General features: G+C 67.8%; 194 protein-coding genes, 2 tRNA genes and 1 rRNA gene (1 of these 197 running past the window's edge). 91 read left to right on the forward strand and 106 right to left on the reverse strand.

What is annotated here, in order from left to right; genetic code table 11:
• Nucleotides 1-529: 529 nt before the first annotated feature.
• Nucleotides 530-1210, reverse strand: coding sequence for a hypothetical protein (locus RIE32_00005; protein ID MEQ9094624.1), 681 nt, complete (start codon nucleotides 1208-1210; stop codon nucleotides 530-532).
• Between the two features lie 384 nt (nucleotides 1211-1594).
• Between RIE32_00005 and RIE32_00010 the strand changes: the two genes are divergently transcribed.
• Nucleotides 1595-2074: a hypothetical protein gene (locus RIE32_00010; protein ID MEQ9094625.1), complete on the forward strand. Its 480-nt coding sequence runs from the start codon at nucleotides 1595-1597 to the stop codon at nucleotides 2072-2074.
• A gap of 395 nt (nucleotides 2075-2469) precedes the next feature.
• On the opposite strand, the gene RIE32_00015 is transcribed toward RIE32_00010, so the two are convergent.
• Nucleotides 2470-3630 (reverse strand): hypothetical protein, encoded by a 1161-nt coding sequence (locus RIE32_00015; protein ID MEQ9094626.1) that lies wholly within the window; start codon nucleotides 3628-3630, stop codon nucleotides 2470-2472.
• A 236-nt stretch (nucleotides 3631-3866) separates the two neighbouring features.
• Here RIE32_00015 and RIE32_00020 point away from each other — a divergent pair, with 236 nt between their 5' ends.
• Nucleotides 3867-4808: a hypothetical protein gene (locus tag RIE32_00020; protein MEQ9094627.1), complete on the forward strand. Its 942-nt coding sequence runs from the start codon at nucleotides 3867-3869 to the stop codon at nucleotides 4806-4808.
• A 76-nt stretch (nucleotides 4809-4884) separates the two neighbouring features.
• Here the strand turns inward: RIE32_00020 and RIE32_00025 are convergent, their stop codons facing one another.
• The 5 genes from RIE32_00025 to RIE32_00045 are packed head-to-tail and all read right to left on the reverse strand — an operon-like array spanning nucleotide 4885 to nucleotide 10055.
• Nucleotides 4885-6069 carry an RluA family pseudouridine synthase gene (locus tag RIE32_00025; protein ID MEQ9094628.1) on the reverse strand — a complete coding sequence of 395 codons (1185 nt, stop codon included), beginning with the start codon at nucleotides 6067-6069 and terminating at the stop codon, nucleotides 4885-4887.
• Nucleotides 6066-6995 carry a hypothetical protein gene (locus tag RIE32_00030; protein MEQ9094629.1) on the reverse strand — a complete coding sequence of 310 codons (930 nt, stop codon included), beginning with the start codon at nucleotides 6993-6995 and terminating at the stop codon, nucleotides 6066-6068. Before RIE32_00030 ends, RIE32_00025 begins: the two co-directional genes overlap by 4 nt.
• Before the next feature lie 9 nt (nucleotides 6996-7004).
• The gene (locus RIE32_00035; protein ID MEQ9094630.1) at nucleotides 7005-7946 is read right to left on the reverse strand and encodes a GTPase; all 942 of its coding nucleotides are present in this window, start codon (nucleotides 7944-7946) and stop codon (nucleotides 7005-7007) included.
• 33 nt (nucleotides 7947-7979) lie between these two features.
• The gene (locus RIE32_00040) at nucleotides 7980-9209 is read right to left on the reverse strand and encodes a hypothetical protein (GenBank protein MEQ9094631.1); all 1230 of its coding nucleotides are present in this window, start codon (nucleotides 9207-9209) and stop codon (nucleotides 7980-7982) included.
• Between the two features lie 57 nt (nucleotides 9210-9266).
• On the reverse strand, nucleotides 9267-10055 hold the full coding sequence (locus tag RIE32_00045; GenBank protein MEQ9094632.1) for a ZIP family metal transporter: 789 nt from the start codon (nucleotides 10053-10055) through the stop codon (nucleotides 9267-9269).
• A gap of 159 nt (nucleotides 10056-10214) precedes the next feature.
• Here RIE32_00045 and RIE32_00050 point away from each other — a divergent pair, with 159 nt between their 5' ends.
• The 3 genes from RIE32_00050 to RIE32_00060 are packed head-to-tail and all read left to right on the forward strand — an operon-like array spanning nucleotide 10215 to nucleotide 14457.
• Nucleotides 10215-11684 (forward strand): aminotransferase class III-fold pyridoxal phosphate-dependent enzyme, encoded by a 1470-nt coding sequence (locus RIE32_00050; protein ID MEQ9094633.1) that lies wholly within the window; start codon nucleotides 10215-10217, stop codon nucleotides 11682-11684.
• A gap of 23 nt (nucleotides 11685-11707) precedes the next feature.
• Nucleotides 11708-12910, forward strand: coding sequence for an arginine N-succinyltransferase (locus tag RIE32_00055; GenBank protein ID MEQ9094634.1), 1203 nt, complete (start codon nucleotides 11708-11710; stop codon nucleotides 12908-12910).
• Nucleotides 12907-14457 carry an aldehyde dehydrogenase family protein gene (locus tag RIE32_00060; GenBank protein MEQ9094635.1) on the forward strand — a complete coding sequence of 517 codons (1551 nt, stop codon included), beginning with the start codon at nucleotides 12907-12909 and terminating at the stop codon, nucleotides 14455-14457. Before RIE32_00055 ends, RIE32_00060 begins: the two co-directional genes overlap by 4 nt.
• 13 nt (nucleotides 14458-14470) lie before the next feature.
• On the opposite strand, the gene RIE32_00065 is transcribed toward RIE32_00060, so the two are convergent.
• The 5 genes from RIE32_00065 to RIE32_00085 form a co-directional block, all read right to left on the reverse strand.
• Nucleotides 14471-15847, reverse strand: a complete 1377-nt coding sequence (locus RIE32_00065) for a GC-type dockerin domain-anchored protein (GenBank protein MEQ9094636.1) — start codon at nucleotides 15845-15847, stop codon at nucleotides 14471-14473.
• Between the two features lie 112 nt (nucleotides 15848-15959).
• Nucleotides 15960-17483, reverse strand: coding sequence for a GC-type dockerin domain-anchored protein (locus RIE32_00070; GenBank protein MEQ9094637.1), 1524 nt, complete (start codon nucleotides 17481-17483; stop codon nucleotides 15960-15962).
• A 49-nt stretch (nucleotides 17484-17532) separates the two neighbouring features.
• Complete coding sequence (locus tag RIE32_00075) at nucleotides 17533-18699, reverse strand: ABC transporter permease (GenBank protein MEQ9094638.1); 1167 nt, start codon at nucleotides 18697-18699, stop codon at nucleotides 17533-17535.
• Entirely contained in the window at nucleotides 18696-19682 is a 987-nt protein-coding gene (locus RIE32_00080) for an ABC transporter ATP-binding protein (GenBank protein ID MEQ9094639.1), read from the reverse strand. Before RIE32_00080 ends, RIE32_00075 begins: the two co-directional genes overlap by 4 nt.
• A complete protein-coding gene (locus tag RIE32_00085) occupies nucleotides 19679-20395 on the reverse strand; it encodes a class I SAM-dependent methyltransferase (protein MEQ9094640.1) in 717 nt (238 codons plus the stop codon). Before RIE32_00085 ends, RIE32_00080 begins: the two co-directional genes overlap by 4 nt.
• 57 nt (nucleotides 20396-20452) lie before the next feature.
• On the opposite strand from RIE32_00085, the gene RIE32_00090 reads away from it, so the two are divergent.
• Nucleotides 20453-22504 carry a UbiD family decarboxylase gene (locus RIE32_00090; protein MEQ9094641.1) on the forward strand — a complete coding sequence of 684 codons (2052 nt, stop codon included), beginning with the start codon at nucleotides 20453-20455 and terminating at the stop codon, nucleotides 22502-22504.
• A 3-nt stretch (nucleotides 22505-22507) separates the two neighbouring features.
• Here the strand turns inward: RIE32_00090 and dacB are convergent, their stop codons facing one another.
• On the reverse strand, nucleotides 22508-24079 hold the full coding sequence (dacB, locus tag RIE32_00095) for a D-alanyl-D-alanine carboxypeptidase/D-alanyl-D-alanine-endopeptidase (protein MEQ9094642.1): 1572 nt from the start codon (nucleotides 24077-24079) through the stop codon (nucleotides 22508-22510).
• Nucleotides 24080-24230: 151 nt separating this feature from the next.
• Here dacB and RIE32_00100 point away from each other — a divergent pair, with 151 nt between their 5' ends.
• On the forward strand, nucleotides 24231-24710 hold the full coding sequence (locus tag RIE32_00100) for a response regulator (protein ID MEQ9094643.1): 480 nt from the start codon (nucleotides 24231-24233) through the stop codon (nucleotides 24708-24710).
• A gap of 63 nt (nucleotides 24711-24773) precedes the next feature.
• On the opposite strand, the gene rplT is transcribed toward RIE32_00100, so the two are convergent.
• The 5 genes from rplT to RIE32_00125 all read right to left on the reverse strand — a co-directional run bounded on the left by rplT (nucleotide 24774) and on the right by RIE32_00125 (nucleotide 27995).
• Nucleotides 24774-25166: a 50S ribosomal protein L20 gene (rplT, locus tag RIE32_00105; protein MEQ9094644.1), complete on the reverse strand. Its 393-nt coding sequence runs from the start codon at nucleotides 25164-25166 to the stop codon at nucleotides 24774-24776.
• Between the two features lie 120 nt (nucleotides 25167-25286).
• Nucleotides 25287-25577, reverse strand: a complete 291-nt coding sequence (gene rpmI, locus RIE32_00110; protein ID MEQ9094645.1) for a 50S ribosomal protein L35 — start codon at nucleotides 25575-25577, stop codon at nucleotides 25287-25289.
• Nucleotides 25578-25670: 93 nt separating this feature from the next.
• Nucleotides 25671-26885 carry a hypothetical protein gene (locus RIE32_00115; GenBank protein ID MEQ9094646.1) on the reverse strand — a complete coding sequence of 405 codons (1215 nt, stop codon included), beginning with the start codon at nucleotides 26883-26885 and terminating at the stop codon, nucleotides 25671-25673.
• The gene (locus RIE32_00120) at nucleotides 26882-27529 is read right to left on the reverse strand and encodes a sigma-70 family RNA polymerase sigma factor (protein MEQ9094647.1); all 648 of its coding nucleotides are present in this window, start codon (nucleotides 27527-27529) and stop codon (nucleotides 26882-26884) included. Before RIE32_00120 ends, RIE32_00115 begins: the two co-directional genes overlap by 4 nt.
• A gap of 115 nt (nucleotides 27530-27644) precedes the next feature.
• On the reverse strand, nucleotides 27645-27995 hold the full coding sequence (locus tag RIE32_00125; protein MEQ9094648.1) for a hypothetical protein: 351 nt from the start codon (nucleotides 27993-27995) through the stop codon (nucleotides 27645-27647).
• 89 nt (nucleotides 27996-28084) lie between these two features.
• Here RIE32_00125 and RIE32_00130 point away from each other — a divergent pair, with 89 nt between their 5' ends.
• From RIE32_00130 to RIE32_00140, 3 genes are all read left to right on the forward strand, one after another.
• On the forward strand, nucleotides 28085-28678 hold the full coding sequence (locus tag RIE32_00130) for a sigma-70 family RNA polymerase sigma factor (GenBank protein MEQ9094649.1): 594 nt from the start codon (nucleotides 28085-28087) through the stop codon (nucleotides 28676-28678).
• Between the two features lie 73 nt (nucleotides 28679-28751).
• Entirely contained in the window at nucleotides 28752-29216 is a 465-nt protein-coding gene (locus tag RIE32_00135) for a hypothetical protein (protein ID MEQ9094650.1), read from the forward strand.
• Nucleotides 29216-30118 (forward strand): hypothetical protein, encoded by a 903-nt coding sequence (locus tag RIE32_00140; GenBank protein ID MEQ9094651.1) that lies wholly within the window; start codon nucleotides 29216-29218, stop codon nucleotides 30116-30118. Before RIE32_00135 ends, RIE32_00140 begins: the two co-directional genes overlap by 1 nt.
• 6 nt (nucleotides 30119-30124) lie before the next feature.
• Here RIE32_00140 and metG read toward each other — a convergent pair whose 3' ends face one another.
• From metG to RIE32_00185, 9 genes are read right to left on the reverse strand one after another with little or no spacing between them, the layout of a single operon-like run.
• Nucleotides 30125-30526, reverse strand: a complete 402-nt coding sequence (metG, locus tag RIE32_00145; GenBank protein MEQ9094652.1) for a methionine--tRNA ligase subunit beta — start codon at nucleotides 30524-30526, stop codon at nucleotides 30125-30127.
• Nucleotides 30527-30554: 28 nt separating this feature from the next.
• A complete protein-coding gene (locus tag RIE32_00150) occupies nucleotides 30555-31613 on the reverse strand; it encodes a hypothetical protein (protein MEQ9094653.1) in 1059 nt (352 codons plus the stop codon).
• Complete coding sequence (locus RIE32_00155) at nucleotides 31610-34414, reverse strand: hypothetical protein (GenBank protein ID MEQ9094654.1); 2805 nt, start codon at nucleotides 34412-34414, stop codon at nucleotides 31610-31612. The genes RIE32_00150 and RIE32_00155 overlap by 4 nt, the downstream gene beginning before the upstream one ends.
• Nucleotides 34411-37101 (reverse strand): hypothetical protein, encoded by a 2691-nt coding sequence (locus RIE32_00160; protein ID MEQ9094655.1) that lies wholly within the window; start codon nucleotides 37099-37101, stop codon nucleotides 34411-34413. The genes RIE32_00155 and RIE32_00160 overlap by 4 nt, the downstream gene beginning before the upstream one ends.
• Nucleotides 37085-37495 (reverse strand): biopolymer transporter ExbD, encoded by a 411-nt coding sequence (locus RIE32_00165; GenBank protein ID MEQ9094656.1) that lies wholly within the window; start codon nucleotides 37493-37495, stop codon nucleotides 37085-37087. The genes RIE32_00160 and RIE32_00165 overlap by 17 nt, the downstream gene beginning before the upstream one ends.
• 3 nt (nucleotides 37496-37498) lie before the next feature.
• Nucleotides 37499-37927, reverse strand: a complete 429-nt coding sequence (locus tag RIE32_00170; protein ID MEQ9094657.1) for a biopolymer transporter ExbD — start codon at nucleotides 37925-37927, stop codon at nucleotides 37499-37501.
• A gap of 24 nt (nucleotides 37928-37951) precedes the next feature.
• Nucleotides 37952-38743, reverse strand: a complete 792-nt coding sequence (locus RIE32_00175; protein MEQ9094658.1) for a MotA/TolQ/ExbB proton channel family protein — start codon at nucleotides 38741-38743, stop codon at nucleotides 37952-37954.
• Nucleotides 38740-39885: a hypothetical protein gene (locus tag RIE32_00180; protein MEQ9094659.1), complete on the reverse strand. Its 1146-nt coding sequence runs from the start codon at nucleotides 39883-39885 to the stop codon at nucleotides 38740-38742. The genes RIE32_00175 and RIE32_00180 overlap by 4 nt, the downstream gene beginning before the upstream one ends.
• Nucleotides 39886-39896: 11 nt before the next feature.
• Nucleotides 39897-40853 carry a vWA domain-containing protein gene (locus tag RIE32_00185; GenBank protein MEQ9094660.1) on the reverse strand — a complete coding sequence of 319 codons (957 nt, stop codon included), beginning with the start codon at nucleotides 40851-40853 and terminating at the stop codon, nucleotides 39897-39899.
• Nucleotides 40854-41069: 216 nt separating this feature from the next.
• Here RIE32_00185 and pyrH point away from each other — a divergent pair, with 216 nt between their 5' ends.
• Nucleotides 41070-41837 (forward strand): UMP kinase, encoded by a 768-nt coding sequence (gene pyrH, locus RIE32_00190; GenBank protein ID MEQ9094661.1) that lies wholly within the window; start codon nucleotides 41070-41072, stop codon nucleotides 41835-41837.
• A 58-nt stretch (nucleotides 41838-41895) separates the two neighbouring features.
• A complete protein-coding gene (frr, locus tag RIE32_00195) occupies nucleotides 41896-42468 on the forward strand; it encodes a ribosome recycling factor (GenBank protein ID MEQ9094662.1) in 573 nt (190 codons plus the stop codon).
• 80 nt (nucleotides 42469-42548) lie between these two features.
• Here frr and sppA read toward each other — a convergent pair whose 3' ends face one another.
• The 6 genes from sppA to RIE32_00225 all read right to left on the reverse strand — a co-directional run bounded on the left by sppA (nucleotide 42549) and on the right by RIE32_00225 (nucleotide 49247).
• Entirely contained in the window at nucleotides 42549-44330 is a 1782-nt protein-coding gene (gene sppA, locus RIE32_00200; protein MEQ9094663.1) for a signal peptide peptidase SppA, read from the reverse strand.
• An 86-nt stretch (nucleotides 44331-44416) separates the two neighbouring features.
• On the reverse strand, nucleotides 44417-44824 hold the full coding sequence (locus RIE32_00205; GenBank protein ID MEQ9094664.1) for a metallopeptidase family protein: 408 nt from the start codon (nucleotides 44822-44824) through the stop codon (nucleotides 44417-44419).
• 8 nt (nucleotides 44825-44832) lie between these two features.
• Nucleotides 44833-45792: a hypothetical protein gene (locus RIE32_00210; GenBank protein ID MEQ9094665.1), complete on the reverse strand. Its 960-nt coding sequence runs from the start codon at nucleotides 45790-45792 to the stop codon at nucleotides 44833-44835.
• The gene (locus RIE32_00215) at nucleotides 45789-46028 is read right to left on the reverse strand and encodes an AtpZ/AtpI family protein (protein ID MEQ9094666.1); all 240 of its coding nucleotides are present in this window, start codon (nucleotides 46026-46028) and stop codon (nucleotides 45789-45791) included. The genes RIE32_00210 and RIE32_00215 overlap by 4 nt, the downstream gene beginning before the upstream one ends.
• A 9-nt stretch (nucleotides 46029-46037) precedes the next feature.
• The gene (gene alaS, locus RIE32_00220; protein ID MEQ9094667.1) at nucleotides 46038-48938 is read right to left on the reverse strand and encodes an alanine--tRNA ligase; all 2901 of its coding nucleotides are present in this window, start codon (nucleotides 48936-48938) and stop codon (nucleotides 46038-46040) included.
• A 66-nt stretch (nucleotides 48939-49004) separates the two neighbouring features.
• On the reverse strand, nucleotides 49005-49247 hold the full coding sequence (locus RIE32_00225) for a hypothetical protein (protein MEQ9094668.1): 243 nt from the start codon (nucleotides 49245-49247) through the stop codon (nucleotides 49005-49007).
• Between the two features lie 18 nt (nucleotides 49248-49265).
• Between RIE32_00225 and RIE32_00230 the strand changes: the two genes are divergently transcribed.
• The gene (locus RIE32_00230; protein MEQ9094669.1) at nucleotides 49266-49892 is read left to right on the forward strand and encodes an acyloxyacyl hydrolase; all 627 of its coding nucleotides are present in this window, start codon (nucleotides 49266-49268) and stop codon (nucleotides 49890-49892) included.
• A gap of 1 nt (nucleotide 49893) precedes the next feature.
• Here the strand turns inward: RIE32_00230 and RIE32_00235 are convergent, their stop codons facing one another.
• From RIE32_00235 to RIE32_00290, 12 genes are all read right to left on the reverse strand, one after another.
• Nucleotides 49894-50853, reverse strand: a complete 960-nt coding sequence (locus RIE32_00235) for a diguanylate cyclase (protein MEQ9094670.1) — start codon at nucleotides 50851-50853, stop codon at nucleotides 49894-49896.
• Nucleotides 50854-50884: 31 nt separating this feature from the next.
• Nucleotides 50885-51235 carry an Hpt domain-containing protein gene (locus RIE32_00240; protein MEQ9094671.1) on the reverse strand — a complete coding sequence of 117 codons (351 nt, stop codon included), beginning with the start codon at nucleotides 51233-51235 and terminating at the stop codon, nucleotides 50885-50887.
• 101 nt (nucleotides 51236-51336) lie between these two features.
• Nucleotides 51337-52671: a CinA family nicotinamide mononucleotide deamidase-related protein gene (locus tag RIE32_00245; GenBank protein MEQ9094672.1), complete on the reverse strand. Its 1335-nt coding sequence runs from the start codon at nucleotides 52669-52671 to the stop codon at nucleotides 51337-51339.
• A 117-nt stretch (nucleotides 52672-52788) separates the two neighbouring features.
• The gene (locus RIE32_00250; GenBank protein MEQ9094673.1) at nucleotides 52789-53475 is read right to left on the reverse strand and encodes a hypothetical protein; all 687 of its coding nucleotides are present in this window, start codon (nucleotides 53473-53475) and stop codon (nucleotides 52789-52791) included.
• A gap of 198 nt (nucleotides 53476-53673) precedes the next feature.
• Entirely contained in the window at nucleotides 53674-57879 is a 4206-nt protein-coding gene (locus tag RIE32_00255) for a hypothetical protein (GenBank protein MEQ9094674.1), read from the reverse strand.
• A gap of 61 nt (nucleotides 57880-57940) precedes the next feature.
• Entirely contained in the window at nucleotides 57941-60073 is a 2133-nt protein-coding gene (locus RIE32_00260; GenBank protein MEQ9094675.1) for an AAA family ATPase, read from the reverse strand.
• Nucleotides 60070-60783 carry an exosortase-associated EpsI family protein gene (locus RIE32_00265; protein ID MEQ9094676.1) on the reverse strand — a complete coding sequence of 238 codons (714 nt, stop codon included), beginning with the start codon at nucleotides 60781-60783 and terminating at the stop codon, nucleotides 60070-60072. Before RIE32_00265 ends, RIE32_00260 begins: the two co-directional genes overlap by 4 nt.
• Before the next feature lie 15 nt (nucleotides 60784-60798).
• On the reverse strand, nucleotides 60799-61695 hold the full coding sequence (locus RIE32_00270; GenBank protein ID MEQ9094677.1) for an exosortase/archaeosortase family protein: 897 nt from the start codon (nucleotides 61693-61695) through the stop codon (nucleotides 60799-60801).
• Nucleotides 61692-62780, reverse strand: coding sequence for a glycosyltransferase (locus RIE32_00275; GenBank protein MEQ9094678.1), 1089 nt, complete (start codon nucleotides 62778-62780; stop codon nucleotides 61692-61694). The genes RIE32_00270 and RIE32_00275 overlap by 4 nt, the downstream gene beginning before the upstream one ends.
• Before the next feature lie 135 nt (nucleotides 62781-62915).
• On the reverse strand, nucleotides 62916-64280 hold the full coding sequence (locus RIE32_00280) for a nucleotide sugar dehydrogenase (protein ID MEQ9094679.1): 1365 nt from the start codon (nucleotides 64278-64280) through the stop codon (nucleotides 62916-62918).
• A gap of 72 nt (nucleotides 64281-64352) precedes the next feature.
• Complete coding sequence (locus RIE32_00285; GenBank protein MEQ9094680.1) at nucleotides 64353-64841, reverse strand: glycosyltransferase; 489 nt, start codon at nucleotides 64839-64841, stop codon at nucleotides 64353-64355.
• Complete coding sequence (locus RIE32_00290; GenBank protein MEQ9094681.1) at nucleotides 64838-65311, reverse strand: hypothetical protein; 474 nt, start codon at nucleotides 65309-65311, stop codon at nucleotides 64838-64840. Before RIE32_00290 ends, RIE32_00285 begins: the two co-directional genes overlap by 4 nt.
• A gap of 170 nt (nucleotides 65312-65481) precedes the next feature.
• Here RIE32_00290 and RIE32_00295 point away from each other — a divergent pair.
• Together RIE32_00295 and RIE32_00300 are read left to right on the forward strand one after the other, a co-directional pair.
• Nucleotides 65482-65554 (forward strand) — tRNA-Phe (locus tag RIE32_00295).
• A gap of 55 nt (nucleotides 65555-65609) precedes the next feature.
• Nucleotides 65610-67031, forward strand: coding sequence for a hypothetical protein (locus RIE32_00300; GenBank protein MEQ9094682.1), 1422 nt, complete (start codon nucleotides 65610-65612; stop codon nucleotides 67029-67031).
• A 68-nt stretch (nucleotides 67032-67099) separates the two neighbouring features.
• On the opposite strand, the gene RIE32_00305 is transcribed toward RIE32_00300, so the two are convergent.
• From RIE32_00305 to RIE32_00315, 3 genes are all read right to left on the reverse strand, one after another.
• On the reverse strand, nucleotides 67100-67885 hold the full coding sequence (locus RIE32_00305; GenBank protein MEQ9094683.1) for a spondin domain-containing protein: 786 nt from the start codon (nucleotides 67883-67885) through the stop codon (nucleotides 67100-67102).
• Between the two features lie 119 nt (nucleotides 67886-68004).
• Nucleotides 68005-68295 carry a hypothetical protein gene (locus RIE32_00310; protein ID MEQ9094684.1) on the reverse strand — a complete coding sequence of 97 codons (291 nt, stop codon included), beginning with the start codon at nucleotides 68293-68295 and terminating at the stop codon, nucleotides 68005-68007.
• Complete coding sequence (locus RIE32_00315) at nucleotides 68292-68906, reverse strand: sigma-70 family RNA polymerase sigma factor (GenBank protein MEQ9094685.1); 615 nt, start codon at nucleotides 68904-68906, stop codon at nucleotides 68292-68294. Before RIE32_00315 ends, RIE32_00310 begins: the two co-directional genes overlap by 4 nt.
• A 103-nt stretch (nucleotides 68907-69009) precedes the next feature.
• On the opposite strand from RIE32_00315, the gene RIE32_00320 reads away from it, so the two are divergent.
• Nucleotides 69010-72690 carry a mechanosensitive ion channel gene (locus RIE32_00320; protein ID MEQ9094686.1) on the forward strand — a complete coding sequence of 1227 codons (3681 nt, stop codon included), beginning with the start codon at nucleotides 69010-69012 and terminating at the stop codon, nucleotides 72688-72690.
• Nucleotides 72691-72712: 22 nt separating this feature from the next.
• Here the strand turns inward: RIE32_00320 and RIE32_00325 are convergent, their stop codons facing one another.
• Both RIE32_00325 and ligA read right to left on the reverse strand, forming a co-directional pair.
• Nucleotides 72713-73237 carry a CYTH domain-containing protein gene (locus tag RIE32_00325; GenBank protein ID MEQ9094687.1) on the reverse strand — a complete coding sequence of 175 codons (525 nt, stop codon included), beginning with the start codon at nucleotides 73235-73237 and terminating at the stop codon, nucleotides 72713-72715.
• 77 nt (nucleotides 73238-73314) lie between these two features.
• Complete coding sequence (gene ligA / locus RIE32_00330; GenBank protein ID MEQ9094688.1) at nucleotides 73315-75495, reverse strand: NAD-dependent DNA ligase LigA; 2181 nt, start codon at nucleotides 75493-75495, stop codon at nucleotides 73315-73317.
• A gap of 42 nt (nucleotides 75496-75537) precedes the next feature.
• On the opposite strand from ligA, the gene RIE32_00335 reads away from it, so the two are divergent.
• Nucleotides 75538-76413: a bifunctional 5,10-methylenetetrahydrofolate dehydrogenase/5,10-methenyltetrahydrofolate cyclohydrolase gene (locus tag RIE32_00335; protein MEQ9094689.1), complete on the forward strand. Its 876-nt coding sequence runs from the start codon at nucleotides 75538-75540 to the stop codon at nucleotides 76411-76413.
• A gap of 6 nt (nucleotides 76414-76419) precedes the next feature.
• On the opposite strand, the gene RIE32_00340 is transcribed toward RIE32_00335, so the two are convergent.
• Together RIE32_00340 and RIE32_00345 are read right to left on the reverse strand one after the other, a co-directional pair.
• Complete coding sequence (locus RIE32_00340) at nucleotides 76420-77097, reverse strand: GC-type dockerin domain-anchored protein (protein ID MEQ9094690.1); 678 nt, start codon at nucleotides 77095-77097, stop codon at nucleotides 76420-76422.
• Between the two features lie 148 nt (nucleotides 77098-77245).
• Nucleotides 77246-78259, reverse strand: coding sequence for a tetratricopeptide repeat protein (locus RIE32_00345; GenBank protein ID MEQ9094691.1), 1014 nt, complete (start codon nucleotides 78257-78259; stop codon nucleotides 77246-77248).
• 338 nt (nucleotides 78260-78597) lie between these two features.
• On the opposite strand from RIE32_00345, the gene RIE32_00350 reads away from it, so the two are divergent.
• Nucleotides 78598-79335, forward strand: coding sequence for a hypothetical protein (locus tag RIE32_00350; protein ID MEQ9094692.1), 738 nt, complete (start codon nucleotides 78598-78600; stop codon nucleotides 79333-79335).
• A gap of 67 nt (nucleotides 79336-79402) precedes the next feature.
• Nucleotides 79403-80170 carry an SDR family NAD(P)-dependent oxidoreductase gene (locus tag RIE32_00355; protein MEQ9094693.1) on the forward strand — a complete coding sequence of 256 codons (768 nt, stop codon included), beginning with the start codon at nucleotides 79403-79405 and terminating at the stop codon, nucleotides 80168-80170.
• Between the two features lie 54 nt (nucleotides 80171-80224).
• On the opposite strand, the gene RIE32_00360 is transcribed toward RIE32_00355, so the two are convergent.
• Nucleotides 80225-80566: an FKBP-type peptidyl-prolyl cis-trans isomerase gene (locus tag RIE32_00360; protein ID MEQ9094694.1), complete on the reverse strand. Its 342-nt coding sequence runs from the start codon at nucleotides 80564-80566 to the stop codon at nucleotides 80225-80227.
• Between the two features lie 59 nt (nucleotides 80567-80625).
• Nucleotides 80626-82335 carry an FKBP-type peptidyl-prolyl cis-trans isomerase gene (locus RIE32_00365; GenBank protein MEQ9094695.1) on the reverse strand — a complete coding sequence of 570 codons (1710 nt, stop codon included), beginning with the start codon at nucleotides 82333-82335 and terminating at the stop codon, nucleotides 80626-80628.
• Nucleotides 82336-82438: 103 nt separating this feature from the next.
• Here RIE32_00365 and pdxA point away from each other — a divergent pair, with 103 nt between their 5' ends.
• The 3 genes from pdxA (at nucleotide 82439) to RIE32_00380 (ending at nucleotide 85949) form a co-directional block, all read left to right on the forward strand.
• On the forward strand, nucleotides 82439-83455 hold the full coding sequence (gene pdxA, locus RIE32_00370; protein MEQ9094696.1) for a 4-hydroxythreonine-4-phosphate dehydrogenase PdxA: 1017 nt from the start codon (nucleotides 82439-82441) through the stop codon (nucleotides 83453-83455).
• Between the two features lie 31 nt (nucleotides 83456-83486).
• A complete protein-coding gene (locus tag RIE32_00375; GenBank protein ID MEQ9094697.1) occupies nucleotides 83487-84905 on the forward strand; it encodes an MATE family efflux transporter in 1419 nt (472 codons plus the stop codon).
• Nucleotides 84906-85010: 105 nt separating this feature from the next.
• Complete coding sequence (locus tag RIE32_00380) at nucleotides 85011-85949, forward strand: DNA-directed RNA polymerase subunit alpha C-terminal domain-containing protein (GenBank protein ID MEQ9094698.1); 939 nt, start codon at nucleotides 85011-85013, stop codon at nucleotides 85947-85949.
• A 254-nt stretch (nucleotides 85950-86203) separates the two neighbouring features.
• On the opposite strand, the gene RIE32_00385 is transcribed toward RIE32_00380, so the two are convergent.
• Nucleotides 86204-86557 (reverse strand): (2Fe-2S)-binding protein, encoded by a 354-nt coding sequence (locus tag RIE32_00385; GenBank protein MEQ9094699.1) that lies wholly within the window; start codon nucleotides 86555-86557, stop codon nucleotides 86204-86206.
• 57 nt (nucleotides 86558-86614) lie between these two features.
• Here RIE32_00385 and asnS point away from each other — a divergent pair, with 57 nt between their 5' ends.
• Nucleotides 86615-88012 (forward strand): asparagine--tRNA ligase, encoded by a 1398-nt coding sequence (asnS, locus tag RIE32_00390; GenBank protein MEQ9094700.1) that lies wholly within the window; start codon nucleotides 86615-86617, stop codon nucleotides 88010-88012.
• On the opposite strand, the gene RIE32_00395 is transcribed toward asnS, so the two are convergent.
• Nucleotides 88013-89368, reverse strand: coding sequence for a folylpolyglutamate synthase/dihydrofolate synthase family protein (locus RIE32_00395; GenBank protein MEQ9094701.1), 1356 nt, complete (start codon nucleotides 89366-89368; stop codon nucleotides 88013-88015).
• Between RIE32_00395 and RIE32_00400 the strand changes: the two genes are divergently transcribed.
• The 3 genes from RIE32_00400 to RIE32_00410 all read left to right on the forward strand — a co-directional run bounded on the left by RIE32_00400 (nucleotide 89367) and on the right by RIE32_00410 (nucleotide 91226).
• Entirely contained in the window at nucleotides 89367-90227 is an 861-nt protein-coding gene (locus tag RIE32_00400) for a TIGR00730 family Rossman fold protein (protein ID MEQ9094702.1), read from the forward strand. The genes RIE32_00395 and RIE32_00400 overlap by 2 nt on opposite strands.
• A gap of 145 nt (nucleotides 90228-90372) precedes the next feature.
• Nucleotides 90373-90810, forward strand: a complete 438-nt coding sequence (locus RIE32_00405; protein MEQ9094703.1) for an HU family DNA-binding protein — start codon at nucleotides 90373-90375, stop codon at nucleotides 90808-90810.
• Nucleotides 90811-90962: 152 nt separating this feature from the next.
• Nucleotides 90963-91226, forward strand: coding sequence for a ferredoxin family protein (locus RIE32_00410; protein MEQ9094704.1), 264 nt, complete (start codon nucleotides 90963-90965; stop codon nucleotides 91224-91226).
• A 17-nt stretch (nucleotides 91227-91243) separates the two neighbouring features.
• Here RIE32_00410 and RIE32_00415 read toward each other — a convergent pair whose 3' ends face one another.
• From RIE32_00415 to RIE32_00425, 3 genes are all read right to left on the reverse strand, one after another.
• The gene (locus RIE32_00415; GenBank protein MEQ9094705.1) at nucleotides 91244-91768 is read right to left on the reverse strand and encodes a DUF421 domain-containing protein; all 525 of its coding nucleotides are present in this window, start codon (nucleotides 91766-91768) and stop codon (nucleotides 91244-91246) included.
• 63 nt (nucleotides 91769-91831) lie between these two features.
• Nucleotides 91832-92395 carry a hypothetical protein gene (locus tag RIE32_00420; protein ID MEQ9094706.1) on the reverse strand — a complete coding sequence of 188 codons (564 nt, stop codon included), beginning with the start codon at nucleotides 92393-92395 and terminating at the stop codon, nucleotides 91832-91834.
• Nucleotides 92396-92484: 89 nt separating this feature from the next.
• The gene (locus RIE32_00425) at nucleotides 92485-92742 is read right to left on the reverse strand and encodes a hypothetical protein (protein ID MEQ9094707.1); all 258 of its coding nucleotides are present in this window, start codon (nucleotides 92740-92742) and stop codon (nucleotides 92485-92487) included.
• Between the two features lie 232 nt (nucleotides 92743-92974).
• Here RIE32_00425 and RIE32_00430 point away from each other — a divergent pair, with 232 nt between their 5' ends.
• The 3 genes from RIE32_00430 to RIE32_00440 are packed head-to-tail and all read left to right on the forward strand — an operon-like array spanning nucleotide 92975 to nucleotide 94352.
• A complete protein-coding gene (locus RIE32_00430) occupies nucleotides 92975-93619 on the forward strand; it encodes a hypothetical protein (GenBank protein ID MEQ9094708.1) in 645 nt (214 codons plus the stop codon).
• Nucleotides 93616-93885 carry a hypothetical protein gene (locus RIE32_00435; GenBank protein ID MEQ9094709.1) on the forward strand — a complete coding sequence of 90 codons (270 nt, stop codon included), beginning with the start codon at nucleotides 93616-93618 and terminating at the stop codon, nucleotides 93883-93885. The genes RIE32_00430 and RIE32_00435 overlap by 4 nt, the downstream gene beginning before the upstream one ends.
• Nucleotides 93882-94352, forward strand: coding sequence for an LEA type 2 family protein (locus tag RIE32_00440; protein MEQ9094710.1), 471 nt, complete (start codon nucleotides 93882-93884; stop codon nucleotides 94350-94352). The genes RIE32_00435 and RIE32_00440 overlap by 4 nt, the downstream gene beginning before the upstream one ends.
• 3 nt (nucleotides 94353-94355) lie before the next feature.
• Here RIE32_00440 and glgP read toward each other — a convergent pair whose 3' ends face one another.
• Both glgP and RIE32_00450 read right to left on the reverse strand, forming a co-directional pair.
• Nucleotides 94356-96284 carry an alpha-glucan family phosphorylase gene (glgP, locus tag RIE32_00445; GenBank protein ID MEQ9094711.1) on the reverse strand — a complete coding sequence of 643 codons (1929 nt, stop codon included), beginning with the start codon at nucleotides 96282-96284 and terminating at the stop codon, nucleotides 94356-94358.
• A 27-nt stretch (nucleotides 96285-96311) separates the two neighbouring features.
• Nucleotides 96312-98216 carry a glycosyltransferase gene (locus tag RIE32_00450; GenBank protein MEQ9094712.1) on the reverse strand — a complete coding sequence of 635 codons (1905 nt, stop codon included), beginning with the start codon at nucleotides 98214-98216 and terminating at the stop codon, nucleotides 96312-96314.
• 338 nt (nucleotides 98217-98554) lie between these two features.
• On the opposite strand from RIE32_00450, the gene RIE32_00455 reads away from it, so the two are divergent.
• The 7 genes from RIE32_00455 (at nucleotide 98555) to RIE32_00485 (ending at nucleotide 107694) form a co-directional block, all read left to right on the forward strand.
• On the forward strand, nucleotides 98555-98962 hold the full coding sequence (locus RIE32_00455) for a DUF2934 domain-containing protein (GenBank protein ID MEQ9094713.1): 408 nt from the start codon (nucleotides 98555-98557) through the stop codon (nucleotides 98960-98962).
• Between the two features lie 116 nt (nucleotides 98963-99078).
• Entirely contained in the window at nucleotides 99079-101034 is a 1956-nt protein-coding gene (gene glgB / locus RIE32_00460; GenBank protein ID MEQ9094714.1) for a 1,4-alpha-glucan branching protein GlgB, read from the forward strand.
• Nucleotides 101031-102713 carry a 4-alpha-glucanotransferase gene (locus tag RIE32_00465; protein ID MEQ9094715.1) on the forward strand — a complete coding sequence of 561 codons (1683 nt, stop codon included), beginning with the start codon at nucleotides 101031-101033 and terminating at the stop codon, nucleotides 102711-102713. The genes glgB and RIE32_00465 overlap by 4 nt, the downstream gene beginning before the upstream one ends.
• Nucleotides 102710-105124 (forward strand): DUF3536 domain-containing protein, encoded by a 2415-nt coding sequence (locus tag RIE32_00470; protein MEQ9094716.1) that lies wholly within the window; start codon nucleotides 102710-102712, stop codon nucleotides 105122-105124. Before RIE32_00465 ends, RIE32_00470 begins: the two co-directional genes overlap by 4 nt.
• Nucleotides 105125-105202: 78 nt before the next feature.
• On the forward strand, nucleotides 105203-106171 hold the full coding sequence (locus RIE32_00475) for a UDP-2,3-diacylglucosamine diphosphatase (GenBank protein MEQ9094717.1): 969 nt from the start codon (nucleotides 105203-105205) through the stop codon (nucleotides 106169-106171).
• A 21-nt stretch (nucleotides 106172-106192) separates the two neighbouring features.
• Nucleotides 106193-106828: a 5-oxoprolinase subunit PxpB gene (gene pxpB, locus RIE32_00480; GenBank protein ID MEQ9094718.1), complete on the forward strand. Its 636-nt coding sequence runs from the start codon at nucleotides 106193-106195 to the stop codon at nucleotides 106826-106828.
• Complete coding sequence (locus tag RIE32_00485; protein MEQ9094719.1) at nucleotides 106825-107694, forward strand: biotin-dependent carboxyltransferase family protein; 870 nt, start codon at nucleotides 106825-106827, stop codon at nucleotides 107692-107694. Before pxpB ends, RIE32_00485 begins: the two co-directional genes overlap by 4 nt.
• 7 nt (nucleotides 107695-107701) lie before the next feature.
• Here the strand turns inward: RIE32_00485 and RIE32_00490 are convergent, their stop codons facing one another.
• Complete coding sequence (locus tag RIE32_00490; protein MEQ9094720.1) at nucleotides 107702-110383, reverse strand: GC-type dockerin domain-anchored protein; 2682 nt, start codon at nucleotides 110381-110383, stop codon at nucleotides 107702-107704.
• Nucleotides 110384-110643: 260 nt separating this feature from the next.
• On the opposite strand from RIE32_00490, the gene RIE32_00495 reads away from it, so the two are divergent.
• From RIE32_00495 to hisD, 8 genes are all read left to right on the forward strand, one after another.
• Nucleotides 110644-111396: a 5-oxoprolinase subunit PxpA gene (locus tag RIE32_00495; GenBank protein MEQ9094721.1), complete on the forward strand. Its 753-nt coding sequence runs from the start codon at nucleotides 110644-110646 to the stop codon at nucleotides 111394-111396.
• 240 nt (nucleotides 111397-111636) lie between these two features.
• The gene (gene hisG / locus RIE32_00500; GenBank protein ID MEQ9094722.1) at nucleotides 111637-112524 is read left to right on the forward strand and encodes an ATP phosphoribosyltransferase; all 888 of its coding nucleotides are present in this window, start codon (nucleotides 111637-111639) and stop codon (nucleotides 112522-112524) included.
• Nucleotides 112521-113573, forward strand: coding sequence for a histidinol-phosphate transaminase (locus tag RIE32_00505; protein ID MEQ9094723.1), 1053 nt, complete (start codon nucleotides 112521-112523; stop codon nucleotides 113571-113573). Before hisG ends, RIE32_00505 begins: the two co-directional genes overlap by 4 nt.
• Entirely contained in the window at nucleotides 113566-114156 is a 591-nt protein-coding gene (gene hisB, locus RIE32_00510; protein MEQ9094724.1) for an imidazoleglycerol-phosphate dehydratase HisB, read from the forward strand. The genes RIE32_00505 and hisB overlap by 8 nt, the downstream gene beginning before the upstream one ends.
• Nucleotides 114157-114167: 11 nt before the next feature.
• Nucleotides 114168-114755 (forward strand): imidazole glycerol phosphate synthase subunit HisH, encoded by a 588-nt coding sequence (gene hisH / locus RIE32_00515; protein ID MEQ9094725.1) that lies wholly within the window; start codon nucleotides 114168-114170, stop codon nucleotides 114753-114755.
• Nucleotides 114749-115516 carry an imidazole glycerol phosphate synthase subunit HisF gene (gene hisF / locus RIE32_00520; protein MEQ9094726.1) on the forward strand — a complete coding sequence of 256 codons (768 nt, stop codon included), beginning with the start codon at nucleotides 114749-114751 and terminating at the stop codon, nucleotides 115514-115516. Before hisH ends, hisF begins: the two co-directional genes overlap by 7 nt.
• Nucleotides 115513-116796 (forward strand): phosphoribosyl-ATP diphosphatase, encoded by a 1284-nt coding sequence (hisE, locus tag RIE32_00525; protein MEQ9094727.1) that lies wholly within the window; start codon nucleotides 115513-115515, stop codon nucleotides 116794-116796. The genes hisF and hisE overlap by 4 nt, the downstream gene beginning before the upstream one ends.
• Nucleotides 116793-118082 (forward strand): histidinol dehydrogenase, encoded by a 1290-nt coding sequence (gene hisD / locus RIE32_00530; GenBank protein MEQ9094728.1) that lies wholly within the window; start codon nucleotides 116793-116795, stop codon nucleotides 118080-118082. The genes hisE and hisD overlap by 4 nt, the downstream gene beginning before the upstream one ends.
• A 236-nt stretch (nucleotides 118083-118318) precedes the next feature.
• On the opposite strand, the gene RIE32_00535 is transcribed toward hisD, so the two are convergent.
• Complete coding sequence (locus tag RIE32_00535; GenBank protein ID MEQ9094729.1) at nucleotides 118319-119089, reverse strand: hypothetical protein; 771 nt, start codon at nucleotides 119087-119089, stop codon at nucleotides 118319-118321.
• Between the two features lie 28 nt (nucleotides 119090-119117).
• Between RIE32_00535 and RIE32_00540 the strand changes: the two genes are divergently transcribed.
• Nucleotides 119118-119351: a hypothetical protein gene (locus RIE32_00540; GenBank protein ID MEQ9094730.1), complete on the forward strand. Its 234-nt coding sequence runs from the start codon at nucleotides 119118-119120 to the stop codon at nucleotides 119349-119351.
• Between the two features lie 14 nt (nucleotides 119352-119365).
• Here RIE32_00540 and RIE32_00545 read toward each other — a convergent pair whose 3' ends face one another.
• A complete protein-coding gene (locus RIE32_00545; GenBank protein MEQ9094731.1) occupies nucleotides 119366-120151 on the reverse strand; it encodes a hypothetical protein in 786 nt (261 codons plus the stop codon).
• Nucleotides 120152-120498: 347 nt separating this feature from the next.
• Between RIE32_00545 and RIE32_00550 the strand changes: the two genes are divergently transcribed.
• From RIE32_00550 to RIE32_00590, 9 genes are all read left to right on the forward strand, one after another.
• On the forward strand, nucleotides 120499-121818 hold the full coding sequence (locus RIE32_00550; protein MEQ9094732.1) for a hypothetical protein: 1320 nt from the start codon (nucleotides 120499-120501) through the stop codon (nucleotides 121816-121818).
• 80 nt (nucleotides 121819-121898) lie between these two features.
• Nucleotides 121899-123569, forward strand: a complete 1671-nt coding sequence (locus RIE32_00555) for a GC-type dockerin domain-anchored protein (GenBank protein ID MEQ9094733.1) — start codon at nucleotides 121899-121901, stop codon at nucleotides 123567-123569.
• Nucleotides 123570-123583: 14 nt separating this feature from the next.
• On the forward strand, nucleotides 123584-124078 hold the full coding sequence (locus RIE32_00560) for a hypothetical protein (protein MEQ9094734.1): 495 nt from the start codon (nucleotides 123584-123586) through the stop codon (nucleotides 124076-124078).
• Nucleotides 124079-124183: 105 nt separating this feature from the next.
• Nucleotides 124184-124936, forward strand: a complete 753-nt coding sequence (locus tag RIE32_00565) for a GC-type dockerin domain-anchored protein (GenBank protein ID MEQ9094735.1) — start codon at nucleotides 124184-124186, stop codon at nucleotides 124934-124936.
• 48 nt (nucleotides 124937-124984) lie between these two features.
• A complete protein-coding gene (locus tag RIE32_00570) occupies nucleotides 124985-126763 on the forward strand; it encodes a VCBS repeat-containing protein (protein ID MEQ9094736.1) in 1779 nt (592 codons plus the stop codon).
• 131 nt (nucleotides 126764-126894) lie between these two features.
• Nucleotides 126895-128259: a GC-type dockerin domain-anchored protein gene (locus RIE32_00575; GenBank protein ID MEQ9094737.1), complete on the forward strand. Its 1365-nt coding sequence runs from the start codon at nucleotides 126895-126897 to the stop codon at nucleotides 128257-128259.
• 80 nt (nucleotides 128260-128339) lie between these two features.
• Entirely contained in the window at nucleotides 128340-129380 is a 1041-nt protein-coding gene (locus RIE32_00580; protein MEQ9094738.1) for a zinc transporter ZntB, read from the forward strand.
• A 54-nt stretch (nucleotides 129381-129434) separates the two neighbouring features.
• Entirely contained in the window at nucleotides 129435-129632 is a 198-nt protein-coding gene (locus RIE32_00585) for a CDGSH iron-sulfur domain-containing protein (protein MEQ9094739.1), read from the forward strand.
• Between the two features lie 40 nt (nucleotides 129633-129672).
• The gene (locus RIE32_00590) at nucleotides 129673-131256 is read left to right on the forward strand and encodes a hypothetical protein (protein ID MEQ9094740.1); all 1584 of its coding nucleotides are present in this window, start codon (nucleotides 129673-129675) and stop codon (nucleotides 131254-131256) included.
• 78 nt (nucleotides 131257-131334) lie between these two features.
• Here RIE32_00590 and dnaK read toward each other — a convergent pair whose 3' ends face one another.
• The 4 genes from dnaK to RIE32_00610 form a co-directional block, all read right to left on the reverse strand.
• Nucleotides 131335-133245, reverse strand: a complete 1911-nt coding sequence (gene dnaK / locus RIE32_00595; GenBank protein MEQ9094741.1) for a molecular chaperone DnaK — start codon at nucleotides 133243-133245, stop codon at nucleotides 131335-131337.
• A 99-nt stretch (nucleotides 133246-133344) separates the two neighbouring features.
• Nucleotides 133345-133590, reverse strand: a complete 246-nt coding sequence (locus tag RIE32_00600; protein MEQ9094742.1) for a hypothetical protein — start codon at nucleotides 133588-133590, stop codon at nucleotides 133345-133347.
• 3 nt (nucleotides 133591-133593) lie between these two features.
• Nucleotides 133594-135036: a hypothetical protein gene (locus RIE32_00605; GenBank protein MEQ9094743.1), complete on the reverse strand. Its 1443-nt coding sequence runs from the start codon at nucleotides 135034-135036 to the stop codon at nucleotides 133594-133596.
• A 3-nt stretch (nucleotides 135037-135039) separates the two neighbouring features.
• Nucleotides 135040-135630, reverse strand: coding sequence for a hypothetical protein (locus RIE32_00610; GenBank protein ID MEQ9094744.1), 591 nt, complete (start codon nucleotides 135628-135630; stop codon nucleotides 135040-135042).
• Nucleotides 135631-135777: 147 nt separating this feature from the next.
• Between RIE32_00610 and RIE32_00615 the strand changes: the two genes are divergently transcribed.
• Both RIE32_00615 and RIE32_00620 read left to right on the forward strand, forming a co-directional pair.
• Complete coding sequence (locus RIE32_00615) at nucleotides 135778-137088, forward strand: radical SAM protein (GenBank protein MEQ9094745.1); 1311 nt, start codon at nucleotides 135778-135780, stop codon at nucleotides 137086-137088.
• A gap of 205 nt (nucleotides 137089-137293) precedes the next feature.
• On the forward strand, nucleotides 137294-138118 hold the full coding sequence (locus tag RIE32_00620; protein MEQ9094746.1) for a GC-type dockerin domain-anchored protein: 825 nt from the start codon (nucleotides 137294-137296) through the stop codon (nucleotides 138116-138118).
• Between the two features lie 57 nt (nucleotides 138119-138175).
• Here RIE32_00620 and RIE32_00625 read toward each other — a convergent pair whose 3' ends face one another.
• The 4 genes from RIE32_00625 to RIE32_00640 all read right to left on the reverse strand — a co-directional run bounded on the left by RIE32_00625 (nucleotide 138176) and on the right by RIE32_00640 (nucleotide 144115).
• A complete protein-coding gene (locus RIE32_00625) occupies nucleotides 138176-140233 on the reverse strand; it encodes a GC-type dockerin domain-anchored protein (GenBank protein MEQ9094747.1) in 2058 nt (685 codons plus the stop codon).
• 27 nt (nucleotides 140234-140260) lie between these two features.
• On the reverse strand, nucleotides 140261-140674 hold the full coding sequence (locus RIE32_00630) for a hypothetical protein (GenBank protein MEQ9094748.1): 414 nt from the start codon (nucleotides 140672-140674) through the stop codon (nucleotides 140261-140263).
• 53 nt (nucleotides 140675-140727) lie between these two features.
• Entirely contained in the window at nucleotides 140728-142527 is a 1800-nt protein-coding gene (locus RIE32_00635; GenBank protein ID MEQ9094749.1) for an integrin alpha, read from the reverse strand.
• Nucleotides 142528-142675: 148 nt separating this feature from the next.
• A complete protein-coding gene (locus RIE32_00640; GenBank protein MEQ9094750.1) occupies nucleotides 142676-144115 on the reverse strand; it encodes a beta-ketoacyl synthase N-terminal-like domain-containing protein in 1440 nt (479 codons plus the stop codon).
• A 102-nt stretch (nucleotides 144116-144217) separates the two neighbouring features.
• Here RIE32_00640 and RIE32_00645 point away from each other — a divergent pair, with 102 nt between their 5' ends.
• Nucleotides 144218-144724, forward strand: a complete 507-nt coding sequence (locus RIE32_00645) for a hypothetical protein (protein ID MEQ9094751.1) — start codon at nucleotides 144218-144220, stop codon at nucleotides 144722-144724.
• Nucleotides 144725-144733: 9 nt separating this feature from the next.
• Here RIE32_00645 and RIE32_00650 read toward each other — a convergent pair whose 3' ends face one another.
• Nucleotides 144734-145414 carry a hypothetical protein gene (locus RIE32_00650; GenBank protein MEQ9094752.1) on the reverse strand — a complete coding sequence of 227 codons (681 nt, stop codon included), beginning with the start codon at nucleotides 145412-145414 and terminating at the stop codon, nucleotides 144734-144736.
• A 705-nt stretch (nucleotides 145415-146119) separates the two neighbouring features.
• Between RIE32_00650 and RIE32_00655 the strand changes: the two genes are divergently transcribed.
• Genes RIE32_00655 through pgmB form a run of 6 tightly spaced genes read left to right on the forward strand, consistent with a single transcriptional unit; the run spans nucleotide 146120 to nucleotide 152723 of the window.
• The gene (locus RIE32_00655) at nucleotides 146120-147805 is read left to right on the forward strand and encodes an integrin alpha (GenBank protein MEQ9094753.1); all 1686 of its coding nucleotides are present in this window, start codon (nucleotides 146120-146122) and stop codon (nucleotides 147803-147805) included.
• Nucleotides 147806-147826: 21 nt separating this feature from the next.
• Nucleotides 147827-148315, forward strand: coding sequence for a ribonuclease P protein component (rnpA, locus tag RIE32_00660; protein ID MEQ9094754.1), 489 nt, complete (start codon nucleotides 147827-147829; stop codon nucleotides 148313-148315).
• Nucleotides 148296-148637, forward strand: coding sequence for a membrane protein insertion efficiency factor YidD (gene yidD / locus RIE32_00665; protein ID MEQ9094755.1), 342 nt, complete (start codon nucleotides 148296-148298; stop codon nucleotides 148635-148637). Before rnpA ends, yidD begins: the two co-directional genes overlap by 20 nt.
• Before the next feature lie 48 nt (nucleotides 148638-148685).
• Nucleotides 148686-149300: a TetR/AcrR family transcriptional regulator gene (locus RIE32_00670; GenBank protein MEQ9094756.1), complete on the forward strand. Its 615-nt coding sequence runs from the start codon at nucleotides 148686-148688 to the stop codon at nucleotides 149298-149300.
• A gap of 34 nt (nucleotides 149301-149334) precedes the next feature.
• Complete coding sequence (gene mutS, locus RIE32_00675; protein ID MEQ9094757.1) at nucleotides 149335-152034, forward strand: DNA mismatch repair protein MutS; 2700 nt, start codon at nucleotides 149335-149337, stop codon at nucleotides 152032-152034.
• Nucleotides 152031-152723 carry a beta-phosphoglucomutase gene (gene pgmB, locus RIE32_00680; protein ID MEQ9094758.1) on the forward strand — a complete coding sequence of 231 codons (693 nt, stop codon included), beginning with the start codon at nucleotides 152031-152033 and terminating at the stop codon, nucleotides 152721-152723. Before mutS ends, pgmB begins: the two co-directional genes overlap by 4 nt.
• On the opposite strand, the gene RIE32_00685 is transcribed toward pgmB, so the two are convergent.
• A complete protein-coding gene (locus tag RIE32_00685; GenBank protein ID MEQ9094759.1) occupies nucleotides 152693-153379 on the reverse strand; it encodes a YoaK family protein in 687 nt (228 codons plus the stop codon). The genes pgmB and RIE32_00685 overlap by 31 nt on opposite strands.
• Before the next feature lie 61 nt (nucleotides 153380-153440).
• On the opposite strand from RIE32_00685, the gene RIE32_00690 reads away from it, so the two are divergent.
• A complete protein-coding gene (locus RIE32_00690; protein MEQ9094760.1) occupies nucleotides 153441-153962 on the forward strand; it encodes an EamA family transporter in 522 nt (173 codons plus the stop codon).
• 23 nt (nucleotides 153963-153985) lie between these two features.
• On the opposite strand, the gene RIE32_00695 is transcribed toward RIE32_00690, so the two are convergent.
• The 3 genes from RIE32_00695 to RIE32_00705 form a co-directional block, all read right to left on the reverse strand.
• On the reverse strand, nucleotides 153986-155503 hold the full coding sequence (locus tag RIE32_00695) for a formylglycine-generating enzyme family protein (GenBank protein ID MEQ9094761.1): 1518 nt from the start codon (nucleotides 155501-155503) through the stop codon (nucleotides 153986-153988).
• A gap of 297 nt (nucleotides 155504-155800) precedes the next feature.
• A complete protein-coding gene (locus RIE32_00700) occupies nucleotides 155801-156061 on the reverse strand; it encodes a hypothetical protein (GenBank protein ID MEQ9094762.1) in 261 nt (86 codons plus the stop codon).
• On the reverse strand, nucleotides 156058-158793 hold the full coding sequence (locus RIE32_00705; GenBank protein ID MEQ9094763.1) for an AAA domain-containing protein: 2736 nt from the start codon (nucleotides 158791-158793) through the stop codon (nucleotides 156058-156060). The genes RIE32_00700 and RIE32_00705 overlap by 4 nt, the downstream gene beginning before the upstream one ends.
• Nucleotides 158794-159197: 404 nt before the next feature.
• Between RIE32_00705 and RIE32_00710 the strand changes: the two genes are divergently transcribed.
• On the forward strand, nucleotides 159198-159899 hold the full coding sequence (locus RIE32_00710; GenBank protein ID MEQ9094764.1) for a hypothetical protein: 702 nt from the start codon (nucleotides 159198-159200) through the stop codon (nucleotides 159897-159899).
• Nucleotides 159900-159945: 46 nt separating this feature from the next.
• Here the strand turns inward: RIE32_00710 and RIE32_00715 are convergent, their stop codons facing one another.
• The 5 genes from RIE32_00715 to RIE32_00735 form a co-directional block, all read right to left on the reverse strand.
• Entirely contained in the window at nucleotides 159946-160242 is a 297-nt protein-coding gene (locus tag RIE32_00715; protein ID MEQ9094765.1) for a hypothetical protein, read from the reverse strand.
• A gap of 64 nt (nucleotides 160243-160306) precedes the next feature.
• Nucleotides 160307-160747 (reverse strand): hypothetical protein, encoded by a 441-nt coding sequence (locus RIE32_00720; GenBank protein ID MEQ9094766.1) that lies wholly within the window; start codon nucleotides 160745-160747, stop codon nucleotides 160307-160309.
• Between the two features lie 120 nt (nucleotides 160748-160867).
• A complete protein-coding gene (locus RIE32_00725) occupies nucleotides 160868-162010 on the reverse strand; it encodes a hypothetical protein (protein MEQ9094767.1) in 1143 nt (380 codons plus the stop codon).
• Nucleotides 162010-165300, reverse strand: coding sequence for a DEAD/DEAH box helicase (locus RIE32_00730; protein ID MEQ9094768.1), 3291 nt, complete (start codon nucleotides 165298-165300; stop codon nucleotides 162010-162012). The genes RIE32_00725 and RIE32_00730 overlap by 1 nt, the downstream gene beginning before the upstream one ends.
• A 49-nt stretch (nucleotides 165301-165349) precedes the next feature.
• Nucleotides 165350-165422 (reverse strand) — tRNA-Lys (locus tag RIE32_00735).
• Nucleotides 165423-165583: 161 nt separating this feature from the next.
• On the opposite strand from RIE32_00735, the gene RIE32_00740 reads away from it, so the two are divergent.
• Together RIE32_00740 and RIE32_00745 are read left to right on the forward strand one after the other, a co-directional pair.
• The gene (locus RIE32_00740) at nucleotides 165584-166492 is read left to right on the forward strand and encodes a phosphatidate cytidylyltransferase (protein ID MEQ9094769.1); all 909 of its coding nucleotides are present in this window, start codon (nucleotides 165584-165586) and stop codon (nucleotides 166490-166492) included.
• A 144-nt stretch (nucleotides 166493-166636) separates the two neighbouring features.
• Complete coding sequence (locus tag RIE32_00745; GenBank protein ID MEQ9094770.1) at nucleotides 166637-167401, forward strand: hypothetical protein; 765 nt, start codon at nucleotides 166637-166639, stop codon at nucleotides 167399-167401.
• 139 nt (nucleotides 167402-167540) lie between these two features.
• Here the strand turns inward: RIE32_00745 and RIE32_00750 are convergent, their stop codons facing one another.
• Together RIE32_00750 and RIE32_00755 are read right to left on the reverse strand one after the other, a co-directional pair.
• Complete coding sequence (locus RIE32_00750) at nucleotides 167541-167846, reverse strand: bL27 family ribosomal protein (GenBank protein ID MEQ9094771.1); 306 nt, start codon at nucleotides 167844-167846, stop codon at nucleotides 167541-167543.
• A 61-nt stretch (nucleotides 167847-167907) separates the two neighbouring features.
• On the reverse strand, nucleotides 167908-168543 hold the full coding sequence (locus tag RIE32_00755; protein ID MEQ9094772.1) for a hypothetical protein: 636 nt from the start codon (nucleotides 168541-168543) through the stop codon (nucleotides 167908-167910).
• A gap of 648 nt (nucleotides 168544-169191) precedes the next feature.
• Here RIE32_00755 and RIE32_00760 point away from each other — a divergent pair.
• From RIE32_00760 to RIE32_00815, 12 genes are all read left to right on the forward strand, one after another.
• Nucleotides 169192-169794, forward strand: coding sequence for a GNAT family N-acetyltransferase (locus tag RIE32_00760; protein ID MEQ9094773.1), 603 nt, complete (start codon nucleotides 169192-169194; stop codon nucleotides 169792-169794).
• A gap of 486 nt (nucleotides 169795-170280) precedes the next feature.
• Entirely contained in the window at nucleotides 170281-172011 is a 1731-nt protein-coding gene (locus tag RIE32_00765) for a DnaA/Hda family protein (protein ID MEQ9094774.1), read from the forward strand.
• Nucleotides 172012-172072: 61 nt separating this feature from the next.
• The gene (locus tag RIE32_00770; GenBank protein MEQ9094775.1) at nucleotides 172073-173287 is read left to right on the forward strand and encodes a DegT/DnrJ/EryC1/StrS family aminotransferase; all 1215 of its coding nucleotides are present in this window, start codon (nucleotides 172073-172075) and stop codon (nucleotides 173285-173287) included.
• A 116-nt stretch (nucleotides 173288-173403) separates the two neighbouring features.
• Entirely contained in the window at nucleotides 173404-173682 is a 279-nt protein-coding gene (gene rpmB / locus RIE32_00775) for a 50S ribosomal protein L28 (protein MEQ9094776.1), read from the forward strand.
• Nucleotides 173683-173806: 124 nt separating this feature from the next.
• A complete protein-coding gene (locus tag RIE32_00780; GenBank protein ID MEQ9094777.1) occupies nucleotides 173807-174397 on the forward strand; it encodes a UvrB/UvrC motif-containing protein in 591 nt (196 codons plus the stop codon).
• Nucleotides 174394-175566 (forward strand): protein arginine kinase, encoded by a 1173-nt coding sequence (locus tag RIE32_00785; protein MEQ9094778.1) that lies wholly within the window; start codon nucleotides 174394-174396, stop codon nucleotides 175564-175566. Before RIE32_00780 ends, RIE32_00785 begins: the two co-directional genes overlap by 4 nt.
• Before the next feature lie 5 nt (nucleotides 175567-175571).
• Nucleotides 175572-176465: a hypothetical protein gene (locus RIE32_00790; protein ID MEQ9094779.1), complete on the forward strand. Its 894-nt coding sequence runs from the start codon at nucleotides 175572-175574 to the stop codon at nucleotides 176463-176465.
• A 410-nt stretch (nucleotides 176466-176875) separates the two neighbouring features.
• Nucleotides 176876-178349 (forward strand): 16S ribosomal RNA (locus RIE32_00795).
• A gap of 325 nt (nucleotides 178350-178674) precedes the next feature.
• Nucleotides 178675-179160, forward strand: a complete 486-nt coding sequence (gene rsfS, locus RIE32_00800) for a ribosome silencing factor (protein MEQ9094780.1) — start codon at nucleotides 178675-178677, stop codon at nucleotides 179158-179160.
• A complete protein-coding gene (locus RIE32_00805; protein ID MEQ9094781.1) occupies nucleotides 179157-180335 on the forward strand; it encodes a 3-dehydroquinate synthase family protein in 1179 nt (392 codons plus the stop codon). Before rsfS ends, RIE32_00805 begins: the two co-directional genes overlap by 4 nt.
• A 182-nt stretch (nucleotides 180336-180517) precedes the next feature.
• Nucleotides 180518-181912 carry an AAA family ATPase gene (locus RIE32_00810; GenBank protein MEQ9094782.1) on the forward strand — a complete coding sequence of 465 codons (1395 nt, stop codon included), beginning with the start codon at nucleotides 180518-180520 and terminating at the stop codon, nucleotides 181910-181912.
• Between the two features lie 58 nt (nucleotides 181913-181970).
• Nucleotides 181971-183323, forward strand: a complete 1353-nt coding sequence (locus RIE32_00815; protein MEQ9094783.1) for a hypothetical protein — start codon at nucleotides 181971-181973, stop codon at nucleotides 183321-183323.
• 66 nt (nucleotides 183324-183389) lie between these two features.
• Here the strand turns inward: RIE32_00815 and clpX are convergent, their stop codons facing one another.
• The 4 genes from clpX to RIE32_00835 all read right to left on the reverse strand — a co-directional run bounded on the left by clpX (nucleotide 183390) and on the right by RIE32_00835 (nucleotide 186298).
• On the reverse strand, nucleotides 183390-184712 hold the full coding sequence (gene clpX, locus RIE32_00820) for an ATP-dependent Clp protease ATP-binding subunit ClpX (GenBank protein ID MEQ9094784.1): 1323 nt from the start codon (nucleotides 184710-184712) through the stop codon (nucleotides 183390-183392).
• 108 nt (nucleotides 184713-184820) lie between these two features.
• Nucleotides 184821-185174 (reverse strand): hypothetical protein, encoded by a 354-nt coding sequence (locus RIE32_00825; GenBank protein MEQ9094785.1) that lies wholly within the window; start codon nucleotides 185172-185174, stop codon nucleotides 184821-184823.
• Entirely contained in the window at nucleotides 185165-185947 is a 783-nt protein-coding gene (locus RIE32_00830; protein MEQ9094786.1) for a hypothetical protein, read from the reverse strand. Before RIE32_00830 ends, RIE32_00825 begins: the two co-directional genes overlap by 10 nt.
• A 78-nt stretch (nucleotides 185948-186025) precedes the next feature.
• Nucleotides 186026-186298 carry an acylphosphatase gene (locus RIE32_00835; GenBank protein MEQ9094787.1) on the reverse strand — a complete coding sequence of 91 codons (273 nt, stop codon included), beginning with the start codon at nucleotides 186296-186298 and terminating at the stop codon, nucleotides 186026-186028.
• Nucleotides 186299-186392: 94 nt separating this feature from the next.
• Between RIE32_00835 and dnaG the strand changes: the two genes are divergently transcribed.
• The gene (dnaG, locus tag RIE32_00840; protein ID MEQ9094788.1) at nucleotides 186393-188213 is read left to right on the forward strand and encodes a DNA primase; all 1821 of its coding nucleotides are present in this window, start codon (nucleotides 186393-186395) and stop codon (nucleotides 188211-188213) included.
• Between the two features lie 195 nt (nucleotides 188214-188408).
• The gene (locus RIE32_00845; GenBank protein MEQ9094789.1) at nucleotides 188409-190085 is read left to right on the forward strand and encodes a sigma-70 family RNA polymerase sigma factor; all 1677 of its coding nucleotides are present in this window, start codon (nucleotides 188409-188411) and stop codon (nucleotides 190083-190085) included.
• On the opposite strand, the gene RIE32_00850 is transcribed toward RIE32_00845, so the two are convergent.
• The 6 genes from RIE32_00850 to RIE32_00875 form a co-directional block, all read right to left on the reverse strand.
• Nucleotides 190050-191741, reverse strand: coding sequence for a glycosyltransferase (locus tag RIE32_00850; protein MEQ9094790.1), 1692 nt, complete (start codon nucleotides 191739-191741; stop codon nucleotides 190050-190052). The genes RIE32_00845 and RIE32_00850 overlap by 36 nt on opposite strands.
• Complete coding sequence (locus RIE32_00855; GenBank protein ID MEQ9094791.1) at nucleotides 191738-193438, reverse strand: glycosyltransferase family 2 protein; 1701 nt, start codon at nucleotides 193436-193438, stop codon at nucleotides 191738-191740. The genes RIE32_00850 and RIE32_00855 overlap by 4 nt, the downstream gene beginning before the upstream one ends.
• Complete coding sequence (locus RIE32_00860) at nucleotides 193435-195045, reverse strand: glycosyltransferase (GenBank protein MEQ9094792.1); 1611 nt, start codon at nucleotides 195043-195045, stop codon at nucleotides 193435-193437. The genes RIE32_00855 and RIE32_00860 overlap by 4 nt, the downstream gene beginning before the upstream one ends.
• A gap of 725 nt (nucleotides 195046-195770) precedes the next feature.
• Nucleotides 195771-197060: a hypothetical protein gene (locus RIE32_00865; GenBank protein ID MEQ9094793.1), complete on the reverse strand. Its 1290-nt coding sequence runs from the start codon at nucleotides 197058-197060 to the stop codon at nucleotides 195771-195773.
• A gap of 51 nt (nucleotides 197061-197111) precedes the next feature.
• Nucleotides 197112-197783: an SET domain-containing protein gene (locus RIE32_00870; protein ID MEQ9094794.1), complete on the reverse strand. Its 672-nt coding sequence runs from the start codon at nucleotides 197781-197783 to the stop codon at nucleotides 197112-197114.
• A 213-nt stretch (nucleotides 197784-197996) separates the two neighbouring features.
• Nucleotides 197997-199601, reverse strand: a complete 1605-nt coding sequence (locus tag RIE32_00875; protein MEQ9094795.1) for a carbon-nitrogen hydrolase family protein — start codon at nucleotides 199599-199601, stop codon at nucleotides 197997-197999.
• A gap of 76 nt (nucleotides 199602-199677) precedes the next feature.
• On the opposite strand from RIE32_00875, the gene RIE32_00880 reads away from it, so the two are divergent.
• A complete protein-coding gene (locus RIE32_00880; protein MEQ9094796.1) occupies nucleotides 199678-201498 on the forward strand; it encodes an ABC-F family ATP-binding cassette domain-containing protein in 1821 nt (606 codons plus the stop codon).
• A gap of 62 nt (nucleotides 201499-201560) precedes the next feature.
• Here the strand turns inward: RIE32_00880 and RIE32_00885 are convergent, their stop codons facing one another.
• The 6 genes from RIE32_00885 to RIE32_00910 form a co-directional block, all read right to left on the reverse strand.
• Complete coding sequence (locus tag RIE32_00885; GenBank protein MEQ9094797.1) at nucleotides 201561-203534, reverse strand: GC-type dockerin domain-anchored protein; 1974 nt, start codon at nucleotides 203532-203534, stop codon at nucleotides 201561-201563.
• 183 nt (nucleotides 203535-203717) lie between these two features.
• A complete protein-coding gene (locus RIE32_00890; GenBank protein MEQ9094798.1) occupies nucleotides 203718-204443 on the reverse strand; it encodes a hypothetical protein in 726 nt (241 codons plus the stop codon).
• A gap of 207 nt (nucleotides 204444-204650) precedes the next feature.
• The gene (locus RIE32_00895; protein ID MEQ9094799.1) at nucleotides 204651-206225 is read right to left on the reverse strand and encodes a hypothetical protein; all 1575 of its coding nucleotides are present in this window, start codon (nucleotides 206223-206225) and stop codon (nucleotides 204651-204653) included.
• A gap of 436 nt (nucleotides 206226-206661) precedes the next feature.
• Nucleotides 206662-207906: an imidazolonepropionase gene (gene hutI, locus RIE32_00900; GenBank protein ID MEQ9094800.1), complete on the reverse strand. Its 1245-nt coding sequence runs from the start codon at nucleotides 207904-207906 to the stop codon at nucleotides 206662-206664.
• Nucleotides 207903-208811 carry a formimidoylglutamase gene (locus RIE32_00905; protein ID MEQ9094801.1) on the reverse strand — a complete coding sequence of 303 codons (909 nt, stop codon included), beginning with the start codon at nucleotides 208809-208811 and terminating at the stop codon, nucleotides 207903-207905. Before RIE32_00905 ends, hutI begins: the two co-directional genes overlap by 4 nt.
• Before the next feature lie 9 nt (nucleotides 208812-208820).
• Complete coding sequence (locus RIE32_00910) at nucleotides 208821-210596, reverse strand: AbgT family transporter (protein MEQ9094802.1); 1776 nt, start codon at nucleotides 210594-210596, stop codon at nucleotides 208821-208823.
• A gap of 85 nt (nucleotides 210597-210681) precedes the next feature.
• Between RIE32_00910 and RIE32_00915 the strand changes: the two genes are divergently transcribed.
• On the forward strand, nucleotides 210682-212205 hold the full coding sequence (locus RIE32_00915; protein MEQ9094803.1) for a pyridoxal-dependent decarboxylase: 1524 nt from the start codon (nucleotides 210682-210684) through the stop codon (nucleotides 212203-212205).
• A gap of 166 nt (nucleotides 212206-212371) precedes the next feature.
• Entirely contained in the window at nucleotides 212372-215434 is a 3063-nt protein-coding gene (locus RIE32_00920; GenBank protein ID MEQ9094804.1) for a GC-type dockerin domain-anchored protein, read from the forward strand.
• 86 nt (nucleotides 215435-215520) lie between these two features.
• Here RIE32_00920 and RIE32_00925 read toward each other — a convergent pair whose 3' ends face one another.
• Entirely contained in the window at nucleotides 215521-216294 is a 774-nt protein-coding gene (locus tag RIE32_00925; protein MEQ9094805.1) for an SPOR domain-containing protein, read from the reverse strand.
• A 72-nt stretch (nucleotides 216295-216366) separates the two neighbouring features.
• Between RIE32_00925 and RIE32_00930 the strand changes: the two genes are divergently transcribed.
• Both RIE32_00930 and fsa read left to right on the forward strand, forming a co-directional pair.
• A complete protein-coding gene (locus tag RIE32_00930) occupies nucleotides 216367-217863 on the forward strand; it encodes an AMP-binding protein (protein ID MEQ9094806.1) in 1497 nt (498 codons plus the stop codon).
• A gap of 76 nt (nucleotides 217864-217939) precedes the next feature.
• A complete protein-coding gene (fsa, locus tag RIE32_00935) occupies nucleotides 217940-218584 on the forward strand; it encodes a fructose-6-phosphate aldolase (protein MEQ9094807.1) in 645 nt (214 codons plus the stop codon).
• On the opposite strand, the gene RIE32_00940 is transcribed toward fsa, so the two are convergent.
• Nucleotides 218581-219051: a RidA family protein gene (locus RIE32_00940; GenBank protein MEQ9094808.1), complete on the reverse strand. Its 471-nt coding sequence runs from the start codon at nucleotides 219049-219051 to the stop codon at nucleotides 218581-218583. The genes fsa and RIE32_00940 overlap by 4 nt on opposite strands.
• A 469-nt stretch (nucleotides 219052-219520) precedes the next feature.
• Here RIE32_00940 and RIE32_00945 point away from each other — a divergent pair, with 469 nt between their 5' ends.
• Complete coding sequence (locus tag RIE32_00945) at nucleotides 219521-220549, forward strand: prepilin-type N-terminal cleavage/methylation domain-containing protein (protein ID MEQ9094809.1); 1029 nt, start codon at nucleotides 219521-219523, stop codon at nucleotides 220547-220549.
• Nucleotides 220550-220737: 188 nt separating this feature from the next.
• Complete coding sequence (locus tag RIE32_00950; GenBank protein ID MEQ9094810.1) at nucleotides 220738-221691, forward strand: type II secretion system protein; 954 nt, start codon at nucleotides 220738-220740, stop codon at nucleotides 221689-221691.
• 19 nt (nucleotides 221692-221710) lie between these two features.
• Here the strand turns inward: RIE32_00950 and phrB are convergent, their stop codons facing one another.
• Together phrB and RIE32_00960 are read right to left on the reverse strand one after the other, a co-directional pair.
• Nucleotides 221711-223141 (reverse strand): deoxyribodipyrimidine photo-lyase, encoded by a 1431-nt coding sequence (phrB, locus tag RIE32_00955; GenBank protein MEQ9094811.1) that lies wholly within the window; start codon nucleotides 223139-223141, stop codon nucleotides 221711-221713.
• A 10-nt stretch (nucleotides 223142-223151) separates the two neighbouring features.
• Complete coding sequence (locus RIE32_00960; protein ID MEQ9094812.1) at nucleotides 223152-224771, reverse strand: cryptochrome/photolyase family protein; 1620 nt, start codon at nucleotides 224769-224771, stop codon at nucleotides 223152-223154.
• A 97-nt stretch (nucleotides 224772-224868) separates the two neighbouring features.
• Between RIE32_00960 and RIE32_00965 the strand changes: the two genes are divergently transcribed.
• A complete protein-coding gene (locus RIE32_00965) occupies nucleotides 224869-225960 on the forward strand; it encodes a TIGR03032 family protein (protein ID MEQ9094813.1) in 1092 nt (363 codons plus the stop codon).
• Between the two features lies 1 nt (nucleotide 225961).
• Here RIE32_00965 and RIE32_00970 read toward each other — a convergent pair whose 3' ends face one another.
• Nucleotides 225962-226135: a GC-type dockerin domain-anchored protein gene (locus RIE32_00970; GenBank protein ID MEQ9094814.1), complete on the reverse strand. Its 174-nt coding sequence runs from the start codon at nucleotides 226133-226135 to the stop codon at nucleotides 225962-225964.
• Nucleotides 226136-226141: 6 nt separating this feature from the next.
• A complete protein-coding gene (locus RIE32_00975; protein MEQ9094815.1) occupies nucleotides 226142-227407 on the reverse strand; it encodes a PQQ-binding-like beta-propeller repeat protein in 1266 nt (421 codons plus the stop codon).
• Between the two features lie 61 nt (nucleotides 227408-227468).
• Here RIE32_00975 and RIE32_00980 point away from each other — a divergent pair, with 61 nt between their 5' ends.
• Entirely contained in the window at nucleotides 227469-229247 is a 1779-nt protein-coding gene (locus tag RIE32_00980) for a hypothetical protein (GenBank protein MEQ9094816.1), read from the forward strand.
• Between the two features lie 44 nt (nucleotides 229248-229291).
• Nucleotides 229292-229814, forward strand: partial view of an aminotransferase class I/II-fold pyridoxal phosphate-dependent enzyme gene (locus RIE32_00985; protein MEQ9094817.1) — the 5' portion only. It continues 740 nt past the right edge of the window; 523 of the gene's 1263 nt are visible here — the first part of the coding sequence; it begins with the start codon at nucleotides 229292-229294; its stop codon lies off the right edge, out of view.

Below are 229814 nucleotides of genomic sequence, written 5' to 3' on the forward strand. Positions count from 1 at the left end.
GCGCATGCGCTCCGCTCGCGGACTCGCTGCGCGGATGCTCCGGCGCCACCGTGCACGCCCACGCTCACCCTGCCCCCCGCGCCGCAGCATCCGCCGAGCGAGTCTTCGAGCGAAAGCGCATGCGGAGGCGAGGCGGCCCCCGGCCGCCCGGGCGTCAGCCCGCAAGCGAGTCTTCGAGCGCCTCAAGAACACTACCTTTGAGCGAGCCCCGGCGCAGCCGACCCGTCTTCGGGGCGGCTCCGCCGGGGCGTCGAACTTCGGCGCACCCCCACAGCACGGTGCGCCCAACCCACCGCGCACTCCCGCAGCACGGTGCGCCGCAGCATCCGCCGAGCGAGTCTTCGAGCGACAGCGCATGCGGAGGCGAGGCGGCCCCGGCCGCCCGGGCGCAGCCCGCAAGCGAGCGAAGCGAGCGCCTCAAGAAAACTAATATTGGTCGAGCCCCGGCGCAGCGTCCCTGTCTTCAGGGGCGCTCCGCCGGGGCGTCGAACTTCGGCGCACCGCTATAGAACGGTGCGAGCCTTTCCGCCTAGGCGACCTCCTCGTCCCCGCTGGGCGCGGTGACGAGCTGGGCCTGACCGTTGGAGACGTAGACGAAGTGGGCCGTGCCCTGCGACCCGCTGGTCTGCTGCCCGTTCTTGAGCGCGCTGACCCGGTAGGTCGCCGTCACCGTGCCCAACGGCACTGTCTTGTCGACGAACTTGCGTTCGCTGACCGTGGCGATGCGCGCAAAACCAGTAGGCTGGCCCGAGCCGTCCCAGGTCGAGCGGTCGACCAGGTAGCTCGTGCCCGCGTAGGTGCGCCCGTCCCAGCGGACCTCCAGTTCCCCGTTGGTATCGAGGTGGAAGGTGACGTTGCTGGGGTTGACCGGGGCGATGGGCGCCGGCTTCTTGGGCTCGGGGATGAGCGCGGTGGCGAAGACGCTGGGGTCATCGGTGGCGATGCCGAAGGCACGGATGATCTTGATCATCTGGGCGCCGAAGGTGTCCATCGCCTCGAAGGCCTCGTCCTGCAGCACGGTCGCCGCTTTCGCCTGGTTGCGCTTTGCGATGGCGTTGTCGTACGCCGCCCGGCATGCCTGAACCAAGCTCTGCGCCTGGCCGGATTGCTCGATCGAAAGCCCGATCGCCGCGGCGTTCTCCACCCACACGGGCACGCGCTGCTCGTAGAACTCGAGTCGTTGCAACAGTTGTTTTGGTGTCACGGACATTGTGGAATCTTTTCCTGCCCCCGCCGCCAACCATGGCGATGGCGAGCAATCGTGTCGGCGGGCCGCCGCACCGTGCCTTGGCCCGATTGGATCATCGAAAGATTCCGAGGGCGACTTCAGTTGGCATAAGAAAGTTTTTCGATGCCGAGGTGTGCGAGGCGCGCCGCCGGCGGTGCGGAGCCGTTCGAAGTGCATTTCTGGCAATAACTTACGGCGTCTTGGGGCCCGAGGCGGCTCGGGTCGAGCATCAGGCCCGCAGGCCCCTGTTCGAGGGGGGGCGCCCTTCGCGGCGGGGGTGGCGGTGGCGCCGCGGTGCCCGACCATCGCCGGATCCGTAGCATCCGACCGACCCGATCCGCCGTTGCCAGCACGCAGGAGGCCCCCATGGCGCGCTCCGCGCACAACCGCCGCGCCGCCGCGATCATCGCCGCGCTGGGCGCGTGCGTGCTCCCGGGCTGCTATGCGCGCCTGGCCCCCTCGCCCGATCCCGGGCCGCAGGTCTGGGCCGGCGTCCTCACCGGCGAGGATTTCCTGGGGCGCTACGAGGTCTACCTCGACCAGCGGCCCGACGGCGCCGCCTTCCTGTCCGTCGCCCCGGGCGACAATCCCCATGTCACCGACGCAGGGCCGATGCCGACCTGCACCGTGCACCACGGGCGGTGGTTCGTCGAGCACGACGAGCGCGGGCTGGAGCGCTGGGTGCTGGAGGTCGAGGGCTGGCCGACCATGACGCTGCGCCGCAACTTCTACTGGACGCGGTACGAGACGCACGCGCGGTTCCTCGAGCCGCAATCGCCGCCCGCCCCCTGCAACGACTGGGGCACGGTGTTCGCGCTGGTGTCGAGCGATCCGGCCCGACGCTGACCGCGCCATCGAGGATGCGCCCGGGCAGGGCGCTGCGGATCACCTCCAGATTTCCTCGCCCACCCCGCCGGATCGCGCAACCCCTGCGCATTTCGCGTCCGAGAACGCGGCCAAGGTCCGCGGAACCGAACGTCAGAATCCTCCGGAACAGCCACCGAGGCCTTCGGAACAACCACGGAAGCCTCCGGAACAGCTTCCGGAGGCTTCGGGACAACTACGGAATCGTTCGGAACAGCTTCCAGAACCGTCGGAACAACCACCGAATACTTCGGAGCAGCTTCCAAAGCCTCCGGAACAACCACGGGATCTTCCGGGGTAGTTCCCGAACGCTTCGGGGCTACCTCCGGGGGATTCGGTTGCACCGCCGGGGCCTCCGAAAGCGCTTCGGCGGCGGCCTACGAGGTGCTTCCGGGGGCGTCTGTTGGCTGCTTGTCCTCGATGAAGCCGCCCGCCGTACCCCAGAACATGTTCATGGGATCGATGTCGAAGACGCGCGTGTCCTTCGAGTGGCACGCGCGACCACGAAAGCCTCGTTCTGCGTCCCAGCTGAGCAGCGGGTCGGGCAGGAGCCCCGGTAGGCTATCGCCATCGTCACCGGTCAGGGCATTGAATTCGTTGACGAGTTCATCGAAGCGATCGTGTCCGCGGAGGGCAATCTCGATGCCCGCCGGGCATGTGAATCGCCGGGCCGCCGGCACGTTGCCCGGATGGCCCTGGAAGAGGTCCGAGGCCCGGTCGGCAGAGCGTTCCTCGGTCTTGCACGCCACGTCGCCCTCGAAGAGCGTCATGCGCTGTGGCAACGCTTCACCGCACGGCGCGCCCTGGAAGCAATAGACGTTCAGCGATGCACAGCTCTTGTTCTTGCCAAGGTCCAGCGTGGCCGGCAGGCTCCAGAGAAATTCCATCGTGCCGAGCACTTCGGCGGCCTCGGGCACTTCCGCGCCGCCGGGCTCGGGGCCGGGCAGCATGGACGGACGCTGGGGATCGCTCAGGTAGATGTCGATGCGTAGCGGGTGCTTGTGCTTGATCAGGGAGCGGACGACGGGCTTGAGCCACTGTCCGGTGTGGGCGATGAACGCCACGCGCGGGGGCAACGGCGACTCGTCGGGGTGGTCGTTGGCATGACGGATGGCCCGCATCAGCCCGCGTTTGTAGGCCGACACGGGCACGTGATCGTCGTACAGGAAATCGAGCGAGGCGTTGGCTTCGGGCTTGGGCTGCACGCCGTGGAGCAAAACGCCCGTATAGCGCTGGGCGTGGTGCCGCATGAGGCCGTCCTCGTCCTGCTTGCGGCGGTAGGCGGCCAGCTTGCCGGATCGCGACGACAGGAACCGCCGAATATCGGCGATCGTCGTCGCGGCGCTGTTGCCCGATCCGTCCATGGCCCTCTTGACGGTTCGCCAGCTGAGCGTGTACGTAACCCCGCCCGCCTCCCTGATGGCGGCGCACAGCGCCTCACGCGATTGCAATCGCTCCAGGTGTTCCCGTAGTGCGGCTTGCTCGGATGGATCGAGCGAGCGATCGGACGGCGATGGAAGCTTCCCTTCGGCGTTCATGGCACCCCCAGCGGCCGCGATGACGGCCCTTCCAGACTACGCACATTGCACTTCGATGACCAACTTTCCAGGGTTGCGCGCAACGCGATCCATGGCGCTCGACACCGCTAAGTTTCTCTGCATCAACGGGTTCTGGCAAACTCGTGGAACCGGCGCACGAAGAAGAGGTCAGCACGCCGGCGGCGCGGACCGCCGGGCTGACGCACGGACGACCTCGGGCAAAGGTGGAACCACGCATGAGCGCCAACCAACAACAAAACCCCCAGAACGCCTGCAGCTTCGGCGATCGCCCGTACGGGCAAGGCCACTGGCTTCGCGCCGTTTCCGGCGCCGCCGAGATCAGCCTGGGATGGGTGCTGCTGGCCCAGCCGGTGGCCCGGAGCCATCCACTGATGCGCCAGCTGCGCGCCGCGCGAATTGAGGTCCTCGGCCAGTTCCAGTATCGCAGCGGTCGATCGGCCTTGCTCGTCCGCGGTCCGATCGACGCCATCGCGGGCATGGCCCGCGTCCAGGCAAACGGAGATCTGCATCCCGGGCTGGCCGAGGGCGTGTGGCGCGGGGCCCTCCCCGTCCCCGACCGCGTGCTGGCCAACGAGCCCCTGGGCGGGCCCCGGTTCATGCAACTCATCGCCCTGGACCAGAACGGCGAGCCCAGGCAGGAACTAATGGTCCAGCTGTCCCGTGACGCGGCAATCAACCTCAGCGTCGTGCGACGCGAGCCGCTGCCGCTGGGCGTGCACATCGTCATGGCCGGCCGTGGTCGCCCGGATGCCATCGCCGCAATCGAGGCGATCCACCAGATGGGCCGCCTGCCCTCGCCTGGCCGCGCCTCGATGATCCTGTCGCTGGAGAGCGACGACGTCGCCGAACCACCCTCACGCTATCCCGCCAAGCTGGTCGTGGAGTTCGTCGATAGCTCGGCGGACCAGCTCAGCCGCTTCTACCACGACGTGCTGGGTGGCCTGCCGATCGACCACCGCATCCGCGGCGACGAGCTGGCGCCCGACGCGGGGTGTCATGTCAATGGTCGCGTCGAGATCGCCATGCGTCGCTGCCCGGCACGCGATCGTGAGAAGCTCGAGCAGCTGGCCCGCCGGGCGATCGAACTTCTCGGCATGGACGCCCGTCTGTGGTGGGAGCTGCGCGACTCCGAGCAGGAGGATCCGCAAGCGGCGTAGGCTCCGAGGAACTGGGCACGGCAGTTGATCGGGGCGGTCGAGAGGCCGCCCCATTTTTCGTGCGCCCCGACGATACTCACTTGCTGCGATCTATCGCCTCGACGCCCAGCCTTCCCAGCGGCACGCACCCGTCCGGATTGCTCGCGGCCGTCGCGTGCTCCCTCAAGTGCGCCAGCAGCGCGAGCATGTCCTCGCGCGGGGGGGCGGTGAGCACCAGGGGCTCGCCGGTGATGGGGTGCTCGAGGGCGAGCAACGCCGCGTGGAGCATCTGGCGCTGGATCGACGTGCCGTCGGGCAGATCGAAGAACCTGCCGCCGTACATGTCGTCGCCGACGATGGGCCAGCCGCGATGCGCACAATGCACGCGGATCTGGTGGGTGCGGCCGGTCTTCAGTTCGAGTTCTACTAAGGCGAAGTGCTGGTCGCCCACGGGGCGGTCGTGCAGGCGGTAGCGTTCCCGTACTCTGGCGATGGTCAGGCTGGGCTTGCCCAGTTGATCGTGGCGGACGACCTGCTTCTCCCGGTACCCCTTCTCCTTGCTGGGGTGGGGGCCCAGGGGCTCGTCGATGGCCTCGATGTCGGGGTCGAGCGCGCCCTTCGGTTCGCCATGCCCCCCACAATGAACGATCGCGAGGTACCGCTTGTCGGTGGTCCGCTTCTCGAACTGCTGGCCGAGCTTCCAGTGGGCCTCTTCGGTCTTGGCGAAGACGATGACGCCGGTGGTGTCGCGGTCGAGGCGGTGCACGACGCCGGGGCGCGCGAGGTCGGCGCCGACGGGGGACAGCTCGCCATCGCTCGAATGCTGGAAGTGCCACGCCAGGGCGCCCAGCATCGTGCCCGTGTTGTGGCTGCGCGCCGGATGCACGATGATGTCGGCCCGCTTGTTGAGCACGATCAGGTGCGCATCCTCGTAGAGCACGTCGATGGGGATGTCTTCGGGGGCGATCTCGCCGCTGGGCGGGGGCGGCAGCACGATCTCGAGGCGATCGTTCAAACGCAGCTTGGTCGACGCCCGCGCGGGCTGGCCGTTGACCATCGCCGCGCCGTCGTCGATCATCCGCTGGATCTGGCTGCGGCTCATGAAGGGGATGCGGCTGGTGAGGTACTTGTCGAGCCTGTCCCTGATGTCGCGCTGCAAGACAAGTTCGACGCGGCGGGCGTCGGCGTCGTCGGGGCCATAGCGCTCGACGGCGGCGCGCAGGGCGTCGGGATCGATCTTGCCGCCGGGGTCGATGAGCGGGGGGAGCGCGTCGCCGGTCACTGGCCGGGGTCTTGCGGGGGGTCGGTGGGGTCGGTGGGGGTGGGCTCGGTGGTGGGCTCGGGGTCCGGCGTCGGCGCATCGCCTGGTTCATCGCCCGGTTCACCGAACAGGCCGCCGCCCAGGGGCGTGTCCATGCCCGAGCCCTCGCCCTGGCCCTCGTCGCCGACACCGAAGCCGCCCAGGTCGAGCCCGCCCAGGCCGAAGGGGTCGTCCTCGTCGCGTTCGCCGGCGTCGGGCGTCTCGGGCTGGGGCAGCTGGGCGGTCGAGGGCAGGCTGGTGCGCGTCGCCAGGGCGTCCAAGCTGTTCAGCCGGGCCTCGGCCAGCTGGGCCATCGCGCCGTAGCCCGCGTCGCGATCGATCGTCGCCGCCCGCTGGTAGTGCGTGCGCGCCTGGTCGATCTCGCCCATGGCCTCGGCGACGGCGGCCAGGCCCATGTGGGCCCGCACGAGGTGGATGTCCGCCGGCTCGGCGTCGACCACCTGCTGGAAGGCCTGGCGGGCCTGGCCCAGGTAGCTGGTGCGCAGCTCGTCGTCGAGCAGTTCTTCGGCCGGAAACTCGCCGGTGGGCCCGGGCTGGGCTCCGATGACCACGCCGCGTCGGACGGCCGCCAGGTAGGCCTCGCCGGCGGTCAGTCGGGCCACGTGGGGTACGGCGCCGACGTCGTCGTACTGCCGGGCCAGGCTCAGTAGCGTGTCGGGGCTGGTGGCGTCGCTGCCGGTCGCCAGGGCCAGCTGGACGAACGCTTCGTCGGTGCGCTCGTCGGCCTTCTGGTTGAGGTATCGCCGGCCGCTGAAGGCCAGGGCCACCAGGGCGACGATGATCAGCAGGCGCGGGCCCCACTTGACCAGGAAGTCCCGGAATTCCTCGTTGATGCGCGACTCGTCGAGGCCGGCCTTGTCCTTGAGCTGTCCGTGGCGTTCGTCCATAGGGCGAGTTTAGGGGCCCGGCCGCCAGAACGCCCAGGCCCCCGGGTGGGCCAGCGCCTCGTCGCTCACCAGGTGCAGGCGGACCAGGCGCGTGAGGTCGGCCAGCCCGTCGCTGGTAACGGTCGAGACGGCCGCGTCGGCCCAGGCCGGGGCAGCGCCAGGGTGGCGGTCGGCGCGGGTGGCGATCTTCGGGCCTTTGGCCCGGGGCGGAGCCGAGCCCGCGTCCTGGCACCAGAGGACAAGGTCGGCCGCGTCGATGGCCTGGCGTGCCAGCGCCTGGGCCTCGGCCAGCACCTCGTCATCGGACAGATCGATCCCAGGGGCGTCCAGCCAGCGGACGAGCAGGCCGTCGAGCTCGAGGTCCACCGCGACGGCGTCGCGGGTGACGCCGGGGCGGTCGGCCACGCGTGCGACGGTGCGGCCGGCCAGGGCGTTCATGAGGCTCGACTTGCCGACGTTGGCCGGGCCGGTGGCGACGACCAGCGGCGGGTGGAGCAGGCGGGCGAGTTCTCGCGCGATGTGGGCGGGCACTTCGTCTTGATCGGACGCCCAGCGCGCCGGCTGGCTCAGCAGGTGGGCCACGGCGCGCTCGCCGCGGACGCCCGAGAGCGCGGTGAGCATGCGGGCCTCGACCTCGCTGGCGGCCTCGGGCCACGCGGGCTCGGCGTCGGTGCGTGTGAGCCCGGCGTCGAGCAACGCCCGGGCCAGCGATCGGCAGACCTGCACGCCGCCGTGGGGGGTGAGCAGGAGGACGGAATCGCTGGGACGGATGGCGAGCAGTGTGTCGACGTGTGGCACCGTGCGCAGCGCGGCCTTGCCCACCTCGGGGGCGGTGAAGCCGAGGGCCTCGCACGCGGCGTCGATGTCACCGCCACCCTCCCCACGAATCTCGAACACGGCGACGGCCGAGGCGATGCCGGGGGTGGAGCGCTCTGCGAAGGTGGCGGGCACGCGTGAGCGTATGGGCCCGACGCGTGCGCAGTGTCAACGGGGATTCTGCAGGCGCTCCAGCAGCGCATCGGCGTCCCAGCTGGGCGGGGGATGGTCGTAGACCACGCACGGCGCTCTGCCGTCCTCGACGAGTAGTGCGATGCGCATGGTGTCGAGGGACGCGACGTAGATGCCGCGGGAGTGGTTGCCAATGAGGTTGCCCACCTGGAACACAAGGACGTCCCCTGGAACGCGGCTGGCCGAGATCGGCCCGCTGAAGAACACCAAGGGCGACGAGAGCCAGAAGTGTCGCTCCTGCATGCCTGTGCCAGAAATCCGCAAGCCATACGCCGGACTGGCGTGGATGTCGTTGTACAAATCTTGTGAGCCATCAAGCGGAGCAACCCATGGAGCATGATCGTCAAACACGCTCGCCGCAGCACCCACGTTTCGCAGTAAGATTGAGTCGCGTTCGTAGAAGTCCCGGTAGGCTGTCTGCGACCAGTCCTGCGACTGGCCAAGTTCCTTGAACTCGTGCGCACGCACCAGCAGATCGACGCCGCCATCGTGCCGCAGTCCGCCGTTGAGCCAGCCGTTTTCAACAGCCTCGGGCAACTCGACAACCCGTTCATCCTCGCTGCCATCCAGCCGGACGCGCCGCACCGTCTGCCCATCGCGCGCGATGTAATACACCCACGGAAACGCGCCGCCCGCGCCGTCCTCGGTCTTCGCCTCGCGCGTTCCCTCCAGCCCGACCATCGCCGGCTCCTTCACCGAGTCGAACCGGCTGGCAAGCGACAGATCGCTCGCTACGCCGTACCAGCAGATGAGGCCGAGCGCGGTCGCCGCGTTGGCCAGGGCGATGGCGGCCAGGACGCGCCCGGGCTTGCGGTGTTTGTCGAAGGCCAGCCACAGCAATGGCAGCTCGATCACGAAGCCCGCGAGCGTAAACGCCGCGAACACCAGCCAGTGCGCGGCGACGAGCTTGGAGAGGTAGTCCCCAGGCAGCCAGTCCATCGTCAGGTCCCACGCACCCACAACGAGAAGCAGCCCGGCCCAGGCCGACAGGTAGTTTGCTGTGATCGCCAGCCCCAACGCCCGTCGCCGGGCGCCGAGCTTCATCAGGATGCCGCCCTCAATCAAGCCAATGAAGAGGTTGCCTACGAGGAGGTGCGCGACTCCCGCCAGCATGGCCACGCTGCCCGCGTTGGCCAGCGCGGGAGTCGCAGCGATCAGCACCACGATCGTGATCAGCGTGAGCCGGTGGCGATGTGTCGCAAACATGCGCGTGCCTCCGGCTTGCCTTGTACGCGTGTCGTTCTCGAGGGATCCCCAGTAAACTCAGAGACCCACAAGCCTCCCCAGCACGATCATCGCCACCACGCCCCCCACAAACGCGACGCTCACCGCCGTGCTGCTGGCCTTCTCGAGCGCCTCGGGGATGAGGTCGTCGACGACCAGGAACACCATCGCCCCCGCGGCCAGGCCCATGCCGAAGGGCAGGAGCGGCTCGAAGATCCAGATGAACCACGCGGCGAAGGGGGCGGCCAGTGGCTGGGGCAGGCTGGTGAAGAGCGCCCAGAAGAGACACGCCCTGACGCTCAGCCCCGCGGCCATGAGCGCGAGCGTGATGGCGATGGCCTCGGGGATGTTGTGCACGGCCAGCGCGCTGGCGATGCTCACGCCAAGCGTCGGTAAGGTTCCATCGGCCCGGAAGTCGGCCCCGAAGGCCACGCCGATGGCCACCCCCTCGGGCAGGCTATGCACGGTCATGGCGGCGACGATGAGCAGGGCCCGCTTGCCGCCGGACTTTCTTAAGTTGGCAATATCGAAGTCGCCGTTGCCGCTGATCCACTTCACGGCCATCCAGTAGAAGGCCGCCCCCGCCCCGAGCCCGGCGGCCACCTCCCAGCCCTGCCAGCCCGGGGCCCGGTCGAGCCCCTCGCCCACGAGCTGCACCAAGCTGGCGGCGGCCATCATGCCCCCCGCGGCGGCGGAGAACATGCCGGTGAGCTTCTGGGACATGTTCTTGATGAAGAAGAAGGGGATGACGCCGAAGGCCATGCTGACGTCGGCGATGATCGCGGCGACGAAGGTGATGAGCAGCAGGTTGAGAAGGTTGTGGTCCATAGGTCGGCGCGGCTCGCTCCCGGGTTGTCGGTCGAGGCTAGCCGGACCCTGCCGTTGCGGCTTTGGTCGGGGGGAAATGCGGCCGATAGAAGGGCATGGAGCCCCCCGGCCGTCCCTACCCTCTTTGAGCCCCACGATCGCCTTTCCAGGGAGAATCGCATGACCCGCCTCGAATCGCAGCCATCGCCCCGGGACCTCCCCCTTGCCCCCGGCCTGGGGGGCCATGATCTGGCCACCGACCCGGCCATCGAGGGGGCCATCGACACGATCGTCCAGCGCGTGGGCGAGCACAGCCGGGCCATCACCGATGTTCGCCCGCCCCGCGGCGAGATGGCCGCCAGTTTCGAGGAGATGGTCAAGCGAGCCGAGGCCATGAAGGGCCGGCCCTTGCTCTATAAGTACATCGGCAGCGGACTGGGCAATGGGGCCCTGGTCGAACTGGCCGATGGATCGGTCAAGTGGGACATGATCATCGGCATCGGCGTGCACTTCTTCGGGCACAGCCATCCCGAGATCGTGCGCGCCCAGGCCCGGGCATCGATCGAAGACGTCGCCAAGAGCGGCAACCTGATGAGCAACTTCGAGGCCTACCGCTTCGGCGAGAAGCTGATCGAGTTGGCCGGCCGCAACAGCCGCCTGAGCGAAGCGTTCATCACCACCAGCGGCGCGGTGGCGAACGAAAGCGCCTTGAAGATCTGCTACCAGAAGAACCACCCGGCCAGCCGCGTGATCGCCTTCAAGCACTGCTTCATGGGCCGGACGGTCACGATGGCCCAGATCGGCGACTCCGCCGCGGGTCGGGACGGCATCCCGCTGACCACGCAGGTCGACTACATGCCCTTCTGGAACGAGAAGGCGGCCGAAGAGGTCGGCGGCACGACGCGGTTCATCGATCACTGCGTGTGGCGTCTGAACCAGTTCATCGAGCGCTACCCCAAGCAGCACGCGTGCTTCATCTTCGAGCTCGTGCAGGGCGAGGGTGGCTTCAACACCGCGCCGAGGGAGTTCTTCACCGCCCTGATGGACGTGTGCCGCGACAAGGGCATCGCCATCTGGGACGATGAGATCCAGAGCTTCGGCCGCACGCGCGAGATGTTCGCCTACGAGACACTGGACCTGGGCGACTACGTCGACGTCTTCTGCGTCGGCAAGATGACCCAGGCCTGCGCCACGCTTTGGACCGAGGAGTACAAGCCGCGCCCGGGCCTCTTGAGCGGCACCTTTACCGGCAGCGCGACGGACTTCACCGTGGGCACCCGCATGCTCGAGATGCTCGACGACGGGGACTACTACGGCGAGAACGGCCTGATCGCCCAGCACCATAAGGCGTTCCGCGAGCAGGCCCAGGCCATGATCGACCGGCATCCGGATTGGTTCCCGCCTGCCCTGTTCGTCAACGATCTCATCGCCGGCGAGGGCGGCATGATGCGCTTCACGCCCTTCGGCGGGGATAAGCAAAAGGTCATGGCCGCCTGCAAGGCCTGCTTCGACGAGGGCGTCGTCCTCTTCTGGTGCGGCCACGGCCCATACCACGTCCGCATGCTGCCGCCCCTGGGCGCCATGAAGCTCGAAGACTGGCCGCGGGTGTTCGAGGTGGTGGAGCGGGCGCTGGCGAAGGTCGCGGGCTGATTGAATCTGAAGCAAGGACCTGTATGCACATCATTCGTCGTGCGAAAATCGAGGACGCAGACACGCTGCTGAAGCTGGCCAAGATGGTCCACTTCATCAACCTGCCGCCCGACCGCGACATCATCATGGAGAAGATCCTCCGCAGCCGCGAGTGCTTCAAGCACGTGGCGCGCGGCGAACCGCTGGAGGACGATCCCAGGACGCTGCGTCGCAGCGGCGCGGGCAGCGGCCTGAAGCAGAGCCTCAGCGAGAGCGAACTGTTCGTCTTCGTGCTCGAAGACACCGAGACAGGCTCGCTTCTGGGCTCGAGCCAACTCGTCAGTTCCATGGGTGGCCCGGGCAACCCCAACGTCGGCTTCAAGATCTCCGAGCGGCGGTTCTTCAGCGAGAGCCTGCACACGGGCATGACCCACACCATCGCCACGCTCCACCTCGATGAGTCGAGCCCCACCGAGATCGGCGGCTTGATCCTCCAGCCGGCCTACCGGGCGCACAAGGAGAAGCTGGGCCGCCTGCTGAGCTTCGTGCGATTCCACTTCATGGGCGTGAACCGCAAGAACTTCGCCGACCACGTGCTGGCCGAGATGATGGCGCCCATCAGCGACGCGGGCGACAACCTGTTCTGGGACGCGCTCGGCCGGCGGTTCATCAACCTGAGCTACGACGAGGCCGACCGCTTCTGCCAGTACAGCCGCGAGTTCATGTTCAGCCTGCTGCCGCGCGAGGACATCTACCTGAGCCTGCTGCCGCCCAAGGCGAGGCAGGGCGTGGGCCAGGTGGGCAAGGACACCGTGCCCGCCCGGAAAATGCTCGAGAAGCTCGGGTTCAAGTACCAGGGCGTCATCGATCCGTTTGACGGCGGACCGCACCTCCAGGCTGTGACCGATGAGATTCCGCTCGTGCGGGCGACCGAGTCCATCGTGCTGGGCAAGGCCGCGTCTCCATCGGCCTGCAAGGGCATGGCGATCATCAGCACGCTCGACAACGAGGGCGAATACGTCGCGTTGCAGTCGCCCTTCGTGCGCAAGGGCGGGTCGTTGTGCCTGCCGCGGGAGGTGATGGCGGCGTTGCATGCCGACGAGGGCGATGAGGTAGCCTGCACGGTGATCAACCCGATGCCCACGCTCGATGCGCCCGCGGAGCCGCCCAAGACGCGCAGCACGCACAAGAAGAAGCCCACGGCAAAGAAGACGGCCAAGACGACTCGGAGGAAGAAGACCGGATGACCACGCTCGCAGCCCTGTCGAACCCACCCAGCAACCTCGTCGGCGGCGTCTACCACGTCATCGAGGGCGATTCGCTCCAGTCCTTCGATCCTTCGCAGCGCGGCCGCGTCATCTGGTCGGGCGCGCCGACGATCGAGCACGTCGACCAGGCCGTTGCCGCGGCGCGCGATGCCCTGCGCACCTGGAGCCGATGGGACATCGAGAAGCGTGCGGACGTGCTGCTGAAGTACAAGGCCCTGGTGCAGGAGCGTGGCGGCGACATCGCTGATCTGATCGCCCAGGAAACCGGCAAGGCCATGTGGGATTGCAAGGGCGAGGCCGCCGCGCTGGCCGGCAAGGTCGACATCACGCTCGAGCAGGGCGCCCACACGGGCCGCCAGCGCGTGAGCGGCTTCTCGCTCGACCTGGGCGAGAAGAAGGAAGGCCGCTGCTGGTTCCGTCCCCACGGCGTGATGGCGGTGGTGGGGCCGTTCAACTTCCCGGCGCACCTGCCCAACGGCCACATCGTGCCCGCCCTACTCATGGGCAACACGGTTGTCTTGAAGCCTAGCGACAAGGTGCCCGCCGTCGGCCAACTCATCATCGAGCTCTTCCAGCAGGCGCTTGACGAGAGTGGCGCGCCAAAGGGCGTGGTCAACCTCGTGCAGGGCAAGGCCGACGTAGCCCAGAAGCTCGTCAACCACGATGGCGTCGACGGCATCCTCTTTACCGGCTCCTGGCCCGTGGGTCGCAAGATCCTCGAGAGCAATCTGGACACGCCGGGCCGCATCGTCGCGCTCGAGATGGGCGGCAACAATGGCGTCCTGGTCATGCCCGACGCCGACCTGAAGCAGGCGGCCATCGAGATCGCCCGCGGCGCGTTCGTGACGACCGGTCAGCGTTGCACGTGCGGTCGGCGGCTGGTTGTCCATGAACAGGTCGCTGATCGCCTTATCCCCGCAATCCTCAAGGCCGCCGCCGCGATGGTCATCGGCCCGCCCCGCAGCGAGGCGCCCGTGTTCATGGGGCCGATCATCGACGATAACGCGCGCGACGCCGTGCTCGATTTCCAAACCCGTGCGGCCAAGAGCGGCGGAGAGATCCTGATGCAGGCGACCAAGCCCGCCTCACTCGAGGGCGGCTCCTACATCAGCCCCGGTGTTATCCGCGTCGACAAGTTCACGGCAGGCGATGGGGACGATGCCGGATGCGATGTCGAGGTCTTCGGCCCGATGCTCCGAATCACCACGGTCAGCTCGTACGAAGAGGGCATCCAGCAGGTCAACGCCACCCGCTACGGCCTGGCCGCCAGCATCTTCACGCACGACAACGACATCATCGCCGATTTCCTGGCCGACGCCCGCGCGGGCTGCGTAAACCTCAACTGCGCGACCGCCGGCGCCAGCAGCAAGCTGCCCTTCGGCGGCCTTGGCACCAGCGGCAACCACCGCCCCGCGGGCGCTTTCGCGCTGGACTATTGCGCATATCCCGTTGCCGGCATGCTGGAGCGCGGCGATGCGGCGGTGGTGGCTCCGGGCATGGCGTTCGAGGATTCGTGGCTGGGCTGAGCCGATCCCGGCCTCAGCAGCCGGCGGCGAACTCGTTCTGGAACGCGAGGAAGTCAAACAGCGTCAGGTTGCCGTCGTTATCGAAGTCGGCGGTCGGGTCGCCCAGGCTGAAGAGGTTCTGGAACTGGAGGAAGTCGAAGATCGTCAGCGAGCCGTCGCCGTCGAGGTCGGCCCTGCATGCGCTTGTGAAGGCGAACAGGTACGCCGCGCCGGCATCGGTGGCGCGCGAGTCATCGCCGCTGGCGCCGACGATAAGGCGATCACCATCGAGGGCAACCGCCCCGCCATAGAGGGCGTCGCTCACCGGCATGTCGGGCGCGGCCTCGCCGATCAGCGCCCCGGATTGGGCATCGAAGGCGAGCACCCTGCCCGCGTCGTTGAAGGTCGTATCGACGCCGACGACCACGATCTCGCCATTGATGGCCACTGCGCCGCCGAAGCGATCAAACTCCTGGCCGGCTGGATCCACCAGTTCGGCAATCTGGACCGGGTTCGCGGAATCGCTGATGTCATACAGGAATGCAGCGCCGGCGCTGACGATGTCGCCCACGTTCCGAGTTGGCGATCCGACGACCGCAAGGTCGCCTGCGATGGCAAGAGCGGCGCCAAACAGGCCACCGCTGCCAGTGCCCGGAGGGGTCATCTTCACGAGTTCGATCGGTGCCGCGGGATCGGTGATGTCGAAGAGGTATGCGGCCCCGGCGACCCCTTTTCGGGGAGCGCCGACGAGCACCAGATTCCCGTCGATGGCGACGGCGGTACCGATCTCATCGGAGAATCGGCCATCGGCCGGATCCAGTTGGGACAGTTCCTGCGGATCCGTCGGGTCGGTCAGGTCGATCAAGAACGCCGCACCCGAGTTGGTTTGTACGCCATCGGCGCGGATCGCGCCGACAACGGCAACCTCGCCGTCGATGGCGACAGCGCCGCCGAAGTCATCGGTCGCGTCCAGGCCACCGACACGATACAAATCCTGTAGCGTGCCGTCCCGCGCGTCGTAGATGAAGATCAGCCCATCGGAGCCGCCGAGGTCACCGTTCGGAGCGCCGACGATCGCCACCGTCGGTCCGAGCGCGACCGACGCTCCGTAATCCTCGAACAGGCCGAAGCCTGCATCGGCGAGTCTGGCCACGAGCGTTCGCGTCGCGACGTCGAACAGGTACGCCGCGCCCTGCCTGTCGCCCGATCCCGGCGTGCCATCGGCGCCCGGGGCGCTGATGAGCAATCGATCGTCCAGGAGCGCGACAGCGGATCCGAATTCGTCGGATTCTTCGAGGTCTCCCGGCCGCAGTGCAGCGACTTCTTCGAACTGCGCCAGTACCGGCGCCGACAGGCACAAAGCCACGATCACCCCGATGACACAGCAACGGCTTCCGGTACATCCTCGCATGGCTGACCTCCCCGAGCTTCCCACGAACGGTCGCGTGGGCCCTGCACATAGTTCTACAGTAGAACATCCGCGCGAGGGCCCATCGCCTTTGATGCGACCGATAATTTCAGCATTAGCAGCCAGCGTTGAACGCGCTCTGGAACGCGAGGAAGTCGAAGAGCGTCAGTTCACCGTCGCCGTCGAAATCCGCGGCCAGATCGCCTGCGTCGAATAAGTTCTGGAAGGCCAGCAAGTCGAACACGGTCAGCCCGCCGTCGCCATCGAGGTCGGCCGCACATGCCACGATCTCGCCCACCACGCGTACCGACCGAACGGGCTCATCGGGGTCGTTGCTCTCGATGCGGACCGTCGCTTCGAAACGGCCAATGGAGGATGTGTCGATCGAGATCGCGTGGCCGTTGCCCGCGCCGCCGGCATCCTCGGTGAATTCGCCCGCCGGCACGCCAATAGGGCCATCGCCCACGAGTGTGTAACGCAGCGGCTGGAGTCCACCGGGCGGCGCGGCGATCGTGTCGTTGCGCTGCCAGCGATCAACGTCGCCGGCGTGCGAGACGGTCAGCGAAACTTGAAGTTCCGTGCCGATGGCGACCCGCCCGAAGTTCAATCGCGGTGCGCTGGTTACGCTTGCGGGCAGCAGGAGATCGCAGTACACGGGAAGATGGCCGCTCTCGCCGCCGCACGAGTCGAACAGGGCGCTGGCGATGGCCTCGCCGACCATGCGGTTGCCCCGCCGTCGGATGATCTGGTTGAAGCTGGTGCCGTCGTTGCCCCAGGTGCGGTAGCTGTGGTTCGGGTCGTCAAAGGTCCTCGTGCTGAAGGGTGTGGTCCAATCGCCCAGATAGTCCAGCCCCTGGCCGTCGATCAGGTCGTCGCAGACCAGGATCTGGTCCATCCGGTCGTCCATCTGCGTGAACGGGTCCTGGGTGTGCACGAACACGAACGCCGGGTTGTTCACCCACTCTCCCGGCGTGGCGATGGGATCGAACACGCGGCCATGATTGTTCGCGCGGTCCTCTGTGATCTCGATGTACACCGGCTCGGTCGACCGCTTGACGTTCAGATCCCCGCCGATGAGGAAGTGCGTGCCCTCGGGCAACGATTGGGCATCCTCGCGAAACTCGATGCCCTCGTCAAGGCGCCGCTGCTCGTCCAGTGCGGTGCTGCCCGCCTGCATGTGCGTGTTATACACCACCAGGTGCGTCGTGGCGTCGGAGTAGCCCTCGAGTTCGAGCGTGTACCGGGCAAGGTGCCGCGGGTGTCCGGGCGACGCCTTGGCCGCCGAGGCGATGATGCCCGTGGCGCTGCGGATCTTGCTCGTTCGGTAGTAGAGGGCCGTGTCGGTGATGCGCGGCCCATCGAAGAACGCCGCCCGCGCCCAGTCCTGCCCACCGCGAGGGTCGCTGTTGAGCACGTCCAGGAAATGCCGCGTCGCCGCTGCCGCGTTGATTTCCTGGATCAGCAACACGTCGGGCCGGAAGCTGCGGCCGTCGAATTCGTCGAAAAGGGCCGTACGGAAAACGCCGTCCAACTCGGGCTCGCCGTCGTAGTGGGTGATATTCCAGATGCCAACGCGCAGCTGGGCGTGGGCCAGGGAAGACGCAGCGAAGAGTGCACACAGTGCAATTGGCTTGTGCATCGGCCAGCGTATCGGCAATGGCGGCTGCTCGCGAGGTCTTTGCAGACTCTTAAAAGTCCCGGCGTTTGAAGATGAAGGCCGCGATCCCGAGCACGATTGCCTCGAAGAGCAGGCTCGTGCCGAGAATCCACCAGAGCGGTCGGTTGCCCAACTCATCGGCGGTGGCCTGCTGGCCCTCTTCCCGTGCGCGCAGCTCTTCATCTTCCGGGACGTCGCCGCCGATCTCCCGCAAAGCTTCCCGGTCGACCGTCCAGCGTTCGAGCAGGTTGATGGTCTCCTGCGTTTTGGGCAGCAGCGTCTTGGCGGCGTAGATGCCCTGGCGCCAGCGGCTGGCGAGCTTCTCGCCCGACCGCAACTCTTCGAGCTCGAGCTTGTTCGATGCGAGCCGGATGTCCTTGCCTTCGAGTTCGTCGGCGGTCGGCGGCGGGTCGAGCGCTGCGAGGGGCTCAAGCCCCTGGTCGGTCCGCTCGGCGTTGCGCTCTTCGAGCAACACCTGCGTTGCGTTTCGCTCCATTCGCTCGACGCGGGCGACCTGGACGCGTTCCTGGGCTCTGATGTTCTCGTGGATGCTCACGGCGATGGCGTCGCCCATGTTCACGATGAAGATCACCATCCAGATCAGCACCGTCAACAGCAATGCCGCAATCGTTGATCGCGTGATCATGCCCAGCAACACGCATATCGCGAAGAGGTAGCTGAACATCAGCACCACGATCGGTACGGCCAGGAAGACTTCGAACGCCCATGCCCCGCCGCGGATGCCGATGACCAGGAACGCCAGGAGGCTGAACACGCCGACTTGCAGCGTCATGAACAGCAGTCCGCCGGCAAACTTGGTCAGGAGCAGGCGGATGCGTCCGATCGGGCGGCTGAGAACCGCCTCGATGGTGCCGCTCTGGATGAGGTCTGGAATCATCCCTGCCGTCGAGACTAACCCGAGGATGATGGCGATCCAACTCAGCCAATACGGGACGGCCAGGCTCGAGAACATCGTAAGATACAGCAGGCCCGGCGGCAGCGTCTCGCTGGTCAGCGGCACGCCGAAGGCGTCGGCGGGAATCTGGAACCACAGGAACGTGAGTCCCTTCTCGTTGATGCCCACCATGGCGAACGCGGCCACGACCAGCACGCTCAGGATCATGGTGATCCAGAACAGCTTCTTGGCGCACAACTCGCGGTACGCATCGACGAGCAGTGCCATCGTCTGGGTCATCATGATCGGCTCCCCCCCCTGGCCTGCTGGGCCGCGCCCGGGCTGTCGTCGTCGGCGACGGCCTGCATGAACAAGTCCTCCAGCGAGGGCCGATGCGTGCGTACTTCCTTGATGATGCCGCCCTTGGTCCGGATGGCGTCGAGCACGGGCTGGATGGCGGCCGCGTCGGTCGTACCAATCCACAGTCGATTCGCGTTCGCCTCAACGGACTCGCCCGACGGAAGCGTGCCCTTCTCGTTGAGGACGCTGCGCACGAGCGACATGGGTTCAGTCTTGTCAACCTCGATCTCGTAGCGCAGCATGCCCTCGGTCAGGCTGTCGATCGATCCCATCGAGACGACCTCGCCCTTGTGCATGATCGCCACGGTGTCGCACACCATTTCGAGTTCGCCCAGCAGGTGGCTGTTGATGAAGACCGTGCGGCCCTCGTCGCGCATCTGCTGAAGCACCAGCCTGATGTCGCGCCGGCCCACCGGGTCAACGCCGTCGGTCGGCTCATCGAGGATCACCAGGTCCGGATCGGCCACCAGGGCCTGGGCGATGCCGATCCGCTGACGCATGCCCTTGGAATAGCCGCCGACCTTCTTGTTGTGCCAGTCGCTCATGCGGACCAGTTCAAGCAGTTCGTTGGCCCGTCGCTTGCGGTCGGCGCGCGGCATCCTGGTCATGGCGCCGAAGAACTCGATGACCTGTCGCCCGGTCAGGTGCTTGGGCATGTTGTGGTGCTCGGGGAGGTAGCCCACGCGAGCGAGCACGTCCTTTCGGCCAATGGGCTTGCCCAGCAGCGTTCCCTCTCCACCGCTCCGCTTGACGGCGGTGATGAGGATCTTGACCAGCGTGCTCTTGCCGGCGCCGTTGGGCCCCAACAGGCCGAAGATCGAGCCCTTGGGCACGTCCATCGAGACGCCGCGCAGGGCATGCACCTTCCTGCCCAGGCCCCCATAGCGCTTCTGGATGTCGCGGACCGAGACGACGGCTTCGCTCATGGGCAACTCCCCCCGGGCGTCGTTGTTGGGTGTTCGCCGCCCGGGTTTGCAGCGGCATTGGGGCATCGGCGTGCAACCACGTGGAACACGTGCCAGTGCTTGGAGTTGCCCCGGGCATCCTGGCCATCGCGCTCGACCTCTTCAAAGTGCTCGAGCTTGTAGCGACCGCGGAACAACTCGCCCACCCGTCGACGCGTCTGGTGGCTCCGATCGGGCAACGTCGCCCAGGTGTCCTTATCGCCGAACAGCTGGCCCGCGAACACCCCGCCGGGCCGGATCGCCGCATGGATGCGGCCCCAGAGTTCGTCGAACTTTTCTGGCCGGCAGAAGGGCAAGCTGAAGCTGGCGTTCAGCAGGTCGCACGCGGGGAGGTCGACAACTTCCATCTCGGCGTGGCGGATCTCCAGCCGCTCGCGTGCCCCGGCTGGCAGGCGCGGGTGATGGTGCGTCAGGTCGACGGCCATTTCGTGACCGTCGATCGCCAGCACCCGCCAGCCTCGGTCCAGCAGTTCGACGGTGTCGCGCCCCTCGCCACAGCCAAGATCGATGGCGAAGCCCGGGGCCTCGAAGAGCTCGAGGGCCTTCAGCAGCGTCTCGCGGGGTTCCTTGCCCGCAACGGCCTTGAAGTAGCCCGGCCAGTCTCGGGTGTGGGCGCAGGCGAAGGCCGACGGCGGACCGTCCATGCGAGAAAGTTCGTCCCACGGATGGCGCACGCGGGGCTCCCCGTCAACCCGGCGAGTGGGAGGCTCGGTCGACATAGGGTTGAGGGTATGTACGGCGACCTCCGCAGTTTCGTTGATGCCCTCCGCGAATCGGGGGAACTTCTGGAGATCAGTCGGCCGATCTCGCCGGTGGAAGAACTCGCGGGCCTGGCCAGCCTTGCCAGCAAGGCGGCCGCCCCCGGCCCGTGCGCCGCCGCCACCCAGCGAAACGATCCGCGCTTCCATGATCGCGGCGGGCCAGCCTTGCTCTTCTCAAGCGTCCAGGGCAGCGACTTTCCGGTCCTGATCAATGCGTTCGGGAGCTATCGCAGGATGGAGATGGCCCTGGGCCACCACGCGAGCGTCCATGGCCTGGAAGACATCGCGACACTGATCGGCGAACTCACTAAACCGCAACCGCCGCGGTCATTGGGCGAGGTCGTTGCGAAGGCCAAGCAGTTCGCGCCGCTGCTCAAGATCCCACCCCGAAGGATGAAAAAAGCTGGCCTGGTGCAGGAAGTCGTGCGCACGGGGAGCGATATCGACCTGACGCGGCTGCCGATCCTGCGATGCTGGCCCTTGGACGGCCAATTCGAGGCCGTGGGCTATCCGGCCGGCATCAACGACGGCATCGCGGACCTTGGCCATCCAGACATTTCCGAAGAGGATTGGAACGCCAAGTATCGCGGACGCTACATCACGCTGGCGGGCATCCACACCATCCACGCCGACGACGTCGACGACAAGCGACCCGCGAGCCACAACATCGGCATGTACCGCGTGCAACTGCTGGGCAAGGACCGCGTGGCCATGCACTGGCACCTGCACCACGACGGGGCGAGCCACTGGCGGAGTTGGAAGAAGCTGGGCAAGCCGATGCCGGTGGCGATCGCGCTTGGTGGGCCGAGCGTGCTGCCCTATGCCGCCACCGCGCCGCTGCCCCCGGGCATCAGCGAGTTGCTCATGGCCGGCTTCCTCAACGGCAAGGGCATCCGCATGTGCCGTGGCAAGACCGTACCGCTGTGGGTGCCAGCAGATGCGGAGTTCGTGATCGAGGGCGAGGTGAGCACCGAGGCGGGCTATCCAGGCTGGGACCCGCGCGAGACCGACGAGCCGCTCGGTCCGGGCGCCGTCTTCGAGGGTCCCTTTGGCGACCACACGGGGTTCTACAGCATGCCCGATCGCTACCCCATCGTGAAGGTCACGGCGCTGACGCACCGCAAGAACGCGATCTATCCGACCACGGTCGTGGGCCTGCCGCCGCAGGAGGACTATTTCCTTGGCAAGGCCACCGAGCGCCTGTTCCTGCCTCTGCTGAAGACCATCGTCCATGACATCGAGGACTACGACCTGCCGCTGTTCGGCGCGTTCCACAACTGCGCCATGATCAAGATCAAGAAGGCTTATGCCATGCAGGGCCGCCGCGTGATGGCCAGCATCTGGGGCGCGGGGCAGATGGCATGGACCAAGTGCCTGTTCATCGTTGATGACGATGCCGACGTGCACGATGCTCAGGCCGTCCTCAGGCTCGCCGCCGAACGCTGCGATCCGATCGCCGACGTCGTGCTCGCCCGGGGGCCGCTGGACATCCTCGACCACGCCGCCCCGGCACTGGGAGCCGGCACGAAGATCGGCTTCGATTGCACGCGGAAGATGCCAGGTGATCGCCTGGAAGCCGACCCGCCGATTCGTACGCTGCCCGATCCGCAACGCATCGTTTCGGGCGTCGAGGGCGCCGCCATGCCCGTGCCCGGCTGGCTGTTCATCGCGACGGCCGCACGAGGCGAGGCGGTCGAAGATCTCTGGCGCCGCGTTTGTGAAGCCATCGGCAGTGCCGTGCCATACGTGGTCTTCCTCGGTGAGGGCGTCAACGTCCACCAGACCGACGAGGCGATGTTCCACTTCCTGGCAAACTGCGACCCTGGCCGCGACGCCCTCCCCGTCAGCGGTGGTGCCCGGGTGCGGGCCTGGGATGCCACGGCAAAGACTACCGGTACGCTCCGGGGCCAGGCCGTTCGCGCGTGGCCGCCGGTCATACGCGAAGGTGTCGACGCGACGCAACGCACGGCAGACTTTTCGAGTTCGTTCGAGGACGTCAAGACCGTTGTTGGCCCGGGCTGATCGTCAAGGCGTCCCGGGCTCGACCACGACCGCGCCCGAGCGCATTCGGGCGACCTCGCGATCGATCAGCCTGACCATCTCGTTGCGAAGTTCGCGGCTGCGCAGGCTATCGTTGGAGCGAAAGCCATTCATCAGGATCGAAAACGCCGCGATCGGCTCGCTGCCGCCCTTGGGCACGATATAGCCCGAGATTGTTCGCACGTGATTCAGGTACCCCGTCTTGGCCAGGACGTCGTGGCGCAGGTCGCGCGTCTCGATGAAGCCACGCCGCAGCGTGCCCTCGCCCGAACGGGCCAGCGAATCCCGGAACAACTGCCGGGCCGATTCGTCGCCGAGGACGTGCATATGGGCCAGCAGGGCCGTCAGCGTGGCCGGCGACACCTGGTTCTGCCGGCTCATGCCGCTGCCATCGGAAACACGCAGCCCATCGAGCGACGAGGGGCCGAGTGCATCGGTCAGCGTGGACCGCATCGCCGCGGCGCCCAGCACCCAACTTCCGGGCTGGTTGGCGACTTCGTGGCCAACGCGCTTGAAGAGTGCTTCGGCGTGCATGTTGTAGCTATCGGTGTTGCAGCGTCGCAACACCTCGGGCATGGGCGTCTTGATGACCAGCACCGTCGTGCCCTGATGTGTTTCGTCCATGCCGGTGCGACGTACGGCCTCGGCAGGCAGGGCGTGCGCCGCGCCGATCTCGACCCCGCGGCTCTCGAGCCGCTCGGCCAGCAACTCGCCAAACACAATGGCAGTGTCACGCAGCGCGGTGGGGGCGCCGACGGAGCGTGAAACCTCGCCCGAAATGCGCCACCGGTTGCCCTGCTCGGAACGGTGGATGGAGATGCTGCTGGGGTGCGGACGGCCCGACGGTGTGCGTGTGGCCGCCGTCTGCGTCGTATTCTCGATCTCGATGCTACTTGCGTCGGGTTCCAGCACGATGCGGGCTGGCTGGTTCAGCGAGGTCGGCCGGGCGAACACGTTGGCGATGTTCAGGTGGAAGTTCAGACCCCCGACCTCGGTGCAGTAGTAGTACTGCAACTGATCGTGCGGCCAGTCTTCGTGCACCGTGTTCCGGTCGAACACCCGGTCATCGATCACGATCTCGCGGATCGTCGTCGGGCCCGCTCGCACGATCGCGTCGGCGATGAAGTCCAGCAGCGTCTCGACGTCCATCGGCTCGGGCAGGTCGGCAAGCAGAGCAGGGTCGCCCAGGCCCGGATCGCCCGAGCCCACGATCACGAGCGTGTCGCCGGCCAGCACAAACCGGGTCTCGAACATGAAGTCATCGCCCAGCGTGATCAAGGCCGTCGCGCTGGTCAGCAGCTTCATGTTCGAGGCGGGAATCAAGGGGTCGAACGCGTCGATATCGGCCACCCGCCGCCCCGTGCGGAGATCCACCACGCTGACGCCCACGTCAAGGCCATCGAGCCCTGCCTGGGCGATGGCCCGCTCCAGGTCTCGCTGGAGATCGGCCAGCGAGGGCAGTGCCGCGATGAGCACGGCCAGCACCGCAATCCTCGATCGGGCCCAGGCGCCCGTGCCGTCCCAAGACCATCCCCGCCGAACAACAGCCGATGCCATCCACGCCTCCGTGCCGCTGATGTGTACCGTTCCTGCCCACCATCGGCACGCGGGCCTGCCCGGTGTGAGCGGTGGGCGTATAAGTCAGCGTAGACCACGCGGGGCCCACCGATAACCCCCATAGGCCGTGGCACAGACTTCCGGAGGCGACATGACCACCAAGCCAGATCCACAAGCCCATGCCGGCGCCGAAGAGCCGCTGACCGGCACCGTGCTCGTGGTCGATGACAACGCCCAGAACGCCGAACTGCTCGAGGCCTACCTGGACGACCTGGGCATCACCGTCCAGGTCGCCCACGACGGCCAGGCCGCCCTGGATGCAGTCGCCACCCAGCCCCCCGATCTCATCCTGATGGACATCATGATGCCGCGCATGAGCGGCTATCAGGCCACCGAGCGGCTCAAGGGCAACCCGACCACGCGCGACATCCCCATCATCATGGTTACGGCCCTGGGGGAGGTCGGCGACGTTGAGCGGGCTGTTGATTGCGGGGCCGACGACTTCCTGACCAAGCCGGTCAACAAGCTCGAACTGCTTACCCGGGTCCGCTCGCTGCTCCGCGTGCGCAAGCTCCAGACCGACCTGAACAAGGCACAGGCCCAGCTCCGCAAGTTCCTTCGCGAAGACTGATCATTCAATGAAAAACCCACGCCTTGCAGCGTGGGGTCAGCGTGTCGGTTGATCTGATACGTCTCAGGCCGCCGCGGGCTTGAACTCGCCCGGGTTGCCCGCGCGAGTGTTCTTGATCGCGGTTTCGACCAGCGAGTCAAACAGCTTGGGGTCTTCGATGGCGATCTGGCTGAGCATCTTGCGGTTCAGCGAGATGCCGGCCATCTTCAGGCCGCTGATGACGACGCTGTACCGCGTGCCGCGCATCTTGCAGGCAGCAGTGATGCGGGTGATCCAGAGCTTGCGCATGTCGCGCTTGCGCAGGCGGCGGTGGGCGTAGGCAAACGCGCCGCCGCGGATGATCGCGTCCTTGGCCAGGTAGCGGTGGTTCTTGCGGGCGCCGTAGTAGCCGCGGGCCTGCTTGAGAAGACGCTTGCGGGAACGGTTACGAGCAGAGCCGATGCGAACGCGGGGCATGGTCAGAATCTCCTGCCTCGGCGAGGGGCGGCTGGGTCATCCAGCCGGCTTATGGCCCGGGCCGAGGGCCTACACGGTTGTCAATTCACGGTCGGGCGTCATGCCCGGGAAGAGGCGGACTCAGCTTTCCTTCGTGGCGGCCTCGCGCTCGGCGCGACGCTGCTCGGGGCTGGGGCTCCGCTTCATGGTGCTCTTGGGCTGGTTGCGGCCGCGCAGGCGGCGGAACAGCAGCTTCTCCAGACGCTTGGCGTCCGGGTTGGCCATGATCGGGTCCTTGCGCAGGTGGCGCAGGCGCTTGGCCGACTTGTGCGAGCTCAAGTGCTTGTGGTTCGCCGAGCGGTGGCGGACCTTGCCCGTCTTGGAGATACGGATTCGCTTGAGCGTGCCCTTGTGAGGCTTGGTCTTCGGCATGGCAATCAACCCTTTCCAGGCTCCGGGCCCAGAGGCCATCGGAGCGGGGATGCTAGGCGCTGAGCCTTGGGATGAAAAGCAAGTGGCCCGCCCTCACGGCACCAGAAACGCATCCTCGGGCCCGTCGGCCGTCTCCCGGCCGCGGAGGGTCGCCCGCCCGTCGCGGGCCAGGTCGCGCTCGATCGTGCCGGGCAGCCAGATGTTGTCCCCGTTCTCCAGCACGGGGCTGGTCAGCCACGCTACCGAGCCGTCGCCGAACAGCACGTGCTGGCCCCGGCCGCCGAAGTTGGTCGAGTTGGCGTCTGCCCGGGCGGCCTCCCCGCGCTTGCTGGGGGGCACGATGGGCGAGCGGTCGGCCAGCACCGCGCTGCGGGGCGTTAGCAGCGAGGCCCCGCCGTCGCGGCCGCCCCGGCCGAACATGTTCAGGTAGCTGTACGACACCTCGTCCAGCGAGCCCCAGTCGGTGGCGTCCTCACCCTTCACGCTCGTGGGGGCCTGCGGGTTGGTCGGGCTGGCCAGCTGGGCGAGTTCCACGAACCGGTCGCGCGCCAGCGTGAACAGGTTGGCCGAGTTCGAGTGGTCTGGGTTTTGGCCCACCTCCCACCAGGGATTGCCCGCCAACGAGGCCGAAGCCTGCGGCAAGGCGCCGTAGCTGCCGGCATACGCGGCCATGCCGTTGCCCACCGAAGCCATGCGAGCCGAACTGACGGTGCGATAGTGGGCGTCCCGCATGGAGCTGAGCATTGGCCAGATGACCGACACGCCCACCACCAGTACCGCCGCGATCGACATCAGATCGGCCAGGCGGATCCGGCCGGCGATCTCGGGCTGAGCTTCGGTTTGACGCGTTGTCGGCGTCTGGGCAACCCGGGTCATCAGGCGATCCACCAGGTCAGGGGACGACTCTGGCACGGGGCCCTGGCTTACCAGCGTTGCCATTGCGTGGAGCCGATCGGCCCGCTCCCGCAATGCCACCGGCACTCGGTCGACGGCGCCGCCGGCCAGCATCCAGGCGTCCAGCGCCTCGGCGTCCATGGGCGCCAGTTCGGACTGCGGCTCGGCCTCGCTCGACACGCCCGACCCGCTGGCGCGCAGGACCCGGAGCATTGTCAGATCGGTCAGCGTCGCATCGGCCGAGATCGCACTCTCGGCGTTGAGCAGGCCCAGCAGCGCCGCAAGTTGATGCTCGCGCGCATCGGCGGGGGGCTCGCCATCCATCCAGCGATCGAGGGCCCGGGCATCGGCGTCGCCCATTCGAGCCTCGCTGGCTGCCGTGGGATTGACTTGTGCGCCGTCCTCGTGCGTCATTGTCCCGCTCCCCCCGTCTGGCCGCCCGTCCGCTTGAGGTCATGGCCCTTCTCGGTCAGGCTGTTCTCGTGCATCACGGCCTTCCAGTGCTTGGCGAACGACGCCACGGCCGCGTGCAGCCGGCTCTTGACCGTCCCCAGGGGGATCTCCAAGTCGTCGGCGATCTGGGCGTAGCTGAGCCGCTGGAAGTAAGCCAAGAGCAGAATCTCCCTGAGCGTTGGCGAGAGCCGCTGCACCGCGTCCTGCACGAGGCGCTCCAGTTCCGCCCGCTCCAGTCCCGCGTCGGGAGGGGGAATCTCGACCTCGAGCAGGTCGATGAAGGTGGCCCCTTCGCCGTCGCTGGCGATCGGCGCGTTCAGTTCGCTTGCCGGCCGCCTGCCCTTCTTACGCAGGTAGTCACGCCCCTTGTTCGCCGCGATCGTGAATAACCACGGTTTGAACCTCCGAGAAGTGTCGAAACTGGCCGCCGACGTGTGCACCTGGAGGAAGGTGTCCTGGAACACGTCCTCGGCGGCGTGGGCCGAGCCGGTCAGGCGGTAGAGGAACCGGACCAGGTCGTTCCGATAACGATCGACCAACTCCCGGAACGCCTCCAGATCACCCGCTCGATACTGCTCGAATAGCCGCTCGTCGGGTTCTGGCACGTGTGGCTCCGGCGATAGACAGGGCTGCCCGGCGGCGCGCGGGCATTGGCGGGTGTCTACGGACTTCGGCCACCCGGCGTTCGCGATTCGATCAGCCCGGGACGCCCCGGAGAGGCTATCGGGCCTCGCCGGCCTCCACCACCACCTCGCCAACGGTGCGGACGAGCTTCAAAGGCCCGTCGGGCGGGAACAGCTCCCGCCCCTCGGCACGCAGAGGCACGGCTGGGCCGTTCTCGTAGGCGGCGAATGCTTCGGCCGACTCGAACAGATAGCGGCAGTCGACCACGATGGGCTCGCCGGGCGTCTTGGGGTCGATCCGTACGATCTGGGCGCTGTGGCCGCCCGAACTGACGACATCGGCAGCGTGGCCTGCGGTGCCCTTGGCCGGGTCTGGTGAGAGCCAGTCGATGAATCGCTGGGCCTCGGCCGGGTCGGTGGTGGTGGCGGTGACGGTGAAGGCGAGCATGGTGCTGAGGCTAGCCATCGGCCGATGCAGTCGGAATTGCAATGGGAAGCGCGCCTTGGGCGTTCACTCCGGGCGGGGACCAAGCCGGCATGCCCAGCCACGACCGAGAACCTCTCGATGCATCTGCCGACAGCGAGGCCCAGACTCGTGCGCTCGTGCTGCGCGCTGCGGTGGGCGACGAGGATGCCTGGCGCGAGTTGGTCAACGCCTACGCCCGCCGGGTCTACGGCTTGCTCCGCAGCAGGGGCTGCGACCAGGCGCGGGCTGAGGAGATCACCCAGAGCGTGTTCGTGACGGTGGCACGGGTGCTCGGGCAAGGTGGGTATCAGGAGCAGGGCCGATTCGACGCGTGGCTGTTCCGCATCGCCATGAACCGCCTGCGCGACGACGCCCGGGCCCGCAAACGCCGGGCGACGCACGAGTTGGGCGATGCGGCCGCGGGCCTGGAGGCTCACCAGCCGGCCGAACATGACGACACCGATGGACTGCATGCCGCCCTGGCCGGGCTGCCCGAGGCCGACCGGCAGGTCATCGAGCTGCGCCACCGTGCCGACATGAGCTTCAAGCAGATCGCCGAGATGCTCGGTCAGCCCCTTGGCACGGTGCTGGCGCGGCACCATCGGGCCCTGCGGAAGCTCCGGGCCGTGCTGGAAGCGACCAAGACCACGGAATCGACGGCGTAGGGTGTTTTCGGACGCCCGCAAGTGCATTAAACGACGGACAGGTGCGTTAGACAGGTGGATCGGAGGGGCTTTCATGGCAACGACACGCACGCACGAATCCGAGCACATTCCAGAGGACGTCCGCGACGTGGCCGAGCGTTTGCGCTCGCTGCCGACGGATGTACCCGAGGGACTCGAAGCACGCACGTTCGAGGCATCGGTCGTGGCGCTGCGCGAAGGACGCGCGCGGCGATCGGGCGTGCTGGCCCGGATCGGACCGGTGCGATGGATGGCGCCGGTCGCGGCCGCGGCGGCCGTGGGCTTGCTGGCCTGGGCCGGCGCAACGCTCATGGCGCCCGCCACCACGCCCAGCGAGCAGCCGAGCGTGGTGACAACGGTGGCCCTGGACGAGCAAGTGTCCGCCGCGCTCGAGTACGCCGACCTGTTCGCCGATGCATCGTGGAGCGAAACGCTGGCCGAAGACGTCGAGTCGCTGGACGAATCGTGGGAACCCACGGTGGAGTCCTGGTCATTCGAGAGCGAGTTGGGGGCCGGTTGATGGCACGTCTGCATCGAACATCCATGGGAGTCAGCGCCGCGCTGCTGGCGTCGCTCGTGCTCGTACCGCTTGCGTTTGGGCAGGACGATCCTCCCGAAGCGCCGCCCGCCGATCGCGGCCAGTCCGACCCGGGCCGATTGAGTGCCCTGGTGGAGCGACGGCTCGATCAGGCCGAGCGACAACAGGAACGCCTGCGCGAGATCAAGCGTCGGCTGGATGCGGGCGAATCGCCCGCCGCCATTCTCGCGGAGCTGCGCGAGCGTGGAGAACTCGGCGTGCTCGGCGAGTGGGGACGGGGCTCCGACCGCGACGGGCCGCGCAGGTTCCGAGATGGCGAGGAATCACGCGACCCGCAGGATCTTCCGCCGGAGGCCTATGAACTCTGGCGTACCCGGATCCTGGACTTCTTTGATCGCCACGCGCCCGAGATGGCCGAGCGTCTCCGGGCCGAAGGCGAGAACGAGGAAAGCCGCCGAGCGGTGCTCCGCTTGCGTCGCGAGGTCGAGAGGCTGATCGAGTTGCGTGAGCAGGGCTCCGACGAGTTCGAGCCCGCGCTGGCTCGGCTGCGCAACGGCATCCGAATCGCCGATCTTCTGGGCGAGGTACGAGCCGAAGCGCAGGCCGGCACGCTCTCGCCCGAGAAGCTGCGCACGATGCGGCGCGACTTGACCGAACTGGTGGTCACCCAATTCGACGCGCAGCTGACCGCCCGGGCAAAGTGGCTCGATCGGATGGGCGACCGGCTGCGCGGCGCACGAGAGAAGCTCGAACGCGAGCGGGCCGAGCGTTCGCAGCGTATCGAGGCCGAGGTGCAGGCCATGCTGGATCGTGCCATGAAGCCCGGCGAAGATCGGCGCGATGGTGGCCCCCGTCCGGGCGGCCCGCGGAACGGTCCGCGCTAGTGGCGGTCAACTGACGATCGAACCGGGCGGCAGGTCGGCCATCGGGCTCAGGAGCACGACCGTGCGCTCTTCCTGGCCCTTGGCCGCGTCGCTGCCTGCCAGCAGCATACCGCGGCTTTCCTCGCCGCGCAGCTGCCGAGGCGCGAGGTTCGCCACGATCACGATGCTGCGACCAACCAACTCCTCGGGCGTGTAGTGGCCCTTGATGCCCGCACAGATCTGGCGGTGCGTGCCGCTGCCGTCGTCCAAGGTGAGCTTCAGCAGCCGGTCGGCCTTGGGGTGATCGACCGCCTCAAGCACCTTGGCCACGCGAAGGTCGACGCGGGCGAAGTCCTCGAACACGATCTCGGGCTTGAAGGGCGACTCGCTCTGGGCGGGTGCATCGGCGGGCGGGGCTTGTTCGGACATGCTGCGGCTCCTTGGTGAAGAAGCCAGTCTACGGGCCCGAAGGCGGCTCTTCCGAGATTTGCCCGGGCTCGGCCGGCTCTACGGGCTGGTCGGGCGCCGCCGGTGGCTCGACCCATCGACCATCGCGCCACAGCGTGTGTTCAACCAGGATTCCGTACCGCGCCGCCAGTAGTTCGGGCACGCGGTCGGGGTCGGGGTCCAGCAGGGGCGCGCCGCCGTCGGCTGCGATCTGGGCGCCCCAGCTCTGGTGGATGCCTCGCAGCAGCCGGCTCTCGAATCGGAGATGATTGAGAAACTCCTGCTCGCTCATCGGCGGGCCCGGATTGCCGCGGCAGGTTGGGCAGATCAGCGTCTGGACGCCGTCCTCGCCGCGCCTGGTGATCACCCTTGAACCGCCGCACTCCAGGTCGGGCCAGTCTCGCAGCGCCCGCTCGAAACGGCTGAGTCCGCTCAGCCCGCCGCTGCCGCCGAGAAGCCGACCATACCGCTCGAAGACTTCGCGGACCGCTTCATCCTCGTACAGCCTTGCGGCGCGTCTTCCTTCGCCCGCTCGGGCCAGGCCCAGCGCATTGGCCGCGGCAAGGGCGACCTCAGGCGCCACGGTCAGCGTGGTGACGCCTGCGCCCGCTCCGCGAGTTGCGCGAGGGTCCACCAAGCCAGCCACGGCATAGAGCCAGGCCGAACCCTCGTCCGATGCTTCCAGCGATGCCAGGCCCAGGCAGGCGCCGGCCATGACCTCAGGACGGGCGCGCGTGCGTCGCTCCAGGTCGTAGGCGACGGCAAACAGGTGGCGCGCCAGGTCGCGGTCTTCGGGCGATCCGGTCTCGCTGGAGACCTCTTCGGCCAGTTCGAGGTACGCCATGGCATCGCTGGCGTCGAGGGCGGTGAGTCGCTCTTCGAGCCGAGGAACGCGTTGCATGGCCGTGCGCAGGGGTTTGCGCTCGGGCTCCGACTCGGCCGGTGTTTCGGGCTGGGGTTCAGCCTGGGGCTGGGTCTCGGGCTCGGTGGGCTCCACCGGGGGCGCGAACTGGGCGCGTGCGACAGCGGCACACACCAGGGGCAGCATGATGGTCACCAGCTTGCTCATTGGGGGCCTCCGCTCGCTGCCTCGGCCAGCTTCAGGCGCCAGGCCTCGAGGCGAGCGCGTTCGACGATGGCGATCTGCTCCAGAACACCCTTGGCCGCCCGTCGATCTTCCTGGAGCTTCGCAAGCTGGTCGGCCAGCCGCATCGAGAGCGAGGGGCGCTCGGCGGCGGTGTTGTACAACGTGATCTCCGTCAGTGCCGACTGGTATGCCGCGAACCACTGCACCCGGCCTTGTGCGAGCCGCGTTCGCCCGGCGAGCCGGCGATCAACCTCGCCGGGGCTCATCGGCCAGATCGATGGCGGGACGACGCGGTCGGCCCGCTGGCGAGCGCGATTCCAGAGCAATTCGGCCGAGAGTTCGGGCGGGTTGTCCGACTGGGCCGAACTGGTCGACGAGATCGATAAGTTTCTTGCGTATGCGTCGGCGATGACGTCGGCGGCGCGGTCAATCTGAGCCAACTCGCCCTCGGCCGCGAGCAGGTGCAACAGGCGTTCAACGAGCGTGCGGCGCGCGACCAACTCCCATGATTCGCCGGCGGGCAGACGCTGCCCGGTCACCATCTCCACCATCTCTCGACGTCGCAGTTCGCCGCCGGGCAGTGGGAACGCTTCGAGCACGGCCGCGATGACGACGGGCTTGCCCGCGTGGCTCGTGAGCACGGCGCTTGCCTTGTCTCGCACGCTGGCGGTTGTTCCGCGCAAGTACGCAAGTGCGACCAATTCCGCCTCCACGGCGTGCTGTGGCCCGGACCGCATGAGTTCATCCAGCAGGTCGGCCTGCAATTCGGGCCGACGTTGCTCGAGGTATCGCAGGGCCCATGGGCTCGGGTCGCTGTGGCTTGCCATGTAGATCGAGCGGGTGCCGGCGGTAGCTTGCGATGCCTGCGAATCGAGCCCGCTGCGCAACTGGAGCAGCTCGACATCGGCCTCGTTGGCCAAGCCCTGCCACAACAACTCGGCAGCGGTGTTGAGGCGCGCCGAGACTGCCGCGTCGACGGCGTGGGCTACCTGTGAGGATCCCAGCGGCGCCTCAAGATGGCGTCGCGCCTCGCCCAGCCAACGGTTGGTGACCTCGCCATGGGCCAGGGCCGACTGCACGTTCCACGCGGCGGCGAACCGATCGCGCACTTGAGATCGCTGGGACTGGCTCGCGAGGACAGGCAAGACCATGGTCGGATCGACACCCGGCGCACCCGAAGCCGTCGCCAGCACGTTGGTGACCGCATGCAGGTCTGCAATCGTGATCGCCGGATCGTCGAACCACGCCAGCAGACGGGATCGTGACTCGTCTTCGGGCCGCCAGGGCAGCGCCACGACGAGCCGGCGCACGATCTGGAAGACGCGCTCGTCCGTGGGCTCGGGGCCGCGCATCAACACGCCCTCGAGGCCGGCCAGGAGCATCCGATGCCCCAGTTGCGGCTCGCTCGCGGCCAGCCCTTCGACGGCCTGCAACCACGCGATCCAGGACTGCGGTTCGGAATCGAACGGCTCGCCGACCAGGGCTTCGAGTTCGGCTCGCAGCGCGACCGTCACGCCGGCGTTGAAGTCGCCGACGGCTCGCGCCTCGACGGGCGCCTGGGCCAGCAGGTAGCCTCGCAGGCCCTCGACGGCCGGGCCCGGGAGGTTCTGTTCCTTGTTCAGGCGGACGAGTGCGCCGACCTGCCAGGTGCGGGCGGCCAGTGTCGGCGAGGCCTCGCCTGCGCGCAGCGGTGCGGTCAGGAAGCCGATGACCCGACGCGTTGCGGCCTCGTCTTCTCGCACGAGGTAGAGATGGTCGATGACCAGCCCCAACGCCGCCTGCCGCTGGTCCGGCCTCACGCGTGGCCAATTGTCGGCGAGCGTCAGCACGGCACGCTCGAATACGGCCTGGGCGGAAGGCTCGCCCTTGCGGCGCCGGTCGGCCGCGAGGCGGAGATCCGTGACGATCGTGTCGATACGCGTGTCGGGCGTTGCGGCGGCACCTCGCTCGAGTTCGGCCTGGCGTTCGGCCTCCGCTACGGCCCGGGCCTGTTGTTCGGGCGTTAGGCCTTCGGACGTGGTGGGCGCCGTGGGTTGTTCGGCTTGTGCTGCCTGCTGGGCCGCCTGGCCCGAGCTGCGCATGACCGGAATGGCAATGAGCACTGCGGCGGCGGCGACGAGCGTCAGCACCACGGCCACGGCCATGGCACCGAGCAATGCGAAGTCATTCGCGCCGCTATGAGATGGGCCCGACTCGGCTGGAGAGAACCGGCCGGGGTCGGTCACGCCATCGTCACCGTCGCTTGCGCCATTACCCGCCGCCGGCAGTGCCGGACCACTCTGTCGTGCCAGACGCGTCAACGCGACGGCAAGGTCATCGCCGGTCAACCCGCGGGCGTGGGCGAGCATCGATAGATGGCGCATGGTCGTGGCGTTCCAGCCGCCGTGCGCGCCAAGTGCGAGCACCGCGTCCTGCTGGAGCGCCAGGTGGGCCGGTGGCAACTGGTGCGGCCGGCTCCACCGCGCGGGTAGATCGGAGGGCTGATCTTCTTCGATCGCAAAGCCGGTCGAGCGCCGGCGACTGCCCAGCAGTTGTGCGGCGGCGGCGTGCAAGGCCAACCTGGCTTCGTCGCCCAGTGGCGTGCCGCCGTACCGGTGCGCGTTGACGCGGGCCAGCCGCTCGTTGAGCGCGGCGACGATCTCGCCGTCGTCGGCGTGCTCGGTATCGATGCCCAGCAGGCCGGCGGCGCCGGTGTTGGGCTCCAGGCCCAGGATGCCCGCGATGGCGGCCTCGCGCGGGGTTGGTTGCGGGCGCCCCGGTGGTGGGGGAGGTGCGTTGGTCATGGCGCATCCTCCAAGGCCGGCCCGGGCAGGTCGCGACCGGTCTCGAGCGATTCCAGCAGCGTGTTCAGCCGCGACGCCCATGGTTCGGGCGTCCCGGGATAGAGCAAGAGGTGCTGACGCAACGCGTCGATTGCTCGGGGCGCGTCGCTCCTTCCCAGCAACCGCGCTGATTCGTAGCGAGCCCGAAGGGCCATGGCCGAACCATCGGCGGCGCCGGCGAGCAGGCGGCGCCACGCGTCCAGCGCGTCGTCGTTGCGGCCGACGAGTTCGCTGGCATACGCGAAGCGAGCAAGCGAGAACGCGTCCGCCACGTCGGCCGCCTTCAGGCGTCCGTCGATCGCCACGACGAGATCGAGCATCTCGCGTTGCTGGCTTTCTGATCCTGCCGCGCGGCCGAGCGTCCATGCCGCACGGGCGACGCTGGTGTGCACGCCGAAGGCCTGCGGGCTGGCGAGCGTGCCCTCATCGCTGCCCATCTGCGCGATGACGGGTCGACCGAACTCGACAACTTGCCTTGCATAGTCCGCGTTGTCCGGAGCATCGGCAAATCGCTGGGCGGCCCAGGCATACATGGCACGATCGGCCAGCGCATCGAAGACGCCGTCTTCTTCGTCGAACGTCTCGGCGATTCGCTGAGCCTCGTTGGCATCGTTGCGGGCAAGGGCAACCTGCAGCCGACGAAACGCGATCTCGGACTCGATCGACTCGGGAGGCGCACCAACCCGAAGCCGGAGTTCTTGGACCATCTCCAGCAGCGCATCGGCTCGCTCGGTATCGGGTACCGGAGAAGCCAGGATGACCTGGAGCATCGCTCGCGCCAACGCGAGCGCACGATCGGCCGACTGCGACGCCGTTTCAAGGTCCCCAGTTGCCGCTCGCCGGCGATCGATCGTGAGCAACTCGTCGGCCACGGTCAGGTAACGCAGGGCCGCGGCTGAACGGGCGTCGCCGGTCAGCCGACGCAGCCGGGCGTACAGCAGTCGTTCGGCCCGGCGGCGTGCGGCTTCATACAGCGGCGAATCCGGTTCGACGTTCAGCAGGATCTCGACGGCTTTGGGGTCGTCGGCCGAGGCCGCCCCGGCGCGGGCAACGAGAAGGCGTGCGGCACGCTCGGTTCCCGGGAAGCTCTGGAGGTAGAGCGTGACGAGCCGATCCCGCCGGGGTCCGATGCCGTCGGCGCCCTCTCGGATGGCCGCATCGAGCGCGACGATCGCGTGCCATAAGGCGCGTTCGGCCTGTTCTGTGTCGCTCGCGGCCTCGTGGGCGCGCTCGAAACGATCGGCCGCGTCGAGCATGGCTCCACCCATGTATGCCGACATCGCCGCCAGTTGCATGGCCTGGGCGCGCTCGTCGGGAAAGCGGTCGGCATCGTCGGCCTGGAGGGCTGCGTCGAGCGCGCGGACTGCCGCGGCGTACAGGTTTGCGACCGTGTCGTCCGTGGCGATCTGGCCCTCTTCGTATCCTGCCGCGTCGTATGCCTCGGTTGCGCGCTGGTAGGCGTTCTGCCCACGCACGAAGGCGAATATGAAGCCTTCGCCCTCGAGCGAGGACGTCCCGTACTGCTCGACCAGCGATCGAAGCACCGAGACCTGGTTCTGGCGGACGATGTCCTGGATCGCCGCGTGTGCGATCTCCTCGAGGATGGATTGATCCCTCGGATTCAATCGCTGGCGGGTCAACGCCTCCCACGCCACGTTGGCAAGCAGCTGCGCTTCAAGTGGCTCAAGCCCCAGCTTGCCATCGGCACGACGCGAACGCCGCATGCGATCGCTGTGATAGGCCAGGTCCCGCCAGCGCCCGGCTTCGCCCAGCACCAGCAGCCGACAGACGAACAGCCGATCTCGGATGCTTTCCGAGAGCGTCGGGGCAGACTCGATCTTGTCGATCCATCGCAGCGCGGTGTCGGCATTACCCAAGAGGGATTCGCAGAATGCCGCGGCGATTGCAGCGTCGGCCACGTGGTCGAACCGCATCAGCCGCTCGTCGGCCCGTTCGACACTGGCGGCACGGTTCTCCTCGGCGCCCAGCAGCACGCCGAGGTCCTTCAGCGCATCCATGGCGTAGCGCTCGCTACCGGTCATCACCGCCAGGTAGTAGCGCGTCCAGCCGAGCAGGTAGTGCGCCGTCGATCGAACCCGGGCCGCTTCCTCGTATGCGTCCTGCTCCTGCTCATCCAGACCGACGGCCGAGCGGCGGCGTTCGAGTCGATAGGCGGCTTCCGAGGCCGTCTGTGCGACCGACGAGAGCTCGGGCGCCAGCGAGCGCAGCGTCCGTTCGGCTTCGGCGAGTTCGTCGGTGGGGACGTTGTTCAGCCGGGCGCGCTCGGCGACTTCCTTGGCCCATTGATATCGCGCGCGAACGAGCGCCAAACGCAGGTCGCCGGCGTCCTCTTCGGGGAGCTGACGCGTCAAGCGCTGGCCGAGTTGCTCGATGCGCTGGCGGTCCTCCGCGGTCGTGGCACGCGCGAGCAATTCGACGTACAGATCTGCCAGCCGCTTGGCAAGGGCCCGGCGGTCATCGACCGACGCATTCTCGAATTGATACCGCAGATCTGCGGCCTCGACCTCGCGCAATTCGTGCTGTTCCAGGTATGCTTCGAACCGCTGTTCGTCTTGTGCGTGCGATGCCCGGCCGGCCAGGACCAGCAGCGAGCATGCGAGCAGAATGGCGCTAGTCGGCGGGAACATACGTCCTCTTCACGAATCCGGCGTCCAGTGCGTCCTGCATGACGCCGGCCACGGCCGCCCACGGCGCCCGGTCGGTCACCCGAACAAACAAACCACCCTCCTTGGGCAGTTGTTCGAGGGCCACCGCGAGTGCTTCGCGATCCGCGAAAACCCGCGTGCCCATGCGATACGTCACGGCGCCGTCGGTCTGATCGATCGTGACGATCTGCGGCTTCAGGTCACGCGCCTGTCCGGCCCCGCGCTCGCCTTGCAGCGTAGAGGCCACCCGGCTCTCGGGCGGCGTGATCGTGGCCGTCACCATGAAGTAGATCAGCAGCAGGAAGACCACGTCGATCAGCGGCGTCAGCGGGAGGTCGCCCGCGTCGTCTCGATAGCTCGGGGGACGCACGCGCACGGCTCAGCCCCGCCCCGATCGATTGACCGTGGCATGGCTCCACTGGCGCACGCCCATGCCCGTAAGCCGCCGGGCCAGTTCATTGACCGGGCCCGCCGCCGCCCCCTGGTCGGCTCGCAAGAGCACACGCAGGTTCTCCGGCCCGCCCGCGCGGTCGGCCTGTTCCTGCACGATCTCGATCACCCGCTCGAGCGAGCGCATGCGCCCGGAAACGAGGAAGGCACCGTCGGCGCGAACGTCGATCATCAGCGCTTCGGGATCGCTTACCGACTCCTCGGCCCCAGGCTCGTCTGGAAGGTCGACGCTGGTGCGGCTGACTTCGGCAAAGCGCGCCGTGTACAGGAAGAAGATGATCACCAGCAACACGACATCGATCATCGGCGTCATGTTCACCGTAAATCGCACGCGTGCTGGCTTGGACCCAAAGAGCATCGTGTCAGTCCGTTCCGTGGGCCATCAGCGGGCGCCCGCGGTGGTGGGGGCGGGCGCCCGGCCGGCCGGGGTGGGCGACTGTCCGCCGGCGGGCTTGGCACTCTGGATGCGCGCGGCGAGTTCCTCGGTCAGTTCGGCGATGCCCTGAGCCAGGGCATCGACCCGGTTGCGGAAGAAGCTGTGCAGCGCCGTCGCCGGGATGGCCACGATGAGGCCAAGCACCGTCGTGATCAGGGCGACGGAGATGCTCGATGCGAGCGCTTCGGGTCGCACGCCCTCGCTTACGCTGAGCGTCTCGAACGCGCCCACCAGGCCCACGACCGTGCCCAGCAGCCCGAGCATGGGCGCGACCGCGGCGATCAGGCCCATCGGGTCGGTCTTGCGCTGGAGCTTGGCGAATCGCTCCTGGCCCGCCTCTTCCAGCGCTGAACGAAGCTCCAGCAAGCCGAAGGGCGACCGAAGGCACCGCGTGAGCGCCGCGGCAAACATGCCCGTCAGCAGGCAGCGGTTCTCCTCGGCCTGGCAGAACGCCAAGGCGCCGCGCACGTCGTTGGCCGCCAGCAGCCGGTCGAGACCTTCGACCACGCGGGGTGGCGCCAGTCGGGGCAATCGGATCTCGGCAAATAGCCAGACGGTCATCAGCACCGCCGTGAATGACAGCAAGATGATCACGATGCCGATGGGGCCACCCGAGAGGATGTGCTGGAGCAGCGTCTTGCCGTCGTCGGTCGCGGGCGTCGCGGCCGGGGCGGCCTGGGCCACCAGGCTGGCGACCTGGGAAATCAGCGGGGCGAACGCGCCCGGTACAAGGCTCATGGGGTCTCTCCGGCCGTCAATGGTTCCGGCGCCGTTGTGGCGGCGCTCTGATCGCCGCGCAAGAGGGGTGTCAATGCAGGCCACGATAGCGCAGGCGACTGCGGGCTCACGCGGACGAGTTCATCGGCCAGCGATCCTGCCACGACGGCCTGGCCGAGCTTCGCCAGCGTGACGGCAGCCTCGGCAAGCGCAATGTCCGCCAGTGCGGGGGCGTCGGCTCGGTGCAACACGTGGACCCGCAACAGTTGGGCCACGCCCCGAAGCTGGAGTTCTTCCTCATCTTCGAGCACCATCGAACGACCGATGGCGGCGCGGATCCAAGCCGCCAGCCAGGGCGAGCCGGCGTTGTTCAGGGCGGCCTCCAGCCGAGCTCTGGCGGACGTGCGCGCCGGCGGCGCAAGCACGCGAGCGGCGACGATATCGCGTACGAGTTCGCTCGCCGGTTCGCGTGGAACCTCGGGCAACTCGTCGATGGTCTGCCCGAGTTCGTATCGGGCCGCGGCCTGGTACAGCGCACGCATGGCGGCCGCCTTGTCGCGCTCGCCTTCGACAGGTTCCAACTGCGTGACAAGCTGGAGCGAAGGCGTCGCCACCCACATGGGCGGAAGCAGGTGGCATAGCTCGGTACCCGCATCAATGACCTGCGGCAGGCCGGCCTCGCGCGCCCATTGCCGATGCGCGAAAGTCGTGCGTGGCTGGCGCACGATGGACGCGTCGAGCCACGCCAACCATGGTTCGATCGCCGCTGCCGTGGCGCCGCGCGCCAGCCGGCACCGGAGCAGTCCTTCAGTCACCACCAGTCCCGTCGGCCCACGCAACCTCTGGCCATCGGATCGGGCCCGATCGAACACCTGCTGGAGCAGGGGTTCGGCCAGGACCAAGTCGCCGCGTTCCACGCGCGATCGGGCCCGCCACGAATTCATCGCAAGCGCATCGAACGGTTCCGATGCCTCGGCCAGCGATGCCGGCGGCCGGAGCACGCGATCCCACCCGACGATCACGACGTCGCCTTGGGAGGTCCGCACCTGGACGCCCTGCGGCCCGACACCCATGGCGCGTCCGGGCGGTGGCTGCTCGAACCCTCGCAGCACCAGTTCGTCCTGTGCTGCCAGGGGCGACGCCAACGAGAGGCATATGGCCACGACCGCCAGCCTCAACGCGGGCCCTCGATGTGCGTATAGGTGCCGCGCGTGGACGTGGCGATGCGCCGCATGAGGGCCTCGCCCTCGCGGCTGCGGAAGGTGATGCAGTGAATCGGAATATTCACGCGCTCGAACATGGAGAGAATTTGCTCGGCTTCATCGTCGGAAAATTCTCCGTCGGTCATGAAGTAGATTGCGTCGGGCCGGGGCTCGAGCATGGCCACCAGCTCGAAGCCCGCGGCGGGTCGCGTGGCGCCCTCGGCGCGGGTCGCGAGCACGTGCGCCCGCGCCCAGTTCTTCCCGCTGTCGGTCGCCTCGGCCCAGACAACGCCGCGATCGCCCAGCGGCCGCGCGCCCGAGTTGAAGAACGCAACGAAGAAATTGGAGGAACTGAACAACCCCGTGATGGATCGGATGAGCTCCTGCTGCAGCGATTGCAGGCGACCGTCGTTGACCATCGAGCCCGACGTGTCGACCACGAACGCGAAGTTATTCCCACGGGCCTCGACGCCGAAGAAGCTGGCGCCGGCGCCCACGCTGTCTCCGCCGCCCAGCCCGACGCCTTCAAGGTCTCCGCCGCCCAGCTGCAATGACACGTCGCCCATCGATTCGGCGAGGTCGGACATGTCGACTTCCAGCGCGCCCAGGTCGAGCTCGGCCTGCATCTCCAGGGCCGAACTGGACGCATCGGTATCGGGGGCCTCCAGCGCCAGTTCCTCCGCGGCGATCTCGGCCAGCTCCGCGTCGGTCATCACCGCAAATTCGACCTCCGGCGAGGCCGAGCCCAGTTGGGCGACGGGCTGATTCATGCGGATCAGGGCGGCGATGAGCAGGATGACCACGTGCACCAGCAACGACACCGCCGCGCTGCTGGCCAGCAGGGGCACCTTGTGGCGATTGACCCACGCCAGCACGCCCGTCCGCTCTTCGTCGGCCTGGGATGTATCGGGTTGATCCGGGGGAGTCATCGCCAAGGGTTGTACTCACGAAAGGGCGACCGAGATCGCTTCCCGTTCATCGACCGGACGGCCACGGCCGCCCGAAACCGTGTGCCTACCCTGACTCCGCTACCAGGGGTCGAGGCCGGAGGTTGCAGACAGCCGTCCGCGATATTGGTTTTCCCTAAAGCTCGCCCGATGCCGGGGCCGCCTCTGCGTATGCACGATCGGGGTTTGCCGAGCCACATGCACACCGTTGATGACCCCAGCCCCGCTCCCAAGCTCCAAGCGCCCGATGGCGATCGGGAGCCGAACCGCTTGCTGCTCAAGCTGAGCGGCGAGGCCTTCGGACGCTCGGGCGCGGGCGTCGACCCCAACCTGCTCACCGACATCTGCAAGGAAATCGCCCAAGCGACCACGCATGGCGCCCAGTTGGCGATCGTGGTCGGCGGTGGCAACATCATCCGAGGGGCCCAACTGGCCGCCGCTGGCCTGGTGCAACGGGCGACCGCCGACCACATGGGCATGCTCGGCACGGTCATCAACGCCCTGGCGCTCCGCGAGGGGCTGACCTCGGTGGGCGTCGACAGCCGCGTGATGAGTGCCATCGAGATCCGCGCCGTTGCCGAAACATTCATCCGCGGGCGGGCGATTCGCCACCTCGAGAAGGGCCGCGTCGTCATCCTGGCCGGCGGCACGGGCAATCCGTACTTCTCGACCGACACCTGCGCATCGCTGCGGGCGATGGAACTGGGCTGCCGGGTCTTGTTGAAGGCCACCAAGGTCGACGGCGTGTACTCGGCCGACCCGAACATCGATCCGAAGGCGACCAAGTACGACCACCTGACCTTCTCCCAGGCCATCGACAAGGGCCTGGGCGTAATGGACATGACCGCTCTTGCCATGTGCCAGGAGCAGGACATGCCCGTCGTCGTGTTCAATTTCCAGAAGCCCGGCAACATCGCGGCGGTCATTCGCGGCGAGAACATCGGCACCCGCCTTTCCGTGCGATAATCTCTCCGGCGGCGAGCCATTCGGCCTCGCCCGACCGGCGGCTGAAGAGGACGTTCACATGTCAACCGACCCCGACACCATCTTGTTCGAAGCCGAAGACGCCATGGAGAAGGGCGTGGAGTACCTCAAGCAGGAACTCCGCGGCATCCGTAGCGGCCGCGCGAGCACGGCCCTGATCGAGTTCCTGAAGGTCGAGTACTACGGCGCGAGTACGGACCTGAAGGCTCTGGCTGCCATCAGCGTGCCCGAGCCTACGCAGCTGCTCATCAAGCCCTTCGACCAGGGCGCGGTGGGCGACATTCGCCGGGCCATCGAGGCGGCCAACCTGGGACTGAGCCCGGTGGTCGAGGACAAGTCCATTCGCATCAACGTGCCGGCCCTGACCTCCGAGCGTCGCCAGCAGCTCGTCGCGCGGTGCAAGAAAGTGGGCGAGGAAACGAAGGTCGTGCTCCGCAACGCGCGGCGCGACGCCAACAAGCACGCCGACGCCCTGGCCAAGGATTCCAGCGCCCACATCTCCGAGGATCAGGTCGCCGACCTCAAGGACCAGATCCAGGAGATGCTCAAGAAGCACGAAGCCGAGGTCGACCGCCGCGTAGCCGAGAAGAGCAAGGAAGTGCTCGAGGTTTAAGCCCTCGGCGGCAATCGCACCGACACGAAAAAACCCGGGTAGCCCCGGGTTTTTCTTTGTTCGGGTGGTCTGGTGCGCCGCTAGCGGAAGGTCACCACCGTGGGCGCCGTCAGCACGACGGGCTCTTCGCGTAACAGGGTGATCGAGTTGAGCGAATGTACCATCTGCGTCCAGGTTTGCTCGCCGACGGCGGCGCGCACGGCCCGAACCATCGGCAGGGCAGACGCATCGGCCGCGGTCGGCGCGTTGGCGCCCATGAATCCGCCAAGCGACTCTTCAAGGATTTCGGTGAGCGACTTCGGGCCCGGGTAGTGCCGCACGTCGTAGCTGGCCAATCCGACCTGATCGGCCAGATCGGCGACGGCGTCGTCCAGTGTGCCGATTTCATCGGCCATCTTGAGCCGCACAGCGTCGGTGCCCAGGAAGAGCCGCCCCTCGGCGGTTTTGGAAAGGTCGATGCCGGGCCGCCCCTGGGTCACGCGGCCGGTGAACTGCTCATAGGTGTCGGCCATCTTACTGCGCACGATCTCGACCTGCTGCTCGTTCCATGGCTGGGTCGATGCGAACATGTCGGCGCGCGGTCCGCGTGCTCGACCCACCACGTTGATCTTCAACGTGTCGTAGAGCTCGCTCATGCTGATCTTGCCGCCGACGACGCCGATCGACCCGAGGATGCTCGACTCATTGGCATAGATCTTCTGGCCACCCACGGCGATGTAGTACCCGCCCGAGGCGGCCATGTTTCCGATGCTGACCCAGACGGGCTTCTCCTTGGCCAGATCCTGCACGCCCTGCCAGATGATCTCGCTGGCCGTGGCCGACCCACCGGGCGAATCGATGCGGAGCACCACGCCCTTGACCAGGTCGTTCGAGGCCAACTCGGCCAGTTCGTTGCGGACGCTTCGGCTGCCGATGCTCTGCCCGCCGAACAGCCCGCCGGTTCCCGAGTCGCCGGTCATGATGGTCCCGGTCATGTGCAGCACGGCGATGGTGGGGCCGGTGAGCTTGACGTCGGGCTCCTGGGCCAGCATCTGGAACATGGCAAACGGGTTGCTGGTATCGAGCTTGTTGCCTTGCTTGCCAGCGGTCAGCGTGATCCACCGCGGATTGGCGTCTTCGCCCACCAGATGGGCCCCCAGATCGGGAAGATCGATCGCGGCGTCGACCATGCCCGCCTGCACGGCATCCTCGGCGCTGGCCATCCACAGGGTTTCCATGGCCGATTCCACGCCCTGCGTGTTCGTGCCGCGACCGCTGGCCAGCGTGGAGACCATGTGTCCATACAGGCTGTCGAGCAGGCCGCTGATGTTCTCGTTCCACGCCTCACTGGGCGTCGATCGCGTGAGCTGTTCGTTGGCGCCCTTGTACTGGCCCACCTGGATGAGCTGCGCGTTCAGACCAACCCAGTCGAGCGTGCTCGCGAGGAACATCTCTTCCATGTACAGGCCCGGCAGCGAGACGTCGCCCGCCTTCTGGATCACGGCGCGATCGGCGTGGCTGGCCAGCATCAGGTCCGTCGGCCCCATCTGCTCGGCGAAGACCGTCACCGGAATGCCCGCCGACTCGATTGCCTGGCCGAGTTCATCCACGATGGCCCAGCTCAGCGCCGCGTCCTTCAGCCGAACGACCAGGTGGTCCAGGTTGTGCTCGCCCGGTGCGCTCTGGATGGCGCTCACGAGATCGCTCAGCGTGGGCTCGGCCTCACCGAAGAGCCACGCCAGGGGGCTGGGGGCATCCGATGGCGTGCCAGTGATCTCGAGCAAGCCGATGCGCTCGCGCGCCTGGGCCAGGGCATGGGTGGCGCCGGCCGAAAGCATCATCAGGCCAGCAGCAAAATACGTGAGCGTGCGGTTCGGGCGCATGGGGCCTCCTTGGTGCCGCGCTTGGAACGCGTTCGGGTCTTCTTCGTACGGATGCTAGATCCGCCTGTTCGCAGAGTCGGCCCGCTTCAGGCGTACCCCAACTGGTCGAGGTCGTCCTCTTCGAGCCCGAAATGGTGCCCGATCTCATGCAACAGGGTTATGCGGATCTGCTCGGCCACCGTTTCGTCATCGGCGTTCCAGCCGCCGGAGATCAGGGCGATCCCTCGCCGGAACAGGTGGATCTCGTTCGGCAGGACAGCGTCGAGTTCGATCGGCCGCTCGGTCAGCATAAACCCGGTGTGCAAGCCACAAAGTTCCTCCGTGGCTTCGTCGATGTCGCCTGCTTCCACGCCCAGGTCCCGCAAGATGACCGGGTCGGGCTCGTCCATCACGTGCAGGGGCACCTCATCGAGCACGGCCCGGACGCGATCGGGCAATGCCTCGAGTTCCCGCTCCAGCAACGCATCGAATCGTTCGCGAAATGCGGTCGGCACGGGTTCGCTCACGACGGCGCGTTCCCGGTGCGCTCGGCCCGTGCCACGTCGACCATCGACACCAGGCTGGTAATTCGTCGGCCCGATCGCCACAGGGCGCGGGCAATGCGGGCGCAGTCCAGCGTGGCGCCAGCCAGCCCCATGGTCAGCAGGGCCGAGGCGATCACCACGATGGAAACGCCCGCGATGCTCAGCACGTCGGCCAATACGCCATCGACTGAGGTGGCCGCCAGGCGAACCAGGTCGCCCGCGATGCCGATGCCCGCCGCGAGCGCCACGGCGTACAGGGTCTGTCGATCCACGCGCCCGGTTCGCAGGATGGCGCTGCGGGCCGCGAGTGATCGTGCGTTGGTGCGCAGCAGGAGCACGACGCACGTGATCAGTCCGAGTTCGACGGCGCGGGCGAGCACGCGATTCACGTCGGGCAGTCGCTCAAAATACGGGCTGGCCGCCGAACTGTCGATGTGCGCGTGCAGGTACCAGAAGGCCGCGGCGAGTGGAAGGTACAACGCCACGCCAATCATCGCCATTCGCACGCCGCGCGGCGGCATGCTGCGGGCGGGCCGAACCAGCGCGATGGCGCCGACGCCGGAAAGCAGGATGAGCCCTGCGCCCACGATGGCGATGATCCGGGCGGTGTCGGGTGCAATCAGATGCGGATCGTTCCGCAGTGCGGGGAGTTCGGCGGCCCGAAGCAGCCAGGCACACGCGGCCGCCAGCAAGCCGCTGATCGACCACACCATCAGGCCGATCGCCGTGTGGCGCGGACGGCGGATGGGTTCGAACTCTTGCGCTCGCGGATCCACGATCGCGAGGATGCTCGTGGCGATGCGCAGGCCGCACTCCGGGCAACGATCCAGGACGCTCAACCCGCGCAGGTCGTATCCGCACGCCACGCAGGTCAGCCGCTCGGTGAGGGTCGCGGCAACCAGCGGTTCATCGGCGTGTGGACTCGGCGTCTGGTTCAACGCTTCGAACTCCGGTTCAGCCGAAGGCCCGTACGGATGAATGCGACGAACCCGCCAACGACGCCCACGCACAGGAAGATGAGCAGGAACAGCGGGCTGGTGCCCGCAACGTAGTCGATGCCAAAGCCGATGAGCACGCAGGTGATGGTCGTGGCCGCAAAATCGACACCGGCCGACCATCCGCCCATGCGTTGGCGCCAGGCGGCGATGCGCGGGCTGCTCTTGGGGTCTGCCACGACAGAGTTTTAGGCCATCGACGCCAGCGCCATTTCCTGGGCCTTATCGGCGGCTTCGCGAATCCGGGCGCCATCCGGTCCGCCGCCCTGGGCCTGGTTGGGCTTCCCGCCGCCCTTGCCACCGACGACCTGCGCCACGCCGCGGACCCAATCGCCGGCCTTCAGCCCCCGGCTGATGGCTGTCTGGGGGACGTCGGCGAGCAGGGCAACCTTGCCTTCGTGGTCGGCACTCAGGAGCATGATGGGCGAATCGGGCAGCGTCTTGCGGATCTCGCTCAGGGCCGCCTGCATCGCGCCGCGGTCGCCCATGGCGTCGAGGATCGCGACCACCGGGTTGCCGTCGCCGGTGCTCTGGGCCAGGGCTCGAGCCTGCTCCAGGGCCTTCTTGCTTGCCTGCTGGGCCTGGGCCTTGCGCGCCGCCTTGGCGCGATCCTGCAATTGACCCAGGGCCTTGCGCAGCTGGTCTTTGCGAGCGACGGGCACGGTTGCTTCATCGATGAGCCGCCCGAGACGCGCGATCTCCGCTTCCAGGCCGTCATCGTCGAGCTTGGCCGCCTCCTGGAGTTCGAGCGCCAAGGCATTGGCCTGGGCGACGGCCCGCCGAGCCTCCTGGCGGGTGACGGCCACGATGCGACGAATGCCCTTGGCCACGCCCTCCTCGTGGACGATGGCAAAGCTCTCCGCCTGGGCCGTGGTTGCCAGGTGCGTTCCGCCGCACAGTTCGATCGAATACTCCATCCAGTCGGCGCTCTGGGGCGCATCCAGCAGCTTCTCGATTGGGGCGCCGATCGAAACCACACGCACGGGGTTGGGATACTTCTCGCCGAAGACCGCCCGCAGGCCCTTGATCGCCAGGGCTTTTTCCTGCGGCACGAGGTCGGCGTACACCGGGTGGTCCTGCTCGAGCACCTGCCGCACGATGGTTTCCATGCGGCCCAGGTCGGCCGGCGAGATCGGACCGCTGGCGTCGAAATCGAACCGAAGTCGATCGGGCGCCACGAGCGAGCCGCGCTGCTCGGGCGGATTCTCGACGTCCAGCACCTCGCGCAGGGCGTAGTTGAACAGGTGCGTGCACGTGTGGTTGGCCGCGAGGTTGAGCCGGCGTTCGTTGTCGATGTTCAGCGTCACCTCGTCACCCACGCGGATCTCGCCGCGCACGACGTGGCCGGCGTGCAGCACGTATCCGCCGTACGCCTTGACGCCCTCGACCCGGAATTCACCGCCGCGGTGCTCGTCGCGAACGCTCGATCGGGCCTCCTTACTCACGAACATGCGCCCGTGGTCGGCAAGCTGTCCGCCCATCTCGGCGTAGAAGTTCGTGTCATCAAGCACTACCCCGATGGTGGCCGCTCGGCCGCTGGCTTCGGCGTGCTCGTCGAAGTCATGGCCGTTCCAGATTGCCTTCACGCGCGCGCGGATTTCGCGGCCGTGGAACTTGTCCACGTCGTCGGTGGGCTTGACGTTCAGGTTCTGGAGCTTGGCGATCGCGTCCGCGTCGAGCGCTAGCCCGGCCTCGGCCGAGCCCTTGGCCCCCGCGCGAGACTGCTCGCGCTGCTCGGCCATGGCCTTGTGGAAGCCCTCGACGTCCACGCTGAGCCCCCGCTCCTCGGCCATCATCTGCGTGAGGTCGAGGGGGAAGCCGTAGGTGTCGTAAAGCTGGAAGGCGTCGGCGCCCGAGATGGTCGTGCCGCTGGTGCCTGCGAGGTCGTCAAAGAGCTTGACGCCCCGCTCCATCGTGCGTCCGAAGCTCTCTTCCTCGTCGCGGATGATCCCCGCCACGCGGCCCGGATTGCGCTTGAGCTCGGGGAAGGCGTCGCCGTAGTGCTCGACGATCACCTGCACCAGTTCGCTCAAGAATCCCGGTCGGGCGCCCAGCTTCTGCCAGCCGATGCGCACGGCTCGGCGCAGGATGCGCCGGAGCACGTAGCCGCGGCCCTCGTTGCCCGGCACTGCGCCGTCGGTCAGCGCGAACGTCAACGCCCGGGCGTGGTCGGCCACCACGCGGTAGGCAAAGTCGACCTGGCCCTCGTCCGCGTGGCCCAGCTTGCCGGCGTAGGGCCGCGTGCCGGTCATCTTCGAGATCGCCTCGAAGATCGGCGTGAACAGGTCGGTGTCGTAGTTGCTGGGCTTGCCTTGCAGCACGCTCAGCACGCGTTCCAGGCCCATGCCGGTGTCCACGTGCTTGGCGGGTAGCTCCTTGAGCGTACCGTCACCCTGCCGGTCGAACTGGATGAACACCAGGTTCCAGATCTCGATCACGCTCGGGTCGTCGGCGTTGACCAGCGCGGCCGCGTCGCGCCCGCCCATGCGATCGAAGTGGATTTCGCTGCACGGGCCGCAGGGCCCGGTGTCGCCCATCTCCCAGAAGTTGTCCTTGGCCCCGAATGGCAGCACGCGCTCGGGCGGCAGGAAGCGCAGCCAGAGTTCCCTGGCCTCGTCATCGGCCGGCAGGCCCTGCTCTTCGTCGCCGCCGAAGTAGCTGGCGTACAGCCGGTCCTTGGGCAGGCCCCAGACCTCGGTCAGCAGCGTCCACGCCCACTCGATGGCCTCGGCCTTGAAGTAGTCGCCGAAGGACCAGTTGCCCAGCATCTCGAAGAAGGTGTGGTGGTAGGTGTCCTTGCCCACGTCCTCGAGGTCGTTGTGCTTGCCGCCCGCGCGGATGCACTTCTGGCTGTTCACGGCGCATTTGAGCTTGCCCAATTCGCTCGACGGATCGGCTTGGCCCAGGAACAGGGGCTTGAACTGGTTCATGCCCGCGTTGGTGAACAGCAGCGTCGGGTCGTCGATGGGCACGACCGGGCTGGACGGGACGAACGGGTGCGGGGCCGCGCCGAGCTTCTGGAAGAACTCGATGAACGAGGCTCGGACCGAAGCGCCGGTCCAGGTCGTGCTGTTGGTGGAAGTGGGCAAGGCGGGGCTCGTTTCGATATACGGAGTCGGTACGGGTGACACAAATGCGGCGGGAGGAAGGGATTGTTAGCCCGCAGAGTGCGGGGGTTTTTCGTGCTCGGGCAGGTCGGGGTCGGCCTGCACCAGCGAGCCGAGCCGCTCCTCCATCGCGGCCAGCCGCTGTTCGATGGCCAGCACCCGACGAAGCGCTTCCTCGGCGGCCTCGCGTGCATCGCCCGTGGCTTGTTCGTGGAACATGGCGGCCTCTTCCAGGCTGGTCAGTCGGCGGTGGGTCTTGGGGTCGGATCGGTCAGGCTGTGGGTCGGTCATGGTGGTATCCTTGGGCCCATGCGCAAGGACGCGGTGAAATCCTGGCTCGCGATCTGCGTGTTGTCGGTGCTGACCTCGCCCGTGGTCGCCCGGGGCCAGGCGGAACCGCTGCGATTCATCCACGAACCGTGGTCCACTCAATCGAATGATGAATTCGAGGCAGTCTCGCCCGGTTACTGCTCGGAGGCGTGCGAGACCTGGGTCATCTCGTACTCGGCCGCCTTCGAGTCCGAGGCGCTCGATCAGGGCCTCACGCTCAGCTACAACCGCTTCCTGGTGGACGACATCGAGTGGTTTCTCGAAGGCGGGCTGTGGTCGTTCTACGACAAGGGGGCCGACGCGGCCTTCGGCCTGAGCGCCACCCTGGGCTTCCGTTGGCACTTCGTGGCCCGCGAGAACTGGAGCCTGTTTGCAGACATCGGCATCGGCGTGCTCGGCACCACCGACCACGTGCCGCCCGATGGCACGAGCTTCAATTTCATGCCCCGTGCAGGCCTGGGCTTCACCAGGCAACTCGACGAAAACGTCCGTCTGATCGGCGGCGTCCGCTGGCACCACATCTCCAACGCCCGCACGCGGGGGGACAGCCGAAACCCGGCTCGCGATGCCCCGCAGCTGTACGTCGGACTGGTGGTCCCGTTCTAGGTCAGCCCGCGGCGGCGAGCTTCGGCCCGTTCTTCGAGAGCGTGGTCAGCATGACGCGGTTGCGCCCACTCTCCTTGGCCTTGTAAAGCGTCGCATCGGCGTGGGCGACCCACTGCTCGGCAGGCAGGCCCGTGGAACCCTCGGCCCCGGCCACGCCGATGGAAACCGTGATCTTGCGGTCCGGATGGGACGGCCAGTCTCGGGCGGCCAGCGCTTCTCGGATGCGCTCGCACAAAATACTGGCTTGTTCGGGCGTCGTCTCGGGCATGATGATGGCGAATTCCTCACCGCCATAGCGACACGGAATATCGGATCCACGGGCCGAGCCGCTGAGGATCTCGGCCGCCCCCTGGAGCGCTGCGTCGCCGGCCGGGTGCCCGTAATTATCGTTGATGCTCTTGAAGTGATCCAGGTCCAGGAGTGCCAGCGACAGCGGGCGATTGCTCCGCTCGGCGGAGCTGATGAGTTGGGCCAGCCGGTCGTCGAAGTGCCTCCGATTCCACAACGCCGTCAAGCCGTCCAGTTGGGCGCGCTCGCTGAGCATGCGGACCAGGCGATGCATCCGAAGCGACGAACGCAGGCGAGCGCGGAGTTCAGCCAGGTCGAAGGGCTTGGTGATGTAGTCGATGGCGCCCAGGGCGAAGGCCATGACCTTGTCCTGGGAGTCCTGCTGGCCGCTCAGGACGATGACCGGCACATGCACGGTGTCTTCCCTGGCCGCCAGTTCGCGCAGGACCTCAAAGCCATCCATGCCCGGCATGCTCAGATCCAGCAGCACGGTGGCCACGTCGGTGGAGCTGATCGCCTCGAGGGCTTCGGCGCCAGAATGGGCGTGCCGAAGCTCGATCGTCTCGTCGCGCAGACGCGCCTTGAGCAGCCGGTGTACCAACGGCGAATCGTCGACCACCAGCACGATCGGTCGTGCCGCGGGCGTTGGGAATTGTTCAGCGTTCTCGCTCAAGGGCGGCTCCTACGCGTAGTTCCCAGCCCGGTCAGGCTGCGGCCTCGGAATTGGCAAGCCGGACTCGATCGCATGCATCGATCAATGGCGCGGCGGCCGCGTACAGCGACGACGAATCGAAGTTTCCCGATCGGCCAAGATCGACCAGCGCGTGCTCGGCTGCCGCGGCAAACTGCCCGAGCGTCTCAAACCCATACCCGCCGGCGGCGCCCTTCAACTGGTGCGCCAGCCTGACGGCCTGGGAAAGATCGCCGGCTTCGATCGCGCGGACAAAGTCGGCGCGTCGCTTGGGCATCTCGGCGACGAACTCCGCCACGATCTCGCCGACGTCGGGATCGTTCTCGTACACACTGAGCAGTGGCTCTGGACCTGGACTTGCCATCTCTCCGCCTCCTGTGCGTGGCTGCACCACGGTCATCGGCGGTTTTGAAAGGCAGATTCATCGCCAGATCAGCGAATGCCCCAAAAACTGTCGGCAATTGCTCAGGTGGTCTCGCGCAAGAGCCGGTCCGACAGCCGGCCACGGATGGCCTGAAGACCAATAAAGAGGGCCGTGTTGGCCGACCAGCGTCGGACCGAGTCTCGATCCCCGGCAAACAAAAACCGTTTGGCCACTGGACGTTGCCCCTGAATCGCGCAGCCGATCCAGACCGTACCAACCGGCTTCTCGGACGTACCGCCCCCCGGCCCGGCGACTCCTGTCACGGAGAGGGCCAGGTTTGAACCCGACCGTTCCAGGGCACCTTGAGCCATCGCCTCGGCCACGGCTCGACTGACGGCGCCGTGCTGCTGCAAGAGATCGCAGGAGACCCCAAGTTGCCGTTCCTTCATGGTATTGCTATATGTCACCCAGCCGCCCGCGTACGCATCGGAGCTGCCGGGCTGGCTGGTGAGCAATTCTCCGACCAACCCACCCGTACACGACTCGGCGGTTGCGATCGTCATGGATCGCTCGATCGCTTCCCGGAGCAGGAAGGCGGCCAGCGGCTCTTCCACGTAGCCGACAACATACGAGCCCGTGGCCTGCTCAATCGCCGCAACAGCTTCTTCGGCGGCGTCTGCCGCGTCCTCAGTCTCGTAGGGCCCGCATACCGGCTGAGATGGATCGACGCGGACGCGGCAGGTGACCATGCCCGACGACGCGGTCGTGCCCACGGCCGGGTTGTTGTCACGTTGCATGAAGTCGTTGATCCGGCTGGCGACCTCGCTCTCGCCCAATCCGAAGACCTGCACGAAGCGAAGCGGTGCGTGCGTGATGCCGGGTAGGGTTCGAAGCCGGGGCTCGACATGAGCCTCGAACATCGGCCGCATCTCGCGCGGCGGTCCTGGAAGGCATGCGATGACGCGGGCGAAGCCGGCATTCGCCGATGAATAAGCCATCCCCGGAGCCGTGCCTTGGGCATTCGGCAGCCTGACGGCGCCCTTGGGTCGTAGAGCCTGAACGCGGTTGGATTCCGGCATCGCTCGGCCGGCTTGGGCAAAACGGGCTTGGATCTCCGCGAGTGAGTCGGCATCCTCAACCAGCGGCTGGGCCCTGCCGGTCAAACGCTCAAGGGCCGTGGCGAATGCCTGACGGGTCAGGTCGTCGGCGGTGGGGCCCAGCCCACCGCCGACCAGCAGGGCGTCGCTCGAAAGGGCCATTTCCTGCAGCACGCCGGCAAGCTGGTCGAGATTGTCAGGAACCGTGCGATGCTCGGTCACCAGCAGTCCAATGCATCCCAGTTGATCGGCCAGCCACTTGGAGTTTGTGTCCAGCTTTTCGCCCAGGACCAGTTCATCACCAACGGACAAGATCGCCGCTCGAGGTCGGGGTGTCATAGTCGCAGACGCTAGCGGTTGAGCGGTGCCTCAGCGCATGCAAAACCGCATGCCGGCGGGAAGCCAGCATGCGGTTTCGGTTTATCGTACGATCACACCGTCGGGGAGGGCGGTGGTTCAGACCACGCGGCGACGGCGGACGGCTGCCACGCCGAACAAGCCGGCCATGGCAAGGGCGCCCGCACCCGGAAGCGGGATGGCGACCATGTACAGGATGCTCTGGCGATCGGCGCCGGTCATGACGCTGGTCAGGTTCAGGGCACGCACGCGGCCCACGGAGGCGGTGGTGCCCCAGACCGAGTCAACCAGCGACTGGGCGGTGGCGCTCAGGAACGCGAAGTTCGCGCTCGAGTCGCTGGCCGAGGCGGCCGAAAAATCGACCGCGCCCAGTTCCTCTTCAAGGTACCAGAACGCGTCCTGGACGGCGTTGTTGAACTCGCGATCGGTCATCCCGCCCATCGGGCCAATGGCGCCCGAAAGAAACTGCCGATACAGTTCGGCGGTCTCGGCGCTCAGCGGGTCGGGGCTGCCGCCGCCAACGCCGCCGGAGCGAACCGACGTGCTGATATCGTAGTTGTACGTCGATTCGGCGATCGTCTCGTCGTACTCAAGGCAGAAAGAACTGAAGCTGCCCAACGAACCGGTGACGAGGAACTCGCCGCCACGGTTGCGCTCGACGGTGCCGGGCGCGCCGGGAAGCGGGTCATGGCGACTTCCAGGACCAAACTCGATGGTGACGGTGCTGGCGCTTGCAGCCACGGCCGTCAGGGCGACCGCCAGGCCGCCGATGATCGTCTTCTTCATTTTGAAACTCCCTCCGGACGGAAACCGCAAATCTCTTCTTTCCCGTTCGACGCAAACACGGCACCCGATGCACGCGGCACACCGAACACTCAAAGAATACCACAGGATTGTGGTCCTTTGCAAGCGCAAGTACGTGTATTTAGTCACGCTTATCTGCGACCAACACGAGTCTTCACGCTTTGTTTGGGTTTAAATAGGTTATCCTGTCCCGAGAACCCGTTGCAGGGCTTCATAGCGATCGGCGTTCGTCTTGGTCCACGTGCTGTCCGGGCGCAGACGATTCAGTTCCAGCCGGGCCTCGGACTGCTGCTCGTTGGCCACGAGGGCCTCGATACGGCCCAGGCGCAGCGACGTCGTGCTGGCGATGCGGAGCCCCGAGTCGAACGCCCGCAGAGCCCCCTGGGCATCTCCCGTAGCAAGAAGCGCCATACCCAGCGTGTGGTGGTACGTGGCCAGGTTCCCCGTAGGTTCATTCCGACCCTGCGATGCCACAATGGCTTCACGGGCCATGGTGATCGCTCTGGTGTGCTCGCCAAGGTGATTCGTCAGCAGCCACGCCGCATTGTTCAGCAACGCGGGAATCCGCCGGCCGGCCATCTGCATGGCCTGCTCGTACGCGGCGACGGCCTGTTCGTAGGCCCCGGTCGCCTCGAGCGCTGTGGCGAGGATCGCTCGGAGTTGCCAGGTATCCCTTTCCGTGCCCTTGGCCGACTCGGCCATCGCAATAGCGTAGTTGGCAAACTCTGGGTTGCTCGTGCGATTGGCAAGGCTCATCCACGACGAGGCCAAGGTCGCCACGCCGGTTGCCGAGTCGGCCAACCGTGGCTCGACTTGTTCCAGCCACGCCTTCGCCCGTGCGACGTTCTCGCTGTTGGGGGGCGCAACCGCCGCCATCGAAGCCTTGAACTCGGCCCATCGGGCCTCGCTCCCGGGCAACTGGTCCAGAAGATCGCCTGCCGCTGCCATCTGGTCGTTGAGCGTCAGCGATTCGATCAACGTCTGCAATGCGATCGCGTTTGTGACAGGATCCGCGAGCATCTGATCGGATAGCGGCTGCAAGAGGTTGATGGCTCGTCCGATGTTGCCGCGACGGAACTCTGCGATGCCCAAGGCGATCGAAGCGTCGGCCTGACCCTTGGCGTCTTGAGCCAGGGATCGCCAGCGATCGGCCATCCCCGCCGCATCGTCGTAGCTCTCAAGCCGGAAGAGCAATTGCGTCGCGTCACGTGCCGGACGCGCATCGCCCGGCATCGCACCGACCGCATCGCGAGCACGCTGCACGGCCCGCTGGGGCTGGTTCAGTTCCTCATATGCGGCGATGATGAGTGGCCATACTGGATAGAGCGTCGCGCGACGCTTTGAGAGTTCGTCCAGTTGGGCCGCTGCCTGAACCAGATCGATGTCGCCCTTGACGTATCTGTCAGCGATCGCGCTCAGTTCGGCCATGCCGGGGTCGGCGTCGTCTCGGTTCCCCGTCGATGCCGCAAAGCGCGCCATTCTCGTGAAGGGAGACATCTCTCCCGATTGCGTGATCGAGTCGCGGAATGTGGTCAGCGATGCACTTTCGGGCAGCGCCGAGATGCCTTGCTCGAGCACCGACACCGCCTCGTCGATCCGTTCGGCACCCACCAGCAGTCGGGCGGCCTCCTGCCACAGATCGGCGTCGTTCGACGCCTCAGCCTCGGCGACGAGGTATTGGACTGCCTCGTCGGTCCGCTCATGCTCGGCGAGGAATCTCGCCACCACGAGTTGCCGTTTGCCCGCGTCGGATTCCGCCGGCAGCGCCTGGAGACGCTCCAGCCCTTCATCGAATCGGCCGACACGTGCCAGCAAGCGGGCAGCGAAGATCTCCGCTTCGGGCGGCAACTCCACCTGAAGGGCTGCGATCTCATCTTCACGAAGTGGAATCCCAGAGCCCATCGCCCGGGTTTCGACGCCGGCGCGAAGCACGTAGCGTGGCACCCCCGCGTCGGCCAGCGCAGCGACGTCGCGCGATGCAAGATCCCGCATGCCCTGCCGGTCCAGCAGGCGCAGACGCACCTGGCGTTGCGACAGCGAAACATTGCCCTGGTCGGCGAACTTCCGTAACAGGGTGGCAGCCTCGTTGGCGCGGCCCGTATCCTGGAGCCGAAGGATCAGTCGTGGCAGTGCGGCCAGCGGATCGTTGCCATCAGCGGCCCGACGCAGTGCGTCCAGTTCCGACTCGAGCGGGCCAAGTCGCTCGTAGGCGTCGGCCGCAAGCAGAAACGCCCGGGTGTCCCTCTTGCCGCGATCGGTGCGGAAGACCTCGCCCAACAGGGCCACGGCGGCGCTGGCCCCTTCAGCCGAATCGTCTCGCTCCAGGAGACGGCGTGCCTCGAAGATGCGACCCTCGGTGCCCGCTTCACCCTGGGTCTCGCGAAGCCGGTTGATAACCAACCCCGCGCGATCCAGGTCGTTCCAGATCACCGGGCTGTTGAGGATCGCAAGTTGGATCTGCTGATCGCCGGAATTTGCAGCCGAAATGCGATCCAGCGTTTCGAGGCTCTGCGCGTCGTCGATCGTGTTGGCCAACTGCACGCGTGCCAGCGCCCACTGCTGCTCCGTGCCACCCACAGGGTCGCCGGCGCGCTGCTCCAACAGTGCACGACCCGCGGCCGCATCACCGAGGATGGCAAGGCCCGAGGCAGCCGCGGCGACCTGTGGAGCCGTGGTGGCCGTCTCGGCGACGCGATCGACCACGGCTCGCGCGACGGCCGGATCGAACGGCTCAAGGCCAGCCGCAAACTGGATGGCCGACATCGCAGCTTGGGCCGCTTCGGTCTCGGCCAAACGGTTGCCCAGTTCGACCGCGAACTCAAGATCACGCGTCGCGACGGCAAAACGTCCGGCCATTGCAAGTGCAATCGGATTCTCGGGTTGCTTGGTGAGCACCTCGTCGATTTTCTCGGCGAACTTCGGGTCGAGGTTGTCGGCCTTCTCGGCAATCCGCGAGACGATCTCCGAGAACAACTGGCTGCCGCCGGGTACGTCCTTCAAGCGATCATCAGCGCTAAACACACGAAGAGCATCCTCGACGCGATCCATGAGCACCAGCGTGCTGGCGAGCATGAATCGAGCGCGCCTCCAACTTGGCTGCTGCCCCAAGCCGGCAAGACGATCGGTCGCGTCACGGAGATTCCGGCGATCGATGTCAGCCAGCGCGTCGTAGTAAACCGCGACCGCGTCGGGCCCGAGCATATTGGACACCGTGGCGCCGTCGGTCACCAGGGGCTGCTCGTCCGCGGGCAGGCCGGCCGCACGTCGTTCCGCGGCAGTGAACACCATCCGCCAGCCCTCGGCGCGAGCGCGATCCTCGTCCGTCACGAGATCCTCGAATGCTGCACGCAACTCGGCCGCTTCGGCGTGGTAGCCGAGATCGATGGCGCCCAGCACGCCCCAGGCAAACACCGCTTCGGTTTCGGGCGTGGTGTTCAGCGCTCGAAGCGCATGGTCGACGGCGCCCTGAGGGTCTCCATCGCGCCAGGCCCGGCCCGCGGCGACGACCGAGAGCGACGGCGCCATCGCGTCGTCTTCCAGCCAGCGCACGAGCCATGTCTGGGATTGATCGTACAGCGACCAGTTCCTCGTGACGGCCGCGATAAGCTCCGTGGACTCCAGCAGCATGCGGGCCCCCGAACCTTCGGTCGGGCCGGACTCGGCTGCCTGCGTGAGCAGGTCGGTCGCCTCGGCCACTCGGCCCGCGTCGAACTCGACCGAAGCACGGAGCACCGCTAGAGACGTTGTGCCCTCGTGCTGGGGCGCAACCTCCTGCTCGATGTACTCTCGCTGCAGCCGTGCGTTCCGCTGGAGTCTTCGATAGACCCGCAACATCTCCAGATGAGACTCGATCGAGCCCTCCTGCGCTTCCACGAACGCACGGGCCGCTTCCAGAGCATCCTCGCTGGCATTTCGCTGGAGGTGTGCTTCGATTCGATTGCGAGCAAAGCGGGCATTGGCAGGCTGGCGTTCCAGCAACTCGGTGGCACGCTGGGCGAGTTCTCGCCAGTTGCCAAGCTGCGCATGGATGTCGAGCAGGATCTCACGGGCCTTGTCGTTCTCCGGATCGAGTTCGATTGCACGATCCAGGTAGCTCCGGGCCGCGATCAGGTGCTTGCCGTTCGGCTCCACCACGTGCCGCTGCGCATCGCCCAGCGCGGTGAGCGCCTCGGCTTGCGGGCCCTTGATGCGCAGGTGGGTGCCCAGCTTGCGACGCGCAAGCGGATAGTCGCCCGCCTCGTACGCGGCCAGCCCCTCGGTCAGCGAGGTCTCGGCCAAGCGCTCCCGCTGCATCTTGCGTACGGCGGTGCCGCCCACACCGGCCGCGACGACCGTGCCGCCCACGATTCCAAGAACGATCAAGCGACGCCTGGTTCGCCGGTTCATGGAGCGAACCTCCCTTCCATGAAGTCCTGCGTCCTGGCCGGACGAATTGTGTTATTCGCGTTCATGCGCTTGACGAGACGCTCTGGGCCTGCTCGGCCTCGGGCCGCGATGCCATCCGCGAGCGGAAGCTGATGGACGCCGCGCTCGTGCTGCGTTCGATGTCAGCCCGGGCCGCCCGATTGAAGACCATTCCGATACGACCGGCGTGGAATCGGTGCAGGCGATCGATGGCCACCTTCACCAGCCGCGTGTTCTGCCCGCGCGACACGACCAGCACCACCTGATCGACGTGGGGAACCACCGCGTTGGCCTCCAGGCTGCCAAGGATCGGTCCCGTGTCGACCACGATTGCGTCGTAGCGGGTCCGCAGCGATGCCAGCAGATCGCCCATCGCCTGGCTGGACAGACGCTCGGCATCGAAGCCTTCGGCCACGCCGGCGGGCATCAGATCCAGGTTTTCTCGGCCCTCGACCTCGTGGATCTGGCCGTTGTCGTGCGCACTGGCGATGCGATCGGTCAGGCCCGCCAGACGCCGAGCCGAGAGCCGGCCCGTCACGCCACGACCGATCAGATCGGCATCGATCAGCAAGGTCGAGCGACCGGCCCTGGCCATCGATGCAGCCAGGGCCGCTGCCAGCGTGCTCTTGCCCTCGGCAGCCATGGCGCTGGTCACGACGATCACCCGTGCGTTGCCCTTGTGTGGCACCGACTCGAGCAGGCTGCGGATCTGGTGCACGCCGGCCTGCGCGGCTTCGTCGTCTTCGATACGGCCTTCCTCCACCTGTGGCACGAGCCCGAGGACCGGCGGAGCCGCCGACTCTTCTTCGAGGTCGGCCACGTAGCGATAACGCGGGTGCAGCAGGCCATATCCGGCAAAAGCGGCCAGAGACAGCCCGAATCCACCCATCGCGCCCACGGCCGCCAGTGGCAGTCGGCGGTCTTCGCTGGGCTGGAAGGGCGTCTCGGCCTGCTGGGCGATGCGGATGCGGCCCTCGTTTGAGGCTTGCCGCTCGGTCGTCAACGCCTCGATTTCCTTCGCCGCCAGGTCGAATCGCTCCTGGGCGGCTTGAGCCTCGACCTCGTATGTGCGGATATCCAGCGCTACCTCGGCCAGGTTCTTTGCTTCCGCTGCGCGTTCGGCCTTGATTTTCCTGAGCGATTCAAGGCGGATGCCAAGCCCGCCCAGCCCGGCGCCGTTGCCAATGCCCAGATCCATCTCTTCCAGGACGATCATGCGCTCATTGATGCGCTTGTTCACTGAAGCCAATTCATCGCTGGCCGCAAGATAGTCGGGATGGCGGTCCGTCACGCGGCTGAGCATGGCCGACATCGATTGCTCGAGATCCCGTCGCTGGCTCACCAGCGCGGCCATGTCAGGATCGATCTGGGCATAGTCGTTGGGCGTCAGTTCACGCTCGGGCTCGCCGTCCTGGGCTGCGGCTGGTTCGACGAGCGTTGGGCGCTCGATCTCGAGCGCCTGGATCTGCCTTTCGATCGCCTCGAGTTGTTGCTGCACGAACAGCCGGCGACGATCCAGGTCGACCGTACCCTGGCCCTCGGCGAGCCGGCGTGCCTGGGCCAGCGCGGCATCGCGATCACGCCGTGCGATGTCCCGAATTCCCTCCAACTGCGTTATCTGTCGATCCCAGACCTCATTGCCTTCTTCTTTAGCGATTGTTGCGTAAGAGTTAAGGATCGTCTCGGCCGCGTCCTTGGCCAGCCGGGGGTCTCGCATCGTGACCCGCAGGTAGATCTCGCGGCTGCCCCTGGGTACGGAGACTTCCGAGGCGCGTTGAAGCCGGATCCAGTTGGGCTGGCCCGCGGGCAACTTGCCCACCTTGGTCAACTCGTCGGCCGCGGCCTGCATCACACGCGGGCTCTGCAGCGTCGTTGCCTGCGAACGCACGAACGAGTCGAACGAAGCGATCTGCTCATTGAACTCGGTGTCGTAGATCAGGCGACGCCCGGCTGGGTCGATGCTGATCACTCCCGTGCTCGTGTACACCGGCGCCATTAGGTTGTAACCAACCAGCGCACCGGGCACCGCCAGGATGGCGCCAATCGCAGCGGCGAGCAGGTACCGACCGCGCAGGGCGCGGTGCACCATCAGGATCGGGTTGCTGGTCTGCCCGTGGCGCGGAGCCTCCTCGGGCTCCATCCACGCGTCCAGATGCGGATCCTGCTGGCTGCTCACGTCGGCTCCCCTTCTCCCACGCGGGGCGATGCCACCGCGTCGATCAATCCTTGCAGTTCTTCGGCCACGGCGCGTTCGATCTCGCGACGCGTTTGCGGGTCCATCTGGGCTTCGGTGATGATCTGCACCTGGGCCGCCCCCAGACCCGAACTCCACCTGGTGCGCGTCACCCGATCCAGGATGCTGTCATCGCGCCCCAAGGGGCTATCGGCTCGTGGCACCACAAACGTGTTCGCGATTACCCGTACATTCCGGTCAGGTTCTTCGCCGCGGCTGACCACGTAGCGGGTTATGGGAATGGGCCCGCCGGTGGAACGCTCGATCGTCTCGGGCGTGGTCTCCTCGACCGTCCAGCCGCTGCTTGGGTAGCACTCCGGCGGATAGTGGCCCTGCATGTCTCGCACGTCCCCGCAATGCACAATCAGGATGGAGAACCCTTCTCCGCTGAGAGCATCCTCATATCGACGCTGGAGCAGCTTATTGGGGCGCAGCAGTTCGATCGACGCCGGCAGAGGAGGCTGATCAGCCCCCTGGAACCGCCCGATGTGCCTGGGCAGCGACTCGATGACCGTCTCGACCCGCTTGAAGTACGCGTCCTGCCCGGTCGGCCGAATCGAGAAGATCGTGTACAGCGACATCGCCGCCAGCACGAAGGCCGTGAGTCCGACCGCCAGGGCGGCGATGACGAGTTGACGCGGGTGTACGGACATGCCCCTCCAAAAATACTAACGTGGCTTCGATGCCTCGGGTTCGATCGGCAGTTCCAGCCATCGAGCCAGGGCGACCGAGCCCCACAGCACGCCCAGGGCGACCACGAGCACGAGCCAGCCGCTCACGTCGTGAACAAAGTCGGCCAACTCCAGATCGAGGTAGCCGTAGGAGAGCACCGTCGGCCCCAGCCGAAGCACGTTGGCGAGAACGGCGATCAGCGGGCTGGCCACCAGGATCACCACGCGCGCCCAGGGCCGCAAGGGCATCGAGAAGGCAAACGCGTATGCCACCAGCGCCAGGGCCACGACCATGCGCATGCCATTACACGCTTCTGCGACGGCCACCTCGATGCCGTTGATCTCAAGGACGTTGCCCCACCGCACTACCGGCTGACCCAGCAATCCGAGGATCCATTCGGTGATGGAAGCGGAGACCTCCTGCAACGGCTTGGCAATCTGCTGCCGCAGCCGCCCGGGTACCGGCACCAGGAACAGCAGAACTCCAAAGGCCGGCAGCGCCGCCAGCGGCCAGCGCCACCCCGCGACGGCCACGACGGCCGCCACGAGCATGACCACCATGCCCAGGTCCTTGATCGCGTCGATCTGGCTTGCGAAGCCAATGAAGTCCATCGCCACGCCCGCCACCGCCAGCACGGCGCCCCAAAGGCTGTAGTTGGGTGCGACCGCCGCGAGCCGAGACCGACGTTGCCACAGCAGCAGCCCGAAGACGGGCAACACCAGCAGCATGTGCGAGTATTCATCGCTGCGAAGCGCCAGGTCCAGCACGTTGTGCCAACTCGGCAGCGCGGCGACCACGGCGAGCCCCAGCAGCACGACCAGCCACGAGATACGGCCCGCAGTCCAGCCCGAACGCGCTTCATGCACCGGGATGGATGCTGCTACCGAGGTCATGACGCATCCACGCTCGCGATGCCGCGGTCACGCAGCACCTCCAGCACCGCATCGGCCTTGGCCGTCCACGTCTGGGCGCGGACTCGATCGCGGCCCGGCGTGGGATCGAAGTCGTTCTCAAGTGCATGTCGCACATGCCGAGCGAATTCCTCGGCCGTCTCGCCCACGCGCACCAGGCCGTCGTACCGCCGTAGTTCTGGAAATGGCGTACTTACAATGGGCCTCCCCACGGCGAGATATTCCTTAAGCTTCACCGGGTTGCAGGCTCGGATCCACTCGCTCCGATTCCACGGCATGATCAACACGTCGGCGGCGGCCATATAGCCGGGCACCTGTTCATAGGGTCGCTGGCCGAGCTGCCGCACGTTTGTCAGCGTGCACCAATCCTCGGGTAGGCTGCACCCGCCGACCAGCATGAACGTGGCTTCTGGAACAGCCTTGGCGACTTCGAGGAACAGCTCCGGATCGAACGTATGCGCATCGATGCCGCCCACGAAGCCCACCAGCGGGCGCGGCAGGTCGGTCGTGTCCGCCGGTGCAGGCGTCTCGCCGAGCCCGGCGGCCTCGAAGGGCTCGTAGTCCACGCCGTGGTCGACGAACGCCGAACCCCGCGGCTGGTCGCGTTCCTGATCCATCAACCAACTCGAGCAGAAGAGCGTAACGTCCGCTCGCTCCTTCAACAGCCGATCAAATCGCGAGATCCGCTGGCGGTCGACGCCGCGGTACTCCTCGAAGCGATCCGTGCGCTGGTACACCACGCCCACGGGGTCTAGCGCATCGACGACCGGCTGCCCGGGCGGACAAGCGACCCACACCAGCGGATTGCGGATGCCCGCCTTGCGCGCGGCCCGGCGGACCTGCATCATGAGCGCTCGTTCATTCACGCTCGCGCCGAGCCCGGCGGGCGCCACGACCGGGCTGAGCACCCAGAACCCTTCGCGCACCCTGGTCAGCCCGTGGCTAAAGCTCTTGAGCTTGCGCAGCACGCGCTTGACGAACATGCCGCCTTTGCCCGGTCGGGGCACGCGCATGCCGATGGAGTTGACGTAGAGCACCGGCACGCGAGCGCTCAATTCCCGCATCATCTGCAGATCATAGTGCCCGCGATTGTGGTACCACCAGTCCACTCCGCCGAAGCAAATCACGCCGTCGAACGTGCGCACCGTGTCCGCGGCGGAGCTGAGCAGGGACGCTCTGGTGCTCGCGACGGCCGCCACCGGTCAGGCCTTCACGAGCCGGTCGCCCATGCCATCGGCGTAGGCCGCCATGGCGTTGCGGGTGTCGACGACCAGGCTCGCGTGCTGGGCGATCGCGGCGTAATCAAACGCCTTGTGGTTCGTCACCACGATCACGGCGTCGAACTTCTTCAGGTTGTCGGGCGTGAGTTCCACCGAGTGCATCTGGAGGTCGTGCTTGCGCACGGGCACGGTCTTGGGCACGTGCGGATCGCTGTAGTCCACGCTGGCTCCACGCTCGCGCAACAGCTCGATGACCTCGAACGACGGGCTCTCACGCGTGTCGTCCACATCGGGCTTGTACGCCAGGCCCAGCACCAGCACCTTCGAGCCGTGCACGGGCTTGCCGTGCTGGTTCAGGGCACTCGCCAAGCGATCGACGACGTACGCCGGCATGGCGTGGTTGATCTCGCCGGCCAGCTCGATGAACCGCGTCACGTGCCCGAACTCCCGCGCCTTCCACGTCAGGTAGAACGGATCGATCGGGATGCAGTGCCCGCCCAGGCCAGGGCCGGGGTAGAAGGGCATGAACCCGAAGGGCTTGGTGCTGGCCGCCTCGATGACCTTCCACACGTCGATGCCCATGCGGGTCAGGATGAGCTTCATCTCGTTGACCATCGCGATGTTGACGGCGCGGAAGATGTTCTCCAGCAGCTTGGCAGCCTCGGCGATCTCGGCGCTGTCCACGCGGTGCAGGTTCTCGATGCCCTTGGCGTACATCTGCATCGCCAAGTCAGTCGAGGTGTCGTCAAGTCCGCCCACCAACTTGGGGATGGTGCTGGTCGTATGGCTCTGGCGGCCCGGGTCCTCTCGCTCGGGCGAGTAGGCGACGAAGTAGTCCTTGCCGCATGCAAGGTTCACGCCGCGCTTGCGCGCCTCGCGTTCAATGGCCTCCAGGAACTCACCCCGCGTGGTTCCGGGGTACGTCGTCGATTCCAGCGCGATGAGTTGGCCGGCCCGCAGCGTGCGGCCAATCTGCTCGCCCGCGACCACGACGTAGCTCAGGTCTGGCTCGTGGTGCTTCCCAAGCGGCGTGGGCAGGCACACGATGATGACGTCCGCGTCGGCCAGCCGAGAAAAGTCGCTCGTGGCCTCGAAGCGATCGCTGCCTGCCAGCGTCCGGGTCATTTCGTCGCCCAGGTGCTTGAGATAATTCTCGCCCCGGCCGAGCGCCTCGATCTTGGTGGGGTCGACGTCCAGCCCGAGCACGGGCAGTCCACCTTCATGCAGGCTCGCCGCCAGCGGCAGCCCGACGTATCCCAAGCCGATCACGCCCACCATCGCGGTGTTCGTCTCAAGTTTGGTCTTCAGGCCGTGTGCCACCGTTGCGTCCATGGTCGCTTCGCTCATCGCTCGTGTACTCCCTGGGTCTTCGGTGGCTATCGGCCATCCTCGGACCCCGCATGATCCTAAGTCACGTAGCTATCGGGCCACGTCGCCGAATACCACCCCGCGTACCGCGGCGATGAGCGAGTCTTGGGCATTGGGGCCGATCGCGCCGGCCGCCCTGAGTTCCTCAAGACGCCCAAGCCGCTCGATGAGTTCTTTCTCATCCATCGCCACCGCCACCTTGCCCAATTCGCTCAGCCGGCGGGCCGTGGCCACCTGATGGTCGTTGCGAGTCTCCCGAAGGTCGCCCCGCCGGGGCATGACCAGGATGGGCTTGCCCATCGTCAAGGCCGTGATGATCGACCCCATGCCCGCATGAGCCACGATGACGTCGGCCGCCCGAGCCCGCTCGGCGAACTGCGGTGGCTCCAGGAACCCCGTGTGCTCGATGTGCTCGGGCACATACTCGGCAGGTCCGATCTGAGCGAACACGTCCGTCCGGCCCGCATCCTTGGCCCACTGGTCCACGGCCCGGATCATGCGGTCGAAGGCCATCTGGGCGCCCACGGTGACGAAAATCACAACACGCTCCCGTGGCAGGCGGGCCCACCCTCGCCGGCCAGATGCGGCCACTGGGTCATCCACAGCGTGGCGTGGTCCTTGACAAGCATGCCGGTCATCGACATCTCCTCGACGTTGGCGATGCTGTCCAGCCAGATCGTCCGCGCCCCGAGCACCTTGCCCAGGCGGATGGCGAAGTAGCCCGGCGCCGCACCGGTCGAGATGACCACGTTCGGTCGCACCCGCAGCATAATCACCAGGAGCTTGAAGGCCATGCGAGCCAGGCCCACCCTGTCCCACCGCGTCGCGTCGTTGATGGACACGAACCGCTCGCCCGGCACGTCGCTGGCGTAGGCAGGCCGGACGCTGACATACGTCACCCGGGCCCCCTCGAAGGCCGGCCGCAGCCGGAGCAACTGCACCCAGTGGCCGCCGCCCGACGCGATGGCCAGGACGCGAGGCTCGCGTTTGGTTGTTTTCCGGTCTGCCAAGGGGCGGTCTCCTCCCGTCACTCCGGCTATCGGCCGTTCGAGGGCCGGGCATGAGGGTACGAGCGGTCGCGCCACCCGCCGACGACTCGGCGCACCCCATCGGCTTTCCGCCGGACGACAGTGGGTGTATACTCGCCCCTGACGCCGACGGGCCCAATCCGGCGGCGGCGGGGCAGATAGCTCAGTTGGTAGAGCACGGCATTGAAAATGCCGGTGTCCCCGGTTCAAGTCCGGGTCTGCCCATTTCCAAGGTTCTGACCGATTGGTGGACGCCTCGGCGTCCCACGCGGGGGCGGGGATGCGAACCCCTCGAAAACAGCCGTCCCGATGGCTGGCGATCGCCGCGGCCGCCCTGGCCTTGCCCGCCTGCCACGCTCCCATGGCCGACCTGGCCGCCATCTACAACACCCCTGCCCAGCAGATCGGCGATGCTCGCACGCCGGTGGTCGTTATTCCGGGCATCCTGGGCTCTCGCATCGAGAACCGGACCACGGGCCAGAAGATCTGGGGCTCGTTCACCTATGGGGCCGCCGATGCCGACACGCCCGACGGCGCTCGCGAGATGGCCCTGCCCATGGCCATGGGCGTCCCCCTCCGAGATCTTCGCGACGATGGGTACAGCCCCGGCGTGCTCGATCTGCTCGTCGCCGACGTCACGCCTTTCCGCCGCATCCGCATCGGAGCCTACGTCGACATCCTCACGACGCTGGCCGTGGGGGAGTACCGCGACGAAGAACTGGGCAACAGCGGCGCCGTCGACTACGGCGGGCTGCACTACACGTGCTTTCAGTACGGCTACGACTGGCGGCGCGACGTCTCCGAGAACGCCACCGAGCTCCACGAACGGATCCTCGACGCCCAGCACCAGGCCCGACAAGGCAAGGGACTCGCACCCGACGAACACGTAAAGGTCGACGTCGTCGCCCACTCCATGGGCGGGCTCGTGTTGCGTTATTACCTGCGCTACGGCGATGCCCCATTGCCCGAAGACGGCTCGCTCCCTGAACTGACCTGGGCGGGCGCGAAGAACGTGCGGAAGGCCATCTTGATCGGTACGCCCAACGCCGGGTCAGCCAAGGCCCTCGAGCAACTCGTCGAGGGCCTGAACCTCAACCCGCTGTTCCCCAACTACCGGGCGCCCATCCTCGGCACCATGCCCGCGATCTACCAGCTTCTCCCACGCTCGCGCCACGCGACGGTGATCGAGGCTTCATCAGGAGAGCCCGTCGATGTGCTCGACGTCACGACCTGGGAGCGATTCGGCTGGGGACTGGCAAGCCCAAGGGCCGACCGGGTCCTCAAGTGGCTTCTGCCCGAGGTGCAGACTGAGCAGGAGCGTCGGGACATCGCCCTGGATCATCTCGCCAAGTGCCTGGCTCGCGCCGACCAACTGTTTCGTGCGTTGGACGTCCCCGCCAGCCCGCCCGAGGGCACGCAGATTCGCATCTTCATCGGCGATGCCATGCCCACCAACGACCTGATCTCCGTGGATGAAGATGGACGCATCTCAGTCACCCGGCGATCTCCCGGCGACGGCACCGTGACGCGGTCGAGCGCCCTCATGGACGAGCGGCAGGGCAGCGGGTATGCCGTGGGGCTGGTTTCCCCGGTCGATTGGCATCGCGTCCAGTTCATCAATGCCGATCACCTCGGCTTGACGCGGTCGCCCGACTTCGTGAACAACATCCTGTACATGCTGCTCGAAGAGCCGGACCAATAACAACATCGCCGCAGCCGCGCGTTCCCGACGCGGCTGCGGCGAAAAACCAAGGCAGGTTCCGAGTCGCGCTATCGACGTCGGCGGGCCATCATGCCCAGGCCGCCGATGATCCCGAGGCTGGCAACGCCGGGTGCCGGCACGATGGTGATCCGGCCGATCAACTCGCCCTCGGTGAACACGCGCGTGATCTCATCGCCCGGCGCGGTCGTGGTCCCGATGATCGAGGCCAGATACGCGTCGGCCCCCGGGCGAGAGAAGAATGCCTGGATGTCCTCGAACTCGGCGGTGCCCCCGGTCGCGTCGATGCCTTCGACGAAGGCGGGTCCGTCGGTGATGTCGTTTACCTCGGTGCCGTTGTCCCACACGCTGCGGCCGAAGATGTCGATCGTGACCGGTCCGAGGAAGCGGCCGCTGGCGTCGAACAACTCGCGCGACATGTCGTTGCCGACGAACAGGTCATTGGTCGGCACGACCATCGACGCGTAGTTGAAGAAGCGGTTCTCGCTCGCATCGCCCACGTCGATGTCGATCGTGGCGCTCTCGCCCGGGCTGAACACCGGCGGGCCGCTCGGGTCGGCGAACGTCGTGCTCACGCCACCTGGCTGTTCGGTCATGAAGCGGCTGGTCAGCGGCCCGGTGTCTCCCAGTTCGGCGATCTCGGTGATCCCGCCCGAGGCCATGGTGCCGGCATCGAACACGTCGAAGCTGCCATCATGGAAGCCGAGGAAAAAGGGCGTGAAGGACATCCCGCCGGATTCCTGGAGGTTTTCGATCCGCACCTGCACGGTCTGGGCCATCGCGGGCCCGGCGGTCAGCGCCGCCAGTGCGAGCATCAAGACTGCGTTGCGATTCATCTTCTGCGTCTCCTTCGTTGGGTCTCTCTCAAGGCTCCCGGCGCGGCGAACCCTCGCCGCTCGACCGGTGGGTCGAGCGCGCAGCCATGACCTTGCGCGTCACGCAGAAAAATGTCAGCTTACGTGTGATCGTGCTCGCGAAGCCGCGCGACAAGCCGCTGCTGCATCGCTTCAGGCATCGGCGTGGGTTCGCCCGAATCGTCGAATTCCCCGAGAGCGTCCCCGATGTCGCGCATCGCGCGCCGGGCCGCCCGGCACGAACTGCACAGCGCACTGTGCATCCGCTCGCCAACCTTCTGGGCGCGCGTCACGTCCGGATCATTGAAGTTGGCTCGAATGCGGTCGGCCTCTTCGCATCGAAGCGAAAGGACGTACCAGAGCGTCTTCATGAGTGCGAGCGCGCGCTTCATCGCTCGCCCTCCGCGGCCCGGCCGCCGCCCAGTTCGCGGCGCACGCGAGCCTTCGCCCGGTGCACCAGCGTCCAGACCTGCGAGGGCGTCACGCCCAAGGCTTCTCCTAGTTCGGCCGAACTCAACCCGTCAACCTCCCGCAGCACCAGCACCGCTCGCATCGGTTCGGGCAGGCGTTCCACCGCCTGGGCTACCCGGCGGGCGAACTCCGCACGTTCCATGGCCCCCAGCGGCGAAGCGCTCTCCCCTGAGTCGCTCGGGCCGCCAAATCCTTGCTGGTGCACCCGCCAGAAACCATCGGAGAAGTCCTCCAGCGGCGCCGAAGCCATCTCGGCAAGCCCCGACGCGTGCTCCTTGCGGCGATATCGGGCCCGCAGCACGTCCAGAACCTTGTGCTTCAGGATGCCCGTCAGCCACGTCCGCTCGGCCGAATCCCCCCGAAAAGGCCGGGATGCCCCCAGGGCCGCCAGCAGGCAGTCCTGGACCGCATCCTCTGCCTGCGACGCATCACCCAGCCGGCGCAGCGCATAGGCGTACAGCGCGTCGCCATGGGCGGCCACCCATTGGCTGGGGTCGACGCTCGGCTCGCGGTCGGTCGGGTCGTTGTTCATACGAGCACCACGTCTTGATCCGGATCGGTTTGTTCGATCTTGCCAGCGTACCCGGCCCGCGGGCATAATGAAGGCCGAACCCTATCGCGCTTACACTGCCGCAATGCGATATCCATCCGTCTGGTTTATCACGCCGATCATCGTCCTCTTCGCTGCCCTGGGAGCCGCCGCCCAAGATGAGGCGACGCCCGAACAGTCCGGGCAATCGCCCGTCACCCAGCCCGAGGCCGCTCAGAGCACACCGCCTGCCCCGATCGAGACGCCGACGGTCGCGCAGGTGCAGGAGCGCATTGCGCAAGTCGAGGCAGACGAAGAACTGGACGATGCGTCAAAGGACGCCATCCTCGCGCCGTTGCGTGCCGCCGTCGACGCCCTGCAGCAGCGAAACGCCGCCCAAACGCAGCGCCGGGAGTTTGCCGACGCAACGGCCGCGGTGCCCGGCACGCTGGAACAACTGCGCTCCGAAGTTGATCAACCGGTAACCACGCCGGTGCTGCCCGACTACGGGCAGATGCCTGCCGATCAGGCCCTGGATGCGGTCCGTGCCGTGATGGGGGAGGCCCAGGCTCGTCTCGATGCGGCCCGGGCCGAGCAGGCCCGCCTCCAGGCCGAGGCAGCCGAGCGCGAGCAGCAACTTGCAGCCGCTCCGACGCAACTGGTGCAGTGGGGCGAGCAACTCACCGAGGCGACGACCGAGTTGGCGGCGCTGCCGCAAGACCCTGCCGATCCCGCCGCCCAGGCCCGCCGCTGGCAGAAGCAGGCCGAAGCCGCCGAACTCGCCGCACGCATCGCTCGCCTGGAAGCCGAGGTCGCCAGCTACACGGCTCGGCGCGAGTTGCTGCCGCTGCGCCAGACGCTCGCCCAGCGCAAGGCCGACACCGCTTCGAGACTGCTTGAGAAGCTCCGCGCAGCCGAGACCGAGGCTGCCAATCGCAAGGCGCGTCAGGCCCAGCAGGAAGCCCGCCAGCAGGCCGACGAGGTCGCCGACGCCCAACTGAGCGAGCTGGCCAAGGAGACCAGCGAACTCGCCTCACGCCGCCTGGGCCCCAAGGGCACGCTAGAACGCCTCGAATCGGTTCGGGTCGAACACAATCGAGCGGAAGAAAAACTCGCCGAACTCCAGCGAAGGGCCCGCAACACCACCGCCCGCGTACAGGCCGCCGGCCTCACGCAAATCGTCGGCCAGTCCCTGCGCAGCGAGTTGCGCGAGCTTTCCCGCTTCGAGCCCGAGTCAGACGACCAGCTCAAGTCCAAGATCGACGACGCACAGCTCAAGCTCATTGAGATCGAAGAGAAGCTCCTGCAGTATCGCGACGTGCAGTCGGCAATCGAGCGGGCTCGCCAACGCGTCGCCAACGGCGACGAGGCCCTGCCCCCGGCCGTCGAACAGCAGATCACCAGCATCATCACCAGCTACGTCGACACGCTCCAGGCGCTCGAGTCGGAGTACCGCAGCTACATCGATGAGGCGTACGAGCTCGCCGCGACACGCAAGACGCTCGCGCAGACGCTCGAAGCGTTCCGCACCTATATCGAAGAACGCATTCTCTGGACCCGAAGCGTCCAGGGGTCGTCCATTCCTCGAGTCGAGGACGTCGTGGATGGGGGCATCTGGTTGCTCGGCGGCCAGCGTGTGCCCGCCCGAGCGACGGGCGTCGTCTCGCGTTCGACGCCCATCGGCACTCGGTGGCTCGACGCCCTGGCCGACTGGTGGCCGCCGCAGGTCCTCGTGTTTCCCGTGACGATCGCACTGATCGCTTCCCTCTGGGCGCGCCGCCGCGCGCGACGGGCCCTGCGAAGCATCGCCGGCCAGGTCCGCAAGTTCAACAGCGACCGCATGCGGCTGACGCTCGAAGCGCTTCCGCTGACAGTCGTCGTCAGCCTGCCCCTGCCCATCGCCCTCGCGCTGGCCAGCCTGCTCCTTACCGGCACCGACGTCGAGGTTGCCCAGGCCGTCGGGAAGGCCTTGTTCGAAGCGGCCATCTTCGCCTTCGTGCTGGAATTCGTCCGTCACGCGGCCCGCACCGATGGACTGCTCGAGGCGCACTTCCGCTGGCGTCGCGATGGCCTCGTGCAACTCCGCCGGCTGGTGTTCCTGCTCGAGGCCTCGCTGATTCCCGTCGCAATCCTCACACGCGCCTATGCCCACCAGCCTGACTTCGTCATCAACGACGCCGTCGGACGGCTCCTGTTCATGCTCGGCCAGCTCATCCTGGCGGGCTTCACGGCGTGGGCGTTTGCGCCCTGGCTGCCCTTCGTCCAGAACTATCTCGTCAAGCATCGATCGGGCGTGGTGAACCAGACGCGATGGGCGTGGTACCCGCTGCTGGTCGCCGCGCCCCTCGCGCTGACCGTCCTGGCTGGCGTGGGGTACTACTACACCGCCGCGCAGCTCGACGAGCGTCTGCACCTGACCGTGTGGCTCGCGGTCGCCGCCATCATCGCGTACAACCTCGTCCTGCGATGGCTCTTCATCGAGCGGCGACGCTTGCTCGTCAAGCGCGCACAGCAACGCCGCGAAGAAGAAGCCGCCGAACGAGCCGAGAAGGACGAGGGCGGCGGGGGCGAAGACGGCGGCATAGAAGTCGAAACACCCGAGCTCGATGCGGCCGAGGTCGATACCCAGACACGCCGCGTGCTCGTTGCCGCCGTGCTCGTGAGCGTCGTGCTGGGCATGTACGGCCTGTGGTCCGCGCAGTTGCCGGCGTTGCGGATGCTCGAACGCGTCCAACTGTGGCCCACGATCACCGTGCTCGAGTCCGACGTGGCCGCATCGCCCGTGCTGACCGATCCGGCGCCGGCAGAGCCCGAAACTCCGTCCGACGCTTCGGCGAGTGAGGCGCCCGCAAGTGAAAGCTCCGGAACCGGTCTGCTCGGCCTGGGGTCCACGAGCGAGCCGGCTGCGGGCCAGAGCGTCAACGTCATCACCCTCGCCGACGTTGGCGCTGCCTTCCTGTTCTTCGCGATCACCTGGGTGCTTGCGCGGAACCTCCCAGGCTTGCTCGAGATCACCATCCTCAAGCGGCTGCCCTTCGACGCGGGCGCCCGATTCGCCGTCACCAGCATCCTGCGATACCTCCTCGTCATCGTCGGCATCTTTCTGGGCTTCGGCGCCATCGGCATCGGCTGGTCCCAGGTCCAGTTTCTGGCCGCGGCTCTTACGTTCGGCCTGGCCTTCGGCCTCCAGGAGATCTTCGCGAACTTCATCTCGGGCCTGATCATCCTCGTTGAGCGTCCCATGCGGGTGGGCGACACCGTGACGGTCAACAACATGAACGGCAAGGTGACCCGCATCCGCATGCGCGCCACGACCCTGCTCGACTGGGACCTTCGCGAGGTCATCGTGCCCAACAAGGTCTTTATCACGCAGGAGTTCACCAACTGGACGCTCTCGGATCCGCGCATCCGTGTCACCGTGCCGGTCGGGGTCTCCTATGGCTCGGACGTTCGCCTCGTCCAGCAGACGCTCTTGGAGATCGGTCAGAGCCACCCCCACGTCGTGACCGAGCCCCGCGTCCGATCACTCTTCCTGGGCTTTGCGGACAGCACGCTGAACTTCGAGCTGCGCGTCTACCTCGAGAGCTACGACTTCTTCCTCGACGTCAAGAGCGATCTACACACCCGGATCGCAGAACGATTCCGAGAGCTCGACATCGAAATCGCATTCCCGCAGCGGGACCTCAACATCCGGAGCATCGGCCCGCTGGCCGACGTTCTCGCGCAGCGTTCGAGTGATCGAGACGGCCAGCACGAGAAGCCCAGGCCCGAGGGCGAGCAGCCATGAACCGACCGTCAATCGCGCGGGCTTAACCAGCGCTCCGCTCGGGCTCGAGCGCATCGAGCATGTCGGCGTAGGTTCCCGACACGGGCTCGCCCAGCGTTGGCCCCAGGATGTGGCGTAGCTCGCCGATGTTCTCGTGGCAGCGTGCAACGTTGTGCGCCGTGCTCACCGCGGCCTCGAGTTCGCAGAACTGCCCCAGCCCGGCGATCTCGTCGAAATGGATCCGCACGTTGCTGCGCATCAAGGCGACGCGGGTCTTGCACACCACCCGCCACGTGGGCGGGTCGGTCCGGCCGAAGCGAAGCCGCATCTGCGCCTCGTCGTACAACGTGAATCGGCTCAGGTGTGGCGCCAGGTCATCCCGCCGGTCGTAGAAGATGTACTCCACCGGCTCGTCGACCGCCTCGCGTTTCTTGAATACACCGCTAGGAACGCGGAAGTAGGTGTCGCGCAGCTCGAGCGTGGTGAGCGGCGTGGCCCCGGCGCGCAGCAGCGCGGCCATCGCCGTCTCGGGGTCCCGTAACTCGCTGCGAAACTCCAGGCTCTGCATGCGGGGCCCGCCCTCCCGGGCGCACCGATCGCGCCCGAACCCACTATCGGCGATTCAGGGCGTCGAACGCAGCGAGCTTACCCCGGCTTCTGCTCGGCGGGCAATTCCTCCAGCAGTCGGGCTTCGTCCCATATCTCGATGCCCAGTTCCTGGGCCTTGTCCAACTTGCTGCCCGCCTTTTCGCCCGCGACCACGACGTCGGTGTTCTTGCTGACTGATCCCGACACCTTCGCGCCCAGCCCCTCGAGCACGTCCTTGAGCGCCGCTCGCTCGAAGTGCTCCAGCGTGCCCGTCAGCACGAACGTCCGTCCAGCGAAAGCATTGTCCGCGGATGCGAGCGCCTCACGCTCCGCCGGATCGGCGTAGTCCTTGCTCGAGAGGTCCACGCCTACCTCGCGCAACCGATCGAACGTTTCGCGGGCCGCCTTGGAGTGCAGGTAGTCGTGCACCACCGGCGCCGTGAGCGCGCCCAGGCCGGTCTCGGGCGGATTGTCGAGCTTCTCGGGAGAGCCGGTCAGCCGCTCACGCTCGGCCTGGCTCATGGAGTTCAGCGCCGTGGGCATGAGCTCCCATGCCTCCGCGTCCAGCAAGGCATCGATCGAAGGAAAGACCCGGGCCAACGCCTTGGCCGTGCTCTCGCCCACGTGGCGGATGCCCAGGCCCGCCAGCACGCGCGCCATACCGCGTCCCTTGGCCGCTTCGATGCCCTTGAGCATCTGCGTGACCGATTTCTCGCCCAGGCCCTCGAGTTCCCGCAACGCGTCCTCGTGCTCGTACAACAGGAAGATGTCGGCAAAGTGCTCCAGCGGAATGTCGGCGGCTTCGCGGATCAGGTCGATGGTCTTCTCGCCCAAGCCGTCGATGTCCATCTGCCGGCGGCCGACGAACCACACCAGCTTCTCGCGAACCTGGGCCGGGCACTCGGGGTTCACGCAGCGGCGCGTGGTTTCCAGCTTCGGATCATCGGCGGCCTCTGATGGCTCGACTTCGACCACGCCCCCGCACGCCGGACAGCTCCTGGGCGGGGTGATCTTCTTGCTGTCCTTCGACCGCGCCGACGCCACCACCCCGAGCACGTAGGGGATGATCTCGCCCGCCTTCTCCACCTCAACCGTGTCGCCGATGCGGATGTCCTTCTGAGCGATCTGGCCGTAATTGTGCAGCGTGGCGTGCTGCACGGTGGTGCCCGCCAGCAGCACGGGCTCCATGGTGGCCCGCGGCGTGATCTTGCCGGTCTTGCCGACCTGGTGTTCCACGCCCAACAACATCGTGTTGGCGCGCTCGGCCGCGTACTTATACGCGATGGCCCATCGGGGGCTCTTGCTCGTATATCCCAGCAACTCCTGCTGATCGAAGCGGTTGACGCGGACGACCATGCCGTCGGTCAGATAGTCCAGATCGTGGCGGTCCTCGTTGAATCTGTCGATGGCCGCCAGCACCGCGTCGGCGTCATTCGCCGGCGTTGCCATCGGGCTCACCGCCACGCCCATGGCCTTGATCTTCGTCATGAACCCCGTGAACGAGTCGGCGAATCCGTCATCAACCTCGCCCCGACCGTGCGCCACGAAACCCAGCTTGCGATCAGCCGCCACGGTGGGGTCGAGCATCTTGATCGTGCCCGCCGTCGCGTTGCGCGGGTTCATGAGTGGTGCCTCGCCGGCCTCGGCCCGCTCGCGGTTGATGCGGGCGAACTGCGAGAGCGGGATGAACAACTCTCCGCGGACCTCCAGCACGTCGGGCAGCTTCTTCTTTGGCGCATCCAGCCGCAGGGGAATGGCCCGCACCGTGCGCACGGCGTGGGTCACGTCGTCGCCGCTGGTCCCGTCGCCGCGGGTCAGGGCGTAGACCAGTTCGCCCTTCTCGTACCGGAGACTGACCGCGACGCCATCGACCTTGGGATCGCACACGAATCGATCGGCCGCCGGCCTTCCCTGGCCCTCGTCCCTCAGGCCGCGGGCGACGCGTTCGACCCAGGCCCGCACTTCGGCCTCGTTGTAGGTGTTGTCGATGCTCATCATCGGGACGGCATGGCGGCGCGTCTCGAAGCCCTCGATCGGCTCGCCCCCCACGCGGACGGTGGGGCTGGCGGGGTCGGCCAGGTCGGGGTGCTTCGCCTCGAGTTCGGCCAACTCCTCCAAGAGCCGATCGAACTCGGTATCGCTCATGATGGGGTCGGCGTCGACGTAGTAGGCGCGGTTGGCCCGCGTCAGCAGGTCGCGGAGTTCGGCGATGCGGGCGGGCTCGTCCTTCTTGGCCATGGTGCGTCCAGCATAGTGACGCGCGGCGCGGTACGATGCTCCGTGTCGGAGGCGAGCATCATCGACGGCAAGGCCCTGGCGGCCCGGTATCGCGACGAGATCGCACGGCGCGTCGCTGCGCTCCAGGCGCAGGGCAGGCCCGTCCGGCTCGACGCCTTGCTGGTGGACGATGGCGACAGCGCCGCACGCCAGTACTCCGACAGCCAGCGGCGGACCTGCGAGCGGTTGGGCATCGCCTACCGACTCCACACGCTGCATGCCCACGCCGGCTTCGACGAGATCGCCGGCCGCGTGCTGCTGCTGAACACCAAGGATGACTGCCACGCCATCATGGTGCACCTGCCCATGCCCGAGGGCGTCGACCCCTACGAGGTCCAGCGGCGCATCGACCCGGACAAGGACGTCGAGGGTGTCAACCCGGCCAACATCGGCAACGTGGTCTACGGCCGCAGCAGCCTGGCGCCCTGCACCGCCCTCGCGACCCTGCGGATGGTGCTATCGACCGGCGTCGAGTTGAAGGGCGCCCGGTGCGTGGTGGTGGGGGCCGGTGACGTGGTCGGCAAGCCCATCGCCGTGCTGCTCATGCGTCAGGAGGCCACGGTCATCAGTTGCAACGTCCATAGCAAGGGCGTGCAGGAACTGGCCCGGTCGGCCGACGTGCTGATCGCCGCGGCGGGCGTACCCGAGTTGGTCAAGGCCGATTGGGTGAAGCCCGGCGCGGTCGTGGTCGACGTGGGCGTGAACCGCGTGCCCCAGGACGACGGTTCAACCAAGACAGTGGGCGACGTCGCGTTCGACGAGGTCAAGGAGAAGGCGGCGTTCATCAGCCCCGTGCCCGGCGGCGTGGGGCCGATGACCGTCGCGATGCTGCTGCGCAACGTGGTGGCCGCCGCCGAGGGTGGCGCGAGCGACCTCTGAGTCCGCTTACGGGCAGCCGGCGTCGAACTCGTTCTGGAACGCCAGGAAGTCGAACAGGGTGAGCGAGCCGTCGCCGTCGAAGTCGGCAAGCGGGTCGCCGCTGTCGAACAGGTTCTGGAACGCCAGGAAGTCGAAGATCGTCAAGGACCCATCGCCGTCCAGGTCGGCCCGGCAATCGTCGCCCGCCTCGATGACGATCGAGCCGGTCATGCCGGTATGGAACTCGACGCGGCAGGTGTAGTAGTACTGGCCCGCGTCGTCGGCGGTGGGCGTCCATTCGATGAAGTCATCGGTGGGCGCGGGATCGGCCGTAAACGCGTCGATGGGCTCGAGCGTGGCGGCGTCGATCACTGCGCCATCGGTCGTGGTGCGCTGGAACATGCCGTCGCTGCCGTCCACGGGCAGCGTGTCGTCGCAGATGACGAACGGATGCGCCCCGGTCAGGCGACGAAACCGATAGGTCTCGCCGGCTGTCAGGATCAGCGTCGGATCGACGACATCCACGAAGCTTCCGCCGGTGTCGGACCAGTTGAACAGGTAGTCGCTCGCGCCCAGATTGTTCAGGCCGAACTCCACGCCCCCGGGTACGCGGTAGACGCTGGGTGCGGGCTGGGTTGTCTGGGCGGCGGCCGTGGCGGCCAGGGCCGAGATGAGGGCGGCGCCAGTTAAGAATCGTATCGACATGGGGTCTCTCCTTCTTCGGGACGTCTTCCTTCCTGTTGGCTATGTCCATGCTCGCCCATGGCGTTGCATGCGGCGCACGAAAAAACGCGCGGCACTGGCTCTCCCGCACGTCCAGAGGGGATTCGGGGCGAACAGCGACCGAGACGGCTCAGCTGAACCGGCTCAGCAGTTCGCGAACCTTCGGCTGGCGATGTTCGATCTGCAGGCTCTTGCGGAAGTGCTCCAGGGCCTGTTGGAGGGCCACCGAATCGGTCCGGTCGCTCTGGATGAACTGGTTCAAGCGGAGCACGGCCAGGCCGTTCAGGGCCGGGTAGTGGCGGGCGTCGATCTCCAGGGCGCGCTCGAAGCTCGTTTGCGCTGCGTCGAAGTCACCCATGCGGAACAGGGCCGAGCCGCGACGCTCCCACGCCAGCGACGTCTCGTTGGTCCGCAAGAGCTGGTCGAGCACGTTCACCGCCTGAGCATCTTCACCCAGCACGCGCAAGCTTTCGGCGAGGTTCACCAGCAACTCGGGCGAGATCGGATCGACCAATTCGGCGGCCTGCTGGTATTCGTCCACCGCTTTGCGGTGTTCGCCCATCGCCGCGTAGATCGAGCCAAGGTTGATGCGGGCTGGCGCGCTGTTGGGGTCGATGTACACAGCACGCTCGGCAAACGGACGAGCCAAGCGGGGCTCCTCGGCCTGCATGTAGGCAACCGAGACGTTGATGTTGGCCGGTGCGTCGGTCGGGTCGAGTTCCAGCGAGTTGAGGTACGCGCGGATGGCGTCGGTGACGCGGCCGAGCGCTTGGAGCACCTGGCCCCGCTTGAAGTGGATGCGCGGGTTGTTGGGGTCCAGTTCCGACGCGCGGGTGTAGTACTGCTCGGCCGCGGCGGGATCGTTCAATTCGCGGGCGGCGTCGCCAGCGCCCACGTATGCGCGGGTCAGCAGCGGGTTGAGCTCGATGGCGCGTTGGAACTCGCTCAGGGCGGCCTGCGAGTCGCCCAGGCGGACATGGGCCGTGCCCTGATCGGCCGCGTCGTTGGCGGCGGTCAAGCGGGCCTGCTTCTTGGGGGATGGCCCCGAACTGCACGCGGACAGGCACAATCCCACCGCGACCATGGCGGCCACGAGGCCTCCCCTGGTCGTAATCCGTCGCGTGCCCGCCTGGCTGATGATCATCCGATGCCCCTTCCCAACTCTTCCGACACGATCCCCATGAAGTCGAGCCCTTCCAACGATCGGCGGGCGATCAGGGTTCGGCCTGCCCCGCCCGCAGAGGCCATTATCGCACCTTCTCGTCCACCGCATGAGGCCCGATCGGCCGGTTTGCTCTTCTGTGGCCACTACGCGCAATTTCGGCCGATAAGCTCCCGATGCGCCCCCTGCCGTTCTTGGGATGCCTGTGCCACACCGAGCCCCGTTCCGCCAAAGGTCATATGACTCCGATCCCATCGTCAATCACCGGGTCCAAGATCAGTCGGACCGGCCGTGTCACCGCTTTGTTCGGGTTGTTGGCCATGATCGTCGTGTTCGCGCCGCTCGCCGGTTGCGTCCGCAAGTCCGAATTGCCGGTCACCCTGAGCTTCCGCAACGTGCGGGCCGTGGTGGTTCGTGGCGACACGACGAGCGGGCAGAGCCGCATCACTCGCAGCGAGTGGGACCAAATCTGGCCGGTGGTCATCCGCCACCACAAGGTGAACAACCGCATGGCGATGAAGCCCAGCTTCGACGCTGGCCCGCCCACGATGGACTCGATCGCCGGCGTCGAGGTGCGCGACTATACCGCGAACATCGTCGTCGACAGCTTTAGCGGGCTCTCGAAGCTGCATCGAAGCCTGGAATCGCTCCAAGGCCAGCCGATCGCCCCCGGCCGGCGGTTGCAGTTGTCCCTCAGCGAGGTCTCGCTGGGCTTCTCGGGTAACTTCATCAGCGCCCGGCGGACCGAGATGCTCCAGGGCCGGACCCTGCCGGGTGCCACGGTGGTGTTGTATGACCGCGATCCGGATCGGCCGCGGATCGTGCGGGCCGATGAGAGCGGGCAGTGGATGGTGCCGATCGTGACGACGCCCAGCCAGCGGTCGGTGGTGGGCTACAGCGTGCCGCCGGGCGTGCGCGACCGGCCCGAGACACGGCGGTACTTCCGCATCGACCTGACGACCAACATCGGGGAAGACATCGACGAGCGGCGCTTCAACAGCGAGATCGACGCCATGCGCGGCGGCATGAGCGGGTTCATCAACCGCATCACCAACTGACGCTGGGCACCCCGGAGCAGCAGTCGTCACGGGCTTGAACCGCCTTCGGTGTGGCTATCGTCGGGGCATGAGCGACTTCAAGGACCGTGTGGCCATCGTGACCGGCGCGAGTGCCGGCATCGGCCTGTCGACCGCACGCATGCTCGCCGAGGGCGGGGCCGTCGTCGTGGTCAACGCTCGGCGGGCGGGCCGGCTCGATGAACTGGTGGAGATCGATCCGCGCCGCGTGAAGCCCGTTGCCGGCGATGCCGCCGAGCCCGAGGTCATCGAGGCCATGCTCGAGGCGGCCAAGGCCGCGGGCGGGCGCGAGGTCGACATGGTGATCGCCAACGCGGGTCGCGGCCTGCGTGGCTCACCGCTTGATTCGGACCAGGACGAATGGGAAGAGGTCCTGCAGATCAACACGCTGGCAGCGGCGAAGCTGATGCGGGCGGCGATCCACCGCATGTTCGCCGAGATCGGTGAGTACCAGGGACCGCCGAAACGCCCCCGCGACGTGGTCGTGCTGGGTTCGACGGTGGGGCGGAACCTGAGTCCGTTCAGCAGCTTCTACGGCGCCGCCAAGGCGGCCGTGCACATGATCGCCGAGGCCATGCGCCGCGAAGCGGGCCCGAAGGGCATCCGCGTGACGACTATCGAGCCGGGCGTCGTGGCCAGCGAGTTCCAATCGGCGGCGGGGTATGACCCCAAGGCCTTCGGCGAATTCATGGAGTCGATGGCGCCGGTGCTGACGCCCGAAGACGTGGCGCGATCGATCCTGTTTGCGTGTGCCCAGCCTGCGGGCGTGCACCTGAGCGAGATCATGCTGCGCCCCACGCGGCAGGCGTATCCGTAGCGCATCAGAAAGCCCGGGCTCGCGCCCGGGCCTCGTTCTGGTCGCCGCCGGGTCTTACTTGACGTCGAGCAGTTCGATGTCGAAGACCAGGTTGGCGCGAGGCGGAATGCTTGGTGGCGCGCCACGCTCGCCGTAGCCCAAGCTGTAGGGAATCTCGAGCCGGCGCTTGCCGCCGACCTTCATGCCGGGAATGCCGATCTGCCAGCCCTGGATGAGGCTGCCCAGCGGGAAGGTGATGGGTTCGCCGCGGTCGTAGCTGGAATCAAACTGGGTGCCGTCTTCCAGCGTGCCGCGATAGTGCACCTTCACGGTGGCGCCGTGCGGGCACTCGGCCCCCGAGCCAACCTCGACGTCTTCGGCCACCAGGCCGCCGGGCATTTCATGTCGTTCGGTCATGCGAATCGGTTCCTTTCTTCCCGGGCCGTCCCGGGCATGTCTGCGGACTCTTCGGTGGCTTACTGCACGCCCATCAGTTCGACTTCGAACGTGATGGGCGTATCGGCGGGCACCATGGGCGGGTTGCCCTGGGCGCCGAACGCCTGTTCGGCCGCGAGCTCGATGCGACGGACGCCGCCCACCTTCATGCCCACGATGGCCTTGCGCAGACCGGGCAGGGGGTCGGCGCCATCGAGCGGCACCACCTGCATGTCGCCGGTGTCGAACGTGTTGGCGACGATGGTGCCGTCGGGCAACTCGGCCAAGTAGTGAATCACGGCCATCTGGCCCTCGGCGGCTTCGGGGCCCTCGCCCACGCTCACCTGGCGGATGGTGATGCCCTCTTCGAGCTGCTCGGCTTCGCCGACGAACTCGGTCGAGAACTCTCGGGGCATGCGCCAATCGAACAACTCGATCTCAAAGGTCAGCGTCTCGTTACCCGGCACGGCCGGGGGCTGGCCTTCCTCGCCGAAGCCGAGTTCGGGCGGAACGACGATCTGGCGGATCTCGCCCGGCCGCATGCCCACCACGCCCTGGCTCCAGCCCTCGATCACGGCCTGCTCGAGCGGCACGGTGGCCTGCTGGCCCTGGTCGAACGTCGAATCGAAGACGGTGCCGTCTTCAAGCACGCCCATGGTGTGCAGCACGGCGATGCCGCCTTCGGGGATGGGTTCCTTCTCGGCGTCGCCTTCCTTCACCACGCGCACGACCAGGCCATTCTCGCGCGTCTCCTCGCTGACCCACTCGGTGCTCAGTTCGCGTGGGTTGGCCATGCTCAGCAACTCGACCTCGAAGACGAGATCGCTGTTCGGCGGTACCACGTCGCCCGCGCCCTGGGCGCCAAAGCCCAGCTCGGCGGGCACCTCGATGCGACGCGTGCCCTCGGGCTTCATGCCCACGATGCCCTGCGCCAGGCCGGGCAGCATCCGCGGGTCTCCAAGATCGAGCTGCTGCGGCCCACCGGCTTCGCGGCTGGAGGCGAACTGCTCGCCGCTCTCGGCCTGCACGCCCAGGATGTGCACGAACACCTTGGCGCCCGGCTTCACGCTCTTCTCGCCCTGGCCCACGGTGATGTCGCGGACGACCAGCCCGCCGTCAAGTTCCTGCGGCTCACCCTCGAATTCGCTGGCAAGATCGGGCGTCTTGGGCGGTTCGGGCTTCTCCACGTCGACCAACTCGACCTCGAAGACCAGGTCCGAGCGCGGCGGGATCGTGGGCGGGCTGCCTTGTTCGCCGTAGGCAAGGCGATACGGAATCTCGATGCGGCGCTTGCCGCCCACGCGCATGCCTTCGACGCCCTGGCTGAAGCCGGGCACGAAGTTCCGCAGCGGCAGCGTGAAGGGCTCGCCCCGGCTGTAGCTGGAATCGAACTCCTCGCCGCTTTCGCGGAAGGTGCCGCGATAGTGGACCGTCACGATGTCCTGTATGTCGGCTTGGGCGCCATCTCCGACCTCAATGTCGGTGGTGCGGACCTCCTGGAACGGCTGCGACTGATCGCTCGCCGCCGGCTCGCCGCTGGGCTCGGTCTGCTCTGCGGATGGCGTCTGATCGGGTCCCGAAGCATCGCCGGCCGGCTGTTCGGTCGTCGGACGATCCTGGCCCGTGGCGCCTTGGCCGGCATCGGTGCCGTTCTGGGAAGAGTTGCCGCACCCGGCGACAAACGCCGTTCCGGCCACCGCGAGGATGGCCGCGGCGCGGAATGTCGTGGAAGAAAGCTTGGTGATATCCATCGAGAATGGTAGCCGCCGGGTTTGTGTCCCCCGGCATCACGTGAGTTCATCTTCATGGTTTCCCCGCAAACGAGTGCGCAGGCCGGCTCTGGTACCATTCTGCATGGAGAGCGCGCCAGCCACACGCCCCTGCATCGCCGTTTCGATGGGCGACCCGGGTGGAATCGGCCCCGAGGTGCTCTGCGCCGCGTTGAATGGTGGGGCCGGCGATGCGGCGAGGATCGTGATATACGGCCCGTCTCGCGCGCTCGGACGGCACGACTGGCCCGTGGTCGATTCGCTCGAAGACATCGACCCCAACGAGCCGGTGACGGTGTGCCAACTCGACGACGGCGACGATGGCCAGCCGTTCGATCACGAGCCAACGGCGCGGAACGGCGCGATCAGCCATGCCCAGGTGCTGCACGCGGTCGACGCGACGATGCTGCCCGATGGACACCCCGCCCGGGCGCAGGCAATCTGCACCGGGCCGATCAGCAAGGCCGCCTGGGTCGCGGCGGGGCAGGGCGCCCACCTGGGGCACACCGAGTTGCTGGCCGAGCGGCTCGGCGCCCAGCGCCATGCCATGGCATTCGTGAGCCGGCCGCTGCTCGTCGCGCTGGTTACCGCCCACATCCCGCTCCGCCTGGTCGCCGAGACGATCACCACCGAACGGGTGCTGGACGTCATCGAACTGTCGGCCGCGCTATGCCGCGATCTGGGCGTCCAGCGGCCACGCGTCGCCGTTGCCGGGCTGAATCCGCACGCGGGCGAGGGTGGGGCCCTGGGCGAGGAGGACGAGGCGATCATCGCCCCGGCCGTGGACGCCGCCAAGGCACGCGGCCTGGACGTCACCGGTCCCCTGCCGGGAGACACGGTGTTCCGCGACGCCCGCCGGCCGGGGGGCATCTTCGACGTTGTCGTCGCGATGTACCACGATCAGGCCCTGGCGCCGCTGAAGCTGGTGGCCTTCGACGAGGCGGTGAACATAACCTTGGGGCTCGCCGTGCCGCGAACCAGCCCCGACCACGGAACCGCGTTCGGCATCGCCGGGCGGGGCGTGGCCGACGCCGGCTCGATGGCCGCGGCGCTGCGTCTGGCCGCGAAGCTCGCGGCCGCACGCGCCACCTCCCCCCCGTAACGGCGTCCGCGGGCGTCGTGGAAGCCTCCCCATGACCCTCCCCGGCGCTCAAGACGAGCAACGCGAGTTCCTGCGGCATCCGCTGCTGGACATGCTGTTCATCGCCGCCCCCAGCATCGTGCAGATGGTCAGCTACTCGGCGATGCAGTTCGTCGACATGCTCATGGTCACCCAATGGGGCAACGACCCCATCTACGTCTCGGCCCAGGGCAACGGCGGCTTCGCGGTGTGGATCCCCCTGTCACTGGTCTTCGGCATGTCGGGCGTGGTATCGAGCTTCGTCTCGCAGAACCTGGGCGCCGGCACGCCACGCAAGGGCGCGCGCTACGTCTGGGCACAGTGGTGGATCGCCGTGACGGCAGCCGCCATGCTGCTTCCGATGGTGTTCCTGCTGCCGTCGATCTTCGCGGCGATGGGGCACTCGGCCGAACTGGTCGAACTCGAGAGCCAGTACGCCAACGTGCTCATCTTCGGCGCGATCCTCACCATGGGCGGACGCACCGTCGCGCAGTACTTCTTCGGCATGCACAAGCCGGTGATTCCGATGGTGGCCGCGCTCATCGGCAACGTGGTGAACGTCCTGGCCAACTGGGTGCTCATCTTCGGGCTCCTGGGCTTTCCGGAGATGGGCCTGATCGGCGCGGCCTTGGGCACCGTCATCGGCAGCGCGGTCGAGATGGCCATCCCCGCGGCCCTGTTCCTGGCGCCCCGTTGGGCGAAGAACTTCGAGACCCGTGCGCCCTGGAAGCCGGCATGGAAGCCCATCAAGGACATCCTGCGCGTCGGGATGCCCGCGGGCGTCATGTTCGTGAACGAGATGGTGTGCTTCGGCTACCTGCTGGTGGGCCTTGGCGGGCGGTTCGGGCCCGAGCAGCAGGCCGCGGGTTTCATCGCATTGCGGTACATGAGCCTGTCGTTCATGCCCACGGTGGGCCTGTCGATCGCTATTACCGCCATCGTCGGTCGGCTCATCGGCATGGGACGCATCGACCTGGCGGAGAAGCGCGCCTGGCTGGGCATGGGCCTGGGCATCGGTTACATGGGCGCGTGCGCCACGTGCTTCATCGTGTTCCGGCACGAGCTCATGGGCCTGTTCGTGACCGCCGACATGGAACGCGAGTCGGCCGCCGAGGTAGTCCGCGTGGGCTCGATGATCCTCGTCGCCGCGGCGGTGTTCCAGATGTTCGACGCCGTTGCGGTGACCATGACCGGCGCCCTGCGCGGGGCGGGCGACACGTTCGTGCCCAGCCTGCTGACCATCGTCCTCTCGTGGATGCTGATCGTCGGCGGCGGGCATCTGGCCGTGGCGGTCGTGCCCCAGTGGGGCGCCGTGGGCCCGTGGATCTTCGCCTCGGCCTACATCGTGGTGCTCGGCGTGTGCCTTCTGGTGCGTTTCAAGTTGGGGGCGTGGAAGCGGATGAAGCTGTCGGGGGATGAGATCGAGCTCTAGGCCGTGCCGGAGGCCGGTCCGAGAGGCCTATGCCATAGCCGCCTAGAATCACGATCCAGCCACCCGATTCGGCCGTTCTTCGGCCCCTTGCTTGGAGGTCTCGCCTTGAGTTCCAGTTCGTCCCCCAGTGCGCTCGACATGGTCATCGGTTCCGGTGGAGACTCGGCTCAGGCAGCCCGGTTGCTTGAGGAGGCACGCCAGCAGGCCGCCGCGGGCGACCGCATGGACGCCATCGAGACGCTCCGCAAGGCCGTCCAGGCCGACGCCGGGCACGACGAGGCCGCCTTCCAACTTGCCTACCACCTCGACCTGGCGGGCGAGGAAGACGAGGCCATCAGCCTCTACGAGCGCCTGTGCGACAAGACGCCCGCCCCGGTGAACGCCCTGCTGAACCTGGCCGTGCTCTACGAAGACCGCGGCGAGTTCTCCCGGGCCGAGCGGTGCCTGCGGCAGGTGCTGGACACCGACCCCAACCACCCCAGGGCCCGGCTCTACATGAAGGACGTCATCGCCAGCCGCGATGAGGGCGTGGTCGAAGACGCCGAGAGCGACCACCTGAAGCGCCGCCAGGAGATGGAGACCGCCGTCACCGATTTCGACCTCTCGGTGCGGACGCGTACGGCCCTCAAGCGGATGAACATCCGCACGCTGGGCGACCTGCTGCGGACCACCGAAGCCGAGCTGATGAGCTACAAGAACTTCGGGGATTCCAGCCTGGACGAGATCAAGAAGATGCTCTCGGCCAAGGGCATGGCCCTGGGCCAGGGCGTCGACGATGGCCATCGCTCGGGCCGGCGCACCGCCCTGGACCGCTTCCGTGGCACCAGCCAGGAGGCGATGCTCAACAAGCCGGTGACCGACTTGGCCCTTTCCGTGCGTGCCCGCCGGGCCCTGCAATTGCTCAACATCCAGAGCCTGGGCGACCTGGTGAGCCACACCGAGGCCGAGCTGATGGGCGTGAAGAACTTCGGCGCCACGTCGCTCACGGAGGTGAAAGAGCGGCTGGGCGAGATCGGAATGACCCTTCGCACCATCGATGAGTAGGTAAATACACCCACTTTCGTGGGGCTTCCTGCGGCATTAATTGCGCGAATATGCACCAGATCCCCCTCCCGAGCCGGGTGGGGGCTTCTTTTTGCATGGAATGATGAAAAAAGGGTTTACAAGACCCCATGGTTTCGGGTAATCTGGAGCCGTTCCGGGATATGCCCCGGGATGCATTCCTCGCAACAGGCGACCCGGCGTCTCGTGGAGTCGGGTCGCCTTTTTTCTTGCGATGATTCTCCTCGCGTGCTTCTCTACGCCTCCGCCGGAGGGCCGGATCCCCGTTCTGAGTCGCCCGACCGCTCCTGGGGCCGTACGCCGGTCTTCCGGTAGCTTCGACGGCCGCTGGCGTAGAGCTCTGGGTCGACTCGGACCTCCATGGGCTGGCTCTGGGCGTGCTGGCGATGGAGCTTCTTGAGCACCGGGACGCACCAGCCGCAGCCGGTGCCCGCCCCCAGGCACTCGCTGATGAGCGAGGCGACCGGTGGATCCTCGCGCTGGATGAATCGCTTGACCTTCCCCAGCGGCACGTGGAAGCACAGGCACACGTCGTCGGTGTCGCTCAATTGGCCTTCACCGGGGGCTTCGGGCTGGGTGGGGCCGTCCATGGGTGAGCGTACGATGCCCGCCCCCGAAGGATCGGCAGCGTGGAAAGGACGGCGGCGATGGCATCGATGCGTGTGAAGGACGCCCTGGCGGCGGACGTCGGAACTGCGGTGACGCTCAAGGGCTGGGTCAGGACCCGGAGAGACTCCAAGGCCGGGCTGAGCTTCATCCAACTCCACGACGGGTCGTGCTTCGACCCCATCCAAGTCGTCGCCAAGACCGACCTTGGCAACTACGACAACGAGATCCTGCACCTGACCACCGGCTGCGCGATCGAGGTCGACGGCGAACTGGTCGAGAGCCAGGGCAAGGGCCAGTGCGTGGAGGTGGTCGCAAGCGAGGTTCGCGTCGTGGGCTGGGTGGAAGACCCCGATACCTATCCCGCCAGCGCCAAGCGGCACAGCTTCGAGTATCTCCGCGAGGTCGCGCACCTGCGGCCGCGCACGAACACGTTCGGCGCCATGGCCCGCGTCCGGCATCGCCTGGCGTATGCGATCCACAGCTACTTCGAGCAAAACGGCTTCTACTGGGTCCACACGCCCATCATCACCACGAGCGACGCCGAGGGAGCCGGACACCTGTTCCGCGTCAGCACGCTGGACGCGGTGAACCCGCCGATGACCGAGGACAAACGGGGCGTTGACTGGAAGGAAGACTTCTTCGGCAAGCAGTCGTTCCTGACGGTGTCGGGGCAGCTCAACGTCGAGACGTACTGCTGTGCGCTTAGCCGGGTGTACACATTCGGACCCACGTTCCGTGCCGAGAACAGCAACACGAGCCGCCACCTGGCCGAGTTCTGGATGATCGAGCCGGAGATCGCGTTCGCGGACCTCAACGACAACGCGAAGCTGGCCGAGGGGTTGCTGAAGTACGTCTTCGACGACCTGCTGACGCACTGCGCCGATGACGCGCAGTTCTTCGACGAGCGGATCGAAAAGGGGCTGATCGATCGGCTCAAGCACGTGATCGCCTCGCCCTTCCGCATGCTGCCCTACACCGAGGCGGTGGACATCCTGCAAAAGAGCGGCAAGAAGTTCGAGTTCCCCGTCGAGTGGGGCACCGACCTGCAGAGCGAGCACGAGCGGTACCTGACCGAGGAGAAGTTCAAGCAGCCCGTGGTGGTGGTGGACTATCCCAAGGACATCAAGGCCTTCTACATGCGGCTGAACGACGACAAGAAGACTGTCGCCGCGATGGACGTACTGGTGCCGGGCGTGGGCGAGTTGATCGGGGGCAGCCAACGCGAGGAGCGGCTGGACGTGCTCGATCAGCGCATCGACGAGATGGGCCTGCCCAAGGACGAGTACGGCTGGTATCGCGATTTGCGTCGATATGGGACGGTGCCGCACGCAGGATTTGGCCTGGGCTTTGAACGCCTGGTGATGTACTGCACGGGCCTGCAGAACATCCGCGACGCGATTCCATTCCCGCGCGCGCCGGGGCAGGCGGCGTTCTGATCAGCCAAGCGACTTGATCGCACCGGCGAGCATGAACGAGCCGCAGGCGAGGATGAGGCCCGCCGGGCCTGCCAACTCGTGTGCGCGCTGAAGGGCTTGGGCAGGGTCGGCACGCACTTCGCTCGAGCATGCATAGATTACCGCGAGTTCTTCTGCCGGACGCGATCTTGGCCCGGCTTGCGTAAAGACCACCTGGCCGCCCGCTCTGGCGAGCTGGTCGAGCATGCCGGCGGCGTCCTTGTCCTTTGCGCAGCCGAAGATGATGACGAGGCCCCCGTCGTGCTCGGGGAGGGCTGCCAGCGTGGCGCGCAGGGAGGCGGGCGTGTGGGCGCCGTCGATGATGAGCGTGGGGCTCGTGGCGATCGTCTCCATGCGTCCGTCGCGGGGCGTGTGCGCGAGTCCATCGGCGACCACGGTCTCGGTGAGCCGCTCGCCGAGGAGCCGGGCGCATGCGGCGATCGCGGCGGCGGTGTTGGCCGCCTGATGCGCGCCCGGAAGGGGGCTTCGGACGTTGGAGAGCACGCGGCCGTCGATGGTCACCGTGACCATGGCGTGGCCCGCGTCCATGCGGTGCGTGAAGGCGATGTCGTCTCCCAGGACGAGCAGCGGAGCACCAACCTCGGCGGCGCATGCCTCGAACACCTCGAGCACCTCGGGCGGCTGGGGCGTACAGATGGCGGGCACGCCGGGCTTGAGGATGCCGGCCTTTTCGGCGGCGATCTTCGCGAGCGTGTCGCCCAGGATGTCGGTGTGCTCGAGCTCGATCGACGCGAGCACGCAAGCGGCAGGGCTGAGGATGTTGGTCGAGTCGAGCCGTCCGCCCAGGCCAACCTCGTAGACGGCCGCGTGGCAGCCCGAACGTGCGAAGTGGTCGAATGCGGCGGCGGTGATGGCCTCGAAGTAGGTGGGCGAGCCAAATCGCTCGATGACCTCGGCTGGGAGGGCAGCCTCGGCCTGGTTGACCCGCCAGATGGCCGTGGCCAGCTCGGCGTCACTGCATGGCTGGCGGTCGACGGCGATGCGCTCGTTGGGATGGATCAGGTGCGGGCTGGTGAAGGCGCCGCTGCGCATGCCCGCGGCGGTCAGGATGCTGGCGGCCATGCGGGTGATGCTGCCCTTGCCCTTGCTGCCGGCCACGTGGATGGCCGGCACGGCCAGGTGCGGGTCTCCCAGGGCGGCCGATAGCGCCCGCATGCGGTCGAGCTTCAACACGCGGGTGGCCAGGCTCCGGTCGGGCTGGCGCTCGAAGTTCACCTTGGCATTCAGCCAGGCCAGGGCGGCATGGAGCGACCAATCTGCAGGTGACCAGGGGGTGGGGGCTTGCTTATGGCCGTCGGGGGCCGATGATCCGGGCATGGCCGAGCATACGGACGGACGTGCGGGTGGCGAGACACGAGGCTCGAAGTTCGGGCCCTTCCCAGAGGCGCACCCCGATCGAGGCCACGACTCGTGGCGGGTCCTTCGCATCATGAGCGAGTTTGTCGAGGGTTTTGACACCCTCGAGCGGCTGCCGCCGGCGGTCACGGTGTTCGGCTCGGCCCGCACCAAGGCCGATGACCCCATGTACGATGCCGCCCGGAAGATGGGAGCGGCATTGGCCGAGTCTGGGCTCACCGTGATCACCGGCGGCGGACCGGGCATCATGGAGGCGGCCAATCGCGGGGCGTACGACGTCGGTGGTCGATCGGTGGGCATGAACATCGCCTTGCCCATGGAACAGGAGCCAAACCCGTATCAGACCGACGAACTGACGTTCGAGTACTTCTTCGTGCGAAAGGTCATGCTGGTGAAGTACGCCCGTGCGTTCGTGATCTTTCCGGGCGGGTTCGGAACGCTGGACGAGTTCTTCGAGGCCATGACGCTGATGCAGACGCTGAAGGTCGAGCCCTTCCCGCTGATCCTGTACGGCTCGGAGTTCTGGGCCGAGCCGGTGGCGTGGATCCGAGACAAGATGTGGAACAAGTTCCGAACAATTTCTGAAGCCGACCTGTCCCTTTTTCATCTTGTGGACAGCATCGAGGGGGCCATGTCGCTGGTGAAGCGTGCGATCGAGGGCACGTACGAGACGTCTTTGCCCAGCGTCATCGGACCTGCCGCTCGCGAAAGTGGGGAGGGAACCCGCCGTGGCGTGCGTCCCAGGCACGGTGGGCAGGCTTCGGACCAGAAAGCCGAGGGCTACCGTTCGCGGTCGGTGCGTCATTTCGAAGCAGACTGAGGTTGATTCTCGTCGGCAAATCCGCGATACTGCCCGTTCGGGCGTCCGCGCTTTCGGTATGACGCCCGTCCGAATCGCGGCGGCCGGGCAAAGTGGGGGCCGGCCGCTCATAGCCTGCTCCGGCTAGACCCCTCCAGGAGTCGATATGGCTTCCAAAGGCAACGCGAGCGTCGGCAACGACAAGAACGTGACCAAGAAGCACCTGGTGGACGAGATCACTCGCCAGACCAAGCTTTCGCGACACGACGTCCAGACCGTCGTCCAGGGCGTCCTCGATCAGATGATCGAGGCCATTGGCAGCGGCCAGCGGATCGAGATCCGGGACTTTGGCGTCTTCGAGGTGAAGTCTCGCGCGGCGCGGACCGCTCAGAATCCGAAAACACTCGAACCGGTTCCCGTACCGCCCAAGCGTGCGGTTCGCTTCAAGCCGGGCCGGCTCATGAAGGCGGCGCTCGAGTCTCAGGTGAGCCAGCCCGCAGCCACGGGCGCGACGGCAAACGGCCATGCGGCCGAACTGCCCGAACCGCCCATCGTGGAAGTGCGCCGCGAAGAGCGCGTGCCGGCGGGGGCTGGACGGAGCTGATCCGCATCACAGCCGGGAATGCATTGGGGGAGACGGCCGCCCGGGATGACGGGGTGGTCGCGGCTTCTACAATGGCGACCTGAGCCGCACCATCCGAGCCGAAGGGCCTGATCCGGGCCCGATCGCGCTCGCTTCTGAGTTGGAGTCGTGATATGCCGCATGTGATCGCCGAGCCCTGCATCGGGACGAAGGACACCTCGTGCGTCGAGGTCTGCCCGGTTGACTGCATCCATCCGGGCAAGGACGAGGGCGACTTCGAGCAGGCCAACCAGTTGTACATCGATCCGGACACCTGCATCGATTGCGGGCTGTGCGTGGATGAATGCCCCGTTCAGGCGATCTTCCCCGAGGAAGACCTGCCCGAACAGTGGAACAAGTACGTCGAACTCAATCTGGACTACTACAAGGACAAGTAGCAGCCGGTGCCGGCCGCTCAGGAGCCGGGCCGATTTCGGACGCCCTGGAGCGTGGAGTTGCCCTGGCGCTCGCCTGTGGGCACGACGCTGAAGCTGCCATCGGTTTCGAGGACCACGGCATGGGCCTGCTCGAATGCGGCCAGGCCGTTGGTGCGGAGAGCCGACCGGATTTCGTCGGTCGTGACTCGGGTGCGCTTCATGGCCTCACTGAGCATGCGCCCCTCGAAGAGCAGGAGCACCGGCTCGCCGGTCACGGCCTGCTTGATGAGCCGCCATCGTGCGCTGCTCCAGGTGACCACGAACTGGAGCGTGATGAGCAGCCCGAGGGCGGTGACGCCCTGGGCCAGGCTGACATCTTTGCTTATCAAGACCGTGGCCAGCGTCGAACCCAGGGCGATCGTGACGATGAAGTCAAACGCATTCATCTTGGATAAGGTGCGCGGGCCTGAGATCCGAAGGAAGACCACCACGGCCACGTAGGCCAGGACGCCCACCAGCAGCGTCCGGCCGATGGTGTTCCAGTTGTCGAAGAAGATCTGCATCGCGGCCCTCCGCGTGCAGTCTATCGGAGGGATCGCCCGCGGCGTGGCTGGATGAGCGTTCGCTCAGGCGGCGCTGTCGCCCTTCCTGAAGGCCGCCCGAGCGGCCGCATTGCGCTGCAGTTGCTTGTCGGTCCGCACGTTGTGGGGCGCCTCGGGCGGTTCGGTCCAGTCCTCGGCTCGGCCCAGGTCCACGGCGGCCTTCTGCACCTTGCGGTAGCCCAGCAGGCGGATGATCTCCAGCACGTCGCTCCACGCGGGGAAGGTCACGTCGTTGCCCTTCTTGAATGCGTCGATGGCCATCAGGAACATGAACTGCTCCTGCGTCATCTCACCCTCCTCGGCAGAGCGGTGGAAGTCGCTCAGCCGGCGTCCGCGGCCGCGACGACGCTCCAGTCCCGTGGGCCGTTCGGCACCGGGCATGTTGCGACGGTCCAGGCCCAGGCGGCGATCGACGACCTCGGCGCGCCGGGTGTCGGGCGGCGGCGAATCGTCGTCGCTGGAGAGCGAATCGGAATCGGCCAACGGGGCGATCGCCTCGTCGAGCGAGGCGGACTCGTCTTCGTTGAGTTCGAAGTCGAAGGCGTCGGATTCGTTGGCGTGATGATCGTTGCGATGTGCTTGCGGCATGGACGGCGTGCTCCTGGCCGCCGGCTCAGAACACGCAAGCGAGCGTCGGCCGGAGGTGGCCGGGCTCAGGGCGTGATGGGCCCTTGGCCTTAGAGGTCTTCGTCGTCCTCATCGGCATCTTCGTCGTCGTCGGCCACCTCATCTTCGTCGTCGTCGAGGAAGTCGGCGTCGTAGTCCTCGTCTTCCTCTTCATCGTCGTAGTCGAGGTCGTCAAAATCGTCATCGTCCTCATCGTCGTCGTAGGCCACAAGGTCCGAGTTGTCGGGCAGCCAGGGCGAGGCGGGCTCGGGAGCCAGGCCCGGAGCGGCCCAGGTGACTTCTTCGGCATCGAGCATGAGCGTGGGCATGTCTGTTCGTCCGCAAGGGTGCGGCGGTAGAGAGCCGCACCGGTGGTCCAAGTGGGGAGCCGGTACACCGCGTGCTCCCGTGGCCCGTCGCCCGGCGGCCCCCTTTCCAAGGGCTGAGCGAGCGCGACCGGGGAGCGCCGCAAGGCTACACCCCTTTCGGGCCGTGTCAACTGTTCAGGCCGCCCGTCGCCGCACGCGGAGGCCCGGAGGCCCTGGGGCTACCATCGGCCTCATGTCCGACACCCCCGCACCGCCCGGCACCGCACCCACCCCGCCCGCTCCCCGGGCGAGCGTTTCGCGGTTCGCGCCGGGGCCGGAGCGGTTCCACCCCGTTGCCGGGGTTGCCGGGCTGCTGCTGCCCGGCCTTGGCCACCTCGTGCTTGGGCAACCCCGACGAGCCCTGGCCATCGGCCTGGGCATCCTGGGCCTGTTCTTCGGGGGCATCCTGCTGGGTGGCATCGACACGGTGGACAGCCGCGAGGACCGTCTCTGGTTCTACGTGCACGCGTTCGTCGGGCCGGCCACGTTCGTCGCCGACTGGGTCAACCAGAACCAGTTCAAGGCCTGGGCGATGGACGATTCGGCCCCGGGACGGCCGCAGCCGATCTTCCGGTCTGCCTTCCCGGGCGAGGTCCGTGTCGCAACCGCCCAGGATGGTCGCTTGCCCTACCCGCAACTGGCTCGCACGCCGCAGTGGGGCGATTCGGGTAGCTTCCAGGGGCGACCCGGGGCGGGCAAGTCGGTGGGCAAGGTCAACGAGGTCGCCCTCCTGATGGTCGCGCTGGCGGGCATGCTGAACCTGGTGGCGGTGCTCGATGCCCTGTTCAATCGTCGCCGACCCGAATCGGAGTTGTACGGACGGGGGGCCACGCCATGAGTTCGCTCCCGCTTGCGCTGACGCTCGGGTGGCGTCCGTTCATCGATCCCATCGATGCCCACGCGTGGTGGTTCCTGCTCTTGATCCCCATCGCGCTTCTCGTGAGCCTGTCCTGGAAGTCGGTGCGCATCGACGACATCAAGCGTCTGCCGCGTCCAGTGCTGGTCATGACGGCCCAGGTCATCCTGGCGATGCTGGGTCTGGGACTTGCGGCCTTCATCGGCCTGGTCGTCGTCCTTCCCCTGCTGGCGAGTATTTCGAGATGACGGCGCTTCGGCTGGTCTTGCTGGCCTGGGTGTTCGGAGCCATCGCAGCAGGCGGGTGCGTTACGCGCCCCACGGCCAACGTCGAGGGCGTCAGCATCCAGAACACGACCGCCGAGGCAGCGGTGCTCTCGTTCACCATCGTCGCGAACAACACGGGCGAGACCGAACTGCCCCTGCGGATGGTGGACTACACGCTGAGCATCGAGGGCGAGCGTGTGTTCCGTGGGCGACGCAGCGCCGAGGCGACGCTTAGCCGCAAGGACCAACAGTCGGTGGAACTTCCGGTGCCCATCGCGTGGGATGATCTGCCGGTGCGCGAGGTGCGGTATCGCTTGCGAGGCCGCCTCGGCTATACGCTACCGGGCATCTTCTGGCGCGCCATGTTCGACTCGGGGCTGTATCGCCCCGATGCGAGCTTCGAGTACGAGGGCACGCTCGATGCGTCGGCCCTGGCTCCCCGCGGCTGACGCCTACACGAAGTACAGGCCCGAGACGTATTCGCGCACCATCCGCTGTGTGGTGAAATGCGAGCCGTTGATGGCGATGGAGTGCGCCATGATGTCGGCCCACTTCGTGCGGTTTTCGTAGGTCGGCAGGATGACCTGATCGAGCTTGTCGTAGATGTCCTGGGCGTGGTTGCGGTCCTGGGTGTTGGTGGTGGGAGCCTTGCGCTTGCGGTTGGGTCCGAAGTCGTCCTTGCCGATGGCCCAGCCGGTGAGGCCCTCGATGCAGCCCTCCAGCCACCAGCCGTCCAGCGTGCTGAGGTTGGGCACGCCGTTGATGGCGGCCTTCATGCCGCTGGTGCCGCTGGCCTCCAGGGGTGGGCGCGGGGTGTTGAGCCAGATGTCGCTGCCAGCGGTCATGAGCCCGCACAGCGCCATGTTGTAGTTGGGCAGGTACACCACGCGGGCATGCTTGAGCCGCTTGGCCTTGCGCAGCGTGTCGACGATCATGGCCTGGCCCGGCTCGTCCTTGGGGTGGGCCTTGCCGGCCAGGACGACCTGGATGCCGTCGTGCTTCTCGGCGATTTCGTCGAACTTCTTAGGGTTGCGCAGCAGCAGCGTCAGCCGCTTGTACGCCGTGGCGCGGCGACCAAAGCCGATGGTGAAGGTGTCCAGGTCGAAGTCGGCGTGCGTCAGCTCGTTCACGCGATCGATCAGCGCGACCTTGGCGCGCAGGTGTGCCTTGAGCAAGGCCTTGCGATCCAGGTCGATGGCAAAGCGAAGCTCGCTGTTGTCGTCGCGCCAGCCGGGCATGTGCTTGTCAAACAGCTTCGCCATGTCGCCGCACACCCAGGTGCGGGCATGGATGCCATTGGTGACCGATTGGATATCGTCGCGGCCGAACATCTTGCGCGAGACCTCGGCGTGGCGGCGGGCGACGGCGTTGATGCGTCCGCTGCCCCAGAAGCCCGTGAGCGTCATGTTCAGCGTGCCCTTGGGCGGGGGCGGGGGCTCGGCCACGGCGGTACCGCCGCCGTAGCGACGGCTCGCACGCTCGACCATCGGTACGCCCGCGGGCAGGGCATACGCGGGAACCGGGCCATCGTGGCTGGCGACCGCCTGGGCCACGGGCTCGGGCGGCTCGGTTGTGGCGTTCGGATTGGCTTCCATCGGCGCCTCGTGCATCGCTCCCTCGGGTTCGGGATGCAGTAACTCGACGATCTCGGGGTCGAGGATGCTGTGCACCATCTCCATGGGGAAGCGGTCGTGGCCTGCCGGCACCGGAGTGTGCGTCGTGAACACGCACTTTTCCTGAACCTCGGCCAGCACGGACGGGTCCGTTGGCTTGCGATGGCTGAAGCGTGACGTATGTCGGATCAACTCGGGCACCAGCAGGCTGGCGTGGCCCTCGTTCATGTGGTAGATCTTGATGCCGTCGCCGCCCAGGATGTTGAGCATGCGCACGCCGCCGATGCCCAGGATCGCTTCCTGCCGCAGGCGCAGCTCGTCGTCCCCGCCGTAGAGGCGGTTGGTGATGCCGCGATGGTCCTTGCGGTTCTGGGGCAGATCGGTATCCAGGAAGATGACCGGCGTCTCGAAGCCATGGTACTTGTCGCGGATGGCGGTCTTCCACGCGCCCACGCGCACGGTGCGGCCATCGAGCTTCACGCTGATCTCGTTGGGCAGCCGGGTCATGAACTTCTCGGGTCGCCACGAGATGGGCTCGTCGTGCTGCGTGCCGTTGGCTTCGAGCGTCTGCTTGAAGTACCCGCCGCGATGCAGCAGCGACACGGCCACCATCGGCACCTTCAGGTTGCACGCCGACCGCACGGTGTCGCCGGCCAGGACGCCCAGCCCACCGGAGTAGGTCGGGATCTTGTCGTTGATGGCGATCTCCATCGTGAAGTAGGCCACGCGGGGATCGATGCCGAGATGCTGGTTTTGGCGTGCGGGCATGGGCGATGCTTCCTTCCGATAATCGATTCACTCGAGCGATGAAGAGCCAGACTCCCCAACTTCGGCAGGTTTGGGGCCTCGGTGCAGCGCAAGATCGTGGGCCTGGGCATATGCCTCGCCCATTTCCATCCAGTCGAACAGCCACGACCGCTGCTCGGCCGAGTTCCGCACGCGGATCCGCTCGCGCTGGGTGAGCTGGCAGAACTCGAGCATGCGGCGGGCCAGGGCCTCGACCGCCTGGGCCGTGGTCTTGTGCTTGCGCTGGAGCACCCACGGCGCCCAGCCGGCGGGCTGTGCGTGGCGTTCGGTGACGAAGTCGCCGAAGCCCGACATGTCGGTGGTGATGGCCGGTACACCCAGGGCCAGGCACTCCAGCGGCGTGTAACCCCAGGGCTCGTACGTGCTGGGAAAGATTCCCAGGTGGCAGCCGCGCACGAACTGGTCGTACTCCATGCCCCATAGGGGGTTCGTGGGGCTGATGAACTGGGGGTGGTAGACGATCTTGACACGGTCTTCAGGGTCGTTGCGCAGGCCGGCGACGGCGATCTCGCTGAGAACCTCGTCGCGGGGGTCGCCCTCGAGCGTGTGGGTGATGACGCTGGGCCAGCCCCGCGTGCGGAAGGCCGCCTGCGTGCGCTTGAGCCGGAGCATCCAGTACTCCTCGGCCATCGAGTCGAGCGAGACCCGCCCCTCGCTGGCCGCCGTCCGGAAGAGCCGCTCGCGCAGATCGTCGGCGATGTGTTCGCACACGTCCTCGAGTTCGTCCAGCACGGCCCGGTTCTGGAGCACCACCGGATCGATGGACCGCACGTCGCGCCGAGTGACGATGAACGATACCACCGTGTGGGGGTTGTCGGTCTCCTTCAGCAGTTCGTTCAGCCGGGCGTTGGCGCGGATGAACAGGTCGAAGCCCTTGTTGCGAGGCTCGTAGCGCCCGCTGGTGAAGAAGTAGAGCGTGTGGTCCAGGTCGATGGGCCGGGTGGGGAAGAAGTGCCCCATCGTGAAGTGGTGGACCTTGTCCTTGAACAGCGCGTGCAGCGTCTGGAACTCGTGGCCCACGCTCAGGCGGCCGATGTCCAGCCCGTTGGGCAGGATGGCGTCGGGCTTGCGTCCCAGCAGGTGCTCGCACTCCACGCCCGTCAGCGGGCTGATGGTCGTCATTACGTCGCAATCGCGCGCAGCCAGCCGCTCGTAGTCGTGCCGCGAGCGGATGCCGAAGCGGTCGGCCTCGGCGGCCGGGTCCAGCCCCACAACGGTCTCGGGTGGGTCGTCACTGCTGGCCAGGTAGCGGCCCAGCAGGGTGGCGTGCGTGGTGAACACCGTCGAGATCGGCTGCTCTTCACGCTTCATGAGCGGAATGGCAAGCCCGCCCATCCACTCGTGGAAGTGGGCCATCACGCGGCGCGGGTGGCGGCGGGCGGGCCGCTGATCTCGCCAGGCGTGGTCCACGGCCCGCATGAAGTGGCGCGTGACGTCGGCAAAGGCGATCACCCCGTCGACCATCTCGTCGCCGCTGGGCGAACTCACCTTGTCGTGCTGCCAGAGGTAGAACTTCTCGCTGTTGATGCGTTCGGCCGGCAGCTTGTTGTCCAGCAGCACCACGCGAGGCCGCCCCGGCACCAGCCAGCGCCCGGTATGGCACGCGATGCCGATGTCGTCCAGGGCGGCCACGGCCCGGGCCAGCCACCCCGTAGGCCGACGCGGCTCCATCTCCAGGGCCGCCTGCTCGGGCACGTACGGGCCGACCATCAGGTATCGATCATCCCAATGGTCGACCATGGTGGCCGCCTTCGACCGCAGCACCTGGTAGATGCCCCCGATGGGGTTGCACACCTCGTAGCCGACCTCGACCAGCAGCACCCCCGGCGAACCACGGCCGCCGGGCAGCGTCGTGGGTCGGTCTGGTTCATGTTCCGCTCTGATCGGGGCCACGTCGCTCTCCGTGCGAGGCATCGCCATGCCCGCGCCGCGCAATCCTTGCGCCGCTCGGGTCGGCTCGTCGTATCTTCGGCTCCGTCAGTGGGAGAGGAGCGTCAATCCACTATCGGTCTTGGCGGTGGCGGGCGTGAGCGGGAATCGGCCCACGATGTCGCGAAATGCGCATGCTCGCAGGCTGTTCGTTGGGGTTTTATGAATCCGTCGCCAGACTGCCGCAAAAGTCGGCCCTTCGGCTGGTCGATATTTTCGGCGAACCGTACGATTGATCAGGAGAATCAATCGGTGCGGCGGCTCTCGGCGGACGAATTCCGCCGCCCGGATGGAGGTGGGCCGTGATCGGCTCGAACAGCACAGCGCTCCGCCAGCATGCCTATTCGGTGTTCACCGCATCGCGGCGCGAGCGTGAGAGCAGGGCGCCGGAATCTGTTCGCCGGCTCCTCATTCCTGACCAGCCGGCATCGGGCCGGATAGAGCCCCAGCGAGTCGTCGAGGCCAAGCGCCCGCTCGGCGGTGTCGCCGCCAACGAGAGCCCCGGGGCCGTCCGGGCATCGCTGCTGCGAGCCGAGCCGGCAAAGTCCCGTGCGGCTTCGGAGCGAGCCCGTGGTCCCGAGCCAACGCACGAAGAGATCCGCCAGCGGGCCTATGAGTTGTTCGAGGCGCGGGGCGGCGCTCCCGGCGACCCCGTCGCAGACTGGCTCCAAGCCGAGAGAGAGCTTCGCCAGGAGCGAGGTCACGGCTGATTCAGCGGGCATGACTTCGATCTAAGGGGTTTCCGAAGGCGATCCGTGCTGGATCGGCCACGGTTTTCGGTCGATCTGGGCTCTGGCGGCCCTCGCGCCGCTCGGAGAGCCCAGACGTGACCAACCATCTCTTAATGATCCCGCCCGACGCACGCCACGCTGTAGGCCAGACCCAAGACCACGGCTGGATCTCTGCCGACGACCAGTACTGGTTCAACGAGGGCACCCACGCCCACCTGTACGAGAAGCTCGGCGCCCACCCGCTGCCGGGCGGGCAGGGCGTTCGGTTCGGCGTCTGGGCGCCCAATGCCCGGGCCGTCTCGGTGGTGGGGGATTGGAACTACTGGTCTCCCGGAGCCGACACCCTGACCCCGGTGGGCAGCAGCGGGCTGTGGGTCGGCGTCGCCGCCAACGCGCGCGAGGGCGCCCACTACAAGTACGTCATCGACTCGCACGCGGGCGGCAGGCGGCTCGAAAAAACCGATCCATTTGGTTTTCGGCAGGAGCAGCCGCCCCGTACGGCCTCGATCGTGCAGGGGCTCGGCTACGAATGGAATGACGACGCGTGGATGCGGACCCGCGGCCAGCGCCACAAGGTCGACCAGCCCATGAGCATCTACGAATTGCACCTGGGCTCGTGGCGGCGCGTGCCAGAAGACGGCAACCGAAGCCTGAACTACCGCGAACTCGCGCCCGTGCTGTCCGAGTACTGCAACCGGCTTGGGTTCACGCACGTCGAGCTCATGCCGGTCATGGAGCACCCGCTCTACAAGAGCTGGGGCTACCAGACCGTGGGCTACTTCGCGCCCACGAGCCGGTATGGCACGCCGCAGGACTTCATGTTCCTCATTGATACGCTGCACCAGGCGGGCATCGGCGTGATCCTCGACTGGGTGCCCAGCCACTTCCCGGCCGACGCCCACGGGCTGGCGCTGTTCGACGGCACGCACCTGTTCGAGCATGCCGACCCGCGCGAGGGCTTCCACCCCGACTGGAAGTCGATGATCTTCAACTATGGGCGGCACGAGGTCCGCAGCTTCCTCATCTCCAGCGCCATGTTCTGGCTGGACAAATACCACGTTGATGGCATCCGCGTCGACGCCGTCGCCTCGATGCTCTACCGCGACTACTCGCGCAAGGAAGGCGAGTGGGTGCCCAACCGCTTCGGCGGGCGCGAGAACCTGGAAGCCATCGACTTCCTCCGCCAGCTCAATACGACGCTGTACGGGGCCCATCCGGACATCGTGACCTTTGCCGAGGAATCGACCGCATGGCCCGGCGTGACGCGCCCGGCCCATCTGGGCGGGCTGGGCTTCGGGTACAAGTGGGACATGGGCTGGATGCACGACACACTGACGTACCTGGGGCACGAGCCCATCCACCGCAAGTACCACCACAACGAGATCAGCTTCCGCGCGGTCTACCAGTTCAGCGAGAACTACGTCATGCCGCTCAGCCACGACGAGGTCGTGCACGGCAAGGGCTCGCTGCTGGATCGCATGCCGGGTGACGAATGGCAGCGGCTTGCAAACCTTCGGCTTCTCTACGGATTGCAATGGACCCAGCCGGGCAAGAAGCTGCTGTTCATGGGCGGCGAGCTGGCGCAGGTGCCCGAATGGGACCACGACTCGAGCATCGAGTGGCATCTGGAGGGCGTGCCCAGCCACGCGGGCATCGCTGCGCTGGTGGGCACGCTGAACGATCTCTACAAGCGAGAGCCGGCGCTGCACGAGCGAGACTGCGAGCAGCGTGGGTTCGAATGGGTCGACTGCACCGATAGCGAAGACACGGTCATCGCGTTCCTCCGCCGCGGCGTGCGGGAGCGCGACACCGTGCTGGTGGTGGCAAACTTCACGCCCGTGGTTCGCTACGGCTACACGCTGGGCGTGCCCTTCGGCGGGCGGTGGCGCGAAGTGCTGAATACCGATGCCGAGTGCTTCGGTGGATCGGGCGTGGGCAACATGGGCGGTGTCGACGCCATCGAAGCGCCCTCGCACGGTCGACCGAATCGACTCGACCTCACGCTGCCGCCGCTGTCGGTCATCGTGCTGCGGTGCGAGCCGGCCGAATGAGCGTCCGAAGCGAAGATTCTCGCGATCCCGCCCTGCTGCGCGTCGCACGGGCCCATGGCCTGCTCACCGAGCACGAGAACGGGATGGGCGTGCGGTGCTTCCCGAGCGAGGCGGCGATCATTGCCGTGCTGCGTGGGCTGGGCGTCGATCCCGATCGCCCCAGCGACGCGCAACCCAGATCGCCAGTAGCCGGTCCGCCCAAGCGGTTCTGGCGCGACGAGCGGCGGCGCCTGGGCATTTTTGCGCCGCTCTATGCGATCCGATCCATGCGTAGTGCCGGGGTGGGGGGACTGGAAGACCTCGGTCGCCTGTGCGAGTGGGCCGGTGGCCTGGGCGTCTCGCTGGTGAGCACGCTGCCGCTGCTGTCGGGTCGCTATGCCACACCCATCGATGGCTGCCCTTATGCGCCGCTGAGCCGAAGCGTGTTCAGCGAACTCTTCCTCGATCTATGGGATGTCATGACGCCCACTGAACGTGAGGAATCGGCAAGGCTCACCGCGTCTCCCATGATTGACTATGAAGCGAGCTGGCAGCTCAAGCGCGGCGTGCTGGCGCGAGAATCCACCGCGGCCGATCCGGTGGCGATCGAGACCCTTCTTGACGCCGATCCGCTCGTGGCCCAGTACGTCCGCTGGCGGGCCGAGCACGAGGGCGGCGGCCCCGACGCCGAGCGACTCTATGGCTTTGCCCAGTTGCGGCTGCACGAGCAACTCTCGGCCCTGCGATCGCGTGCCGAGGCGGCCGGCTGCGGGCTCTACCTCGACCTGCCCGTGGGCGTGACCGCCAACGGGTTCGACGTCCATCGCACGCCCGATGCGTACGCCAAGGGCATCGCCGTCGGTGCGCCGCCCGACGCATACTTCCCCGAGGGCCAGGTCTGGGGCTTCCCGCCGATGCTGCCCGAGCACGCCCGCCTGAGCGGCCACGGCGAACTGATCGAGGCCACGCGACGACACCTGCGCTACGCCAGCACCCTGCGGCTCGACCACGTCATGGGCCTGTGGCGGTTGTACTGGGTGCCCGAAGGCCACGGCGCCGACGACGGCGTCTATGTTCAGTACGATGCGGGCGGGGCGCTCGACGCAATGGCCGAACTCTCCCAAGAGCACGAAGCGCTCTTCATCGGCGAGAACCTGGGAACGGTGCCGCCCGAAGTCGATGCGGCCATGATCGACCGGGGCCTGGTCGGCATGACGGCCGCCCAGTACGACGGCGGCGATCAGGCCATGGCTCCCGGGGCCGCCAAGCCCGATCTCATCGCCGCCCCGAACACCCACGACATGCCGACCTTCGCGGGCTATCTGGCGGGCCGGGACATCGACCTGCGTCGATCGCTACGACTGCTCGATGCCTCGGGCGCCGCGTTCGATCATCGCATTCGGTCGGCTGCCGTAAAGGCCCTGCACGAGCGGCTGAGCGTGCGCGATGAAGCGGGGTTGTTTGATGCACTCGTCGATCGGCTGTGCGCTTCGCCGGCGCCGATCGTGATGGTGGCGCTCGAGGACCTGTGGGCGGAGACCGAACCACAGAACATTCCAGGCGTCAGCGAGGGCTACCCATGCTGGCGGCGGCCCATGCGATGGACGCTTGAAGAAGTGATCGCCGACGATAGCATCGCGGCCCGGCTGCGCGGCTGGGCGAGCGGTATTGGTCAGCGATCCGGAGCAGGCGCCTCATGAATCGGTACGTGTGCATCCATGGCCACTTCTATCAGCCGCCGCGCGAGAACCCATGGCTCGAAGCGGTCGAAGTGCAGGACTCGGCCTATCCGTATCACGATTGGAACGAGCGGATCACCGCCGAGTGCTACCAGCCTAACGGGCAGGCGCGAATCCTTGACGAGCAGGGCTGGATCGAGCGCATCAACAACAACTACGCCCACATCAGCTTCAACTTCGGCCCCACGCTGCTCTCATGGATGCAGGAACATGCGCCGGAGGCCTACCAGGCGATCCTCGAAGCCGATCGGCACAGCATCGAGATCAACGCCGGGCACGGCTCGGCCATCGCCCAGGCGTACAACCACATGATCATGCCGCTCGCCAACGCGCGAGACCGGCGGACGCAGGTGCTGTGGGGCATCCGAGACTTCGAGCATCGCTTCGGCCGTCGCCCGGAGGGCATGTGGCTGCCCGAGACCGCGGCAAATCGCGACACGCTCGACGAACTGGCTCGTCAGCGGGTTGCCTTTACGATACTCGCGCCACGCCAGGCGATGCGCTATCGCAGGATCGGCAGCGACCAGTGGATTGACGCCAGGCATCACGGCGTCGATCCGCGGCGGCCGTATCTCGTCAGGCTCGAGGATGGACGCAGCATCGCCGTCTTCTTCTACGACGGCCCGCTCTCCCAAGCGGTCGCCTTCGAGCGTCTGCTGGCAAACGGCGAGCAATTCGCCAACCGCCTGCTCGGAGGCATCGATCACGGCCGCCACGAGCCCCAACTGGTCCACATCGCCACCGATGGCGAGAGCTACGGCCACCATCACCCCTATGGCGACATGGCCCTGTCGTACGCGGTGCGACGGATCATGACCGGCAGCGAGGCGACGCTGGTCAACTACGGCCGCTTCCTCGAATTGCACCCGCCAGAATGGGAAGCCGAGATCATCGATGATTCGTCCTGGAGCTGCGTGCACGGCGTGGAGCGTTGGCGGAGCGACTGCGGCTGTCATTCCGGTGGCCGACCGAACTGGAACCAATCCTGGCGTGCCCCGCTGCGAGAAGCGCTCGACTGGCTCCGAGACGAGATGGCGCCACGCTTCGAGCGCGAGGCGGGGGCCCTGCTCATCGATACGTGGGCGGCTCGAGACGAGTACATCGAGGTCATCCTCGACCGAGACCAGGGACGGGTCAAGGACTTCATCGAGCGACACGTCGGCGCCCACGAGGGCACGATCGACTACACGCGTATCCTGCGACTGCTCGAGATCCAGCGCAACGCCATGCTCATGTACACGAGCTGCGGCTGGTTCTTCGACGAGCTGACGGGCATCGAGACCGTGCAGGTCTTGCAGTATGCCGGCCGCGTGATTCAGATCGCCGAAGGCCTGTTCGAAGAGAGCTTCGAGGAAGCGTTCCTGGATCGCCTCAGCAAGGCGCGCAGCAATCTCCCCGAGCATGGCGATGGACGTGAGGTGTATCTGAGCATGGTCCGGCCGGCCAAGGTCGACCTCCTGAAGATGGCCGAGCACTACGCGGTCATCTCGCTCTTCGAAGAGACCGACGAAGCCAGCCAGGTGTACTGCTATGACGTTCGGAGCGACGATCGACACGAAATGAGTGCGGGGCGGACGCGACTGCGCGTGGGTCGGGCCACGCTGACCAGTCGCATCAGCCTCAACAGCCAGCAAGTGACCTATGCCGTTCTTCACCTGGCCGATCACATCATCACCGGCGGCGCCGGGCTTGAGGTCAGCGACGAGGTGCTCGCGGGTTTCCTGGGGGAGGCCCGGCAGGCGTTCGACATGGCCCAGTACGGCAAGCTGCTGCGGCTGATCGAGCAGAACTTCGGCAGTTCCACATTCTCGCTGGCCTCGCTCTTTAAGGACGAGCAGCGCCGCGTGGCCGAACAAGTTCTCGAGGGCGCTCTGGATAGCGCCGAGGCGACCTATCGGCGGATGTACGACGACCAGGCGCCGCTGCTGCACTTCCTGCATGCGTTGAAGATTCCGGCCCCACGGGCCCTGTACTTCCCGGTCGAACTGGTGCTCAATGCCGACCTGGTCCGCATCCTGCGCGACGATCATCCTGACGTAGGCAAGGCCCGGCAGATCCTCCAGCGGGCAGAGCAGGCCGGCGTCGAACTCGATCGCTCGACGCTGTCATACGTGGCCGAAGCCGCCCTGGCCCGCCTGAGCGAGCGGCTGCTGGCCGACCCAGCCGACGCCGAATCACTGCATTCGATCGGCATCCTCGTGGACATGGTCGAGGCTTCGCCATTCCAGGTGCGATTGGACGCTGCGCAGAACGCCTTGTACCGGGTGCTCCAGGACCTCGACCACACGCTGCACTCCGGCCGCGTCGTCGATGCATCCGCGTGGCGGCACGAGGTCGAGCGGGTCGCGGCGCTCCTGAAAATCCGTTCATAAGATGTTCTTAAGAAAACATTCACGCGAAAAGCCGCGTCCGACGGGGGAAACGTGCGCCTCCATGCCGAAGAATACGGCATGGAGGAATACGAGAGAGCATGCGACACCCGGGCCGTGTCCGATCCCGACCCTCGGGAAGCGATCTGGACCGAGCCGGCAGTCCTTCGAGACGAGCAAACCGGCGCCGAGCGACTGGACCTGCGGTACCGGACCATCTTCTTGAGCGACCTGCACCTGGGCAGCAACGGTTGCCAGGCAAAGGAACTCAGCGCCTTCCTCAAGAGCGTGCGTTGCGACACGCTCTATCTCGTGGGCGACGTCATCGACATGTGGCGCCTCAAGAGCAAGTGGTACTGGCCCGGCAAGCACAACCGCGTCATCAGCCGCATCCTCAAGATGGCACGCAAGGGAACGCGGGTGGTCTACATCCCGGGCAACCACGACGAGGGCGCACGCCAGTACGCGGGCCTGAGCTTCGGGGGTGTCGAACTCGTACTCGATGCCGAGCACGTCACGGCGGATGGCCGTCGTCTGTACATCAGCCACGGCGACCAGTTCGACATGGTGGTCAAGCACGCACGGGCGTTGTCCATGCTTGGTTCGGCCAGCTACGAACTTCTGCTGCGGCTGAATCGACACTATAACCGTGTCCGCCGGCTCTTTGGTCTGAACTACTGGAGCCTCAGCCAGTTCCTCAAGCTGAAGGTCAAGAGCGCATGCACCTACATCAGCAAGTTCGAAGAGGCGCTGGTTGAAGAAGCGAAGGGCAAGGGGTTCGACGGGGTCGTCTGCGGACACATCCACAAGGCCGAGATCCGGCCCGATGACACGCACCCGGGCATGATGTACTACAACTGTGGCGACTGGGTCGAGAGCTGTACGGCCCTGGTCGAGGACTTCGATGGTTCCATCCGGCTGTTGGATGGCAAGGCCGTCGTGGAGCGTTTGCGGCAGTATGGCCAGGTCTCGGGCGGCAAGAAAGCACGGCGCACTCGCCGGCGTGTCGTGCCCGTGTCCCTCCGCCAGCAGGGCGTCGAAGCCAGCTAGCCGAGCACACTACCCTTGGCCATGGCCGGGGGCATTCAGATCACGTGGACCAGCGAACGCAGCCTGTGCGTGCGTGGCGCGCGTTCAGATCCGGCGGCAGTCGTGGCGCTGCGGAGCGTGGAGGGCGTGCGTGACGCCGCACCGGCGGAGATGGATCTCTACGTCCAGGTCGATCCGCTCGCGGGCGTCACCGAACGCGAGATTCTGCAAGCGCTCGAATCTGCCTCGGGCCGAACGGCCTTTGAACCGCGTACGCACGAGATCCCGGTGTGCTATGACGCTCGGTACGGGCCGGATCTCGCCTACGTCGCCGAGCATTGTGGGCTCTCATCGGGCGACGTCGTCGAGTTGCACGCATCGATCGAGTTCAGGGTCAAGTTCCTCGGCTTTGCGCCAGGGTTCGGATACCTCGACGGCCTGCCCGAGTCGCTCCACGTGCCCAGGCTTGCCTCGCCCCGCACGCGCGTGGAGGCGGGCAGCGTGGGCCTTGCGGGTCCCTATTCGGGCGTATACGGGCTGGCCGGGCCTGGCGGGTGGCGCATCATCGGGCGCACGAAGGCGGTTATGTTCGGCGTGGAACGCGCCGAGCCCGCATTACTGCGCGCCGGAGACGTCGTGCGGTTCTGCCCGGTGAGCGCGCAGAGGTTCGAGTCGTGAGCCTGCGCGTGGTCAATGTGCACGGCATCGCGACGGTGCAGGACCTGGGGCGGCCCGGGCTGGCGCACCAGGGCGTGCCCATCGGCGGCGCGGCCGACACCCTCTCATTGCGTGTTGCCAATCTGGCGGCGGGGAACGACCCGGGAGACGCCGCGGTCGAACTCGCGATGGGCGAACTCGAATTGGAGGCTACCAAGCCCTGCACGGTCGTGGTCAGTTCCGGCGAACGACCCTTCGAGCCGGTCAACCTGGCGGTGGGCAAACGAGTCGCCGTTCGGCCCGACGATGGGCACTGCCGGGCTTACCTGTCCGTTGCCGGAGGCATCGAAGTTCCTCGCGTGCTCCATTCGCGGTCGACCTTTCGGAGCGCCGGCCTTGGTGGTGTGGAGGGTCGGGCGCTGCGCGCGGGAGATGTGTTGCCCATTGGCCTGCCGGGGGCGTCGTGCCGGAATATCGCCCTGCATGTGCGCGCGATGATCGCGTTCTCCTTGCAACGGAGGCTGCTTCGGATCGTCACCGACGGCGCCGAAGCGCGACTGCCCGAGGGCCTGCTTCGCATCTCGCCCCACGGCGACCGGGTGGGCGTTCGCCTGACGCGTGCGGGGGGCGGCCCGGCGCGAACGACGGGTCCGAGTCGTGGCGTGCTGCACGGCACGATCCAGGCGCCGTCCGCCGGCGAACTGGTCATCCTGGGCCCTGATGGCCCGACGACGGGTGGGTATGCCACGGTGGGAACGGTGATCGCGGCGGACCTCCCCGCGGTCGGTCAGTTCGTGCCCGGGCAGTGGGTGGGCTTCGAGCCGGTTGGCCGGGACAACGCCATCGCCGTCCTTCGCGAACGGGAAGCCATACTGGCCTCGCTCTAGCCCGCCTTCAGCAGCCCAGGTCGAATGCGTTCTGGAACGCCAGGAAGTCAAACAGCGTCAGTTCGCCATCACCGTCGAAGTCGGCGACGGGGTCGCCGGCGTCGAACGCGTTCTGGAAGGCCAGGAAATCGAAGAGTGTCGCCCGACCATCGCCATCGAGGTCCACGCGACAGCCGGCGCCCGGTTCGAACGCAATCGTACGGTCGTCGCCCGAAGCCGTTGCCTGGAATCGCTCGTCGACCGCCACGATGCGAACACGCACGTTCTCGAGCGTGGCGTCGAGCGGTGGCAGGCGGAGGTCGTACGCTCGGCGATCGCCCGCGATGGTGTCGAACGTGCTCCACGTGCGACCGTCGTTCAGCGAGACCTGGATGCGAAACTCGCGCAGCGACTCATCGTCGCTGGCCGTCCACGTCATGGGCACGACCGATCCACCGCTGAACCGATCGCCCTGCACGGGCGTGAGCATGCTTGCGGTCGGCGGTCGATCGGGAAAGTGGGCACTGGGACGGACCTCGAAGGGATGGGAGAAGTACCAGTCGTTGTCGTTGCCCACGCCGTCCGAGAAGAGCAGGAAGCGGGCGCGATTGGTCGAGACGGCCGGGAAACGCAGGGAACTGATCGAGCACTCCCCGATGCCCGCTCTGCCGCTCGGGCCTCGCTGCAGGCTGTTGGCTTCGGTATCGAGCACGAGGAAGAACGTGATGTTTCCTGCCGCGATGCCGGTGGCGTCGTAGCAGATATTGCGTTCTTCCCGCGGCACGAACCCTTCGGCCGGGCTGGGCCGGAAGGTAACCAGGCCGTCGGGGCGGTTCTGGGTTGGAACCTGCAGCGTGATGTCGTGCGTGCCGACGTTGCCGGCGTCGTCGGCGGCCTCGACACGGAGTAGGCTCGAACGGGCATCGCCAGTCAGGCCGATATCAGGAATGGTGATGAAGGCGCTGCGCTGGTCGCCGTCCAGGCCGTCCTTCAGCACGACGTACTCGAAGGCGCCGCCACCCGAAATATCCAGCAGGATGCGTTGGTCGGTGATGCTGCCATCGTCCCGGGCATCCCAGCGCAGCAGCAGCGTGTCGCCAGGCTCGGCCAGGATGAAGGGATAATGGATGTCGACGTACGGCGGGGTATCGGTCAGGTCCGGTCGCTGCGTCAGCCAGGGCTCGGCTTCGACGGCAAATCCGATCTCGTCTCCGCGGCCGTCGGGGTTGATGAACGGCGAGAACGGGCCTGAAGTGTCGCCCCACCAATTGAGCTGTGCGGGGAAGTCGCCGCTACGGCCGCTGGGGCTCGCGTTGTTCTGCGCGGCGATCGTGTTTCCTTCGAGGATGTTGGGTCGCCCGCCCGCACCAGGAACACCGCCCGCCATGTCGATCGCGGGCGAACTGGACGCATCGTCTTCCACGCCGACGTCGTTGTCGTAGATCTGGCACCCTCGAATCTCCACCGTGGCGCTCGCGTCGCCGAAGATCCCAACGAGACTCTGACGAATCGTGCTCTCGCGGATGAAGTTGAAGCCCGAGGTGGAGGTGATGCGCATGCCCGTCACGTCGAGGTACTCAGCGGTGGACGTGAAGAGCGCCAGGCCGCCGGGCTCGTCATCCGGATGGAGCCGCTCCAGGTAGACGGGCGTCTCGGGCGTACCACGGAAGATGGTGGAGTCGTCGAAGAAGTTGCCGAAGATCTGGAGGCTGTCGAACAGGCCAAGCTTGAAGACCGTGCCGGGAGCCGGTCGTACGCGCCCCTGGACGCGTGCGTCGTCTTCGACGTGGTAGGGAAGGCCAAGGTCAGGCCAGTCGCAGACGCCCGAACCGGCGCCCGCCCCGCCGATGGCGATGGCGTTTCGGTCGTTTCCGGTCAAGGGGAGCACGCTGTCGGGGTGGAGCCCTCCGGTGCGCAGCCGAACGGGATATTCGGCGCCGACGAGCTGGCAATCGGCATCGATCAGGAGATTGCTTCCGGGTCCGACGCCGCCAGCCGTGGCGATGATGGCCGCGCCCTGGAAGGGGTCCAGGACGTCGACGTTGCTCAGCAGCCGAGGCTGGTAGTCCACGACGACCTCGAGATTGCGCCCGTGCATGACCACGTCCCGTGCCAGCAGGTAGGCGCCCACGCTGGTAAACGGACCGGGATCGCGGAACTCGACGCCATGGAAGGCAAGCTGGCCAAAGGCATTGACAAAGCCTCGCTCGACCACAACGTCTTCGAGCGCGACGACCGCGTCGCGCACGGGCTGGGAAAGATCGCTTCCATCGGGCACGACGCCGTGGGCGAGCCTGATCGCCGCGCGCGCACCGCTGGCCGCGTTGACGTCCAGCGTCACGGTGGCGTGCTCCATGTCCATGAGGCCGGCCACCAGCGCCTGGCCGCCGCCCTCGATCGTGATGGGGCTGGCTTCCGTTCCCAGTGCTCGCAGTTCGCCCTGCACCGAGAGCGTGACGCCGCTCGAAACGACGAGCCGCGTGCCCGGGGCCAACTCGACGGTGGCGCCTGCGGGAATGGTGGTGTCCTGGCAGATCTGGATCGGGCTGAGGCTGGCGTCCCAAACGAGGGTCTCCCCCGGTGCCGGGATGGGCGGGTCGCAGGCGACGGCGACGGCGCTCGCGGCCTGGATTGGCATCGTCGTGAGCCCGATGGCGGCGCCTGAGAGTGCGAGAATGAGGAAAATGCTGGGGACGGGCGACCGCGGCATGATATTGGCTCTCCGTGTTGATCGGACCTCGGGCGATGGCAACGCTGCGGCACGTTGACCGCTGGGTTCGGCGATACAACTCGCATGCCAGGCGTGACATGGATCTAGAATACTCATTCTAGTTCTTGCGTAGGGCCTTCGGGGCCTGGTCTGGCTTGCATCAAACGGCTCGCGTGCACCGCCAGGTGGCTGGTGGTGGCCGCAAAGTGGTGGCGGCCTGGCCAGCATTGGCCGCCGCGCGCCATCCCGTACACTGCTGCATGGACGACGCAAGCCTGCTTGGACCGGTCATCGATCTCAATGCCGACGCCGGCGAGCGCGATGACCTGCTCGCCAGCGACAGCGCGTTGCTGGGCCTGGTGACGTCGGTCAACGTTGCGTGCGGCGGGCACGCCGGCACTGAGCAACTGATGCGAGCGGTGATCAGACGTGCGGCCGACCAGGGTGTTGCGATCGGAGCCCACCCGGGATTCGCCGACCCGGAGGGGTTCGGCCGTAAAGATATGGGGCTCGCCCCTGATGCCGTCTATACGCTCTGCCGAGAGCAGGTTGGGCGATTGGCACGGGTGGCCGCCGCCGACGGGCTGACGCTCTCGCACGCGAAGCCCCACGGGGCGTTGTACCACCGGGCGATGACCGAGCCCGACGTGGCCGAAGCCGTCGGGCGTGGATGCCTCGATGCGGTGGCGGAGGTCAGCGGCGACCCGTTCGCGTCGCTGGTGTTCTTCGGGCTGCCGAAGACCCCCGGCATCGCCCGGTGGGAAGAGATGGACCTTCCCGTGCGGCGCGAGGGTTTTGCCGATCGCCGGTACGGATCCGATGGCTCGCTGATTGCTCGCAGCGAACCCGACGCGGTGCTTCACGATGCCGGGGCCGCGGCCGCTCAGGCCCTCTCGCTGGCCCGCAGCGGTGATTTCGACACGCTGTGCGTGCACGGTGACAGCCCCGAAGCGCTGGCGATCGCACGCGCCGTTCGCGAGGCGTTGCTCGCTGGGGGCGTGCGGGTCGGTTGACCGCGCACGGGATGGGCGCTTGACCGGCGTCGGAGCAAGGCTAATGTCTGCCGAGATGAATCGACCCACGTTCCATCATCATGTCCATGCCAAGCACCCGCGAGGGAGCCGGATGTGCGCGTGATCTGATGGATCGTTGATCCGTAGGACGCAAACGCCGGCCCCCGAGCCGGCGTTTTTCGTGCACGGGCAGCGTCCTCGTGCGGGAGCGTCGGCGGGGGCCAGGCCCGGAGCCGACCGATGACCGTCATGCAGGAAGCCGTCGCGACCGCGACGACGATCAAGTTCGCGATTCCCAAGGGGCGGATGTTCGAGGGCGTGCGCCGGTTGCTGGCCGACGGCGGCATCGACATTCGTTCGACCGAGCGCGGCTATCGGCCATCGGTGCCGTTGCCGGGCTTTGGTGTGAAGCTGCTGAAGCCGCGCGCGATCGTGGAGATGCTCGACGCCGGGGCGCGAGACCTTGGCTTTGCCGGAGCCGACTGGGTGCGCGAGACCGGGGCGGACCTGGTCGAAGTGGTGGATACGGGGCTGGATCGGGTTCGGCTGGTCGCGGCGGCGCCGGCAGGACTGCTAGAGGATGGTCGGTTGCCCGACCGATCTCTGGTGGTCGCCTCCGAGTACGAGCGGATCGCGCGGGCATGGATCAAAGAGCGCGGGCTGGATGCGACGCTGCTGCGGTCGTATGGCGCGACCGAAGTGCTGCCGCCCGAAGACGCCGACTGCATCATTGACAACACCGCAACCGGCGCCACCCTGGCTGCCAATGGGCTGGTGATCATCGATGAGCTTATGACCTCTTCGACTCGGCTGTATGCGTCGCGGGCGGCGATGGAAGACCCTCGCAAGCGCGAGCAGGTCCAGCGGATCGGGCTCATCGTGCGGTCCGTGCTGGAAGCACGTCAACGCGTGATGATCGAGATCAACGTGCCGGCGGAAAAGCTCGATGCGGTGGTCGGCGTGCTGCCGTGCATGCGTGAGCCCACGGTGTCTGCGCTGCGGTCGCAGTCTGGCTTTGCGGTGAAGGCGGCGGTGCGGCGGAGCGAACTGGCCGAGGTCGTGCCGATGGTCAAGCAGTTGGGTGGGACGGACATCGTGGTGACCCGGCCGGAGCAGATCGTGCCATGAGCGTTGCGACCAAAGACATACCGCTTCGGCCGGCGGCGCGGCTGACGGGGCTCACGCCCTATGGCACGGGTAGCGTGCGATCACCGGATGCGCTGCTTCTGGACGCCAACGAGGGGCCGTCCGCTTCCAAGGCGTGGCTCGATCGATTGCACGCCGTTGATGCCGAGGCGTTGCGGCGGTATCCGGAGGCCGGCGATCTCGAAGCGGCGCTTGCGGAGCAATTCGGAGTCGACGCCGGCTGCGTCGTGCTCACGGCGGGAGGCGACGACGCGATCGATCGCATCTGCCGGGTATCTCTCGAGCCCGGACGCGTGCTGGTCGTACACACGCCGACGTTCGAAATGATCACGCGTGGAGCGATGCTGGCGGGCGCTGAGGTTCGCGCCGTGCCGTGGATGAGCGGCCGCTTTCCGGTCGAGGCGTTCGAGGCGGCGATCTCGCCCGATACGGGCCTGGTCGCGATCGTTTCACCAAATAATCCAACGGGCGGCGTGGTATCGGTCGAGGACATCGAGCGTGTGTGCCGGGTGGCGCGAGGGGTTAGCGCGTTTGTGCTGGTCGATCTGGCGTACGTCGAGTACGCCGATGAAGACCCGACGGCGCGGCTCACGGAATTCGACAACGTAGTAATTGTGCGGACGTTCTCCAAGGCGTTCGGCCTGGCCGGATTGCGCGTCGGCTATGCGATCGCGAGCGAGCCGGTTGCCGGATGGTTGCGCACGGTGGGGGGGCCGTATCCAGTGTCGGCTCCCGGGCTTGCGGTCGCGGGGCTGGCGCTCGAGACGGGTGTAGATGGTGCGTACCTGAGCCGCATCAGGCAAGAGCGGAGCGCATTGATCGACTGGCTTCGTGGCCGGGAGATCGACGTGCAGGATTCGCAGGCGAACTTCGTGCTCGCGCGCGTCGATGCCGATCGGCTGGCAAACGTCGGCGTCGTCGTCCGGGCGTTCCGTGGCGAACTGGCCGGCTGGGCGCGGATCTCGCTGCCCGGTGACGACCGTTTGTTTGCACAATTGTTGGACGCGCTGGCGGAGGTGTGCGGTGACTGATCGAAGGGCCCGAATCGAACGAACGACACGCGAGACGAAGATCGAGGCGTTGATCGATCTTGATGGCGTTGGCAATGGCGCAATCAATACGGGCATCGGCTTTCTGGATCACATGCTCAGCGCAGTCGCGCTGCACGGCCGGGTCGATCTCGATCTCACGTGCGAGGGCGACCTGGACGTCGACGATCACCACACTGTGGAGGACGTTGCGATCGTCGTTGGGCAGTTGGTCGATCAGGCCCTGGGCGATCGGACCGGCATCGTGCGGTTCGCCCACGCGTATGCGCCGCTGGACGAGGCGCTGGCGCGGGTGGTCGTCGACCTCTCGGGCCGCCCATCGGCGACGATCGCTCTCGGTCTGAAGCGCGAGATGCTCGGGGGCGTGGCCTGCGAAAACCTCACGCACTGGTTCGTCTCGTTCGCCACGGCCGCGCGGTGCGCCTTGCACGTCGACGTGCTGCGGGGCGAGAATGACCACCACAGGGCCGAGGCGGCGTTCAAGGCCTTCACGCTCGCGTTGCGCGGGGCGATTGCGATGGATCCGCGGCCGGCGGGCGTGCCATCGACCAAGGGGGTGCTGTGATGGTGTCGATCGTGCAAACCGGAGTTGCGAATACGGCATCCGTCGTTGCGGCGTTCGAGCGTTGCGGCGTGGAGGCGACGCGAGCGGCAACGGCCGGGGACGTCGAGGCCGCGTCGTTGCTCGTGCTGCCGGGCGTGGGGTCGTTCGGCGCCGGCATGGAGGCATTGCGGGCGGCGGGAATTGTCGACGTCCTGCGGGCGCGGATCGAGGCGGATCGGCCCACGCTGGCGATCTGCCTGGGGATGCAGCTCTTGTGCGCCTCGTCCGAGGAATCCCCGGGCGTCGAGGGGCTGGGCGTGATCGATGCACGGGTCGAAAGTCTGTCGCAACCACCCAAGCCGCGGTTTGGATGGAACCGCGTGGCGCCCGAGGCCGGGTGCGAGGTAATCACGGAGGGCTTTGCGTACTACGCGAACTCCTTCGGCGTGCGCGAGCGGCCGGCGGGCTGGGCGTGCGCGACGTCGGCGCTCGAGGCGCCCTTCGTGGGCGCGTTGCAGCGTGGCGCCGTCGTGGCGTGCCAGTTCCACCCGGAACTGTCGGGCCCGTGGGGGCTCGATCTGTTGCGGCGATGGATGGCGATGGAGGTGGCGGCATGCTGACCAAGCGCGTGATCCCGTGCCTGGACGTCCGCGACGGGCGCATCGTCAAGGGTACGAGCTTTGCCAACCTGCGCGACGCGGGCGATCCGGTCGAGCGGGCGACGGCGTACGAGGCGCAGGGAGCCGACGAGCTCGTCATGCTTGACGTGTCGGCGACGCCCGATGGTCGTGAGGCGGCCCTGCACACGGTCGGGGCGATTCGGCGGGCGATCTCGATCCCGCTGACCGTTGGGGGCGGCGTGCGCACTGTCGCGCACGCGCGGGCGCTGCTGGAAGCCGGCGCCGACAAGGTGGGTGTGAACTCGGCGGCGGTCGATCGGCCAGAGCTCTTGACCGAGATTGCCGAGCGCATGGGGGGCCAGTGCGTGGTGCTGGCGATCGACGCGGCGCGCGCGGGCTATTCGTGGGAGGTCGTCACGCGATCGGGCACGCAGCGCACGGGCATCGACGCGGTGGCGTGGGCGCGCGCCGGCGTGGCGGCAGGCGCGGGCGAGATCCTGCTGACCAGCTTCGACCAGGACGGCCGCGGCAACGGGTACGACCTGGCGTTGATCCGGTCGGTCGCGAGCGCGGTCAACGTCTCGATCATCGCCTCGGGTGGGGCGTCGACGGCTGCGCACATGGCCCAAGGCTTCGAGGCCGGGGCCGACGCGGTGCTGGCGGCGTCGATCTTCCACGACGGCGTGACGAGCGTGGGCGAACTGAAGGGCGAGCTGGCGGCCGCGGGCGTGCCGGTGCGGACCATGGAGGTGGCGCGATGATGGTTCCATCGGTGGATCTTCGCGGCGGCAATGCCGTGCAGCTCGTGGGTGGCAGGAAGCTGGCGGTCGATGCGGGCGATCCGGTGCCGATCGCCGAGCGCTTCGGCCTGGTGGGCGAGGTCGCGGTCATCGACCTGGACGCGGCGATGGGCAGTGGCTCGAACCGCGCCGTGGTGCTCGATCTGGTGCGGCGGGTGCCGTGCCGGGTGGGCGGGGGCATTCGCGATGCGCAGTCGGCGATCGAGCTCTTGGACGCGGGAGCACGCCGGGTCATCCTGGGAACGGCCGCACGCCCCGACGTGCTTCGCGAGCTGCCGCGCGAGCGCGTGATCGCCGCCTTGGACGCCCGCGATGGCGAGGTGGTCGACCAGGGCTGGACGCGCGGCACGGGCCGGCGCGTCGAGGATCGCATCGCCGAGCTGCGCGACTATGTCGGCGGGTTCCTCGTCACGTTCGTCGAGCAGGAGGGCGGGCTCGGCGGGTGGAGCGAGCCCCAGCTCGAGCGGATCGCCGCGCTTGTTGATCTGGCCGGGCCGGCGCGGCTGACGGTGGCGGGGGGCGTGAAGACGCCGGCGGACGTCGCGGCGGTCGATCGCCTGGGCGCCGATGCGCAGGTGGGCATGGCGCTGTACACCGGGGCGTTCGACCTGGCCGAGGGCTTCTGTGCACCGCTCACGAGCGACCGGCCCGACGGGCTGTGGCCGACCATCGTGGCCGACCCCGGTGGGCGCGCGCTCGGGCTGGTGTACTCGAACCTGGACTCGGTGCGGGCGTCGATCGAGCGGCGGCGGGGCGTGTACTACTCGCGATCGCGCAGCGGGCTGTGGGCCAAGGGGGAGTCGTCTGGCAATACGCAGGAACTCCTGGGCATCTCGGCCGACTGCGACCGCGATGCCTTGCGGTTCACCGTGCGGCAGCGCGGGCCGTTCTGCCACACCGGGACGACCACGTGCTTCGGCGCATCGCGGGGCATGGCGAGCCTGGACCAAGCACTGGAACAGCGGATGCTGGCGCCGCCGGCGGGCTCGTACACCGCGCGGCTGCTCGGTGGTCCCTCGCTGCTGAAGGCCAAGCTGCTCGAAGAAGCCGAAGAACTGATAGACGCGTCTTCGCCCCAAGCGGCGGCGCACGAGGCGGCCGACGTCGCGTACTTCGCGCTCGTGGCCGCGCGGGCGCGGGGGGCATCGCTCGAGGACGTCGAACGCGAACTGGACCAACGCGGCCTGCGCATAACGCGCCGGCCGGGCAACGCGAAAGTGAAGACGGGGAACGCGTCATGATGCTCGAACGGATCACCGAGGCCGAGGCGATGCGGCGCAGCCGCCGGGGCGCGATCGACGCCGACGCGATGGCCGACGCGGCGAAGATCGTTGGGGACGTCCGTGAGCGCGGCGAGGCGGCGGTGCGCGAGCAGGCCGAGCGGTTCGGCGAGCGGCGCGCGGACGAGCCGCTCGTGCTGGATCGATCGGCGATGCAGGCGGCGCTCGGGTCGCTCGACCTTGAGACCCGCGGCGTGCTGGAGCGCACGGCCTGCAGGATCGAGGCGTTCGCCCGGGCGCAGCGAGACTCGATCCGGGACCTGGACGCGGCCATCGAGGGCGGCCGGGCCGGGCACACGCTCGTACCCATCCGGGCCGCGGGGTGCTACGCGCCGGCGGGGCTGCACCCGCTGCCGTCCTCAGCGCTCATGGGCGCCATCCCTGCGCGGGTCGCCGGGTGCGAGCGGGTCGTCGTTGCCTCGCCCGGTGCTTCTCCTGTCATGCTGGCCGCGGCGGCGATCGCCGGGGCCGACGCGTTCCTGGCCGTCGGCGGCGCACACGCCGTCGCGGCGCTCGCCTGCGGCTTCGATGGCTTCGAGCCGGTGGACCTCATCGCCGGTCCGGGCAACGCCTGGGTCACCGCCGCCAAGCACCTGGTCTCGCCCGGTGTTGGCATCGACATGCTCGCGGGTCCCAGCGAACTGCTGGTGATCGCCGACGACTCGGCCGACCCGGCGCTCGTGGCCGCCGACCTGTTGGCCCAGGCCGAGCACGATCCCAGGGCCGCGGCGATGCTGGTGACGACCAGCGCGAGCCTCGCGGGCGCGGTCGATGGCGAGCTCTCCCGCCAGATACGTGAGCTTCAGACCAGGGACGTCGCCGCGCGCGGCATCGCCCACGGCTTTACGTGCGTGGTCGGCTCGATCGACGCGGCATTGCGCGTGGCCGACGCCATCGCCGCCGAGCACGTGGAGGTGCTGACGCGAGATGCCCAGGCCGATGCGGCGCGGCTGCGGCACGCGGGGGGCGTCTTCATCGGCCCCCAGAGCGCCGAGGTCTTTGGCGACTACGGCGCCGGCCCCAACCACACCCTGCCCACCGGGGGCGGGGCGCGGTTCGCGGCCGGGCTGAGCGTGCTGACCTTCCTGCGGGCCCGGACGTGGCTGCGCATGGACGACGGCCCCTCGGCCGACGCGGTGCGCGCCGACGCGGCGGCGCTGGCGGCCATCGAGGGGCTCGACGGGCACCGGCGGGCGGCGGCCCGGCGTTGCCGGGAGCATCCCCGACGTGGGCAACCCGTGCCATGATTTTCGCCAACCGCTCACGCTGCACGGAGCCGCCGACCGACAAGGTCTTCGGACGAAGCGCACGCTCGAAGCGCACGAACGGGAGAGAGAGGGCGCGGCCGACCCCTGGCCGCGTCGTCCCCGAGGGGCCCACGAGGGCCGTCCGAAGCCGCGACCGCAGTGTTTGAGACCCGTCGCGGCTTTCGGACGCCGGCGGGTGTCAAGGTGGGACAAGTGGGGGGCTTGGGCGTGACGGTTCAGGCGTCGCCGCGAGGCGTGGGCTTGCGCAGCAGCTTCGCGTCCACCGGCCCGGTCAGCACGTCGTCGATGCGCTGGGGCTTGATGACGCTCGTCAGCGTCGGCAACGCCTCGCGCAGCTCGGCCTCAAGCAAGTCTGGGTCTTCGCCGGTTGCCAGGACGATCCAGCCGCGGTTGGTGTGGGCCAACTGCACGTTGCCGACGGTGAACGCGCGGGCGAAGTGCAGCAGCGTTGTGGTGATCGGCCCTCGCTCGAACTCGATTTCTTTCGGCGGCGTGAGCCTGCCGTGCAGCACGGCGACCGATGCGTAGCCCGTGATGGCCAGGGGCTGGCCCCGGGCCAGCATCGGACAGACGTAGAGGTGCAGTCCGTCGACGTCGCCCTTCCAGCAGGCAAACTCCATGTCGGGCCATCGAAGGTCGGCGGCGCCTGTGCGCAGGTCGATGCGCAGGCGGCGCTCCACGGGTAGCCCGGCCAGCATGAAGAGCAGGGTCGCGGCCAGCAACGAGAGCGAGACCCAGGCAGACAGCATCACGACGGACGTGGCCGGCCGGACGACCGGCAGCAGGGACAGGCCGAGCGCTGCCATGGCTAGGCACGTGGTCATCGTCCATAGCAGCGTCCGGTTGCTCATTCCCGGATGCCGCCGCGCGGAGTCGTACATCGTCACCACGTCGCCCGCATGCTCCACGTCCAGCGGCGCATGCAGGAAGCGCACGGTCAGCCGCTGGCTGTCGCGCGGGGTGGGTAGGGGGCCGGCGTCGGGCATGGGGCGATGGTATTGCGAGGCAGCGCCTGTGCGTAGCCTGCCGTCGATGGTCTTCGCCGTGCTTATCGCGATCGTGGTGGGGCTGCTCTTGGTCCTTGCGTGGGCGGGGCTGCGAGGCCTGTTGTATGGCGACCTGCCCCCGGAGCGGGGCGTGCGTGCGTCGGACGCCTCGCGCCTGCTCGCCCGCTGCGTGGGCGCGGCCCTGGTGCTGGCGCTGCTCGGCGCGGTGTTGCTGGTGGGGTGGTTCACATCGGTGGACTGAGTTGCCCCTGGGCCCTACGCCGCGTCTTGCCCGCGTTGGCCAGCCCGGCCGCCGTTCCCCGCCTGATTCGGATCGGCCGCCGGCTCGCTCACCCCCTGCCGGCAGCCGAAGGTCACCTGCCCGGGCACGCACCAGTCGCTCTGGCGGCCGGTGCTCAGGCGGGCCCGCACCCGGTAGCGCACGGCGTAGACGCCCCGCGGCACGCGGCGGTCGCGCACGCGCTTGTGCCCGGTGTGGGCGATCGTCTCCCAGGGCTGCTCGCGGAAGTCCAGGTCGATCACGCTCCGCTGCACCTCGTACTGGGCCCCCTCGCCGCTGGGGGTGAACGAGAGTTCGACCGGCCCGTAGCCGAGCATCCTCGGCCGGCGCAGCACGGGCGTGGGCGGGGCCGGCCGCTTGCCGGGCTTCTCGGGCCGGGGGATGCCGGCCTTCGGGTAGACGCCCGCATCGCCGGTGGCCTTGGCGTGAGCGTCGATCTGGCCGGTGGCGGCGCCGAAGCTGGCCCGCAGGGCGCCCATCGCGATCTGCTTGCGCAGCATCGCGTTGGCCAGGGCGTTCTGGGCCCGTTCCGCGGCGCGTGCGGCGTCGGTGGCGGCCTGGCGCTTCTCCTCGAAGCTGCCCACGAACTGGCTGGACAGCCCGATGAGCGCCGGATCGATCTTGTCCCACTTGCCCGCCAGCACCATGCACTGGTTCAGGAAGTCCGCCTCGCCCTTCTTCGCCCGCCGCGCCATGGTCCGCCCGCCTTCCTGCACATTCCAGCACGCCCGCCGCCCGGCCCATCGCCGGGGGTCCAGCATGTCTTCGTCCCGTTGCGAGCGCGACTTGAGCGAACGCGACGGGCCGGTACGAGAACGCGTCGCCGGCCCGTCAGCACGCGTCCCGGCAGCGCCCGGACGCGTTGGCGCGGGCCCCGAACGCGTTCCCGTCGCGCCGGAACGCTGTCCCGGGGGTTGGGACAGCGTTCCGGGGGCGCCAGGACGCGTTCGGAGCGTCGCGGGACGTGCGGGCAGTGGTGGAGCGGGCACGCGGAGGGGCTCGGTGGGCGTGGGGCGGGGGTCTGGCCATGCGCAGAGCCCCGACAGTGGCATCAGGGGGGCGTGCTTCGGGGCGGAACCCGAGTGCGTGCGGCCGGTAGACTCCCGCGATGACGCCGTGGATCTTCCTGGCCTTGGCGTGGGTGCTGGGCGTCGGGGGCGTGCTCCTGCTCGCGTGGGCCCTGGTGGGCGATCGGGCCAGGGGACGCACGCGATGCCCCAAGTGCTGGCACGACCTGTCGGGGGCCTCGCCCGAGGCTGGCCCGGTCGTCTGCCCCGAGTGCGGCCGACGGATCACGCGGGTCCGGTCGCTTCGTCGCGCCCGCCGGCGGTGGCGGTGGGCGGCGCTCGCGTGCGTCATGATCATCGGCGCCGTCGCCAGCCGCTCGTGGCACGTGGCGCGCGTGCACGACTGGTGGCGCGTGGCGCCCGACGCGGTGCTCATCGCGTGCCTGCCGCGGACCGAGGCGTGGTGCACGCAATCCTGGATCGGCAGCCCGGGCGCCGTGCTCACCAGCGCTCGCACCGGTCCTTACAAGCGAGAGCTGTACGAACGCTGGGCGCCCGTCGAGCACGCCGAGGGAGCATGGCGGCACGGCGGGCTGAACGCGTTCGAGCGGTGGCTGCTGGGCCGCAGGGCCGCGGCGTGGCTGCGCTCGGCCGAGGAAAGCGAGTTCCGTTACGTCGCGTGCGAGATGCTCGCTTGGGCGACCGACGAGAACCCGCCCGGCTTGTCGCCCGAAGACCTGGGCATGCTCGTGCTCGCGCGGTCGCGCCTGGCCTACCAGACGGCGGCCACCTACATGGACATCGGCGTGCAGGTCGAGGACTGGTCACGCATCGAACCAGACGATGCGCTGCATTACACGATGGTCGTGAGCGGATTCCAGCGGGGCGTGGGCACGCGCTTCGAGTGCTCGACGGCCTCGGCGGACTTCGTCGATTCCGATTGGCGCTCGAGCAGGCACTCGGTCACGCTGCAAAGGGCCGGCGGCCCGACGCGCACGTGGGACCATGACGGCGAGTTGCCTCCCGACGACGATCCGCCGGCCCCGTACTGGGTGTCGCTGCACCCCGCCGAGGCCCTGGACGCCGATGGCCTGTGGGGCTCGGTGCTGCGGCCGCAGGATTATGAAGACTGGCTCGCACGCCCCGCGATGGTCCGCGGCCGAGCGTGCTACTACCTCGCCGAGCCATGGCCCGACATCGAGCTGTGGATCGACCCCGACACCTGGCTCGTGCTTCGCGTGCGCGAGGACTCGATCGATCTCCATATCGAGCCCACGCTGGACGCGAGGTTCGACGACGCGTGGTGGCGCTTCGATCCCGCCGATCCGGCCGACACGCCGCTGGAGCAACGATTGCACGAGATCGACGCGCTGCTGCCCGATGCGAACGTGCTGGAGGGTTACACGCGGCGACGGCGGTAGGGCACGCCGGGACGCTCCGTGTCTGCCCTTGCAACCCTCGGGTCTCCCAAGGTGTAGGCAATGCTGGAAGGAGCACGACGATGCGAGCGATGCGCGATGGGCGTGGTTGGGGTGTGGCCGGTGCGGTGGTGTTGGCTGTGGCGTGGGGCGGGTCGGCGATGGCCGAGGACCTGCTGGTGCCCGGCCAGTATCCGACCATCTCGGCGGCCGTGGCCGCAGCGGCGCCGGGCGATGCGGTCGTCATCGCCGCGGGCGTGTACGAGGGCGAGGGCAACTGGGACGTGGTGATCGACCTGCCGCTGGTGGTGCGGTCGGCCTCGGGCGACCCGGCCGACGTGGTGATCCTGGGCCCGGACATCGTCTTCGAGATCCCCAACAACCGCGCGTTCCGCGTGGTGGCCGGCGGCGAGGTGGCGTTCGGGGCGATCACGTTCCGCGCGCTCACGGGCGTGGACGGCGGGGCCGTGCTCATCGAGGGCGGCCAGGGCACGTTTACCGGCTGTTCGTTCGAGGACAACCGCTCGGGCCACGAGTACGACTGCCGCAACTCCACCGGCGGCGCGGTGGCCGTGATGGGCGGGTCGGCCGTGTTCGATTCCTGCCTGTTCGACGACAACCGGGCTTCGCCCGCGGCGTGCACGGGCACGGGCGACGCGCTGGGCGGGGCGATCGGCGCCGTCGGCGCGAGCGTCGGCGTGGTCGACTGCACGTTCACCGGCAACTGGGCCTCGGGCGTCGGCGCCGGGTTTGGGGGGGCGATCTACGGCGGCGACGGATCGACGGTCTCGGTGCGCGACTGCGTCTTCGAGGCCAACAGCGGCAGCGGCGACTTCGGCGTGGGCGGCGGGGCCGTCTCGGTGCGCAACAGCCGCCTCGAGGCGCTGCGGTGCGACTTTACGGGCAACACGGTGCACTCCAGCGACACCTCGAGCGGCGGGGCGCTCGACGTGCGCGGCGGCACGGCCGACCTGGTCTCGTGCGATTTCCGAGACAACATCGTCAGCCCGTCGGGCGAGGGCTACTTCAACTTCGGCGGTGCGATGGTCATCCGCCTTGGGGCGCAGGTGACGCTGACGAACGTGGTGCTCGAGGGCAACCAGGTCCGCATGGACCAGCCCTGCGACTATGACGACTGGATCGCCCGCGGCGGGGCGATCGCCGTCACCGGGTCGAGCGTGACGCTGCACCACTGCACGCTGGTGGCCAACACGTCGGCGTGCCCCGGCACGGTGTACGCGGCCGAGTCGGCGGTGGAGCAGGCCGTCGTGGCGGCGGGCAACTCGATCCTGCGGGGGAGCTCGTTCTTCGACTTGCTCTCGGGCGTGCAGGCCGAGGTCTCGTACAGCAACATCGAGGGCGGCTTCCCCGGCGAGGGCAACATCGACGCTGACCCGCTGCTGACGGCCGACCTCATGCTGGGCGAGGGCTCGCCGTCGATCGATGCGGGCAGCGTGCTGCTCGTCCCCGCCGACGTGCTCGACGTCGATGGCGACGGCGACACGGCCGAACTGCTGCCGCTCGACCTGGCGGGCGGCCGGCGCATCGCGGGCGACGGACCCGACATGGGCGCCTTCGAAGTGCAGGGCTGCCGCGTGGACATTGATGGAGACGGCGAGCTGACCATCTTCGATTTCCTGGCCTTCCAGAACGCCTTCGACGCGATGGACCCGGTGGCCGACTTCGACGGCGATGGCGCGTTCACGATCTTCGACTTCCTGGCGTTCCAGAACGAGTTCGGTGCAGGGTGCTGATGGGCGTACGTGCCATGACGACGTATCAAACCACCTCGGTGGCCGTGCTCGCCTCGACACTGTTGGTCGCCGCGTGTGCTGGGCAGGGCACGAAGGCGCCGCCGGTCCAACGGACCGTCGAAACCGCAGCGGCTCCCGAGCCCGAGATCGCGCCAGCCCCCGGCCCGCGCGTGCACCTGCCCAACCCCGTCATCGATCTGGGCACGCACCTGGACACCGAGGTGCTGACGACCGAGGCGGTGATCCAGAACGTGGGCGACGCGGTGCTCGAGCTGGTGTACACCCAGCCGGGTGCGAACTTTGCCGGCGGCGCGACGCTCGTGGAGCCGGGCGAGACCTACAGGGCTCCGGTGGCGGTGGACCTGAACCGCAGGCCCGGCGGCCCGAACGAGGTGAAGCTGCGGTGGCACACGAACGATCCGGAGAACCGCCTCATGGTCATCACGCTTCGTTTCCACGTCCGTCCGGTGGTCGATATCACCGTCACGCCGCTGGATCCCGGCCGGTGAGCAGCATCGTGCAAGCCGTCGGCGAAACCCGGTGGGCTGCTTGCGGATAGAAGCAATTGACACCCGCCATCAATGTTCCGTAGGCCCGCCCCGGAGGACCGTTCCATGCGCCGCATCCTTGCCCCGATTGCCTGTGCTTCCTTGCTCGCGAGCGCCGCGCTCGCCAACGAAACGGGCTTCGACGAATTCGTGCCGGGGTTCCTCGGCTTGTCCTTCGAGTCCGGGGGCATCACGTTCTCCAACAACATCCAGTTCCGCGGCGAGGACCCGCTGCAGTTCGCCGCGACCAACAGCACGGGCACGTTCACCGGCGATCCGGCGTTCAGCCCGCTGAACACCATGAACTCGGGGCTGTTCACCTCCGGCACCACCGCCTGGCTCGTGCGCAGCCACCAGTGGCTGGCAACCACGGGCGAACTGGCCAACCACGCCTCGGTCGAGCTGTGGTACAACTCGGGCGCCGACTGGGACGGCATCGAGGTTTCGCTGGAGGGCCTGGTGGGCGACGCCGTGGTCGTCAGCGACTCGTTCATCCACCGCGAGACGACCGCCAAGTACGAGCACGCGCGCCTGGAGATCGAGGGCACGCCCTTCGAGCGCATCCGCTTCATCTGCCGCGGCGTGGGGCCGACGGGCGACCGCGACGGCATCCTGGCCTGCTTCGACAACGTCGTCATCGAGATGACCGCGTGCGCCGCCGACTTCGACGGCGACGGCGAGCTGACCATCTTCGACTTCCTGGCCTTCCAGAACGCCTTCGACGCGATGGACCCGCTGGCCGACTTCGATGGCGACGGCGAGTTGACCATCTTCGACTTCCTGGCGTTCCAGAACGCGTTCGCGGCAGGGTGCCCCTGAAACCGCGGCGGCGGCTTTGGTGTATACCAGGCGGGAGGAACCGCCAGCATGGACCGATATGCCCCCGCCATCGCCTCGCTTCTCGCTGCCGCCGGGGTTGCCCAGGCCCAGGGGCCGCTGGCCGAGCCATTTACCGCTGATTTCGCAGTCGAGCAGATCCTGCCCGATCTTGGGGGCGATGGATCCCTCGGGCTTGCCTTCATCGGGCGGGCGGGGGATACCGCGCGGCTGCCGGCCGGGGTGGGGGACATCAACGGTGACGGTGTCGACGACTTCGCGGTCATCAGCCGAGATGACGTGGTCGTGGTGTTCGGGCGCGGCGACGGTGCGCTGCCTCCGCTTCTTGATGAGTCCGTAGCCGATGGCGTGCGTGGGTTCCGGGTGGCCGGCGATTTCCGCTATGGCGGGGCGGACTCGATCGGCCAGGCTGGCGATGTCAACGGCGATGGGCTGGATGATCTGTTGATCTCGGCCCGCGGGGCGACCTTGGGGCTGACACGCGAGGGCATGGCGTGGGTGATCTTTGGCCGTGGCATGGGCGATCCGTTCCCCGCTGAGGTCGCCGTTGGCGCGCTCGGCGGAGGCGGCGTCGCGATCCGCGGCGGCGAGGCGGAGGCCGGGGCCGGCGCGAGTGCGGCCGCGTCGGGCGACGTCAACGGCGATGGGCTGGACGACATCCTGATTGGTGCGCCGGGCCTGAGCCTGGACGGCTATTCGCTTGTGAACGCCGGGGCGGCGTACGTGGTGTTCGGTCGCGAGACGTGGCCGGGCATGCCGGTGGACCTCTCGCAGCTGGATGGCATGGACGGCTTTCGCATGGAAGGGCCGGCTCGTGTTGCACGCATGGGCTCGGCGGTGTCGGCCGCGGGCGACATCAACGGCGACGGCGTCAATGACGTGCTACTGGGCGCGTACTACGACCAGCGGATCGAACGCTGCTCGACCTACTCGTGCTACTACATGTCTGCGGGCCGGGCGTTCGTGGTGTATGGTCGGCCCGATGGCACGCCGTTCCCCGTCACGATGTCGGTCAACGACTTGGATGGCACGGACGGGTTCGCCATCTCTGGCGGTGATGTTTCGTCGTACCTCGGGCGTAGCGTCAGCGGCGGTCGAGATCTCAACGGAGACGGGCTCGACGACATCGCCATCGGTGCACCCGGCAGCGATCCCGAGCGTCGATCCACGGGGCTCCCCGAGAACAATGGTGGTGAGGCGTACGTGCTCTTCGGCAACGCGCGTGGGTTCCCGGCCGCCGTCGATCTCGACGCGTTGCAAGATGGCGAAGTGCTACGCATACGCGGCGTGGGCGATCATGCCTGGCTTGGCTGGTCGCTCTCGCTGCTCGACGATTTCAGCGGCGACAACCGCCCCGACTTGTTGGTGGGAGCGCCTTCGAGCGGCTCTGGCATCGGCTTGGGATATGTTGTTCTCGGCTCGGACGCGCTGCCCGATGTCGTCGACGCCGCAGACTTGGACGGCAGCCTCGGGTTCCGTGTATCGCCCGAGGCGACCGACGAACGTTTTGGCGTGATCACTGCGCACGCGGGCGACCCCAACAGATACGGACGTGCCGACTTCTTCATCGGTTCGCCGCAAGCCGAGCACGGTGCCGACGCCCTGCCGGGGCGACACTACCTGGTGTACGGCCGCTCTCCCTGCCCCGCCGACTTCGACGGCGACGGCGAGCTGACCATCTTCGACTTCCTCGCCCTCCAGAACGCCTTCGACGCGATGGACCCGGTGGCCGACTTCGACGGCGACGGCGAGTTGACCATCTTCGACTTCCTGGCGTTCCAGAACGCCTTCGACGCCGGCTGCCCCTGATGGCGCGTGAGTAACCGGCGCGGCGTGCGCTGCAAGGGGCGCCGGAGCGGGGTCTTCAAGCGTGGATCCGCGGCCTGGCCCGGCCGGCGACGGCGTCGTCGCCGATGGCCGCGGTCCGGAAAGGACGCGTCATGGCACGCACGATGCTCATGGTGTGCGGATGCACGGCCGCGTTGGCGTCGCTCGCCCAAGCCGACGACACCGCCGGCTCGACCAGGGCGGTGACCGATACCCAGCTTTCGTACGTGGCGACGGGCGAACTGCTGATGCACGAGTCGGGCGCCGACGGATTCAACATCGCCGCGCCCCTGGCGCCGGCGACGTTCTATCCGGTTCCCGGTAGCCACTGGACCTTCGACCTGTGGTACGTGGTGGACGGGTGGGCCTTCCCGCCCGGCCCGGGCCCCGACGGGGCGTACGCCACGCGGATCGGCATCCGGGGCGAGCACTTCGACCCGCCCAGGGATCCGCCCCATGGCGAGCCGCCGCTGCCCCTGGACCCGGTGCTGGGCGGCGAGCCCATGGCCGGCGGCGCCATGGCGGCCGACATCCGCTTTGGCAGCGGGGCCAACCTCTCGGTCTCGGCGACGAAGATGCACGGCGGACACCTGGACTGGTACGGCGTGTCCGCCAACGTGCGGGCGTACGACCCGGTCGTCTTTGCGTACGACCCCACCGACCCGACCGAGCGTCGGCACCTGCGCGGCGGGTACGAGATCAAGGCCTTCCACACCGACGAGTCGTTCACGCCACCGTGGAACGACGACGGCACGCTGGCCACGCCCGAGGATACCGTGGTGACCTACGACCCCGACGCTCGCGTGCTCACGATCACCCCGGGGCGGGTCGCCGTGCTGGACACCCAGGGCGGGCGCACCGGCGGCATCGCGCCCGAGTTCGCCGACGATCCGCTCGTTGGCGTGCGGCCCGAGAGGATCGAGATGCGCTACGCCGGCTTCGATCCCGATCGCGATGCGCACCTGTTCCGCCGGGGCAGGCTGCTTATTGAGGGACGTGACGGCTCGGCCGTGGCCATCGGCGGCGAGATCGCAGAACTGGCGATCACCACGACGGTACCGGGCAACGCGCTGGGCGCCTGGGCGCCCTTCGATCGCGTGTGGGTGGTCGACGCCGATGACCCGGACGTGCAGCCGTCCGCCTGGGCGGACGCCTTCGTGCGCGAGGGCTGGTTCGGCGAGGGGCCCCGGCTCTACCCCGTCTTGAGCCTGACCACGCCCGACGGCGACCTGGTCGCAGCGACCGATGGCTTCCGCGCGCGGGCGGAGATGTCCGCGACGCTCTGGCTGACCATCGCCGTGCCGGCCCCGTGCGCGGTCGATCTGGACGGCGACGGCGAGCTGACCGTGTTCGACTTCCTCGCGTTCCAGAACTTCTTTGCCACCGGCGACCGGCGGGCAGACTTCGACGGCGACGGCGCGCTCACGCTGTTCGACTTCCTTGCCTTCCAGAACGCCTTCGACGCGGGCTGCCCGTAGCCATCGGCGCCGGCGGGGCGCCGCGGGTGGCCCGGCGCCGAGCCCGGCCCGGGCGCCGGCGGGCGGTTATCCTGTGTCCCATGCCAGACCACGCCGGCGATCCGTCCGCTTCGCCCCTTCCCCCCTTTGCGCCCTTCGACGCCGAGGGCGGGCTCATCCTCGCCACGCGGCTGCCCGGCGAGCCGGGAGACTTCGACCGGAATCGGCGCAGCTTAGCCCAGCTCGATCGGCCCGATGGCCCGCCGCCCCTGTGGGTCCACCTCGACCGCACGCGACCGCAGGCACAGCAGTGGCTCCGCGAGCGGGCGGGGCTGGACCCCATCGTGGCCGATGCGCTGCTGGCCGAAGAGACGCGCCCACGCGCCGACGTCTTCGGCGATGGGCTGCTGGTGATCCTGCGGGGCATCAACATGAACCCCGGGGCCGAGCCGGATGAGCTCATCTCGGTGCGCATGTGGTTCGAGCCCGCGCGGATCATCACGCTGCGCCAGTACCGATTGCAGACCGTCTCCGACCTGCGCGTGCGGGCCGAGCAGGGCAAGGCGCCCGCGACCGTGGGCTCGTTCCTGGCGGCGGTGGCCCTGGGGCTGGCGTCGCGCATCGCGCCGACCATCGGCAACCTCGAGGAGATGCTCGACGACATCGAGGACGAGATGCTCGATCGCGAGACCGACGACCCGTCCCGCCGCTCGCAGCTCTCGACCATTCGCCGCCAGGCCATCACCTACCGGCGGTACCTGGTGCCCCAGCGCGATGCGCTCAGCGCCCTGGCCAATGGGCGCAGCGAGATGCTGAGCCAGCGCGAGCAGGCCGAGATCCGCGTGGCCTTCGAGCAGACCACCCGCGTGTGCGAGGCGCTCGAGGAACTCCGCGATCGCGCCGCCGTCACGCAGGAAGAGATGCGGGCCCGTCACGAGGCACGCATCGGCCGCACGCTCTACCTCCTGACGATCGTGGCGACGGTGATGCTGCCGCTGAGCTTCATCACCGGCCTGCTTGGCATCAACGTCGGCGGCATCCCGCTGGCCGACTCGGGGCTCGGCTTCGCGCTCGTGTGCCTGCTGATGCTGGGCATCGCGGCGCTGGAAGTCTGGTGGTTCCGCCGCAAGCGATGGCTGTGATCGCCCGCGTAGGCTTGCGACTCTTCGCATCCGGTCTCAAGAAGGAGCATCGCCATGGCCCGACGAATCACCCTGAGCGCCACCGGCCCCATCCGCATCGACCCGCAGGACAAGCCCGTCTTCGTCTGCGGCTGCGGGCTGACGGGCAACTTCCCCTTCTGCGACGGCACGCACAAGACCTGCAAGGACGAAGAAGACGGCAAGGTGTACGAGTACGACGAGCAGGGGCACCGGCGCGAAGTCGAGGACTGAGGCAAGGGCTCCCAGAGCTACCTTGGAGATAGACTGGTCCGTGCAAAGCTGGCTGCGTGCGATCGTGCAGCGGATGTCGGGCCTGATCCACGATCAGGGTGAGAATTGGCGTGGCTGGGTGCCGCCATCCGTCTCGAGTGTGCCCACTGGTATCGAGTGGCTGAGCGAGATTGCTGGTGGGGGCGATGCGGCGCTCGCCCAGCAGGTTGCGTCGCTCATGCGCGGCGTGCCGATCACCAAGTGGACTGAGCTCGATCCGGCGTTGCGGTCGCCCTGGTTAACCTCAAAAGGGGTACGCCGTCTGATCGCGCACGAGCCACCGGTTGCCGTGGAGTTGCTTGGTGTCGCCACGATGAGCGCCGATGGCTACACGCGGCAGGCGGCGCTAGAGCTATTGGCCGGACTCGGACACCCGCGTGCCATCCCATACGTGCTGCTGCGTCTGGCAGACTGGGTGGGGCCCGTGCGCGAATCTGCAAGGCAAACCCTTCGATCTCTGATAGCGAACGCCCCGGTAGAGGTGATCGAGTCGCTACTCGACCATCATCCACTGATCGAGCGGCTTCCACGCGTCGAGCGCGCAGACCTTACCGGAGTTCATGTAGAGATCATGGAATTGCTGCGGTCCGAGGCGTCGAGAGCATCGGTGCGCTCGGGAATGTCGCGCATAGGCCCGCCAAGGCGTCGACGATTCTGCTTCACCGTGCTGGGAGATCCAGTTGTTCGCGATGATCGACTCTTGAGCGCCGCGATCGCGGACCACGACCCGGCCGTGCGTGCGTGGCTCGCGCGGATGCTGGCCGAGAAGCCCGATTCGGCGAGTCACGAAGACATCGAGCGGCTTCTACGTGACCCTTCGTCCTCGGTGGCCACGATCATGATTCGCTCGCTCCCGAGCGCCACCATGAAGGAACACGTCGAGGCATTGCAAGAGTGTGCGATTGCCGACGCCCGAGCCATCCGCGAGGCGGCCCGATTCGCGCTGCGTGACCTCGGCGGATTCGACGCGGCCGCTGCGGCCCGAGCTTTGCTGGACCGCACGCCCCCTGGATTGGTGCGGCCGGGCTGGGTCGCCACGCTGGGCGAGCTTGGAAGCGACCACGACGCGGCTCGGGTGCGGCCATTCCTGTTTGCAGGCCGTGCCCGCTTGCGTGAGTCGGCGCTCTTCGCGCTCGGGCGTGTGGCGCCCGGCGAAGCCGTTCCGCAGGCGGCCGCGATGCTGCGGGATGCGAGCGGACGCGTCCGCCGGTTGGCCGTCGCGATCCTGACCCGATCGCCACACGAAAGCTGGCGCGACCTGGCCGCTGCGGTGTTCCAGGACGAGTCTGGACGTGCACGCGCTGCGGCGCTTTCGGTGCTGTCCACGCTGCCGGGTTGGGAATCCGTGCCCACCTTGCTCGACGGGCTGCAGGACGACCATGAGCTCGTGCGATCACGCGCCTGGCAGAATATCGATGCGTGGCAACGCCGTTACGGCACGCGGGGCTGGGTGACGCCTTCTGCAACGTGCCGTGAGGCCGTCCGTCTGCGAACTGCGAGCCTTGGGACTGTCGACAACGTACCGGACTTCGCCGCCGGTTCGTGGGCGGCGTTCCGTAAGCGTTTGGAGTCCGACATCGATTGAATGCACACAGAAGAAGGGCGGCCCGCACGGAGCCGCCCTTGTCTCGCTCGATCGACAATCCGATGCCCGGGCTGAGGCTTACTTGTCCTCGTCCTTCACCTTGAACTCCGCGTCGATCACGTCGTCGTCGTTCTCGGCGGCGTCCTTGGGCTCGGCCTGGCTTGATGCGCCCGCATCGGCACCCTGGGCTCCCTGGGCCTCGTAGATGGCCTTGCCCAGCTCCATCGCGACGGTCTCGAGCTGCTTGCTCGCGGCCTCGATGGCGTCCTTGTCGTCGGTCTTGAGCTTCTCCTCGAGGTTGGAGATGGCGCTCTCGATGTTGCCGCGGATGTCGCTGGATACCTTCTCGCCGTGCTCTTCGAGCTGCTGGCGAATCTGGTGGACCATCTGGTCGCCGCGGTTCTTGGTTTCGACGAGCTCGCGCCGCTTCTTGTCTTCCTCGGCGTGCATCTCGGCGTCGCGCTTCATCTTGTCGATCTCTTCCTCGGACAGGCCGCCCGAGTTGGTGATCTTGATGTCGGCGCTCTTGCCGGTCTTCTTCTCGGTCGCGGTGACCTGAAGAATGCCGTTGGCGTCGATGTTGAACTCGACCTCGATCTGCGGCATGCCGCGCGGGGCGGGCGGGATGCCCTCCAGGTCGAACTGGCCCAGCAATCGGTTGTCGCTGGCCATCTTGCGCTCGCCCTGGTAGACCTTGATGGTCACGCTGGGCTGGTTGTCGGTGGCCGTCGAGAACGTCTCGCTCTTCTTGGTGGGGATGGTCGTGTTGCGCTCGATGAGCGTGGTCATCACGCCGCCCATGGTCTCCACGCCCAGCGAAAGGGGCGTGACGTCCAGCAGCAGCACGTCCTTCACGTCGCCCTTGAGCACGCCGCCCTGCACGGCCGCGCCAATGGCGACGACCTCGTCGGGGTTCACGCTCTTGTTGGGGTCCTTGCCGAAGATCTCCTTGGCGATCTGCTGGACCTTGGGCATGCGCGTCGAACCACCAACCAGGACGATCTCGTCGATCTTGCTCGCGTCGAGCTTGGCGTCCTTGATGGCCGCCAGGCACGGCTCACGCAGCCGCTTGTACAGGTCTTCGCAGAGGCTCTCGAACTTGCTGCGCGTGATGGTGATCTGCAGGTGCTTGGGACCCGTGTCGGTTGCCGTGATGAACGGCAGGTTGATCGTGGTCTCCTGCATCGTCGACAGCTCGACCTTGGCCTTCTCGGCGGCTTCCTTCAGGCGCTGGAGGGCCATCGCGTCGCTGCGGATGTCCACGCCTTCCTGCCGCTTGAATTCGTCGGCCAGGTAGTTGATCAGCCGCTGGTCCCAGTCGTCGCCACCCAGGTGGGTGTCGCCGTTGGTGCTCAAGACCTCGAACACGCCGTCGGCGACGTCGAGGATTGAAATGTCGAACGTACCACCACCCAGGTCGAAGACGGCGACCTTCTCGTTCTTCTTGCGATCGAGGCCGTAGGCCAGCGCGGCGGCGGTGGGCTCGTTGATGATGCGCTTGACCGTCAGGCCCGCGATCTCGCCGGCGTCCTTGGTCGCCTGCCGCTGGCTGTCGTTGAAGTAGGCCGGCACGGTAATGACCGCTTCGGTGACGGGCTCGCCCAAGTAGTCCTCGGCGACCTTCTTGAGTTCCTGCAGGATGAACGCGCTGATCTGCTGCGGCGTATAGCTCTCGCCACGAACGGTGACGTTCACGAACTCGTCCGGCCCGCCGGTGACCTCGTAGGGCACGTTCTTCTCTTCGCTGGCGACTTCCTTGTGGCGGCGGCCCATGAAGCGCTTGATCGAGTAGACCGTGTTCTTGGGGTTGGTCACCTGCTGGTGCTTGGCCTGCTGGCCCACCAGGCGCTCGCCCTTGTCGGTAAACGCGACGACCGAGGGGGTCGTGCGGTTGCCGCTGGCGTTGATGAGCACCTTGGCCTCGCTGCCTTCCATGACGGCCACGACCGAGTTGGTCGTGCCCAGATCGATGCCGATGATTTTTGACATAGTGGCCTCCTTTTCGGGCGGCCGGGCCGCCTGCGTGGAGACCTGTTGCAAGGCCGATGCCAAGGGCCGCCAGCCGGTGAGACCGGGCGGCCGGGGCTCTCAGGGGCCTTCGCTGGGGGGTTGGGCGGGCTGGTCGGCCGGGTCGCTCAGCCGCTCTGCCGAAGTGGCAGGCGCGGGTCGATCGCGGAGTGGGCCGATGGCGTCCACCCCGAAGCAGCCCCGCAGGACGAGCAGGCTGCACAGGAACAGCCACAGCCCGAAGAACACCCCGCACCCCACGCTTGGAGGATTCATGGCTTCGATGCGCTTGCGGATACGCCGCAGTTCGTCGGTTTCGCTGGCCATGGCTCAGGGTACGCCCGGCGTCGCCGGTGGTGGGGTGCCGTCGGCGGCGGTCCACGGGCCGGTGCCAGCGGTCATGGTCTGGAAGCTGGGCAGCGGGGGTAGGCCGGCCTTGGCGCGAAGCTGGTTCTGCTGATCGATCTCGAACTGGGCGCCGGTGCCGACGTCGAACATCGAGGCGCCATCGAGGTGCACCGCGTCGGCGATGGTGTCGCCGGGCGTGTTGGGCAACTCGATCAAGAGCCACAGCGCCGGATCGTCGCCCGGATCGATGCCGTGGTGGGTGAAGATGATCCGCCCGATGCGGTGCGCGGTGACGTCCGACGGCCAGGTCGACGTAATGGCCCGCAGTGCTGCCTCGCGCCTGTTCGGATCCATCATGTCCAACTGGCTGGCCCGGTGGGTGCCGATGAGGACGTCGAAGTTGTTCGCCTCGGCGAAGGCCGAGTACGGCGTCAGCGAGCTCTGCCCCAGCAGGCTGGCGCCGTGCAGCGGTGGCGTGCCCGCCTTGACGTTGTCGCGTAGCTCGTTGGTCAGCATGATGACCTCGAAGTCCAGCTGGCTCTGCGCCGCCCACGCTTGCTGTACGTTCATGGACTGCATCATGCCCACCGTGCCGAAGATCAGCCATGCGTACAGCCCGGCGACCGCAAGGACGACGGCCATTGGCGGCCCCCCCGTCGCCACGATGGCCGCCCACAGCTTGCACTTGTGGGCCCGGTACACCGCCACCGGTGCGCACAGGCTCCACGCCAGGAAGCCAAACGTCCACCCGAAGCATGGCAGCAGCGCAAGCAGCCATGCTCCGCTGGTGAACGCGATGGCCTGGTAGGTCCGCCCGAGGCCATCGGGCGTCGGCTGCTTGAAGAGCTTGAGGATGCCGTGGGCTACCAGCGTCCAGACGCCCATGAGGACCGCGGGCCCCAGCACGACCGCCAGCAACGCCAGCAGGAAATCGCCGCCGCCACCCATGCCCCCGCCGAGCGACGCGACGGCCATCAGCACGAGAATGAACATGCCCGCCATGACGAAGTTCAGCAGGGCGTACGACGTCGCCCGGCTCGAACTGCCGATCGCCGGCGTGGCCTCGAGCAGGCGGCCGGGCTGGCCGAAGCCCGCGGCAATCGTGGCAAACCAGCGACGCTTGCGGTTCGAGTCGAGCCATGGATTGATGCTCTTGGTGGGCGTCCGCTTGCCCAGCGCTTCGGCCGGCAGCAGCAGCATGTCGTCCGTCGTCACGTGGCGACCGCAGGAGACGCAATCGAACGTGTCGGGTTCGAGCTGCCCGTTCTCGTTCGTGCCGTAGTACGCCTGCGAGCAGTGGGGGCAGCAGAACTTCACCGCATTGGGCAGGAAGTCGAAGTCACTGGGCTTGAACGGCCGGCCGCACTCTGGGCACGGACCGGCCTTGAGGTTCCACAACTCGTACTCGCAGCCGGGGCACTTCATGGCTCAGGCGGCCCAGCCCTGCATCTCTTCGCGGATCTTCGCGCGCGAGTACCAGATCACCAGGAAGGTGGGCCAGAGCAGCGAGATGACGACGCCGATGACCGCCATGCCCATCGAAAAGCCCGAGCCGAGACCCGCGGGCATGCCGCCCTGCTGGCCGGCCTGCTGCATCTGCTGCTGCATGTTGAAGTACTGGTACGCGCCGCCGGGAATCGCCAGCAGAATGGCGTACACAAAGAAGATGATCACCCACTTGCGTGCGCTCTGCTTGCGACGCAGCGTCTGGATGCCCGCCGTCAGGTGGACGGCCGAGAGCGGCAGGCCCACCACCGACAGCACCAGCCCGAGCACGTACGCCGTCCCGGTAATCTTCGCCTCCGGTGGCAACGGCAGGAAGGGCATCAGCGCCATGAACCCCACGCCAAAGACCCGCTGGAGCAACCCGATCCCGCCGAACACGCACAGCAGCGTTCCGATCACGCCGGGCCAACTCGAGCGATGCCCCGGGACCGCGCCGGTCGGCTGCGTGGGCGGGGCGGCCGCGGGCACGGCGGGCGGCTCGTGGCTGGACTGAGGCTCGGGCTGCTGATCCATGATGATGCTCCTGGCTGGTGGCAGGATAACCCTGCATCGCGTCGGCGACGCGGAGGTGACGCCCACCGGGTCCGTTATCGGCAATCGGGATGGTTCTCAGATTTCAAGAATCTTTGAAAATCAGACCCACATAACCTATCGTCTGGCATGACGACCGCCGCCCTCCCGGTTCCCAACAGTTCCATCGGCATGGATCCACGCCTGGATTCGATCCGCACCAAGGTGCTGGCCGGCCAGCGCCTCTCGCTCGACGACGGCATGGTGCTCTACGAGACCGAAGACGTCTGGGGCGTCATCGCCCTGGCCGACGTGGTCCGCCGCCGCATCCACGGCGACGCGGCCTACTACAACATCAACCGCCACATGAACTACAGCAACGTGTGCGCCCTGAGCTGCAAGTTCTGCGAGTTCTACCGCAAGAAGGACCAGCCAGGTGCGTACACGCGCGATATGGACTACATCCGCAACCAGGCGCTCGAGGCCATCGAGAACGGCGCGACCGAGATGCACATCGTCGGCGGGCTGCACCCGTACCTGCCGTGGGATTACTACCCCGAGATGATGCGGACGATCAAGGACGCTGCGCCCAATCTTCACATCAAGGCGCTGACCGCCGTCGAGATCGTGCACCTCGCGAAGATCGCAAAGAAGTACAAGCGCAACGATCGCCAGGCCGGCATCCGCTGGGTGCTTAGCGAGCTCAAGGCCGCGGGACTAGATTCTCTGCCCGGCGGCGGAGCCGAGGTCTTCGACGACCGCGTGCACGACGAGGCGTACAAGGGCAAGATCCGCAGCGACGAATGGCTCGACGTGCACCTGGTCGCCCACGAGCTAGGGCTCAACACCAATGCCACGATCCTGTACGGCCACATCGACCAGCGCCGCGAGCGTTTGGTGCACATGGAGATCCTCCGCCGCGCGCAGGACCAGGCCTTGGAACGTCTCGGGTACACGGGAGAGGACGGCTTCGTCGAGCCGGGTCTGCCCGCGACCGCCGGCGTCACCGCGCCGGTCATCACGCTATCACGCGAAGGCACGCCAAAGCCGACGCCTGCGATGGCTGAAGGGAAGGCCGGCTACTTCCAGACCATCACGCCCCTGCCCTTCTTCCCCGATGGCAGCGAGATGGCGCACCTCTATGGCCCGACTGGCCTGGAGAACCTGCGGACCATTGCGATCGCCCGCCTGATGCTCGACAACTTCCCGCACGTCAAGGCGTTCTGGATCATGCAGACCCTGAGCATGGCCCAACTCATGCTCGAGGCCGGCGCCGACGACATCGACGGCACCGTGGTCTGGTACGACATCACCAAGGTCGGCGGCTCGACCACGCACCAGGAGACGACCGTGCTCGACCTCCAGCGGTCCATCCGCGAGGCCGGCTTTACCCCCGTCGAGCGCGACACGCTGTATCGGCGGGTGGAGCGGGACGGCAAGGCTTGGCGGGTGGTGGAGTAGGCCGATCCCATAACCGGTCGCTTGCTCGGCTCTGCCGAACACCGACCCATTCCAGCGTCAAGATTCCATGAATGCGTGCTCGGCCTTTCCTGAACGGGGCCGACGCCGGGCCGGGTCGGTTCTAGCATTGCGCAAAGATTGCGCGTGGGCTGATGTGATGCCCGCTCGTGCGTCCTGTCGCTAACCCCATTCGGGAGAGAAAGTTATGAAACTTGCCACCGTCCTCGTGGCCGCCGCTGCCGTTGCCGCGCCGTTGGCCACCATCGCTCAGGCCGACGACGTCGCCTACTGGGCATTCAACAACCAGGCCTTGCCCGGCGGCGGGTTCGGCTACACGCCCGACGAGTTCCCCTTCCCGGCCGAGTTTGGTGATCAGGCCGGCAGCGCCACCATCGAACTGGTTGGCGGCATCCTGGACGAGACCACGACCAGCAGCGGCGGCGACCTGGTGCTCAGCTGGGTCCAGTCCTTCAGCGGCACCGACCTGGGCGCCCAATTTGGCGAGGGCAGCGGCGGCTCGCTGGCCATCCAGGGCGGCACCGACCAGCTCAACAACGGCTCGATGATCGTCGTGAACTTCGACGGCGCTGATCTCGAGAACCTGTCCTTCCAGTTCGACGCCCGCCGCACCAGTACTGGCTTCAGCATGATCACCATCGAGCTGCTCGATGGCGGCGTCGTGGTGGACACGGTCGAGGCCGGTCTCGACCTGACCAGCGACTTCGCAACGCAGGTCTACGACATCAGCGCGCTGGACGGCGTGGCCGACGCGAGCATTAAGTTCACCCTCGACGGCGCCTCCAGCACCAGCGGCAACGTCCGCACCGACAACTACTTCATCACCGGCGATGCGGGCACCGGCGGCTGCCGCGCCGACTTGGACGGCGACGGCGAGTTGACGCTCTTCGACTTCCTCCAGTTCCAGAACCTCTTCGACGCCGGCGACCTGACCGCCGACTTCGACGGCGACGGCAGCCTCACCCTCTTCGACTTCCTGGCCTTCCAAAACGAATTCGACATGGGCTGCTGAGCAGACCAACGATCGAGAGCTTCCAGACCGGCCCCGCTCCAAGCGGGGTCGGTTTTTTTATGGGCAGCCCGCTGCAAAGGCGGCTTGGAATGACACGAAGTCCATGAGCGTCAGGCTTCCATCGCGATCAAAGTCGGCCCTCGCATCGCCCGCCTGGAACAGGCCCTGAAACGCGAGGAAGTCGTAGACGGTGAGCACGCCATCGCCGTCGATGTCTGCGCGACACGTCGCCGGACACGGCCGCAGGATCGCCAGGTGCGCAGCGGCCTGGCCGCCGGCAGCGATGAAGTCGCCGCCGACGAACAGAGCCTGGCCCGGCCCATCATCGAATTCGAGGAGTGCGCTCCCACGCCCCCACAGGCCGGGTTGTGATCCCTGGCCGACCGCATGCCAGTGGGTGCCGTCCCAACGGATGATCGAGAAAGCTTCGACGTCCCCGGCGCCGCGGAAGCTGCCAGTCATGAAGAGCGAGTTGGCTTCCGCCACGCCGGACACCGCCATGTCTCGAACCAGGGCCCGCCCCGAAGCGCCGGCAAGGCCGGCTCCGACGGTCTCCCACGCCGTGCCATCCCACGCCGCGATGGATGCCGCAGGGGCGCCGCCTGCCGAGGTAAATCGTCCGCCCACGTATAGCCGCGGGCCGCTTCCGTCATCAAACACCGTCAACGCATCGACCAATCCCGAGACGCCCCGCCCCGGCGGCAGCGTTTGCCAGATCGAGCCGTTCCAGCGCGCGATGCTGTCCGTCGACACGCCGCCCGCGCTGGTGAAGCTTCCCCCAACGTGGAGTTCGGCGCCGTCACCGGCATCAAACGCGCCGAGGGCCGATGCAAAGCCGAACGAACTGACGCCGCCGCGCACGCGATCCCAGCCTGCGCCATCCCACCGGGCCAGGCCATACGCCAGCGTGCTGCCGACCATGCTGAAGTCGCCCGCGACGAACAGCGCCGGCCCCGATCCGTCATCATGCACGAACAGGTCGTAGATCGGGCCGTTGGCGCCGCCGCCGACGGTGGTCCACGCCGTGCCGTCCCACCGCGCCAGATTGGCGCCGCCGATGCCGCCCGCAGCGACGAAGTCGCCGCCCGCATAGAGCGCCGGGCCCCGGCCGTCGTCGAAGACCGCCAGGGCGTTGACCTCGCCACGCACGCCCGACCTTGTCGGGCCATCCAGTGCGGACCATCCGTCGCCGTTCCATCGAGCCACGCCGTGCGCGATGGTGGCGCCGGCGCCGATGAACGCACCGCCGGCGTAATGCGCCGGGCCGCTGCCGTCGTCGAAGACCACCAGATCCGCGACTTCATCATCAAGCCCATGCGCATCGTCGGTGCTCAACGCGGACCAGCGATCTTCCCAGACCGCGACATTGGAGACTGCAAGGGCCGAGGGCGCCCTGCCTCCCACGACGCGAAAGGCTCCGCCCACGAGCAGCCGAGGCCCCTGGCCAAGGTCGAAAGGAACCAGGCACTTCACCGATCCAGAATACTCCTCGAGGATGCCGACATCTGGCGCAGACCACGCCTGACCGTCCCAGACCCCGATGCGGCCGGCGGCCACCCCGCCGACCGAGAGCAGTGCTCCCCCCACGAACAGCTTCGGCCCGTCCGGGGCGGAATGCACGCCGAGGGCGAAGACGGTTCCGCTGCATCCCGGGCCCAGCGGGTGCCACGCCCGCCCGTCCCATTCGGCGATGCGCGGCCCGTAGACGTTGCCGGCGACATCGAACGTGCCGCCGACGTACAGCGAGGCGCCGTCGCCATCGTCGAACGCCGCCAGGGCCCACACGTCGTGATCGACGCCGGGAATGCCTTCGGACTCCAGGGCGTGCCACTGCCGGCCATCCCACCTGGCGATGTTGACAGCCTCGACGTTGCCCGCCGAGTCGAATCGCCCGCCCACGAACAACGCGGGCTGCCCTCCGTGTTGCATTAATGTCATGGCATACACCCGACCCGCGGGCGGCGATTCAAGGCTGCGCCACGCCCGCCCGTCCCAGCGTGTCAGGCTGTCGAAGCCGCGCCGGTCCGCACGCTCGAACAGGCCCCCGACGTACAGGCGCGGTCCCTGGCCGTCGTCGAAGACCTCGAGCGCGAACACCTCGCCACGCAGCCCCACGCCACGCGGATTGGTGCGAAGCGCCGTTCAGCGCGAGCCGTCCCAGCGGGCGATGTTATTCAGTTCGGTGCGCTGCCCGTCGGCTGCCGCGGTCTCGGTGAATGCGCCTGCCGCGTACAGCGCCGGGCCAGCGCCATCATCGAAGACGGCAAGCGCCCGCACCTCTCCATCGAGCCCGGCGCCAACCGCCTCCCACGCCAGACCGTTCCATCGGGCGATGTTGGAAACAAGCGCATCGCCGGCCACGCCGAAGTCGCCCGCGACGTACACCGCCGGGCCACGGCCGTCATCAAAGACCACGGCATCCTGGACGAGACCATCCACGCCGCGCAGCGCGAAGGGAGCGGTCTCCCATCGCAACGGGCAGGGCTCGTCCGCCAGCACGGCCGCCGGGCAGACGGCCAAAGTCGCCGCGACGACCAATCGGAGCATGATGTGCATGAACACCCCCTTCGCGGAGGCTATACGCGATCAGCATGCCCGGGTTTCGGGTACTAGCCGCACCCGTCGTCGAACGCGTTCTGGAATGCCAGGAAGTCGAAGATCGTCAGTTGACCGTCGGCGTCGAAGTCGGCCCGCGCGTCGCCCGCGTCGAACAGGTTCTGGAAGGCCAGGAAGTCAAAGATTGTCAGATCGCCGTCGCGATCGATGTCGACCCGGCACGTGCGCACGGTGCGGCCGAACACCAACGCCACGCTTCCGGCACCACTTACGCCACCGGTATCGTCGCTGGGCATGCCCAGCATCAGGTCGCTCCGCCCATCGCCATTAAGATCGACGCCGCCCGCGATGGCCTCGATGGGCGCTGGGCCGCGGATGGCAAACCCACGACGACCATCGAGTTGGTCGACCGGCAGCGTACCGGCGAACGGATCCGCTGCATCCCGTCCGAACAGCACGTAGGCGGCGTTGGAATCCGTGACGATCAGATCATCTCGCCCGTCTCCGTTCACGTCGCCGGCGCGGGCGATGCGCAACCCCAGCGCGTCACCCGGCTCGGCTCCAATCAGGCGAAAGCCTTCGCCCACGCCGAGCGCCGCCAGGTCGACCGCTGCGTCGAGATCGGGCCGGCCGAATACGACGACCACCGCGCCGCGCATCACCTGAGGGTCATCCGACTCGCGTCCCGGTTCGCCGATGGCAAGGTCGGCCAAGCCATCGCCATTCAGGTCGCCCACGACCGCCACGCTTGCGCCGCTGGTGGAGCCCGCCGCGGTGCCAAGGATCTGCACACCAAGGTCGCCATCGAGATCGTTGCGATCGAATTGGTCTGGGTAGGTTGCTCCCGCCGTCGCATCGCGTCCGAAGATGACGTACGTCGCGCCGGTCGTGTCGCCATAGGGCCGCGTTGGCGTTGCCGTGTATTCGCGCGGCGTACCGAAGATCGCATCGGCCAGTCCGTCGCCGTTGACGTTGCCAACAGCCGCCGCAGCGCCGCCGCCGTTGTCGAACCAGAATGCATTGAAGACGAAGCCTCTCGAGCCATCCAGCGCGTCGACGGCCAGCGTGTCGGGAAAGGCCATGCCCGATGGAGCGCTGCGGCCGAAGACCACGTAGCTGTCGCCGTAGCAATAGCCCTCGAACGCGCCCGCGGCTCCGATGGCGATGTCGTCGACGCCGTCGCCGTTGATGTCTGCCGAGCCACCCCGCCCGGCCACGGCCGATCCGCTTTGTGCGAAGATGCACGGCCCGAGCGTACGGAAGCCATCGCTCCCGTCGAGTTGCGAGAGGTCCAGCGACACCGGAAACGCGCGATTCCGACCGAACACCGTGTACGTCACGCCCATCGGGTACGGACCGGTATGCGGGTCGCCGGGCCAGGCCCCCGGGGCGCCGATCAACGCATCGGCGAATCCATCGCCGTTGAGGTCGCCGGCGGCCGACACGGCCGTTCCGATTGCCTCTTCGTCGGAGGTCGGGTGCGACGTGAACAGGCGAAATCCATCTCGACCATCCAGGGAAGCCAGGCTCGCGCGCCGCGGCCAGGCGTGGTCTCGACCGAACACGACGTACGCCCGTCCGATGCCATCGGGTGCGCCGACGATGGCGTCCTCGAAGCCATCGCCATTCATGTCGCCGATGCCGGCGACCGAGGCCCCCGCGGCGTCGTTCGGTGCGGCGCCTTCGAGCACGACGCCGAGCGGCGTCGAAAGGTCTGCAAGATCGAGCACGGCCGGGAAGGGCCGACCGAGCGGATCAACATCCGCCGCAACGCCGGTTGCCAGGCCGGCAACCAGGGCCACGCCGGCCAGTGCGACCAGTTCGGACGCGGCTCGTCGGGGGCGGCACGTCATATCGCTCTCCTCATTGGGCCCAAGGGCGGCCTCTGTGCCCGCGGGGCTGTCTCTCCGACGACATCGGGCAAACCCCGGGCCGACTTGAGTGCCCGCCGGGGGCCCCGGGGATTCGCTGTTGAGGGCCAGACCGATGCCGGAGCTTGCCCTAGACGCCCAGCACGATCGCCGCGCACTGGCCGCCCAAGGCATGCGTACAGGCGAGCACCCGCCGGAGTTCCACCGGCCGGGCCGGGGCGGCCGCGGCCGACAGGTCGCCCCGCGGCCGGCCGGGCTGCACCCGCGCGGGCAGGGTCTGGTGACGCAGGGCCATCGCGGCGGCGGCCACCAGCAGCGAGCCGCCGGCGGCCATGGTCTCGCCCACCTGCGGGCTCACCCAGCACAGCTCAACGCTCGCCGCGCGATCGCCGAGGACCTGCCTGAACGCGCGGGCCTCGGCCTCGTCCAGGGCCGCCTCGCCCGCCCCGTGGCAGAAGACCGCGTCGATCTCGTCGGCCCGCGTTCCCGCGTCCTTGAGGGCCAGGCCGATCGCCCGGGCCATCGCCTCGTCCAGGCCGTCGGCCGATCCGCCCGCCCGAGCGCCCAGGCCGGCCATGATCGGCCTGCCTTCGACCAGCGGCGCCACCGCCTGCGCCGCGCCGAAGCCCAGCAGCAGCGCGATCGTCTCGGCCTTCCGCGCGCGTGCCGCCTCGGGCTTCTCCAGGACGCACACCGCCGCCCCCTCGCCCGGCACGCTGCCGATGGCTTCGGGATCAAACGGCCGCACGATGTCGCCCGGATCGTCCATCCCCGCCCCCCCCGCGCTGGTCTCGGCCAGCCGCCCCGCCAGCCGCAGCCGCTCGATGGCCAGGTGGTTCACCCGGCTGTCGCCGCTGCCGGCCAGGCTCGCATCCGCATCGCCACGCTCGATGACGCGCATCGCCTCGCCGATGCTCAGCAAACCGCTCGCCTCGCCCGCCGTGATGGTGTTGCTGGGCCCCTTCGCTTGATGCAGGATGCTCACGTGGCAGGCCAGCATGTTGGGCAGGTACTTGAGCATCCACAGCGGGGTGAGCTGCCCCATGCCGACCCGGCCCCACCTGCCCATGTCCCACTCGCCCGCCTCGTCGGCCGCCGCGTGCATGGCCCGGGCCAGCTCGGGGATCTCCGGGGCCATGAGCGCCGCCCCCACGTGCGTGCCCAGCCGCGCGGGCGGGTAGGCCCGTTCGCCGCCGCCGTCCTCGTCTGCGAGCGAACCCAGCCCGGCGCCATACGTGCCAGGGCCCGCCGCCTCGTTGGCCGCCACGACGGCAAGCTGGATGTCCCGCGCCATCACCCGGGCGAACTTGCGGTAGTGCCTGGGCAGGTGGTCCTTCATGCTCAGGGCCGGCGCCTCGGCCGCGTACTGGCACGAGCACGCGCTGGCGTCCAGGGCCTCGGGCCGGCCGATCGCCACCCGCCCGGCGCACAGCCCCTCCCAGAACGCCCGGGCCCCCATCCCCAGCGGGCTGACCACGCCGATGCCCGTGATGGCGATGGGGGTGGCGATGGGGGTGGGGGTGGAAGTGGGGGTGGGGGTGGAAGTCGGGGATGCCGGTGGCCTGGCCATGGGCCCACTGTATTGCCCGAGCGCCCGCCATACCGCCCTCCGCGTGGGTCCGGCACGCCCGCCGGTCAGCGCCGGAGGCCCACCCTGCCGATACGGTCTCTCGTGCCCACCCCCCACGCAACCCGCTCGCCCATCGCCAGGTTCGACACCGGCTGGCCGCTGGTGGTGGCCGGCCTGGCGCTGGTGGCCGCCGTGGTGCTCATCCCCGCGTGGGAGCAGCTCGAGCAGACCCGCTTCGAGCGCGACAAGCTGCTGGCCATGGACGCCCAGGGCCGCGAGCGGATCCGGCGGCAGGCCCGCTACCTGGCCGCCCTGGAGCGCGGCGACGAGGCCCTGGTCCGCTCGCTGGCCCTCGACCAGATGCGCCTCATCCCCGCCGGCCGCACCGCCGTGCTCGAGCCGCCGCCGCCGGGCCCGGTTGACATCTTCGAGCCCCTGGAGCCCGCCCCGGTGACGATCCAGGCCGTCCGCCCGACCGACTCGACGCTGGCCCGCCTGGCCCGCAGCGACCGCCTGCGCCCGTGGCTCATCGGGCTGGGGGCGCTCATGGTGCTGGTGGGGGTGGTGTCGGGGATGGGGACCGGTCAGGCCTCGCCCGGCAGGCGGTAGCGGCGGGCCTCACGAAGCCAGACGCTCGCCCGCCGTTCCCTGGGCGATGATGCTCGCGCGCTCGCCCCCGCCGAAGCGCACCGTGAAGTACGCCGGGTTGCCGTCCTGGGTGCTGGTCTGGGCGGTCACCAGGTAGGTCACCATGCCGCTTGAGCCCGAGAACGAGCCGTCCTCGAAGCGCCGCTTCTTGGCGTTGAGCAGGAACTGGTACGGTCCATCGGGCCCCTCCTGCCGCAGGACCTTGTACGTCACCGCGCTGACCGCCTCGGGGTGCTCGCAATCGAAGGTGAAGCGCAGCGTGCCGCTCTCGAGCAGCTCGACCCGGAAGGCCGTGGGCGTGCCCGGGGGCGGGGCGGGCGTGCGGGTGGCCGGCTCGGGCAGCCGCGCGGCGGCGAACACCGCCTTGGGGTCGGGCGTGGTGCGGGCGAAGCCGCGGATCTGCACGACCATGCCCGACGCGGTCGAGCGCATCGTGCGGGCCGTGCGGCGATACTCGGCCCCCTTGGCCTCGCACTGGGCCTTGAGGGCCTCGTACTCGGCCTTGAGCGCGTCGGCCTGGGCGTGCAGGGCGGTGAGGTTGGCCAGCTGGCCGGCCTCCAGGCCGATGGTCGCTTCGGCAACCGTCCACACGGGCGCGTGCACGCCCACCCAGTCGATGGCCTCGGGCAGTTTTTCCGGGACGGTGGGCATGGTCGGTCTCCTGTGCGAGTGGCTCCGCACGAGGTATCGAACGCTCCAGCGGCCGGCTCCAGCCAAAACCTCGCCACGGCCGAGAAAACCCGCCCGACGCGCAAGAGCTGCGGCCAAAGATCCCAAAACCCACCTGGCGCGGCCGCCAGCGGGGTTCGGATCGCGGTTTGGTCACCTCGGATCTCGGATCCGAGGTGACCAAACCCGGATCCGACATGACGAATCCCGGATCCGAGGTGACCAAAGCCGGATCCGACACGACCAAGCCGGGATCCGAGGTGACCGATCCCGGATCCGTCCTGGCCGAGCCCGGATCCGTGGCGACGGATCCCGGATCGGCCAGGACGGATCGCGGATCTGTCATGTCCGAACCGAAACCCGTCAGGACCGAACCCGGATCCGAGGGCCGGCATCGGGGAGCGGGGATGGGGCCATGGGGGGCGGCCATACGTTCCCGGGTTTCCGGTGGGCGGGCTCTCGAACGCTTCGGCGTGGTCCAGCCTGGGCTCCCGCGCCGCCGCCAGTTGCCCTTGCAGCGCCGGGCGTTTTTGGGTATGCTGGGCGCCGGAGGAGAACCCCATGCCGCCCAGACCGCTCGCGTCGAGCACGCCCCTGAGAGTCCCCGCCCTGGTGGCCGCTGCGGGGCTGGCGTTGGCCCCGGCCGTGGCCCGCGCCCAAGGCCCGCTCGGCGAGCCATTCCCCGCAATGCTGGAACTCGCGGACCTGGATGGGGAAATCGGTTTCTCCTTGAGCGGTGTGGATGCTGGCGAATACAGCGGCGGGTCGGTCGCTTCTGCGGGCGATATCAATGGCGACGGAGTGGGCGACGTCATCATCGGGGCGACGCTGGGCAGTCGTGGCCGTGGGGCGGGCTACGTTGTGTTCGGACGCGATGCCCGGATGGGGGGCTTTCCCAGCACCGTCGAGTTGGCCGACCTCGATGGGACCGACGGCTTCCGCGTGGAGGGCGTCGACACGGGAGACTACAGCGGCTGGTCGGTTGCCTCTGCGGGCGACGTGAATGGCGATGGGATCGGTGATGTCATCATTGGTGCGCCGAAGGCCGATCCCGTCGGGCGTCCATTTGCAGGCCAGAGCTATGTGATCTTCGGCCGCGACACTGCGGTGGCGGGGTCCTTCCCTCCCATCGTTCAACTCGCGGATCTGGATGGCACCGACGGTTTTCGTCTGGAGGGTGTGCACAGTTCGGATTACAGCGGTCAGTCGGTCGCGTCGGCAGGCGACGTGAATGGCGACGGCGTTGGCGATGTCATCATCGGTGCCGCGGGCAGCCCGTTGTTTGGCTATGCGCATGCCACGGCGAGCTTTGTCTTCTTCGGGCGCGACACGTCTGCGGGGGAGACTTTTCCCGCCGTGATCCAACTCGCCGACTTGGACGGTTCCAACGGCTTCCGCCTCGATGGCGTCGAGTTAGGTGATCAGAGCGGTCGTTCGGTTGCGTCCGCGGGCGACGTGAACAACGACGGCTTGGATGACATCATCATCGCTGCTCCTGGGGCCCGCAACGGTGAGAGCTACGTGGTCTACGGCCGTGATGCCGCTGCGGGTGCAGCCTTCCCGAGCGCGCTGCCCCTGGCCGATCTGGATGGCACTACGGGTTTTCGGCTGGTGGGTCCCGACGCGGACGAATTCAGTGGTGATTCTGTCGCCTCGGCGGGTGACGTCAATGGGGACGGGATCGCTGACATCATCATCAGCGCGCGACTCGCCAGTCCCCACCGAAGCTGGGTGGTCTTTGGTCGCGATGCCTCGTCGGGCGTGCCCTTTCCCGCCAGCTTTTTCTTGGCGGATCTGGACGGGACTACAGGGTTCGGCTTAGAAGGCGTCGATATTGGCGACGGGGTCCCCTCGGTCGCCTCGGCCGGTGATCTGAACGGTGATCGCGTTGGTGACATCATCATCGGCGCAGAACGCGCCGATCCCGGTGGCCGATCCGGAGCTGGCGAGAGCTACGTGGTCTTCGGGCGCGACATCCAGGCGGGCTCCTCCTTCCCTGCTGCAATCCAACTGGCCGATCTCGATGGGCGGACCGGCTTCACGCTCAATGGCGTAGCAGCGTTAAACTTCAGCGGCCGGTCGGTCGCATCGGCGGGAGACGTGAACGGCGACGGCATCGGTGACATCATCATCGGGGCTCCCTCCACCGGTTACAGCCCGGAAGGCGGTACGAGCTTCGTGGTTTACGGCCGCGACCTCGCGCCGTGCCGCGCCGACGTGGATGGCGACGGCGAGTTGACGGTGTTTGACTTCATGGAGTTCTGCAACCTCTTCGACATTGGCGACCCCCGCGCCGACTTCGACGACGACGGCGCGTTCACCATCTTCGACTTCCTGGCCTTTCAGAACGCGTTCGACCTGGGGTGCCCGTAGCCGAGGGCTCTACCCTCCCTCGTGCCCCCCGCCCCCCCCACGCCCCTCACCTTCCGCCCCCGACACCGCCTCACCCACGCGCGCGAGTTCCAGGCCGTGTATGCCGCCCGCTGCCGCAAGAGCGCCGGGCCGCTGACGGTCCACGCCATGCCCACCGCCCGGCCCGAGCCGCGGCTGGGGCTGTCGGTCGGCAGGAAGGTCGGCAAGGCCCACGTCCGCGTGGCCGCCAAGCGGGCGATCCGCGAGGCCTTCCGCCACGTGCAGCACGACCTGCCGGCGTGGGAAGCCGGAGAGGGCGATGAGCGCCGGAGCGGCCGCTACGACATGATCGTCCAGGTCCGCCCCCACGAGCCGTTGCCGAGCGCCGAGTACCAGCGGTTGTTGCTGGAGCTTGCCCATGCTTGCCACGAGGTCTGGGCCAAGCGCATCGCCAAGGGCCACCGCCCGCAACACGCTGCCCCCCGACGATCCGACCCCCAACAATCACGCGATGCACGCCCCGGACCATGACGGCCCCCGCCCCTGGCTGGCCAGCCCGCTGCGCCGGCTGGCGATCGCGCCCTTCACCGGGCCCATCCGCCTCTACCGCCTGACGCTCAGCCCCTTCATCGGCGGCCAGTGCCGCTTCGAGCCCACGTGCAGTTGCTACGCGCTGGACGCCTATCACACCCACGGGCCGATCAAGGGCACGCGCCTGACGCTCTGGCGGCTCGTGCGGTGCCAGCCGCTGGTCAAGGGCGGGTACGACCCGGTGCCGCCGGCGGGGTCGGCGGGGCCGGCGGGGTCGGCTCGCGCAGCGCATCGGCACGCGGCGCGTTCTAGTCAGGGCTAACATAGTGCGGGCTGGCCCCGCCGGCCCGGTTCTGGATGGAGGCCGCATTTGCCCAGGCTGCCAGCGGCCGCCCGCCGCGCCCAATTGCTCGAGACCGCCGCCGAGCTCTTCGCCGAGCACGGCTACGCCCGCGCGACCACCAGCCAGCTGGCCAAGGCCGCCGGCGTCACCGAGCCGATCATCTACCGCCACTTCGGCTCCAAGCGCGACCTGTTCATCGCCCTGGTGCGACGGACCAGCGAGGAGACCATCGCCTTCTGGGAAGAGCAGCTGGCGCGGGCCACCACGCCCGCCGAGCGGCTCTCGACGCTGGTGGACGGCAACCCGATGGTGCACCCCAGGTTCAGCGACGCCTACCGCGTGATCCTCCAGGCCATCACCGAGGTGGGCGACGCCGGGATCGCGGGCGCCCTGCGCGAGCACATGGACACGGTCCACGCCTTCCTCATGAAGGAGATCGAGAACGGGCAGGCCGCCCACAAGGTCACCGCCCGCTACAGCCCCGAACTCATCGCCTGGCTGCTCATCGACGTGGGGCTGGGCTTCGGCGTGCTGACGGCCTGGGGCGTGGAGGGCCACGGCAAGGACGCCGGCGGCAAGCACGTCAGCGACGCCATCAAGCGCATGCTGCTGGGCAAGGCCAAGACCGAGGCCGATCGCTAAGCCGGCCACCGCCGACGCTTCTACGCTCTGGCGGATGCCCGACCTCAAGATCGCCAATTCGATCACCGAGCCAGATGGTGCACCGCGCAAGCTCACGCCCGCGATGCGCCAGTTCCACGAGTTCAAGGACCGCTTCCCCGGCTGCGTCCTGCTCTTCCGCATGGGCGACTTCTACGAGCTGTTCTACGAGGACGCCGTCGAGGTCTCCAGGGCCATCGGCCTGACCCTCACCGAGCGGAGCCCGGGCCAGCCGATGGCCGGCGTGCCGCACCACCAGCTGGACAACTACCTGCGCAAGCTCATCGACAAGGGCTTCCGCGTGGCCATCGCCGACCAGGTGCAGGACCCCAAGGAGGCCAAGGGCGTCGTCGAACGCGCCGTGACGCGCGTGCTGACGCCCGGGACGCTGGTCGACGATGATCTCTTGGAGAGCCGACCTTCTGGCGGCACGCTCGCGGCGGTGTATCTGGACGGCGAGGGCGTGTCGATCGCCGCGCTGGACGTCTCGACGGGCGCCTTCACGCTCGACTCGGCGCCGCTCGACGGCCTGCTGGATTGTTTGTCGCGCTTCGCCGTTGCCGAATTGCTCCTGCCCGATGATTGCCCGGCGGGCCTGCGCAGCCGCATCGAGATCGACGCCGGCCGCGCCGGCTGCGCCATCACCGACCGCGCGGCGTGGCACTTCCGCAAGAGCGAGACGATGGAGGCCGTGCTCACGCACTTTTCCGTCACGAGCGTCGAGGGCTTCGGCCTGGACAACGACGACAAGGCCCTCATCGCCGCCGGCGCCGTTCTGCGATACGCGAGCGAGACGCAGACGCCAAGGGGCGCGCCCGACACCAACGGGCTGGCGCCCTCGCTCTCCTACATCCGCCCGCCCAAGCGCGCCGCGCCCGGCGATCGGTTGGTCCTGGACGCCACCAGCCTGCGCGCCCTGGAGATCGAGCGCACCATCCGCCGCGGCGGCGTCGAGGGCTCGCTCGTGGGCGAGGTGCTCAATGGCGGCCAGTGCATGACGGCGCTGGGCCGCCGCCAGGTCGCCCAGTGGCTGCGCGAGCCGGCGGCGAAGCTCGAGGAAATCAACGACCGCCACGCCGCCGTCGCCGCGCTCGTCGAAGACTCGAAGCAGGCCGGCGAGCTGTGCAAAGCCTTGGAGCCCATCCAAGACATCGCCCGCATCGCCGCGCGGCTGGCGCTGGGCCGTGCCGCGCCGCGGGATCTCGTCGGGCTGGGTCAGTCCCTCGCTGCCATCCCCGCGCTGGTCGAGGCCTGCCGCAACACCCCCGCCCTGGCCGGCCGCGCGGGCGAACTGCACGAGCTACTCGACGACCTCTCGCCGCTGGCCGGCGACATCACCGCCACCTGCCGCGAGCGCCCGCCCGCGCGCCTGACCGACGGCGGCCTCATCAACGACGGCGTCGACCCCGAGCTCGACGAGGCGCGGAGCCTCCAGCACGACGCCGGGCAGTGGCTGGCCGACTTCCAGCAACGCCTCGCGAGCGAGCTGAACATCCCCGCCATCCGCGTTGGCTTCAACAAGGTCTTCGGCTACTACATCGAGCTCACCGCCGCCCAGGCCAAGGAGCACGGCGATGCGCTGATCAGCGCCGGCCTCAGCCGCAAGCAGACCCTGAAGAACGCCGAGCGATACGTCAACGACGAGCTGCGCCACTTCGAGCACCGCGTGCAGACCGCCGAGGCGCGGGCCCTGGAGCGCGAGAAGATCATCTTCGAGGGACTGTGTCTCAAGGCCCGCGAGCAGCTCGACGCGATTGCGCAAGCCGCCGAGGCGATCGGCGCGCTGGACGCTCTCTCCTGCTTCGCCTCGATGGCGCGCAAGCGGCGCTGGGTCCGCCCCGAGATGGTCGAGGAGGCCAACCTCGAGCTCGAGGCCGCACGACATCCGGTCTTGGAGCGAACGCTTGCGGACAGATTGGTCCCCAACGACGTCGCGCTCAACGAGTACGCCCGACTGGCCATCATCACCGGCCCCAACATGGCCGGCAAGAGCACGTACATCCGCACGGCCGCGCTGCTGGTTGTGCTGGCGCACGCCGGCTCGTTCGTTCCTGCCGAGTCCGCCCGCATCGGCCTGACCGATCGCGTCTTCACCCGCGTGGGCGCCGACGACGCGTTGCACGACGGCCAGAGCACGTTCATGGTCGAGATGGCCGAGACGGCGGCGATCCTCAACAACGCCACCGAGCGGTCGGTCGTCGTGCTCGACGAGATCGGCCGCGGCACCAGCACGCTCGATGGCCTGAGCCTGGCCCGCGCCATCGCCGAGCGGCTCGCCGGCGACACGAAGAAGCCCGGCCCGCGCACGCTCTTCGCCACGCACTACCACGAGCTGACGACACTGGAAGAAGAACGCGCTGGGCAGGTCCGCAACCTCGCGGTTCGTGTTAGAGAGGTCGGCGACGAGGTCGTGTTCCTGCACCACGTCGAGCCGGGGCGGGCCGACCGCAGCTACGGCGTCCAGGTCGCGCGGCTGGCGGGGATTCCGCCCGAGGTCGTCCAACGCGCCGCCGAGGTGTTGGCATCGCTGTCGGTCCGCGAGGACGGCGCGCCGGCGCCGATGAAGCAGAAGCACGAACCCCAGATGCCCCTGTTCGCGAAGACCGATGCACATCCGGCCATCGACAAGCTCGCCGAGGTCAAGATCGAGCAGCTCACCCCCCTGGACGCCTTCGACCTGCTCCGCGAGCTGCGGGGCATGGTCGACGAGAAGTGACGACCAGGCCGACAACAAGGCCCACAACCAGAGCCGTCATCTTCGACGTCGACGGCGTGCTCGTCCGCACCGACGCGCTGCACGAGAAGTCGTGGCGGGCGCTGGCCGAACAGGAAGGCCTGCCCTTCCCCCATGACCTGCCCGACAGGCTCCGCGGCGTCAGCCGGGAGCGATCCTTAGAACTCGTCCTGGGCGATGCCTTCGTTCGCTACACGCCCGACGAGCGCACCGCCCTCATGGCGCGCAAGAACGCGGCGTTCCTCGAGGAAGTGAACGCCATGACCCCCGCCGACGCGCTGCCGGGCGTGCGCGAGCTGCTCATCTCGCTGCGTGAGTCGGGCCTCAAGCTCGCCGCCGCCTCGGCCAGCCGCAACGCGCGGGTCGTGCTTGACCGCGTCGAACTTATAAAGTATCTCGACGCCATCGTCGACGGCCACGACGCACCCAAAGCCAAGCCCGATCCCCAGTGCTTCCTCCTCGCGGCCGAGAAGGTGGGTTGTGGATCCAAGAACTGCATCGTCGTCGAGGATGCCCCCGCCGGCGTCGAAGCGGCGCTCAGGGCGGGCATGCGGGTGGTGGGGGTGGGGCCGGTCGAGCGCGACCCGCGCGTGGCGCTGGGCGCCGCGTCGCTTGCGAGCATCTCCGCCGCGGACCTGCTTCAACTGCCCGACCGCGCCCGCCACGCGTAGTACCCGCTGCCCGCCAGGGCCACCAGCCCCGCCGCGGGCCACAGCGCGTCGGCCCCGAAGTGCGCGGCCATCGGCGCCCCGAGCACCACGCCCGCCAGGAAGCCCGCCAGCAGCAGCACCAGCAGCCCGAACCGCCACGGCTCAACCCGCTGGCCGCGCAGGCGCGCCCCCAGCAGGAAGCCCAGGTCCGTGGCGATGCCCGTCAGGTGCGTGGTCCGCACGATCAGGCCCATGTACGTCGAGGCCATCGCGTTCTGCAGCCCCGCGGCCATCGCGGCCAGCGACGCGGCCAGGAGCACGCTCGCGTCGGCCGCCAGGGCCGCGCCCGCCAGCAGCCCGCCCTCGACCAGCAGCACCAGCCCGTACCGCCGCCCGAGCTTGAGCGACCGCCCGTGGATCACGATGCCGCACACGCACGCCCCGAGCACGAACGCCGCCACCACCGCCAGCGTCGCGCCCGCCGCGGCCCACGCCTGGCTGGACACCTCCGCCCCCAGCGCCGCCACCGAGCCGGTCACGTGCGTCACCGTGCGCCCGGTGACCGCGACCAGCACGGCGTCGACGTAGCCGGCGACCATGGCCAGCCCCGCGCCACCCGCCATCGCCACCCCAGCGCGGAGGGGCGAGGTCTGCGACGAACCAACGCGATACGGCACGGCGAGCCTCCAAAAACACGGGGCCAATGCTACCCGGCGCGCGGGCCAATACGCTTGCACCATGAAGCTCCCCTTCGCGCCGGCTACCCTCGCCATCCTCCTCGCCATCGCCGCCGGCCTCTGCTGGGGCGTGGGTGAGGTCTTCACCCGCCAGGTGCTGCACAGCAAGGAGATCGGCCCCTTCGCCGCCCTGCTCGTGCGCACGATGGTCGCCCTGCCCCTGATCGCCCTGGCCTACCTCGCCGCCGCGCACTTAGGGCTCGTCACCAGCGAGGTCCCCGGCTGGCGCGTGAACCTGTCGACGGCCAACTGGCTGCGATTGCTGCTCGGTTCCGGTCTGCTCGCCGCCGCCCTCGCGCTGGTGTTCTTTTATGCCGCCCTCAGCCTGGGCCAGGTCTCGGTGGTCAAGCCCATCGCCTTCGCCGTCGCGCCGGTCACGGCGGTCTTCTTAGGCGCGCTGCTGCTGGGCGAGCCGCTCACGCTGCGCAAGGGCATCGCCATCGCCTTCATCGCCGCGGACATCGTGCTGATGGCGGCGCCGGGCAAGGCGGGCTCGTCCGCGACTTCGACGACGGCGAACTGAGAACCACGGGCGGCGTGCCCGGATTACTCGCGGACCAGCACCGGCCGGAAGCCCTGGAAGTGCATGGCCACGCCCGGCACGCCGCTGTCGCGCTTGCCGCAGGAGCAGCGATGGTCGCGGGTGTCGAACGCGCCCCCGCGCCGCACGCGCTCGGGCTCGTTGCTGCCCCAGCTGCGGATCGCCCGGGCCCGTGGCACGCCGGTGGGGTCCACGCCGCTGATGGGCTGACGCATATACGCCCAGTCTCGGCCCCACTCCATCGCGTTGCCGTGCATGTCGAAGAGCCCGAAGTCGTTGGGCAGCAGCTGCGCCACCGGCTGGGGCTGCTGGCCGGAGTTCTCGAACCACCACATGATCTCGTCCGCCGGCTGGCCGGCCGGGGAGAACGGCTGCGATCGCCCCGCCTGGCAGGCCCGCTCCCACTGGGCCTCGGTGGGCAGGTCGTACGCCCAGCCGTCCAGGGCCTGGCCGCGCGCCGCCTCCATCGCCGTGAGCGACCGGCACCACGCGTCGGCCTGGTCCCAGAGGACGCGCAGCGCCGGCAGATCCGAGAAGGTCTTGAGCGATCCCGTCCGGTGGCCGGCGTGCTCCACCCGGGCCACGTGCGTGTTGGTCGCCTCGGTGACGGACATGTAGTACTCGCGCGTGAGCGTCACGGTCGGGCGCGGCGAGCCCACCTGGAACTCGCCGGGCTGGAAGCGCCCCGCGGGGATGCGCACCAGCAGCATGCCCAGGCTGTTGACGACGTAGCTATCGCGCCCCCGCGCGTCGTCGCGCGGCCCGTGCACGGCCATGACGCCCCCCTCGATGCGGCCCGAAGATGGTGAGCCTTCGGGCCCCGTCCATTCCTGCCCGTGCATCAGGGCGTGGGCCGGTAGGGGCGCGCCCGGCTGCTGGCCGGCCAGGTGGCGCTCGCGCAGCTCGAACAGCCCGCGCCACCGCGGCTCGCCCGGATCGTCCACCGCCACCCGCGTGGCCGCGTCGATGGGATCGATGCCGCCGACGACCACCGTCAATTCGCCCGTGGAGGCCAGCGCGCCCGGCAGCACGATCGATCGCAGCGCCCAGGCGTCCGGCTGCCCGTCGTCGTCCCCTTCGGCTCGGCTCCGCTTCTCGTGCGACACGGCGGTGATGGCCAGGCCGGCCGCTGGCGGGTGCTCGATGGCCCCCGCATCGATCCGCGCGACCGTGCCGGGCTCGATCCGCCCGAGGAAGTCGCCCCCGGCCCACAGCTCGACCGGCCACGCGGCGCGGTTGTGGGCCACGATCGTGCGCGGGGCCCCGGCGGCTGGCGTGGTGGGGCTGGCCGCGGCCAACGGGTCGGGCGACGGGGCGGACCAGGGCACGGGCGACGCCGCCGGCGAACCGGGCCCGGCCGCGGCGGACCGCCCACCCTCGCCGGGCGGCTCGCTGGACAGCAGCACCAGCCCGAGCCCGGCGGCCACCAGCACCAGCAACGCCCCGGCCACGAGCAGGGCCATCCGCACGCCGCCTCGCCCGCCGGCTCGGTCCGGCTCGGGGTTCTTCGAGGGCTCGGGCACGGGGTCCTCCTGCAACCGGCGTCGCCCGACGCTAGGCCGAGCCGGCGGCCCGCCCACCCATCCACTCACCCGCTCGCTCACCCACCCGGCCGCCCTCGGCCCCGGCCAGGTCCCGGCGGTCAAGCCCATCGCCTTCGCCGTCGCCCCGGTAACGGCCGTCTTCCTGGGAGCCCTCCTGCTCGGCGAGCCGCTGACGCTGCGTAAGCTCCTGGCCATCGCCCTGATCGTCGCGGGCATCGTGCTGGGCAGCGGCCGAGTAAGTCTGAAGCGGCTACCGAGACGCCGTTGGGCCGCTGGCTACGCCCTCTTGGCATCCAAACGGGCCAATCCCGCCTGGGAGATGGCGTACGCGTCCCCATCGGTCTCGAGCAGCGCCCGCTGGGCCAGATCATCCAGGGTGCGGCCCAGCGCCGTCGCGTGGCTCGGTGAGAGGCCGAGAACATCGAGCAGCATCGAGGTTGTCGCATGACCGGCATGGACGCACCAGAGCAGGCACCATTCCTCCGCGGCGGCGCGTGTCGTGGGGGCATCGTCATTGGTCGGTTCATCGTGCATCATCGCTTCGCTCCTCCCATTGCATCCAGATCCGCAAGTACGCGCGAGAGCAAGCTCATACTGGGCCACTCGCCCCGGCGGCGGGCTTCGGCTCGCTGCCTTGACGCATCCTTCAGGTACGCGTCGATGTCGCCCACGATGAACAGGCCCTGCCTGGCCCTGGTCAACGCCACGTTCCAGCGCTTGGGGTTGTCCAAGAACTTCGTGGCGTGACTCTTCACGAGGCTGAGCAGCACGTAATCAGCCTCCTTGCCCTGGCAACTGTCCAGCGTGCAAGACTCCACGGTGATGGGTAGCTCGGAGAGATCCAGGGACTGCAGTTCACAGTCGAAGAGTCGCCGCTGTTCGTTGTAGGCCATCAGCACCATGATGCTCGCGTGTTCGGCATCGCACGGCGTCGCGGCGAGCGCGTTCAGCAGGTTCGTGATCACTTTGACCTCCGCCGGATTGGACTCGTGAGGCGCATCCTCGGGGCGATCGACCTGGATCAGCCGAACGCCTGCCTCGCCCCCGGCGTCTGGCAACCCATCGTGCAGCGCCTGGCCCGCGTAGAACAGCTCGCGTGGCAAACGCGACAGGCTCGGATGCATCCGGTACTGCTTCTTGAGCACGCCGGTGAACGGCTGCACCCGCTCGCACAAGTTCCGTAGGCACCGGCCCGCCAGTTCTGCCATCGGTGACACGTCGAAGTGCTCCGAGTCCGGCAGACCGAGGAGCATGTCGTACACCGACACGGTGTTGGCGAGCAACCGGTCGGCGATGGCCTGGATCAGGTGCTGGCGGTCCTCCCCAAGCCCGAGTTCGTCGATGGCCGCTTGCGAGGGCAGATACTTGTGCAGTCCCTTGCGGAAGCGCACGAGCGAGAGCTTTTGCTCTGCGAGGGCTTCCCAGGGCTGGGCGTGGTACGTGTTGAAGCACGTCTCGAAGACCCGAGCGCCGGCGCGGTCCCGCTCGCCGACCAGCCGTTCGTCGCGGATCGCCACGCGGCATTCGAGCCCGATCTCCACCAGCACCCGCGCGTCGCCATCGAATCGATCGAGCGCCGATTCGATCTCGTCGGCCTCGCACACCAGGATGCCCGATCCGATGCCACGCTCGGGGGCCTCATCGATCGTTCCGATGCTCGGCGTTCTGTCGAGGCCCGCGCCGTTGGCGTGCGCGACGATCGCGTCTGCCACGCGGTCGGGATCGCGCGCGACGACCACCAGTCGGGCCATCTCCCGTTCGAAGGGCTTGGCCCGCTCGAGCACCGCGCCGACCGAGCACACCAGTTCCAGCGCCGGGTCGATCACGTCGCGCAGCGTCCAGGCGCACTCGACCGGGTCGCAGAAGGGCGGCAACTGCTGCGGATCGCCCACCAGCACCCAACGCCGCGCCTTCACCGCGATCGCCAGGAACTCGGGCACGGTCAGCTTGGAGACCTCGTCGATGATGAGCGTGTCGAAGGCGCCCGGCTCGGCGTCGCCGATGCCCTCGTGCGACAGGATGCCGATGGGCGTGCCGCAGATGACCGAGTGCTGCTCCGCCAGCGCCGCCGTGAGCGGGCCCGTGGTCGTGTCGCCATCGTCGAGTTGATCGAACACGCCGCCGGCGCCCTCGACGCGCCGGCGCAGCACGGCCTCCACGCGATCCTCGATGGCGTACTCACGGACCTGCGTCGTCCGGCTGCTCCAATACCGCTGAGCCTTCTCGCTCAAACGGTTCGGCCGCGTTGCGAATCTCACCGGCAGCGTGGCGGGGTGCAGGTCGTCGTTCCTGCCGTCGATGTCGGTCAGCTTCTCCACCACGTTGTCGATGGCCACGTGCGTGGGCGAGACCACCAGCACGCGCTCGCCGCGATCGACCAATCGCCGGATGATCGAGCCGATCACCGTGGTCTTGCCCGCGCCGGGCGGGCCGTGGACGACCGCGAAGTGGTCGGTGTCCAGGGCGGCCCGGACGCACGCGTGCTGGTGCTCGTCGAGCCGCTCGTCGGGCATGGCCTCGAACGCAGCCGCGGCGCGATCGGCTGGCTCGGGCAGGTCGGCTTCCAGCCCCACCAACGCTCGCAGCGGCGCAAGCGGCCCATCGGTGGCCGCCCGCTCGATAGCGTCCAGCGCGTCCAGCTGGCGCTCGAGCTGCACCAGGTTGGGCACGATGGCGATGGCGGCGATGCTGGCGGGGTTCATCGGCCCGCGCGCCAGATCGAGCTTGACGACGCGCTCGGCCGAACCGTGCCAGTCATTCTTGAAGCCCACCAACTGGACCGCCTCGGGCCGGGCCTCCATCTCGACGAACGCGCGGGGTTTCTCGCGGAGCAGCCGGGCCTGCTCGCCGGTCAGCAGCACGACCTCGCCCTCGTCGCGCAGGACGCTCTGGAGCTCCTCGACGATCTCCTTCTCGCGTCCGCGATTGGCCCCGTCGTAGTCGAAGTCGACGCGGACTCGGACGCAGCCTTCGTCATCGCCGTCGGCCTCGGTTGTCTGCCAGACCGCCGCCTCGCCGCCCACGCCCCGGCGGGGCGCGTGCCGGGCGGCCCCTTCGCACAGGGCGCCGAAGATGCCCGCGTTGCCGCCGGACGCCGCCTCGTCTGGCCCGTGGTCCGCCCGCCGCGACGGCCGGGGCACCGTGGCCACCACCGGGCGGGCCAGGAGCCGGTCGATCCGGGCTTCCAGGCTGCGGCGGACGTGGTGGGCGAGCGGCTCGAGTGGTTCGGGCTGCTCGGGCAGGTCGGGCAGGTCGGCACGGGCGATCATGGCGTGGCTCCTGGTCGTGGTGGATCGTTCGAGGTCTCAGGTGATGTTCCGAACGTCTATGCGTGTACACCCACGGGCTCGCGCAGTTGATCCTCCTTGCTCCTCAAAGCCGCCTCCATCCCAATGCCCGCCGCCACCTCCCCTGGTACGCCCGTCTTCGCCCCAGAGCCCGGTGCCTTTGCCCCGGGAATCCGTGCCTTCACCGCAAAGGCACGGATTTCCACGCCGAAAACACCCGCTCCCGGCCCGGATCCGCCCGGATTCGCGGCAGGGAGCGCAGGACCTGCGCTGATGGCGGCCGTCTTCATGGCCGGTGCGATTCCCGCTGGAGTCCCCCCGCGAAGGGTCCGATGACGGGAGGGACCCGGCCCGCCCCCGTGCGGCCCAGAAAGGAAGCACCCGCCATGGCACGACGCGCCCCCAAGCCCGACGCCCAGTTCCTGCTCAAGGCCCGCCTGCACGCCAGCCGCTGGAAGGAGCAGGGCGACGCCAGCCTGGGCCTGAGCCCCGGCGACGCCCAGGCCCTGCAGGATCTGGTGGCCGAGGCGACCGCCGCCGCCGAGGAGTACCGCCGGCTCGAAGCCGCCGCCCGGGCCGCCAACGAGCAGCGACGCATCGCCATGAAGCGGGCCCGCGGGTCCTACGGCGCCCTGGTCACCCGCATCGATGGCTTCGCCAGGTACACCCGGGACGCGAGCGTCTGGGTCCGCGCCCGCCTAGCGCCACCGGCCCGACCCGGGCCCCGGCCCATCCCCACGGCCCCGACCGCCAGCGAGGCGAACCTGCAAACCGGCGGGTCGATCGAGGTGCGCTTCAAGGGCACCGGCGACGGCGTGCTCTACGAGATCCAGCGGCAGGTGGTCGGGCTCGATGGGAGGGAAGGCCCGTGGGCCACGGTGGCCCCGGGCGTGGGCAAGCGCTGGGTCGATGAGTGCCCGCCCTCGGGCGTGTTAGAGGTGCGCTACCGGGCCCGCGCGATGCGGCCGGGCCGCAAGGGGCCGTTCGGGCCGGCGAGCGTGAGCCCATGGTCGATGGCGGTGGGGGCGCGGTTTGGGTGTGGGGAGGTGGCGCAGGTGGTGGAGCTGGCGCCGGGGCGGGCGGCGTAGAAGGAATCGCGCATACCCAAGATCGCGGCGCGGTTGCGATCCAACGTCATGGCGCGGCGTTGCGGTCGTCGTCTGATTGGCGCTTTCGGATGACGAGCAGCCACCATGCCGTCCACGCGAGGCCCGGCAGCGACCCGAAGTCGATCACGAGCGGAACCCACCACCAGGAGCCAATGTCGTGCCGCGGCCAAAGCGCGATCGCTGCCGCCCCGAGCACGCCGCCGAGCAGCGGAGACCACGATCCCGATGGTCGGCCGATTGCACCACGGATCGCGCGACGCCAGTTATCGACGATGATGGCCGCCGAGAGCAGCGCGAGCACGATGGACAGGGCGAGCAGCATCGCGGGCGATGGTAGCGATCGGCGGCCTACTTCCGCCCCTTCGCCTAGCCCATCACCCAACTATCTACTTGAGCTCCAAAAGAGCCGGATTCTCCAACAGCTCTTGAAGCTCTCTGTCTCGCAGCAGGTCCGTTGCCTTGTCGATATCCTGTACTCTGCAATAGTAAAGAGTAAAAGACTTGTGACGAGGCGAGTGGCCACCGATCATAAAAACATTTGTGCCTGGATCTTGCTTGAGTTCGAAGTACCAGCCGACCTTGGTCCATGAACCACTGTCATTCATAACAAGCGGTCGTGCCCTAAAGTACCTGCCAACAAATATGCTAATATCGTCAATCCGAACAATCGTACTGTCTGTGAAGTCCAGTTCGATCTCTCCGCGACGTATCGACACGTTGGCGTCTGCTTCTGCCGCTTCGACAACCATCAAGAGCCCCGCGTAGTCTTGCGGGAGACGAACAATTAGCTCAGTGGTTTGTCTTGCACTTACATAGCCAATGGCCACGAATATAAAGATTCCAGTGAGCATTATAATCGGCAGCCATACAGCGAACAGCACGTGGCGTGATCGCGAAGGCTTGGCGTATTCGCCCCGACTCGTGTGCAATATTGATCTCTCCGGTGGCTACTTCCGCCCCTTGGCCTTCCCCATCATCTTCGCCCGGATCGCCGCCGCGCGCTCCTCGGCGGTCTTGGGCCGGCGCGCGGGCTCCTCGGCGGGTGCTTCCTCTTCCGCCGGCGCCTCTTCTTCCGTCGGCTCAGGCTCGATCTCGCCGGACTCTTCCTTCAGGAGCCGCTCGCGCGCGACCTCGTAGCACGTCGCCAGCAACCCCACCAGCGGGAACTTCGCGTCCTCGAAGGGGCTGGGGCCCAGGCGCCGCAGCATGGGCGTGGGCACGGGCGGGGGCTCGATGGCAAGGTCGAGCGCATCCAGGTCGGCCGGGCTCTCCCAGAAGCGTTCCATCATCGCTTCGCCCTCGGGCAGCGCCGCGTCGCTGGCGCCCTCGACCCGGGGCTGGTAGATCGGCCTGGGGTTCGCCCCGCCCGCGCTGAGCAACCGCCGGTGGCTCATCCGCTCGGCCAGCGCGCCGTCGGGCAAACCGCGGAGCTTGAAGGCCACGGCGGGGTCGGCCGCGATCCGCTCGGCCAGCAGCATGACCACGCAGCAGGCGTGCTTGGCCCAGCCGCCGCCCTCGGCGAGTCCGTTGGGCGTGTCGGGGCAGGTCGTGGTGATCTTCACCGCGTCGGGCGACTCGGGCAGCAGGCTCAGCCCCAGCGGGCGGAAGACCTCCTCGACGTCCTGGGGCAGGCGACCGCCGAGCACTTCCGCGGCGATGTGGGGCTGCTCGTTGAGCTGGTCGGCCACCTGGTCCCACTGCTCGGTGGTGAAGGCATCCACGTGCAGCTGCACGTCGTACGCCCGCGTGCGCCGGCCCTGCACCGAAGCGCGCACCAGCCCGGGCTCGACCACGAGCGTGCGCGTCTGGCCCAGGCGGGCGTACTCGGTTCCCTCCTCGATGGCGCCCGGCCCGGCGCTGAGTTCGATCAGCCGCATCAGCCGCCGCTCGGGCACGCTGGCCAGGTCCTCGCCCTCTTTCCGCTTGAGCCGGATGCCCCCCGAGACGCGCCTGGGCTTGGTGGGCAGCGGCCGCGGGTGGGGACGCAGGGGCGCGTTGGGCTTGGTCAGGCTGTCGCGCAGCGCCTGCACGTCCTTCTCGGTCGTGTCGGGGGTTTTGGCATCGTCCTCGGCCGGGCGCTTGTCGGCCATCACGCCACCTCTTCATCGCCCACGGCGTCGCCGCGCAGGGTCAGCAGGTCGCGCAGCTGCCCGGTGTCCAGCTCGGTCAGCCAGCGCTCGCCCGCGCCGACGATCTGCTCGGCCAGCTCGGTCTTCTGCTCGATCATGGCGTCGATGCGTTCCTCCAGCGTGCCGCGCACGACGAACTTGTGCACCTGCACCCGGCGCGTCTGGCCGATTCGATAGGCCCGGTCGGTCGCCTGGTTCTCCACCGCCGGGTTCCACCAGCGGTCGAAGTGGAAGACGTGCGTGGCGGCGGTCAGGTTCAGGCCCACGCCGCCGGCCTTGAGGCTCAGGATCAGCAGCGGCGCGGTGCCGTCGGCCTTCTGGAACTTGTTGATGAGTTCCTGCCGCTGCTTCTGCGTCGTCCCGCCGTGCAGGAACAGCACCGGCCTTCCCAGCTCCTGTTGCAGGAGCGCGACGAGCAGCTTGCCCATCTGGCGGAACTGGGTGAACAGCAGGGCCTGTTCGTTCGAGGCCAGGACTTCCTGCAGCATCTCGACCAGCCGCACGCACTTGCCGCTGCGCGTGGCGTCGGGGGCGCCCGGCTGGCCGAAGTCGTGGTCCTTCAGGAGCTGCGCCGGGTGGTTGCAGATCTGCTTGAGGCGGATGAGCGTGCTGAGCACCATGCCGCGGCGGTGCATGCCCTCGACGCGGTCGATGTCGCGCAGCATCGTGTTGACCGTGGCCTCGTACAGCGCCGCCTGCTCGCTGGTCAGGTGGCAGTACTCGCGGCTCTCGACCTTCTCGGGCAGGTCGCCCGCCACGCCCTCGTCGGTCTTGAGTCGCCGCAGGATGAACGGCCGGACCAATCGCCGGAGCTGCTCGCGCCGGCTCTTGTCGCTGTAGCGCTCGATGGGCAGGCTGAAGCGACGCCGGAAGTTGCCGATGGTGCCCAGGTACCCGGGATTGCAGAAGTCGATGATCGACCAGAGCTCGCTCAACCGGTTCTCCACGGGCGTGCCGGTGAGCGTCAGGCGATGGTCGGCCTGGAGCTGGCGCACGCTCTGGGCCTGCTTGGCCGCGGGGTTCTTGATGTTCTGCGCCTCGTCGAGCACGATGCGCCGCCAGGGCATGCGCGTCAAGAGGTCGTGGTCGCGGTGGGCCAGCGCATAGGTCGTCAGCACCACGTCGGTGTCGCCGGCCTTGGCGATGAACGCGTCGTCCTGCAATCGCTCGGCGCCGTGGTGCACCATGACCTTCAGCGTCGGGCAGAACTTGCGCGCCTCGTGCTCCCAGTTGCCCAGCACGCTCATCGGCACGATCGCCAGCGTCGGCGGCACGGGCGCCTGGGCGTACGGCCCCTGGCTGTGCAGGTACCGCTCGCGGGCCAAGAGCGCCAGCACCTGGATCGTCTTGCCCAAGCCCATGTCGTCGGCCAGGCACGCCCCGAAGCCGAACCGCTCCAGGAAGCTCATCCACGCGACGCCGCGGAGCTGGTACGGGCGCAGCTCGCCATGGAACGTCGGCGGGGCCTCGACCTCGGGCAGCGTCTGGCTCTGATCGCTCGAGCCGAACACCGCCCCCAGCCAGCCGCTGGTCTCGATGCCCACGATCGGGAGCGCCGCGCCCTCTTCATCCATCGAGCCGTGGGCCATGCGGATGGCCTCGAGCACCGTCATCTCGCCGCCGGGGTGCTCGCGGATGAACCGGGCGGCCGCCTTGACGTCCTCGGCCCGCACCTCGGCCCACTGCCCGCCCACGCGCACGAGCGGGGCCGACCCGTCCCTGGCCAGCTTCTCGAACTCGGCCAGGGTCAGCTTCAGCCCACCAAGCGAGATCTCCCACGAGTAGCGCACCAGCGTCTGCAGGCCGAGCTGGCTCTTGTGCGCGTGCGGGGAGCCGGGCGGTCCAGCGTCGCCCTCCGGAACGGCGCCCCATCCCTCGGCGTCGCCCTGAAGGCTCTCGAGCGGGTCGCTGTCCAGGCGGAGCGTCGCGCCGACGCGAATACTCGGCGAATCCCACCACGGCGGCGCGACGACGGTGATGCCCTGCTCGCCCAGCACCGGCGCAGTGTCACGCAAGAACTGGTAGGCCTGCTTGGTGTTCAGCTCGAGCTGCGTGGGCTCGCTCTGCCGCAGGGCGCCCTCGAGCTTGTCGTACAAACGCGACGCGCGGCCGAGCTCGCTGAGCAGCAACTGCTGGGGGTCGTCGAGCTGGCGGCCCTCGACCGTCACGCCCCTGCCGGTCAGGCTCCACACCTCGTCGGCGTCGACCTCGACGTTCTCGGTGCCCACGGCGCGCAGGTGGAAGGTCAGCGCCCACCGCGTGTCGCCCGGCGGGGGCTGCAGATCGGGTAGTTCCTCGGCGTTCACCGGCTCGTGCAGCTTCAGGCACAGGCGCCACAGCGCGCTCGCGCCGCGCTCCTCGAGGCGCGCAAGCCAGCGGCGCACGCCACGGGCCGCGTCGGTGCGCTCGGCGGGCTTGATGCCCGACTCGACGTCGCCGTCCAGCAGGCCGCGCAGCCACGCCACGTGCGTGTCGTGCTCCTTGTTTTCGACCGCCTCGGCCAGCTTCTCGTGATCGAACGCCGCCCGCGCCTGCGCATCGAGCACCAGCGACAGGAAGTCGCTGAGCACCAGCCACGGGTCGTGCTCCAAGTCATCGACGCCCGCGCTGCACGCCAGCGGCATCGCGCGCAGCAGGTCGCTGGTCACCCGGGCCGTGTGCTCGTCGGCCAGCCAGGGCTGCCAGCTCCCAAGCAGCCGCCCGTCGGGATGCTGACGCAGGCTGGGCACGAACCGCTGCTGGATGACGAGCTGCCGCACCAGGCTGAGCGACACGACGAAGTGCCGCAGCGTCGAGGCCACCAGCACGCCCACCGGCCCGGCCTCGCCGTCGCCGCGCAACTCGAAGCGTCCTTCCCCCAGGGCCTCCTCGGAGGCGTTGCCGGCCAAGTCATTCACCGCATCGAGCACGAGCGCCACGTGCTCCGGGCCCACGCTGAAGCCCGGCGCCTTGACGACCTCCAGCGCCGACTCACCGTCGGGCCGATCGACGACGCCGGCGGCGCGCGCCATCGCCGGGCTCGGGCTGCGTCCGCCCTGCGGCAGGCGGAGCTCGACCTCGCCGGGCTGCGCCACGCCGTGCACCCGGCGCCCGAGGGTGTGCGCGACCCGGTCGATCAGCGACCGGTCGGCGATCCACGACGCGTTGGCGTCCTCGCGCGACGGCGCGGTCTCGGCCCAGAGCCACAACCGGCCGGCGCACCATGCCGCGTGCAGGCAAGCGGGCTTGCGGCGGACGGCGACGCTCACCATGCAAGGCCTCCCACAGCGCGGTCACGGCCCGTTCGAAGATCAGGAGAAGTAGGGGCGCAGGGACTCGAACCCTGGACCTGCGGATTAAAAGTCCGATGCTCTACCAACTGAGCTACACCCCCAAAAGGCGGGTCATCTCGCGCGGCGGCGATTCGCTGGCCACCAGAGGGACATTGTTGGGACCAAAATCGCCCAAGGCCAACCACACGCGGAATCTCCCCGGTTCGCGTTACGACGCACGGACAAACGGACGACCGAACACCGGCCTTCTACACTGGCATCCATGCGCACCAGGCTGATCTTCGGGCCCATCCTGATCGCCGCGTTGCTCGCCGGCCTGCTGCTCGACCGGGCCCTCGTGGGCGTGCGATGGCCCCTGGACTATCCACCCCTGGGCTTGGACGGTACCGCCCCTCCCGGCGTGGTCGTTCTGCCGGTCATGCTCGCCATCGCCGGCCTTGGCGGCCGGGAACTGGCCATCATGCTCAAGGCCAAGGGCATCCACGCGTCGAGGCTCACCCTGTCGATCGTCGCGATGCTCGGGCTGCTGGCGTCTACACCCCTCTTCGCCACGCTGGCCCAGGGCGACGGCGCAGCGGGCCTGGCCTCGGCCGCCGCCGCGGTCGTACTCATCGGCATCCTCCACCACGCACGGACCATGAACAGCCAGGGCGCGATGCTGAGCATCGGGGCGGTGCTCTTCGCGTTCGTGTACCTCGGCCTGACCTTCGGCTTCCTCCTGCGCATCCGCCTGGAACACAGCGTCTGGGTGCTCGTGTGGGTGCTGGCCACCGTCAAGAGCTGTGACATCTTCGCCTACTTCACCGGCAAGGCCATCGGCAAGCACAAGCTCATCCTCTGGCTCAGCCCGGGCAAGACCTGGGAGGGACTGGTGGGCGGCGTCGTCGGATCGGCCATTGTCGGCGGCGCCGGCCTGGCCCTGCTCACGCAAGGCGGTGCGTTTAACGCCGGCGGCTCGGTCGCGCAATCCGCCCTCGCCGGCGCCATCAGCGGAGCGTGCATCGGCCTTGCCGGCCAATTGGGCGACCTTATGGCGTCCATGATGAAGCGCGACGCGGGCATCAAGGACTCGAGTCGCCTGCTGCCGGGCTTCGGCGGCATCCTCGACGTGATCGACTCGCCAATCCTCGTCGCGCCGCTGGCATATTGGACGCTGGCGATCTGGGCATAATGGCTCAACGCATCGATGCCGCCGCCGCGACACCCGCGTTCGGGTTTTTGCCACCGCACCGTCGCCTTCGTCGCGGTTTTTGCTATACACCATCGCCGGGCCCGCTACACTGTCTCAGTAGATGGACCAGGGAGCTCAGCGTACATGACGATGACCGAAACCGATCGGTTGCTCAAGGTTTTCAGGGTCGATAACAGCATCGACGGGTTGCAAGGCAGGCTCCGCGCTGCCGAGCGATTCCTCGCCGAGCAGGAAAGGCAGCTCGCGAGCCTCGAAGAAAAGCACACGGCTGCCCAGGCCGAGCTGCGCAAGACCAAGGCTGCCGCGGCCAACGCCGAGGGCGAAGCCAAGAGGCTCGAAGGCCACATCAACGAACTCCGCGAGAAGATGAATTCGGCCGGCTCCAACAAGGAGTATCAGGCCTACCTCGCCGAGATCGCCACCTTCAAGACCCAGCAGGAAGAGCAGGAATCCATCGCGATCGAGCTCATGACCCGGGTCGAGACCCTTACGAACGACTTGGCCGAACTCGGCAAGGCCAGAGAAGAGCGCCAGGGCGTTCGGGCCGTTGCCCAGAAGCAACGCGATGAACGCAACGCCGAGATCGCCGATCGCCTCGAAGAGCTCAAGAAAGAGCGCGAGTCCATCATCGCCGAGGTCCCCGAGCACACCCTGACGCACTACCTGCGCGTCCGCGGCCAGCTCGGCGACGAGGCCATGGCGCCCGTCGAGGTCGTCGACGTCAAGCGGCACGAGTTCGTCTGCGGCATCAGCATGCTCGCCGTTCCCGTCGAGACCGTCAGCGCCCTACTCAGCCACGGCCGCGTCACGGTCGATCCCCAGTCGGGTGCGATCCTCTACCTGAGCGACGAAGCCCGCAAGGCCATGGAGCCCGCCGCCAAGCGCTGACGACGAGTCCATCTCGCGAACACAACCACAACGAGGCCCGGGTGCAAGCCCGGGCTTTTCTTGTAAGCCAATCACATGGCGCAACAAAAAGGACGTCCTTCCGGACGCCCTCGCTCGCTCATTCGTGTTATGCAGACGCTCAGTTCTGGCTGGCGGCCTGGGCGGCCCGGTACTGGGTCAGCCACCGCGGACGCGGCGCGTTGTCCTCGACCGGATCGATGTGCACGCGACGGCCCTGGAACACGACCTTGCCCGTGCTGACGCTGAACAGCGTGTCATCCTTGCCCCGCTGCACGCCGAAGCCCGGCTGAAACTTCGTGCCGCACTGACGGACCAGGATGTTGCCCGGCTGGGCGAACTCGCCGCCGTACAGCTTGATGCCCCGGTACTGGGGGTTCGAGTCGCGACCGTTCTTCGACGATCCCTGGCCCTTCTTATGCGCCATGGCAAATGCTCCTGGAGGCTCTCCGGCCCTCTGGCGGCCGGGTCGAGATAGTAGCTGGGCTCTATCGCATGATCCACTTGCTCTCGACCCGTTCGATCGGAGCATTCCCGCGGCCGTCGACGTGGCCGGGAATCTCGTGGACGGCCATGAGCGTCTTGCGGAGCACCACGTCGCGCGGATTGCCGCTCTCGTGGTCGATCACCTCAATGCGGGCCGTCTCACCGCTGAAGCCGGCCATGTACACCCGTGCCTCGTCGGCCTCGGTGTCCCGCACGGGCCAGACGACCAGCCCGTCGCGGGCGTAGGCCTCGCCCCGCCGGAGCACGCCGATCATGCCCACCTGATCGTTCAGGAGCGGGTTGTTCAGCCTTTCCAGAATGGTTCGCGTGACGCTGGCGGGCACGCCCTGCCCGGCCACGACGTTGCTGCCCGTCTCGGTCGCCAGCTCGAAGCTGGGCGCCAGCAGGATGTCCTGATCGGTGTTGTTGGTCACCGTATAGGTCAGGTAGTAGTAAAGCATCGGGCCCTGGCCGGGGGTCTCGACGCTGGCAACTCGCAGGGGTCCCACGTCCAGATCGAGCTGCCAACGCACCGGAATCGGATTGGGCTCTGGAGGCAGGGCCACCGAAGCCGCCGTCAGCCCGAGGGCGGCCAGCACGAGCACGAAAACGCGAGAAGGGAGATTCAGCAATGCCATGGAGTTCTCCGAGGCGATCCGGGAGCCAGTAAGCGGCCTCTGACGGGGCCGTGAGTCATCAAGCAGTCAGATCCGAGGACCGAGCGGCCTTCGACCGACCCTACGCCCGACGAGTCTATATTCGTTTCCCCGCCCGCGTCGGCGGGCAGCAGCGGTAATTTGCACCCGCACGACCGCCGCGATGGCGCGCCGGCCGACGCCCTACGGATACGAGCATGGACGCCAGCGGTTTCCCTTCCCCGCCCAACCAGCCAAGGCCGGTCCCTCCCGAGTTCACGCTCCAGGCTGCCGAGCGACTGATCGAGGCTACCGGCCCGATGGCCCGCCAAGCTGCTCAGCGGCTGATCGACGCCGGTCCCGAAGCAGGCATCACCTTCGCCCACGCGTACTGCACCATCGACCCAAACACCGACACCGTCGAAGAACTCGCCGTCGCCGTGCCCTCGCCCGGACGCAGCGCATTGGTGTTCCTCAGCAGGCCAAGACCCGGCCAGGAACGGCATGCCGCGCGTTCGGCCTGCGCTCGGGCCCTCACGGCACACCTGGCGTCGCTGGAGGGCCGGCCGTTCGACATCGCGCAATCGCTGCCGGCGTCGACCGAGCGTTGGGCGGTCGAGGCCCTGACCGATGCGGGCTGGCGGATCGTGGGTGATCTTGCCTACATGCGCCGTCCAATCAGCGCCCAAGGCCCCGATGCTGCGCGGCCGGAGGACGCACCGCGAACTCCCCGATGGCGTCGAGGTCGAGCCCATCGCCATTCCCGATCCGGGTTCGCCTGCGCACGACCAGCTCATCGAAGCCCTCAACGACTCGTACTCCGACACGCTGGATTGCCCGGCCCTCTGCGGCATGCGACGCACCAGCGACATCGTCGCGTCTCACGCGGCCATCGGGCGTCCGGAGTTGGCCATGTGGTCCCTGGTGACCCACGAGGGGCGCCCAGCAGGGGCCGTGCTGCTCGCGTGCCTGCCCGAGCAGCGCTGCTACGAACTGGTCTACATCGGACTGGGGCCATCCCTGCGTGGGCGTGGCCTTGGCGAGCCGCTGCTTTCGAGCGCCATCGAGCAGATCGCGTCGCGGCTGAAGCGCTCGCCCAGGTCAGGCCGTTGGTCGTTGACGTGCGCGGTCGATACGGCCAACGTGCCCGCGGTGCGCCTGTATCAACGCCTTGGTTTCATCTCGTTCGATCGCCGCGTCGCGTGCGTGCACGGCCTCACGAATGACTTTCCCACCGTTTCACGATCGACCTAGCGCGTTGCGATGCACGGGGTTGCGCACCACGGCGCGAAGCTGTTCCACGGCTTGTCCACACGCGATGTTGACAACGTGCGATCCGATTGTGCATAAAGAAATCTTTAAGGTCTAAACCGTTGGAACACCGGGGTTTTGTTCTTCCGATTTGCCCGAAGCGCCGCAAATTGGGTAGCGTTTGCGCGCCAAAGCGGATACCTTGTGGTGGCGTCGAAGGAATGGCGTCGCGTCGGGGGGTTCGTAGACCACAGCTTCCAGGTCCTCTCGCCAGCAGGCACACAACCACGCGTTCGCGGTGGGGAATCGTTGCATCGTGCTGGCGCAAGCAAACGTCGGACCAGGGATCAAACAGGCGCGAGAGAGCACGCGCGGTCTGGGAACCAACCACGCACGGAGAATGGACTCGATGGGACGACCGGACGCGTCTCGGCCAGGCGGCCGTGGCGGGGTGTTCGTGCGGCCAGGAGACGGCCAGAAGGGTTCGCCATGGCAGCGACCAGCAGGGATCAAGGCGTTCGCGCTCCACAGTCCAAATCGGGCGACAATGGACCGGTTCGGGTCCATGCCGGCACCGGCAACGGCCATGCAAGTCAACAACACGCCCACGCACCGAAGCTCGGCCTGGTGTCGGCCGAGCCCGAGCAGGGGCCAAACGCGCGGGTGCTCACGCGCACGCCCGGCCGAGATGCGGCCGGCGAGCGCGTGCGCACGCGACGCCTTCATCCCGGCCGAGATGCCGATGATCGCTCCGAGCCGGCACCGGCACCGGCTCCGGCCGCCCGGGCTTCCAACGAACAGAACCTCGAGCGACTCCTTGCCGCCAAGGTCGGCTCGCTGACCTTCGAGCGGTACTTCCAGGGGCAGGCCAAGCTCGAGCGGACCGACGACGGCCTCGAGGTCGTGGTCGCCTCGCGCTTCCTGGTGCCCATCGTGGAGAGCCGCTTCCGCCAGCACCTGGTCGAGATTGCCGGCGGCGGATCCGTCCGCTTCGTCGATCGACCCGCCGCCTTCCCTGCGGCCCGGCCGCAGAAGGCCACCAAGGTGGTCCGCCCGAAGGCCGAGCCCGCCAAGGCCAAGCTCCACCCCTCGCACGCCCCGTCCGGGCACCAGAGTGACCGCTTCGTCCGGCTCGAGGATTTCGTCGTTGGCGCCAGCAACGAACTGGCCCACATGGCCGCCATGTCGATCAGCGACCCGAGCGGCACGCCCCGCGCAGGCAATCTCCTGGTCCTCCACGGTGGGTGCGGCTTGGGCAAGACCCACCTGCTTCGCGGCATGGCCTACCGGTACAACAGCTTGCGGGGTTCGGGGGGCAAGGCCAAGTACGTCACCGCCGAACACTTCACCAACGGCTTCCTCGCGGCTTTGCGCACCGGCGGCACCGAGGCCTTCCGCGACAAGTATCGCGGCGTCGAACTGCTCTGCCTGGACGACGTGCACTTTCTGGCCACCAAGGACGCGACCAAGGCCGAACTGCTCCACACGCTCGACCAGATCCTGCAAGGCGGCTGCCGCCTGGCGCTGGCCAGCGACGAGCACCCGCGCCAGGTCGAGGGCTTGGGCAAGCAACTGGTCAGCCGGCTGCTGTCGGGCCTGACCATCGAACTGGGCGAGCCCGATCAGGCCCTGCGGGAGGCGATGGTGCGCAAGCTGGCACGCCAGCGCGGGCTCTCCCTGAGCGACGACGTCGTCGCCGCCATTGCCGAGGCCGCCGCCGACGACTCGGGAGACCGGCCGGCCGGGTCATTCCGCGACATCGAGGGTGCGATGGCCCGCGTCGACGCGTTCCACAACCTGCTCGGGCGCGTGGGCGATGCGCCAGCCGGCGATACCGTGGCCATGTCGACGGTGCACCAGGCCCTGGGCCTGCGAAACCGCCCGACGCCCAAGGCCGGCCCCGTGCGCGTGGATGCGGTCATCGAGGGCGTCTGCCGATACCTGGGCGTAGGCAGCGCCGAATTCTCCGGCCGGGGCCGCCACCGCCGAGTGGTGCTCGCCCGGGCGCTCGTGGCGATCATTTCCCGCCAGCTCACCACCGCGAGCTATCCCGAGATCGCCTCGGCCATGGGCCGGCCGAACCACTCGTCGATCATCACCGCCGTTCGGCGCATCGAGCGGCAGATTGCCGATGAAGAGGTCGTGGCGGTGGGGTGCGAGGCCGACGGTCAGACCGTGGGCCAGCTCGCCGACACGCTGGCCAGGCGGATCCGTCGCTAGGGGCGATAAACTCCCCTCGGGAGGGCCGCCAAGGCTTCGACCGAGAAACACGGGAGTTCACGTGCATTCCAGCGATCATCCAAGGCCTTCCCGCCGGCCCTCGGCGGGCACCGAGATCACCCTCAGCGCTCCGGACATCACCGACCTGGAGGTCGATGCGGTGGTCCGCGCGCTGCGCTCCGGGCGCCTGAGCATCGGGCCCATGCAGGAGGCATTCGAGGCGCTGGTCAGCGAAGCGGCCGGCTGCGACCACGGCGTGGCGGTCAACAGCGGCACCAGCGGGCTGCACCTGGCGCTGCTGGCCCTGGGCATCGGGCCGGGCGACGAGGTCATCACCACGCCGTTCAGCTTCGTGGCCAGCGCCAACGCCATCCTCTATGTGGGCGCGACGCCCAAGTTCGTGGACATCTGCCCGCGAAGCCTCAACATGGACCCCGACAAGGTCGAGCAGGCCATCGGCCCGCGCACCAAGGCCATCCTGGCCGTCGAGGCCCTGGGCAACCCGACGCACATGGACCGCTACGCGGCCATCGCCAACAAGAACGAGATCCACCTCATCGAGGACTGCTGCGAGGCCCTGGGAACCACCTACAAGGGCCGCAAGTGTGGCAGCTTCGGCAGGGTGGGGGTGTTCGGCTTCTACCCCAACAAGCAGATCACCACCGGCGAAGGCGGCATGATCGTCACCGACGATCAGAACCTGGCCGAGCTGTGCCGGAGCCTGCGCAACCAGGGTCGATCGATGCCCAGCGAACTGGCGCAGGAGGGCAACAGCGGGCTGGGGCTCTGGCTCAGCCACGAGCGTCTGGGGTACAACTATCGATTGAGCGAGATCGCCTGTGCCCTGGGCGTCGCGCAGATGCGGAGATTGGGCGAGATCCTGGAGGCCCGGCGCCGCGTGGCCAGCGAGTACCTCGATCGCCTGCTGGGCATCCCCGGCATCATCCTGCCCACCATCGAGAGCGGCACGAGCATGAGTTGGTTCGTGTTCACCGTGCGGCTGGAGCGCGGCTACACCGCCGAGGAGCGCGACCGCATCATCGAGGGCCTGCGCAACCACGACGTCGGCTGTGCGCCCTACTTCCCCAGCATCCACCTCATGCCCGAGTACGTCCGCCGCTTCGGCTTCGAGCGCGGGGCCTTCCCCATCGCCGAGAGCGTGTCGGACCGCACCATCGCCCTGCCCTTCCACAGCGGCCTGACGGTGCGCGACATCGACCTGGTGGCCCAGACCCTGAGCCTGATGCTCTCGCGAGAGAATCTCGCGCGGGGGTGAGGGCGCGAACGGTAGAGCCCGGGGCTTTCCTCGGGGCACACTGTGGGCCTACCATCTCGACCCGCCGGGCCCAGAGGGCCGGCTGTACGCGTGGATCGAGCCCGAGGATTGACCCGATGCCCTACGAATGCCACTTTACCGGACGCAAGACCCGCTTTGGCAAGTCCAAGGCCTACGGCGGCGCGAAGATCTCCAAGGGTGGTTTCGGTCTCAAGACCACGGGCATCACCCGCCGCACCTTCCGGCCCAACCTCCAGAAGGTCCACGCGGTGATCGACGGCAAGCCCACGCGCGTGCTGGCCAGCACCCGGGCCATCAAGAGCGGCCTGGTCGTCAAGCCCCTGAAGCGTAAGTACGGCTACACCCGCCAGCAGAAGGAACAGGCCGGCGGCTGAGCCGGTTGCTCCTGCCGCGGGCGGTGTTTCCGCGGCGTGCCCCATGGGGGCTTCCCATCGCGCCCACGCGTGCCCGTAGAATGCGACTGAGCCCGCCCTTATCGGCCGGCCCGGGGTACCGAGCGTGAAGTGCGACCTTTGCGATGCCGAAGCGACCGTCCACGAGACGCAGATCGTCAACGGACAGGTCATGGTGCGCCGCCTGTGCGAGCGCCATGCGGCCGAGGTCGGCCTGACGGGCCACGCCAGCGTATCGGTGCCCGCGGGAAGCGCCTCGGTGGTGCTCAGCGTGCAGCAGCAGGGGTCGGGTCTGAAGTGCGGCAATTGCGGGTTGTCGTTCGCCGCGTTTCGCCAGCACGGGCTACTCGGCTGCCCGACGTGCTACGAGGCATTCGAGGACAAGCTCTCGCCGCTCATCGAGCGAGCCCACCAGGGCGGCACGCACCATATCGGCAAAACGCCCAAGCGCATGCTGGCGGCCGCCCGGGAGGGTGATCAGGCCGCCATCGAGCGTGTGCTTGGTGGCGCCCGAGAACGGGCCGAGCGGGTTGCGCTGCTGCGCAAGCAACTCGAAGAAGCCATCGCGATGGAGCAGTACGAGCGTGCGGCGGCGCTGCGGGACGAACTGCGGCGATTGGAAGCCGAAGCGAGCAGTGAAACAGGCGGTCCGGGGCCCTCGGGCGGCTCGGGTGAAGCGGCGGGTGACGCAGAATGAAGGAAGGCCAGGGGCAGCACGGCGGCTCTGGCAACTGGTTGGCCGTTGCCGGCCGCGCTGGCGACGTCGTTGTTTCGTCGCGTGTTCGCCTGGCGCGCAACATCGCGGGCTTTCGGTTCCCTAATCGCGCGCCGGCGAGCGAGCGCACGGCCGTCCTGGTGCGCCTGAAGCCGGTGGTGCTGGGGGCGCGATTGAGCCCGCAGGTCGAATGGGTCGACCTGGCATCGACCACGTCCGGCCATCGCGCGTCGCTGGTCGAAGAGCGACTCATCAGCCGCCAGCACGCCATGGGCAAGCCGGGCGAGCCGATGCACGGGCGGGCGGTTGCGATCGGTCTGCCCGAGCGTCGGCTTTCGATCATGATCAACGAGGAGGATCACCTTCGCCTCCAGGTCATCCGGGGGGGCTTTGACCTCTCGGGCGCCATGCGCGAGATCGACGCGGCCGACGATGCGCTCGAGCAGAGCGTGGACTACGCGTTCAGCCCTCGCTTCGGATACCTGACGGCGTGTCCCACCAACGTCGGCACGGGCGTACGCCTGAGCGTCATGCTCCACCTGCCTGCGCTCAAAATCACGCGTGAGATCGAGAAGGTCAAGCGGGCCGCCGACGACCTTGGGCTCACCGTCCGCGGCTCGTACGGCGAGGGCAGCGAAGCGACGGGCGACTTCTATCAGATCAGCAACCAGACCACGATCGGCAAGAGCGAGGCGGTTCTGCTGCGAGAGATGGAGTCTGAGATCATCCCCATGGTCATCGCATATGAGCACAATGCTCGCGATCGGCTGATGCGTGGCGGGCGACGCGGCCTCGAAGACCAGACATGGCGAGCCGTGGGCGTGCTGCTGCACGCGAGATTGCTGAGTACCGAAGAAGCAACGCAATTGCTGAGTCGCTTGCGGCTTGGCATTGCGCTGAAGATCGTTCCGAACCTGGAACTTCCGTTGGTCAATCAACTGCTGGTGGCCGTGCAGCCGGCGCACATCCAGATGGCCATCGGCCAGGAATTGACGCAGGACCAGCGTCGCGAGGCTCGGGCGTCGTTGTTGCGGGCGAAGCTCGGCGAGGCGTTTGCCTCACCAAGGTCGACGCCGCGGCTGATCCGCCCCGACCAGCCTGAGCCCCCGGCCGGTCCGGGCAATCGATCCGATCAGGGCGACGCGGACTAGGTCGAATGCGAGGGGGCGCGGTCGACAAACTGAGGGCGGGGCTGGTCAGCGTGGAGCGGGCGATGCTCAGCGACACGCCCGGTCCGCTCGAAGCGTTGTACCAATCCGGATTCGTTGCCGATGCTCCCGAGGCGTACTGCGCCCGGTGCGGTCGCAGCGTTGGGCCGGGGGAGTTCGTCGACGGCCGGTGCGGCGCGTGTCGCCGCGCGAAGATCCCTTGGGACGGGCTCGTGCGACTGGGCCGATACGATCACGCGCTGCGGGAAGCGGTGCACGACTTCAAGTTCAACCGTTGGCACGCGGTGGGCGAACACCTCGGAACGGCCCTGGGCGCCGCCGTGACCGAGAGGCTGCGACTGGTGGCTGGACATGCTGGCGAGCCCGAGGGGGCGGTGCTGGGCAGATCGATCGTCACGCCCGTGCCCATGAGCTTCTGGCGCCGTGCAAGCCGGGGCATCGACCACGCCACGTGCCTTGCTCGGGCGGTCTCTCGCGGATCGGGGCTGCCCTACCGGAAACTACTCACGCGTCGCCATCGGCCGGCCCAGACCGGGCTTTCGGCCGCGGCCCGCAAGCGGAACCTGCACCGCGCCATGCGTGCTGTCGTGCCCGCTGAGGCGCTTCAGGGTGTCCGGGTGGTGGTGCTGGTCGACGACGTGAGCACGACCGGGGCGACGCTGGCCGAGGCTTGCCGGGCGATCCGGTCGCTGAGTGGCTCGAAGGCCGAGCCCGTGGTCCTGGCAGCGTGCATTGCGCTGGCCGAGCCTGGTCGTCGGGGCGTCGATAGCGGGGGCGTTCTCCCGCTCGTACGGACCGCAGAGGGCCCTGCACGGGTGTCTGGGCGTGCGGGTCCCAAAAAAAGTGGAGCAATGGAAGCTTCGACGCTTGACGCAGGCTGAGAGAGGTGTATTATCTCCACCGCTTCGGCCACGGCCGGCAGCGGGAACCGGGGCCGGCAAGCGGATGCGAGTCGAACCCAACGCTCTTTGAAATCTAAGCGGTCGAGATGCCCTCGAGAGTGTGAGGCTTTGCCGATGCGGATCATCACCCGCAGACCCCGACCCGGGGTTGGCAAGGCCGGTCAAACCGGTGGCCAGGATGCACAGATCCTGGTCGTTGGCGCACTCTCGTGATGAATTTGAGTACGCCAACTAGACCGTCGTCTTTGCCGACGACGGCTCGTGATCACTTGTGATCGCGAGAATGACCGGCCGCTGCCGCCTGACAGGCTTTGACTGTTCGGGTTGCAGCGGTTACAACGGATCATTCTGAGATTGTCGGCAATCGGGTGAAAGCTCGGTTGTCGCTTCAATTGAAGAGTTTGATCCTGGCTCAGATTGAACGCTGGCGGCATGGCTAAAGCATGCAAGTCTGGGAGAACCTTCGGGGGACACCGGCGAAAGGGCGAGTAACGCGATCGAACGTACCCCAATGTGGGGGATAGCGTCGGGAAACCGGCGGTAATACCCCATGTGCTCTACGGAGGAAGTTGGGAGCGGCGATCGTCCTATCAGGTTGTTGGTGAGGTAACGGCTCACCAAGCCGAAGACGGGTAGCGGGTGTGAGAGCATGGCCCGCCGCATCGGGACTGAGACACTGCCCGGACTCCTACGGGAGGCTGCAGCGACGAATCTTCCGCAATGCGCGAAAGCGTGACGGAGCAATGCCGCGTGTGGGATGAAGGCGCTCTGCGTCGTAAACCACTGTCAGGCCCTAGAACCAACGATCAGGGCCAGAGGAAGGGCCGGCTAAACTCGTGCCAGCAGCCGCGGTAAGACGAGTGGCCCAAGCGTTAATCGGAATCACTGGGCTTAAAGCGTGCGCAGGCGGACCTTCAGGCGTCCCGTGAAATGCCCCGGCTCAACCGGGGAATTGCGGGGCGAACCGTTGGTCTTGAGGCAGGTAGGGGGGTGCAGAACTGTCGGTGGAGCGGTGAAATGCGTAGATATCGACAGGAATGCCGAAGGCGAAGGCGGCACCCTGGGCCTGTCCTGACGCTCATGCACGAAAGCGTGGGGAGCAAACAGGATTAGATACCCTGGTAGTCCACGCCGTAAACGATGCACACTAGATCGGAGGAGGTCTGACCCTTTTCCGGTCGAAGCGAAAGCGTTAAGTGTGCCGCCTGGGGAGTACGGTCGCAAGGCTAAAACTCAAAGGAATTGACGGGGGCTCACACAAGCGGTGGAGCATGTTGCTTAATTCGAGGCAACGCGAAGAACCTTACCTGGGTTTGACATGCACGGATTAACTCTGTGAAAGCAGAGCCACGCCCGCAAGGGTGGAACGTGCACAGGTGCTGCATGGCTGTCGTCAGCTCGTGCTGTGAAGTGTCGGGTTAAGTCCCTTAACGAGCGCAACCCCTATCGTTAGTTACTAACGCGTTATGGCGAGGACTCTAACGAGACTGCCGGTGTCAAACCGGAGGAAGGTGGGGATGACGTCAAGTCCTCATGGCCCTTACGCCCAGGGATGCAAACGTGCTACAATGGCGTGTACAGAGCGATGCTAACCTGCGAAGGTATGCAAATCGCAAAAAGCACGCCCCAGTTCGGATTGCAGGCTGCAACTCGCCTGCATGAAGCCGGAATCGCTAGTAATCGGAGATCAGCTACGCTCCGGTGAATACGTTCCTGAGCCTTGTACACACCGCCCGTCAAGTCATGGAAGCCGGGAGCGCCCGAAGTCGCCACGATTCAGTGGTGCCTACGGCGAGTTCGGTAACTGGGACTAAGTCGTAACAAGGTAGCCGTAGGAGAACCTGCGGCTGGATCACCTCCTTTCTAAGGGATTTCCTTAGACTCGCGGGTCGCCTTTGACCAGGGCAACCCACGGAGTGCGAACTCCAGCGAGCGATCAAAATCGTCAGTACACTCTCGTTCGCACCGCTGCGGAGCAATCCGCAACAACGCGACGAGCCAGCCGGTGACGGCTGGCGAGGAATATCTCGACCGCTTTGGACTTGAAACGGCCCGGAGCAATCCGGGCCGTTTTCTTTTGGCCGCACACCATTCCTCACCGGAATCGGTGCGGCCGCACCCATTGGCCGATCGACATTCAACATCGCGCGACCAGTCTCGACGCACATTCCTACGCTTCCAGGAACACATGAACCCAGACCAGCCCACGCCATCCGAAGATCGCTCGCAGATCAAGCTTGATTCGCAATCCGCCACGCGACGGGGAAGCCACGACGACGCCAAGACGCTCGCGATCGATCTGGCGCGCATGCTCAGCGACGACAAGTGCGAGGGCGTCGTGGTGCTCGACGTCTCGGGGCAGAGCCCCGTCACGGACTACATCATCATCGCGTCGGGCACCAGTGATCGGCAGATGGGCGCAGTGCTCGATCATGCGATGGAACTCGCGGACGAGTCGGGCATGCCGGCGGTTCGGCAGGCGCGCGACGAGCGTTCGACCTGGCTGCTGGCAGACTTCGTCGACGTCGTGCTGCACATCTTCGAACCCAACACGCGGGCGCACTACGACGTCGAGAGTCTGTATCCGGACGCGACCGAGGTCTCGTGGGCCCGGCCCGATCAGATCGATCGAAATCGCGCCGGCCTCAGGCCCGACGAGCGTTTCCCGCAATGACGGGCTCACCGTCCACGGTGCACGTGTCGACGGCTGGTGATGGTTATGACGTGCTCGTGGGCAGGGGCCTTCTAGCAGAGCTCGGCGGCTGGTGCCACGAAGCCGGGCTCAACCCCCAGCGGATCCACGTGTTCGAAGACTCCGGCGTTCCTGAGAAGACGCGCGAAGTGGCGGTGGGGTCGCTGGGGTCGGCGGCCGTCACGCGAACGGTGCTTCGGCTCGACGAAGGTTCAAAGACCATCGCGACGCTGGAGCGCATGCTGGTGGAGATGGCTGGGGCCTCACTCGAGCGGTCGGACCTGGTGGTCGTGATGGGGGGTGGCATCCTGGGCGATGTTGGCGGGCTCGCGGCGTCGCTCCATCGACGTGGAGTCCGCGTCGTGCAATGCCCGACCACGCTCCTGGCAATGGTCGATGCGTCGGTAGGCGGGAAGACCGCGGTGAATCTCCACGCCGAGATCTCGGGCGAGGGCATGTTGCTCAAGAACGCGGTCGGTGCCTTCCACCAGCCCTCGCTCGTGGTTGCCGATGTCGATGCGTTGCAATCGCTCCCGCCTCGCCATCTCCGAGGCGGCCTGGCCGAGTGCATCAAGCATGCCGTGATCGCCGGCGAGAGGGGGGAGGGGCTGCTCCACCTCGAACAGCTCTTGTCCGCCATGCCGACGTTGCTGGCGGGTGACCCGGAGGCGCTTGTTTCGCTGGTTCGCGCCAGCGTTGAGCTGAAGGCGGGCGTGGTTGCAGGCGACGAACGTGAACTGGCCACGGGCGCGAACGCCGGCCGCCGAGCCCTGAACCTTGGGCACACGTTTGCCCACGCGATCGAGGGCTGTGGGCAAACCCGGGTTCTGGTCGACGGCCACGAAGTCCATCCCGAGCACGGCGAGGCTGTTGGTCTCGGGCTCATCGCTGCGGCGGTGCTGGCGGAAAAGCTTGGCCTTGGATCGGCGGACTTGACCGATGCGATCCGCCGGACCGTCGCCTCGGCTGGCCTGCCCGGCAGGCTCTCGTCGAGTCCGAGCTTCAACACGCTGATGGCGGCGATGCGGCAGGACAAGAAGGCCAGTGGCGGCCAGTTGCGGCTCGTGCTGCCGACGCCAGCGGGCGTGGTGATGCGGGATGACCCGGGCAATGAGCCGCTCGGTCGTGCATGGCGTGCGCTGCTTTCGGCGGACTGAATTGTCGTGTTTGCGACATATTTGGTGTCAAATTAGATAAGTTGTCGCGGCTGGCGCTATCTTTGGAGGCGTTCTCGCGAACATCCCGATAACGCGGGCCGGAAGGGTTGACAGAGGGAGGTGTAGTCGCTGGCTGATGGCGCCAGGGTTCGATCCGCTGCATTCGCTGGGCAGGAGCCCCCATGCGCACGATCGCGATCGTCAATCAGAAGGGTGGGTGTGGCAAGACAACCACGGCCATCAGCCTGTCGGGGGCACTGTCCGCCCGTGGCAAGCGCGTCCTCCTGGTCGACATGGATCCCCAATCCCACTGCGCTGCCGGCCTTGCCATTCCGGAGGCGCATATCGAGCTCGACGTCGGCGACGCCATGCTGGCCGGATCGCCCGCCTCGCTCGACCGTTCGAAGCTGCTCTGGCGCATCGGGAGGAACCTCGACCTTCTGCCGAGTCGCATGAAGCTGGCCGGGCTCGAGGCGAGCCGCGGCGGCCTTGCCACCCTGGAAGACAAAGAACAGCGGCTGGGCAAGGTGGTTTCGAGCCTGGACGGCTATGACTTTGCCATCATCGATTGCTCGCCTTCCATCGGCCTGTTGACCTACAACGCGCTGTGTGCGGCCGACGAGGTGCTGATTCCCGTCGAGATGAGCTACTTCTCCCAGCAGGGCGCCAGCCGGCAGGTTGCTACGTTGCGCAGCTTGGGGCAGCGTCTGGGACGGCAGGCCAGGCACTGGATCGTCCCCACCATCCATGAGCCCGATGCGGCGTTGCCGTGCGAACTGCTCGAGCAACTCCGCGGCCGTTTTGGTTCGCAGGTGTGCCCGACGGTCATCCACAAGGACGACAAGGTCAAGGAGGCCGCGACGTTCGGGCGGCCCGTGGGCGAGTACGCCCCGCAGTCCCAAGCTGCGCAGGATTACGATCAACTGGCCGAGTGGGTGCTGGGCCAGGACGTGCCCGAGGCATCGGGCGGCACCCAGCGCGAGGCGGGCTTTGCGGCTGGTTCTCGGTCGCCCGTGCCGCCGCCGTCAGAACCATGGGCGGAGGCCAAGCCTTCGGTCGAGGCCTCGCAATCGGTGGCCCAAGTTGCCGAGCGAGCACGCCGCACGATGGAAATCGAGGGGCCGGCGCCACCCGAACAGGCCCAGGCGCGTCCTGCCGAGGCTCCCGTGTCGGCGGCGACGGCTCCGGAGCCCACGAGCCTGGAACTCGAGCGTTTGCTGCTGCCAAAGCACGGTTCGGAGGCGTTTGGCATCCATGCGGTCCGGGGCGGCGTGTGGCTGGTTCAGCCCATCGGGCTGGGCCGAGGCGTGGCCGTCGCGGGCGAGTTCAACAATTGGTCGGCCCAGAGCCACCGGTTTGACCGATATCCGAAGTTGGGCGTGCATGCCCGGAAGCTCGAACTTCCTCCCGGGCGGCACGCGTATCGATTGGTGGTCGATGGCTTCTGGACGGCGGACCCGTTCAATCCCGATGCCGTGACCAATCCGTTCGGCGAGCCGAACAGCATCGCCGAGGTGCCCGACCCGCGACGCGACGTCGGGTCCTCGGGCCGAGACGACCCGCAGCCTGCGGCGTAGGGCAGGCCACGACGCCCGAGAGGATCTCTGGGCAGGACACGCGACGGAGCGCACCAGGATGTCCGATCAATCGTCGACGACGTATCCCGGCTCGAGCAATGGGGCCGCGTTCGAGACGCGCGGCGAGCGGCGTCCGGGCCCGTACGACCGGGCCGATTCTCCCGAAGGCGTCTCTGACGACCTGGCGGCGCTGTTTCTCGGCATGAACGACGACGACGAGGCGCCTGCTCCGTCGACTCAGGTCGAGCTCAAACCAACCGGGGATTCGGGCCGCCCCTCGCTGTCGCTCCTGGTGCTGGGCAATCTGCCCGTGCATGCGCCGGGTTGGGCGACGCAGTACGCCCGTGACCGCCATCGCAACACTGGTCGGCCTCTGGGCCTGTTGACGCTTGGCGACGAGTCGGCCCGGCTGGAGGTCTTCGGCGTATCGGGCTTGCAGGGAACTGCCGACACGGACCTGCGGCGCGCCATCGAGCGGTTGGCCCGGCTGGAAGTTGATTTGCTGGTGCGCCTTCCCGAGGCCGAAGCGGGGTGGATTGGCGGGGAGTGTCGGATCTCGTCGATGACGATCCTCGCGGGCGCCGACGATCCGGCGATCGTTGGCGCATACCAGATCATCAAGGCCATCGTGCAGGACCTGCCACCGGATGTGCCCGGGCCGGCGATGCGGATTGCCGTTGCGGGGGCGGCCGAGGCGGTCGCGACGGACTCGGCGGCGAAGCTCGCGCAAGCGGCCCAGCGTTTCCTTGGCTTGTCGGTCGACGCCGAGCCGCCGGTCCTCCGCATCGATGCTGGTGCGTCGACCGAGTTGTATCACGGCGAGCCGCCCGCATGGGCCGACGTGCCCGACCTGCTTGGACGCATGCTGGAGCGTCGCGATGGCGCGGATGTTCGCACGCGGCCCGACGCGGGTGATGGTTTCGAACCACGGCGACCACAGGTGCCCGTGGGCTTCGATGCCGAAGGCGGCGAGATTCCCCACGCCAAGTCCAAGGCGAGGCCCAAGGCTTCGACGCCCGAGCCGCCGCGCGCCGACATGGCCGAGGCAAGGCCCGATCAGCCAACGGCCGCACGACCGCTGCCCGATGGGCTCGCGGCAGTCGAGGTGTCGTGTCCATATGCACACGGCGTGAAGCTGGCTGTCGATGCAAGCGGCGTCCTGCACGCCGTGGCGTGGGCTGCCGACAGCGAGCGAGCGTCGGCGGCGGTGCGAGACCTGGTCGTGGTTTCGAGTTGGCTGCGCGACCACGCCGAACTCGTGGCGGTGGTCATGGGCCGGCGGCTCTCGGGCCTGCCCAGCGTTCGACACCTGGTGCTCGACGATGCGCGAGGGGCGCTGGGTCTGGCGCAGGGCGAACTGCGGCTGCACGTAGCGGCACCCAATGCGCCGGTGCTGATCGATCTGAACTGAGGCGCGATCCTGAGCGCATGAAAAAGCCCGGACTTCGTCCGGGCTGATTTGATTTGGGTTTGAACGTCAGGCGGTCTTCTTGGACTCGACCCGCAAGTCGTCGAGGGTCATCTTGCCCTTGAGATCGTCGACGTCGATGACGTACTTGTCGCCCTCGTGGTCACGCTCGGGCAGCTCGTAGAGCAGGTCGAGCATGAGGTCTTCCATGACGCCGCGGAGGGCGCGGGCGCCGGTGTCACGCTTGAGGGCCCGGTTGGCGATCTCCTTGAGCGCTGCCTTGGTGAACTGCAGCTTGGCGCCCTCGAGATCGAAGAAGTGCTGGTACTGACGCACCAGGGCGTTCTTGGGCTGGGTCAACACGGTCATCATGACGTCCAGGGTCAGCGGCATGAGCGGGCTGATGATCGGCAGGCGGCCGACGAGCTCGGGGATCATGCCGTACTCGATGACGTCCTCGGTGGTCGCCTGGGCCAGCAAGGCGCCGCTGCGCTCGCCGACCTGGGTGGCGTCCTCGCCGGTGCCGAAGCCGATGCGGCTGCGGCCGACGCGGCGGCGGATGATGTCTTCCAGGCCCTGGAACGACCCGCCGCAGATGAACAGGATGTTGCTGGTGTCGACCTGGATGTACTGCTGCTCGGGGTGCTTGCGGCCGCCCTGCGGGGGCACGTTGGCCACGGTGCCCTCGAGCATCTTGAGCAGGCTCTGCTGGACGCCCTCGCCCGAGACGTCGCGCGTGATCGAGACGTTCTGGCTGGTCTTGCCGATCTTGTCGATCTCGTCGATGTAGATGATGCCCCGCTGGGCGGCGTCCAGGTCGAAGTCGGCGGCCTGGAGCAGCTTGAGCAGCAGGTTCTCGACGTCTTCACCCACGTAGCCAGCCTCGGTCAGCGTGGTGGCGTCGCCGATGGCGAAGGGCACCTTCAGCATCCGCGCCAGCGTGCGCGCCAGCAGCGTCTTGCCGCTGCCGGTGGGGCCGATGAGCAGGATGTTGCTCTTGTCGAGTTCGACCGAGGTGTCGTTGCTCTCCAGGTGCAGCAGCCGCTTGTAGTGCGTGTGCACGGCGACGGCCAGCGTCTTCTTGGCCTGTTCCTGGCCGATGACGTACTGGTCGAGGAACTCGGTGATGTTGCGGGGTGTGGGCACCTCACCCAATGCGCTGCCGACCGCCGAGACCTTTCGGCGCTCCTGGCGGAAGATGTTCAGGCACAGGTCGGTGCAGGGGTTGCAGATATAGACCTGCCCCGGCCCTTCCACCATGGGTCCGACCTCTCGGCTGGACTTGCCGCAGAACGAGCAGGTGGTGACGCGGCGTCCCTTGAAGCCGTCATCGCCGCCGCCCGGCTTGGTCTTGCTGAGGTCGTTTCCGCCGTCTCGGGTGTTCTTTGCCATGCTCTTCCCACTGCGTCCCGGCCGGGCCCCGTGCCCAGCGTCAGGACTGTATCGACGCGTTCCTCACCCATCTGGATGCAAAAGAGGCGTTGTCGTGCGTGTTTTTCTCTACCGGCCGCGGGGCGGGTCGGTTTCTCGGTCCGCATCACCAACTCCCGAACCCCGGCTGGATGTTCCGGTCGGCTTGGGTTCGGCCTTGACCCTGGCGATCATGGCTTTTCGGACCTGCTCGTACTCTTCCTGGGACATCTCCCCGCGGTCCACCATCGACCGCATCTCCTCCATCGTCGAAAAGGCGTGGCGATCTTCGAGCCGCTGCCCGATCATGCGTCGGCGGATCATCAGGAGCGCAACGGTACCGATAACCACGGCCACGATGAGCGCCCCGATCCAGACGAGCAGTTGACCGGTGTCTCCGCTGCCCGAGGCCTGGCCGAGCCATGCCTGTGCGATCAACCCCATGCGCTGGCCCCGCCCGAGGCGATGAAGGAGCGGATGGGCTGGATCAGCCGCGGCATGACCGACATCTCGATGATGCGCTCGCCGCAACGGCCCAGGTCTGAGAACTCCAGCTTGGGCGTCGTGACGTCGTCCATCGGACCATGCCGCCGGACCGTGAGATAGACGCTGATGGGCTCGCCTTCGGGGCCAAGGCCGGGATTGGGGGCAGGCCGGGTCTTGATCTCGAAATAGGCCTCGCTCCGATTGGGGATGCCGTTCCCTCGGAGGGCGACGCCCAGGATGGGCTGGGCGTCGATGGGCGCGGCGTCCATGTCTTCCACGAGGCTTGCCAGCGGCGAGCCTCGCAGGAGCGACTCGAACACGATGCGGTCGTGGTCGCCAGGCGCATCGATGTCGAAGCCGAAGAGCGTTTCGTAGTAGTCGATGTCCAGCGGGTTGATGCCCAGGTAGTACGGGGCCAGTTCGAGCACGGCGGCGTGGAGCTGGTAGGCCTGTTGGAAGGACTCGGGGTTCACGGCGCCGGCGCGCACGCAGTTGCCCCGAACGGCGACCCAGTGCTGCGGGGTCACGCCCGGCGCTGATTCGAGGGCGAGTTCTCCCTGCACGTGCCGGAAGGTCTGCAGGGCGGGGAATTCCTTGCGGAGGCGGTCGAACAGCTCGACGGTGACCTGGCGCGTGGCGTCGATCTCGCTATGGAATGCGAGCTTGAGGTTGACGTACATGTCCGAGCAGAGCGCCTTGTAGCTTTCGATGGCCTGGGTGTCGATGGGCATGTTGGTCATTCCTTCGATCCGACGTGCGGGGCAGGATGTCGACGCCCGGAGGCGCCCGGCTCGGACGGAGAGCGTCGATCAGTGGACGATGCGAAACCCTTCCTCGCCATCACGGACCGGCTGGTCGTGATGGTTGGCCTGGGCGATGCGACCGTGCATCGCCTGCGAGAGGGCGTCCAGGAAGCCCTGGACGTCTTGCGGCTGGCCCTGCGCTTCGAGCCAGACCGTGCCGTCAGGCTCGTTGCGAACCAGACCCGTCACGGGTCGCGGCTGGGCAATGGACCTGGCGGTCGCTCGAAAGCCCACGCCCTGCACCTGCCCGAGATAGCGCACCGCCGTTCGGATCGCCATGATGGACAGCGTATCCATGCTGCGTGGGCCGGGTGGCCGTGGCCGGCGGATGAATGGCGTATCGTGTAGGGCGCGAGGCGAGCAACGGAGTGCCATGAGCGATCGAGGGGACATCGAGCGGGTCTTGGCGGCCACCGACATCGTGCGGGTCGTCCGCGAGCGGGTGGAGCTTCGCGAGAAGGGCCGCGAGTGGGTCGGGCTGTGCCCGTTCCACGATGATCGCTCGCCCTCGATGTTCGTGTCGCCGGCCAAGCAGATTTTCAAGTGCTTCGCCTGCGGGGCGGGTGGTGATGCGCTGTCGTTTGTCCAGAAGTACGACGGCGTGGAGTTTCCGCAGGCCCTGGAGCACCTGGCCGAGGTCGCCGGCGTGGAACTCACGCCCAAAGGGCGTCGAGCGCCATCGGGGCCTGGGCGGAGCGAACGCACCAGCGCGCTGGAAGCCAACGCCTTCGCGCAGGACTACTTCCGGCGATCGCTGGTCGATCCACGAGCGGGGCAAACAGCCCGAGCGATGATCGAGCGCCGGGGCATTTCGCCCGAAATGGTCGAGGCCTTTGGCATCGGCGCCGCCCCGGAGGGCTGGGACGGGTTGGTGCAGTCGGTGCTCCGTGCGAAGCGGCCCGTGGAGGCCTTTGCCGCGGCCCAACTCGTCAAGGCTCGCGAACAGGGCGGCGGACACTACGACGTGTTCCGTAACCGGCTGATGTTCCCTATCCACGATCAGGGGGGGCGTGTGATCGCCTTCGGCGGTCGGCGGCTCAACGACGATGACCCCGCCAAGTACCTGAACAGCCCCGAGAGCCCGGTCTTCAAGAAGTCGGGCGTCTTGTACGGTCTCTGGAAGGCTAATGCCGGCATCCGTCAGGCCGGCTTCTGCATCGTGACGGAGGGGTACACCGACACCATCGCCTGCCACCAGGCCGGATTCACCAATACGGTGGCCACGCTCGGAACGGCATTTACGGCCGAGCACGCGGCGCTGCTCCGGCGCTTGTGCAGCCGGGTGGTGTTGCTGTTTGATGGCGACGAGGCGGGTCTCACGGCGGCCGACCGTGCGGTGGGCGTGTTGTTTGCCGAGCCGCTGGACGTGCAGATCGCGATCCTGGGCGAGAGCGACGATGCGAAGGACCCCGATGATCTGCTGAAGCAGCCGGGCGGCAAGGATCGGTTTGCCACCATGGTGCGCTCGGCCGCTGATCTGCTGACGTTTCGGTTCGAGCGATTGAGGCAGCGACTTGCCGGCCAGGGCCGCTCCGCGTTGCTGAAGGGCGTGGAGGACGAGGTGCGATGGCTGGGCGAGCACGGCTTGCGCCAGATCGAGCCGGCAAGGCAGGACAGGATTCTGGCACAACTTGGCAACCTGAGCGGTCTGGACCAGTATCGCCTGCGTGAACTGGCCTTGAGCGTGCCTCGCCGCGCCCGGGCCGCGGGGACGGATGGCTCTTCCGTGGAGCCGGGAGGCCGTTCGGCGGCGATGTCGGCGGCGGATCGCCTGCTGGGCGTGGTTCTCCTGGAACCCAAGGCATGGGGATTGCTGAGTGAGGACGATGCCATCATGCTCCGCGATGCCGTTGCCGGCGGTCCGAGCGAGCCCGTCGCGGCGGCCGTGGATCACCTTGCCGCCGAGGGGGAAGCCATCTCGATGGCCGTGCTGCGAGGGGTTCTGGAGGAAGATGCCTTCCAGTGGGCCAGCACGCTGGTGGCGTGGGCCGAGCGCGGTTCGCTCCTGTCGAGCGATGGCGGGGGCGGAGGCGATGCGGATGGCGCCCTGGGGCCTTTGGTGGCCGGGCTCATGCGTCAGATCCTGGGTCGCCAGACGAGCCAGGAGGTGGACCCGTTCGAGCGGATTCGGGCCCGCCGGGAGCAACTGGCCCGCTTTCAGCACGATCCGGGCCGCATCGCTCGCCCGTCGTAGGGTGTTCTCGGGCCACGACTTGGGTGTTTGCGGTGGTGGCGCATCGGGCCCGGCGCGTTGGGACCGGGTAGAGTTTGATTCCATCGCGGCATGGGTGTTCCCGATCGGGCGCTTCCGCGTCGGTTCATGCGAGGGAGGAATGGGCGAATCGGGCCCGGGCGTGCAATGAGCGGACTTCCTCCTTCCATAGCCGGCATGCTCGAAACGGCGGCGACCCGGCGATGGCTGAGCTTCGAGGAGATCAACGAGGCCGCCCCCGATGAATGGGTCGGCCCGCGCTCGCTGCACGTGTTGCTGGCGCGCCTGGACGATCTGGGCGTGGAACTGGTCGATGAGCCCACGTATCGCGCTCGCACGCGGAACGACGTCGAAGGCCACGCGAGCAAGCAGGCCGCTCCGGCGGACGGGTCCGATGTCGATGACGGGTCCGATCTTGTCGTGAGCGATCGTTCGGTGGACGATCCCATTCGCAGCTACCTCACCCAGATGGGCTCGATTCCGTTGCTCACGCGCGAGGGTGAGACGCGGCTGGCCAAGAAGATCGAACTGACGCGGATCATGTTCCGTCGCCGGTGCCTGCAGAGCGACTACGTGGCGGCGCAGGCCGTCGACCTGCTTCGCCAGGTGCAGTCTCGCAAGCAGCCGTTTGATCGAACGCTCCGCGTGTCGACGATCACGCCCGAAGCCAAGGAACGCCTGGCGCGTCGGCTTCCCTCGAGCCTGCCGACGATCGAAGCGATGCTGGCGCGCAACCGCAAGGAATGGGCCCGGGCCGAGCGCGTCTGCCGGGAAGGGCGAGGCGAAGACGGCCGCCTGATGCCGCGGGCCGTGCAGCAGTTGGCGGCGATCGAGCGCTCACTTGCGGCCCGTCGTCGCCGTATGGCGGCGCTGATCGAGGAACTCGAACTGCGAACGAGCCGTCTGGTGCCGATGCTGCGGAAGCTGCGCGCCATCTCGGCCAAGATGCGCGAGATCGAGGCCATCCTGGGCGAGGTCCCGGTCGAAGCGAGCGTCAGTGAGTCGATCGACGAGGACGACCGACTGGTCATGCGAGACGAACTGGAGGGCCTGCGCGGTCTGGTGCTGGAAACGCCCGAGGCGCTCGCACGTCGCGTGGCGGAGCTCAACTGCGTGTTCTGGGAGTACGAGCAGGCCAAGCGAGACCTGTCCGGGGCCAACCTGCGTCTGGTCGTGTCGATCGCCAAGAAGTACCGCAATCGCGGGCTGGGCTTCCTCGACGTCATCCAGGAGGGCAACACCGGCCTGCTGCGCGCGGTCGATAAGTACGAGTACAAGCGCGGCTACAAGTTCAGCACGTATGCCACGTGGTGGATCCGCCAGGCGATCACGCGTGCGCTGGCCGATCATGCCAGAACGATCCGTCTCCCCGTGCACATGATCGACACGATGAGCAAGATCCGGGCGATCCAGCGTCGGTACATCCAGGAACACGGCCAGGAGCCCACCGACGAACAGATCGCCGAGGTTGCCGGTTTTACCGCCGCGGAAGTGCGCAAGGTGATGAACCTGGCCCGCAGCCCGGCATCGCTGGACAAGCCGGTGGGCGACGATGAGGGGTCGATGATGGACGTGCTCGAGGACGGACGACACGGCGAGCCTTCGGAGGGCATGGCGCAGGAGATGCTGCGCGAGAAGCTCGAGCAGGTGCTGCGGACGCTGAGCTACCGCGAGCGCGAGATCATCAAGCTTCGCTACGGCATCGGCGACGGGTATACCTACACGCTCGAAGAGGTGGGGCGGATCTTCAAGGTCACGCGCGAGCGCGTGCGGCAGGTGGAGACCAAGGCGCTGCGGAAGCTGCAGCACCCGCTCCGATCACGCCGGCTGGAGGGTTTCGTCGACCGGGCGTGAGGTCTTGGCGGTGATGACCTCTTCGTAGATCGAATGCACCTCGTCGAGATGGGCCGGGTAGCTGGTCAGGTGCGGCGTGATGTCGTGGATGGTCTTGGCGCTCGGGATGGCCACGTCGCCGCGCACCAGGCTCGCGATGCATACGGCCAGTGCGCGGGCGTCTCCCGATGGGAAGAGCAGCCCGTTGGTGGCGCCGTCTTTCTCGACGATCCATTCGGGTGGTCCGCCCAGTCGGCTGGTGATGACCAGCTTGCCGGCGTGCAGGTGCTCGAGCAGGACGAGCGGGGAGTTCTCCATCCAGATGTGGGGGAGCAGGCCGACGTCGTACTCGGCGACCGAGGCGGCGCGCTGCAAGAGGTCGTACGCGCCGGCGAACTGGACCTGGGGGTAGCCGCTGAGCATCTTGCGGAAGGCCCAGTCTCCGCCCGAGGCGCGGACGTGGAACAGGCAGCGGCGGCGGACCTCGGCGGGCAGCAGCGTGATGGCGTCGGCCAAGACACGCAGGCCCTTGTTTGGGCGCACGGTGCCGAAGAAGGCAAGGCGGAGCGGGCGGTCGGCGTCCGGCGTCCAGGGCGACCGCTCGTAACCGGGCAGGGCGATGGCGGCGCGGTGCATGCGGTCGAAGTGGGGCTGGCCCAGGCGCACGGTGCGGCGCTTGGAAGGGTCCAGGCCCATCGATTCGTGGACGCGTCCGAGGAAGTCGCTGGGTGGGGTGACGAGGCTCGCGGCGTTGAGGGCGGCGATGCCGTCCTGCCGGCGGCGCCCGTAGTCGTTGAGGACCCTCAGGTGCACGTCGCTGTTGGCGAGCATGCGTTCGTTGGTGTCTTCAGGCAGTACGGGCGGGGGCTTGGGGAGTTCGCGGGGCTCGGCCCGCACGCCGTAGGTGCTGCCCTGGCCCTCGGCGTCTTGCGCCGATTCGATCGCGCCGTTGTCGTAGCCAAGGAATCGCAACTCGTCGGCGGGCGCGGGCTCGGCGCCGCCGACCCGGCGTGTGTGGGCGATGAACTTGGCCGAGGCGCGGGCGTGGCCGACGATGGCCGGACCGATGACGGCCTGGGCTGATTGGCCCAGGCGCCGCTTGAAGCGGCGTTTCACGGGGTCGGGCGCGTCGAGGCAGGTGGCGCAGCGGTTGCCGCCGTCGTAGTCGAGGCATACCTCGTGCTCGCGGTGGAGCAGGTCGACCTGCGGGCAGACGCACGTGTAGTTGTGCGTGGTGGCGACGACGGGGATGCCGGCGGCCTCGATGGCGGGGATGAGGTCGAGGCTCAGCCCCTCGAGCGTGTGGACGTGTGCGACGTCGGCGTTGATATCGCGCAGCCATCGAAGGACGAGCCTCGTCGTGCGCTCGCAGCGGCGCTCGGTGTTGACGTTGCGCAGGTTGATGGCCGAGGGGGCAAGGTTGGGGCTGTTGACCAATTCGAAGTTTCGGATGCCCTTCCACGGCTTGATCTCGCGGACGTGGGGCCCGGGGCGCAGGTCGTAGCGCAGGCCCGAGCCCAGGTAGTGCACGCGGTGGCCGAGTTGGGCGAGGCCGATGGCAAGCTCGGAGGCGTTGAGGTTGTAGCCCGAGCCTTCCTCGGCCTGCCGGCTGAGGGTGGCCCAGCCCAAGAGGGCGATTGCGCGGGGGCGGTCGGTCTGGGGCGGGACGGTGCTCATCCGAAGGGGGCCGGGGGTCGCTGGGGCCGGTTGCGCAGGACGTACCACGCGGCGCGGCAGGCGGTGGCCGACCAACGGGCGAGGAAGGCCAGTCGCGATGGCACGCGGTCTTCTTCGACCTGACACTGCTCGGGCGTGCGATGGTCGACGTGCAGCGTGGCGGGGCAGCGGAGCAGAGGAAAGTCGTTGGTGTTGTTGAGCACGACGCACGCGTCGGGCGGGTTGGTGAGCATGGGGATCTGCCGGTAGATGCGCGACTTCGTGCTGGGGGCGTAGGTGATGTCGCCCGGGCCCGCGTCGTTGCGCGAGATGGTGACGAAGATGGGGCAGCGCGTTGTGAGGTGGTCGCGCAGGGCCGTCTTGATGGTGCGTGCCAGCTCGTGCTGATCTTCGGTCATGCAGAGCAAGGCGATGCGCGCATCGGGGCGGTTCAGGCCCAGGCGAACGATGGCGTCGAGCACGGGCTCGTGGGGTGGTTCGGCCTGGTCGAGCTTGCCGGCGTGGTCGGCGACGGCGTCCAGCGCGGTGCGGCGGAGGATCTCGGCGTGGAAGCGCCGGCGGCGCAGCCCCGCGGCCAGGCTCTGGCGGAGGACCGAGACCATCCAACGCGCGGTGCTCTTGCGACGCGCGTTGCCCGAGAGGCCCTTGCGCATGGTCCAGATGGCGTTGCGCTGGGCGTAGTACAGACGCGTGGGCGTGAGCTTCTGGAACCAGGGCGTGTGGTAGACCACCGCGTCGAGATCGCACACGACGCGGTGCCCCGCGCGGCCGACGCGCAGGCACCAGTCGGCGTCGTCGCAGTAGATGAAGTAGCGGCTGTCCCAGTAGCCCACCTGCTGCACGACCGACCAGCGGGCGAGCATGCTGCACGCCGAGACGACGTCGACCTCGCGCACGCCGGTAAAGGGATGCGGGCCGCGGCTGTCGCCGACGTCGGCGATCCAGTCGGCGTGGGCCGCGTGCAGGCGGTGGCCGGCGTGGGGCGTCTCGGCCATGCGGCCCTGGGCGGGGTCGTAGTAGATCGTGGTCTCGTAGGTGGTGCGGCGGTCGGCGATGTCGACGGCGCGCGAGCCGACGAGGCCGGCATCGGGGTCGTTCTTGGCGGTGCGCAGGAGCGAGGCGAGCGCGTTCGCGTCGGCGACGGCGTCGTCGTCGAGCAGCCAGAGGAAGCCGACGTCGGCGTCGGGCGTGAGGAGCTGCTCGACGACCTGGAAGCCCGTGTTGAAGCCGCCGGTGCCGCCCATGTTGGCGGCGTTGCGCACGAGGGTGACGCTGGCCAGGCCGGCGGTGTTTGCGTTGTCGGTGCTGGTGGCCTTGAACGCGGGCTCGTGGGCGCGGTCGGTGTCGTTGGCGACCAGGCGCTCGGGGATCAGCCACTCGGCGAGCGTGTCGGTGGTGCCATCGGTCGAGGCGTTGTCGACGACGACCAGGTGCACGTTCCCCAGGTCGACCCCGCGCTGGGCGAGCACCGACTCGATGGCCCGGCGAGCGTCGGCCGCGCGGTTCCAGGTCACCATGACCACGGCGACGGTGGCCGTCGAGGCGGGCGTGGTCGGCGTGGCGGGCGTGGGGGGCGCGGCGGCAGCCGATCGGCGCTGGTGGGCCTGCGTGGATGGATGGGCGTGTTGGGTCAAGATCTGGGGGTGGGTCTGGACGTGCTGGACGCGGGTCGGTTCGAGCGGGGCCTTCGGGGTCACGATACGCCCCCCGCGGCGGATTGCTCCACGTAGAGCGGCTCCATCTCCTGGGCGTGCTGGGCCATGGTCTTGGGCGGGCGGACGTTGGAGCGCAGGCGGGCGACCAGCGCCGGCTCGTTGACGCAGCGGGCGATCGTGGCGGCCAGGGCGAAGCGGTCGTTGGCGGTGAAGAGCAGGCCGTTGGATTCGTGCCGGACGAAGTCGGGGATGCCCCCGGCCTCGGCCCCGATGACCGGCAGCCCGCTGGCCTGCATCTCCAGCACGGTCTGGGGCCCGTTGTCCCACCAGACGCTGGGCACGACGCCCACGTCCATGCCGCCGCACATCCAGGGCAGGTCCTGCGGGCCATACTCGTAGCCGTAGCGGAGGCTGGCCAGGCGCGGCTCGAGACGGCGGAAGCGGTACTCGATGGTCTTGCCGCCCGCGGCGAACACCGACAGCGCGACGCGCGACAAGGCATCGGGGGTCATCATCTCCAGGCTGTCGGCCAGCATCGACAGGCCCTTGTACCAGTGGTTGACGCCCACGAACACCAGGCGGAGCGGGCGAGCGTCGACCCTTTCGCGCGGCGGTGGGTCGAAGGCCAGCTCGGCGTTGTGCTCGCGCAGGTGGTTGGCGATGGTGCCGATGGTGATCGTCTTGACACGCTCGGGCTGCACGCCGTGGGCGACGAACTTGCCGGCCACGAAGCTCGAGACCGCGTGCACGGCGTCGCACTTGTTGAGCTGCTCGATGAACGCGGCCCGGCGCGTGCCGTAGTCGGTGGGGGCGCCCCGGTGCAGCGGCTCGGCGCGCGGCACGTTGTCGAAGGGCTGCCAGGTCGGATCCTCGGGCGTGCACCAGCGGCGGGGCTCGTGCCACGAGCGCAAGAGGGCGCTCATGCCGCGCGGGTCGTCGGCGGGGTCGATGCTCGCGGGCGTTTCGCCAAGCTCGACGGGCAGCACGGGAAGCGGCACGCGCCTGGGCTCGGGCTGATCCTCGGGCGACGGCGCCTCGAAGGGCGGCGGCTCGTCGGGGTGGGCCGCGGCCCGGCGGCCGCGCTCGTGCTCGGGGTCGGGCGCGGGCACGCAGCCGGTGCAGGCCCGGCCGCCGTCGTAGTCGGTGCACACGGTGCGGTGGCCCTGCATCAGGTAGACCTGCGGGCACAGGGGATGGTAGTTGTGCAGGCTGTAGACCACGCGGCAGCCCAGGCGGCGGGCGGCGTCCAGGCAGCCGAGGCTGAAGCCCTCCATCGACTGCACGTGCAGCACGTCGGGCCGGATGTCCTTGAGGACCTTCTCGAACACGGCCTCGAGCTCGGGGCTGCGCACCTCGGCGAGCGGGCCGTTGAGTTGCAGCAGGCTGGGGGCGAGCACCGGGCTGTTCACGATCTCGTAGACGCCCACGCCGAACCAGTCGGGGTGGCGGCGCGGGGCGCACGGGCTGGGGCGGTCCTTGTGGCGTGGCTTGTTCCGCCTGGCGGGGGTGTAGGTGGTGCCGCTGGCGATTGTGCTGACGCGGTGGCCGCGGGCGGTGAGCTCCAGGGCCAGGGCCTGCATGTAGCCGGCGATGCCGCCCTTGCGGGCGCCCTCGAAGACCATGGGCCAGTTGAGCATGCAGATGCGCACGGGCGAGGGTAGGGGGGCTTCCTTGACGCCTCGCCGGCGAGGCCTTGCGCCTAGGCATGCGCCCTGCGCCCGAAGACGGGCTGGTGCGGATGCCCCGTCGCGGGCTGGCTTGACGCTTTGCCGGCGGGGGGTGAACGTGTCGCCTCGCCGGCGGGGCCGCGCCCTTCGGGCGTGCGCTCGCGGGGCGAGCGTGTTTCGATGCGGAAGAGCCGGGGCCCCAACGTGCAACGGGCCACCGTTGGCTGCATCCCCATGCACGCCCGGCGACTTCCGTTGCGTCGATTGGTTGTCGAGCCGCGGGCGGGGGTGTTGGGCTGGTCCGGTGTTGGCCGGGGGCCGGTTGTGCCGCCTGTGCCTTGTGTATCGAATGGATCGGGACGCGACTTCAGTTGGTGGAGCGAAAAAAGTGAGAATCGCGACAAATCGGCCGCGGGGCGTGCTTGCGGCGAGCAGGGCGCGGCTCGCTGGCCGCCGGAAGCGGCCGACGACCGCTCGGAAACAACTTTCGACTGCCCGGGAACGACTCCCGACCGCCCGGAAGTGGTTCCCCAGGGCACGAGAATGATTCCCGAGGCCGCAGGGACGATTCCCGACCGCCCGGAAATGGCTCCCGAGGGCTCGGAAACGGTTCCGGAGGCCACGGAAACGATTTTCGTGGCCACGGAAATCATTTCCGACCGGTCGTCAGCCATTTTTCCGCGGGTCCGATCATGTTCGGCTGGCCGCTAGGCGATCGTCGTGGTGCTCGTGGGGGCGGGGTTCTCGGGCCCGGCGGCCGCGGCGCGGCGGCGTTTGATGCGGCGGTCGTGCCAGACGACGAGGGCGATGGGGCTGGCCAGCAGGAACAGGAGCACCCCGACCGCGACGAGCGCGGCCTGGGCGATCTGGGCGTCGTGGCCGCCCAGGCCGAAGAAGCCGTCGGGCAGCGCGGGCATGCTGCTGGGCTCGACCCAGGCGGCGAAGAAGTCCGGATGCGTGTCGGGGTGCTGGCCCTGCTCCAATCGGGTCGTGATGTAGGCGGTGCGGGCCTGGTGCCAGGCGTCGGCCTCGGCGCGGGCTTTCTTATAGAAGGCCTCGACCGGTTCGAGCGTGTTCAGGTGGTAAGGGTGCTCGCCGGCGTCGAAGGTGCTCAGGTCCATGTCCGGGTGCAGCGTGCCGCCGCCGCTGCCGGCGATCTCCTCGGCCCGCAGCCACGCGAGGTAGGCCAGCGACGAGTCGCGGCGGTCCTGGAGCGCAAGGGCGAGGGCGTGGAAGACGTCGAAGCTGTTCCAGCCGTTGCCAAGGGCGACCAGGCCGGCGAAGCCCTCGGGGGCGTCGGCGTATCCGGCGTCGGCAAGGATGTCGTTGTACGAGCGGCCGTGCCAGCCATCGTCGGGGGTCAGCCCGGCCTCGATAATCGATGTCAGCTCGTAGGGCCACGCGCTCTCAACGTGCGTGGGCTCGAGGATCCACGCCAGCGCCATGAGCTGGTAGCGTTCGCGGCCGAAGTGGGCGTCGGGATTCAGCTCGATGGCCTGGGCGATCAGGTCGCGGGCGCGCTCGATGTCGGCCATGTCGGAGCGGTCCGCGCCCGCGGCGATCCAGCGGTGGGCGTGGAAGGTGCCCAAGTTGGCAAGGTAGCGGTACTCGTGTTCGGTCCGTTCCTCGGACGCCGGGAGCGCATCGAGGGCGGTGCGCTTCTTGGACATCCATTCGATGGCCTCGTCGTGGCGCCCCAATCGGTCGCACGCGACGCCGGCGTCGTCGTAGGCGGCCAGGTTCTTCGGGTGGTCGGTCGGATCGGCGTCGAGCTCCGTGGCGACGCGCTCGAGGCGCATCTCGTAATAGAGCGGCGGGTAGCGGTCGAAGCGGCCGACGATCGTCTCGACCATGCCCGGCGCGCCGGTGGCCTCGGTCCGCAGCGTGTCGCTGTCCCAGAGGCAGCCGTTGGTGCTGGAGCCGCCGACCAGGAAGAGCGCGGCGGCGGTGGCCAGGGCGAGCAGCGTGGTGAGGCTCGTGCGTGCGGTGGTGGTCATGCAGCCCGGTACGGGCCCGGGGCGTGGGGGGTTGCTGGTCCGGCCGCGTGCCTAGCCGTGGGCGCGCCTGGCGCGCTGGCCGTGGCCGTTATGGTGGCTCTGCTGGTGGCCCTCGGCCTGCACGAGCGGGTGCGGCTCTTCGCCCGGGTAATAGCAGGTGAGGATCGAGTCCATCGCCTCGCGGCCGGCGGCCACGCGATGCACGCGGGCCCACAGGGCCGGCTCGAGCAGCGGGCGCAGGGGCTGGTCGACCCGGGTGATGTCCGGCCAGGCCCGGCGGAGCTGGGCGTCCCAGACGGCGTGGTAGCGCGTCAGGTCGTCCGGGTAGACGGTGGTGCGCTGGCAGCCCTCGTCGACGGCCCGGAACGGGCGCTGGATGTTGAGGTAGCCGTAGTCGTCGGTGAGCTGCTCGCCCGCGGGGATGTCGCGGATGGCGATCTCGAAGTTGTACGCGGTCGTCATGCAGTTGGAGCGGAACGAGTGGTTGACGAAGCGGGCGTGGTCCCAGCAGAGGATCCAGTGCCCCCGCGGGTTGCGGAAGCAGTAGGTGTCCAGCTGCTCGAAGAAGAGCGGGCCCAGGGCGTCGACCTCGCCGGGGGTGAAGACCCGGTCCAGCTCGTCCTGTGCCCAGGTGATGGTGCCGCGTGGGATGTCCTTGGTCGCGACGACGCCGTGGCCGACGGTCTTGTCGATGAACTGCAGCCGCGTATCGGGGTGCATCATTGGTTGTGCATGGCGGGCCGGTGCCCTGGGTGTCGACGCCGGCCTGCCCATGGATCGTTGCCCGTCGTGGTCCGGCCGCATTGGCCGGGGCGCGCGTCGGGTCGGGGCGCCGGTCGTCGAAGCGTCAATGATACATTGGTTTGCCGCGGTTGCATTCCGCCGGATCAAGATTTTTTTGGGCTTCGCCGCGCCGGTTGGCGGTCAGGCCGGCGGTCAGGTTGGCGGCGCGAAGCGCGGGTCGTACCGATCGTGGTCCTCGGGGTCGGCCACCTCGTCGTTGAGCCACTCGATGATGGCCGCGTAGCCCTCGCTCTCGGGGTCGCCCGAGAAGTAGTTGCCGATGACGGCGGTGACGCGGAAGCCCAGGTGCAGCTGGAAGGACAGCGTCGGGTCGTTGAGCCGGCCCTGGACGACCTCGACCACGTACTGCTCGGCGGTCAGGCGGTCGGCGTAGCGGTGGTAGCCGCGCAGGCGCGAGCCGGCGACGACGCGCCACAGCCCGAGCTGGCGGGCCAGGTCGAACCGGCCGCGCTGGTAGAGCGTGCGGCCGATGCCCTGGCCCTGGAAGCCCGGGCGGACCATGACGTCGGCGGCCAGGAGCGTGTTGCCGTTGACGGGGTCGTGGTTGGTGTAGTAGCCCTCGGCGGTCAGGGCGTTCCACGAGCTGGTGTCGGGCTGGGCGTCCCAGTCGATCACCAGGCCCGAGCAGGCGCCCACGACCAGGCCCGAGGCCTGCTCGACGGCGACGAGTTGGCCCTGCGGGAAGGCCTTGAGGTGGCTGGCCAGGTACGCGTCGCTCCAGGGCGTCATGTCGGGGTAGATGAGCGCGGCCAGCTCGCCGATGCCGGCAAAGTGCTCGGGCGTGGTGTTGCGCACCACGATGCGGCGGCGCGGGCGCTTGGGCGTTGGTGGCGGCGCGGCCTGGCCGGCGGCGGGCAGGCTGATGCGTTCGAGCCTGGGCGCCTTGTAGTTGATGCTGTCGCGCAGCGGCCGGACGGTGCCGTGCTGGCGGTTGCGCTTGAGCACGTCGAGCGCGACCTCGCCGATGACCATGGTCTCCTGGTTGGGGATGCCCTCGGCCATCACGCCGTCGCGGGAGAAGGGGAAGTCGCTGGGGGTGAGGATGGAGGCCTGGCCGTAGTTGAGCGAGACGGCGGGGACCATGGGCAGCGAGCCGACGGTGGCGGCGTTGACCACGAACATCTGGTTCTCGATGGCGCGGGCCTGGGCGCAGTAGCGCACGCGGATGAAGCCCTGGCGGTCGTCGGTGTAGCTGGGCACAACCAGGATGACCGCGCCCGCCTGGGCGGCGGCGCGGCAGAGCTCGGGGAACTCCACGTCGTAGCAGATGGCGATGGCGATCAGGCCGATGGGCGTGTCGAAGAGGCGCAGCGTGTCGCGCGGGCTGACGCGCCAGAATTCCTTCTCGAAGCGGGTCATGTTGATCTTGCCCTGGCTGGCGTGCGTGCCGTCGGGGGCGAAGAAGAAGCTGTCGTTGTGGATGACGTCTGGCTTGGCAGCATCGGCGGTGGCGATGGTGCCGGCGATGACGTGGATGCCAAAGCGCCGCGACAGGGCCTCGAAGAGCTCGAGGTAGTCCGGCACGCGGGTGGTCAGGTCCCGCACCTGCTGGTCCATGGGCCGGCGGATGTCGCCCAGCGTGAGCAGCTGGACGGTGAAGTACTCGGGAAAGACCACCAGGTCGCAGTCGTAGTCGGCGGCGGTCTGCACCAGGCCGGTGACCTGATCGCGGAACTGGCCGAAATCGGCGATGGGGCGGACGAAGTACTGCAGGGCCGCGATGCGGGCTCGGTTCATCGCTGCAGTTTAGCGGGGCTGGGTCGGTTCGTGTGGCGGCGGGCGTGTATCGTTGTGGCCCGAGGAATTGAGACCCATGCCCACGCTGCTGACCGCCCGCGAACTGACGAAGGTGTACCCGTCCAAGACGCTCTTCGAGGGCGTGTCGGTGCACGTGGAGGACGGCGAGCGGATCGGCCTGATCGGGCCCAACGGTGCGGGCAAGTCGACGCTGATGAAGATCCTCGCCGGCAGGCAGGCGCCCGACGCGGGCGACCTGACGCGGCGGCGCGGGCTGCGGGCGTTCTACATCGATCAGGACGATCGGTTTGCCGAGGGCGCCACGCCGCTGACGGTGGTGCGCGAGAGCCTGGCGAGCGAGGATGAACATGGCACGGACGCGACCACGCGCGCGTCGATCGCCCTGACCAAGCTGGGCTTCGAGGACCTGGAGCAGCCGGTGCAGACGCTCTCGGGCGGGTGGCGCAAGCGGCTGTCGATCGCCCGGGCGCTGGCGGGCGAACCGGAATTGCTCTTGCTCGATGAGCCGACGAACCACCTGGACCTGGAGGGCGTCGTGTGGCTCGAGTCGTTCGTCCGCGCCTCGCCCATCGCGATGGTGTTCGTGACGCACGACCGCCGCTTCCTCGAGAACACGGCGACCCGGATCATCGAGCTCTCGGCGGCCTACCCCGGCGGCGCGTTCGAGGCGGTGGGCAACTACAGCACGTTCGTCAGGCGGAAGGACGCGTTCCTGGATGCCCAGCAGGCGGCCCAGTCTGCGATTTCAGGGAAGGTCCGGCGCGACACGGCCTGGCTGCACCAGGGCGTCAAGGGCCGCGGCACGCGCAACAAGAGCCAGGTGACCGCCGCGGCCGAGCGCAGGCAGGAACTCAAGGAGACCAGGGAGCGCAACCTCGCGCCGACGAAGACAACGACGATCGCCTTTAACGCCACGCAGCGGCAGACCAACAAGCTGCTGACGCTGCACGGCATCGCCAAGACGCTCGGAAGCAAGAAGCTGTTCGCCGGGCTCGACCTCACGCTGACCCCCGGCCAGCGCATCGGCCTCATGGGCGTCAACGGCTCGGGCAAGACGACGCTCATGCGGCTCATGTCCGGCGACATGGAGCCCGACGCGGGCACGATCAAGCGGGCGGACGAGCTCAGGGTCGTCACCTTCAGCCAGCACCGCGACGCGCTCGAGCAGGACCAAAGCCTGCGCGACGCGTTCAAGCCCGTGGGCGACTTCGTGCACTACCAGGGCTCGCGCGTGCACATCAGCGGCTGGGCCAAGCGGTTCCTGTTCGAGCCCGAGCAATTGCCCATGAAGCTCAAGGACCTCTCCGGCGGCGAGCAGGCCCGCGTACTCATCGCCAACCTCATGCTCAACCCCGCCGACGTGCTGCTGCTGGACGAGCCGACGAACGATCTTGATATCCCGTCGCTGGAAGTGCTCGAGCAGGCGCTGATGGAGTTCCCCGGCGCCATCGTGCTGGTCAGCCACGACCGGTTCCTGCTCGAGCGCATCGCGACGGAGTACCTGGCGCTCGACGGCAAGGGCAACGCGAAGTGGTTCGCCTCGATGGAGCAGTGGCAGGCGGCGGTCTTGAAGGCCGAGAAGGCAGAGGCCGAGCAAGCCAAGCCCGAGCAGGCCGCGTCGACGTCAGCGAAGCCCAGCACCCCCAAGCCCGGCAAGCTCTCGTACAAGCTGCAGCGCGAGTACGACGGCATGGAGGAGGCGATCCTGGAAGCCGAGGCCGAGCTGGAGCACAAGCAGGCCGAGGCGGCCGACCCCGCGCTGGCCAATGACCACGCAAGGGCGGCGAAGATCTATGAACAACTCGGCGCGAGCCAGAAGAAGGTGAAGGATCTGTACGCGCGGTGGGCCGAGCTCGATGCGATGCGGGGCGGGTAAGCGAAGCGACCGCCGGCGTCGTTGGACGCCATGGCGGCCGGGCGTGGCGACGACGTCGGTGGCTACTCGATGGTGTGGTTGCCGCCGGTGGTGGTGATGGTGACCGTCGTGACGTTGTCGGCCGAGACGGTGATCTTGTTCTTGACCGCGTCGTAGCTGGCGGTGACGCCCGGCAGGTTGTTGAGCCAGTCGGCCAGGTCGTTGCCGGTGTCTTCTTCGCTGGTGTCGCCCTTGTAGGTTGCCTTGCGGGTGTGGGTGGTCTTGGAGCCGTCGGGGTTGGTGATGACGACGACGACCTTCTGCGTGTCGCCGCGCTGGGCGTGGCCGCTGACCTTCCAGCAGTGGGGCACGCCGGTCTTGACCGTCTCGGTCGACAGGTCGACGTCGGAAAAGATCGACAGGGCGCCCAGACGCATGGCGTCGGCCTTGACGTTGAAGGCCGCCAGGGTCATGTCGTCGAAGACGTCGCTGGTGAAGGGCGGCGGGTCGATCGCTTCGCCGATGGAGACTACGACCGCGTCGCCGCTGCCCACGCCCTCGGTCTCGGGCAGGCGGACGCGCAGCTCGGTGGGCGAGACGCGGAGGATCTCCGCCTCCACCCCGCCGCGGCCGGCGTCGTCGGCGCCGAGCATGACGCGGATCTCGTCAGCGGACTCACCGAAGCCCGAGCCGAAGATGCTCAGCTCTTCGCCCGGCCTGGCCTCGTCGGGCTCGACGGCGTCGATGGCGATGGCCGCGCCCGGGCAGCCGGCGTCGAAGGCGTTCTGAAAGCAGAGGAAGTCGAAGAGGTTCAGCTCGCCCGAGCCGTCGCAATCGGCGGCCGGGTCGCCCGTGTCGAAGAAGTTCTGGAAGGCCAGGAAGTCGAACAGCGTGAGGACGCCGTCGCCGTCCAGGTCGGGGTAGCAGCCGGCCTCTTCGTATCCAAGCAACTGGACGCCCAGGCTCAGGCCGAAGCCCAGGTCCCGGATGTCGACGGGTTCTTCGATGCCGCAGGGGCCCGAAGAGAAGTAGCTGGGCGTGGGCTGGTCGAGCGTGTTGCCGCCAATGAAGAACCGCCCGCCCAGTGCCGTGCCGGGGGCGCCCGGGCTCGAGCCGTCGTCGGACTGGACCTCCATCACCAGCGTCGCGCCGGCGGGCAGGCGGGCGCTGATGGGCAGGCTGATGGTCGACAGCTCCATGTCGTCGGCGGCCACGCCCGCGGCGGCCAGCAGTTCGAGGTCGTCGATGCCCGGGGCGCCGCCGTCGCGGTCGAGGTAGAGCCGGACTGTGACGGCCTGGGAGCCGTCGGGGTGGGCGGCGGCCTCCACGGGAATGATGGCCTCGGTGGCGACGAAGCCGCCGACGATGCCCATGTCCGCGAGCGGGAAGCTGCGCCACCAGCTCGTGGGAGCGGTGGTGAAGGGCTCGCTGCCGGTGTAGGCGCAGGCCACGCTGGCGAAGGGCTCGATGAACGCCGGGTCGGTGGCCGGCGAGAGCAGCACGTCGCCCGTGCGGGTTGGCGGGTCGGCCGAGACGGTGGCGGCCAGGTGGCCCTCCTTGCCGTGGTCGGTGAGCGTCTCTTCTGACTGGTCGTTGGAGGTCAGGTGGTCGCCGTCCTCGGTGGTGTAGAGCTCGGTCTTCTGGCTTGCCTTCGTGCCCCACTTGTAGTCCTCGCCCTCGCCGCTGTTGTCGATGGTGAGCTTGATGGTGGTCTTGCCGGTGGGGATCTCGCCGTCGGGCGAGTAGACGTTGACCTTGCCGTTGCGCACGTCGACGACCCAGCCGTCCAGCTCCATGCCGTCCTCGGTCTTGACCTCGACCTCGAGGTTTTCAAAGCCTTCGGGAAGGCCGCCGCGGGCGAAGTGCAGGTCTCGCACGGGCGTGTCCAGTTCGCTGTCGCGGTCGACGGTGAAGGTCAGGCACTGCTTCATCTTCTTGTCGACCTGGCCGGTGACGTCGGTGTCGGCCAGCGAGAGCGTCGACCCGGCCAGCACGGCCAGGCCTGCGATGAGGCGTGCGGGGCGCGGAAAGACGGCGTCGTTCGGGCGCGGTTGCATGGTGCACCTTCCTTCTGGACGGCGTGTCGCCGGAGCATCGCACGGCCGCGGCCACGTTGCCGCCGGCCGTGGATGACGGTCGCGCGCCGACTGGGAGGGGGGAGCGTGAAAAACCCCGCGTACTCACGCGGGGTGGGCTATTTCTTTGGGTACTGGCTGGGGCCCGCCGCCGGGGCGACTGGATCAGCCCGCGTCCTTCTGGTCTTCGCTCTTCACCGGCTCGATGCTGCCGGCGGTCTGGGTCGAACTCGCCTGGTTGCTCTGGCTGCCAAACGGCACCGTCCGCGTGACGCTCCAGCCGCTCTGGGGGCCGGTGCTCAGGCGGGCGGCCACGCGGTAGCCCACGCTGCGGACGCCCTCGGGCACGGCGTTATCGACGAAGGTCTTGTCGTCCTCGGCGAAGCCCAGAAAGACGTAGGGCGACTCGAGGCCCTCGGTGCTCGTCGTGCGGCGCTGGACGAGGTAGGTGGCGCCGCCGCCGGTCGTTGCCTTGAAGCTCAGGGTGATCGAGCCGTCGGTGTCGACGGTGGTGCGCAGGTCGGTGGGCGCGGGCGGGGCGGTGCGCTCGCTGGGGGTCTTGGGGGCGGGGATGCCGGCCTTGGGGTAGACGCCCGGGTCGCCCGTGGTGGTGGCGAACGCGTCGATGCGCGCCAGGTCGGCGCTCGCTTCGGCCCGCAGCGCGGCGAAGGTCGCGTCCTTGAGAGCAGTCGCATCGCGAGATGCCTGGCGTGCCGCGAGCATGGCGGTGTATGCCGCCTCTGCAGCGGCCGTTTTTTCTTCGAACGAGGCGATTTCAAGATTATCGAGACCGATCACCGGCGGCGTGCCCCCGCCGGCCCAGAGGTCGGCGTGGATGCGGGACCAGTCGATGAAGGAGGCGTCGTCCTTGGGGATCCGTCCGTTTGTCATAATGAGTCGCTCCGATGCCCGCGGCCCGCCTCATGCAGCGCCGCGGAAGTCCCGAGTCGGCCGCCGGCTCCGTGCCGATCGTGCCGCCCGCAGGGGATGTATCGAGTGGTTCGGGGGGCGACTTCAGCTGGTGAACGGGAAAATCTGAAAATCGTTGGAAATCGGCCATGGGGTGGCGTGGAGGGGGTCTGGAGCCCCGGATCGTGCTCAGCGATTGCCTCGATGTGCCGCTGGCAACAGAGAATCCAGTATTGGATCGGCCCATATTGAAGCGGTCGAGCTGATCCCGTCTGTCGCGACGTGCCTGCCGTACCGACCGGGGAACATGCCGTCTTCCTCCTCGCTGAGCGTCCGAACAACCTTCGCGAGATCGAATCGCCGCTCCGCCAACCGAAGCAGCGTGTCGAACTCGTTGACCGAGAGCAAGAGATAGGGAATCGGAGTGCATTTCTTCTCGGCAAGCCGCTTGGCCACGCGATCTCGGAGCAATGTGCCCTGAACCCCGAGCACCTGCCCGAAGCTCACGACGATGCCCACGCACGGCTTTGCGGGGATGCCATACGCGGCCCACTCGCCCCGGCCGATCGATGCGGCGTGCTGGCACACCTGCTCCATCGCGCCGGCAAGTCGCTCTGCGATGTAGTCAACGTCCTTCTTTCGACCGAGCGACAAGAGGCGCTTGCTAGCCTGCAACGCCTTGCACTCGATGAGCGCGTGGCATCCGGGGCCGGTGACGATCACGTCGGCGCTCTTCGTGCCAATCTTCTGGCCAATCTTGTCTGGCAGGTCGTGCTCCTGGATCACTCGCTTCCGTCCAATGGACGCAGTGGCAATCCGGCCCACCAGGTTTTGGAAGCGGAACCCAAAGGCGCTTCGGAAGGCCTTGCCTCTTGCCGCATTCGCGTCGTGCCACATGCTCCGTGTGATGCGTGCGGCGACGTAATCGGGGACCGGCGCGATCCACTCGCGGTCGCCGACCTGGATGAAGGGGCGATCCTTGAGCGGGTTGAACGCGTAGAGCCAGTAGCGATCGTCGCCGAGTTCGTTGATCTCTGCCTCGGCCTTCGCGCGGAAGTCTTCCGGTGTGCACGCCAGCCGCTGGGTCACAGTCCGCCAGTAGCGTTCCATATTCTCGCCGAGCATGTGCAGATGGCCGTCGACGTAGTCCTCTCTCACGATGCCCGACATGCCAATCCCCCCGGGCGTCTGCTTGGCTTGGAGAGCCATCGAAACCAGACCCGCCCGCATGTACTCAATGGCGGGAAAGCCGAGGGCGGCGTCGAGGCACGCCGGGATGTCGAGCGTCTCGCCTGGGCCGACCGGCATGGAGTCGGTGAACAACCCGGCGGCCAGGCCGATGGCTTGTTTCTTGTTGTCCGCGCGCTCTGTTTGGGCGGAGACAAGCTGGATGATGAAGCCGAGCAGGTCGGCCTCGCCAGAAGCCAACTCCGCGGACGCCGGGGGATGCTGTTCGGTCTCCCAGATCAAACGCACGACGCGGACGAGGGTGTCGCCGTCCATTGGCCTGCCCCCTTGCTCCGCGCAATGCAGGACGATGACGCGAGCGAGGTTCGCTCCGTGGAAGATGGGCTGTACCGGCACTTCTGTGGCTTCCAGCAATCCCCGCATGTAGTCATCGCAGGGCTCGCCCTGCCAGAAGGCCTGCGCATGACGGCAGGTCAGGAGCGCGTGCTTCAGATCGATGGGCTGCAAGAGCTCGGCGATCTTGTCGGACACAGCTCGGTAGTCAAAGGCGGGTGGCGGCGGAAGCTCATTTGCCATGATCGGGTCACGATAGGGTGGGGGGATCGCGGCAGGACCATCAGACTTGAGACGCCTCATTTCATGCAGTGGCGACGCAGGTCAAGATCGAGCAACCCGAAGTGCTCACGAGCGTTGTTTGGTCGTCGTTGCAGGGTCGGAGCCTGCTTCCGATCGGCGAGGAGCGACATATGACCCTTTGCGAACGACTGAGGACCGCTTCCGTGTAACCCAGCAGCGCTCCCGAACGACCCGGGACCGCTCCCGGAACACTCGGAAGGGCTCCCCAATGACTCTTGACCGCTCCCGAACAACCCGGAAGCCTTTCCGGATGACCGGGAAGGGCTCCTGAATGGCTCGGGGCCGCTCCTGAACGATTCGGAAGGGCTCCCGAACGATTCGGGACGGCTTCCGAACGACCGAGGACCGCTCCCGAGTCGTTCGGCCGCGGGTCCAATCATGTTTGGCCGGCCCGTTCTCGGGCCTTTTCGTGCTCCACGCCCGCCACCCAGACCCGATCGACGGGGTTGGCGCCGAAGGTGTGGGCGAGCTCGCGTTCGTTGGTGTGGGCGAGGAGGATGGCGTCGGCCTGCGAGCCCGGGGTGAGGGTGCCGCGATCGTGCAGGCCGAGCATGCGGGCGGGCGTGCGCGTCGTGGCGAGGACGGCCTCTTCGGGCGTGACTGGTGGGTTGGCGGGGGGGCCGTTGAAGCGGCAGGCGAGGGCGATGGCCATGGGGATGCTGGGGCAGGGGGCGCTGCCGGGGTTCATGTTCGTGGCGATGCACACGCGGCCGCCGTGGTCGAGGAGCGTTCGCGCGTCGGCGTAGCGGCGATCGACATGGAAGCCGCTGCACGGGAGGACGACGGCGTGGGTGTCGCTCTGCGCGACGCGTTGGAGCAACTCCGTTGAACTGGCCTCGAGGTGGTCGACGCTCAGGAAGTTGCGTTCGAGGGCGGCCTCGACCATGCCCATCGACGTGAACTGGTCGGCGTGCACGCGGCAGGGGTGGCCGGCGGCCTGGGCCTTGTCGAACAGCTCGAGGCATTCTTCGAGATGCCACGCGGCGGGCTCGGCGTAGGCGTCGATGGCGATGCCGGGAAACTCGCTCGTGACGGCGGGGAGGGTTTCGTCGATGGTGGTGCGGATGAAGCGTTCGCGATCAACGTCGGGGTCGAGGGCGTGGCCGATGCAGGCGGTCGCGATCACCGTGCCGGGGAAGCGGTCGTTGGCTTCGTGGATCGCGCGGAGCATCTTGAGTTCGACTTGCGTGCGCAGGCCGTAGCCAGACTTCACCTCGACGGCGGTCGTGCCAAGCGAGAGCATGGTGTGCAGGCGTTCGAGGAGCCGGTCGGTGAGCTCGCCTTGCGAGGCCGCGCGCACGGCGCGGACGGTGGACATGATGCCGCCGCCGGCCTCGAGCAGTTCGAGGTACGAGGCCCCGGCCAGGCGTGCGGCCCACTCGTCGGTTCGGTCGCCGGCCCAGCAGGCATGGGTGTGGCAATCGGTGAAGGCGGGCATGAGGACGCGGCCGTTCGCGTCCAGCGCGTCGACGCCGGCGGGCGGGTCGCCGGCGCGAACTTCGTCGACGCGGCCGTTCTTGAAGCGGATCCAGCCGCGCTCGATGAGGCCGAGGGGGCCCTCGCCCAGGCGCTCATCCAGCGTCAGGATGCGGGCGTTGGCGATGAGGGTGGGGGGAGTCATGCGGGGCGGCCTTCAAGCTGCTCAATGATGGCCAGCACGATGTAGGCCGCAAGCCGGGCCGTGCGATCGCGATCGTCGTTGGGCGGGCTGAGCTCCATGACGTCGAAGCAGCGGACGTGGGGCGAGGCGGCCATGCGTTTCGCCCACGCGACGGCCTGGCGGGGCGTCAGGCCGCACGGGTTCATCGCGCTCACGCCCGGCGCGTGGGCGGCGTCGATGGCGTCCATGTCGAGGCTGGCGAAGAAGGGGGCGTCGGGCGGCGGGGCGTCCAGATCGACCAGTTCCCCGCCGTGCTCCCAGAACCAGTCCAGGTGCGCGACGCTGTTGGCGAGCGGGTCGAAGCCTGCCAGCGCGAGCGAGCGGACGCCGCAGTCCTCGATCAGTCGACGGAAGGGCATGCCCGAGCCGGTGGTCTCGCGGACGTCCAGGTGCGGGTCCAGGTAGACACCCTGCCTCGGCTTCTGATCGTCGGTCAGCCCGTCGATCACGCCGCGGACGAAGGCGAAGGTCAGGTCGTGACCACCGCCCAGGCCGATCGGGAAGAGCCCGGCGCTCGCCAGAGCAGCCGATGCCTCGCTCACGCGGCGGTGGGTCTCGTCGATGTCGTCGCCCCCCACGCCCGCGGGCAGCACGTCGCCGGCGTCGTACACCACCGGCCAGTCGAACTGCGGGCGATCGACGCCCATCTTCGTGAGCACGCGGCGGATGGCGCCCGGGCCGTCCTTCGCGCCGGGCCGGCCGTTGTTGAGCGCGATGCCCGTGTCGTCGGGCATGCCCAGGAGGGCCACGGCCTGCCGGTTGTTCCGCGGCGGCTCGAAGCGATCGATGGGACGAACGTTGTTCGAGAAGCGACCGCTGGTGCGCTCGATGGGCGTATGCGGTGGCGTGGCGTAGGGCACTTCCATGGGCGTTCCTTACGGCGTGAAGTACGTCTCGGCCCCCGGGCCCACCGGCCAACCCAGGGCGAACACCCAGACGTAGAACAGGATCATCCAGCCGATGAGGAAGGCGATCGAGTAGGGCAGCATCGTGGCGATCATCGTGCCGATGCCCAGCTTCTTGTCGTAGCGGGCGGCGACGGCCAGGATCAGGCCGAAGTAGCTCATCATGGGCGTGATGATGTTGGTCGTGCTGTCGCCGATGCGGTAGGCGGCCTGGATGACCTCGGGCGAATAGCCCACGCCCATGAGCATGGGCACGAAGATGGGCGCGGTGGCGGCCCACTGGGCGCTCGCGCTGCCCAGCATCAGGTTGATGAAGCAGCACATCAGGATGAAGGGGATGAAGACGATGGGCGAGTCGATGCCCAGGGCCCGGATGCCATCGGCGCCGACGACCGCGAGCATGCGGCCGAGGCCCGAGTAGTTGAACATCGCCACGAACTGGGCGGCGAAGAAGACCAGCACGATGTACAGCCCCAGCGTGCTCATGCCATGGGCCATCGCGTCGATGATGTCGCGGTCGTTCTTCATCGTGCCCACGGCCCGTCCGTAGACGAAGCCGGGGACGATGAAGAAGACGAAGATCATGGCGACGACGCCCTTGAGGAAGGGGCTTGGCATGAGCCCGCCGGTGTCCTGGTTGCGCAGGACGCCGTAGGCGGGCAGGGCGTCGAGCTTGTTCACCGGCGAGCCCGTGGGCACGCGGAGGACGCGCTTGTCGACCGGGCCCTCGGCCTGCTGCACAAACTCGGCCTGCTGCTCGGGCGTGGCCTGCACGTACTGGGTGATGGTGACGGTGGGGGGGACCTCGACCTTCTTCGTCAACAGCGGCCCGGCGAGGTAGGCGAACGCCAGGATGGTCACGAAGGCCGCGACGGCGGCGTGCCTGAGGCCGCGCCACTCCTGGGGCGTGAGCCTGCTGAGGCTCGGATCCTTCTCGACGGACTCGTCGGCGTTGGCGGGGTTGTACTTCCCGAGGCGCGGCTCGACGATGAAGGTGGTGACGGCCCAGCCCAGGATGGTGACCATGCCCACGCTTGCCTGCATGAAGAACAGGTTGACCGCGGCGTGGACCTCGTAGCCCGGGGCGACGATCTGGGCGGCCTCCTGCGTGATGCCGGCGAGCAGGGGGTCGATGGTGCCCAGCAGCAGGTTGGCGCTGTAGCCGCCGCTGACGCCTGCAAAGGCGGCGGCGAGACCGGCGTATGGATGGCGACCCAGCGAGTGGAAGACGACCATGGCAAGGGGAATGAGCACGACGTAGCCCATCTCGCTGGCGATGTTGCTCTGCACGCCGGCGAAGACGACGACGAGCGTGACGAGCTTGGGCGGGGCCCCGAGCACCATGGCTCGGATCACGGCGCTCAGCAGGCCGCTGCGCTCGGCCACCGCCACGCCCAGCAGCGCGACGAGCACGGTGCCCAGGGGGGCGAAGCTGGTGAAGTTGGTGACCAGGTTCTGGACGAGCCAGCGGAAGCCGTCACCGGAGATGATGTTGGTGGCCACGATGGTCTCGGCCTCGACGCCCCCGCCGGGCAAGGGGCGCTCGAACGTGACCTGCCAGCCGGCCCACGCCGCGATGCCGCTGACCAGGGCGACGGCCAGGGCGAGCAACGCGAACAGCGTGACGGGGTGGGGCAGGCAGTTGCCCAACCACTCGACGATGCGGAGGAACGTGGCGAACGCCCGGCCGGGGGCGGCCAGCAGGTTCCTGGGGCGTCCGTTCCGGCTGGCGGGTGGTTCGGGCATGCCCGCAGGGTACGCCAAGAGGATCGGCGGGCGAATAAACTCCTGCCAGCGCAGCGTCTTGATTCGTAGAACCCCGGAGTCGTGTATGCCCAGCGAGCGTCGGCCCGTCGATCAGCCATCCGCCCAGAGCATGGACCGCGTGAGCGAGATCCTGCACGCCGCCGCCGATCTGGCCGCCGAGTACCTGCGTCGCAGCGACGACCCCGACACGCCCGTCACGCTGAACCCCCCGCCCAGTGCGATCCACCAGCGGGTGCCGCTGAAGCTCGACGGGCCGGCGGTGGCGGTGGACGAGCTGATGGAGCAGGCCCGCGACCTGATGGAGCTGTCGGTCCGCACGGGCAGCGCGAACTTCTCGAACCAGCTCTTCAGCGGCTTCGACCCGGTCGCCATCGTGGGTGAGTGGCTGACGGCGGTGATGAACGCCTCGATGTACACCTATGAGGTGGCGCCGGCGATGACGCTCGTGGAGCGCGAGGTGATCGCCCGCATGGGCAGGGCCGCGGGCTGGACCGGCTGCGAGGGACTGTTTACGCCCGGGGGCAGCCTCTCGAACCTCATGGCGATGCTGATGGCTCGCCAGCGGGCGCTTCCGAAGGTGAAGAGCCGGGGCTTGCAGGACAGCAAGCCCGTCGTCTTCACGTCGGCCGAGTCGCACTACTCGGTCGAGCGGGCGGCGGTCATCCTGGGCCTGGGCACCGACGGCGTCGTGCAGATCGGCCAGGACCGCTACGGCCGGATGCGGCCCGATGCGCTCGCGTACGAGGTGAAGAAGGCCCGGACCGAGGGCCGCCAGCCGATGATGGTGGTGGCGACGGCCGGCTCGACGGTGCTGGGCACGTTCGATCCGATTGCCCAGGTTGCCGACATCGCCGAGCGAGAAGGCCTGTGGCTGCACGTGGATGGGGCCTACGGCGGCAGTGCGCTGCTGAGCGAGAAGCGCAAGGGCTTGCTCGAGGGCGTGGCGCGTGCGGACTCGCTGACGTGGTGTGCGCACAAGATGCTGAACGTGCCGCTGAGCGCCTCGGTGATCATCGTGCGCGAGCCCGGGCTGCTGCACCAGTGCAACGCGGTGCACGCCGAGTACCTGTACCACGCCGACAACGACGCGCCCGACCTGGACACCGGCGAGATGAGCATCCAGTGCGGGCGACGCGTGGATGCGCTCAAGGTATGGATGGCGTGGAAGGCACGCGGCGACGCGGGGATGGCGAAGATCGTGGACCGCAAGTTCGAACTCGCCACGAAGATGCGCGAGCTGGTGCGAGAGCGCGAACGCTTCGAGTTGCTCAGTGATCCCGACGAGGTCGGCGGCGGCTGCAATACCTGCTTCGTCTATCACGCGCCGTCGCTCGATGGGCTGCCCCCCGAGAAGAAGCTGCGGGCGCTGGACGCGAGCACGCACGTGCTGCGTGAGCGTGTTCGGCTGCGTGGGCGGGTGCTGACCAACTATGCACCGGTGTTCGGCGTCCGAGCGTTCAGGCACGTATCTGCAAACGATCATGCGACCGAGGCAGAACTGGCGCTGATCCTCGACGAGATCGAAGCGGTGGGGCATGACCTCGATCTGCGACCGCTGGCCGAGGCCGAGACCCGGCCAACCCCCTGATATCGACCTCGCATGGCGCGTTCGCGTGTGATAACCACGCGAAAAGCGTCGATGGGCTGTTGCGCCGGCCGCGTTGTTGCTGTATGCTGGGGTACGGACGCGTGGGAATCCCGCATTCCCCGCAGCGTGCACGACCGATCCCGACGAGAGCAGAGGAGATGAGTTGATGCCCAGCACGACGACCGCGCCGACGGCGCGCCCGTGGAAGTTGTTCCTTGCCGCCGGCATGGCGCTCGGCCTTGCGGCCGGCGCCGCGACGGCCACGCCCGAATGCCCGCCCGACATCGATGGCGACGGCGCGTTGACCATCTTCGACTTCCTGGAGTTCCAGAACCTCTTCGCGGCGGGTGACCCCGCGGCCGATTTCGACGGCGACGGCTCGCTGACGCTCTTTGACTTCCTCGAATTCCAGAATCAGTTCGACGCGGGTTGCCCGGTGGGCGGCGTGATCGAGACCCAATTGGCCGCGACGATCGTCGGCGGCTACCCGTTCTCGAGCCACGTCGACGCGTACAACACCGGCACGACCGTGAACATCGCGATCGATCCGGGCCTGTTCCCCAGCGTGGCGGGCCAGACGGCCGACGTCTACGTCGTGGCGAACAAGAGCCGGGCCGAGTGGGACGCCGATCCGAGCCTGACCGACGTGCGCGGCATTGCGCAATCGGCGGGCTTCGTGGCGGGCACGATCCAGGACAACACGTTCGCGCTCAATGACTCCGCGACGCTCGCCGGCCCGACGGGCGACGACATCGCGGGCGTGTACGACCTGGTTGTCGACCTCGACGGCGACGGGATGCTGGGCGACGGCGACCTGATCGACGGGCGCGGCGATCTGGGCGGCTTTGCGATCTTCAAGAACCTGACCGAGCTCGGCCCCTACGCGACGGCGCCCGGGCTCGACTACGCGGTGAGCTGGCCGGGCATCGTCTCGACGCGCAACCGCCAGTTGACGGTGTACCCCGAGAACATCGCCGACCTGCCGCCGCTGCCGCTGGTGGTGATCAGCCACGGCAACGGGCACGATTATCGGTGGTACGACTTCCTGCAGCAGCAGCTTGCCAGCCACGGCTTCGTGGTGATGTGCAACCAGAACGACACGGTGCCGGGCATCGAGACGGCCAGCACCACGACGTACCTGCACACCGACGCGTTCCTGGGCTCGCTGGACACCATCGGCGGGGGCGTGCTGCAGGGCCAGATCGACACCAGCCGCATCATGTGGATCGGCCACAGCCGCGGCGGCGAGGGCGTGGCCCGCGCCTACACCCGCGTGCGCGACGGGCTGGTGACCACGCAGAACTACGACGCCGACGACATTACGCTGGTCTCGAGCATCGCGCCCAACAACTCGCTCGGCGCGGGCAGCACCGAGCCGGGGCTGGTGAACTTCCACCTGCTTTGGGGCTCGGCCGACGGCGACATCTCGGGCGCTCCCTCGGCGGGCGTGAGCTCGTTCGCGATTCACGACCGAGCCGAGGGCAACCGCTACAGCACGTACCTGCACGGGGCCGACCACAACGACTTCAACTGCTGCGGCTTCAACGACTTCACCGGCCCGGCGGGCACGGAGATCGGTCGGGCCGAGGCCCAGCGTGTGCAGATGGCCGTCTACCTGGTGCTCGCGAAGCTGCATGCTGAGGAGAGCATCGGCGGGCGGATGGCGACCGAGTACCTGTGGCGTCAGGCCGAGAGCCTGGAGAGCCTGAGCGTGAGCCAGAGCACGACCGTGGTGCGTGAATATCGCGAGACGCTCGACGGAGACGACTTCTACATCGATGACTTCCAGACTAACGAGGCGGTCGACCAGAGCAGTTCGGGCGGACCGGTGATGTTCACCGTGAACAACCTGGCCGAAGTGCTGCAGAGCGACTCGGATGGCTCCTACTCGTGGACGGGCACCCAGCCCAGCAACGGTATGACGCGCGCCACGGGCGGCGATGATTCGCGGGGCGTCGTGTTCGACTGGACGAGCGACAGCTTCATCGAGTTCGGCATCATCCCCAGCGAGCGCGACTTCAGCGACGACTTCTTCCTGAGCTTCCGCGCCGCTCAGGGCACGCGGCACCCGCAGACGGTGGCCGAGCTTGGAGACCTGACCTTCACCGTGAGCCTGCGCGACGGCGACGGCAACAGCAGTTCGATCCAGACGGGCGTCTTCGGCGGCGGCGTCGAGGAGCCATACCAGCGAGGCGGCGCCGGCACGGGCGCCGGCTGGCAGAACGAGTATGAGACCACCCGCATCCGCCTTGCCGACTTCCTGGTCAACGGCAGCGGGCTCGACCTGACCAACATCGAGGCCGTTCGCTTCGACTTTGGTCCCAGTTTTGGCTCGGGGCAGGGGCGGCTGGGGCTCGACGACATCTACGTGAACAACAACCGCGCGCCCTTGGGCATCGACTTCGACATCGAGACGGCGTTGCCCGACATCGTGGCGCCCGGCGAGCCGGTGACGTTCGAGGTCGAGATCAAGGCCAAGGACGGCGAGGCGATGGTCGGCGGCTCGGAGGTCCTGCGGTATCGCCTGAGCGGTGGGTCGTTCATCGATGCGCCGCTGACGAGCCTGGGCGGCGACCTGTACGAGGCGACGGTGCCGGCGGCGGCGTGCGGCCACAACCCCGAGTTCTACCTGGCGGCCGAGGGCACGGTGAGCGGCGAGGTGGTGTTCCCGCCGGCGGCTCCGAGCGACGTGTTCACGTATCAGGTGATCAACCAGACCTTCATCGTCGACCTGGACTTCGAGACGGCCGTGGGCTGGACGGTGGAGAACATCGAGCTGACCGACGGCCAGTGGGACCGCGGCGTCCCGGCGGCGGGCGGTCGCGGCGATCCGCCCACCGACTTCGACGGCTCGGGCCAGGCCTGGGTGACCGACAACGTGGCGGGCAACAGCGACGTGGACGGCGGGCCGACGATCCTGACCTCGCCGGTGTACGACCTGAGCGCCACGCCCGATGCACAGCTCAGCTACGCCCGTTGGTTTACCAACGACGACCTGGACATCGACACCATGGACGTGCAGGTGTCCAACAACGGCGGGCTGGACTGGGTGACCATCGAGAGCACGGGCGACTCGATCGGCTGGATCCGCAAGATCTGGACGATCAGCGACTTCGTGCCGGTGACCAGCCAGATGCGGTTCCGCTTCCTGGCCACGGACAATCCCAATGATTCGGTGACCGAGGCGGGCCTGGACGCATTCCAGATCTTCACCGCCGACTGCCCGTAAGCGGCACGGCATCCAGACTGGAGCGGGGTCGTGCACGAGGCGGCCCCGCTTTTCTGTTTGCCATTACTGATTGCCAGGCTCGTTTGTCAGATGGCTTCGGCCACGATCGACTGCACGCCCAGCGTGCGTCGGGCGCGCTCGGCGTCATTCTGGGTCCGAAAGCGACCGACGTGGACGAGGTAGAGCACGCGTCCGTCTCGGGTGGCGATCTCGACGCGCGGCTCGCCCAGGCCGCTGGAGCGCGTGGCCGAGCTGATCTCGGTGAGTCGCTGTGCGGCGCGGCTGCGTGTGCTGTACGCGCCGACCTGGAGCGTGTAGCCGCCCGAGACCGAAGCGACGCCGGCTGAGCCGGACGGTTCGTACATGCCCGCCGCCCGGCGGCGCATGCGTTCGGCATCGTCGGCGCGCCCGGCTCGGTCGTATGCAACGGCCGCGACGCGCGCGGCCTCGCGGGCATCGTTTCCAGTGAGCCGGGCGCCGGCGGCCTCGAGCTGGCGGGCGGCTTGGAGCGGATCGCCCGTGCGAAGCTCGATGAGGGCCAGGCCGGCTTGGGCACGGGCGGCCCGGTCTCCCGATCCTCGGGCGATGGGCCCGAGCCAGGCGCGAGCGGTGGCGTCGTCTCGCATGGCTTCGGCGCTCAGGCCCGCTACCAGGGCCGCGTCGCTGTCTCCGCCGGGTCGGCCGGCGGTGGCGCGGGCCTGGGCCAGGGCAGTGGAGTACTGGCCGGCCTCGTAGGACGCTCGATAGCCCGATTGGCCGCCCGAGGAGGCGCACGCACCGAGCGGCCCAGCAGCCAGGAGCAAGATGATCAGGGTGAACCACCGGGCCCGCCCAGAGGTTGTTAGTGATTGGTCTACCATACCTCGATCCTTCGCCTCTCGCGGACGCCGGGCAGGAATCCGGCCGCGAGAGGTTACCAGGGGGCCTGAACCTTGAGCATCCAGTGGTCATTGCTTCGGAGCCTGATCCGCCACGGTCGCAAGACGCTCGTGGTCGACGACCGCACGAGCTACTCGGGGCTGAAGATCCTGGCGGGCAGCTACTTCGTGGCTTCGGAGATCGAGCGTCGCAGCACGACCGACACGGTGGGCGTGATGTTGCCCACCAGCGGTGGCTTTCCCATCGCCGCCCTGGCCGGCTGGATGCTCGGAAAGACCGTGGTGCCGCTGAACTACCTGCTGAAGAAGGAAGAACTCCAGTACGTCATCGACCACTGTGGCTGCGACACGATCGTGACGGCGGGCCCGATGCTCGACTTCCTGGGCTGCGAGCCGCGATGCCGGCACCTGATCAAGCTCGAGGAGATGAACTTCAAGGGCGTGCCCGAGTTGCGGTGGCCCGCTCGTTCCGAGATGGACGACCTCGCCGTGCTTCTGTACACCTCGGGCACCAGCGGGCGGCCCAAGGGTGTCATGCTGACGCATGGCAACCTGCTGAGCAACATCCGCCAGATCGATCACTTCGTGCAATTCACGCGGGACAACCACACGTTCCTGAGCGTCTTGCCCCAGTTCCACAGCTTCGGGCTGACGGTGATGACGCTGCTGCCGCTGCTGCTGGGGCAGCGCGTGGTGTATACGGCACGCTTCGTGCCCCAGCAGGTCGTGCGTCTGTTCAAGCAGCACAGGCCCACGGTGTTCGTCGCCATTCCGTCGATGTATGGCGCGCTGCTCTCGGTGAAGAGTGCAGATCCGGAGGACTTCTCGCAGATCCGCTACGCGGTCTCGGGCGGCGAACCGCTGCCCGAAGACATCTTCCGACGCTTCCAGGAGCGGTTCGGCATCGCCATCCACGAGGGTTACGGACTGACGGAAACCAGCCCGGTGACCCACTGGTGCCGGCCTTCGGAGTTTCGGGCCCATTGCGTGGGGCTTCCGCTGCCCGAGGTCGAGCAGCGAATCACCTGCGTCGAGCGCGGGCGCACGCTCCGGCCGGGCGAGGACGGCGAAATCCGCGTGCGCGGCCCCAACGTCATGAAGGGCTACTTCAAGCAGGAAGAGGAAACAGCACGCGTGTTCGACGGCGAGGGCTTCTTCCGTACGGGCGATATCGGCCACGTCGATGATGTGGGGCGGCTGCTCATCACGGGCCGGCTGAAGGAGATGATGATCGTCGGCGGCGAGAACGTCTTCCCGCGAGAGATCGAGGAAGTGCTCAATCACCATCCCGACGTACTGGCCTCGGGCGTCACGAGCCGGATGTGTCCCACGCGCGGCGAGGAGATCGTGGCCTTCGTCGAGCCCGAGGAGGGCGCCTCGCCCGACCCCAAGGCCCTGAAGGGCTGGTGCAAGGAGCGGCTGGCGGGCTACAAGGTTCCGCGCGAGATCCGGGTCATCGAGGCGTTGCCGCGGAACCCGACGGGCAAGATCATGCGCCGAGAGCTCAAGGCCATGCTTGCGCGGGAACTCGAGGCTACGGTTTCCAGCTGATTCGCAGTGGACCCCGGGCTCGCCCCCGGGGCTCGTTTTTCCCGGTATTTCCCACATCATTGAAGGAATCGCCAGCGTGGAACTCTACATCGACACGGCCAACCTCGACCAGATCCGCCAGGCCCACGACATGGGCGTGCTCGACGGCGTGACCACCAACCCCACGCTCATCGCCAAGGAGGGCGTGGACTACGGCAAGCGGCTGAAGGACATCTGCGAGGTCGTGTCTGGCCCGGTATCGGCCGAGGTCATCGCGACTAAGTTCGAGGAGATGCTGGCCGAGGGCAAGGATCGCGCGAGCATTGCCGACAACATCGTGGTGAAGCTGCCCAGCACGGTCGACGGCCTGCGCGCATGCAAGGCGCTCAGCGACGAGGGCATCCGTACGAACATGACGCTGTGCTTCCAGTCGCTCCAGGCGCTGATGGTCGCCAAGGCGGGCGCCTATCTGGTGAGCCCGTTCATCGGCCGCATCGACGACATCGGTGAGGACGGCATGGAGCTGATCGTCAAGATCCGCCAGATCTACGACAACTACGGGCTTGCCACCAAGATCCTCGCGGCGTCCATTCGCCACCCCAACCACCTGTTGCAGTGCGCGATGGTGGGGGCCGACGTGGCGACGGTGCCCTTCGACGTCATCGGCAAGGTCATGAATCATCCGCTGACCGACTCGGGGCTCGAGCGATTCCTCGCCGATTACAAGAAGGCGTTCGGCTAAACAGCATCGCGCAGGCGCGCGAGCACCTCGACCTCGACGGGCGCCGCAAGCGGCAGCGACGAGCAGCCCACCGCCGCCCGGGCGTGGCGGCCGGCGTCGCCGAAGACCTGTTGCATCAGCTCGCTGGCGCCATTGCCCACCTTGGGATGGTCGGCGAAGTCGGGCCCGCAGGCGACGAAGATGCCCAGGCGCACGATGCCGGCGATGTTGTCCAGCCCGCCGGCGTATTCGTGCAGGGCCGCCAGCGCGTTGATCGCGCAGGTGCGTGCCAGGCCCTGGGCCTGCTCCAGGCCCACGTCGACGCCCACCAGGCCGGTGTGGGGGAGCTTACCGTCGACGAAGGGGAGCTGCCCGCTCACGTAGGCCAGCGTGGCGTCGACGCGAACGGGGACGTACGAGGCGACGGCCGGCGGGGGCGTGGGCAGGTCGATGCCGAGGTTCTTGAGGGTTTGGGTTGTGCTTGGCATTTCTGACCCCATGGGCTTTTGATAGGCATTTAATTGGGTAAAAATGATCCGATTTTTATGGAAATCAGGTCCGATCGCAACCGGCGGGCTTGACTGGCGAATCGATTCCAGTAATCTGTACGCGCTACGCGTAGCGGGAAGGGGATGCAAGCGGGTATACGCAACACCGTTCTGATGGGACGACTTCGCTCGCCCAACGTCATCAGCACTCGCTTGGACCACTCTTCCGACATCTTGACGATCGCTCCGGCCGGCTCCATTGGGGCCATCATCAGGCCGCCGGCGGTCAGCCCCGCCCAGGTGTCGCGTTCGCGCGGCGCTCCTGGCATAGCCGAGACCAGGGTCGGCGGGTGCATGAAGCATGACTCGGCTCCGCCTGGTCCGCACGGTATTGCGGATCGCTGATGATGTCCGATTGCGTCGTGCTCTGGTGCGCGGGGTGAATCGGAAGAGTTTGGAGCAACGTTCCATGAAGACGATTAAGAACCGCAAGGCGTTCACGCTGATCGAGCTGCTGGTGGTCATCGCGATCATCGCGCTGCTGATCGGCATCCTGCTGCCGGCCCTGGGCAAGGCTCGCGCCACCGCCCGCCAGCTGAAGGACTCGACCCAGGTCCGTGGCATCGTTCAGGCCATGGCCATCTGGGCCCAGAACAACCAGGAGCAGTACCCCATCCCCAGCCGCGTCGACCGCAACGGCGACACCCTGGGCGGCCCCTCGACGACTCCCGACTTCAGCAAGGACACCACGGGCAACGCCCTGTCGCTGCTGATCTTCAACGGGTTCTTCCCCGTTGAGCTCGCCGTCAGCCCGGCCGAGGCCGGCGCCGTCGAGCAGAAGGAGAACTACGAGAGCGCCAACCCCCAGCAGGCTGAGACTCCCGAGTCGGCCCTGTGGGACCCGACCTTCAAGGGCACGCCCTTCGATGACAACGACGGCGTGAGCTACCCGCCCGAGTACAACGGCCTGAGCAACAACTCGTACGCCCAGGTCCCCTACTTCGGCGCCCGCAACCGCATCTGGAGCAACACGTTCAGCTCCACCGACGCCATCCTGGGCAACCGTGGTCCGGCTTACGAGCTCGAGGGCTCGGGCGAGACCGGCACCTGGCGCCTGGTCGAGGACAGCGACTTCGGCGATCGCTCGAAGACCCTGCTGATCCACGGCTCGAAGACCACCTGGGCCGGCAACACGGGTTACAACGACCAGCACGTCGAGTTCCACACCCGTCCTGACCCCGAGAACCTGACCTTCACGTTCACGGGCAGCGGCGGCGGCTCGAGCAGCGCCTTCACCCGTCCGGACAACCTGTTCGTGTCGGAGAACGACGAGAACGGCCAGCAGGCCGGCACCGTGCCCTCCAGCACCGAGTACATCATGCGCTCGACCAGCACCGGTGGCACGCAGGCCCTGGACATGAACAACGCGTTCCTCCGCCCGATCGGCGAGGTCCAGCGCGCCGGCATCACCTACACGGTGACCGGTTGGGTCGACTAAGTTCGATTTTCTGATCGGACGTTCAGGTACGAGATTCTCGGCCTGACAGCTTGATTCCTGACGCCACGGGCCCCCTGGGTCCGCGGCGTTTTTCGTGCGCCGCCGGTACGGATCGGAACCAGGCCGGGCCCAGGCCGTAAAGTTGATGGTCGGGACAGGGGGGCTTGCTCGTGCAACGAGAACGACACATGGCACAACTGACGGTCCGTCGCGCTTTCACGCTCATCGAGTTGCTGGTGGTCATTGCGGTCATCGCGCTGCTCATTGGCATCCTGCTGCCGGCGCTCGGTCAGGCCCGGCTGGTGGCGCGTCAGGTGAAGGACGCCACCCAGGTTCGCGGCGTTGCGCAGGGCATGGCCGTGTGGGCGCAGTCGCACGACGAGACGTATCCCAGGCCCAGCCAGGTGGATCGCAACGACGCGACGGTGGCGGCCACCGAGGACGAGATCAAGGACAACACGGGCAACATCCTGTCGCTGATGATCTACAACGGGCTGATCCCGGTCGATCTGCTGGTGAGCCCGGCCGAGGTGAGCAACCGCATCGAGGTCGATCGCGGCTACGAAGACGCGTTTCCTTCGGCGGCGATCGATCCGGAGCTTGCCGTGTTCGATCCGGGCTTTGCGGGCGTGCCGAGCGAGCGTTCGGGCAGCGCGGGCGGCGCGGTCCGTCGGCTGGACGGGCAGATCGGCTTCACGTCGTATGCCCACTCGGCGCCGTTCGGCGATCGCGAGAAGATCTGGGCGTCGACGAACGAGTCCGGACAGGCTCTGCTGGGCAACCGCGGGCCGACGTATGGCGGCGATCCGGGCGACTGGTACCTGGCGCCCGGGCTCTTCGGCAAGGAGAGCAAGACGCTGCAGATCCACGGCCGGAAGAACGAGTGGTCGGGCAACATCGCGTACAACGACCTGCGGGTGGTGTACGAGCTTCGGCCCGATCCGAAGACGCTGACGTTCGTGTTCCGCGACTACGACAAGCCCACGCAGGCCGACAACCTGTTCGTGAACGAGGACGACGTGCGTGGGACGCCGGCCCAGCCCGACCAGCGGGTGGGCGTGGGCGAGAATGCCTTCCTGCGTGCGTACAAGAACGTGCGGCGTGAGGGCTCGCAGTTCGTGGTCGATCCGTTCTGGGACTGACCGGCTCGCCCGGGCGTTCTTAGCTCTCGACCTTAAAGGCCTTCAGGGCTCGATCGCGCGCCTCGTGGTGGTCGACGATGCGCTCGGGGTAGCCGGTGTCGTCGAGCAGGCCCTCGTGCTCCCACGGAGCGTGGATTTCGTCGCCCTTGACGCTTGAGAGTTCGTCGACGAACGTGCGGATGTAGTCGCCATCGGGATCGAACTTCTTGCTCTGGCTGATGGGGTTGAAGATGCGGAAGTAGGGGGCGGCATCGGTGCCGGTGGCGGCCGACCATTGCCAGCCGCCGTTGTTGCTCGCGAGGTCACCGTCGACCAAGTGCTGCATGAAGTACTTCTCGCCCCAGCGCCAGTCAATGAGCAGGTCCTTGGAGAGGAACATCGCCACGGCCATGCGCGAGCGGTTGTGCATCCAGCCGGTCTGGTTGAGCTGGCGCATGGCGGCATCGACGATGGGGTAGCCGGTCTTGCCCTGGCACCAGGCCGAGAACTGGCCCTTGGCCTCGTCGTCGTTTCGCCAGTCGATATCGTACTTGGGGTTGAAAGCCCGGTGCTTGCTGACGCGTGGAAAGGCAAGCAGGATCTGGCGATAGAACTCTCGCCAGATGACCTCGCTCATCCAGTGCACGGCTCCCTTGCTTCCGCCGTCGATCTTGCCGCTGTTGGCCTCCAGCGCGGCCTCGATGCATTGGCGGGGTGAGATGGCGCCGATCGCCAGGTACGGGCTGATGGTGCTGGTGCCGTTGATGGCGGGGTAGTCGCGGTCTTCCTTGTAGGGGGTCAGGCGATCCTTGATGAAGCTGCGCAGGCGTGAAAGGGCGTGGTCCTCGCCGGCTTTCCAGAGGTCGGGTCGGCCGGCATTGGGGTCGAAGTCGCCGAGTTTGTCGGGCACGGCATCGGACGACGACACCATCTCGGGCTGCTTCTTGGCAAGGCCCTGGGCCCTGGGCACGTGCCCGTCCTTAAAGTGCTGGTACCACTTGCGTTTGAAGGGCGAGTAGACGGTGTAGGGCTTGTCTTCCTGCGTGCGCAGCTCGCCAGGAGGGACACAGGTCTGGTCGTGGAAGCTGCGGACGCTCAGGCCGGCCTTGGCGAACGCGGCGGCGACGGCCGCGTCACGCTTGCGTTCGTTGGCCTCGTACTCCTCGTTGAAGAAGAGCGCGGTGCAGTGGTGCTCCTTGGCGAGCTTCAGCAGGTCTTTCTCAACGCCGTCAAACGAGTCTCGCTCGATGAACTTGAGTGCGATGTTGCGAGACTTGAGCCCGTCGCTCAGCTCCTCAAGGTTTCGGCGCAAGAAGTCGACCTTCATGTCACCCCAGTCGTGCTCGCGCCACTGCTTGGGGCAGATGGTGAAGACCGCGAGCACGCCCTGGGAGGCGGCCGTGCATGCGGCGCTCAGGGCGGTGTTGTCGCGGGTGCGCAGGTCGGCGCGGAACCACATCATGGGTCGCATGGGACGTGCCTCACTTCTCGATGTCGCCGATGCCGAACTTCTTGCGCACGGAGGTGGCGCTGACGCGTATGGAGATCTTTTCTTCCCTGGGCATGTTCTTGACGTTCTTCATGATCAGCGCCATGCGATTGTTGCCGGCAAAGCGGTCTTCGTTGCGGATGAGAAAGTCCCAGTAGAACGTATTGAAGGGGCAGGCCTGGCCCTTGTCGGTTTCGCCCGTGCGGGCGGTGTGGTCGTAGGGACACTTCTTGCAGTAGTTGGACATCTTGTTGATGTAGTTGGCGCTGCCGGCGTAGGGCTTGGTGGCGACGACCGGACCGCCCTCTTCCGTGCCGTCGGCGTACATGGCCATGCCGATGGTGTTGGGCGTGGTGGCCCAATCGACACTGTCGGCGTACATGCCGAAGTACCAGTCGCCGATCTTGCGCGGATGCACGCCGGCGATGAGGGCGAAGTTGCCCGTCACCATGAGCCGGGGGATGTGGTGCATCCAGGCGTAGTCGAGGACGGGGTCGATGCACTCCTTCATGCAGCGCATGTCGGTGTTGCCGGTCCAGTAGAAATCGGGCAGGTCGCCGTGCTGGTCGAGGTAGTTCCGGTCGCGGTAGTCGGGGCCTTCGCGCCAGTAGACGCCCCGGATGTACTCGCGCCAGCCGATGAGCTGGCGGACGAACCCCTCGACGGAGTTGATCGGTGCGCTTCCCTTTTCGTATGCCTCGATCGCCGCGTCGATGCACTTGGTGGGGTCGAGCAGCTTCAGGTTCAGCGGCACGCTGAGGAGGCTGTGGTAGAGCCACGGTCGGCCCGTCCACATCGCGTCTTCGTAGGGGCCGAACTCGCGCAGGCGGTACGTGATAAAGTGGTCCAGGGCCTTCCTGGCGTCCGAGCCCGTGACGGGCCATCCGAAGTCCTCGAGGTTGCCCGGGGCGTCGGGGTAGCGCTTCTTGACCAGTTCGATGACTTCCTTGGTGACCTCGTCGGGATCGAATCGAAGCGGCGGGGGCGCGTCGGGCCCGCCCTTGCCGAAGGACTTGCGGTTGTCGTGGTCGTAGTTCCATTGCCCGCCTTCGGGCTTGCCGTCGCCGTCGACGAGGATGCCCAACGCCTTGCGACGCTCGCGATAGAAGTACTCCATCGTGAGTTCTTTGCGGCCGTCGGCCCAATCGTTGAATTCTTCGAGCGTGCATGTGAAGTGCGTGTCGTCGAGGATCTCGGTCTCGACGCCGGTGGCGTCTTGCCAGCCCTGGGCTGCTTCGTACACGCGCCAGTCGCCGGGATGGACGACGACGATGCGGTCGGGCTTGAGGGCCTTGGCGGCTCGCTTGACCTCGCCCGTCAGGCTGTGGGTGTTGCCGCGCTGGTCGACGGGCGTGTAGCGAACGCGATAGCCCTTATCGTGCAGGCCGAGGGCGAAGTGACGCATGGCCGAGAAGAAGACGGCCGTCCGTTGGCGGTGGCTTGGGCCGAGGGAGGCTTCCTCATCGACCTCCATCATGAGCACGGCGTCGGCCTTCTTATCGAGCCGGCGGAGGGCCGGGCTCCGCGGATCGAGTTGGTCGCCCAGGATGACCGCCAGCGTGCCAACGGCGCCGCTGACGTCGCTGGGCTGCATGTCGAAGGCGGAGGCCATGTGACGAGCGTACCACGGCGATGGATGTTCGGGGGTGGCCCGGTCGAGACGGCTGGGGTCTGCCCGTATCGGCCTCGGGAAGGCGATATGCTGGGCCATGGACGCCCACGCACCCGCGGAAAAGCCCGAACTGGCCATCTCGGCCTCGCGACACCTGATCGAATGGATGGCTTCGCGGTCGGTGAGCCTCGGCCTGAGCACGTATCAAGCGGGCAAGCTCTTCCTCGTCGGCGTGCAGCCCAACGGCCGGCTGAGCGTGTACGAGCGGACGTTCAACCGCTGCATGGGCCTACACGCCTCGGCCGATGGGCAGACGCTGTGGATGGCCTCGCTCTACCAACTCTGGCGGCTTGAGAACTACGTGCCCAAGGGGCAGGCGACGCCTGATGGCTACGACGCTCTCTACGTGCCGACGATGGGCTACACGACCGGCGACGTGGACGTGCACGACATCGTGGTGCCGAAGGGCAAGCCGCCGGTGTTCTGTGTCACGGCGTTTAATTGCCTTGCGACGGTGAGCCAGACGCACAGCTTCAAGCCGGTGTGGACGCCTCCGTTCATCAGTGCACCGCTTGAGGCGCCGGTGGGCGAGGACCGCTGCCACCTGAATGGCCTAGCGTCCGATCCTTCAACCGGCGAGCCCCTTTACGCCACGGCGGTCAGCAGGAGCGACGTGGCCGACGGCTGGAGGGATCGGCGGCACGGCGGGGGCGTGCTGATCGACGTGCGCACCAGCGAGATCGTGGCCGAGGGGCTGAGCATGCCGCACTCGCCGCGCATGCACCCGGACTACCCGGGCCGGGTGTGGCTGGTGAACGCGGGCACGGGGTTCTTCGGCTACGTCGACCTGGAGCGAGGGTCGTTCGAGGAGGTTGCCTTCTGCCCTGGGTTCGCGCGCGGGCTGACGTTCGAGGGCCAGCACGCCGTCGTCGGCCTCTCGGCCGCACGCGAGAACCGGACGTTCGAGGGCCTGCCATTGCAGGACAACCTGAAGGCCAAGGACGCCGAGGCCCGGTGCGCGTTGCACGTGATCAACCTGGAGACCGGCACGACCGATCACTGGCTGCGGCTGGAGGGCGTGGTGCGCGAGCTGTACGACGCCATCGTGCTGCCCGGCGTGCGGCGGCCGATGCTGCTTGGCTTCAAGACCGACGAGATCCGGCGGATGCTGCGGATCGAGGAGCCCTGAGTTAGCAACCCGCGTCGAACTCGTTCTGGAAGGCCAGGAAGTCGAAGATCGTGAGTGAGCCGTCCTCGTCGAAGTCGGCGGCCAGATCGCCGGCATCGAAGGCATTCTGGAATGCGAGGAAGTCGAAGATGGTCAATTCCCCGTCGCCGTCGAAGTCGGCCCGGCAGTCGCCCACGGGGCCTCAGAACGCTCGGATGTCTGACCCGACACCGGCGATCACCAGCGTCCCGTCGGCGCCGATGGCAGGGCCGCCGATGTTGACGTTGCGAACGGGCACGCTCCAGCGCTCCTGCAGATCGGCGGAGAAGCTGAACACGCGGCCGGTGGCGAACTCGCCATTGACGACGTAGAGGTTGCCGTCGCGATCGCTGGCCATGCGGGCTCCGCCCGCGCCGCCGTCCAGGGGCGGGCTGGTGCTCAGCACATCGCCGGTGGCCGGGTCGAGCCGCATGATGGCGTAATCGCGATCGATGGCGTACACGCTGCCGTCGGGGCCAATCGTGAATTCGCTGGAGGTCGTCCAGCCCGCCTCGACGCTCCAGCGGATGGAGATGTCGCTGCCGTTGTCGTCCAGGGCGTAGAAGAAGTCGACGGTGGGGTTGTTCTGCGTGCGCTGGACGTAGATCGTGCCGTCGGGGCCGATCATGGGCGTGGTCTGGATCGTAAAGCCGGGCATCAGTTCGCTCTCGACCTCGAAGGCGCCGGTGGCCAGGTCGAACCGCTTGACGCGGTGCCCGCCGGGCGCGGCGTCGATGACGTAGACCTTGCCGTTATAGATCGCTCCGCCGCAGGTGCCGCTGACCGAGCAGGAGCGGTCGGCGGACCACACGAGCGCGCCGGTTTCGGCGTCGAAGCGCTTGATGGTCCGGAAGTCGGCGGCGATCAGGTCGCCATCGCCGGCGAACACCGCGCCGTCGTAGAAGCCGATGGTGGTTTCTTCGGCCGAGACCCAGAACGTGTCGCCGGTCTCGGCGTCGAGCGCGTAGACCGGGGCCGAGACGCTCGAGCCATTGCCGGCGCGCGTGGCGAACACGCGTCCGTCCATGACGCCCAGCACGCTGGTGGTCCAGTGGTCCGGGTCGGCGGGGATGTGGCGAAACCAGAGTTCGTCGCCCGTGTCCAGGTCCATCGCGACGACCGGGCTGCGGTCGCTCTCGGGCGGGAAGGCCGCCTGGCGGACTATGAACACGCGGCGTCCCTCGATCACCGGCTGCCAGGCGATGAGGCTCGTTCGGCCGCCTTCCCACAGGATATCGGGTGAGGACGGACCAGCTTCCGAGGTCTGGCCGTTCCGCTGGGCGTTGCCGCCCGAGTTGGACCAGTCCTGGGCGAGGGCGGGCATCGCCAGGCCGGAGGCCACCGTGATCGACAAGGGCGCAAGGATAACTCGGGGCATCATGATCTCCTCCGGCGTGCGATACGCGTCGTGCAGTTCGCGGTTGCTCATGGTAACCAACGGCCCAGAACGTGCAATGATGTGGCTGGGCCAGTCGAGCGGAGGTGTCACGATGCGAGTTGGACTCTGGCGGATCGTGTGGGTTTGGGCCCTGCTCGGGCTCGCGGCGGGCGCATATGCCCAGACGCCGCTGTCCGAGCAAGCCTCGCAGCGCTTAATCGAGATCCGTGCGGGCGTACCCAACGTGCTGGCCGACGAAGAACTGCATGCCAAGACGATGGGCGACCTGGACGCTCTGCTGGCCGCTATGGCGGTGGGGGGAACCAGGCGCGATGAGCGCGTGCTGGTCGACGTTGCCGCAACCCGGCGGATCGCGGGGTTGGCCGCGGCCGCCCCGGCGGGCGAGCGTGCCGAGTGGTGGGCGTACCTCACCAACGGCGATGGGCCGGGCCGAACGCTGGCGTTTGCGCTGGTCGGCGGCGACGCGCCCGGTGGCGTGCTGCGTGTCCTGGGGGAGCTTCGGCAACGCTTCGGCGACGAGAAGGTTGGTCGATATCCAGCGCTCGTCACCGCCCTCTGCGTCGTGCATGACGGCGAGGAGCCGTTCTCCCGCCGCGTCAACGAGAACCGGGCGATGTCGCCCGGGCCTGCGGCGCTCTTCGAGTACTACACGAGCAACGAGCGGCAGATGCTCTTCGGCGTGCGCAGCGTGCCGCCGGCGTTGCTGGTCTTCGTGGTCGACGCGGCGGCGAGCATCGATGAACTGGCATGGGCGCTCGACAAGCACCGCGGCGACCGCGCGGTTGGCGAGCGGTTCTTCGACATCAGCTACGACCACGAGCACGCGCGCAGCGGCCGGCCGAAGCAGGTGACCGAGAAGGGCTTCAGCGTGCAGAACATCGCCCGCTACGGCGGGGTGTGCGCCGACCAGTGCCACTACGCCGTCACGGTGGGCAAGGCCATCGGCGTGCCCACGGCCTACGTCACCGGCCGCGGTGGCGAGGTGGGGCACGCGTGGGTGGGATACCTGGAGGCCAAGGGCCGGGGCGCAACGTGGAACTTCGACGTCGGGCGGTACGAGGAGTACCAGGGCGTCCGCGGCGACCTGCTCGATCCACAAACGAAGAAAACCATCGGCGACGACGAGCTTGGCTTGCTTGCCAAGCTGACCACCGTCAGCGAGCGGCAGCGGTTCGCCGCGGCCGCGTGGATCGACGCGGCGCAGGCTCTCAATGCTGGCGTGCAACCAGCGGACATGGACCGGCCACGGCGTGGCCGCGAGCGATCGGGCCGCGAGGGCGTGCTGGATCTGGCCGAGCTCGCGCTGCGGCAGAACCCCGCGGATCGGCGCGGCTGGGCCCTGGTTCGGCAAGCCGTGACCGATCCGGCGATGACCCGGGGCGAGCGCGTGCGCTGGTCGCAGGTCATCATCCGCCTGTGCGAGGACGCGGGCGCCGAACACTTCATGGTGGGCATGCTCGAGCCGATGGTGGCCTCGATGGACAACCCGCTGGACCGCATCGCCGCGTGGGAGCGCGTGCTCGAGCACGTGAAGACCAAGAAGGACCTGCGGGCCCGCATCCGCATGACCCAGGCGGCCGACGCCATCGACCGCGGCGACAAGCACGGGGCGTACCTGGCCTACCAGGACGTCATCGACACCTCGCTCAACGACACGCGGCTGTCGCGCTACGCCGTGGCCGGGGCGGTGAAGATGCTCGAGGACGCCGGTAAGCACCGCGAGGCCGCCGAACTGCTCGGGGGCGTGCTCCGGCGGGTCGAACGCCCCAGCGCGGCGGCGGCGTTTTCCAGCAGCAGCAACTACAACGCCATCCGGGCCATGGCCGAGGGCTACTCGGCCAAGCACGGCGTGCCGGTGGCGGGGCTCTGAGCGACTGGGCCCCTATCCTGCCCGAGCAGACCGAGGAGACGCCCATGACCGCGACGAGCACCGTGAACAAGACTGCCCGCCCCTTCGACGCCCGCACCGACCAGATCCTGGCCGAATTGGAAAAGGGCGGGCAGTACAAGCACCTCCAGATGCTCACCGGGCCGATGGGGCCGACGGTGATGCTGCGTGATAGCTCTGGGAAATCCAAAGAAGTCATCTGCATGTGCTCGAACAACTATCTGGGCCTGGCCAACCACCCCGAAGTGGTCGAGGCGGGCATCGAGGGGCTGCGGAAGTACGGCGCGGGCACGGCGTCGGTCCGCTTCATCTGCGGCACGTTCAATTGCCACGAGACGATCGAGAACACGATCGCGAAGTACATGGGGACCGAAAGCAGCTACACCTTCGTGAGCTGCTGGACGGCCAACGAGGCGCTCTACCCCACGTTCGCCGAGCCGGGCGACATGCTGCTGTCCGACGAGCTCAACCACGCGTGCATCATCGATGGCATCCGCCTGGCCGCGGTCATCAAGAAGGGCGTCCATAAGGGCGTCTACAAGCACAACG

The organism is Phycisphaerales bacterium, assembly GCA_040221175.1.
In the GTDB taxonomy this organism is placed as follows: domain Bacteria; phylum Planctomycetota; class Phycisphaerae; order Phycisphaerales; family UBA1924; genus JAHCJI01.

What these genes read in the sequence shown, in the direction of transcription:
- ligA (MEQ9094688.1), bottom strand. Translation starts at nt 75,495, where the DNA reads ATGGCCAAGAAGGACGAGCCCGCCCGCATCGCCGAACTCCGCGACCTG.
- RIE32_00275 (MEQ9094678.1), bottom strand. Translation starts at nt 62,780, where the DNA reads ATGATGCGGGAATTGAGCGCTCGCGTGCCGGTGCTCTACGTCAACTCC.
- RIE32_00305 (MEQ9094683.1), bottom strand. Translation starts at nt 67,885, where the DNA reads ATGAATCGCAACGCAGTCTTGATGCTCGCACTGGCGGCGCTGACCGCC.
- RIE32_00765 (MEQ9094774.1), top strand. Translation starts at nt 170,281, where the DNA reads ATGGCAGCGACCAGCAGGGATCAAGGCGTTCGCGCTCCACAGTCCAAA.
- RIE32_00410 (MEQ9094704.1), top strand. Translation starts at nt 90,963, where the DNA reads ATGCCGCATGTGATCGCCGAGCCCTGCATCGGGACGAAGGACACCTCG.
- RIE32_00825 (MEQ9094785.1), bottom strand. Translation starts at nt 185,174, where the DNA reads ATGGGGTTGATCGCACAGGCATGGCTCGGCCAGGCCTCGGGCAGCGGA.
- sppA (MEQ9094663.1), bottom strand. Translation starts at nt 44,330, where the DNA reads ATGCGCCCGAACCGCACGCTCACGTATTTTGCTGCTGGCCTGATGATG.
- RIE32_00585 (MEQ9094739.1), top strand. Translation starts at nt 129,435, where the DNA reads ATGGCCCGACGAATCACCCTGAGCGCCACCGGCCCCATCCGCATCGAC.
- dnaG (MEQ9094788.1), top strand. Translation starts at nt 186,393, where the DNA reads ATGAGCGATCGAGGGGACATCGAGCGGGTCTTGGCGGCCACCGACATC.
- RIE32_00255 (MEQ9094674.1), bottom strand. Translation starts at nt 57,879, where the DNA reads ATGAACCGGCGAACCAGGCGTCGCTTGATCGTTCTTGGAATCGTGGGC.
- RIE32_00615 (MEQ9094745.1), top strand. Translation starts at nt 135,778, where the DNA reads ATGACGACCGCCGCCCTCCCGGTTCCCAACAGTTCCATCGGCATGGAT.
- RIE32_00725 (MEQ9094767.1), bottom strand. Translation starts at nt 162,010, where the DNA reads ATGGCCGACAAGCGCCCGGCCGAGGACGATGCCAAAACCCCCGACACG.
- RIE32_00555 (MEQ9094733.1), top strand. Translation starts at nt 121,899, where the DNA reads ATGCGAGCGATGCGCGATGGGCGTGGTTGGGGTGTGGCCGGTGCGGTG.
- RIE32_00545 (MEQ9094731.1), bottom strand. Translation starts at nt 120,151, where the DNA reads ATGCTGGACCCCCGGCGATGGGCCGGGCGGCGGGCGTGCTGGAATGTG.
- RIE32_00835 (MEQ9094787.1), bottom strand. Translation starts at nt 186,298, where the DNA reads ATGGCGATCCGAACGGCGGTGCGCTATCTCGGGCAGGTGCAGGGCGTG.
- pxpB (MEQ9094718.1), top strand. Translation starts at nt 106,193, where the DNA reads ATGGCCGGGGGCATTCAGATCACGTGGACCAGCGAACGCAGCCTGTGC.
- RIE32_00405 (MEQ9094703.1), top strand. Translation starts at nt 90,373, where the DNA reads ATGGCTTCCAAAGGCAACGCGAGCGTCGGCAACGACAAGAACGTGACC.
- RIE32_00130 (MEQ9094649.1), top strand. Translation starts at nt 28,085, where the DNA reads ATGCCCAGCCACGACCGAGAACCTCTCGATGCATCTGCCGACAGCGAG.
- RIE32_00630 (MEQ9094748.1), bottom strand. Translation starts at nt 140,674, where the DNA reads ATGCACATCATGCTCCGATTGGTCGTCGCGGCGACTTTGGCCGTCTGC.
- RIE32_00125 (MEQ9094648.1), bottom strand. Translation starts at nt 27,995, where the DNA reads ATGCTCGCCTTCACCGTCACCGCCACCACCACCGACCCGGCCGAGGCC.
- RIE32_00790 (MEQ9094779.1), top strand. Translation starts at nt 175,572, where the DNA reads ATGCGAGGGGGCGCGGTCGACAAACTGAGGGCGGGGCTGGTCAGCGTG.
- RIE32_00870 (MEQ9094794.1), bottom strand. Translation starts at nt 197,783, where the DNA reads ATGATGCACCCCGATACGCGGCTGCAGTTCATCGACAAGACCGTCGGC.
- RIE32_00365 (MEQ9094695.1), bottom strand. Translation starts at nt 82,335, where the DNA reads ATGGATATCACCAAGCTTTCTTCCACGACATTCCGCGCCGCGGCCATC.
- RIE32_00030 (MEQ9094629.1), bottom strand. Translation starts at nt 6,995, where the DNA reads ATGGACGAACGCCACGGACAGCTCAAGGACAAGGCCGGCCTCGACGAG.
- RIE32_00715 (MEQ9094765.1), bottom strand. Translation starts at nt 160,242, where the DNA reads ATGCTGCTCGCCCTGTCCATCGTGCTCGCGCTGCTCTCGGCGGCCATC.
- RIE32_00925 (MEQ9094805.1), bottom strand. Translation starts at nt 216,294, where the DNA reads ATGGTAGACCAATCACTAACAACCTCTGGGCGGGCCCGGTGGTTCACC.
- clpX (MEQ9094784.1), bottom strand. Translation starts at nt 184,712, where the DNA reads ATGGCAAAGAACACCCGAGACGGCGGAAACGACCTCAGCAAGACCAAG.
- RIE32_00375 (MEQ9094697.1), top strand. Translation starts at nt 83,487, where the DNA reads ATGACCCTCCCCGGCGCTCAAGACGAGCAACGCGAGTTCCTGCGGCAT.
- RIE32_00155 (MEQ9094654.1), bottom strand. Translation starts at nt 34,414, where the DNA reads ATGACCAACGCACCTCCCCCACCACCGGGGCGCCCGCAACCAACCCCG.
- RIE32_00350 (MEQ9094692.1), top strand. Translation starts at nt 78,598, where the DNA reads ATGATCGTCGTGTTCGCGCCGCTCGCCGGTTGCGTCCGCAAGTCCGAA.
- RIE32_00730 (MEQ9094768.1), bottom strand. Translation starts at nt 165,300, where the DNA reads ATGGTGAGCGTCGCCGTCCGCCGCAAGCCCGCTTGCCTGCACGCGGCA.
- RIE32_00655 (MEQ9094753.1), top strand. Translation starts at nt 146,120, where the DNA reads ATGCTGGAACTCGCGGACCTGGATGGGGAAATCGGTTTCTCCTTGAGC.
- RIE32_00895 (MEQ9094799.1), bottom strand. Translation starts at nt 206,225, where the DNA reads ATGGCAAATGAGCTTCCGCCGCCACCCGCCTTTGACTACCGAGCTGTG.
- hutI (MEQ9094800.1), bottom strand. Translation starts at nt 207,906, where the DNA reads ATGACTCCCCCCACCCTCATCGCCAACGCCCGCATCCTGACGCTGGAT.
- RIE32_00400 (MEQ9094702.1), top strand. Translation starts at nt 89,367, where the DNA reads ATGGCCGAGCATACGGACGGACGTGCGGGTGGCGAGACACGAGGCTCG.
- RIE32_00355 (MEQ9094693.1), top strand. Translation starts at nt 79,403, where the DNA reads ATGAGCGACTTCAAGGACCGTGTGGCCATCGTGACCGGCGCGAGTGCC.
- RIE32_00430 (MEQ9094708.1), top strand. Translation starts at nt 92,975, where the DNA reads ATGTCCGACACCCCCGCACCGCCCGGCACCGCACCCACCCCGCCCGCT.
- RIE32_00270 (MEQ9094677.1), bottom strand. Translation starts at nt 61,695, where the DNA reads ATGACCTCGGTAGCAGCATCCATCCCGGTGCATGAAGCGCGTTCGGGC.
- RIE32_00550 (MEQ9094732.1), top strand. Translation starts at nt 120,499, where the DNA reads ATGACGCCGTGGATCTTCCTGGCCTTGGCGTGGGTGCTGGGCGTCGGG.
- RIE32_00905 (MEQ9094801.1), bottom strand. Translation starts at nt 208,811, where the DNA reads ATGGAAGTGCCCTACGCCACGCCACCGCATACGCCCATCGAGCGCACC.
- RIE32_00395 (MEQ9094701.1), bottom strand. Translation starts at nt 89,368, where the DNA reads ATGCCCGGATCATCGGCCCCCGACGGCCATAAGCAAGCCCCCACCCCC.
- RIE32_00875 (MEQ9094795.1), bottom strand. Translation starts at nt 199,601, where the DNA reads ATGAACCGAGCCCGCATCGCGGCCCTGCAGTACTTCGTCCGCCCCATC.
- RIE32_00805 (MEQ9094781.1), top strand. Translation starts at nt 179,157, where the DNA reads ATGACGGGCTCACCGTCCACGGTGCACGTGTCGACGGCTGGTGATGGT.
- RIE32_00620 (MEQ9094746.1), top strand. Translation starts at nt 137,294, where the DNA reads ATGAAACTTGCCACCGTCCTCGTGGCCGCCGCTGCCGTTGCCGCGCCG.
- RIE32_00945 (MEQ9094809.1), top strand. Translation starts at nt 219,521, where the DNA reads ATGAAGACGATTAAGAACCGCAAGGCGTTCACGCTGATCGAGCTGCTG.
- RIE32_00505 (MEQ9094723.1), top strand. Translation starts at nt 112,521, where the DNA reads ATGAGCGTTGCGACCAAAGACATACCGCTTCGGCCGGCGGCGCGGCTG.
- dnaK (MEQ9094741.1), bottom strand. Translation starts at nt 133,245, where the DNA reads ATGTCAAAAATCATCGGCATCGATCTGGGCACGACCAACTCGGTCGTG.
- RIE32_00160 (MEQ9094655.1), bottom strand. Translation starts at nt 37,101, where the DNA reads ATGTTCCCGCCGACTAGCGCCATTCTGCTCGCATGCTCGCTGCTGGTC.
- RIE32_00280 (MEQ9094679.1), bottom strand. Translation starts at nt 64,280, where the DNA reads ATGAGCGAAGCGACCATGGACGCAACGGTGGCACACGGCCTGAAGACC.
- pyrH (MEQ9094661.1), top strand. Translation starts at nt 41,070, where the DNA reads ATGCACACCGTTGATGACCCCAGCCCCGCTCCCAAGCTCCAAGCGCCC.
- hisE (MEQ9094727.1), top strand. Translation starts at nt 115,513, where the DNA reads ATGATGGTTCCATCGGTGGATCTTCGCGGCGGCAATGCCGTGCAGCTC.
- RIE32_00490 (MEQ9094720.1), bottom strand. Translation starts at nt 110,383, where the DNA reads ATGCCGCGGTCGCCCGTCCCCAGCATTTTCCTCATTCTCGCACTCTCA.
- RIE32_00015 (MEQ9094626.1), bottom strand. Translation starts at nt 3,630, where the DNA reads ATGAACGCCGAAGGGAAGCTTCCATCGCCGTCCGATCGCTCGCTCGAT.
- RIE32_00940 (MEQ9094808.1), bottom strand. Translation starts at nt 219,051, where the DNA reads ATGCCAAGCACAACCCAAACCCTCAAGAACCTCGGCATCGACCTGCCC.
- RIE32_00425 (MEQ9094707.1), bottom strand. Translation starts at nt 92,742, where the DNA reads ATGCCCACGCTCATGCTCGATGCCGAAGAAGTCACCTGGGCCGCTCCG.
- hisG (MEQ9094722.1), top strand. Translation starts at nt 111,637, where the DNA reads ATGACCGTCATGCAGGAAGCCGTCGCGACCGCGACGACGATCAAGTTC.
- RIE32_00245 (MEQ9094672.1), bottom strand. Translation starts at nt 52,671, where the DNA reads ATGACACCCCGACCTCGAGCGGCGATCTTGTCCGTTGGTGATGAACTG.
- RIE32_00465 (MEQ9094715.1), top strand. Translation starts at nt 101,031, where the DNA reads ATGAGCGTCCGAAGCGAAGATTCTCGCGATCCCGCCCTGCTGCGCGTC.
- RIE32_00810 (MEQ9094782.1), top strand. Translation starts at nt 180,518, where the DNA reads ATGCGCACGATCGCGATCGTCAATCAGAAGGGTGGGTGTGGCAAGACA.
- pdxA (MEQ9094696.1), top strand. Translation starts at nt 82,439, where the DNA reads ATGGAGAGCGCGCCAGCCACACGCCCCTGCATCGCCGTTTCGATGGGC.
- RIE32_00435 (MEQ9094709.1), top strand. Translation starts at nt 93,616, where the DNA reads ATGAGTTCGCTCCCGCTTGCGCTGACGCTCGGGTGGCGTCCGTTCATC.
- RIE32_00320 (MEQ9094686.1), top strand. Translation starts at nt 69,010, where the DNA reads ATGCGATATCCATCCGTCTGGTTTATCACGCCGATCATCGTCCTCTTC.
- RIE32_00975 (MEQ9094815.1), bottom strand. Translation starts at nt 227,407, where the DNA reads ATGAGCAACCGCGAACTGCACGACGCGTATCGCACGCCGGAGGAGATC.
- RIE32_00755 (MEQ9094772.1), bottom strand. Translation starts at nt 168,543, where the DNA reads ATGGCATTGCTGAATCTCCCTTCTCGCGTTTTCGTGCTCGTGCTGGCC.
- RIE32_00915 (MEQ9094803.1), top strand. Translation starts at nt 210,682, where the DNA reads ATGCCCAGCGAGCGTCGGCCCGTCGATCAGCCATCCGCCCAGAGCATG.
- frr (MEQ9094662.1), top strand. Translation starts at nt 41,896, where the DNA reads ATGTCAACCGACCCCGACACCATCTTGTTCGAAGCCGAAGACGCCATG.
- RIE32_00065 (MEQ9094636.1), bottom strand. Translation starts at nt 15,847, where the DNA reads ATGCGAGGATGTACCGGAAGCCGTTGCTGTGTCATCGGGGTGATCGTG.
- RIE32_00045 (MEQ9094632.1), bottom strand. Translation starts at nt 10,055, where the DNA reads ATGGACCACAACCTTCTCAACCTGCTGCTCATCACCTTCGTCGCCGCG.
- RIE32_00960 (MEQ9094812.1), bottom strand. Translation starts at nt 224,771, where the DNA reads ATGGCCTCCGCCTTCGACATGCAGCCCAGCGACGTCAGCGGCGCCGTT.
- RIE32_00470 (MEQ9094716.1), top strand. Translation starts at nt 102,710, where the DNA reads ATGAATCGGTACGTGTGCATCCATGGCCACTTCTATCAGCCGCCGCGC.
- RIE32_00050 (MEQ9094633.1), top strand. Translation starts at nt 10,215, where the DNA reads ATGACCCGCCTCGAATCGCAGCCATCGCCCCGGGACCTCCCCCTTGCC.
- RIE32_00385 (MEQ9094699.1), bottom strand. Translation starts at nt 86,557, where the DNA reads ATGGACGGCCCCACCCAGCCCGAAGCCCCCGGTGAAGGCCAATTGAGC.
- RIE32_00265 (MEQ9094676.1), bottom strand. Translation starts at nt 60,783, where the DNA reads ATGTCCGTACACCCGCGTCAACTCGTCATCGCCGCCCTGGCGGTCGGA.
- RIE32_00965 (MEQ9094813.1), top strand. Translation starts at nt 224,869, where the DNA reads ATGGACGCCCACGCACCCGCGGAAAAGCCCGAACTGGCCATCTCGGCC.
- RIE32_00635 (MEQ9094749.1), bottom strand. Translation starts at nt 142,527, where the DNA reads ATGACGTGCCGCCCCCGACGAGCCGCGTCCGAACTGGTCGCACTGGCC.
- RIE32_00830 (MEQ9094786.1), bottom strand. Translation starts at nt 185,947, where the DNA reads ATGCCCATCGACACCCAGGCCATCGAAAGCTACAAGGCGCTCTGCTCG.
- dacB (MEQ9094642.1), bottom strand. Translation starts at nt 24,079, where the DNA reads ATGGCATCGGCTGTTGTTCGGCGGGGATGGTCTTGGGACGGCACGGGC.
- hisF (MEQ9094726.1), top strand. Translation starts at nt 114,749, where the DNA reads ATGCTGACCAAGCGCGTGATCCCGTGCCTGGACGTCCGCGACGGGCGC.
- RIE32_00535 (MEQ9094729.1), bottom strand. Translation starts at nt 119,089, where the DNA reads ATGCCCGACGCCGGCCCCCTACCCACCCCGCGCGACAGCCAGCGGCTG.
- RIE32_00705 (MEQ9094763.1), bottom strand. Translation starts at nt 158,793, where the DNA reads ATGATCGCCCGTGCCGACCTGCCCGACCTGCCCGAGCAGCCCGAACCA.
- RIE32_00910 (MEQ9094802.1), bottom strand. Translation starts at nt 210,596, where the DNA reads ATGCCCGAACCACCCGCCAGCCGGAACGGACGCCCCAGGAACCTGCTG.
- rplT (MEQ9094644.1), bottom strand. Translation starts at nt 25,166, where the DNA reads ATGCCCCGCGTTCGCATCGGCTCTGCTCGTAACCGTTCCCGCAAGCGT.
- RIE32_00055 (MEQ9094634.1), top strand. Translation starts at nt 11,708, where the DNA reads ATGCACATCATTCGTCGTGCGAAAATCGAGGACGCAGACACGCTGCTG.
- RIE32_00240 (MEQ9094671.1), bottom strand. Translation starts at nt 51,235, where the DNA reads ATGGCAAGTCCAGGTCCAGAGCCACTGCTCAGTGTGTACGAGAACGAT.
- RIE32_00140 (MEQ9094651.1), top strand. Translation starts at nt 29,216, where the DNA reads ATGGCACGTCTGCATCGAACATCCATGGGAGTCAGCGCCGCGCTGCTG.
- RIE32_00440 (MEQ9094710.1), top strand. Translation starts at nt 93,882, where the DNA reads ATGACGGCGCTTCGGCTGGTCTTGCTGGCCTGGGTGTTCGGAGCCATC.
- asnS (MEQ9094700.1), top strand. Translation starts at nt 86,615, where the DNA reads ATGGCATCGATGCGTGTGAAGGACGCCCTGGCGGCGGACGTCGGAACT.
- RIE32_00080 (MEQ9094639.1), bottom strand. Translation starts at nt 19,682, where the DNA reads ATGAGCGAAGCCGTCGTCTCGGTCCGCGACATCCAGAAGCGCTATGGG.
- rpmI (MEQ9094645.1), bottom strand. Translation starts at nt 25,577, where the DNA reads ATGCCGAAGACCAAGCCTCACAAGGGCACGCTCAAGCGAATCCGTATC.
- RIE32_00185 (MEQ9094660.1), bottom strand. Translation starts at nt 40,853, where the DNA reads ATGACTCCCCCGGATCAACCCGATACATCCCAGGCCGACGAAGAGCGG.
- RIE32_00345 (MEQ9094691.1), bottom strand. Translation starts at nt 78,259, where the DNA reads ATGATCATCAGCCAGGCGGGCACGCGACGGATTACGACCAGGGGAGGC.
- RIE32_00640 (MEQ9094750.1), bottom strand. Translation starts at nt 144,115, where the DNA reads ATGGCCAGGCCACCGGCATCCCCGACTTCCACCCCCACCCCCACTTCC.
- RIE32_00745 (MEQ9094770.1), top strand. Translation starts at nt 166,637, where the DNA reads ATGACGATGACCGAAACCGATCGGTTGCTCAAGGTTTTCAGGGTCGAT.
- RIE32_00315 (MEQ9094685.1), bottom strand. Translation starts at nt 68,906, where the DNA reads ATGAACAACGACCCGACCGACCGCGAGCCGAGCGTCGACCCCAGCCAA.
- RIE32_00980 (MEQ9094816.1), top strand. Translation starts at nt 227,469, where the DNA reads ATGCGAGTTGGACTCTGGCGGATCGTGTGGGTTTGGGCCCTGCTCGGG.
- RIE32_00170 (MEQ9094657.1), bottom strand. Translation starts at nt 37,927, where the DNA reads ATGCTCTTTGGGTCCAAGCCAGCACGCGTGCGATTTACGGTGAACATG.
- RIE32_00415 (MEQ9094705.1), bottom strand. Translation starts at nt 91,768, where the DNA reads ATGCAGATCTTCTTCGACAACTGGAACACCATCGGCCGGACGCTGCTG.
- glgP (MEQ9094711.1), bottom strand. Translation starts at nt 96,284, where the DNA reads ATGCCCGCACGCCAAAACCAGCATCTCGGCATCGATCCCCGCGTGGCC.
- RIE32_00005 (MEQ9094624.1), bottom strand. Translation starts at nt 1,210, where the DNA reads ATGTCCGTGACACCAAAACAACTGTTGCAACGACTCGAGTTCTACGAG.
- RIE32_00815 (MEQ9094783.1), top strand. Translation starts at nt 181,971, where the DNA reads ATGTCCGATCAATCGTCGACGACGTATCCCGGCTCGAGCAATGGGGCC.
- RIE32_00885 (MEQ9094797.1), bottom strand. Translation starts at nt 203,534, where the DNA reads ATGCAACCGCGCCCGAACGACGCCGTCTTTCCGCGCCCCGCACGCCTC.
- RIE32_00325 (MEQ9094687.1), bottom strand. Translation starts at nt 73,237, where the DNA reads ATGCAGAGCCTGGAGTTTCGCAGCGAGTTACGGGACCCCGAGACGGCG.
- metG (MEQ9094652.1), bottom strand. Translation starts at nt 30,526, where the DNA reads ATGTCCGAACAAGCCCCGCCCGCCGATGCACCCGCCCAGAGCGAGTCG.
- RIE32_00040 (MEQ9094631.1), bottom strand. Translation starts at nt 9,209, where the DNA reads ATGTTTGCGACACATCGCCACCGGCTCACGCTGATCACGATCGTGGTG.
- RIE32_00250 (MEQ9094673.1), bottom strand. Translation starts at nt 53,475, where the DNA reads ATGAAGAAGACGATCATCGGCGGCCTGGCGGTCGCCCTGACGGCCGTG.
- RIE32_00785 (MEQ9094778.1), top strand. Translation starts at nt 174,394, where the DNA reads ATGAAGGAAGGCCAGGGGCAGCACGGCGGCTCTGGCAACTGGTTGGCC.
- RIE32_00570 (MEQ9094736.1), top strand. Translation starts at nt 124,985, where the DNA reads ATGGACCGATATGCCCCCGCCATCGCCTCGCTTCTCGCTGCCGCCGGG.
- RIE32_00700 (MEQ9094762.1), bottom strand. Translation starts at nt 156,061, where the DNA reads ATGATGCACGATGAACCGACCAATGACGATGCCCCCACGACACGCGCC.
- RIE32_00740 (MEQ9094769.1), top strand. Translation starts at nt 165,584, where the DNA reads ATGCGCACCAGGCTGATCTTCGGGCCCATCCTGATCGCCGCGTTGCTC.
- RIE32_00150 (MEQ9094653.1), bottom strand. Translation starts at nt 31,613, where the DNA reads ATGAGCAAGCTGGTGACCATCATGCTGCCCCTGGTGTGTGCCGCTGTC.
- RIE32_00600 (MEQ9094742.1), bottom strand. Translation starts at nt 133,590, where the DNA reads ATGGCCAGCGAAACCGACGAACTGCGGCGTATCCGCAAGCGCATCGAA.
- RIE32_00610 (MEQ9094744.1), bottom strand. Translation starts at nt 135,630, where the DNA reads ATGGATCAGCAGCCCGAGCCTCAGTCCAGCCACGAGCCGCCCGCCGTG.
- RIE32_00710 (MEQ9094764.1), top strand. Translation starts at nt 159,198, where the DNA reads ATGGCACGACGCGCCCCCAAGCCCGACGCCCAGTTCCTGCTCAAGGCC.
- RIE32_00880 (MEQ9094796.1), top strand. Translation starts at nt 199,678, where the DNA reads ATGCCCACGCTGCTGACCGCCCGCGAACTGACGAAGGTGTACCCGTCC.
- RIE32_00115 (MEQ9094646.1), bottom strand. Translation starts at nt 26,885, where the DNA reads ATGACGCACGAGGACGGCGCACAAGTCAATCCCACGGCAGCCAGCGAG.
- hisD (MEQ9094728.1), top strand. Translation starts at nt 116,793, where the DNA reads ATGATGCTCGAACGGATCACCGAGGCCGAGGCGATGCGGCGCAGCCGC.
- RIE32_00750 (MEQ9094771.1), bottom strand. Translation starts at nt 167,846, where the DNA reads ATGGCGCATAAGAAGGGCCAGGGATCGTCGAAGAACGGTCGCGACTCG.
- RIE32_00850 (MEQ9094790.1), bottom strand. Translation starts at nt 191,741, where the DNA reads ATGAGCACCGTCCCGCCCCAGACCGACCGCCCCCGCGCAATCGCCCTC.
- RIE32_00360 (MEQ9094694.1), bottom strand. Translation starts at nt 80,566, where the DNA reads ATGACCGAACGACATGAAATGCCCGGCGGCCTGGTGGCCGAAGACGTC.
- RIE32_00090 (MEQ9094641.1), top strand. Translation starts at nt 20,453, where the DNA reads ATGTACGGCGACCTCCGCAGTTTCGTTGATGCCCTCCGCGAATCGGGG.
- RIE32_00175 (MEQ9094658.1), bottom strand. Translation starts at nt 38,743, where the DNA reads ATGAGCCTTGTACCGGGCGCGTTCGCCCCGCTGATTTCCCAGGTCGCC.
- RIE32_00565 (MEQ9094735.1), top strand. Translation starts at nt 124,184, where the DNA reads ATGCGCCGCATCCTTGCCCCGATTGCCTGTGCTTCCTTGCTCGCGAGC.
- RIE32_00230 (MEQ9094669.1), top strand. Translation starts at nt 49,266, where the DNA reads ATGCGCAAGGACGCGGTGAAATCCTGGCTCGCGATCTGCGTGTTGTCG.
- RIE32_00075 (MEQ9094638.1), bottom strand. Translation starts at nt 18,699, where the DNA reads ATGATGACCCAGACGATGGCACTGCTCGTCGATGCGTACCGCGAGTTG.
- yidD (MEQ9094755.1), top strand. Translation starts at nt 148,296, where the DNA reads ATGCACGCCCCGGACCATGACGGCCCCCGCCCCTGGCTGGCCAGCCCG.
- rpmB (MEQ9094776.1), top strand. Translation starts at nt 173,404, where the DNA reads ATGCCCTACGAATGCCACTTTACCGGACGCAAGACCCGCTTTGGCAAG.
- RIE32_00605 (MEQ9094743.1), bottom strand. Translation starts at nt 135,036, where the DNA reads ATGAAGTGCCCCGGCTGCGAGTACGAGTTGTGGAACCTCAAGGCCGGT.
- RIE32_00650 (MEQ9094752.1), bottom strand. Translation starts at nt 145,414, where the DNA reads ATGCCCACCGTCCCGGAAAAACTGCCCGAGGCCATCGACTGGGTGGGC.
- RIE32_00950 (MEQ9094810.1), top strand. Translation starts at nt 220,738, where the DNA reads ATGGCACAACTGACGGTCCGTCGCGCTTTCACGCTCATCGAGTTGCTG.
- RIE32_00495 (MEQ9094721.1), top strand. Translation starts at nt 110,644, where the DNA reads ATGGACGACGCAAGCCTGCTTGGACCGGTCATCGATCTCAATGCCGAC.
- rsfS (MEQ9094780.1), top strand. Translation starts at nt 178,675, where the DNA reads ATGAACCCAGACCAGCCCACGCCATCCGAAGATCGCTCGCAGATCAAG.
- RIE32_00845 (MEQ9094789.1), top strand. Translation starts at nt 188,409, where the DNA reads ATGCTCGAAACGGCGGCGACCCGGCGATGGCTGAGCTTCGAGGAGATC.
- RIE32_00010 (MEQ9094625.1), top strand. Translation starts at nt 1,595, where the DNA reads ATGGCGCGCTCCGCGCACAACCGCCGCGCCGCCGCGATCATCGCCGCG.
- RIE32_00865 (MEQ9094793.1), bottom strand. Translation starts at nt 197,060, where the DNA reads ATGACCACCACCGCACGCACGAGCCTCACCACGCTGCTCGCCCTGGCC.
- RIE32_00070 (MEQ9094637.1), bottom strand. Translation starts at nt 17,483, where the DNA reads ATGCACAAGCCAATTGCACTGTGTGCACTCTTCGCTGCGTCTTCCCTG.
- RIE32_00100 (MEQ9094643.1), top strand. Translation starts at nt 24,231, where the DNA reads ATGACCACCAAGCCAGATCCACAAGCCCATGCCGGCGCCGAAGAGCCG.
- RIE32_00475 (MEQ9094717.1), top strand. Translation starts at nt 105,203, where the DNA reads ATGGAGGAATACGAGAGAGCATGCGACACCCGGGCCGTGTCCGATCCC.
- RIE32_00420 (MEQ9094706.1), bottom strand. Translation starts at nt 92,395, where the DNA reads ATGCCGCAAGCACATCGCAACGATCATCACGCCAACGAATCCGACGCC.
- RIE32_00225 (MEQ9094668.1), bottom strand. Translation starts at nt 49,247, where the DNA reads ATGACCGACCCACAGCCTGACCGATCCGACCCCAAGACCCACCGCCGA.
- RIE32_00340 (MEQ9094690.1), bottom strand. Translation starts at nt 77,097, where the DNA reads ATGTCGATACGATTCTTAACTGGCGCCGCCCTCATCTCGGCCCTGGCC.
- RIE32_00060 (MEQ9094635.1), top strand. Translation starts at nt 12,907, where the DNA reads ATGACCACGCTCGCAGCCCTGTCGAACCCACCCAGCAACCTCGTCGGC.
- RIE32_00135 (MEQ9094650.1), top strand. Translation starts at nt 28,752, where the DNA reads ATGGCAACGACACGCACGCACGAATCCGAGCACATTCCAGAGGACGTC.
- RIE32_00890 (MEQ9094798.1), bottom strand. Translation starts at nt 204,443, where the DNA reads ATGACAAACGGACGGATCCCCAAGGACGACGCCTCCTTCATCGACTGG.
- RIE32_00690 (MEQ9094760.1), top strand. Translation starts at nt 153,441, where the DNA reads ATGAAGCTCCCCTTCGCGCCGGCTACCCTCGCCATCCTCCTCGCCATC.
- phrB (MEQ9094811.1), bottom strand. Translation starts at nt 223,141, where the DNA reads ATGCGACCCATGATGTGGTTCCGCGCCGACCTGCGCACCCGCGACAAC.
- RIE32_00310 (MEQ9094684.1), bottom strand. Translation starts at nt 68,295, where the DNA reads ATGAAGCGCGCGCTCGCACTCATGAAGACGCTCTGGTACGTCCTTTCG.
- RIE32_00300 (MEQ9094682.1), top strand. Translation starts at nt 65,610, where the DNA reads ATGCGAACCCCTCGAAAACAGCCGTCCCGATGGCTGGCGATCGCCGCG.
- RIE32_00560 (MEQ9094734.1), top strand. Translation starts at nt 123,584, where the DNA reads ATGACGACGTATCAAACCACCTCGGTGGCCGTGCTCGCCTCGACACTG.
- RIE32_00575 (MEQ9094737.1), top strand. Translation starts at nt 126,895, where the DNA reads ATGGCACGCACGATGCTCATGGTGTGCGGATGCACGGCCGCGTTGGCG.
- RIE32_00920 (MEQ9094804.1), top strand. Translation starts at nt 212,372, where the DNA reads ATGCCCAGCACGACGACCGCGCCGACGGCGCGCCCGTGGAAGTTGTTC.
- mutS (MEQ9094757.1), top strand. Translation starts at nt 149,335, where the DNA reads ATGCCCGACCTCAAGATCGCCAATTCGATCACCGAGCCAGATGGTGCA.
- RIE32_00020 (MEQ9094627.1), top strand. Translation starts at nt 3,867, where the DNA reads ATGAGCGCCAACCAACAACAAAACCCCCAGAACGCCTGCAGCTTCGGC.
- RIE32_00580 (MEQ9094738.1), top strand. Translation starts at nt 128,340, where the DNA reads ATGCCAGACCACGCCGGCGATCCGTCCGCTTCGCCCCTTCCCCCCTTT.